We start from the raw sequence: 230,686 nt of genomic DNA, 5'->3' as shown, positions 1-230,686 counted from the left end.
ATATTGTAAGCCTCAAAACTAAGACGATCATCAAATTGCTTACGCTCGCCGGTCCGCTTTTGCCCGATCACAGACTTGGTATAGATATACCCATCATCACGCTGCCCTTTAGCGATCACAGCAATCGCTTTATCCATCATCACATCCAGCTTCGGATCTTTGGTCACGGCATACATGGCCGCCACAGCTTCCAGCGTCTTATAAAAATCGCCGTCATGGAAGGAAGGCCCTTTGTGCGAACCGGTATCCAGTCCTGCTGCTATTTCAAAGTTCTTAAAAGCATGACTAACTCCTGCATCCATATAAGTATCCCACAAATGCGGCACCATGGAATCACGGCACACCGCAAACCGCTCTGCCCAGAATCCTGTAGTCCACCGCACCTCCCCCAATCCCGGCGCATACAACTTTGCATACCTGCTGCCACTGGTATTCACCAGCGCTTTTGATTGCGCCTGCAACGAAACACAAGTCATTAGGGAAACCCCAACAACAACGATGTATTTGATCATGCTAAAACGCTTTATAAGTGACTACATATTCAGCTCCCGCCTGTACTGGCATTTCATATTGTCCATTACCCGCTGACACAATATTGGCTGTTTTACACACTGGCTTTGTTTTACTACTAAAACGCAACGTACCAACACCCGCCGCTCCTTTCACTTTGATCTGCGTAGTACTGCAATAAACAGCCACTTCTCCACCCGGCACAGGCACCTTACCCTCCATCCACTGCAGGCCGCCCAACGCCGGCGTAATCGTATAAGTTTTATATCCGGGAGCAGTAGGCTGCACGCCGAGGTAGTAGCGCCCCAACAAGTACAATGGACTGGCGCCCCAGGCATGACAAAGACTTTTTCCGAATGGCCTACCATACATGGCATAATGCTCCACACCCTTCCTCGCAGGATTGTATTCTTCCCAGAAAGAAGTAGCCCCCAGGTTGAGCATACCACCCCAATAATCCTTCATTTCCTTTAACACATACTGCTGCTCACCCATAGCACATAAAGCCTCCAGTTCATAAAAACGCATATAAGGCGTGGTGATCTTTTGAATATTGTCATTCAGTAACACGTTCTTCTTCACTCCCTGCTTTTGTTGCTCATTAAAATAGTTGAAGAAGATGCCAAACATATTGGCGTACCGCGTTACATTGTCAGTGGGCACACCATTCACCCGGCTATGCACCAATGCCTGCTTAGATTCATTCCAGTATAACGCAAACAACTTTTGCTTTAGATCGGCAGCCAGTTGTTGGTACCGGTTGGCGCCCGCCGAATCATTGGCCAGAGAAGCGCACAGTGCCATTGTTTCCAGCCCACGGCACAGCAACATTTGCTCAAAACTCACCTCTCCTTTCTTACTAAGGCCATCAGCCCAGTCGATGAACACCCAGTCACCGGCCAGTCCTTCCATCAACCCGTCTTTATTGCGGCGGTTCAGACAATACTCCATCAGACTTTGCATACGGGGATACAGTTGTTGCAGGAAAGCCTTATCACCGGTGTAAGTATAGTAATCGTAGATACCGAGAAACCAGTAAAAAGTATAATCCATGATGGTATTGATATGACTGCTGATAGGGTCTTTACCACGCAGCGCATACAAAGTCCTGCGTACAGCCGACTCATCAAAGTAGAGATAATAGTTCATCAGGTAGCTCTGGTACGCATCCCCGCTCCATATCCAGCGGTCACGTTTGATACCATCGATGAAGAACTCCCGGGTATTGAGATGCAAAGTGTATTTCGCTACATCATATATCTTATTCAGCTGCTCATCCGAGCAACGGAATCCTCCCCGCTCCTGCACAGGCAGGTATTCATACCACATCGACACAGAATCGATGTTCACCCCCTGCGCACATTGAATATTTGCATATCGGAATGCTTTAGAAAGTGGGGTAACTGCAATCCCCTTCGAAGAACTATTGACATCAAACTTATCCAGCGTCTCACAACCTTCGGGCGACATTGCCTCTTCTTTTGACTCTCCATAATAAATGGTCACGCCACCCTTGCCGGTTACACCATTCAATTGTATAAAGCCAAAAGTCTCTTTCCCGAAATCTACGAGTAGGCTATTACCTTTTCTTTCAGCAGCAACAGGCTGTTGCAAACTACGGTTCAATGTAAAGTCGGAAGGTTTGGTTTGCGGGTCATTGAAATTCCAGCTACCGGCATTCAGCCAGGTAGTACCACTCTGATCACTCACCTTACCGGTTTCATCGATCCACTCTTTATCCTCATACGTCACCAGCCAGGAAGCATCCGATACGATACTTCGCCCCTTCACAAAGATGGCAGGCACTTTCTCCTGGTTATGCACTTTGATATTGATCTTGTGCTTTCCGGCCGGTATGGTAATCGTAGCCGGCGTACCGAGCAGCATCTTCGAATCCAGCTTCACATTGTAGCTTCCCTCCGCATAAATGGTTATTTCTTCGGGAGCACTCAATTCAAATACCTTATGAAAGTCCATCAATACATAATGCGCATCCATACGCCAGAAAGGAGGAAAGAAAGCACCCTTCTCTGTACGGCGGTTCTGCATCTTATTGCTCAGCCATATTTCATAATCGCCCGGATACCATATCCACGTAGCTTGCTGGGCAAATGAAACTCCGCTAAAACACAGAACAAACAGTACTGACAGAATTTTATTTCTCATACAGGCAATTGATTAATGATGACCATTAAAGAAAATATACAAACTGATCATAATAATGATCAGTGAGATCCACAAAGTCCACACCCGCCGGGTTGGTTTTGGCAACTCACCTTCCACATGCACATTGGTAACCGGTTGCCTGTCGAGCAGAGAGATCGATACAGCGGCAATAAACAGCACAGCGAAGATGTAAAACGACAGCAACAGGTAGTGAGGCCAGAAGTGATACTTATCAGGTGTAAGCACCCACAGGTACAACACTCCAATACCCAGGCTAAAAGCAGAACCCACAGATAAAATAATATTTACCGCCAGGCGAGTCGTGCGCTTCCAAAACACCGACAACAGGAACACCACCGATAATGGTGGCGCAATAAAGCCCAGTACCGACTGGAAGACATCAAACAAGTTTAACCCTTTAATATTATCAATGGCCAGCGCCATTACAATCGCGAATAGACATCCACCCGCTACGGTCATCCTGCCCACCCGGATAAGCTGTTGGTTGGTAGCAGCCGGGTTAACCCTTTTGCGGTAAATATCCATGGTAAACACAGTGCTCAACGAGTTGAGAGAAGAGCCAATAGTGCCTACCAATACAGCGATCAATACAACAATGACCAATCCATTCAACCCCGGCGGAAACAGGTTCGTCACCATGGTCATATACGCTTCATTGGAATCCTTCAGGTTGGGGAACAATTCATAGCACAGGATACCCGGCACAATAAACAAAGGCAACGACAATATCTTCAACCAGCCGATAAAGTTTACACCGAGCTGTCCTTGCTCCAGGTTGCGGGCGCCCAATACAGATTGTACCATAGCCTGATCCGTACAAAAGAACGCCACGGCTGCTACAGGGTAACCGAGTAAGATAGCGGGCCATGGATAGCTCTTATCACTGGCCGGATGGATCAGGTTCCAGTAATCAGGCGGCGCTTTATGAAACAACGCCTCGATACCCCCTACTTTCTGTACCCCAATAATGGTAAGCAACAGCGATACCACAATGAGCAGTATCATCTGGAACACATTCACTTTGGCAATAGCCTTCAATCCGCCGGCAAAGGCAAAAAGTCCGGCAAACAATACGAGTACGATCACCGATTGCCACATGGGGATATTCAATATCTGCCTTACGAGAAAACCACCGGCAAACAAACCCAGCGACAACCAGGAGATCAATATTTTGATCAGGGCATACCAGGCCAGCATATTGCGTGTCGAATCACCATAGCGGTTGCCCATAAACTCGGGCATGGTAGAAACCTTGGCAACGAGGTAGCGCGGCGCAAATACCATGCACAGCAGGAACAGGAACACAAACGCATACCATTCAAAGTTGCCCGCCACAATGCCGGTACTATAACCAATACTGGCAAAGGCCAGCAACATAGAAGGTCCTACATTGGTGCCCCACATATTGAAACCAATACTGGCCCAGCCGAGCGAATTGCCAGCCAGGAACAACGTTTCATCCTTTTTCCGCTTCCCAAAGCTGGCCTTGTACCCAATGAACAGCAGGATCAGCAAATAGGCTCCCACAATAATAAAATCAATGGGCTGTAGTTTATCTAAAATGTTATTCATTACATGTTAAGCTTTCGGCCAGATGGATGATACTTTTACAGGCAGCCCGGTCGCCAAAGACTCTTCCATAGCTTTCAACACGGCAATCGTTCCGATTCCCTCCTGCAAGTCGGGATACGCAATAAAACCCTGCTCGATAGAGTCTGCAAAATATTCGAGGTAATTCTGGTATTCACCGGCATGGTGACTCTTCCCTTCAAACCGGAAATAATGTTTCAGCTTATGCTCCCAGGTAACGACCTTCTCCTCACCCGTCTTATCAGTAATGGCATAACGCAGGTCCATGTAATCACCCTGGCTACATCCTTCCGTACCACGCAATATGCAGCTCATTTCACTGTCGCGATCTACGGGTTGCACCGGTCCGCTGTACACGCCACTCACCCGCGCGATGCGTCCGTCTGTAGCTTTGAAAATAAAGTGCATAGTATCTTCATTTTGCAATCCACCTGCTTTCCCATTAGGGCTCAACATTCCATATCCCATCACTTCTTCTATGTTTGGCAGGTACCAGCGGATGAAATCAACCGGGTGACTCAACCCGCCATACAACCATTTGAATGCCTTTTCCAGCGACCAGCCTTTGCCAAGGAACCAACGATGATCAGCATGGTAATAAGATTCCACAGTAACGAGCTCGCCAATAGCCCCTGCTTCATAATCCGCCCGCTGACGTTTCATAGGCTCAAAGAAGCGGGAGCTTTGTCCTACAAACACCCGCTTACCAGTTTTTTTTTGCAGGTCAAGTAATTCCTGCGCCTTTGACAGGTCATCGATTAGCGGCTTGGTGCATACCACATGCTTGTCGTGCAGCAAAGCCTGTTTAATATGCTCTGCGTGAAATTTATCGGGCGTATAGATAGCGATCACATCGATATTTGGGTCATTGAGCATATCCTCATAACGCAAGGTATAATGGTGAAAGTCAAACTCCTTACTCCGTTGACGGCACAGCTCTTCCTTCATATCACAGATCGTTTTCAATGTCCATTTCTTGCTTTGCAAAGCGGCCGACATCGTGCTGCGCCCCTCTCCTAATCCGAGAATACCGAGATTTAACATATTGAATAATGAGTGGTCAATAAATGAGTATTAATTCGTGTAATTCGTCTTTAATTCGTGTTAGTAAGCTGCTTCAAAAACACCCACGTCTCCCCTTTCTCCGTGCCTTCAATGCCCTCCTGGTATTTCTTCATCAAAGCATTCCACGCATCCACACGGGGATTGTTCTCCGTTGTTTTAGGGTTAAGCTTATCAAGGCTTTCTCCTTTGGGAATGCTGATCACCAGTATCAGCTGACGGCCATTCCTGAACACCAGCAGTTGTTGGAACCGCGCATTACAGAACCCCTTGCCTACTTCCGGCCACTGCTGCCGTTGATTGGCATGCAGTTGCATGTACTCCTGCTGCAATTGTTCATCCGCCACCAGGTTAGCCGTCAGTAATATATGATCCCATTCCGGCACAGTTACCGCATCTGCACACTGCGTTCGGTCAAACACATAAAAAGGCTGATCGTATGTTTTCACCGTAACGCCGGGAAACGCCTGCTTGAAGGCGTCCTTTAACTGCCCGGGTTGTTTGACCGTCCCAAACACTACCCAATGATTTTTCCACTGGTACAGCATGTTAGAGGGTATATTGTACTGACGAAGCAGGTCTTTCAATTTGTCACCATTAACAGCATGTGCAGCATCACCAACAAGTTCAATGGCCACCTGCTGCTGTACAGCCGGCGCCTCATTGATGGGTTGCTTACTATGAACAGCAGGAACTTCACGCAGCAAATGCTTGTATGCCTGCTGCAAGCCGGCAGATTGCTTAATACTATCACTGACTTTCGGACCATTGTTCACCCATTCGTTGTTGGGACCATTGGCATTTTGCAGGAACTTCTCCCCGGGGCACCAGTTATCTTTTACCGTATAGTAAGCAGTGCCTTCATCAGTATACAGGTAAAACCAGTGTGTGGGAATATGCGCATAAGGTGCTTTGTAGATACTATCTATTCGATTCTCCGTGATCTGCGAGCCCGGCTGCGCCGATAAGGTATAAACACCTGCCACATCATACATGTGTTTGGCATAATGATGAATATAGTTGGCGTGGACCCGGTTGTTGCGCATGGCATTGACGGTCTTCGTCCATCCCCATCCTACACAAATACCGGAATAAGGCAGCTCCCGCAGTTCATTATGATGAATACTGATCCCTTGCACATAACCGGCACTAATGCCCGGGCATCCCCAGTCTTCATTGGCAGTCTCGCTGATCAGGTTATTACTAATAGTAAGGTTCCTGCTTAATTCCCATGCATCTGCCGGATTGTAAGGCAGGTGTGTTTCAAAGGGTTCATCAGAAAAAGTACCTGCCTGTATAGCTGTACCACTGATATCAGTAAACAGGCAACCGGTAATGCTGTCCCGATCGGAGCCCTTTATATAATCGATGCCGGTAGCGCCCAGTTGCGTAAAACAGCAACCCTCAAAAGAAGTGTTGTTTACATAAGCCAGTCGCACCGCCGCTGGCTGCCGGCCTATCCAGGCCTGATTTTCCAATCCCTTCTTATCGGCCGTACCAGGTATCTTCAGCTTATAAGCATCGAGCATATACATGCCCGCTTGCAACGGCACATGCCCCTGCTGAGAAGGACGCAGCCAGGTGCTATGCTGAAAGGAAATACCTTTTACATGTACATGTGAAACGGTATTATCAGCAGTACCTTCAATACGTAATAAAGTTTCAAGATAAGGCGCTACCACACGGACATTACTCATATCTTCTCCCGGCAAGGGCCAGTAATACAGTTTACGTTGTTGCTTATCGAGGAACCACTCTCCAGGCGTATCGAGCAATTGCAACGCATTGGAAAGATAAAAAGCAGAGTTACCGGTTTGTTTGGAGATCCACGGCGCCGGCCAGGGATGCTCACTTTGTATGCGACTCTCCGGCTGATAAAAACTAAGGCGCGTGCTATCACCCATCACTTCCATTTTCTTTACGCGCAATACAGCTATGGCCCACCATTGATGGATTAGCATTTCAAGACCGGCAGCATTGATCAGCGAAGGCGTCTTTGGGGTGGGTATCCAGCACTGCTCGTTCTTATGATCCCAGGAAAGTATGCGGTTCATACTATCACCATCACGGTCGCGGGCACGAACAGCCTTTGCATCATTCACATACAGCTGCCGAAAATCCATGATGGCATCACCTTGCATGGGCGCATCGGCCACCCACACTTTACCTTTCGCTGCCGCCGGTAAGCCGGGAATATTCCCGTTGGCTTTCTTCCAGCCGTTAATCACGATACCGCCACTTAATACAGGCCGCTCACCTGCTGCTGCTTCTATAAATAAAGGGCTGGCAGCTGTACCGGCATCTTCGGGCCTGATGAATACCGGCTCCTGCAATTGGTACACGCCACCTTTCACTACAATATGAACACCGTTGGCAATAGAAGGATCATGCAGCCGCCTCAGCTCACGCGCCTGCCGCACCGCTGCCTGCAATGTAGCTTTAGGCCGCGCTTCCGTACCAGGGTTGCTGTCCTTTCCATTGGTAGCAACCCACAATTGTGCACTACCCACAAGAGGAACAACAGCGACAAACAATAAGGATACTAATATATTGATACGTCTCATGCTTTATTGAAAGATGCTCTTCAAATACTTCGTATTCGCGCCATAATTCACCTTCACATTCGTTGGCTGTTTCGCATCCCGGCTACGCTCCACCACCAGCCAGCCACTCCACTTCATTTTATCGAGCGTTTGCTTGATCTTCTTCATATCCACTTCCGGATCATTCTCCAGCCACACGCCGTCTTTATTGGTACAATGTATTTGACAAATACGCTTGCGTCCAAGTGTTCTCAGCTCATCATACACATCACGACCTGCGCCCAACGCATCAGCCACATTGAAGTAGATCTTAATAGCGGAAGAACCGATCTCATCCAGCAGCTTTATCTGTTCTTTAGCAGATAACGGCGTCTCAATGCCGATCACCACACCGGCAGCCTGCGCCATTTTACCCGCTTCTTTCAGGCGCTCCACCACTTTACTGCGCAGATCAGGATTTTTAACGAGATCGCACTGCACACCCATCGGCAGGAAAGCGATCTTTACATTCATCAGCTGCATGGTCTTGATACAGTCGGCAATACTTTGTTTGTATTCCTCCCGTTCACAAAAAGATTGCGCATAATAGCCGGTCATAGCCAGCGACGGGATTTCAATATTGAGCTCTTTAATCTTATTGAGGTAAGACTGACGTACCGTATCATTCAGCAGTTGGTTGTCAAACGTAGGTCGCTTACCCAATCCACCCATATCCACCTCCACTCCATCGGCGCCCAGGTCTTTGGTTAATTGCAACGCGCTCAACTTCTGCCGCTTCAACAACATCAGATCGATCAAGGCGATCTTGTACCGCTTGTTCTTCTCCTGCGCCTGCGCAAACGCCGGCAACAGCAAACTAAACAGCAAGAAGCTTCCCAGAACAAAAGCAACTCCACGCCTCAAACTCGTAGTTAGAAGCTCGTGGCTCAAAGTTTGCTTTCCCCCACTCGTTGCCTCACTGCCTTGTTGCCTCGTTGCCTTAATCTTCACTAACTTTCCCCTGCGAGGACTTTTCACCTGGCCATATTCCATTGACAATAGGTTTTAATTCAAGTTTGGAAGGATCGACTGTTACATGTTTGACGAGCTCACGCCGCCAGGTGTACACGATGTGCACCATACCATCAGACGTTTGGATCACAGATGGATAAGAATATTGGCTGATGGGAGAATCTTCCAGTACCAACGCAGCCGACCAGTTCTTGCCGTCTATTGAAATGGCAACATTGAGCGGCGTGCGTGGCCCCTTGGCCAACGTGCCCGGCGGCAACACATGATTATATACCAACAACTGCCGACCATCTTTCAGCGTCACGGCATCGGTGCCGGAGTTGTTATTCGGTAAGTTAGTAGGCACTACCTCCGACCATGTTTTGCCGCCATCTGCAGACCACGATTCCACAACTGCCCTGTTGCGGCTCCTGCACAACACCTGCAGGCGGCCATCTTTATAGGTGAGTATACTGGGTTGTATGGCATTGATGGTCTTCCCATCATTGATGGCCCCTATCTTACGCCAGGTTTTACCCCAGTCGGTAGTTACTTCAAAATGTACTTTCCAGCCGCTGCCTTCCATACTGGAAGCACAGTACAATTCATTGCCCAACAGAATAGGTTTGTTCTTCACCGGGCCAAGAAACCCTTCCGGCAGGTTTTCTCTTTCACCCCAGGTAAGGCCATTGTCTTTGGATCGTTTCATATATCCTTTCCAGGTGGCCACGCGCGAGCCTATCTTATAAAACAACAACAACTCTCCATTGGGCACCTGGTACAGCACGGGATTATAGCAAGGGAAACGGGTGGTATCGTTGATAATGCCATCGGCCACCATTTGCGGTGCTGTCCATTTTCCGTTCTCCAGGTGGCTTGTCCAGATACATACGTCTTTATTCCCTTCCTTGGTGCCACCAAACCACGCCGCTATCAAACCCTTAGGTGTTTCTACAATCGTAGCAGCATGGCTCTCCGGGAAACTGGCACGATCAAAAATGAATTCATCTTTTACAATCCCTTGCTTAAAGCGCGCGCCTGCTTCAAACAGGTAAGCACCGGAACCTATTTCAAATACGATGTACTTGCCATCTGTCTTTATAAATCGCACCCCTTCACTTTGTGCGGCAGGCTTACCCCCCTCTACTACATCCGTTATGGTATCAGCAGGGATGTAGACCAACGCCGTTGCATTGGCAGGCACTTTGATCTCCCAGCTCATCCTGCTGCGTGCATCATCCGTTTTCCAGCTACTCATGATCTCGCCATAGGGAGATTGATAAGTAGCCTGCACACTGTTCAACCCATCAACGAACTCCGGCTTCATGATGATCTTTTTAAAAGCAACCTGTTGATCATCCGAACGGATACCTGCGAGGTCCTGGTACAACCAGGTCAACAGATCTCCCAGCAACATCACATGGTTCTGCGAGTTCATTTGCGGGTTGGCCGTATTGCCATTCCACAACTCCCAGATGGTGGTGGCGCCATTGGCCGCCATGTATCCCCAGCTTGGATAAGAAGTATTGGAAGCAAGTGTATAGGCAATATCTGACCGGCCATTCGCCGTCAAGCCCCGCATCAGCCATTGCGTACCGATCACACCCGTGCTAATGTGCATGTGGTTCTCGATCCTGATCTTCGTATAAATATGATTGAACACCTGCTCCCGGGCACTATCGGGCACGATACCGAAATACAAAGGCAGCAGGTTGGCGGTTACAGTATTGTTGTCGTATTGCTTTGTTTTGGCATTGAAGAAACGGTTATTAAAAGCGTCTTTCATATTGCCGGCCAGTGCAGCATACTCCTTTATATCAGCATCCTTGCCAGACAGCTTAGCAAACTGCTGCATCAACTCCAACAGATGATAATAATAGGCCGTTGCGATCAACTCTCCCTTCGTGGTACGCATACTGTCTCGTGACTTGATCAACTCCAGCGATTCGGGCGGCACACACCAGTCACCATATTTATCTTTCGTGAGAATATTGTTCTTTAAGTATTTCTTCTGCATATAGCCCATCCACTTTTTCATAGATGGGTAGTGCCTGATAATTGACTGTTTATCGCCGTACTGGCGATACAACATATCAGCCACCAGAATATACACGCCCGGCCAGGTCACGTTGTCGCTGTAGTAATTCCAGAAAGCGGGCGCCACATCGGGAATAGCGCCTTCTGCTGTTTGTGATTGCTGAATATCGTTCAGCCACTTGGCATACAACGATGAGTTATCAAACAGGAAACTCTCGCCCAATGCACCAGTGGCCCGATCGCCCAGCCAGGGCTGCCGTTCATTGCGCTGGGGACAATCCACTGGCATACCTTTATAATTGGAAGCAATACCCCACCAGGCATTCTGCCAGATGCGGTTGATCGTTTCATTCGACGTATGGAAGGAACCAATAGTAGCCAGATCATCATACACTACCTGCCCTTCAAAATCCTTTACAGAAGGTTCGCCGGGATAACCTATAATCTCCACATACCGGAAACCATGGTATACAAAAGAGGGCTGCCAGGTCTCAACGCCGTCTCCCTTCAACGTATATACATCAGTAACCTTGGCATCGCGCAGGTTGGCCATATACAATTCACCATTGGGCTGCAAGCTTTCTGCAAAGCGTAGCTGTATCTTTGTCCCTTTCCTCCCACTCACGTTCATCTTTATCCAGCCGGAAAAGTTCTGCCCCATGTCCAGGATGTATTTATCAGACCGGGCCTCTCGAAGCCGCTTTATAGAAACAGGCTGAACAACCTTCTTCACCCGCATAGGCTCGTTCATCTGAGCCACCACTTTTCCTTCAGGCGCTTTCACCAGCTGAGGTTTTATCCAGCCGGCATCCTGATAGTTCACTCTATTCCAGTTGGTGAGCTCTTTGGTAGCATCATATTCCTCGCCATCATATTCATTGTTGCTCCTGATGGGGCCATCCACATTGAGCTTCCAGCTCTCATCACTTACGATCGTTTTACGCGTGCCATCCGCATAATCAATTTCCAGCTGCAGTAATAATTTTGGATAACCAAACGTATTGATCTTTTGCGGCTTGTAATCCTGCCGCATGGTGAAGTAACGTCCGTTGCCCAACACGGCAGCAATAACATTATCCCCCTTCTGTATCCTGGCAGTCACATCATACGTATTGTACAATATAGATTTACGGTAGTCCGTGGGGTTGGGCGCCAGCACAGCATCCCCTATTTTAGCTCCGTTGATGTGCAACTCATACAGGCCAAGCCCCGAAACATACACAGTGGCTCTTTTTACGCGGCTATCAGAAGCAAAAGGCTTCCTGAAATAACGGGCCGATAAGCGGGAAAACTGTGTGACACTATCCCAGGAAGAAGCTTTATCATAACCTATCCATTTGGCTTTCCAATCTGCGGCAGCTAACAATCCCATCGACCATTGTGCAGGATCACTCCATCCGGCCTCCCCTTTATTCGTATACACTTTTACTTTCCAGTAGCAGGCAGTGCGGCTGGTCAATGGCTTACCAGCATACATAACATGAATGGATTGCGCAGAAGCTATTTTACCACTATTCCACAGATCGCCATTATTGGCTACCAGCTTTTCCGGCGTGGAAGCCACAATAACCTGGTAAGCAGTTTGCATTACGCCACGCTGATTAGCATTAATCTTCCAACTCAACCGTGGCTTGACTACATCAATACCTTGTGGATTTGTCAGCATTTCACATTGCAACGCATTCGTTGCAATCGTTTGGGCAGACACTTGCAACGTGCCTGCACATAACAGCAATAAAAACAGTAACCTGTATAAGGATTTATGGTTCATGGTCATTCTGCGTTAAAGTTGAAAAACAACACCAGCTCCTTTGCCCGCCCCCTGTCTTTCTCATAATCATAATAAATATTCTTGCCGCCCATCGGGCCGGTAGTTTCATTCCTTTGTGTTTTGCTGCCAATACTGGCAATGCCCTGCATAAAGGAGATATCACCCGAAGGGAAATACAGCATGTAGTTCTTCCATTGATCTTCTTTCCAGGCAGGCGTAAACAGCCGTAGGAAAGTATCTTCATTTTCGGTGACTACGGTAAAAGGCTGCGCATTGGTGATGAATTTACACCAATACATATTGGAGTGATAACCTTTAAACTCCGGGTACTTCCAGCTTTCGCCCGTCTCGGTATTGTTGTAGTCCTTGTGCCAGATACCAAATTGCGTTCCCTTCATGCGGTTCTTCCATACACGGTACGGACCACTGCCCATATACTCAACTGCTTTTATATTGGCTTCCGGAAAAGAGAAGTTGACACCCACAAACGTGGTAAAGTAGGCCTCGGGAAAATAGTTCAGTTTCATTTTCACCCAACCGGATGGATAGATGGTCCATTCAAGCATGTTGAAACTGTTCTTACGATCGAAAGAGGAAGCAATGACAAGATTTCGCCCCTCCATGCGATACGAGAAGCCATTGAAGTTGTTGACACCTTCCTGCAATACAGGTCCGTTGTTGAATGGGATAACTCCTTTGGCATTGTGTACACTGGTGAGCAACCCGGTGCGTTGGTGAATTGTAAATTGCACGCCATTAGCAGCAACCTGGTATAAGGAATCAGCGGTAGTGATGGTTACCGCACCATTGCCGGTTGTATCAACGAGCGTAGCAGCCACAGCAGCGGGCCTAACAATAGGGAAACTCCAGGTAAATAATTCTTTTTTATAAGCGTCGAAAGCGGTGAGGTATAGTGCATCATACTGGTTCCAGTTGGCAGGCAACGAGAGCTTCAATGTGCCTTTCTGAGCAGGTTTGATATCCGGCGCCAGTGCTGTTCCTTTTTTATCTTCCCGCTTCCCATTCACCCATTTGCTCAGCGTCCACTGAAAAGAACATTTATTGATGTTGGTATAGAAGTAGCGGTTCTCCAAACGTAAAACCCCATCAAAGTCTGGCGCGATCTCCCGGCGCTCTACAAACACAGGGCTCCATACTTCCTTGATGGTATAAAAGCTGCCCTCTTTCTCATGATATGGTCCCAGGATGCCGTCGGCGCCACGGTTCTTATCAGTATCCAATACCCCGTTTTTATCTGTTCTTACTACACCCTGATCGGCAAAGTCCCACAGGAAGCCGCCAGCCGATAACGGATCATGCCACATGGCTTCCCAATAATCCTGCAATCCCGCTCCATGCCCTCCATCATACCAGCCATGCAGGAACTCGGTAGGCATCACGATCTCGCGCCCGTTGTTGTAATTGCCAATACCATAATTGTATTCCCGGTAGTGTTGCGTATCGAAGCCGCCAAACAATTGCCAGGGATGCACTACCGGCCTCAACTGTATATCATTTCTTACAAACAGGGAATCCAGTTCAAAATTGTGTCCACCTTCATTGCCGTTGGCCCAAAAGATGATCGAAGGATGGTTCCTGTCGTGCAACAACATTTCTTCGACCAGTTTTGTACCGGTTGGTGTATCGTAATTCCAATGCCAGCCAGCCAGCTCATCCATTACAAACAAACCCAGCGAATCACATACATCGAGGAAATGGCCATCTGGTGGATAATGACTCATGCGCACGGCATTCATGTTCATCTCTTTCATCAACAACACATCCTGTATACTGATGGCTTTACTGGTAGTCCTGCCCGATGTGGGCCAGAAGGAATGACGGTTCACTCCTTTCATTTTCACCTTTACGCCATTTACATAAATACCATCACGCTGTTTCACTTCTACTGTTCTGAAACCAAACCGTTGTTTCATCGTATGCACAGGCTTGCCACTATCTGACAAGGTAAAAACCACCTCATACAGATTAGGAGTTTCTGGCGACCACAGCTGTGGAGAAGCGAATGAGGCCTGCAGGAAAGCGAAAGCAAATTTCTTATTAACACTCTTCCGCAAAGCCGCACCTACTTTTTTCCCATCAAGCGTATAGACCTGGGCAGACAATTGATCACCGGGTCCGTGATGCTCGATATGGGCAATAGCTGTAAAACTGCCATCCGCTTTTGCATCAATTTGTACGTTTTCGATATACTGCGTTGGGTATGCTTCTAAATACACCGGCCGGAAGATGCCACCAAATAACCAGAAGTCGGCCTTACGTTCTGCTTCATTCACAGAAGCATTGGCTGAATGCTTGGCCACTGTTACTTCCAACAGGTTCTCCTCTCCTTGCTTCAGCAACTTCGTAACATCATATTTGAAAGCATAGAAAGCACCTTCATGCACCGGCCCGGCAAATTGTCCATTGATCTTTACTTCCGTATCGGTCATGGAACCTTCAAAGACAATCTTAATAACCTTATTCTTCCAGCCGGCAGGCACCCGAAAAGAATATTTGTACATGCCCTTCTCTTTGCCACGCACACTGTCCTTATCAAATCCATAGTTGTATTTACCAAATCCCTGCAGTTCCCAGCAGGAAGGCACCGGAATCGTAGTCCATTTACCGGAGTTTCGCCCTTCCGAGCAAAAGAACTCCCAGTTTACGGTCTTATCATTACCAGTGCCAGACAAGTACAACTTCTCCGTTTGCTGCGCAAACACTCCTATGCCCGTCAGCACCAATCCTACAAACAATAATATTTTACGATCTATATACATCATTATAATACGCTCTACTCTATTACAATTTTATCCAGCTTGTCCGTATTTCCTTTCTTCACTCCATTCACCCACACACTCAAGCCTTTCCCTTTCTTATACTTCGCTCCATCCTTGTCCCAGATGATGGTAATGATCTTACCGCGGTACAACACATTATCAAGACAAAACCAGTCCCATTTACCGACAGGCAACAGAGGATGGACTTCTATCTTATTATCAGCCCGGGGGCGAAGGCCCGCCAGACCAGTAATGATCAGGTCATTGAAAGTGGAGTGATTATAATAGCGGCTGCGCTCTTCATCACCTTTCAACCAGTAGCCCGTTTTCTCGTCAAGGTATTCCCCTACATAAGGACGACCACGGTAGTATTGCGATTCCACATAGGTATTCAGCAAGCTGAACCAGGTAGAGTCGCCAATTACGTTTTGCTGGTAATTGTTCAATACGTTGGCCAGGGCAGTAAGCGTTTGTGAAGTAGCAAAAGGCCAAACGGCGCCATCCCATTCACATTTGCAGCAACCATGCGTACGAAAGCCCGGGTGACTGCGATCGGCAGTAGTAATCCCGAAGGGTGCACAGAAGGTCTTTTCATCCCTTACGGATTTCCAGGCATTTTCATACCCTGCGTCCGGCAAATTAAAATACCAGGGAATAAAGCCAACTTCCTCTTTCACATTGGCGAGGGTATCCGCCTCTTTACGTACTTCGAAGAAGGCATGTTTATCGTTCCACAGCTTTGATTGAATGAGTTGTTTGATGGTATCGGCCTTGCGCGTATAAAAAGAAGCCAATTGCTGATCACCTTTCAGCGTAGCCATTTTGGCTAATGCCACGGCGTTGCCATACATATAACTGTTGATGGTAGGTCGTGCGTTCTTTTCGCGCCGACCGCCACTGATAGTTTCTTCCATGCCATCTTTCACGTCTGTTTGCCAGAACAAACCACTGGGCAGTTTCTTTTCTGTTTCCCATACGGCATAATCCTGTTGCAGATCGGGCAAGAGGTCAAGCATATAAGGTACATTTCCGTTTACGAGGTAGCGGTTATAAATGGCATCCATCGCCCAGCTGCTAAAGCCGTGGAGCTTCTTCATGGCTTTACCGCTGTCGCCCCGATACCATACATGTACATACTGATCGAGGTATTGCTGCTCGTGCAACCAGCGGCCCTCATACAGGTGATGCCCAAGGGCGCAGGCAATGAGATTATATTTATCTGCGTAAGACCGGTTCACCAGGAATTCAGTGAAAGCATAGCCTACAGGTGTTTTCTTAATGTGCTTGCGAAGTGTCCACCAGCGGTAATAGAAGATCTCTTCTACATTTTGTTGCGGGCATTCAAAGAGCGGGATATTGCGTTGCATCCATTGCCAGGCGCTGTCATTCGGTATGGCCTGCACAATGTTCTCATCTTCCATCTTATTGAAGTAATCTACATAATGCTTAAAGCTGCCAGCCTTCAATACGCTTTTTCCGGGCTGCACTTTTTTCTGCGCAGTAACACTCGTAGCCATAAGGCTGAGACCAACAATCGCTATGTATCGTAACCGCATCATTGTTTATTTCTTTTTAAGCTATTAGCACTTAGCCTTTAGCTGTTAGCCCTTTGCTTCGTTTTATGCTAATGGCTAAAAGCTAACAGCTAATACCTCATTGAGGCTTAGCTTTCAAATACTCAACACTAAACTTCGCCTCTTCAACCCTCTTCCCCGCATCCGGCAGGTCGGTAAAATTATCAGCGGGTGTATCTGCCGTAGGAAACCAGCGCACCTCACCGGTACGGAATACGATCCGCTCCACTTTATGCAAAGGTGCAAACATGATCTGCGCGCTGACGTCCTTTCCATTAATGTTCATGGTATACATGCGGGCAGCGGTGTTGATGTTTACCCTAATCTTATAAGTAGTGCCCGGCGTATATTTCAACAGTGTTTTATAGCGCGCGCCCGACTTGGAGATCAGCAAGCTGTCGGCGCCAAAGGTGAAGCGCGCACCGGGCGTGCCCACCGCATCCTGCAGTTCAATATCCAGTTGCCCATGACTGACCTGGGAAGGTGTAACAGCAAATTCCAGTTCCATCTTTTGAGCAGCCGGTAATAACCTTTCTGCTTTTGCATAATCATGTGCATCACCATCACGCAATACCAATGCTTTTCCACTGGTTGACTGTTCGATAGAAACAGGTGCCCACACCGGGCTATAAATATTCCAGTATTGTAATGCTTTATCAGCAGGCAATTGTGCAAAGCTTTCATCAACCGGCTTCGTTTCTTTATCCCGCACGGGTACAGGTACCGACGAAATCCAGATATCTTCTTTATTCATGCTGTAGGTTACCCACATATTGCCATCAGGTGGTGTACCATCCCCTTCCTGTATGCCCCGCACATATTGCGGTCCATACGATTTATAGTTGCCACCATAGCGCATGGGCGATATTTCGCCATTCACCAACAGCAGGTTGGTATAGTTCAATCCGTCATTGCTTAATGAAAGCGCCAGGGGCCAGCGGAATTCAGAAGGGTTGTATACAGTAGCATATTTACCATCGCTGGTGCGCTGTCCCCATATCTTGGCATTGCTGTTCACAAAGCCCGGCGCGCGCAGCGGATTGTACAACCAGCTCTTGCCATCATTGGTGGTAATGGAAGTAAGCGCATGCTTCCACAGCCCCACCGCACGGCCATCGGGCAGGTGGTAGAAGCTCAACGCTTTGTATTCTTTTTTTACCGGCACCAATGGATCGTCTCTGTCGGCTTCCTCATTCCATTGCTGCATCATCAAGGGTTTGGACAGCAACTCATCACAAGCGGTGACAAATGCTTTATCCTTACTACTCTTATAAAAAGGAAAACTGCTGTTCTTTTCGTTGAAGTTGTGGTTGTAGCGGATGAAGTAAATGGGGCCATAAGTACCATCAGCTTTTATTTCACGCACCACCCGTCCGATGCCATTGCCATCATTGGGGTCATCTTTATTGTCCATGGCTATACCATAGTACGCCAGTGCCAGTAGTTTTTTGTTGGAAGCGGTGTAAAAGCCGATACGCTGGTGCATCACTGCATACAGGTTGCTGGCTACGCCTTCCCGCTCCGGCTTCTTAAAACCATCGGGCACTTTATAAGGCGGAAAAATGATCTCAGGCTCGCTCCAGTGATAACCATCTTTGGAAGTAACCAATAAAGTTTGTCCCGGCGGTACGTGCTCCCCTACCGGGTTGCTCAGGTATTCGAGGTAAAAAGTATTATTCCAATACACCAGCATGGGCGCGTGGTTATAGGTCCAGCCAAAACTGTATTTTGCTTCTTTCAGGTCGCGGTGCGCGCGCACCACTTGTATATTGTGTACGCCCATGGCCAGCGGCAACCGGCCATCATGATAATCCACATTCACCAGTGTGCTACCAGTATAATGTACCGTATCCTGCTGTGCCTGGCCGGCAACAGTGCACGCCAACAATGATAAACCCAGTAATTTATGTTTAGTCATCATACTTTTTGCTTTCGCTCTGCGAGGCTTGCAGCCTCGTAGGTTTATTCTGTTGCTTTCAGCAACTGCTTCAACACTTTCTTTTTCACTTTGAATATCGTTCCGTGCTTATGGCCTTCCGGCACACTGATCTCATCCTTCAGCGGTGTGAAGGTTTTAAAGTCGGCGGTCTTTACAGCACCATACTTTTTTTCCCGGTAGGCATCAAAGTAGATCAACCATTCATTGCCCACTTTCGCTACAGACGGACCCTCGGTAAACGGCTCTGTAAAAGGAGTCGTTACATTGGTGTAAGGCCCCAACGCACTGGTTCCATAAGCCACTTTGATATTCCTGTTGGGACGGGTATTGTCTTTCAGCACCAGTACATAATCCTTTGCGGCCTTCTTTACAATCACCGCGTCGATCACACTGAAGCCGGGATCGAGGAATAATTTGGTGGGACTGAATGTCTGGAAATCGAGCGTGGTGGTTACATACATCCGGTGGTTGTTGCTGTCCTCTTCGATACCCCGGTCAAAGCGGCCGGGAATAGTCGATGCCCAGATGATGACGAACTGTTTGCTATCCTCATCATAAAACAGCTCGGGCGCCCACACATTCACTGTGGTGGGCTCCTTATCCATGACGGAGATAAAACGTTGGTCACTCCAGTGGAGCAGATCTTTGGAAGAGGCATACCCAAATCCTTTATCGCCACGCCAGCTGCTGGTCCACACAAGGTGAAAAGTGCCGTCGGGCCCTTGTACCATTGAAGGATCGCGCATCACTTTTTGCTGGCCGATGGTAGGATGCAGGAATGTTTTGCCGGCATCCTTCCAGTGATAGCCGTCGTTGCTATACAGGAAACGCAAACCTTCTGTGGCAGGTTCGTGGAAGCCAGTAGACATATAGACTTCCTTCTGTGCACCACATGAAATGAGAAACAAACAAATGATGTATATATAAATTCGTCTCATTAATTCATTTTTATTCGCTTTCCAGGATCAACACCCAATCATTTCCTTCTTTGCGCTCACCGGGCGGATCAAACTCCTTTACACCGGCATTGTCCATTTCGCCAATAGGCTGGGTAGTGCCATCTTTGGGGCTCAGCCAATAGCCACGCACTTTGGCGCCACTGATCTTGCCCATCACTACTTTGAAGCTGCTGCCGGTATAGGTATATAACAATGCATACTTTTTACCGCGTGAAGCCACTACCCGCTCGTACCGCTGGCCGTTGCCCTGCACCAGTGATTGATCAGGTACTCTTTCGAAGTAAGGCTTAGACAACAACAGCTCTTTAACATACTTCATCTGCTGAGCGCCGGGGGCTTCCATAGCCGGCTGCCAGTATTGCTTAGCGCCATAGGCACTGCCCGCATCTCCTTTGTGAAAGAACTGCATCACGGCATTGTGTCCGTAGGTAAAGCCGGCTCCTCCTGCCAGTACATTCCACCAGGCATAGCGCCGTATCTCATGATCGGCCCAATAAGATTGCGTGGTATCATGCAACCCATAGGGAATGCCTTCATAAGATGGCTCTCCATCGAATGTTGGTTTTATGGGACGCTTTGCATAATCTTCATCGATGTATTTCCAGTTGTCTTCTCCGTAGTGTGTTTCACCTTTGCTGGTATCCTGCGCATAGTTGCGGTGACCGCTCTGAAACATATTGAAGTCGAGCCATTTCTCCTGGTGAAACCAACGGGAAGAGGTGGTGCGGCCACGTGGGTGGAAGGTGATCAGGTGATTTTTATCGGTTGCCCGCAGCGTGCTGCCAATCTCGTTCCAGATTCTAATGGAATCACTGCCGGGTATATCGCCCCCATTGAGCCAGATGATGTTTGATTTGTTCTTGTACCTGTTGCCCAGGAAGGTTGCATACTTCTTAGCGGCCGCTTGTGGCACCCAGCCATTCTTTACATTGGTGCCCCATACCGGCACAAGTGCCATGTATATTCCTCGTTGCTCAGCCTGATCGATCACATAATCTACATGGTCCCAGAAATCGTATTGAGCAGGATCACTGACATTATTACCATTGGTGATGGCGGGCGTGGCTACATTTCGATTGATCAGTGCGGAATCGCCATATACGTTCACGGCTTTGCGCACATCGTGCAGCACCATCACCTGTATCACATTAAATCCCTGTTGCTTCCTTTGTTCGAGGTATTGCACCACTTCTTCACGGGTGAGCTTAATGAACAACAGCCAACCAGTATCTCCGAGCCAAAAGAAAGGTTGTCCATTCTGTGTAGCGAAATACCGGCCATTTGGTGATACTTTCAGCTTGGGCAATGGCTTTACCTGTGCCACCGAAGTAATCGTCATCACTAATAACAATGCTATTGCTGTAATTCGTTTCATCTCATTTATTCTTTTTCAACCATAATATCCAATTCCCTCTATCCGGCTTGGTAGCCACTATTGCTTTTCCACCTTTGACAGTTTCTTTCGTGGCACGCACCGCGCCACTCAATCCGTTAACCCAATTCACGCTATAACTGCCAGCTTCAATAGTGGCTTCTACCGTTCCTTTATCTTTTGCGAGATCGTAGATCACATAGCCCGTTTGTGCATTCTGTAATATCCACTGCCGCACCATCGCCTCTTTCGATACCAGCGGACGCATAGCACCTACTGCCTGCAGGAATCCGGGGTCCTGCACAGCGAGCGAAGGCATAGAGCCACCGGCCATCAATACTGCCCATCCATACCGGTCGTAGCTATCTCCATAATAGGTAACTGCTTTACCGGGATATTGCTGCCGGTATTCCGATACCGCTTTGTAAACAGCAGCTTCAGCACTGGCCTTGGGTTTCAGCAGGCGGGCATGTTGCCGGGGCGCCAGGTTTTGTCCTCCCTGTGGCGCATAAGCAGTTCCATCCTGCTGGTAGTGCCAGTAACGTATATCGATCATATCTACTACTGCTGCACGCTTAGGATCGGCCAGTATAGCATCCTGCACATCTTTGGTAGTGCTTAAACCAATGATCGGATGTTTACCGGTTTCTCTTTCCCAGGCAGCAATTTCATCCAGCCAGAACTGCACGAAATGCAGAGGGCCGGTAAACTCTGCACTGATCAGGTGCACAACGCTGTTATTGTTGGCAAAACTCTCCAGGTTTTTCCGAATGAACGCTTTGTGCAAGGCACGGCGCACCGGGTGACTTGTATCATAAAACTGCTCCGCCATGAAGATGCGTTTGTCGCCTGCATACGGTGGCGGCTCAGGAAACCCGGTGTTGTTGATGTTGTTGGCAGGCCGCCAGGGGAAGTCGGCATAATGGGCACCTGCCTCTATAATGTTGTGTTGGAAGTAATGATGATTTACCAGCACGAGCCCTTTACGGTCGGCCAAGGTGGCAAACTGCTGCAGGCGACTCCAATACCAATAGTTGTATTTGGTAAGATCGTATTTGCTCAGTCCATCCCAGGCAGTTTCTTTGCCGCTACGTGCAAAGGGCAGTTCATAGAAGGGCGCCCACACATCACCATCCATGCGACGGATGCGTTCATGGTCATCACGCCGGCGCTCATACCACAATCCATAGTTCTGTTCCAGTGAAACCGTTCGATTGTATTTCATAGAATCAGTCAGCGCATCGAGGTCATCCGTCAAGCCCTCGCCTGTTCTTCCCGGCACAAAGCGGGTAACGGCCCCTTTTGCTTTGACAGCGCCATAAGGCCGGGCGCTGCCTGTCCACCAGGGCACTTCTGTTTTATAGCCTGCAACGAGTTGTGTGCCGCGTACCAGCACACCCTGTTCTATATGCAAGGCCGCCATTGCAGGCAATGCGGCAGTGGTTTGCTTTATGTTGAGCTCATCGATGGTCTTAACTCCCTGTGCATTAGTAGGGATGGGTTGTCGCTGTGCTGCTTCGTCGATGAAGGTCAATAATGTTTTGGCTGGCGCCACCGACTGTTTGGTCAATTGCGTAGCCACGTCTACCGTGGGACTGCTGGAGGCCTCAGTTTCCATCGGCATTACCTGTACTCGATCTTTCGCTGCAGCACCAATACGTTGCTGCAACTGTCCATAATATAAACTTCTTGGCTGAATGCTGTTGTTGGATTCGCCCCAGTAACCATCTCCGGCAAACTGGCTCCAGGCGCCAAAGGCCCAGTTGTTGGCCGTGGGTGGTTTATAACAATCAATTCTTGACGCACTGCAATTCCACAACACACTGTTGGCAATATTCCATCCTGCACCTTGTCCATCCTGTCCACGGTTCATAAAGCTGATGGCCTGTCCATCCACATACACCACATCAAAGAGCACGCCGGCACTCCAGCTATCGATGCCTCCACTGAAACTGTAAGGCAAATGTGATTCGCATTGCACAAAGGCATTAGGTCCTGCTGCGCAGAAACCGGTAGCAAAGTCGTGTATTCCATATTCTGCATAGCATCGCTGAAACAAGGTTTGCTGTCCGGCAGTGAAGAATGTATTACGCCGTTCTCCTCCTATTTCAGAAATAGGCTCCAAGGATTTACAATCCTCCACTGTAATGCGCGCCGCTCTTTCATACACGGCTACCGCTGATCCTGCAAAGTGTTTAAAGCTCACCTGTCTTACCCAGACATCCTGTGCCTGATCGATGGTGATGGCCATCCAGCGGTGGTCTTCGTCTTTGGGGTTGCCGTCATCATAGGCAGATACCAGTTGCAGGTTTTCTATCCCGGTATTCGATATTCTGCCGGGCCATGTATAAGCAGCTATAGTTGCCCCACCGTATTGTTTCTCCAGTGCTGTGGTGACCGGTGCATCCAATACAATGGCATTGCCGTTTACCGATACAATGTTGCGGAACCATTGCAGGTCGCGCTGACCGGGCTTCCATCCAAGTGCTGTGATGCCGCCTCCGAAATGATCAGTACCTAATGTGGCAATCCATTCCTTTGTGCTGGGACGTGTTATCATTACCGCATCGCCTACTTTGAAAGCATGCGGCCCGGCTACCTGCAAGTTATTTGCGTTGACAGGCACATATTCATTTGTAATGGATACCTGCGTACCTAATGTAATATCTTCTTTACCCCTTATCGTGATCAGGGTCTCCCGGTCTTTGCTATCACCGGAAAGGATAGTTCCATTTGTTCCCGCGCCGCTACCACGCAATACCACACCTGAAGCAGTGAACTTCAAGCTGCCATTTACGTGGTAGATGCCCGCTTGCAACAAAACTGCACCACGAATACCTGTCTTGTCGGCCGGCAGGCTGCTCACGTAATCGATGGCTGATTGAATGCGGCTTGTGGCATCACCACTGGTTACCGGCACTACTATTTTAACCGGTACATCGGGGATGGCCCTTTCGCCGGCAGCATAGCCACAGTAGGAAAAATCGGGCACCCGGTTGCCAAGGGAATCGGGTGTGTACGCCAGCTGCCGGTTGGCATCTGTGTATACCGGTGGCGGCGGAGGCTTCACTCCTTTTTGGGCAAGGGAGGCATATTGAAACAGCAGCAGGCTGCCAGTCAGGAATATACTATGCACTGTTTTCTTCAACGATCAAGCTGTTTTATATCCGAATTTAACCTGTTTACGCTTCCTGTTTAAAAAGACTTTGCCCCCATCATCAGCAGGGGCAAAGCAGTAAGTTGTATGTTGTTTGTCAGCCTGAGCTTGTCGAAGGCTCCTTCTAAAAACACGCTTCGACAGGCTCAGCGTGACAGTTCTACTAAAACGCTTTCTTTATCGACACTACCGGTTGCACGTTTTTTGCTGGCACCACACTGTTCAGGTATTCTTCAATATTGGTGTAACCACTCTTAGAAAACTGGGTCGCATCTGCCGCATTGTTGGCATTGAGGCCGTGCGCCTTTTCGTAATCATCAGGAATACCATCGTTGTCACTGTCTTTGTAAGGAATTCCCTTGTACTCAGGATAACCACCTACCTGGCTGATGTCGGAAATAATACCTTGTTTGTAGGAGTCGATCGGCATGCGGCGGTGCTTGAACTGCGTTTCGGGCAGCTTCACACCTTGCAGGGGAATGATCTTACCGGTACGTACCTGCTCTGCGATCCGGGTATCAACGGGATCTCTCTTCGGCAGTGTAGCTCCTGCATTCAGCAACACATATTCACGTGCCTGCTTAGCATCTACCGTAGTAACAGCAGCCATCGGCAATGGCTTGTCCCATTTCATATAAGCTTCGTGCTCTCCGGCATTTTTTTCATCTTCTACCTGCACACCGCCTGCCCAATTGTCTTTGGTGACAGCATCGTAACCTTCCATAATGTTGCCGTTTACATACGCGCGGCCATATACATGGTACTTCAGCTTACTGCGGCCGCTTTCGGGCTTGATAATCCGGTGGCCTACATTGTTGTCTTTGGGTGTGGCAGGACCGGGTTGATAATAATTGTTGATAATATTGAACTGGCCGCGGTAATCGCTGCCGTCCATGGAACGGTGAACCCAGTTAAAGATCACATTGTTTACAAAGTTGAAAGCACCATACCACCCGATGGAAGGATTGCGTCCTGTATTGTTGGCCCAGAGGTTGCGCATGAATGTACAATTCTCTCCGCCCAATGTACTTCCAAAAGAGTGGTTCCAGGTATCCAATGCTTCTGCGAAGATGGAGTTCTGAATGGTAATATTCACCGTAGGCAGCTTTTGCTCGATAGCGCCTGTACTGTCGTTGTACATGTGACGGTACATGCTCATGTTCTCATCGAGACCCCAGCTTGCGGATACGTGGTCGATCATGATGTTGCCGATAGGGTTTCCACCAATGGCGTCATCTCTTCTGCCCACCCATGTTTCACCCCGACGGAAGCGCATAAAGCGGATGACCACATCGTGGGTATTGATCCACACTGTTTCTCCGGCTACACACACACCATCTCCGGGTGCTGTTTGTCCGGCAATGGTGATATATGGCGCGCGAATGATCAACGGTGTTTTCAATCTTATGATACCTGCTACATTAAATACAATGATACGTGCCCCACCCTGCTCACAGGCCCAACGCAAACTGCCGGGGCCATCATCGTTCAGACTTGTTACTACCAGTATTTTCCCACCGCGTCCTCCGAAAGAGAATTTACCACCTCCTTCCGCACCCGGAAAAGCAGGTATAGATGCCTGTGGCAGGTCATCGGCCTTGCCAGCCCAGGGAATGTAGGGCTTTCCTTTCCGTGCATCTGCCTGGATAATGGGCCATGCTTTTGCCCATGCTTCATCTGAACGCTTGCGCCCTTCGTCGAGCAGGGAGTCTGATGACTTCTGCACATCCGGTGGTATCGTAGGATACTGAGCACGCACACCGATCGCTATGCTTGTTCCAACTGCGACCGCAACAATAGTCTTTAAGTACTGGTTCATTGGGTGATCTTTTTATAATGCTGTTTGACGTTGTATTTAGGATAATGGTTGCGGTTACTTTTGTTAATAACAAAATTTAATGTTACTGCAAAGGATCGAACGAACCATTGACCCAGCCAATCGTTTGTACCAACGCAGGGTTACGCCCCAGGTGGGTTGTAGGAATGGCATAGAAATAATATTCCGGTTTAAAATTGATCACATTATTATCAAAGTTCTTTACACTGGCTGTAAAGAAATTGGTATAGCTTGGTCCATCGATGTTGATGGTATCACGTACACGCACTGTGGTTGATCCCGGAACAAAGTTGTTAAGGGTCGTGATGGTATAAGGAGCTTTCACGGCTATTTCCAATCTTCTCCTGATCTTTCCATTCAATGTATTCCATAATTTATTGCGGCGCAGGTCGTCGTAACGTTTATTTTCGAATGCCAGTTCAACTCTTCTTTCCAGCATGATGGCATCGAACATCTCCGTCTTCGACATACCTGTTTTCAATCCATACATATCGGTAGTGCCCGGGAAAATACCTGCTCTTTTACGGATCAGTTTAAGCATATCATATGCTTCTGCCGTGCGGCCGGTAGCATTGGCACATTCAGCCAGATTAAGCATTACTTCTGCCAACCGTATCTCAACCCAATCGGTTGTACCGGCAGCGGAGTTGAGGCGCAATGTAGCAGGATTCACGCCCTTGCGGCAATAAAAGCCAGTAGTTGTAATCGTGTTCTCCGGATTTTGTCCTGCAGGGCTGGTGCCAATATAGCACCACTGGCGGCGGGTAGCCTGGCTGCTCAAAGGCCACACAGCTCCATTGTATACGATGGTGGCCGCAAAACGGGGATCACGCTTTTTCCAGTAGTACACCGGGTCGTAAGCCGCACCTGCTTCTGTGATGGCTTTACCACTATCTGTTGGAAATGCTTCTACCAGATCCCAGGTAGGCTGGTAACCACCGCCGCTTCCTTCAGAAGAAGGACGGGCGCTGTTCTCGAACGAGTTGGAAGCATTGATACCATCATAAGAACGGATCATGATCACTTCCTTATTGGCTGACGTTTCATCGGTCAACACACTGGCAAAAGTGGGAAACAACGCATGTCCATCTTTTATGAGTGAATCATATGCTGCTTTATTGGCCTGATAGGCTTTTTCCCACTTTGTCGCATCAGCACCGGGATTGAATTGCGGGCTGGCGAAATACAACAGTATCCTTCCTTTCAGCGCCATAGCAGCTCCACGTGTTGCCCTGCCGCGATTGCCGGCTGATTGGGTAGCAATGATCCAGTTGGGCGCCTTGGCGGCAGAGTCGAGGTCACGCATCAAAGAGTCGATGCACTCGGACGTTTTATTGCGAGGCACATATACGTTGTCTTCTATCCAGTCCTGCGGTCTTGTGACATAAGGAACACCTCCATACAATTTCACCAGGTTGAAATAATTCCATGCCCGTAAAAAATAAGCTTCTGCTTTGATCCTTGTTCTCACATCCTGCGGCAGGATTCCTTTATCGATCTCTGTGAGCAGGATGTTCACACGACGGATGTTTACATAGGCCAACGCACCATTGCTCGATACCGTACCAAAATCGGTTACGCCGTCATTGGCCAATGTACCAAACAACAAGTTGGTGCTGCCTACCGTATTCGACTCATCGTTGGTATTGTGCAACGCATAAGGGAGTGTAGTAGTACTGGCATTGGCTGGCCAGCTGGGCATGATCACCGCATAACAACGGTTCAGGAACAAAGTAGCTGTAGATTCATTGTCCCAGGTTTCGCCACTAATACCGGTTTTATCTTCTTTGTCGAGCACCTTCCTGACACAGGAGGATACAACTGTTATTATTAATATATAGATGATGAGCTTTTTCATATCACAAGTGTTTATTGCCTTTTTCAATCGGTTTAAAATGACAGGTTAGCACCAAAAGTGAAAGTTCTTAATGCAGGGTAGTCAACCGCCACATTGGAAGCCGGGTCTTTGTAAGGCTGGTTATTGATGATGGTCCATAGGTTGGTACCTACCGCAAACAACCTTAATTCCGGGATCTTAATCTTAGCACTCCACTTTGAAGGCAATGTATAAGCTAATTGTGCATTGTTGATGCGCATCGTAGTGCCGCTTACGATCCAGAAATCGGATACGTCGCTGATGAGCGGGCTGTTGATAACCGGGTATTTAGCATTGGGGTTTTCAGGCGACCAGCTGTTCTTCCAGAAGGACAGTGCAGACTGGTTCTCTGTTGGCGGCCTGCGGGCCGTATTGTCATATACCCTGCTGCCACCAACACTCAGACTGGTATTGACCGATAAGCGTAATCCTCTCCATGAAAGTCCGAGGTTAAAACCAAGGCCGATCAAACTGCCGGAGCGGGGCGCTATTCTTGTTTTATCCAGGTCGGTGATCCTACCATCGCCATTGATGTCTACAAAATTGAGGTAACCTACACGCAATGAATCGCCGTTGATAAGCCAGCCGGGGTTCTTGGCATAGAATGCATCTACCTCTGCCTGTGTCTTGAAAATATGCGTAGCCTTGTATCCTTCAATGCCTGCATCGGTACGACGGCCGATCGGGTATTTCCAACCGGTATCGGAAGCAGCAGCATAATACTTCTTGATCACTTTATTGTCAGTCCAACCCACGTTCATCTGTGCGCTAAACGCCAGATCGTTGGTGATCTTACCATTGTAACCGATCGACCCTTCAACGCCCCACGCCTTGACCTCTGCATAGTTCTGGTCGGCAATCGCTACACCCAATGTTGTGGGCACGCTGCTGGTAGCCGTTTGCAACATATCATAGTTGCGGCGGTGGTAGAAGTCGAGGGCGAAGTTGAGTTTCTGACGGAGCATGGTACCATCCAGACCCAGGTTCTTGTACAGCGCTTTTTCCCAGGTAATATTTGGATTGGGTATACGGTTGTTGTTAAGACCGTTGGTCATGGTGTTGCCAAACAACATACCCGTAGTTTGCGTGTATCTTTCGTAGTACTGGTAGTTGGCCACGGCATCGCTACCTGTGAGGCCCACCTGGAAACGAAGTTTCAGGTTGTCTACAAAGTGTACATTACGGAAGAAGTTCTCTTCTGATATTTTCCAGCCTACTGCCACGGATGGGAAATAGCCCCAGCGTGATTCAGGCGGGAAGTTGGGAGAGGCATCTGCCCGGAAAGTAGCTTCCAGCAGGTACCTGTCCATAAAGCTATAGTTCAGGCGACCGAGGTAACTGGCCCGGCCTGTTTCTGTAGTGCGGCTGATGTGATCGTAAGTAGCCCTGTCGGAAGAGAATCCCCACAGCTCATCTACACCGGGGATCACCTGGGTTTCTGCCGAAGCGAAGAAGCTTTCAGTGCTTGATTCACTTTGCTCGGCCAGTACCAGCACATCGATGTCGTGTTTACCAAATGTTTTCTTATAGTTCAGTGACTGGTTGAACTGGTAGCTTTTAGATGCATCACTGCTCAGACGCAGACTATTACCATTCCTGATGGCCCTGATGGGATTCGAAGCAGCAGGTACATTGGTAAAAATAACTGCCTGCTTGGTAACACTTGTTCCCGTTAATGGAGAATAATTGGTACGGGCAAAATCATATAAGTTATAAGGAACAGAATATTCCTTACCGGCCACATTGCGGGCATTTTGACCATAAGATACCCGGAAAGTCAGCCCTTCGATGAATGGTATCTTATAATTTATGTTGGCGGTAATATTGGTACCTCTTGAATTAGTTCGTGCATAGGTGTTGGTGCCTTGTACTTCCAGCGGATGCCAGCCAGGCGCCGTGGTGAATACCGGCTTGCCATCGACATACAGGGGCACCCATTTGGGGATCAGCAACAGGGCTGCCATGGTAGCGTTCATTTCATCGGTCTGATCACTATTTTGACCAGCGAAAGCAGCAATGCCATCAGGCGTTGGCCTGTCCTGTATAGCATAATCATTGCTGAATACCACATCTGCAGTAATATCATCGGAGATCTTCGCATTCATGCCGATGCGGAATCCGTAACGGGTAGCATAGAGGTCTTTCAGGTTACCGGTCTCTTTTAAATAGTTGGCGCCGCCAAAGAAAGTGATCTTGTCTGACCCACCACTTATGTTGATCGTATGTCTTTGCAGGTAAGCATTGTCCCAGGTAGCGTCGAGCCAGCTGTAGCTGTTGTTCCGTACATGGTCGATCTCCTGCTGAGAATACACGAGGTTATTCCAGACAGGACGAGCCTTGTATTTATTATTCAATAAAGCAACATGCTCCAGTGCAGTTAATGTCTCCGGCATATCGGACGCGGATGAAACACCGAAAGAACCGGAATAGCTGATACGGGGCTTACCGGGTCTGCCTTTTTTCGTTGTTACCAGTACCACACCATTGGCGCCACGCGAACCATAAATAGAAGCAGCGGCATCTTTCAGGAAAGAAATGCTTTCAACCATGGTGGCATCGAGGTTATCGAAGAAGGTCTTACCATCCGGTTCATTGTAGGCAATACCATCGATCACATAGAGAGGATTGATGCTGCCTGTAGAACCAAAGGTGATGGGGTTGCGAATGCGCAGGTTGGTATTGGCACCAGGTTTACCGGAAGCCTGTGCTATGCTTACGCCTGGTACTTTATTTACCAGGGCTGTAGCCAGGTTGGCGACCGGCAGGTCTTCAATTTCTTTGGGGTTGATGGTGCCTACCGAACCTAATACATTGGCCCGCTTTTTAGCACCATATCCTATGACCACCACATCTTCCATCGATTTATCGGTCTTGAAGAGGGTAATGTTCAGAGAGATGTTCGTGCCAACGGCTATATCTTTCGACAGGAAGCCGATGTAGGAGACTGACAGTATCGCATCGCTGTTGGGCACCACGATGGAGAATTTTCCTTCCGCATCGGTGGTGACAGACTTGTTGCCGCCTTTTACACTGACGCTCACACCGGCCAACGGTGGCCCATCATCGCTCACTACCCTACCGGTAATGGTTTTCTCCTGTGCCAGCACGGAAAAGGTGCTACAGCACAAGAGCAGAAAAATGAGGAAATGCTTAGCAGTTCGTAAATGATTCATATGGCGTGTAGTTTATGGGATCAATTTCCTACGACAATCAACGCAGGACGTATTGTTAGTTATTGGTTACTTAGTGGCTTTGGCTGCTTTTCTCCTGGCTTCCCATTCTTCTCCTTCTTTCTTCAGGTCGTATCCTTGTGCTGCGAGGTAATTGTTGATCCTGCCTTTGTATTTCCCGAACCACCAATGTTTCTTATCTGACGACTCTGCATCCATGGCATGCTCACGGGCTTCTAAAAGCCAGGTGTAGATCTGTTGTTTCTGTGGATCGGTGAGGCGGGGTATCATATCCTGGAATGCGGCGTACGTAATTGGCAATACGCGGTACGTCATTCCATCTTTTACTTTTTCTACCTGTTCGGGGGTCAAGCTGGTTTGTAATTGTTTAATATACGCAGTATGTAGCTGGTCTAGTTTTGCGTCTCTTGCTTCTTCTTCTTTTTTTACTGCTTCTGCGATGGCTTCTTTTGTGAGCGAGGTGGATTGTTTCAGGCTGGTGATGGATGCCTTACTGCCTTCGTGGATCTGGTTGAGGTTGCGGTATTGTTGTGCAATGATGTTTTGCACCTGCGTGAACTTCGTGCCTTCTGCTATGCCGAGGACCGCTACTATTTTGGCGGCGCGCTCATTCACAACTCTTATATAAGCAGTGTCTTCGGCAACAACAGACTGTTGTGCCTGTACACTGCCGGCATTTATAACCAGAAAGTAAATGAAAAGGGATTGAATGACAAGCGCCTTGCGTTTCATGCAGATCGTTTTTATCGTTAGCCGTTGGGGATGAAAATGAGTATCCCTCAATCAAACTAAAGGTACTTGTAGCCTGTACCGGAAACAATGTAAGGTTTCACTGAAATGATGGAATATTTTACTATTCGGCGGGCTATATCGCTATAGCTGAAGCGGTTATTTTAACGTACTGAACGGAGTGTAACGGTCGCATCCTGCAGACCATCGGCCGAGACGGTGACCTTGATGTCGCCAGGTGTTTGACCGGCCTGCACGATGGCCAGGCACAATCCGTCGTAAGCCTTGTGCTGGTTGACTTTAAACGATTCCAAGCCAGCCTGGTAACCATTGTCCATGGCGGCCAGGGAGGCATTTCCGGCGATCTTTATGCGGATCAGGGGGGCCGCATCCTGTACTATACTGCCTTTTGTATCGAGTACACGAATAGTTATAAAGGAAAGGTCTTTGCCATTAGCATGGATAATCTTCCTATCAGGCACCATTTCGAGGCGATATGCTGCACCGGCTGTTCTGATCTCTTTTGTAAGTACTGTTTTGCCCATTTTCCGGGATACTGCTTTCAGGGTACCGGGCTCAAATGGCACGCGCCACATTACATGGAGCTCATCGCCCTGTTTGTGCCTGACGCCCAATGAGCGGCCGTTCAGGAACAGTTCCACCTCATCGGCCTGGTTGTAATAAGCCCATATATCTACCTGCTTGCCCGGTTCCCAGTTCCAGTGGGGAAATACATGGAGTACCGGCTTGTTGGTCCACTCGCTCTGGTACATGTAGTAAGCATCTTTTGGGAAACCAGCGAGGTCCACAATTCCGTAATAGGAACTGCGGGCGGGCCAGGGATAGGGCACCGGTTCGCCGAGGTAATCGAAACCCGTCCACACGAACAGGCCGGACAGGAAATCATATTTTTTGATCAGCTTCCAGGTCGTTTCGTGGGTGGAGCCCCAATAAGCTGCTACCTGGTCATAAGCTGATACCGTATAATCGGGGTTGCCACCTTCCACATACTTCATCGGTGAACGCTGTGGCCAGAACTTCATCGTATCGGAAGGCAGGTCGTAGTGGCCGCGCGTGGCAAGGGCCGACATTTGTTCTGTGCCAATGAATGCTTTGCCGGGATAATGTTTTTGGAAATCGGCGTATACTTCGTGGTGATAGTTCAAGCCCACTACATCCAGTGCATCGGATTGGTAAATGAAGTTCTTCGCAGGGTTCCATTCGCTGAGGGCGGCTGTTACCGGCCGCGTGGTATCAAGGCTTTTTACAATGCGCACCAATTCGCGGCCGAGTGTGATACCTGTGCTGTCAAACTGTTCACGTATTTCATTGCCGATGCTCCACATGAACACGGAAGGATGGTTGCGGTCGCGCTTTACCTGGTCTTCGAGGTCGCGGCGGTGCCAGGCGGGGAAGTCGGAGAAATAATCAAACTTGTTCTTTTTCTTCTGCCACATGTCGAATGCCTCGTCCATTACCAGCAGTCCCATCTGATCGCAGAGGTCGAGCAGTTCCGGCGCCGGTGGGTTGTGGGCCGTGCGGATGGCATTGGCGCCCATCGCTTTCATGATTTCCAACTGGCGCTGCATGGCGCGCACGTTGATGGCAGCGCCCAATGCGCCGAGATCGTGGTGCATACACACACCCAATATCTTCAAGGGTTTTCCATTGAGGAAGAATCCTTTGTCGACATCAAAATGAAAATAGCGGATACCGAATGGGGTTGTATAGGTGTCGATCGTTTTACCGTTCTGGGTAATAGTCGTGACCGCTTTATATTGATAAGGTTTATCTACTGACCATAATTGTGGTTTGGGCACCTGTAGTTGTTGGGCTGTGGTGTTAATACTATCGTTTAACAATACGTTGCCAGAAGTTTGTGTAGCGACAACTTTACCGGCAGCATCCAATACTTTCGTTACCAGCCGTACTGTTTGTTGCTGACCGATTGACTTGCGCAGCGATAAAGCGATGTTAACAGTAGCCGCTTCCGGTTTTATTACCGGCGTGGTTACAAAGCTACCCCACTGTTCAATGGCTACCGGGCTGGTGATGACCAGGCGTACATTTCGATATATGCCGGAGCCTGTGTACCAACGGGAATTAGGTTGCTGGCTGTTATCGACCTTCACGGTGAGCACGTTCTTTTGTGGCGCGGTGTGCAGGTAAGGCGTCAGCTCATAACCAAAGGAGATATAACCGTTGGGACGCTTGCCGAGGTAATGGCCGTTGATCCATACTTCGCTGTTGCGGTAAATGCCGTCAAATTCTATGTACGTGTTTTTGTGTTGCGCGCCTGCGGGCAGGGTGAATGTTTTGCGGTACCAGCCTATGCCGCCGGGTAAGGCGCCGCCCTGCGTAGTGGCGGGATGTTTTTCTTCGAACTGTCCTTCTATGCTCCAATCGTGGGGCAGCGTGAGCGACCGCCATGTTTTATCGTTGTAATTGCTTTGTATGGATGTGCTGTCGGCACTGAGGGAGAACTTCCAGCCGGCGTTGAAGTCAAGGATGGTGCGCTGAGCAGTTGTATCTATTACACACAGACAGATAATAATTACAGACAGATATCTTTTCAATTGAAGCATAAACATTATTAACCTGACATTTTAAGATTTGAACGCTCTTCGAGCGTATAGCAACTGTTGCCAAAGGCAACGGAATAGGGCTGCGAGGCTACAAGCCTCGCAGAGCTACGCTTCGCAGGGTTACTTCACGAATTCCACTTTACTCTTTCCTTTATCTACTGATGTGGCCACTGCAATGCCGCGCTGGTCTTTCTTGTTTACGGCGCAGTAGAAGTGGTACACTACCCCATCGTGTTTTACCACGAATGATTTGTGTGCAAAGCGGTCATCGTAAGGTTCGGTGGAGTTGATGAGGTCGTCGCCGGTCCAGTCGGTCCAGTTGACGAGATCATATGAGCAAGCAAAGCGATTGAAGGCATCTTTGCGGCCTGTCCAGAATGCGCCGAAGTAAAACATGACCCACACATCATTCATCTTCTGGATCACCGCATCGCCGGTGATACCCACCGGGTGATGAACTACCGGCTCTGCACCAAAGCGCTTCCAATGCACCATGTCTTCCGACACTGCCATCCCGATCCGTTCGAACCAGCGTGTCTTGATATTATTGACGGCAGAATCGCCGTTGGCGTTGTAATACATCACAAAAGGATAACCGGTTGTACGTTGTTTGTCCCATATCACCGTGCTCTTGAACTGTTTTTTGTTTTCCCACCAGCGCACGTCGGCATCTTTGGGAGTGAGGATGGGATCAGACAAGCGCTTCCATTCGTGGGGCTGTTGCGGCTTTTTGTTTGTATAAGCCATACCTAATGACAACAGTCCTGCTTCGTAGCCTTTTTCCCGGCCGCCAAAGTAGGACATCCAGTGTTTTCCTTTGTAGGACTGGAGTGCATAGCTGCCACCCCAGGTGTAATCCTGCAGGGCGGGGTAACCGGCTTTCTGGCTGCCATCCCATTGGAGGGTGTCGGAGAAGGATAACAAGCGGCCTTTGGGTGTCCATTGCAGCAGGTCGTTGCTTTCGGCCAGCCAGGTTTCATAGCCGCGCCCATCGAATACGATGTAGCTCATGTACCATTTGTTGCCTTTGCGGAATACCGTTGGGCAGTCGATCTTTTTAGCATCGCTTTCAGGGACGACAACCAGGCCGTATTTGTAAGGGGTTTTTACTTCCTGATAGATGCGTTGCATTACGGTATCGGACACAGCCTTCTGTGCCTGTGCTGTCACCAAGCTTCCCGCCAATATCGTTGTTATGAATAATCTTACCATAATAAATACTTATTGCACATCCACTCCACCTACTGCTACTTCTTTTGCTCCTTGTATTTTAAACCTCACTACATAATTGCCCGCGTTGATCATACTGCCGGTGGAAGTGGTAATATAATTCCATTTACCGGGACGGGTGTTCTGTAGTGTCACGGTTTCTTTCTTCATTAGGGTGCCATCTGCTGCTAATATACTCAGTTCGCCGGTAATGGCTGCCGCACCGGGGGAGTTGTATTTGAGCGTGATGGAATATTCGTCTGCCGCGCCTATCGCTATTTTCATATCGATGCTGCCTGCGTCGTTGCTGTTGAACACTGCCTGCTCTTTTCCGTTCACTGCTATTTGTTTTGTTGCAGCGCCTGTCAATGTTGCTTCTGCAGCTTTGTAGCTGGTTACCGGTTTTAAATCGTAGGCAGGCTCGATGGAAGTGGCTTCATTGACCATGACGATGTACATCGGTAGTATTGTGCTGTTGTAACCTGGTTTGTCCAATGTAACAGTTGTGCCTGCGGTGAAACGTTTGCGGTATATGATCAGGTTGTCGCCTTGTGCATTGCTCAGGGTTGTTTTCATATCCTCGTAGCCTTGCATCCATGTGGGCTTTGCAGCAGCGGCAGGCCAGGCGATGAATACATCGCTGCTTACCGGTACGTGGAAAGTGGCAGGTTGCTGTGGCGGGCGATGGGCCGGCGTGCGCAACCATTCTGCGCCATACAACGCAGGTGGCAACATGGTAAAGCAGGTTGTGGCCTCTGCATACATCGTATCGCCTACATTCAGCCATTGCTGTGGTTGCCAGTAAGAGGGATCATTGCTTTTTAGTTCGCCGATGAGCGCTGGCGAAGGAGTCGCTGGCGTAATATCTTTTCGCGTGGTGGCTATTGCGATGGCCGAGATGATGGCCTGCCCCACTTTTACCTGCGGGAAGGAGATCACCAGTTTGCCACCGGTTATTGTTGCTTTTATGGTTTTCTTCAATGCTGCATCATGGCCTGCTTCTTTCCAGATGTCGAGGTCTTTGATCACTGTTTTATCGTTGACTGCTACATCGAACAAGCGATAGCCTGTACAATCCATGCCACCGCCTGTGCCCCACCAGGGTTCTGTGAAATATAGTTCTATCAGGTATTCGCCATCGGGGACGGGGAAAGTATAGGTTAGTTTATCTCTACCGTAGCGGAATGTCTGGAACAGTTTCCAATCTTTTGTGCCGCTGATGGCGTCGTAGACTTGGCGCTGGCTTGCAAAGAAAGCGGGCATGCCGGGGAAGTCGTCGGTCCAGGAGTTTGAGCCCCAAGTATTTTTGTTGCGGAGTTTGCGATCGGCGAGCCAGGTGTTGCCATAGCTATCTGTGTAGTTAGCGCCACCGGCATTTACGCGGTACAGGTAGTTGTATCCTAACTGTGGTTGCAGCAAGGGTTTTGCGTCTTGGAATAACTCATTGAAGTGTGGCGCTTGCGGCAAATAGTTCAATATGATCTGGTCGTGGACTACCGGTTTATTTTGTATGTAGCCGACCGCATATAATACATTGTAGCGGATGTCGGCACCATCCCATTGGAAGTGGGTGCCTGCACCGTTGCGTTTCAGCTTGCCCAGCGATTGATGGTTCACATCGTTGAACAGTTCTACCACATCGCAATTGCTGTATACAATGATGCTATCCTTAATGCCTGGTGTTGTCCATCGCTGGGGCCAGGTGTGTGACACGATGTATACCATGGGGGCCGTGGCATAATTGGAGCGGAACATGTGGAAGACATCCAATGGTTCTTCCCAGGGGGTGAGCAATCCTTTGTAATTGACAGGACCAATTCGGTCCAACTCTCTCAAGCCTTCCCCACCCTGCACGCGGCCGGGGTTGTCGTGTGAAGTATATAACCAAAAGAAGTGGCCGCTGCTGCTGTCTTTCGCCTGTTCTGCCAGCCTGATCTTTTGTTCCATTAGCTGGGTCATGCGGTCTTCGCTGTAAGGGCCGTTCTGTACAAAGGGGCCTTCGGTGTGCAGGTCGAGCGTGCGCCATGCGCCGTACTCACCGATCAATACCTGGCGTTTTACATCACTTGCATAGGTAGCGGGATCGCCGCCATAGGTACCTGTCCAGTTTTGCGGCACATCCCAGTCGGTGCCTTCGCCGCCGTTGCAAGTGGTGACCTTGCGTTGCGTGGAGGCAGTGGGATCGAGTGAACGCACCAGTTCCGTGCACTCGCGGGCAAAGTCGGCAGGGAGCTTGCTTTCATTTTGCAATCCCCACAATACTACGGAAGGATTGTTCCTTCTTTCGATGACCCACTCTTTCAATAGTTGTTTGAAATGTTCTCTAAACTGCGGTGTATCGTACCATACATGGGCTGATAATTGTGTCCACCACAGCATGCCAAGTTCATCCCAGTATTGCTGGTAGCGGAGGTTGTGGGGCTGGTGGGCATCGCGAAAGGCGTTGAAGCCAACTGCTTTCATCTGCAATGCACGGGCGCGGACCTGTTCACTGGTAAACGCATGGCTGTTGCCAATGAGGTGTTCATATTCAGCAATGCCGTTGATGAATACCGGTTTGCCATTGAGGTAAAACTGGTTGGTGCTGCCGGGCTTGCCTACCGACCAATTGATCCAGCGAATACCATAGGGCATCGTGATGCTATCGAGGGTGGTATTGCCTTCTTTGATCACGGAGACGATCGTGTATAGATAAGGATCTTCCAATGACCACAGCTTTACGTTGTTCTTCAATTCAAATCGCTGGGATGCTTCCAGCGTTTGATTGGCTGCTATGGATCTATTACTGCTTGTTATTGCTACCTGCTTTTTGTTGTTATCGAGCAGGCGGGTGATCACCTGTACTTTGCGGGTAGTGGTGCTGTAATTCTTAAAGGTAGTATTGAGTTGTATGGTCGCCTGCTTTGTTGATACCGTGGTATCATTCCAGGCATGGACGCCGAAGGGAATGATGCGCAGGTCGGCGGTTGTGATCAATTGTACCGGCCGGAAGATGCCCATGGGTTGCGAGCCTTCCGAGAAACCTCTTTCGGCAGAGCAACCGCCACATACCCAGGGCAGATCATTGATGCCGGCAGGATGGCCTGCCAGTACTGCCAGTAGGTTTTTGCTACCGGCTACTACCGTCTCTGTTATATCGAGGGTGAAACTTGTTCTGCCGCCTGCATGCTCTCCTATCTTTTTGCCATTGAGCCATACTGTGGCATAGGAGCCTACACCTTCAAAGGTGATGAAGTATCGTTTGCCTTTTTCTTTTTTGGCGAGGGTAAATGTTTTGCGGTACCCTGCGTAGCCATGCCTGTTGCCATGGAGCTTGCGGCGGTAGCCTTCCCAGGCATCCCAGTTGTGGGGCACCTGTACTTTCTTCCATTGCTGTGGCTGGTAGCCTGGCTGCTCAAATCCTTTGAGGGCAGCATCCAGGGAATCGCGGGCAATGGTGTACCAGTCGTTATCGAGTGAGACAATGGTGCGGCGGCCTTGTTGTGCAAAGGTGTTCGCTGTGAACAACAAGGCAACGAGGAATAAAATGTTTCTATGGTACGGGATGGTGATCATGGTTTGGTTCCGCTGGTAAGGCCATCTACCCGTAAGTCCTGCACGTTTTCAGTTACGAGAGGACTACCTTTCTTAACGTTGATGCGTACTTTATGGAGCTCTATGTCTTTTGCCTTGCGGATGGTGATGCCGTTCTCGGCTTCGAAGTATACATCGTGGAGGCTTATTTCCTGTACCGGCATTTCATCGAGGCCGTTGATGTACATCGCCGTTTTTGTATAGGCCGTGATGTTGCTCAGCCTGATGTTCCTGAATTGTGGCGTGCGCTCGCTCACCGGCTCGGCCGGTACACGGGCATATTCCATGTCGAGCACAATGGCCTGGTCGCGGATGTTCTTCATGATGATGTTGTCCACGCGAATGTCTTCTACCACTCCCCCACGGCCGCGGGCTGTTTTGATGCGGATGCCGCGATCGGTGCCATCGAATACGCAATTGCTGATGACGATGTTCTTTACACCACCGCTCATTTCGCTGCCAATGACCACACCGCCGTGGCCGCTGAGCATCGTGCAATTCGTAATGGTATAATTCTGCGCGGGGGCTGCTTTCGTTCTGCCCGGTATATCCTTGCCTGATTTGATGGTGATGCAATCATCGCCTACGCTGATGTGGCAATTGCTGATGTGGACGTATTTGCAGGACTCGGGGTTGATGCCATCTGTGTTGGGTGATGGCGGGTTATTGATCGTGACACCTGTCACCGTTACGTTCTCACAGAACTCGGGGTTTACCGTCCAGAAGGGTGAGTTGCGGATGGTGATACCTTCTATCAATACGTTCTTACAATACATTGGTTGTATAAAGGGCGGACGCAGGAAACCGCGTTTCATTTGTTTCGGATCGTCGGGCAGCAGGATGTTCTTGTTGAGGCTATCGAAGATGTACTGCCATTTGCTGCGGGGCTGTCCTTCTTTGTAGCCTTCTACAAAATCCCACCACTTTTTGCCGTGGCCGTTGATGGTGCCGCGGCCTTTGATGGTGATGTTCTCTGCTTCGTATGCATAGAACAGGGGTGAAAAGCTCGTGACATCCACGCCTTCGTAGCGGCTTTGCACCATGGGCAGGTAGTCGTCGAAGTCGTCGCTGAAATGGAGTTCTGCGCCTGCATCGATGTAGATGGTGATGTTGCTCTTGAGATGTATGGGGCCGGTGAGGTATTTACCGGCGGGGAAGTACACCGTGCCGCCGCCTGCTTTTAACGCTGCCGCTATCGCTTTGGCAATGGCGGCCGTGGCTTTGCGGCTGCTGTCGTTCTTCGCGCCGAACTTTAAGACATTGTAGTATTGTTGGGCCTGGGCGTATAATGCAAGATTGCTCATCATTATGATGATGAGCAATCTGAATTTGGAATATTTAGATTTAAACATGTCGTTTTTTCTTTTGCTTCGATCGGTTCTTGCTTCGCTGTAAATTGGGCTAAAGCCCAAAGGGGTTTTGTTCTTTTACCCCGGCCCTAAAGGGCCGGGCAATTCGCGTGAGCTTCGTTGTCCTTTTGTTTCGATTACTTTTGCTTCGATTTACTTTTGCGTCGTTTTCCTTTTGCTTCGCGGGCAGATTTCTCACTTCGCCGCTGCTACATACTTCTTTTTAGATTCCTGATGGCTCCGTTCGAAATGACAAAACAAGGTTAAGGTTTCGTTGGGAGTGGTCAAGCAGGGCTAAGCTAAGCTCCATTCGAAATGACAAAGAAAGTGGTTTTCCTTTTCAACTTATAGACCTATCAACTTGTCAACCGTCCACTAATTGTATCCCGGGTTTTGTCCGAACTCCTGTGCGTTTTGCAGGGCCTGCATTTCTAAAATTGGTATTGGGCGCAGGCGGTGGAAGTCCTGGACTTTGGTGATATCGGGATTCAGGCGTTTGATGTAGTCGCTGAATTTCTCGGCGCCGTTCAGGCCGTTCTTGATGCGTTTTACATCGAACCAGCGGATGCTTTCGCCGGCCAGCTCGCGGGCTCTTTCTGCAAGGATGAAGTCGATGTTGATATCGCCGGCGGTCACCTGCATGGCGGTTGCCTGTCCGGGTTTGGCGGCGCGGGTGCGCAATACATTGATCTGCGTGGCTGCAGCGCCTGCATTGTTCAACTGGAGTTCTGCTTCTGCAGCGATGAGGTACATTTCTGCGAGGCGCATCACGATCACATCTTTGGTGCCGGCCTGCGTGTTGGGCGCTGACCTATCCGGATCTCTGTATTTCTTCAGGGCTACATAGTTGTTGCCCGTTTTGATCGTGCCGTTGGCGTTGTATACATCGTTGCGGTCGTATACCACGTAGGTGCGGGAGGCTTTGTCGGCGATCACTTTTTTCGTGATCAGCAGGGCCGTGTCGCCTGCTTTGATCTGCTTGCCGATCACGCTGTTGTCCTTACCATAGGTAGCAATGTTGTTGGCTGCCCAGGTCCAGGTGGTAGGATTGTTGGCGATCCATACTTCCTGGTATGATCCTTCGTAGCGCGCATCTTTTGTTTCATCGTACATATCGAGTAATGCCAGTGTAGGCATCAGGCGGCGGTTGTTGTCGAAGCCATACTCAAGGCTTTGTATCAATCCCGGCTTGCCTGTGTAGGCTTCGGGAAACACATGGAAATAGCGGTTGCCATTGTCGTCGTAGTTGAGGCCGGGGTTTACAGAGTTGCTCACTACATATAATGCTTCTCCGTTTGCTTTACCCATGTCTTTATTCTTTGCCGGGTTGAAGAGATCGGCATAGTTGGCCCAGAGGGCTACCTGGAACTCTCCTTTGCGGTTGATGACTTCCTGTGCTACATCGCGTGCTTTGGTAAAGAATTGTTGTGCTTCTGCTCCTGTGGAATAGTATGCTCTTGACAAATAGGCGCGTGCCATGTAACCTAATGCTGATTTCTTGGTGGCGCGGCTGTATTCGTTGCCCCAGCTGTTGGGGAGGTTATCGGCTGCGTATTGGAGGTCGGCAAAGATCAGGTCATAAAACTGTGGCACTGTGCTACGGGTTGCCGTGAGTACCGGTGTTTGTGTTTCGGTGGTGCGGAGCATTACCCCGCCGAAGGTTTCCACCATGTGCCAGTAATAGTATCCGCGCAGGAAACGCAGTTCGGCCAGGCGCTGGCGCTTTTGGGTAGAATCTGAAAAGCCTGCTCCTTCGATGCGGTTGATGCCTGCATTCGCCTGGTTGAGGGCTTTCCATAGCAGTACCCACGCTGCTTTGTGGGGGTTGCCGTCTGCTGCCGTCAATCCATCGTATTGGGTGACCTGACGTGCGTAGGTGTTCTTATCGCGGTTGTACCATAGGTCGGTGCCGGACTCGCTCATGAAGATGCCATCTTCTTTGCCGTACCAGGAGCGTTGTTCGGAGTAGGCTGCGTTGACCGCTGTTATAAATCCTTCCGGCGTGGTCCATGCTTCATCGGTAGTAGCATTGGCCGGGTTGTATTCATCGAGTTTTTTATTGCAGGCTGTCATCACCGTAATGGTTAAAGCGATGCAGCAAACTGTGTATACGTTATATAAGCTTTTCATAATCTGCTTTTTTAAAGACCCTTCGACAAGCTCAGGGTGACATTCTTTAATTAGAAACTGGCATTTACACCAAATACGAATTGCCGTCCGATGGGTGATGATTCCGATCCGCCTCTTTCGGGATCGTAATCTTTGATCAGGTGGCTTTTTGCAAAGGTGAATGCGTTGGAAGCAGTGGCATAGAATCGTATGCGATCGCTGAATATCTTTTTGGAGATATTAGCGGGTAATGTGTATCCCAATGTGATGTTCTTGATCTTAAAGAAGGAGCCGTCTATGAAGGTGAGTGTTTGGTAACCTGCATAGTTGATCAACTGCTGGTTCTTCATCGGACGCGGGAAATCGTTGGTAGGATTCGTAGGCGTCCAATAATCGATCATGGATGGTCCGTTGCCAAAACCGCTGGGGTTGTACCTGCCCAGGAACTCTGCATCGATGGTTTGTCCGTAGCGGAACAAGAGGTATACGCCCAGATCGAAATTCTTATAGGTGAAGGAGTTTTGTAAACCGCCTACCCAATCGGGTACTGTGGAACCAATGTATGTTCTATCGTAGGTAGCATCGATGATGCCATCGGGCTTGCCATCAGGTCCTGATATATCCTGGAGCTTGATATCGCCCACCTTGAATGTGTTGCCGGTAGCGCTGCCATAACGATAGGTGGCTGCCACGGCTGCTTCGTCTGCCTGCCAGATGCCCAGTTTCTTAAATGTATAGAAGGATGTGATGGGCTGGCCGATCAACAGGGAGTTCCTTTCATCGACTACGATGTTCTTTCCGTTGGTGATGTCGAGTATCTCCTGTTTGGTTTTACTGAAGGTAACAGTGGTGCTCCATTTGAAATCCTTGTTTTGGATATTCTGAGAGGTGACCATTACTTCGATGCCTTTATTGAGGGTGGAAGCAATGTTCTCAAAAATGTCCGTTACGCCGGAGGACTGGGGCAGGTTCCTTTTATAGAGAATGTCTGTAGTCTTGGCGCGGAACACATCTACTGTACCTGTGATGCGGTTCTTCAGCAAGCCGAAATCAAGGCCGAGGTTCGTAGTGGCTGTTTTTTCCCAACCTACATTGGGGTTACCCACTGTTGGGTTGAACAGGTAGGCCGGGGCCGCTACTTCTCCAAAGGACATGCGTGAAGAATAAGTCAGACCACTCTGCGTGCCATACACGCTGATGTTATAGTTGCCGGAAACGCCGTAGGTAGCACGGAGCTTCAGGGTGTTTATTACATTGATGTTCTTGAAGAAGTTCTCATCGCTTACATTCCAGGCTAAACCGGCTGAGGGGAAGAAGTCCCATTTTTTGCCGGGGGCCAAACGTGATGCTCCATCATAACGACCGGAGAGGTACAATACATAGCGGCCTTTGTAGCTGTAGTTGATACGGCCGGCATAGGCCATGTTGTTCCACCGCGTGTAGGGCGCACGAATCGTACGTGTGATAGCGGGGTTGGAACCTTCGAGTCCATAATAGATCTGTGAAGCCAATATCTGACCGCTTCCTTCTGCATATACTTCTTCATCGACGTTTTGCAGGAAGCTGGTGATGCCTGTCAACGTTATGTTGTGATCGCCCAGGTCTTTGGTATAGGTCAATATATTATCCCAGTTGAGGAATGCGCTGTTGATGCTTCGCTGCCAGGCAGTAGATAGCTGGTTGTCTTTTTTCAAGAGTGAGGTCTTGTCGTTCCAGACGCCGCGTTTGAAGAAGTTGAGGGTAGCGCTGAAGTTGCTGCGGAAGGTCAACCCCTTTATAGGAGTCAGCTCAAGGTATCCACCACCGATGACATTGGTGCGGGCAGTGTTGTCGCGGGCTACAAATTCGTTGCGCTCATCTGCGAGGGGGCTGATCCTGTTATCGTTTGCAATGGGGAAACGGTTGATGACGCCATTGGAATCGTAGGGCTGTCCGAACGGCGCAAGTGTCATTGCCGTGCTGAGGGGATCCTGCCGAAGGTCCTGGCTGGAATAGGTGATCTGCGTAACGATACCTGCTTTGGCGAATTTGCTGATCGTTTGATCGAGGTTCATCCGGAGGTTGTAGCGGGTGTAATCGTTGTTGCGCAGCATCGCTTCTTCCCTGAAGTATCCTGCGGAGAGGTAGATCTTCGTTTTATCGGTTCCGCTGGTAACGGATACGTTGTGGCTTTGCTGGGAACCGTTGCGGCTCACCAGATCGAGCCAATCGACCCACTGTCCGTTTTGCCAGGCGGCTTGTTCGCCCTGGAGGTTAGGAAACAATTTTACATCATCTGCCGGGCTGCTCCATTCGGGCACTCCGCCTACGATGCTGTTGTTCCAGGCCGCGCGGCGCAGGTTCATGTAATCATCGTACATGCGGGGCTTGGGATATTGGAAGGTATTGATGCCGTAGTAGCCGGAGTAGCTGACTTTCATTTTACCGGCAGCACCTTTTTTAGTGGTAACTATAATTACGCCATTGCCGCCCTGGGCTCCGTAGATGGCCGTAGCAGACGCATCTTTGAGCACTTCCATGGAGGCGATGTCGTCGGTATTCAAGGCGCTGAGGTCGCCGCCCTGGAAACCATCTATGATGATGAGGGGCGCGTTGCGTTCATACATTTTATCACGGTCGGCAATGGATTTAAATCCACGGATGCTGATGTTGACACCTGAACCAGCTGAACCGGAAGTACGTGTTATGTCTACGCCGGGTGCACGTCCCTGAATGGCCTCGAGGGCATTGTGGGTAGGTGTTTGCGTGATCACATCGGATTTGATCGACACCACTGCTCCGGTGATGTCTTTCCGCTTCGAGGTGCCATATCCTATTACCACCACTTCATCGAGCTGGGCGTTGGCTGATTGCATCGTGACATCGATCGTCGTTCGATCGCCTACCTGTATCACCTGTTCTTTGTAGCCTACAAAGCTGAAGGTGAGTGAAGCGCCCGTGGGCGGCACTGAAATGCTGTAGGTACCTTGCGGACCGCTCATGATGGTTTGCCCACCCGGGCTTACCGAGATGGTGACGCCTGCCAGGCCTATGCCTCCGGCATCTGTAATTTTTCCTGTAATGTTTTTTTGTTGGGAGAATGATGGAATGAAGGAGCACATAGCCATCAATAGTAACAGCACATGCCTGGTGCAGTGTTTCCTTTTCATACAGCGCTCGTTGTTGTTATTATAAAATCGGTAGTGGACAGGATAAGGCTAAACTCTATGTTAAAGTTACAGGCTGCCTGAGGCGCAACAATGTCCTGTTCAACTATAATGATGGACTATTTTCCTATTTCGAGTGGCTTACGCATATAAAAAAAGCCGCCTGGAAAGGCGGCCTGACAGTGGGTAACTGTTCATGAGGAAAATCAGTAACCAGTATTTTGTTGTGCGTTTTCGTTGGCGTTGCGCACGCTTTCGGGTATTGGCAAGGCCCATTCGCGTTTGTTGGGTTCCAGTTTGCAATTGCCTGTGGGTGAAACGGACGGGTTGCCACAAGTGGTGCCGCGTTCGATGAGGCGGGTGGTTCGCTTCAAATCGAAGAAGCGGTGGCCCTCTCCTATCAGTTCGCGTCTTCTTTCGTTGGCGATAGCTTCCAACAGCAGATTGCCTGTGAGGCCTACTGCCGGTACATAGCCGTTGATGCGTGCTGCGCGCAAGGTGTTGAGATCGCTCAGGGCTAATGCTTCCTGTGCATTCTTTGCTCTTGCTTCGGCCCTGATGAGGTATAGTTCTCCTGTGCGGAATACGGGGAAGTTGGCGATCGCATCGCTCAGGGCATTCTTGCCTTTGAATTTCGTGATGGCCAACCTGCCATCGCTTTCTTTGGTGAAGAATGCGTTGTAGCGGATATCACCGGTACGTATGAGGCCTCCTGCGCCATCGCCTGTTGCCATTTCCAATGCGGGCCTGAAATAGCTGCGGCCATTGGTGGCAAAGTAGGCGATGAAAGTGGGGCCGGCCTGTCCTGCTTCGAACTGTACGTTCCAGATGATCTCTCCGCGACTGGTTTGGTTGTACATGCCGGAGAAGGCTGCCTGATCGAGGTTTACCAACGGGCGGAGGTTGATGGCGTTCGTGGCTGCTGTAACTGCTTCGCTCCACATACCTGCATAGAGGTATATCCTGGCCTGCAATGCATATACGGCTGCGAGATCGAGGTAAGGGCGCACGTTGCCTGTTTCTGGATTGACCGATTTGTCGACATTGGATAATAAAGCGGCGGCTTTGGTGAGATCGGCGAATAAGGAATCATAGTACTGCTTATTGGGCAGGCGTGCTGGTTTTATATTGGGTGTCACTATAAACTGTGTAGCATAAGCAAGGGCAAGATCAGTGGTGCTGTTCCTGTCATACCGAAACGCAAAGAAACGGAAGAGGTCGAAATGGGCCTGTGCGCGGATGGCATATGCCTGCCCCTTGAGGCGATTGGCCAGCAGTTGGTTATTGGATGTGGTGAACTTGTCGATATCGCGCAATACGATGTTTGCATTTGCGATGACTGCATAGGGAGCGGTGTAGAGGTTCGTGACCTGCACTGTATTGGGCTGGTACGTCCAATCGGCCATCGCGCGGGAGTTGCCGAGGGACGCTGTCGTTTCGTAGAGGTTATCGCTCAATACATCGGGCATGAATGCCCAGCCGGAACCCGTGCCGCTGCCTGAACCGAAATAGTTCGCATTCCGGAATCCTGCATAGGCGCCGCCCAATACTTCTTCTACCTGTTTCATGCTGGAGGGGTTGTTCAATGCATCGAGGTTGAAATCGGGCGTCAGGTCGACCAGCTGTTCTTTACTGCAACCTGTCATTATAACGGTGAGCAGCATTGCAATTATCAAAGGTGCTCTCAATATTTTAAACATACTTTATGCTTTGGGATGATGTGTGATTGTGGTGTGATTAAAATCCTATGGACAGGCCAACGGTGGTTTGTACCAGTGCCGGGTATTGCGCTCCGGTGAGTGAAACGCCTGTCATTTCGGGATCGAAGCTTCTGAACTTAGTAGCGGTCCACCAGTTTTGTCCCTGTACAAATACGCGTGCGCTGCGCAAACCGGTTTTGCTTAACAGTGTTGTAGGCAGGGTGTATCCCAGCGTTACATTGCGGAGGCGCCAGAAGCTGGCATCTTCGAGGAAGCGGGTTGTTTGCGCCTGGTAGCTATTGCCGCCACTGCTGGTTGGCCTTGGCACGTCTGTGATATCGCCCGCCTGGCGCCATTCGCGCAGGACATCTGTAGTCATGTTGTCGAGCAGGTAATCGGGATTGGTGAGGTTGTTGCGGTCGTTGTTGTACATGTACCTGTTGAGGAAGAAGGCGACCTGTGCACTGAGGTCGAGCCCCTTCCAGGAGAAGGTGGTAGAGATGCCGCCGAACCAGGGTGCATCGGAAGTGCCTTTGATCACTTTATCGTTGACGCTGAAGGTTTCGGTGGATGATTTATCGCGCTTGTAATACGTAGCGTTACCGTTCTGGGGATTGACGCCTGCATAGTCTACGAGGTAGAGGCTGTTGATCGGTTTGCCAATCGAGAGAATGGTGAGGCCCACGATCGTGGAATCGCGTGTGAGCTCCAGCAGCTGGTTCTTATTGTACGTGATATTGCCTTCAATCGTCCAGCGGAAATCTCTCGTTTGTATCACATCGCCACGCAATGTCAATTCAACGCCGCGGTTGCGCAGCTTGCCGTAGTTGCCATCGATGCTGCCAATACCGTTCAGCACCGGATCGATGGGAATGCCGTAGAAGAGGTCCTGTGTTTCGCGGTCGTACAACTCGACCGTACCACTCAGTCTTCTGTTGAGTATGGCAAAGTCGACCCCAAAGTTGATGGTGCGGTTGGTTTCCCAACGCAAGTCGAGGTTGCCTGGCGAGGCTATTGCCCAGCCACTGGTACCTGCATACGAACTACGGGCAAATAGTGGTAATGCGAAGTTGGCGGTCGCATTGTTGGCCGTTGTGCCCACGCTGGCGCGGAATTTCAGTTCATTGATGAATTCGCTGTTGCGGATGAACTCTTCTTCTGAGGCTACCCAGGTCAACCCTATGGAACCGAAGTTGCCAAATTTGTTGTTGGACCCGAGGCGGGATGAACCATCGCGGCGGCCTACGAAGTTGACATAGTACTTGCCATCATAGCCGTAGTTGCCCAAGAAGAAGAAGGATTGTAAGCCGCTTTGTCCGCCGCCGCCGACTGCATTGGCAATGTAGTTGGGATTGCTGGCGCTTCCGGGGGTGATGCCTGCTTCGTTCTCAAATCCGTTGGTGAATCCAAATCCCTGCATTGCAAAGTTGCGGGCATTGTTTTTCACTACTTCGAAGAACACGCCACCATCTACTTCATGCTTGCCAAATGTCTTGCGGTAGTTGAGCGAAGACGTTCCTGTATAGCGCAGGTTCCTGTCGAGCCCTCTTGTGAGCGCTCCCTGGCGGGCAATGCCTACGGAGGTGCGCGGGCTGACAAAGACTTCGTTTTCTACCTGTCCGTAATCGATGCCCCAGTTGGTGCGTGCATGGAGACCACTGAGGAAAGGAAAATGATATTCGAGGTAACTCACTGCGACGGCTTTGATCTGCAAATTGTTGTTGCGGTTCAACAATAGTTCCATTGCCGGGTTGGGTTGATCGGACGTGAGCCTGCCCGTATTAGGGCCGCCTGTTTCCTGGTAATCGCCTGTGCGCGGATCGATATCGCGCTCATAGGGGTTGGCCCAACGAATGGCATTGAGGGGCGTGCTGGTGGAGGTGTTCGCTTCGGTTGTATTTACTCGTTTTGAATAGCCTCCCTGTGCGCTGACTCCAAAGCGCCAGTTCTTTACGTTGTTGTCGATGTTGACGCGGAGTGTGTAGCGCTGCAAGCCTGTTGTTTTAACAATGCCTTCCTGATCGAAATAGGACAAGGAAGTGAAAAACCTGCTGGCCGTGTTGCCACCACTGGCGCTGACCTGGTGCTGGTGGGTGACGCCTGTCTGGAACAGTGCATCGCGCCAATTGAAGTTTACTTTGCGCAGGGAGTCAGCTTCTGCGGGTGTCCAATCGAAGGGATTGTCGCGCTGGAGCTCATAGGTGATCTTCTGATCGCTGGTCATTGTTTCAAGGCGGTCTTTGGGGAGTTTGCTGAAACCAACCTGTCCATCGTAGCTCAATTGCAGCTGGCCTGATTTACCGCGGCGCGTGTTGATGACTATTACGCCATTGGCGCCACGTGATCCGTAGAGGGCTGTGGCTACGGCATCCTTCAATATTTCCACGCGATCGAAATCGGCCTGGTTGATGGATGCAAAATCGGCCGCTGAGACTTCGATGCCGTCTACAATGTACAGGGGTGTATTGTTGCCATTGATGGAGCCGTTGCCACGGATACGCACCATCGCATTGGCGCCGGGCTGGCCACTGTTGGCCACTACCGATACACCGGCGGCCTGGCCTTGCAATGCCTGATCGAAGGAGGCCATCGGCTGTCTGCGCACTTCTGCTGCGTTTACTACGGCGGAAGCCCCTGCATATTTTTTCTTTTGTACCGTGGTGTAGCCTGTTACGACCACTTCCTGAATGAGGGAGCTTTCCATCTCCATCGCTACTTGCATGGCGGCTGCCGATACCGGCACTACCACCCGTTTATAGCCTACGACCGATACCACGACGTTTTTTATGCCTTGTGGTATGTCCATTGTAAATGATCCATCGGCACCTGCCTGTACGGCCAGGTTGCCACTCTCCAGGCTCACTGTTGCACCAGCGATCGGCGCCGTGGTTTTAGCATCAATGATCCTGCCTGTAATTTTCTGTGTTTGTGCGTAGGTAGTGTGGAATAATAGTGTGGAAAGTAAAGACAATAGAATAGATAGCGCATGCATTTTTCTCATGTGCAGATAGTTTTGATTGTTACATAATAAGCTCATGCGTCAGCCACGCATCAACTGTGATCCTTTGTTAATGAGACAGGAATGGGCACGAAGCGCTGCATTTTCTTTATTGAAAATGAAACATACTCTTAAGTGTAATGTATTATGGTACAACCCAGTGCTATGCTGCATTGTACAACTTACCGTTTACTACATACGAATGGAAGGAACAGGGTGGTGAAAAAAAGTTTGCAGAGGCTGCGAGTATATGAACGCTCGGTTACTTGCCAACTTGCTGCCTATTGTTGTTCAATCATCAATATCTTTTACCTACCTTCACCGGGCATCTCAAACCCCCTAACATTACAGGCAATTTTATCGACTTACGATCATGGCAAAACAAAGTACGCAAGGGCTTCTCAAAGAAATCTTATCAGACGATATTGAAGATGTATATATCAGCATCACTGAAAAGGCTGTTAACTGGGTGCTGGCCGGCTTTATCGATGAAGCCAATGACCTGCTGGAACAGCTTTGGCAGTTCAAACTCGATCACTCCGGGCATTTATGGCAGACAGATGAGGGGTTACAGATACTGTGGCTGGTTTCGCGTAAAAAGCCTTCGTATGTTCCTTTTGCTTTTAAATTTATCGATCCCATAGAAAAGGAAAACTGGTCGGACGTTTTTTATCCCAAGTATCATGAAAGCTATACATCGACCTTTTTGCATAAACCTTTTGCTGAACTTACAGGTAAGGAGCTATATGTGAAAGCAATTTATGCTGCTTATGAGGGTTCAGCGAACATACCGGATATCGTTGCAGCATTGAAAAGGTTTGCACAAACCGAGCATGCCGGAGGATATGATTTTTTTCATGCAACCACCTGCGGAGCATTATTGGCTGCCGACAATGATTTACGGGATGAGGCGACCTATTTTATCCGTTCATGGGGACAATGTTATCTCGCGCATTGGGGTAACTACATACCTGCGTACCTGCTTAGAAACAGGCAAACGGCCGAAATATTATTAACCGGTATTTTAGCGCCCATATTGAAAATAACGAAGGAGCTTTGTGTGGAGGAAACTACAGCGATCATCGATGCCCTGCGAACAAGACTGGACAGTGGCAGGACGCTGGTGTATAACAATTTATCGTGGGAGGAGCTACTGCATCAGATCTCCACGCGGGCCATCGAGCAAAAGACAACGGATTTCCCGGAGCATATTCTTCAAAGTAAATCACTGAGCAGGCCGCCTGCCACGATGGCTGATATAGCGGCGGCAGAAAGCAGGCTGGGTCATACGCTGCCGGATGATTATAAGGATTTTCTGCTAACGTCTAACGGCTTTGAAGGTTTTAGCGATACAGGGGTTGTGCTTTGCCGGATTGACCAGGTTGTTTTTCTTTCCGCCCTTTCGCGGGAAACGGTGGACATCTGGGCGAATGCCATGGAAGGTGTTGACAATGGCTTTGGTGATAAATTGAGGAGCAGTATCGTTATCGGCGGACTGCGAGAAGAGCAACAGCTTTTATTGATACCGCTGCCTGATGGACAATGGGAATGCTGGCATTTTTCCAGCTGGCGGCCGGGAGAAGTGGTGTATGAAAGTTTTCGCTTTTACATGGAAGAGGAATTGCAGCGATTGGAGGATAATTTTTATACGGATTAAGAACGTAGTAAACTATGACTATACCACAAGCCAAACAGCTCATCAATTTGATGCGGCACAAGGGTATTGTATTTGAACCGGGGTTGTCGGATGCAGAAGTGATAGCTATTGAAGCAAAGTTTGATATCCAATTTCCACCGGACTTAAAGCGTTTTTTTCAACTTGGACTTCCTGTTAATGATCTTTTTTATAACTGGCGTAAAGGGCTGACAGATGATGCAATTGTAGCAACTATCCAGAAGAGAATGAACTGGCCGCTGGAAGACGTATTTATTTCCGCCCGGAACAATGGCTTATGGAGACCGGAATGGGGTAATAAACCAACTGACGCTGAAGAGCGTGTTGTCATAGCCCAGCACCATTGCCTTACTTATCCGAAATTAATTCCAATCTGTGGTCACCGATATATTTCCAGTGAGCCACATGAAAATGGCAACCCCGTTTTTTCGATGCATGGAATGGATATTGTTTATTATGGATTCGATCTGGCCACTTATTTTTCGAATGAGTTTTTTTTCAAATTGAACAGCTCCTTTGAGTTACCTACCCAACCGCGGGAAATAGTCTTCTGGACTTCGCTTGTAAGCTAAGCAGCCTGCTCTATCGTTATTTCTTCTCTGTAGTGGCGTATTGCATCCAGGTACGCAGGGTGCTGCACTTGTTGTATTCGGGTGTTATCATGACGTAATAGGATGGTATTTTGCTGGCGAACCACGTTTCGATGACTTTTTGTTTTTTGATGATCAGGGCTTCGTCGGCAACGCGATCGTAGTCGTCTTTCAAATTTTGACGATGGGGTGCGCTGCGGGTTTTGAGGAACACGATGCGGACTCCCTGTTTTCCACTGGCATCGGTGAATGGGACAGGCTTCGAGAGTTCTCCCTGTTTCATCTTGGTTTGGTCGAGCATCAGCACCAGTTCTTTTTCCAGCTGATCCAATTGTAATAAGGTGGTTCCTTCTTCATTCAGACGGAAGCCGCCGGATAGTTTGGTATCTCCTTCACTGTATTTTGCTACTGCTTCGCCAAAAGTGGCGGTACCAGCGATGATACGGGAGCGGACTGAATCGAGTTTATTGATGCCTTCGTTGATCTCTTTCTCCGTGATCTTGGGAACGCGCATGATGTGGCGGACCACAGCATCATCTCCCGACCTGCTTACCAGCTGCACAATGTGGTATCCTGCTTTGGTTTTGAATATGGGTGATACCTGGCCTTGCTTCATGCGAAAGACCTGGTTCATGAATGAAGGGTCTACAAAGGGATAGTCGGTCACCTTCTCCGTGCGGTTGATGGAGAGCTCCCCTCCCCGCTCTTTCGTGAGCTTGTCTTCGGAGTATAGCCTCGCCAGAATATGGAATTGCTGTTTGCCGCTCTCTACCTGTTTTTTCAGGTCAGTAAGTTCCTGCATTTCCAGCTCTTCCAGCTCACGACCAGCTTTGGGGTATACTACTATCTCTCCTATTTCAACGGCTGATTCATAGAATGGTAGGTTGTCTGTTTTCTTACCGGCAAAGTATGTTTTTACTTCCTGCGGGGTGATCTTCACATTGCCCGTGATCTTCATGCTCAGGCGATCGGAGAGCATTCTTTCTTTGATCGGCTGCCTGAAATCCTGTTTCAACTGGAATATGGAACGACCGGACATATCGACAAGGGCCTGTGGGGAGCCGTGCATTCTGATGAAATACCTGATGCGGTTGTCGATGGCGGCATCCAGTTCGTCGGCGGCTATTTCGATGGAATCTTTTTCGGCCTGCAGTACCAGGGCTTTGAAAGTGAGTAGTTGCTCCATGATGTTGCACTCGTCGTTGTTGTCGCCGGCAGGATCACCGTGGCGGCGCCTGTCGAGGATCTCGTTGCTGACGTCGGACTTCAAGATGATCTTATCGCCCACAATGCCTACGATCTTATCGGCTTCGACTTTATGGGGCGTTTGGGCAATAGCAAGGATACCGGACAGCAGTCCGGGAATGACGGTGTACAAATATTTCATAGCGGGAATATGTAGGCTAAAAGTAGGGGTTGGCTGAGATTGTGCAGCCGGGACAAGCGGTATTTAACAAAAGTTTGGAAGGGGATAAAGTTATACCCGGTCAACCTTTGGGAAACTCACTTTCTTTTAAATGTTTTTTTATCCAATCGTCATAATACTTTACCACTTCACCTCCAATGTTAACAAATTTTTGCTTTGCAGAACTCCATGTTATCCAAAAGCTTTTTTCCGTAGGTTTAGTTGACAAAATATCAGCATATTTTATGTTTAACTTAACCATTACATATGCAGAAAAAAAAGAAGCATGATAGGGGTTGTAAGATGGAGGAGAGGTAGAGCCGAAGCATTTCAGAGATCGATTGGGTTCATAAGGTTCAAGATTGTACCCCGAACCAAAGTCTCGGACACGCTCAGTGTGATCTATTACCCGATCAAGACTATCTATAAACAATGCGATACATGTTGCACTATATAATATTGCAGATCTATTTCCATAATTTTTAGCGCATGCTAATATTTCATAGGAATTGGTGCCTGTCAACTGCCATTTTAGATCATATGTTCTCATTTGAAATACTGGAGCGCGCTCCGCTAACTTCGTTTTTTCGAGATCTACCTGATCCGAAAGGCCTTTTTTGACGATTTTATATTGCTCTACAACCTCTTCATATGCTGCTACCATAGTATCAAGATTACTAAAAACGGAGTCAAGTTTCCGATTGGCTGCATTCGTCTTTTCCTGGTTATCTATTGCATACTTTAATTGTTGAGATGAGTTCGACGCAATTGTATTTATTTTTTCCTGGAAAGACTCGTCGCTAAAATATTGAATAACGAACGAGATAATTGTCATAAACAACCCTACAATAACAAAAACCGCCAAAGTTTTTCGCAATTTTATTTTACTGGTTGCATCAGCATCACCTTTCAGTTGAAGGAAAGCCTGTACAGCCGCACAGACTGCAATTAAAATTGTAAAAACTAACGAAATCATACATTAAGTTTAATCTACTGCCCGGAACTACTAATAGCCGAGCCTTGTAAGCCTAGGCCTAACCCATTTATTACAAAACACCCGCATATTTAAGCATTTGTTTTTCATATTCTAGGATACTCAGTGGCCTCTATACTACCGCAAGTGGTTTGATTTGAGAGCTTAGTAAATTCCTAAATAGCAATTCATACAACGAACAGCCCTTGCAGCACAACCAGTCGAATTCTGTTTTTTTCTCATACTCAGTCAATTATCCAAGGCCATTCGATCACTTCGTGGAATGTAAACACCCTGCAAGGGAAGCAGCATAAGCGTTAAAAAAGGGAGCTTGCGAACAGATAGCTCCCCATGAGGTAACAAATATCAGTTCTTAGCTTTTAAAGCGCCATCGGCGCCGATGAAGAACTCCGGACGTTCACGTAATAGAATATGCTCCGCTGCAGTATTGAGCGGCACTAATTTCTCCTTTCGTTTGGCGTCTTGCAACTGGAAAATGGAGTCAAGGCTTGTGAACTCCACTTCGCTACCGTATACCCGCTCGCCTAAGATGTTCCACAAGTAATCAGTTACCGCTTCCTTCATTTCATAGGTGATGCCCTGGTATACTTCTGCGAAAACGTTTATTCTTACCTTATCCTCACGCTCTGCGGGCGGTGGTTCCAACCAACAGGTTGTGAGATCAATACCCACCTTAAAAGCCTTATCGACGAACAACTCATTTTGAAATAAGAACGGCGGTTGCAAGGCCATGAGCTCCCAGCCTTCTATTGCCGGCGCTTTGGCGATGAATTTATCGGCCATGTTAAAGTATTCCAGCTTACCTCCTGCCGATATAATAAATTTTGAAGGGCCTGTATCCATCCACTGTATAGCATACAGCAGCTTTTTAGAAAATGCGCGAAGATGGGTGTCGACCTCGCGGACCCAATAATCCTGTTCTTTCTTATTCATTTTGTTTGCGGCGAGCAATATGGGACTGTTTAACCGGAACCAAGTCCAAAACTGGTTAACGTATGAAATTGGCATATCGTTTCTTTTAAATGTTCAAAAATGATTGATGGCTGATTATTTCTGTTCGAGCCTGTCATATGTTTCGTCTATATCATAATTGCAATAGATACAAAACTCCTTCAGGGTAATCGGTTGCTCTTTTTCTTTTCCATTTGCTTTACGAACTTTCATCATTAACCCTGTTGCGCCTCCTTTTGAGCGACCGGTTATGAACATTACTTCTTTGTGGCTTATGAATCTATGGTTTTTATTATCGCTCATTGGTATAGGCTTTAGGTTGATGGTTAATATTGGAAGCATCGTTGAAGCAGGGAATGTTCCTGCAGTCGGGGCATGGCAGTTGCACCACGCTACCGAAGCTGTGTAGCATATTATTCATGGATTTGCGTTTTCCTTAATAAAATAATTTGCTTATGGCAGGATTATCCGGCCAGGGGGGCGCATGGGTATAATACCATGCAACCCCGTTGGGGAGCATTAACTTCATCATTACTTTTTTCCTTTTTTGCGTTGCTATAACCAGAGCATAGGAAACTTACGCAGTTATATGGGGGCTAACTGCATAGAAATAGTAACGGGCCAACTGCAAAGTTGGCGGACTGCATAAAATGGTTGGGTTCGACAGCACCAGTTAGGGCTGGCCTCTGTCGTGTGCTCAGGAGAATACTTTACTTACGTTTTTACCAGAATGTGGAGGAGAAATACTTATCTGAACACAAGCCTAGATTGACCTGTATTCATACCAAATCTAATTATTAATTCTAACCGGTTAACTATTTAATAACAAAAAAATCTTATTGCTTACCTCTTTTTTGTCATAAGTCAATGCTTATACATAGCTGTTATTGTTATCGCTCCTGGTATTGAAGCAGGCATTATCTGATCATTATTTGGCAGGCGCCGATACCATTGCATATGCAGCAGGGCAAAACATACCTGATCCTGATCTACAACGGCTTCTACTTCAAGGCAAAGCGGCTGTCGCTGAATAGCTTTCAACGGCAGCAGCGTCAATCTTTTTCCTTCAGTCAATACCATCTTCCCTTCCTTATTTATCGTAATTGCTGACGCTACGATGCGATAGTGGGTTATTCCTTCCGGAGGCTTGAAAGAGCTGGCAGGCTTATGCAGCTGCAAATGAAACTTCCACCGGCAATGCCGGAGATTATAGGTGCTACGATACTGCACATGCTGCATGTCTTTCCATTGTGCGTTTTCATTGAACTCGAAACCCACTAATGCGTCGCCATTTTCCATTAATCCCGTGAAAACCGAATCGGCCTCCTGAAAACCGGGCGGCATCGTTTTTACCAATATTCCGGCAAGTCTACCCGGGCTTTTCTTAAGACCAGTATCCTCAAGGACGGTATTGTTTATTTTTCTTGCCCATTCTATTGCATGCGTAAATTTCGCTGCCTGAGCTCTTGTTCTGGCGAATACCGGATCTTTTTTTACTCTATCGCCTGTGATGCCGATTTTCCTGATCTGCCAGTAGTCGCCTTTGTTCGCTAATGTGACTCCCGGAAGGCAATACTTAGTAACTCGTTTTATTTGTTTTGGTTTCATGGGTTTGTTTTTTGTTGTGTGCAGTTTTTGAAAGAACCGGGTACAAGACCCGGTTCTTTGTGTGGCACTGTGTTGCTTTTGTGAAGACCTAAGCTTAGATCTCTTCGATGACTGCGGGATAGGCCGCAATGACCTGGAGCGGGCTTTGGCCCATACTGGCCGGATATGGCTTTCCATTTACCATTTTTACGAACTCCATTCCTATTATCACGAATACCGGTAAGGTACTGGCGGCAGGAAGTGTCAATGAAAGGGTACTGGATGTTACGGCCGTGCTGTTCCAGGGCAAATTGGCTGTTTCCTGCCTGCTGGTAACTGCGAGCCCCGTTGCAAAATCTATCGCTGCTGCAGCTGCGAAGAAGCTGTAATGGGTGTTACCTTCGGGCATGACCACATCGGCGGTTGGCGTGAGTGCTGGCAAGGTAATAGTGCCTGCACCTGTTGTGCGGTTGAAGGCTACTTCAACCGGCAGCGTAAGCGCCTGCTCCAACTGCACCTGGTTGTTGAGGTTGAAATCGAGCAGCTTGCTGACTTCTCCCAACTGCACCTGCCGGTAGCCAAAGTCGCTGACCGTATCTGACTGCAAGACCAACACCATCTGTTTGATCAGGCGGCTAAATGCGCGCTGATCTGCCGCTTTGGATATTTCGGTAGAGAAGGCTTTTCGAAAGGCTTTCGCTGCCTTGCCTCCGGTGCCAAATTCAAGGCCATTGAGCCTTGTGCGGGTGAACTTAGGGTCGGTGCGGATACGGTCGGCACTGACGCCTCCCTTTTCCCGTGCCAGAAATCCATCTATGCTTTTGTAAAAGCACAGGTCATCTATCGTACCCCTCAGCTTGACGAGGGGGCTTATTTGTTTTGCCATTGTTTAGTTTTTACAAGGTTGGGATTGATTGTTTCGTTGCCCGCGGTGCAACGTTTATAAACAGGTTTTCGCTTTTGCAGCACGGGCGCCAGCTGCCCTGCTGTTTTTGGCTAAAACCGCTTATTTTACCTTACTCCACTATTTGAATACTCTATCCATACTTCTGACATACCGTTGACATACTTCTGCTATACACTATCCCTACAACTGATGCTTTAAAAAATTTTCATTTCCCGTATTCAAACAACGTCGTAATGCAAACGTAGGCTTCAAAACAAGCGACTCCAAATGCGGGCTGCGTTTTTTAGGACAAACCGGGTCAAACAGGGACAAATGAGGACAAATAGAACTCGTTCACTTTATCCTGACTTGTCCTAAAATAACTATACTGATTTTTAGATAATCCTGCAGTAACTATACATCGGTATGATAATCCTGTAGTTACTATACAGGGAAGTTTTCAAAAATAGGGATTAGTTTGTTTACTGGCGGCTTCCTTATGTGAACCTGGCCGCTTTGCAGGGTACGATTTCCATCGTTTCTTTAATGTGCCTTGCAATTGATGAGCGTGTTCAGGAGTTAAAAAGTCACAACTGCCATGTGGCCTTAGTTCATTGTATGCCCTGATACTATCTCTGACCATCTGACAGGTTTGTTCAAAGCCATAAGGTGTACTGTAGAGATTGAATTCTGTTTTGATAATTCCATTCATCCGTTCTGCCAGCGCATTTTCATAAGGATCGCCATTTTCTGTCATGCTGATTGAGATACTATTCTGTTTCAATATTTTAACATACTCTGCACTACAATATTGGGAACCACGGTCTGAATGATGGATCAGAGGCTGGTCTGCATAACGCCGATTGTTGATAGCCATTTGCAAGGCTTCCTGACACCCAAGTGCCGACATGTCTGTGCGCAGGCAATAGCCCACTATTTTGCGCGAATAGCCATCAGTGATCAGGCTTAAATAACTCCATTGACCAGCCATGCGGATATAAGTAATATCGCTCACCCAGAGCTGTTCCGGACGATGGCAATCCTGGTTTTTGATCAGGTTCTCATATTTGTGCATCCAATGTCGTGAGTCTGTTGTTATTACTTTGCGCTTACGCTGGCGGATCAATAGTTTATGGCGTTCCAACAAATCAAACAGGTAGTCACGGCCCACTTCAATCCCATGAGTGGCCAGCTGTGGAGTTATTTTATAATGCAACTTACGGGTACCCAATCTGGGTAACTGCTTTCTTTGTTCTTCAACATGTTGTAAAATAATATCATCCCGGAACACTTCCTGGTTGCGGCGCCAGCGGTGATCATACAGGGCATGGCGGGTTTTGCCAAACAGTGAACATAACTTCCCGATACTCTTCCCGGGAAAATCATGCTTTAATCGTTCGACTGTTTGGCACCAGGCTTTTTTCTGATATTAATTTTAAGCTGTTCTTCTGCTACATCGATGAGGGTATTTAATGCAGCAATCTTTAACTGAGCTTCTTCCAATGCCTTCTGTAAATCCTTTACATCGGCATTAGCGGGTATGTTGTTCTTTTTAGCAGATTTATCCTTCTTCATCAAGGCGTCATTGGAGTCCACAAGATCGACATTTTCCTGTTTGAATTGCTCGATCCAACCCTGAATTGTACTTTTCGCTTTTACACCATAGGCCAACTGGGCTTCCCGGATACTCAAACGGCCACTCACCACTGAGCGCGCTGCTGATCGCTTTATTTCCATACTCGCAGGACCATTACTTCTTGGTCTTGTTATCAAATCGCTATTCCTTAGCCATTTGCGCAACGTAGATCGGTTAAGACCGTATTCAACCTGAGCCAATTGCAGGGGCTTACCATTAAGCACTTCGGTAATCACCTGAGCAATAAACTTTTTGTCATAATTACTGCCAGGTATATACCGGCCAATTAAAATTTTTGACGTCTCTTCTACCATACAATAGTGTTGTTTTATTGTATAGTTATTTTAGGACGGGTCATCCCTGTTTGTCCTCGTTTGTCCTTCTCTGTTCTTTTTGGCACAGTAGCGATTTGGAAAAGGGGTATTTGTGTTTGTAGGTTTGTCAAACGCGTTAGTCATGACAACGTATCTACTTCATTAAAAAATCTAATTACCATGTGTGCAAAGAAAGAAAAGGATATACCGTCAACTTCTATAGGCAGAGAGTTGGCGAAGGAGTTTGCCAGTGCCGGCAACGGTACACGATTAATTTTTACCGCGCTTCATGTATTATTAAAAGAAAGCGCCAAAGAACATCAACTGAGCGGCAAGCTCACTGCAAGGCTGCTGCAGGTGGCGCAAAGCGACCCCATCAGCGATCTCGGTAAACGCTCATTAAGCAAGGGAGATCTTCGCCTGCTTGAAGGGTTCGACTTCTATCTGAAACGACCACTATTGCGTCATCTGCCCGGGATGCCGGAGGTAAAAGTTGACCGACGAACGGGAAAATGCTACATCACTCTTACTGAGTTTATGCCTGCGGAATGGCTGCCCAGTAATTGCTCAGCATCGCATATCACTATCAAGGCAGCAGCCACCGCACTCGATTTCGAGCTGGAACGCTTTACCACTTTTACCGGTAACAGTGTTGCTCTACCTGTTGACAAAAGCACAGGGGTATCATTTGGGTTTGATGCTCCGAAAGGCTCTTCCTTACCTATTGTGGTTGTAGTGGGCGTGCAATTTGAACAAGTAATCAACGGTAAATCGTATCCTATGGCAGGCCGTTCGCTCATGGTAGCTCATGTGGACATGTCGCACACTGACTTGTGGAAGCCTGTACAGAAAACAGCAGTGGAAGAACCTAAAGGCCGTAAAAGGCTGGCAAAGGTTGTCAGATAAATTCTTTAGCTGTTACAGCGGATGTGGCCAATCTGCGTAACGGTTAAATATGGTTATTCGTTGCAACGGAGACTTTGATCAGTAGCCATTGTACTGTGTTTCCAGCTGTGGTTCTTCTGCCAGCGGAGTGCCTGCCGGATGCCGGATGATGCTTAACCATTCTTATTCATTTTAAAAATCCATGTTCTTATGAGTATTCAAGAAAGAATGACAAGCCCTACCCCGCCCTTCTTTGCGAAGTTGCGCAACTGGAGCCTTATCCTGGCGGCCGTGAGCGGTGCCATCCTTGCTACTCCGATCGCTTTACCGGCGATCGTGGTGAAGGTGGCCGGCTATGTAGCGGTTGCTGCCGGCGTAGCCAGCGCCGTGAGCCAGGCCGTGACGGCACCGAACCAGGAAGGATAGCTCCCGTTTTGATCCCGATCCTTTGAAAACCGCCCCTTGCATGTGTAACAGCGTGCAGGGGGATTACCGGAGGGTTGAAGGGTTAACAGGTTGAAAAGTTGAAAGGGGAAAAACATTCTTTCGTCTCTCGTCCTTTAGTCATAGGATTTCAGATTTAGTATCGGGCCTGGATTTCTATCCGGGCTCTTTTTTATATCTTCACGCTGAACCTTACACTTTACGCATGGACAAGTTTGAGTACAAAATTTTAAACATCTCCAGGACGCATTTGAAACGTGAATCTTTTCAGGAGGAATTGATGGCTACGTTAAATAAGCTTGGTGAAGAGTCGTGGGAGCTGGTCAATGTAGAAGGTCTTAACGAGGGCTCTATCTTTTGGAAAGTGGGAGAAACAGTTGATATCTTGTTTCTTTTCAAGCGAAGGAAGGCGTAACAATCTTCTATAAAATCGTTTGTCAACATGTTTAAGTTTTTAATTCTATCCATTTCAGTGTTTGCTTCTTTAGTGGGTCGTGGGCAAACTGCCTTGACTGTACCACAAGTTGATAGTATTGTTGCAGCCATCGACGCTAATACTTTGTCAGCCAGTTATAACAGGGTTGACAGTGCACAGCTATCTTCTACAACACGGCAAGCCGTTATTTATTCTTACAAAAAGCTAAAGCGCACCGGACAAATAGAAAAAATTGAACGAATAGGAAATGGAACATGTAGCAGCAAAGAGACATATTACTTTTTCAATGGCAAACTTATAAAAGCCGTTGTTAAAATGTCTTGTAATGGTGAGTTAACCTGGGACAGCGAACTTTATTATCACAACGATACTGCTTTTGCCCAAAAAGACAAAGCAGCAGTACTTCATGGTCCTGTATTTAAGGAAACTGCCTATAATGATAGGAAAAGGATCATACAACTGGAAGAAGAAAAGCAATAATCGCTTATTTTTACATTCATGAGGATGTCTCCAACACGATAATACTTCTTCTTTTTAGCTCCCGCTTATGGATGCTGCAGGCGTAGGTCTGCTTATTTTCTATTCTCTTATTCCTCCTTTTAAAATTGTACTATCATGAAAGAAGTATTAGACAATGCTCAGATTGCTCATTTTATCCATAAAGGTTTTGTTCGTATAGATCATGCTTTTGATCCTCAGTTGGCAGCGGCAGCACGCCGGATATTGTGGAACGATATAGATGCTGATGCCAACGATCCATCTACCTGGACGAAGCCTGTTGTGCGGCTGGGGATGTATACGCAAGCACCTTTTGTAGAAGCTGCGAATACGCCTGTGCTACATGGGGCATTTGACCAACTCGCAGGCGCCGGGAAGTGGCAGCCGTGTACAAGTATGGGTACTTTTCCCGTACGTTTTCCTTCTCTGCAAGATCCGGGCGACACGGGCTGGCATGTGGATGCGTCTTTCCCCGGTGATGATGCTTCCAATTATTTCGAATGGCGCATCAACTGGCGGTCGAAAGGCAGGGCGCTGCTGATGCTGTTCCTCTTTTCCGATGTGGGTGAGCTGGATGCGCCTACACGTATCAGGACCGGATCGCACATCGATGTGGCGGCTCTACTACATCCTGCCGGGGAGGCAGGGCTATCGTTTATGGAGCTGGCCGGGCGGTTGTCGTCGCTGCCTGCGCGTGAGGAAGTGCTGGCTACTGGTAAGGCAGGTACGGTGTACCTATGTCATCCTTTCCTGGCGCATGCTGCGCAGCCGCATCATGGAACGGAGCCGCGGTTTATGGCGCAGCCGCCGTTGGGAGCCAAGAGGGAGTTTATGTGTGGAGAAACACTTAGTCCAGTGGAGATGGCGATAGAGTTGTCACGTTCTTTGCTTTGACCTTTTTGCTTACGCAATGGTTTCGCGCTGCGCGCGGGGCTTTTTTGTCACTTTCTTTGATTCTCTGCGATCTGCGCAGTTATTGTCACTTTCTTTGCCTTGATGCAAAGAAAGTAACCAAAGAAAAATCAAGTCAGGCCCGATCGCTCCGCGCGGCCTGACTTGCCTACACCTCTCCAAAGTTTAGCTTTGATTATTTGTTATTGGCAGCAAGCCACTTTTGATGTAACAACATGTCTTTGTTTAGGGCATTCTCGCTTGACAAGCTTAACACCACGTTTCCTTTCTTTTTACCTGACTCTACGTAGTGGTGGGCTTCGATGGCTTCGTCGATTGTAAAGACTTTGTCGATCACTGCCTGGTAAAGGCCGCGCTCATATAGGTCTTTGAGGCATAGTAATTGTTCTTTTGTTTCGGAAGCATATTCCAAGCCACCCACTGTTTTAAAGACTCCGTCAGACGGTTTTAGAAGGTGGGCGCACTGCTTTTTTGTATATTTTCCTGATGCGTCGAAAATGATATCGAACTGCCTGTTTTGTTTTGTAAAATCTTCTTTATCGTAGGCGATGGTGTTGGCTACGCCTAACCTGTTGACCAGCTCCATGCCAGCGCTACTGCAAACGGCTGTTATGGCAGCATTGTAAGACCTGGCTATTTGTATCGCAGCTGTGCCTACGGAGCCGGTGGCCCCAATGATTAGCACCTGTGGGTTTGCCCATTTCTTTATACCGGCTTTTTCGAGGAAGTAAATGGCGGTTTGTGCGCCGAAGGGCATTGCAGCGGCTTCTGCAAACGAAGCACTTTCAGGTTTCAACACTATATTGCCTGTTTCTTTTATCGTAGTATATTCTGCATGGGCGCCAAACTGAAAGCCAGTGAGCCCAAAGACCTCGTCGCCTGTATTGAAGCGGGTGACCTCTTTTCCTGTTTGCTCCACTATGCCTGCAAACACAGTACCCAAGACAGGCTTCCGGGGTTTCTTCCACCCCAATACCAACCGCATGATGACTTTCATAAACCCCTCAACAGACAGGCCCCGAACTCTTACATCGCCCGAGTTGACGGATGCAGCTATTATGCGGATGAGGAGTTCATTGTTTTTGGGGACAGGCTTTTTAATATCAGTAATGCTTAACACTTCCGGCGGGCCGTATTGTGTGCAAACCACGGCTTGCATCGTTTGTCTGTTATGATTATCCAGCATAGATGGGTAAAGGTTACAGTGTTCTTTGCGAATGAATATTTGCAAAGGTTAATGATAGCCGGGCTATAAAACGTTCACTTAAGGTAAGAAATGGAAGGAGGTCATTTTTTCTTTTCAAAAATCCTTGCGCGTAAGCGGCTGAGGGATTGTGGTGTGATGCCCAGGTAGCTTGCCAGCTGGCGCTGGGGTACGCGCTGTAAGAGATCGGGCCTGTTTTGTATCAAGCGTAGGTATCTTTCTTCGGGTGATGATGTTTTGAATTCGTCGAACGAAAGCTGGCTTTTTGCCAGCTGTTCTTCGGAGAACATGCGGCAAAGGGTTTCAAAGCGGGGGAATTTTTCAAAGGATTCGGCTTCCATACCGGGCGTTGAAACTGTGATGAGGGTATCTTCCAAGGCGGCTATATAATAGCCGGAAGGCTCTTTTGACAATACGCACTGAGGAGTTATGGTTTCCATTTCGGTATAGAATGCGGTTGTCTTTTCTTCGCCATCGATCATGTAATATGTTCTGAGGCATCCTTTCAATACAAAGTAGCTTTCCTGGGAACGTTGTCCCTGGCTGAGCAGCACAGTTCCTTTCTTTACCGAGCGAAAGAGGGCTAAAGACAGTATAGCCGCCTTCTCTTCTTCCGAGAGGGAAATGTATTTTTCGATAAACTCAAATAGTATGGTCTCCATTGGCAGACAGCAAAGCTACGTATGCCGGTGCAAAAGTGTGTCTGTATCGTGTTTTTTGTTGTGATTTGTTTATTTTGATCTTACTGCTACTACCGCAGGAGTGGCACTCTCCTATTTATAAAAGAAGGGCCCGGAGGCCCCTGATAAGCGACATAGGAAACGCCGGGCAGCGACTGGGCGGAGGAAGTGACCATGAGAACACGCCCTGCGAACTCCCTTTCAAAAGCAGCCTGCAACGACCGGCCAACGACGAAACCGCGGCACTGCTCAATGCCTACCATGCAACAAAAAGAACGAGCAACGAGATAATACTTCATACTAAAAAATTAAAAACGACAGCAAAAACGCTGCGATTCAGCGGTATGGCGGCATACGCGCAAGGCCAAAAGGAATGCGCAATAAATGGGCGGATTGATTCTGCCCAATGAATTGATGGAGTTGGTGCGGGAGGTGGCGGGGAAAATTATTACTAAAGCTTTATGGCGAACCTTTTGGCGGCATTGGGGTGAGGGCTTGAAGGGTATTATGTGATGGGTGGGGCTTGCTTTGGGTGGAGGATCATCGTTGTAGGGCCATTTAATTTTGTGTGTGGGGTGGGCTGGCATGCCGCCATATTTTTGAAGAGCGGCAGTTTGCTGTTTTTTAGTATGAAGTATTCGTTGGTGTGATTGGGGTTGGTGGGCGTTTTAGAGGGAGGCACCAGCCAGAGATGTTTCGAGAAGTGAGATATTTTTGCCAGTTATATTCCCACTGGCTTGGCTGGCAATCAGGCATGATTAACTTATGGCTTCGTTGATCCACATCAAAAAAAGGATTTTTTATTTAAAATTACTGAACATACTGGTACACATGAGACGGCTATTCGTTATGTCTCCAGATTAAGGTCTAAGGATTATTTTTTCGATTAGCATGTCAAATGTTTTGTCTTTCGTTGGACAAGAGTTGTGTATATTTAAGATCCCGTATAACTTAAACTAACATTACAATATTCAGTATGACTGAAACACTGCGACAACAATTAGCCGCCGCTAAAAAAGAACTTGAACAAACAAAAGCATCAACAATTGACGTACGCAAAGCTCTTACTGAACAAATAAAGACTCTTACTAATTATACTTCTCGCTATGAGGACGGCTGGGTCGGCGATTGGACTGAGAATACAAATTTGTATGCACTAAACTTTGATCTTACTAATGGAAAATGGATGACAATTGACTACAAAGACCTGAAGCGAGACATCCTAAAAAAAACAGGCATCAGCATCGATGAATTACAAAATAAAATTCCACCAATATCAAAAAAGTTTTTTGAGTTAAGAGATTTTTTCATCACAGAGTTGTCGTTCATAAAAGATATTGATGCATTCGCAAATGAGGGAGATCTTCTAAAACAAATTGAAGATTTCAAATGGGGTATGACACCTGGCGATTATACTCGTTCGAGGCGACCTCAATTTGCTTTCGTTTCTGATCTTTCAGCTATCAATCGTGGTATACCCACTCCCCCTCACATTAAAATTGGGGAAGATTTAATTTTCACTTTTAGCCTTCTTACTTCTTATGATAATTTTGAAAAACTTACCTATCGCTTTGTTCGACAATTGGAATTAAAATCAACATCAAGTCTCGATTCTGAAGGAGTTGTAGCCTTTCAACAACAAACTTTAAAAGCTATTATAGAAAAATTTCATTTAGTAGCAACCCAATTAAGAAATAGATATAACAACAGACCTACTGTGATAATCGATGACGAGTACGATGTCCAAGATTTAATGAACTCTTTATTACGCATAAATTTTGAAGACGTCCGAAAAGAAGAATACACTCCTTCATACGCAGGCGGCTCAACAAGAATTGATTTTTTACTTAAACGTGAAAGAATTTTAATCGAGGTAAAAAAAACGAGGTCAACTCTAAAAGACAAGGATGTTGGAAACCAACTGATAATTGACATTGCACATTATAAATCACACCCAGACTGCAAACATTTAATTTGCTTTGTTTATGACCCAGACAATTTAATTGCAAACCCAAGAGGGCTTGAAGATGATCTTAACAGAAACTCGACAGAAGAAATGATTATCGAAGTGTATGTGCGACCCTAAAATTAACCAATCGAAAGGCACCGGTAACATTTAGTAAAAACAGCATTGAGCTTGGCATAATGCGCCATACTCAATATCCGACTCAATCAAAATAAATTGTTAATCTGTAATTTTTGAGTGAATAACAGATTTGTATCCTGGAAAATTTTCATTTACTTAGGATATCATGTCGGACTTTAAAGTATTATTATCTTATCTGTTATTTTTCCTTACCTGCTCGGATGTGAGGATAAAAGACACGCCGGCGCAACCGCCGGCTGTTGAAAGTTTTAATTACGATACTACCAGGTATACGCATAAGTATGTTGCTGACTCATGTCGCGATGGAGTATTTGCAGATCGGAGCGTGAACACGTTCTTAAACAATGAATATGCAGTGGTTTGGTGGGTTTCGGGTTACACAGTACTCGCCCGTTCAAAGTATGATCGGTTGTGGGTTTGCAATATGCCGCTGATCCGGTTAAAGGTGAATGACACCATTGTTGTTTCAGGAACAGTATATAATGTATCTGGTAACGAAAGAGGGAGAGGATTGCCCACCGTTCTTACCCATGTAATAACAAAATAGTTTATAGCTGGTAAGCTGCAGCAACCGGCGAAGCATTGACAGGGATTGGGTATTTAGTAAAACTTATGATCGTTATCATCTTCATCCTCACGAGGCAGTGAATAAAAATCAAACTTTACCGTGAGGCCATAATAGTTCAAGTTCTGTATCGTCTTTTCCGTAAGCAGGTAAGAAATATGATAGTCTTTTATATACAGGTACACCAATAGATGGTTTTCCGGATAGGTTACCAGTAATTCTTTGAACTTTTCCCTTTGGCTGTTAATAGTTGCCAGCAGCCTTTGCATACTTGTCTCCAGCTCCCATTCCGATCCTGCCTCGATCCGCTGGGATTTGTAAATCCATACATTGTATTTCTCAAACCAACCTGGTACGGGGGCTTTGGTTCGGCCATGTATGATAGGAGCACCTTTGACTATTATCTTCGAATAATCTACTCCCGTGATCTTTGTAATGATCTCAGGATGGTCATCTCCGGTACCGATATAAAGATCTGCCCCAAATTTTGTTTTTGTATCCATCGTGTCTATTGACGGCCCAATATACAGTGCGGCGGCTGCAATTTGCCCCGATCCGTGTTATCACTACAAGAATTTACATTCCGTTACACTTAATTTACAAGGGCTTTACCACTGCCGCTTAGATGAAAGCTACATTGCCTGAAAAAACATGGCAAAGCTTTTTGGATCTCATGGTGTATGGGACAACGGTATCACACTCGTCCGGATCATGACCGGCTGGCTGATATTCCGGTATGGACAGGAGCTGTTTCATATAACGGACCTGCTCAACTTCCTGACCAAGGAAGGATTCCCTTTTCCTGTCTTTTCGGGGTATGCGGCCAAGATCATCGAGCTGGTGGGCGGTGTGTGCCTGATGCTGGGGTTGCTGACCAGATGGGTGACACCCTTGTTAATGATCGTAGTGGCCGGGGTGATCTACGTTATGAACAAGGGTAATATTTACCAGGGAGAGCTTCCCTTCCTGTTCTTCCTGCTGTTTGCCAGCTTTTTCTTTCGCGGGGCGGGGAAATGGAGCCTGGACCACTGGCTGGCCATGCGGGCACAAAAACGGCCGCTGCAATCATAATGGGAAATCTTTTGTTCTTCTTTCGGGATAAATATACTTCAACGACCCTTCGACAAGCTCAGGGTGACATGATTATTAGCTCAGGGTGACATGACAATGTTCAGGGTGACAATACTCAGGTGACAGGGTATTCGTCGACTTATATAACTTCTTATCGGGAAAAAGTAGGTGGGCGCAGGAGGGCGTGATAGGTTTGCTGCGATCTTAAATATTTGTTATGCGCAGCTACTTACTTTTTGTGTTGGCGTTGTTTGCCGCCACCTCCTCTCCTGCCCAGCTTCTAAAAAATATCAAGAAGGCCGTGACGCAACGGGCCGAAGAACACACCGTACAAAAAGCTGAGCAAGCTGTAGACAATCTCTTTACAAAGAAAACAAAACCTGCCAAGGATACCGCACTTATGCCCAACACAACAGCGGCGGCCTCTGCTGTCGTTCAGGACAGTATGCCGTTTGCTGTTTATTCGAAGTTCGATTTTGTGGCCGGGGCTCAACTGGTAGCCTTCGAAGATTTTTCCGGTGAACCGGTGGGGGATTTCCCCGCCGCGTGGAATACCAATGCCAGCGGTGAAGTGGTGACTATTGCCAACCAGCCCGGCAAGTGGCTGAAGCTGGATGCGCCCGGCGTATATATGCCGGAGTTTATCAAATCGCTGCCCGACAATTTCACGCTGGAATTCGATCTGTTGTGTAATCCCGGTTTCCGTTATGGGTCTTCGCCATTCTTCTTTGCCATCGCTTCGCTGTCATCGCCGCAAGACTATACCATGTGGCTGGAAGGCAATGGAGGGAGGAAGGGTTTCAATACCTGGATACTGCCAATGGCGGCCAATGGTAAAAGCGGCCGGACAGGTTTTCAGTATTATAATAACAACGGACAAGACAGGGGCGAGTTTGAAACGGCGCAATTGTATGCGCCTGTGAAAAACAAGGTACGGGTTTCGGTGTGGCGGCAAAAGCAACGGATCCGGGTGTATCTCGATGAACAAAAGCTGATCGATGTGGCCAAGGCATTGAATACTGAGGCGTATAATGCGCTGGTGTTTTCTTTGAACTCTGCCAAAACAGCGCCTGATCATTATCTTATTTCGAATATACGTCTGGCTGTGGGGCAACCGGATACACGCAATAAATTGCTAACGGAAGGCCGGCTGGTTACTTCCGCGATCCGGTTTGCTGTGAACAGCGACCGGATAGAGCCTTCCTCCTACCCTGTGCTCAAAGAGATTGCGCAAGCTTTGCAGGCTGCGCCTGCTATGCGTATCCAGATCACCGGGCATACGGACAGTGATGGTGAAGCTGCTGCCAACAAGATATTATCAGAGAAACGGGCTGTTGCCGTCAAGGAGGCTTTAGTAAAGGAGTTCAGCATTGCGGCGGACCGTCTGCAAACAGGCGGGAAAGGTGAATCGGCGCCTGTGGCCGAGAATAATACTGCCACCGGCAAAGCGCAGAACAGAAGGGTGGAGTTTGTGAAACTGCCTAACTAAAAGATAATTTTCTTTACCACCTCCATGTAATTGCGACTTACAGATAGTGCCTGTCCGTTGTCCATAATGACCTGGGCTGTTCCGCCTTCTTTGTGGTATTCTTTTACGTGTTCAACATTGACAATCCAGGAACGGTGAATGCGCAGAAAATGTAAGGGATCGAGGCGTTGCTCCAATACGCCAATGCCATAATTGCTCAGGTAGTTTTTCTTGTCGGTATGGATGCGGCAATAATCTTTGGCGGCTTCGATGAACAAAATGTCACGTACCGCAATGTTGATGTATTTGTACCCGCTTTCTACCAGTACACGGGTAACATACCGGGCGCCGCCGTATTCACCGGCCAGTTTTCGTATTCTTTCTTCCGTAACAGCAGGTAGTTGTTCGATCTTTTCAATGGCTTTGTCGAACCGATCTTCTGTATAGGGCTTCAACAAATAATCCACGGCGTTTACTTCAAATGCTTTCAATGCATAGCGGTCGTAGGCTGTTGTAAAGATGATCCGGGGCATGTGTATGATCTGCTGTACTACCTGGAAGCCATTGAGTCCCGGCATGTTTACGTCGAGGAAAATGATCTCCGGCTGCAGGCGATCGATGGCTTCTACTGCTTCCAGCCCGTTGGCGCTTTCTGCCACGATCTCAAAAAACGGGTAGGCAGCGATATACTCGCGCAACAGTAACCGCGCATCCTGTTCATCATCGATGATCATTACTTTTTTGTTCATAGTGTTGCCGCTTTTTTATTAGTGGGTATCCTGAAAAAGAACTTTAATCCCGGCTCTTGCTGTTGTACCTGGAGTGGCTCATTGTAGAGCAAGGTGAGCCGTTTTGAAATATTGCTGAGCCCAACGCCGAGGGTAAACATTTGTTCGGGCCGGCCGTCGAAGCCTATACCAGTATCTGACACTGCAATGACCGCAAACGCATCTTCACAGCGGCATTCGATGGTGATCTGTCCGCCATCTACTTTGGGGCTGATGCCATGTTTTACGGCGTTCTCTACCAGTGGCTGTAACAGCATGGGTGGCAGTTTTGCGTCGAGGCATCTTTTATCGATGGAAAAGTGTATCTGCAATCGCTCTCCAAAGCGTTGTTTTTCCAGCGACAGCCAGGTATTGATAAAGGCCAGTTCTTCTCTGAGGGGAATCATATCCTGCTCGCTCGCCTCCAGCGCATGGCGAAAGGTATCGGCCAGCTGGGCGATCATCACCCGTGTCTTCTCCATCGACCGGGGAATGGAAGCGCTGATGGAGTTGAGGGTGTTGAATAAAAAATGGGGTTCTATTTGCGACTTGAGGGCTTTGATCTCGCTTTCATAGGCTAGGGCCTGCAACTGTTTCTCTTTGATCAGCTGTGCTTTTTGGTCGAGGTAAAAATTATAGCCATGGAACAGGGAAACATGGAAGAAGTAGTATACCGCGAAGGTATAGAAGTCGGACAGCATGAATGTTTTAGGGTAAAGCGCGTGCAGGAAAACATGGTAGCCTGTTTTGCATATCCATACAACGGATGTACTAAATAGAATGCCGGTTATTATATGTAAGGCTATTTTCCAGCCCAGCGGCTTATGTTTCAGCACCCTGAAATATAACCACCACACAGGTATTATTAGTAATAGCTTGGCGCTAAAAGAGATCAGATTTGTATATACGAAGATGTGCAAGGGGATAAATGTATCGGCATTGAATGCGCTACCGAGGTAATACACCGTGCCCAATGCTATGGGCCAAAACAGGCAAAACAATACATAGGCCAATGCTTCCCCGATCTTATATCCCGGGGGTATTCTTTTATGCAAAAATTCCATAAAGTGAAGATACGCCCGGTTGGGCCTGCCAGCTGGCTGTAATGTCGACGAAGCTGCATATGGGTCGATGAGTGACACCGCGCTGTTTGCCGCTCGTGGTAGGTTTGTATGAGTAATATCTACGAATATGAAGCGTCTGTTTTTGGTGTTGTTGATCTTTCCGGTATATCTGGCAAAAGCGCAGACAAAACCTGCTGCCACAAAGCCTTCAAAAGCGGAGGTTGAAAGGATGATCCAGGCCGCAAAGCTCAATACGCAAATAGTGATCGGGAGTTCGAAGGACCGTCCCGGCATCGGGCCTACAGATGGCATACCTACCGGCACGCCATTGAAGCTGCCGCCTTGTATCCGCATCGTGGACCGGAAGAACAAGCCTTTCGATGCTGATCTCAAGAAGCTTTATGGCAGCTCGACGACCTTCTATGTGGACATCAGTTTTGTGAATGATTGTGTTAAATCAATGGATATTGAATTGCCAGGTGGGCTTATTCTCAATTCGCAATTCCGCGATGGACAAAATGGTCTATTGGTGGAACGTGTGTTGGTTGATGTTCCGCCAACCAGCCGGGGTGGCAGCAACCAGGACACTACTACTATTTACCTCGCCGTTGCCTGCCTTAATGAGCAACGGGGCGTGCCTACGAATGCTGCGAATCCTGATTATCCCATATCTGTGGGTTCTTACACGGTGGGCAATGTAACGGATGATCCCAATTTGCTGCAATTGCTGGCTTTATTAAAGGGTAAAAAGCTGGCCGCCAAAAAGTATAGTTTGTTGAATACAGATACTGAGCAACTGGCGCCAAGCGAAAATATATACTCCGAAATACAATTAGCTATTTATAAGGTCACCGAAGGTGTGGGGCTTTCGCGTGGAGAAGTAGAAAAGCTTAAAAAGCAACTGGCAGCTTATCGCTAACCTACTTAGCATATCATCTTTTAAAAAGTCAATAAATCAACGTATGAAAATGTCATGGGTTATTGGAGTATCGTTGTTGTGCTGTTTTTCGGCCTGCAGCAAAGGCCAAAGCAAGTCTACTGCCGATCTGTATAAAGACGCGCCACGCAGTGAAGTGCCCGATCAGCTTGCTCCCGGCATGTGGCGTCTGGGCAGTGTTTCCGCATTGGGTTATTATAACGATTGGGGTAATCATGTTGGCAACAGCCAGGAATCATTGCGTGAGTTCAAAGTTACCAGAGATGGTTATGCTGAATTTGTGCAATACCTGTCTGTGTCCAGCGGCGCCTGTTACAACCAAACTTATACGCACCTGAAAGGAACTTTGTTTTTTGAAGCGCCTAACAAGATGACCTGGACACCGGTGGAGGGTGATTTCGCGCAGAACTTCCCCTGCACTTCAGGCAAATCAACCCGGGCGGCCACGAAAGCTGATCTTGAACGTTCGAAAGCCATCTACTGGTATAAGGTGCAGGATGTGTACAATGATGGCACGCTGTATCTCTTTGTGTATACCGATCCTTCTTTAACTGATCAATACCGTGAATTTACTTATCGTATTATCAAATAGTTAGTCTGGCTATGCTAACAGTGTGTTTAGAAAACCCGTTGCCCTTTGGGTGGGGGTAACAGAAGGGCCCGTACAGTTTGTACGGGTTCTTTCTTTTTAAGACGTTATTGATCGTGTTATTTGAGCATTTGTCGGGATACGGTGGGCCAGGCAGATAACCGGGATTAAGTTCGCTGCTTAAATATATTGTATGCGACATGTAAGATTTTTTCCCTATTGGCTGACCAGTAAACGGCTAATGATCATTGTTATCATGTTATTGATAGCAATAGCCGCTACAGCCCAAACCCCTACTCCTGCCGGAAAGACAACAGACAGCACGCAGGTAAAAGATACCGTTCGGGTGCAAGACCTCTCAGCTGTGACTGTGACGACCAAAAAACCTTTGCTGGAGAAAAGGGCCGACCGCACGATCGTAAACGTGGAAGCTATGGTGACCGCTGCCGGCACAGATGCTTACCAGCTGCTGGAAAACGTGCCGGGCGTAACGGTGGATGACGACGGTAATGTTTCGCTGAACGGTCGCGGCGGCGTGCTGGTGATCATCAATGGAAAGCAAACCTACCTCAGTGGAACGGGGCTCGTGAATTACCTGCGTTCGCTTCCTTCATCCTCGCTCGAGAAGATCGAGCTGATGCCTGTGCCGCCGGCCGGCTTCGATGCGGCTGGGAGCGCAGGTGTGATCAACATCGTGACGAAGAAGCTGAAGAAGAGAGGTCTGAATGGCAATCTCAATGCGGCTATGAATCAGGGCATATTATTTTCTACCAATAATAGTCTTATGCTGAATTACCAGGTGGGTAAGTTCAACTGGTTTGGCACGGGCAGCTTTGTGACGCAGAACCGGCTGACCGACCTCGACATCAATCGTTCTTACCACGATGCTGCCGGTCGGCCTGATTTTACTTTTTTCCAGAACTCCTATATTCGCCGGACCGGTGAAACTGCTGGTTTTCGTGGCGGCGTGGATTACGACATCAATCCCAAAACAATATTGGGTGTGGCTGTGAACCTGCTGCACCAGCCTTCCGATCAGCGGACGACCAATCGCAGCGAGATCGCCCGGCCCGGTCAACAGCCAGATTCGGTAGTATTGGCTGCTAATGGAGAGAAGGACCGCTGGCAACACCAGGCAGTGAATCTCAACTTCCGCAAAACGCTTCCGGGCAAGGGGCACTCTTTCGGTGCAGATGCCGATTACCTGCATTACAAATCTGCTGTAATTCAGGGCTTCGACAATACAACGGAACGTTCTAATGGGACTAAAGTAAAAGAATATCTACAGGGCTGGCTGCCATCGCAGGTGCATATATGGGCAGCGAAAGCGGACTATGCGCGAATGCTTTCTTCACTGGTGCTCGAAGCGGGGGTAAAAAGCAGTTATGCGCACACGAAAAATGTTGCGGCCTTTTCACTGTCGAACGGCCATGATACGGTGCCTGATTATGACAAGAGTAATGATTTTACTTATAAGGAGTATATCAATGCAGCTTATATGAGTGTTCAGCGCAGTGCTGCGCGGTGGTCGGTAAAAGCAGGATTGCGTGCCGAGCATACTACTTCACAGGGATACCAGGCCGGCAACCCGGTGAAGCCTGATTCTGCTTTCCGCCGTAACTATACGAACCTGTTCCCTACTTTTTTCGCGAGTTATAGTGCAGACTCGGCAGGCAAGCATCAGTTTACGCTGTCTTATGCGCGCCGGATAGAGCGGCCTTTTTATCAGGACCTGAATCCTTATGTGAGCCCGCTCGATAAATTCACTTTGTATGTGGGTAATCCATTCCTGAATCCTTCGTTCACACACCATGTTTCTTTGGCATATACTTTCCGGCGTAACTGGACGGCTTCGATGAGCTACAGTCTCGTTGAACAGGTGTTCATGGAAGCGATCTTGCTCGATGGCCCACATTATTTGAGCCGCACGGAAAACCTGGGCAAAAACCAGCTTTTTACTGTGAGTATAAACGGCTCTATTTCTCCTAGGCCCTGGTGGACCGCTAATATTTATGTGGAAGGCGGTGACCGGCGCTATCGTGGGAAACTGTTTCATGCAGCGATGGACACCAGTGCCTGGTATATTGGAACGAGTATTACACAGCAATTTATGCTGGGCAAAGATTGGGTAGCTGAATTGAGCGGGAACTGGCGTACAAGTGTGCTGGTGGGTCAGGTATCATTGGGGGCGATCGGTCAATTGAATGCTGGCATCCAGAAAAAGGTGTTGAAGAAACAGGGAACGATCCGGCTTTCTGTGCGTGATGTGTTTTATTCGGCCATCCGCAATGGGGAAATCCACTTCCTGCCGCAGGCGCAGGCGCTGTTTCGCAACAGGGCTGATTCACGGATAGCTACGCTCTCCTTCTCCTGGGCATTTGGGAAAAGTAATCAGCAGGCAAGGCCTCGCTCCAGTGGCAGTGCAACGGATGAGCAGAACAGGGTGAGGCAGTAAAATCCAACAACGAAATGCCCCCGGTAGGAATACCGGGGGCTTTCTTTTCTAAAACCAAAATGAACATGAGAAAAAACGTTATAAGCAGCTTCTTATTTACTTTATAAAGCTTAGTGTGGTATATCCTGTTTGCTCTTTGATGCGTACATAATAAGCGCCTTTGGGTAATTCATTTACCTGGATGGTTATTGAAGTGTTCGCAAATGGCGGGTTCAGACGTTTCAACACGCGTCCTGCCCCATCTATCACTTCTATCGAAAGCGGACGCATATCGACTGGTAAAGCAAGATGGATCGTTCCGTTGTTTGTAACAGGGTTAGGGAATAGCACCGGCTTATCAAGTTCTTTCTGCAGTAGCAGGAATATTACTCTTGAATAAGTGGCGTGTCCATCGAGGTCAACTTGTTTGATGCGATAATAAATAGTACCAGCGCCCGGATGTGCATGTAAAAAGGAATAGGTGCTGCCGGTTGCATTGTTCTTTGATACTACCTCACCGGCTTTGGCGAAATGGCGGCCATCGCGGCTGTACTCAATGGTGTATTTGTCTGTATTTTGTTCTGTGGCAGTGGCCCAGCTTAACTGCACATCGTCATCGGATGTTGTTTCTCCTTTCACATATAACCATTGTACCGGTAGTATGGCCCCCAACTGGAATTCAGTATAAGCAGTGAGGCTCCAGGGATTCTGACGGCCCCGCAGGTATAACACGTGTCGTCCCTGCGATAATGATCCCAGCGAGATATCGACTTCGAGGCTCAGATCGGTTGTGGTTGCCGGCAAATCGATAATCGTGCCCTGCCCCAATCCGGGATCGGTATCGATGTAATATTCCACTTGTGTCAATGCCGGCGCAGGCGCAGGCATTGTGGGGTAAGGCACCGTCTGGTTGTTTTCGAAAATCGCATAGTAGTTAAGGCTCCAGTTTCCGGTGGCATCTTTTGACCGCACGTATAAGCGATGGGCGCCTGCAGACAGGTTGGAAAGATTGATGAGGGCACTTCCCGTCGATATATTGGGTGTATTGGGCAGGCTGATCTTGTGGCCACGGCCCAAGCCGGGATCTGTATCAATGAAGTATTCCATTTCGACAAGTGCCGCCGGGCTGGTTGCGGGGGGATAGCTCCGGATGACCACATTAGCAAACAGGTGATGGGCCGGGAGGCTCCATATTCCATTTGCCTGCTGCACGCGCAGGAACAGGCGATGAAAACCGTTGGTGAGTGCGCTACCGTTTAAAGCGATCGTATTGGTTTGTGCGTTAATGATCGTTGCCGGTGTAACCGCAATAGCAGTGCCCTGCCCCTGCCCGGGATCGGTATCGAAAAAATATTCTGCGCGGACGAGGCGTGATGGCGCAGGCGGAGCACCCGGATAGGCGGGTCCTTGCGCATTGGCCGTCAAACCGCCTGTCACCAGCAGTGCCAGTGTAGCTGTTTTCATATTGTAATTGTTCACGGTTGAAGATTAGTTGTTGGAGCGGGTGCTGAAGGTGATGGTCATATTGGTGGCGGTGGCTGGCAAAGAAGCCGGGGCCGTAAGTTGATATACCGTCGGGATGGGCGGAATACCGCTGATGCGGTAAGGGTCGTCTGTTCCATACATACCGGCATCGGGCGTAATGCCATCGATCGGTTCTCCGCCACCGATAGCCGGTGATCCGGGCGCCAGTTGGTAACGGCCTTCGGTGGTACCGGTATTGACAATGAGGGTGGCAATGGGAATGCCTGTCTGGTTGTTATTACCAGCAGGGAGGCTCGTAGCCACGCCTGAAGAGTAATTATTTTTAACTGTTGAGTTGACAGCATTCAGTGGTGAATTCAGAAAGATGTTGTTGGTGACGTAGCTGCCGCCAATGGACACCGTTGAATTGATACTGATGGTATTGTTTCTTACGAGGCCATTGTTTGCACCGAGTATTTGAAAGTTACCTGTGATCAGGCAATTGGTGACCTGAACGTTTTCCAGGTTATAACTATTCATAAATATGGAGAGGTAGCTTTTATTGATAACCAGGTTCTGTACTTTGGTACCGGCTACCAGGGATGTTTGGTTGACCGTTCCGCGGCAGCGGCTGATGGTAATGTTGTCTACATCGGAATCGAGGCGAAAAGAAGCCCAAAGGCCATGAAAGGAACTGCCGGAGGCGAGGCTGTCCATATTGATGCCGCTTACTTCGGCATTGCCTGCGTTGGCGTGCAGACCTGTGTTTTCATTCAACAGATAGCCCGGGCCTATGATGACCAGTCTTTTTCGTAATTGAACGGTCGCATAAGTGGCAGGCGCTATCTCCACATAAATGGTATCGCCATTGACCACACTGGCATTGAGCACTGCCGTGCTGAGTTCTGTAAAGTCGGCCGACACGCCGGGCGTACCGTTGACCCGCCACACTTTTGCTTCGCTACACAAATAAGCGCCGGAGAATAACACACATAGAAAGAAACGCAGGAAATGTTTGTACTTGCTCATAAAAAATCATTAGGCTGTTTTGAAATAATAGATGTATGCTCCGGTATAATACCGGAACTAACAGCCCAAAGTAAAAAGCCCGTAAAGGGCTCTTCAAATTATTGCCGATGAGCAGCTATATAGGTCGATGAGTAGCACAATTATTGTCTCATTACTCGAATATCCAGTCTACCTCTTTCTTTCCTCCGGCTGCCTGTAGAGCGGCATCATATACACGCATAGGTGCATTGTCGGGGATGAAGCCCAGTATCAGGCAGGCGCCTTTGGCAAGACTGAGGGAATGCGTGCCGGCCTTGAAGCTGTACGTGTGTATGTTCACTGGAGGCAAGCCTTCCATGATCACAGCATTGGCAATCTTTACATCGGCCTGTCCGTAATCGTTGGCGGTGGCGTTGGTCTCCAGCTCGGGCGCGGCGAGAAAGCTGGCGGCTTTGGTTTGGAAGAAGCCAACCAGCAATTTAACCGGTTGTTTGGTGCTGAAGGTAATGTGTGAACCTTTCTGCACCTGATCGGCCCAACTGGTACTAAAACCTTGCAGCCCTTGTAACTCAGGAACCAGGTTGGTGATGGCGTAAGTACTGTCAGCAAATGGACGGACACCTTTTTCGACCGTATATTGTGGCCGCGTATTGCTGGTTACTGTTACAAATGCCGACTTCAGTATGGTATTACTTGCAGCAGTGACGTTGGCTGTAGCTGTGCCCAGTGAGTCGATCCGCTTTTTCAGCTGGCTCAGTTCTTTTTCAAACTCGGGTAATACTTCCCACCATTCTTTGTAGGTGGCATTGACACCGCGGAAAGGGATCTTGCGTTGCTGGGTTTGCATGCTGTTGGCATAGCGGTAGGTGCTACGCGTATAATTGGTGAGCTGCCGGTACCAGCTAACGCTTTGCTCCAGCGGCGCCACTACTTGTTGCAGGTCGGTGAGTTGCTTGCTGTGTTTATAGCGCAAAGCATTGAGGGCGGCCTGCGCTTTGAATGCATAGTGATTAGCCATAGCGTTGTAGCAAAGCATGTCGTTTTTCAGCATGGCAAAGTCGGCTTTGTTTTGTGTCACTTCTTTTTCTGCTGCTGCGATGGCATCGAGTGCTTTTTGTCCGTGCACTTTTACTTCATTGATCACCTGCACGGGTGTTTCGCCTATATGTGATTGTTTTTCCCATTCTTTCTGTGCATACTCCGACAGCATCTCCCCTTCCGGTCCTTCGGAATTGTAGAGCAGCGTAAACAGACCAAAGCGGGTGGGGTTTACCAGCTGGGGCATCGTCATGCCCAGGGTAAGTGTTTGCCGGTTGCCATCGGTGATGCCAAAGCGGCGTAGCAGCTTGGGTGCGATCTCTCCGGATTCTTCATATGCTTCGAGAATCTTTTTGCCTGCTTCGAGGGAACAGCCATAGCGGGTGGCCAGCATGCCGGCCCAGTAGTCGACTTCCTGTGTGCGGTTGCGATTGGCATTCCAGGCATAACGGGCCCATTCGCGGTACCAGAGCCAGTCGCGCTCGATCTGCAATAGCTTAGGGTTTGAGCTATCGGCTGCATAGGGCCAATCCCAATAGGATGCCTGTGGGTACAAGTGCAAGCCGTTGGCTTCGTACACGCCGTGCATTGCCTGCACGCTTTTTTGTATGAAGTCGGCCGAGCCATAGCGGAATGGTTCGAGGTTGGCCAGGATGTGTACGTTCTCGATCTGTACGGTACCAATGCGGCTAAGCGTGCGGTGCAGCTCGGCCCAGGGGCCGCGCGGCGTGTAGGTGGTCAATGCTTCGCCGTTGTACTTGGCTTCAGTGTATAAATTCTTGTAAAGAGGCAATGCTTCTTTCATCACCGCCGGCGCATCGGTATCGTGGGCGCGCAGTACGATCGGTGGTTCGTCAGTACGGCCCAATGCCTGCAAACCATCGCGCACACCGGGGATGATCGTTTTGGTGAACCATTCGATATCGTCTTTGCCCACGCCTTCCATTGCTTCGCCGAGGCAGACCAGCAGACCTACATTCGGGTACTTCTCTACAAAGGCTGCTATTGATTTGCGGGTGTAATCGGCGATCAGTGGCATGATGGGACGTTCTCTGTCCTGTGTTTTAATGCCGTGGTGTTCGGCAAAGGGTTTCGACACGATGATGTTGTAGAACATTTGTATGACCCAGATACCGCGTTTGTCGGCTTCTGCTGTGAGGAAGCGGTACATTTCTTCGTTTTTCTTAAAGGTGGCATCGTCTACTTCTACCGCGTAGGGATATTCTTTCAGCTTGACCAACGAAGCAAAGGGATGACCATTCCAGAGGTAGAGGGAGTTGTAGCGGTTGGCCACCAACGTGTCGAGGTATTGGAGCCACAGTTTTTTATCGTAGAGCCAAGGGAAGGTTTCGGGTGTGTAGGGATATTCATAGACCGTGCGGCCTGGCAGGTAATAAGGTTTTTGCACGCCGATGCAGGTGCCGCGCAATACCATTTGTGGTTTATCAGTGATGTTGATGGTGTCGGGAAATGCTTTTACCAGTTTGATGCGTTCTGCCAGTTCGAGGCAGCCGTACAATGCGCCGGAAGCATCGCCGCCGGCTACTACTATCGTGTTGCCTTTGCGGGTGATGACAAATGCTTCTTTGCCCAGTGAAGTGGTGTCGATGCTCCAGGGCTGAATATAGGGTCGTACGGCAGTATCGCGTTTTGAGCCTACTATGATGTTCAACTGACGCGCACCTTTTCCTGCTGTGTTGGCCAGGACTGTGTTGTATAACCCGGTTTGGAACAAAGCCTGCCGCACCTGATCGGCCCCATATTTTATTCTTGGCTGTGTGCGGGAATGCACTACCACGATAAACTTCTTTGGTTGCTGTGCTTCTACTGCCTGCATTATTATTACAAACAACAATAAACTGCTCAATCTCTTCATCTGAATATAATTTGAAGTCCAAACCCTTCGACAAGCTCAGGGTGACAATTAAATCAACGGCATTAGGTTAAATGTCTTTCAATAATATGCTGTGCTTCCCTTCCGACTGATAGGCTGCTTCTACGCAGGCCATCGTGTAGATGGCGTCTTCTACGCTGTTATCGGGCCGGGCTCTTTTTCCCTGTGCTGCTTCCATCACCTGCTGCATGCTGCCGATGAATGCATTTGGAAACCAGGTGCCTTCGATGGGCACTGTTTTCCAAATGGGTTCTGTGCCTTCTTCCATTACCACGTATTCAAACAGATCGGGCACACCTTGCGGATAGTTCATCAACACCCCTAACGTAATACGGATAGCTCCTTTAGTACCTTCGAGCTTGATGAAAGAATGCTGGTGTTGCAAGCCGTATACGTGGCAATGATTGGTGAGTATGTTGGCGCGCAGCCAATCGCCATAATCCATCACGATATTACTGCGCACCGATGCCAGCTCTTTCATGAGTGGATGTTTTACTGTTTTGGCAAATACGCTTGCCGGATTGCCCGCCAACTGGCGGATGAGATCGATGTAGTGGATACTGTGGTACAATATTTCTACGCGGGGTGACTCGTATAGAAACTGCCAGAGATTCCAGGGAGTGTGGACGTTTACATTGACTTCGATATCGCATAGCTCTCCGATCACACCATCTTCTATCAGCTGGCGCGCGGCCGTAATAAAGGGGGCATAGCGCAATTGGAAATTCACGGCGGCATTCATTTGTTTATCGCGGGTGATGGCCAGTATCTCTTTTGCCTGCGCGTAATGCATGCCCATTGGTTTTTGCATCAGTACGTTGGCGTGGGCAGGTAATGTTTTCAATAGCTGGGGTAAACGATCGGCTGGTACTGCGATATCGAAAACAGCCTTGCTGCCTGTGGCAGTTATTAATGCTGACAGTTCGTTGTAGACAGCCGGAATGCCAAAGCGGGCAGCTGTGGCCTGTGCTTTGGCCACATCCACATCATAGATACCGGCTACAGCAAAGCCCGCCAGTTGGTAAGCCGGCAGGTGGGCATCGTTGACAATGCCACCGGCGCCAATGATATAAACTGGTATGGATGTGTTGTTGCTTTGCATGTTGCCTGCTTTTGTTTACAGCGGTCTTCCACTGAGGTGATTGCCATAGGCAATGATGATGACTGCTGCCGTAAGGACTATTAATGCTGCTGCCAGTTTGATCCTCGTATTGCTGCTGGTGTTCTTCCATTCTTTCAACAGCAGTCCGGCGATGGAACTGAACAATACCAGCATGATCATGTGGATGGCCCAGCTGCTGAAATTATAATTGCCCATACGCACATGGCCTAATCCGTAAAAGAAGAACTGTCCATACCATAGGATGCCCGTGAGGGCTGCCATGGCAAAGTTCAGCATCAATGGAGAAGATGTGCCGTGCACGGGAACGGTTGTATATTCTTTGAATGTTTTTTGTTTGGCGTGCAGATAGAGGCAATAGATGAGCGTGGTGAGAAAGGCGCCACTGTTGGAGAATATGTACACCACGTTGTTTTGAAAACTACCCGCCCCGTAGCGTTCGGCAATTTTTGCTATTGGCTGTCCCTGCTCGAGCGAGAAGCCATAGAAGGCTGACAATACTCCGGCCAGCAGACATAGGGGTAATCCTTTTGCCAACGAGAAGCCAGCTTTGTTGGCCTGTGCTTCTCCGAGGTCTTTTTCTTTGCCACGACCAGCGACGCCACAGACGGCAATGCCCGACGCGCCGAGGATAGTGCCGGCGATGATCCATTCAGCGCCTCTGAAGGCTAAAATATTGTTGTACTCCCCTCCTATGATCAATGGTATGAGCGTGCCCAGCACACAGGATATGCCTACTGAAATGGCGTAGGTGAGTGAAAAGCCTACATAGCGGATGGCCATGCCGAAGGCGGTGCCGCCGATGCCATAGGCCATGCCCAACAGGAATGTATTTCTGAGTACGCCTGATGGCGCTTCGTGGAGTACGGTGCTCAGTTGCGGGATGGTGAGCCAAGCTACGAGTAGCGGCATCAGCAGCCAGCATACGAGGGCCTGGGCGAGCCAGTAGGTTTGCCATGACCAGCTTTTCACCTTTTTCTGGGGTGTATAGCAGAGGGAGGCGCTGGATGCGCCTACTGCGTGGTACATGACTCCGGTTAATAACTCCATGTAGGATTTAGCTTTTAGCTTTTAGGATTTAGCACTCCTCACCCATTTCACTTCGCTCATTTCACACTAACTTATAAAATCGTTCTGCATTTTCATAAAACACCTTCTTCTGTCCTTCTTCGCTTAATATCGTTGTTAATACTTCTTTGTAATTTTTCCAGGCGGTAACGTAATCGCCTGCCAGCAGGCAAACGGGCCAATCGCCACCGCAGCAGGCACGGTCTTCCCCGAAATGTTCCAGCAGGTAAATGATGTAGGGTTTAATATCACCAGCCGACCACTTGTCTCCTTTTTGGGCAGTGATGCCCAGTCCGGATATCTTGACATGGAATTGGGGATGTGTTGCTGCTGCTTTCATCAACGTGCCCCATCGTCCATATTGTTCCTGCGTGGCAATGGGCGGCTGGTTGCAGTGGTCAAAGATCATCGACAGTTCCGGTACTCTTTCCGCCACTTCCAATGCTGTTTCTATGTGTTCTGTTTTAACGCCTACGATGTCGTAGGTGATGTTGTTGGCCGCCAATATGCGCAGGCTTTCCAGCACAGCAGGCTGGAGCAACCAGCGGGCATCGGGCTCATCATGGATGAGGTGACGAACGCCTTTGAAATAAGGGTTGGATAAATATTTCTCCTGTAGCAGTTGTTGTGTCAAGGCGGGATCGGTGAGCGGCAACCAGCCTACTACTCCCTGCAGCCAGGAAGTGGATGCAGCCACTTCCAGCATGTAACCGGTCTCTTCTGTGGTATTTGCCGCCTGCACCAGTACTCCCCCGCTTATTTTTGCTGCTGTGCGTGCGGGCTCCAGCTCTTCTATTAAATAGTCTCTTTTCAGCACTCCGGTATGGTTCTCGAGCCATTCGTAGCGGGCACGGGAAAAGTTCCATATATGGATATGCGTATCGATCAGTTTCATATAGCAAATAACACGTTTTTTGGGCAAACACGAATTTTGATGCCTTCCCTTTAGCCGAAAGAGGTAACACCTTCGTTTGCGACGCTGGGGAAAGGTGTCACCTCTTCCGGCGATGTGTCGCTGCCTGGGATAGTCTGGCCACCGGAGTGGCCTGACTGGTCGGCGCGTGGCCTGACCGGTAAAGCGATCACCATTCACTATTCACCGGCACTACCAATCCAAACTGCCGTTCGATGGTTTCGTTGTGCTCGCCCAATACCGGTGCGCCGGTTTTGGAGACGAGGATATGTCCATCTACACGTATCGGGCAGCGGGTGGTGGTGACGGATAATCCGTTGCTCGTTTTGACCACCATTTCCATGTTCAATATTTTATAGCCTTCTTCCTGCATGAGCTCTTCGTAGTTCAATACGCGGGCGCACCAGATGTCGGCGGGCTCTAATATACTTAACCAATGCTCTGTGGTTTGGGTGAGCAGGTGGGCCGCGAGGACGGATTTGATCTCATCGCGGCGGGTGAACCAATCTTCGGGTTTGGCGTATTGCTCTAATGCTGTGCAACTGATCAACCCCGCCAGTGTAACGATGTTGCCCATCGCCAGCGACAGGTATCCATTGGCTGTTTTGTAAACGCCATAGGGTGCTGCAATGTAGGCATGGGCTGCATTGACGGCACTGCGCACCGGTAGCTGGCGACCATCATTGAAGTAGGCTGTCAATACTTCGAACTGGAAATCCAAAATACTTTCGAGCATGCTTACCTGTACCAGCGCGCCTTCGCCACTGATCGTGCGCCGGTATAAGCAGGCCAATATGCCCTGGGCCACATGGGTGCCGGCAAAAATATCTACTACCGCCACGCCCATCGGTGTGGGGTTTTCTTTGTCGTTGTTGCTGAGCCAGGTGAGCCCGGATACGGCTTGTAGTAATAAGTCCTGTCCCGGCAGGTGATTCCAGGGACCTTCTGTGCCGTAGCCACTCACTTCGGCATAAATGATCGATGGATTGATACGCTTCACGGTTTCATAATCCAATCCGATGCGTTCCATTACGCCGGGCCGGAAGTTGTGCATCATTACATCGGCCTTCGCTATTAATCGCTTTATCTTTTCGAGGTCTTCGGGTTGCTTGAGGTCGGCAGCATAGCTTTGTTTGTTGCGGTTGATGGCATGGAAGATGGTGGACTCGCCTTCCATCATCACATCTGATACGTAGAGATAACGGCAGATGTCGCCGGTTTCCGGTTTTTCTATTTTGATGACCTGCGCGCCCATGTCCGCCAATCGTAATGCGGCCGAGGGGCCAGAGAGGAACTGGCTGAAGTCAAGCACTATGATATCCTGCAACAATTGCATTTGCTCAGTTTTCGTTGAGTAAGTTATTGGTTATTTCCCCGTTGTTTTCTCCCAATGCCGGGGCTGCTTTCCCGGAGGTCAATATTTTTCCATTGATACGGATGGGGCAACGGGTGGTACGGATCTCTTTTTTATTGGCAGTGTAGATCGATTGTTCCATGTGCAGGGCCTGGTAGCCGGCATGGTTGGTAAGTTTTTTCCAATCCAACACTTCCATGGCCCAGAGATGGTGTTCGTGGAGCTTGGCCAGCCAAACCTGTGAGGTGTGTTGCAACAGGTGGCTGGAAATAATTTGTTTGATCTCATCACGGTTGGCAAATGCATGGGCGGCGGTGTAGCGTGTAAGCTCCGTGCAATGGAGTGCTTTTGCCAATGTGGACAGGTCGGCCATGGCAATGGCGATAAACCCATTGGCTGTAGCATATAAACCATAGGGCGCGCTGAGCAAAGGATGTCCATTGTTGACACTGCTGCGCCGAGGTAATAGTCCGCCGCTGTTGTGATAGGTAGTCAATAGTTCGAACTGAAAATCTAACAGGGATTCCAGGAGGCTGATCTCGATGAGTGCGCCTTTGCCCGTCTTGTGTCTTCTAATGAGCCCTGCCAGTATACCCTGTACCAATTGTGCGCCGCAGAGGCTATCGGCAATGGATAAACCAAATGGCACCGGATCGCTTTCGTCATTGCCCGTGGTGTACATCAGGCCTGCCAGTGATTGGACCAACAGGTCTTGCCCCGGCTTGTTCTTCCACGGTCCTACTTTTCCATATCCACTGATCTCTCCGTACACAATACGTGGATTGAGCTGCTGCACCGCTGCATAGTCCAATCCGGCGCGCTGCATGACGCCCGGCCTGAAGTTGTGGGTGATGACATCGGCTTTTTGTATCAGTTTTTTTACGAGCGCCAGATCGGCTGGGTTGCGCAGATCGGCGGTAAAGCTTTCTTTGTTGCGGTTGATGGTGTGGAACAGCAAACTGCTTCCATCATCGGCCCAGAGGTTCTTGATCGACAGTTTACGGCCGGCATCTCCTCCCTGGGGGCGTTCTATCTTGATGACACGCGCACCAAGGTCAGCCAGTCTCAATCCGGCGGAAGGGCCAGAGAGGTATTGGCTAAACTCCAGTACGATCAATCCTTCTAAGGGAAGTATTTTCATAATGCCACGGTTTCTTGTTGTGCCAGGCTTTGCCTGTAGAGGTTATTCATGGATTCGAGCACGGTGGTGGGGTTGCCACCATCGAGCAGGTATTGGTGTAATGGATCGCCGGCATGGTCCTGGAAATACAGGTAGCCATTGTAGCGTGGGCGCATGTAGCCGCGCTGCATGGCCGGCAGTACGTTCTGGAAAAACCGGTTGGTCAATTTGTTGGCTACATCATCCTGCCAGGCTTTGAGGTGGCCGGGTTGTCCGCCATGCTGTACGTACAGCGTCGATTGCCAGGAAGGTGATACTACCAACTCTGCAAAGCGAATGGCATCCTGTTTGTGCTGGGTGGATGATGACACCGCCAGGCCTGTTCCGCCAATTGTTGTGAGCAGCTTCTGTCCCAAACCAAAATTCACCACATCGGTATAGTGCAATAAATGATCTGCATAGCCATTGCGGGCATAGTTGGAATAGCAATAGGCAAAGGGGCAATACCAATAATCGTTGGTACGGCTCATCAGCTCTGCTACTGCAATGGGATTGCAGGTAAAGAACACCGGATCGACCTGTGCATATAACTGGCGCATGACCGCCAATGCCTGTAGTCCGGTTGCTTTATCGACTACGACATCTTCCTGCTGGAACGGCGTTTGTCCGCAAGCGATACAAAAGGTATAAAAGTTCATCAGGAGGTCGATAGGAATAGCGGGCACCGCTACTTTTCCCTTTGCTGCGAGGGTCAAGACTTCCTGCCAGGTTTGGGGTACTGCTACACCGTGCTTTGTGAGCAGGTCTTCGCGGTAACTGGCGGCAGGTGTTGCCGCATCGATGGCCAGCGCCCATTGGTGGCCTTCATACGCATAACTAATATGGGAAAGGCCTACGCTGTTGCGCGCCTGCTCTTCGAGGTAAGCTGCCGGGATGTATTTATCTAATGGCAACACGCTGTTGGTAGCAGCGGCACAGCCCACCCAGGGATGATCGATGATGAGCAGGTCGTAATGGGCGGTTAGTTTTTCCAACGGGTAATCGGCAAAATGCTGGAGGCTTCTTTTCTCCCACACGATCTCCGTATCGGGAAAGAGTTCATTATAGCGCTGGGCAGCCGCCAGCAGGGGTGTGATGCCCCGACTATGCGCCCATGTAATTCCTTTGAGTGTAGTTTTGGCCATGGCTATGCTTCTTTTTTTTCAACGAGTAATAAATGCTCACATACCATGACGAGTTCCTGGCGCTGGTTGAATACTTCTACCAATTCTGTCACAATTCCATAGCCGGGCTTTTTATGATCGGCCTTGTCTTTGATGGTAACGGTTACCGTGATGGTATCGCCAATAAAAACAGGGCGGGTGAAACGAAGGCGTTCATAGCCGTAGGTCATCGATACTTCGTTGATGACGTGGGCCGTGAGGCCAACAGCTACCGTGAAGATGAGGGTGCCATGTGCTATGCGTTGTTTGAAGGGTTGTGTTTTGCACCACTCTTCGTCCATATGATGGGGAAAGAAATCGCCTGACTGTCCGGCATGGAGTACAATATCTGTCTCTGTAATGGTTCGACCCATTGTTTTGCGGTGCTCGCCGGTCTCAAATGCTTCAAAATATTTTTTCAGGAACATGTTGGCTTGGTGTATTGAAGGCAATCGTTTAGTCCAAGTACCGGCGTAAAACGGCCATCAAGGGCCTGTTTTCCGGCACAATGAAGTTAGCAGCATAGGGGGCGGCAGCCAATGTCTTGTCTTACTGAAATGATGGAATATTTTACTATAAGTAGTCTGGTTGCGCTAACTTTAGCCATCCGTACCTTGCTTACCGCTCTTTATCCAACGGCCTGATCTATAGGCTGCTGGCAATCCGTCTTTACCAATCTGCACCCTTGGAACAACGTATTTTAACAGCAACGGAATTTGCTGTTTATTTCCATCTTTTAAAGGAACTTTCGATATGAGCAGACAAGTGCCCCGCTTACTTCGCGGTTATTCTTTGGACCCAGGTTTTTCTACCCGGCTGGACACCGTAGCCGTGAACGAGGTGATATACCGGATACGGTGGGAAGACCCTGCCCCCGGGCCTATCGGTGATTACTTCGAGGTGATCGATTTTGACCCGGCCAGTAATTGTTTTTATGATCCGGTCGATCTTAATTCGGTGGAGGTGATGCGGCAGAACGGTCTTTCGCCGAGCGAGGGTAACCCAAAATTCCATCAGCAGTTTGTATACACTATTGCGATGCAGACGCTGGAACATTTCGAGGCTTCGCTGGGCAGGAAGGTGTTGTGGTCGTCTAACATACCTCCTCCGCAGGCAAAGACCAAAAAGACCAAGGACCTGACCCCGGAAGAGGCGGCCAAGAAGCTGGAGGAGGAAGTGGACAGGGAGTATGTGGATAAGCTACGGATCTATCCGCATGCTTTACGCGAGCCCAATGCTTTTTATGTGCCCGACAAGAAGGCTGTTCTCTTTGGCTACTTCGAAGCGGCTGAGCGGGTGCAGGGAGAGAATGTGCCGGGTGGTGTGATCTTCACGTGCCTTTCGCCGGACATCATTGCGCATGAGGTGACGCATGCTATCCTCGACAGTATTCATCCGCGCTTCCTGGAAAATACTAATCCTGATGTGGCTGCTTTTCATGAGGCTTTTGCCGATATCGTGGCGCTGCTGCAACGCTTTACGAATACTCAATTGATCGAGCACCAGATTGCCAAGACAAGGGGTGATCTTTCGCAGTTCAGTTTTCTTGGTGAGTTGGCTACGCAATTTGGCAATGCTTTGGAGTTTAGTCGCGGTGCTTTGCGTGGCGCGATTGGCAAATATGATGAGAAGAAAAAGAAATGGGTGAAGTATACGCCTGATCCGCAATTGTATCAAACAGTTCATGAACCGCATTCAAGAGGTGGCATTCTTGTGGCTACCATCTTCGATGCTTTTCTACGGTTGTATAATAACAATACGCAGGATCTGATGCGGATCGCTTCGAATGGTACCGGCATTCTGCAACCGGGGGCTATTCATCCTGACCTTGTAAAACGCCTCGCAGAATCGGCCTGCAATATTGCGGAGCACCTGCTGCATATCTGTATCCGCGCGCTGGACTACTGCCCTCCTACTGATATTAATTTTGGTGATTTTCTGCGTGCGTTGATCACGGCCGACATCGACAGTTCGCCTGCCGATAAATCAGGTTATCGTATTGCATTGATCGAGGCGTTCAGGAGCTGGGGCATTTTTCCCGACCGGGTGAATACGTTGTCTATAGAGGGTTTGCAATGGGCCAAGCCTGATGAATTTCTGCCATTGGAAAAGGGCATACTGAATGAAACGACGAAGTTCCTGCGGGAGAATATACGCCCTATCGTGGAACTGAGTATGCGTGAGGGTAATAACAGGCGCGAGATCTATAAGGCCTTCAAGCAGATCCAACGCAAGTTTCATGGCTTTGTATTTGATCAGCGGGAGGAACATGCTGATGAAAAGTCCTGGCAGGGCTTTCTGCGTAAGCTGGGACTAACGGATGAGCCCGTACAATTTACCTATGATCCCGGTGAAGGGGAAAAGCCCATCGAGATCAACGAGGATACGCCGCTGCTGGAAATTCATAAGATAAGGCCGGTGTATCGTGTAGGGCGGGAAGGTAATTTACTGGAGCAAGTGATCGTGACGCTCAGTCAAACCATCCGTATCAAGAAGGGGCCGTTAAAGGATGTACGGTACCGTGGCGGCTGCAGCCTGATCCTCAACATGGCCAAGAAGGACCCTGTGGAATATATCATTTATAAGAGTATTAACAGTCCGGCCCGCTTTCAATACCAGGTGGATTATCAAACGGGTAAGAACCCGGGCTTTGTGGCCCTGAGTGATTCGATGTACGAGGAAGAGTGTGGCTTCGATAATATCAGTTTTGCTCATCTTCATTTTCATAATATTATTTAATCTGTGTTCATGGCAAACTTATCTGTTAACGTAAGAATGTATCATGTGGGTGAGCTGGGTGATTGTTTTTTGTTGCATTTCAAGGAGGGTGAAAACGAAAGCCGGGTGCTGATCGATTGCGGCTCATTCCGCAATAGTAACAAATCAAAAAAACGGTTAAACGAGATCGTTGGGCATATTCTCAGTGAGGGTGACAATAAACCTTTGGACGTGGTAGTGGGCACACACCAGCACAATGACCACGTATCGGGTTTTGTGCATTGTGAAGAGCAATTTACCGGCAAGGTGAACCAGGTGTGGCTATCATGGCTGGACGATCCCAAAGACGCTTTTGCCCGGCAGGTGAAGGGTAGTCAGCGGGGACTCGTGAAGCAGCTGTTCGACATCAACAAAGGGATGGCGGGGCTCAACAATGCTGCCGCCAGCACCGTGAAGGAGATCCTGGGTTTTTACGGAATAGACGAGCATGCTGGTCCGGGCATCAACTCGATGGCGCTGGGCGCAGCCGGTGATGACCCACTGATCCCTGCGCAGGGAGTTAAGATACTAAAGGGCTTAGGGGCCAAAGCGCCGATGTACTTATCGCCCGGCAAAATACTGAAGCTGCCCAAGATGGAAGGGGCTGTGAAGGTGTACGTGCTGGGGCCACCGCGCAACAAGTCGCTGTTGTTTGACAAAGACCCCAACAAGCAGGAAACGTATGATCCGCACCTCGCCATGGCCGGCGCCTTTGCGGGTAAGTTCCTATCGGCCGTAAACATGCGCGATACTGCACAGGCATTAACGGAAGAGGAGAAGCGGGCCAAGTGGCAGCGGGAACGGGCGGAGGAGTATTTTCCGTTCAACCGTTCTTTCAAGCATAGTGATGCCAAGATCAAAGAGCTGAAAGATAAAGCGGCCAAAGCGCCTACCAAAGAGAAGGCTAATGAAATTATGGCGCCCATCAAAGACCTGCTGGCTATCCAGGATCTGTATAACAAGTCGAGCAATGCCTACAGAAAGATCGACGATGAATGGACGGAGCAGGCAGGACGGCTGGCGCTTTATCTTAATAGTTATACGAACAACAGCAGCCTCGTGCTGGCCTTCGAACTTGTGGAATCGAAGAAGGTGTTGTTGTTTGCAGCCGATGCGCAAACGGGTAACTGGAGCTCATGGGATAAGATAAAATGGGAGGCTGTGAAGAAGGGTTTCAACACGCGCGAGCTATTAGAGAATACTGTGTTGTATAAAGTGGGGCACCATGCCAGCCACAATGCCACGCTGGTATCTGCTTTTGAAGCCATGACGCATGAAGACCTGGTGGCGATGATCCCCGTGGATAAGAAAGATCCCAATATCGATCGCGAGAAGGGATGGAAGATGCCGGCCAAGAACCTGTATACCAAATTGAAGGCTCGGACCAACTTCCGGGTGTTGCGGATGGATGATGGGTTTGCAGAGGATTGTGATCCGGATAAGAGCAAGAAGAGTGGGTTTAAGGGCAAGAAGCTGAATAAGCCCGTGGTGGATAGGACCAATGGGTTTGTGGAATACAAAATAAACGGCTGAGCTTTAGATTGATGCTAACTCCTGGGTTATACTCCCCAGTCTTAGTCTGGCCGCCTGGAGCGGCCTGACTGTTTAGTCGCGCTCCTGCAGGTGGGCTTGTTGCAGGCGTTTGGTGACTATTTGTAATCCTTTGGTGTAATTCTTCTTTGCTTCGCCGATAATGATATCTCTATGGGGATTGAGCTTTGTGGCGTATTGATCGGACCACAAGCCGATAGTGATGACGATGGGCAGCAGGTCGATGCCTTTTTGTGTTAAGCTATAGATATATTTCTGCTTGTGGGTGCTGCTCTTTTTCTTTACGATGATCTTTTGTTTTTCGAGCATGGCGAGCCTATCGGCCAGGATATTGGTGGATATGCCTTCTTCCGACTCGAGGAATTCGCCATAGTAGCGCTTCCCGAAGAACATAAGGTCTCTTATGATCAGGAGGGTCCACTTATCGCCAAAGATCTCCAGCCCGAAATTTAAAGGACAGTCTGAGCGCATAGCAGCTTCTTTATTACTACTTGCAAAAATACAGTAGTTTTTTGTACTTTTGCAATTCACTTGTAAAATACAAGTGGTTCAAACTTATGAAAAGAGTCGTTATAACCGGCCTGGGAGCACTCACCCCCCTGGGCAATGATGTTACTACCTTTGGTAACAACCTTTTTGAGGGCAAGAGCGGCGCTGCCGGTATTACCCGCTTCGACCCTACCCTTTTTAAGACAAAATTTGCCTGTGAGCTCAAGGGCTTCAATGCTGCTGACTTCCTGGACAAAGCAGATATCCGCAAGACTGATCCGTTTACACAATATGCATTGATCGCTGCCGACCAGGCCATCAAGGATTCCGGCCTCGACTTCAGCAAGATGAACCCATTTGATACAGGGGTGATCTGGGGATCGGGCCAGGGGGGCATGCTTACATTTGAAGAGCAGGTGAAAGAATATACTACGGGTGGTTTTGTGCCCCGGTTCAGTCCTTTCTTTTGTCCCAAGATCATCGTGGATATTGCAGCGGGCCTTATCTCTATCAAGTATGGCCTGATGGGTATCAACTATGCTACTGTGTCTGCGTGCTCTACTTCCAACACTGCCATAATGGATGCGTTCAACTATATCCGCTGGGGTAAAGCGAAAGTGTTTGTGACCGGTGGGTCGGAAGCGCCTGTGACAGAATCAGCGATCGGTGGATTTAGTTCTATGAAGGCGCTGTCTACGCGCAATGACGATCCCACAGCGGCTTCCCGCCCCTTCGACGTGAACCGGGATGGCTTTGTGATGGGTGAAGGCGCCGGTGCGCTCATCCTCGAAGAATATGAGCATGCCAAGCAACGGGGCGCCAAGATATATGCAGAAGTAGGAGGCGCTGCGATGACGGCGGATGCTTACCACATGACTGCTACGCACCCCGAAGGGCTGGGCGCCTACATGGGCATGAAACTGGCACTGGAAGATGCGGGGTTGAATATCGACGCTGTCGACTACCTGAACGTGCATGCTACTTCTACGCCTGTTGGTGACATCAGTGAAGCTGCGGCTGTGGCGCGCCTGTTTGGAGATAAGAGTACTGTTTCTGTGAGCTCTACCAAATCCATGACCGGGCATTTACTGGGTGCTGCAGGGGCTATAGAAGCGATTGCCTCTATCCTGAGTATCAACAGATCAATGGTACCGCCTACTATCAATCTTACCAATCCTGATCCGTCTATACCGGCAGGTGTAAACATCGTGAGTGGTAAGGCAATAGAGAAGAAGGTGGATGTGGCGATGAGTAATACGTTTGGCTTCGGTGGCCACAATGGTATTGTGGTCTTCAAAAAGATATAAAGTAAAAGGCTGCGGGACTTGTTGTTCCGCAGCCTTCGTTAAGACTTTTGTGGCGATAGGGCCAGAGGCCCTGTAATAGTGCTGCGAGACTGCAAGTCTCGCAGAGCTTCTCTTACTCTGCCGCTTTTATTCCTTCTGTGGTAAATGTGATCTTCCGTTGTTTGTATAACCCACCTGTTGTCATCTTGAACGTCTTTTTACTCATACCGAAGAAACTGTAGATATCATCGGGTGATGACTTGTCGTTGTAGGGCAGGTAGCCATCATTCTCCTTCAGCAGGCGCATTACTTTTGTTGCTTCATCTTCCACACGGGCATAGCCGGGTTTGCCCAACACTACATCGATGCGGTTGTCTTCCGGATAAATATGCTTGATGTATCCTTTGAAGGAATAGCCTTCTGAAATGTGGCGGTAGATTTCGTTGGAATGCAGTACGCCGGTGTGCTTGTGGTTGATGATCATGACATAACCAATATCGGTGCGACGCCAAACGGTGAGATCAACCATGTCCATTTCCTTTACTGTAAGTTCTTCATTGCTGAGGAATGGTTCCAGCTTTTCGGTGGCTGCTACGCGGCCTGTTTGATCATCGATGTATATCTTCACCAGGTACCTGCCGCCGGGACGCATGCCCATCAGCTGTTTTGACTTCGGCACAAAGATATCTTTCATCAGTCCCCAGTTCATGAAGGCTCCCTGTGGGGTAACGGACACTACTTCGAGCATCACGATATCGCCTACTATGCCAAATGGCTTTTGGGTGGTAGCGATGAGCCGCTGGTCGGAATCGTGGTAGATAAACACTGTCAGTTCTTCTCCATCGCGGGTGCCCCTGGGTACGAACCGTTTGGGCAACAGGATGCCATCGGCCCCATCATCGAGGTAAACACCAAATTCTACTGTACGCAACACTTTGAGTGTATTGTACTCTCCTACTTTAATCATATTGTTTCTGAAATATCGGGCGAAGGTACGAAAGGGAAACGTGGGCGTCTCCAAAAGTATTGGTTGCCGGTAAGACGGGAAGGTGTAGCAAATTGAGTATCAACCTTTACCGTTTTATCGGACTTCAGGCTACCACACCGGCGTTGCTTTTAAGCCAACAACCGCCCTGCTGTTTATATGTCGGCCGTATAGACGATGCCGGCTACTTTGCGGATGGCATCGAGGGTTTCCATCAGGAGCAGGGTATCTTCAAAGCGCATGACGGGGCTTTCCGTGAGTCCCTGCTGCAGGCATTGGGACACATGGCGGGCTTCATACTGGTAGCCAAAGCCTTCTTCTTTTTCTACTTCGATGATTTCGCGGGTATCCAGCCGGCCTGAATACCATTCTATGCGGGCGGTAGGATCGAAAAAGCGGGTCGTCAACCTGATGCGCCCTCCCGTGCCGCAGATGTCTACTTCTGTGGCGAGGTCGGTGGCAAAGGTGGAGTACAGCTGGGCCATCGCTCCATTTTTATATTTGAAGAGTACGGCACATTGTTCATCGACGCCTGTAGCAGCAGGGGTCATGCTCGCCTCTATCGTATCCGGCTTACCCAATATGCTCATTGCCATAAAGACGTTGTAGATGCCAATGTCCATCAATGAACCTCCTCCCAATGCCGGATCGTATAAGCGCGGCGATACCGGCTGTAAGGGCCTGAACCCAAAGCTGGCCAGCACGCTTTTTACCGTGCCCAGCTTACCGGCTTGCAGGATCTCCTGTAGTTTTTTGTATTGTGGCAGGAACTTAGACCAGAGGGCTTCCATCAGGAACACTTTTTTCTCCCGGGCCATTTCTATCATGGCTTTGGTTTGCCGGCTGTTGAGGGCAAATGGTTTTTCGCACAACACGGCTTTGCCATGCTGCAGGCATAAGAGGGTATCTTCATAATGCAGGCTATGGGGCGTGGCGATGTAAATGGCATCTACTTCCGGATTGGCCGCCAATGCTTCGTAGCTATCATGGATATGATCGACCGGAAATGCCTCTGCAAAGGCTTTTGCCTTGGCCATGGTGCGGGAACCTACTGCCACCAGGCGGGCTTCTTTCACCAACAGGAGATCGGTAGCAAACTTTTTGGCAATGTGCCCGCAACCTAATATGCCCCAACGAATAGTTTTAGCCATAGAATGTATTTGGTATAGGTGTTAAAAATAGAAAGAAGCGGGGAATATTGGTGTGTTGTTTTGGGCGGCTGTTGTTTTGGATGGCTTAGGCGCTTTCGGCGGGAATATTATCTTTGCGCTCATGCATACTACAGCCGGCAAGCATGTTTTAATTCTTGGCGCCAACTCCGACGTAGCCAAACAGGCTATCAAACTTTACGTAGAACAGGGGCATTCGGTCATTGCAGCCTCCCGCAGCACGGACGAGCTGCACCTGTTTGTGCAAGAGCAAGTCGCTGCGCCTGAAAAAGTGACGGTGCAGTATTTCGATGCGGTAGCTTTTGATACGCACCAGGCTTTTTATGATAGTCTGCCCACTAAACCACACATCGTTGTATATGCTGCCGGCTTCCAGGTGACCAATGAAGAAGCGCTCGTGAGCTGGAAGGGTTCTTATCAGATGATGAATGTGTTGTATTGTGGTGCTGTTTCCATCCTGAACATTATTGCCACTGATGCTTCCAACAACAACCTTGAAAGGATTGTTGGCCTTAGCTCTCTTTCGGGTGTGCGTGGCCGGAAAAGTAATTTTATTTATGGCAGTACCAAGGCTGCGTTTACTACTTACCTCGCGGGCTTGCGGCAGCATCTCTTCGCTCGAAAAATTACTGTAAATGCTATTGTGGCGGGTTATATCCGCAGTAAACTGACGGCTCATTTATCGCTGCCGGAATCGTTGATGCTCGAACCTATCTTCATTGCGCGTGTAATTGTCAATCCTCCCAAGCGCTTTGTTATTGTTCCCGGATTCAAGTGGAAGATCATTTATACTATTCTGCGGCTTTTGCCGGAGGGATTGGTGGCGAAGCTGCCGTGAGTTGTCAATGGTCAGTTGTGAGTGATGTACTAATCACAAAAAATATATTGATCTCTGACATCCATACCTACCTGAATATCGTTTATTAACCGGCGTTCATATTTTAACTGGTTCTGATTGATCGGATAGTAGCATTGTATTTAACCAATCTAACTATTGCGAAAGATCAGCTTATGAGAAAACCGGCTTACCCGTATCGTAGGTGCAACCAAACCACCTATGAATTTATAAGTTTAGGTAAAGAGAAGATTGTCAAAAAAGTGGAATTTTGTGAAACGGAGATAGAGGGTATCGCCAGTGTTGGCTTTGGAGATTTACTGGAAGATGGTACGCTTAGCGACGAAGCCAACTCCAATAATGGCGATTTTATTATGGTTATGACTACCGTAATTAAAATTATAGAAGATTATACAGCTCCCCGACCTCATCAAAAGATCTTTTTCGAAGGTAGTACGCCAAGAAGGACAAGACTATATGGGTGGATTCTGAAAAACCATTACAAAGAATTCACTAAATGTTTTATAATCACTGCGATACAGACCGATACGCTTACAGAAGTGCCGTTTGATCCGGAGCAGCCCCATATATATGATGTTTATATTATTCAAAGAATTTTGTAACTTTACGTATGTCTTTAAAGAAAAATAAAACAGCAAATCGTACACACTTCACAACTAATGAAGGGATAGTTGTTGTTAAAACAGAATCTACTGGCCCGACCTTGTTTCCTGAAAAGCATGCGAGGGCTAATGAAATATTGAAAAAAGCGAAGTTGCTTCCTCCGCTTACCAAGAAATAAAGATAATCTCATCAAGATATTGAAGGGTTGGCATTGACATTCATGCCAACCCTTCTTCGTTTATAGTATTTTTTTCATTCGTTGCCGGCACAAATACCAAATACATTGGTGTAGAGAAGTATGCTATGAAATTAAAAAGCCATCCGGCAATTTGCGGGATGGCTTTCCTGACCCCTTGGTCAGCAGATATTTTGATGGATCGTACTCCGGTTAGGCGAGACCAACCTTGAGTGTCCATGAATGATCTGTAGATTTCATGAATACCTCCTTTTCTTTGATGAATGGGAACACTGAAGTTAAGGAAAAAGTATCATGCTTTCTGTTACTTTGTAAATTTTTAACTTTAGGGTATGGCGAAGCAAAGTGCAGGTATTCTGCTGTACAGGAAAATCCACAAGGACATGGAGGTACTGCTTGTTTTTCCCGGTGGCCCTTTCTTCTCGTTGAAGAAAGATGCAGGGAAATGGAGTATTCCAAAAGGAGAATTTACTGAAGGAGAAACGCCGCTGCACGCTGCTATCCGGGAAATGGAGGAGGAAACGGGATTTAAGCCTGCAGGAGATTTCATCGAGCTAACGCCCATTAAACAAAAGAGCGGTAAAATTGTTCACTGCTGGGCACTGGAAAGTGATTTAGACGTAACATCTATCATTAGTAATACTTTTGAACTGGAATGGCCGCCCAAATCGGGCAAAACGAAAAGCTATCCTGAAATAGTGGAGGCTGCCTGGTTTACCTTCGAAGCAGCCAGAGAAAAGATCAACGAACGCCAGTTACCGCTGCTGGAACAGTTGCAGCAATTGATCCATCGTTAGGGTAGTTTTTTGTAATTTACCGCTGGTTATGAAAGAGATCGAGGATATCATAGAATCATTTAAAAAGGCGCAGGGAGCTGGTAAAAAAACAGCGCTGGCTACCGTGGTGCATGTGGAAGGTTCTTCTTACCGCCGCCCCGGCGCGCGCATGCTGGTGACGGAAGATGGAGAACTTACCGGCGCCATCAGTGGTGGCTGTCTGGAGGGTGATGCGCTCCGGAAAGCATTATTGGCGATTGCCCAGCAACAGAACAAACTGGTTACTTACGATACTACTGACGAAGACGATATTCAATTTGGCGTTCAACTGGGCTGCAACGGTATTGTGCATATTCTTTTTGAGCCCATCGATCCTGCGGCCACTACTCACCCTGTTGCCTTGCTGGAAAAAGCTATGTCGACCGGAAAAGAAAGTGTGGTCGTAACGCTCTTCTCGCTTTTTACTTATGATGGTATTCAGCCTGGCACCTGCCTGCTGCAAACGCAGGATGCTGTGTATGGTAAATTGATCAATCCTGAATGGGAATATGTTGTTGGCAGGGATATTCAAGAAGTATTTGCCACGCAAACTTCTATTCTGCGGGAATACACGCTTGGCGACAATATGGTGAATGGGCTGATTGAATTGGTAAGACCTCCCGTAACGCTCATTATCGTTGGTGCCGGAAATGATGCCTTTCCCCTGGTAAAAATTGCCAATACACTTGGGTGGCATACGACTGTGGTGGATGGCAGGCCGGGGCATGCTAACCGGCAACGGTTTCCCGATGTACGCTCTATTATCACCGGCAAGCCTGAGGCTGCGCTGGAACAAATAAAGCCGGGCGCTCAAACAGCTTTTGTGTTGATGACGCACAATTACAATTACGACAAGGCCATACTGCATTTACTGCTGGGGCAACCGCATGCTTACATAGGTGTGTTAGGTCCGGGCAGAAAGCTGGAACGGATGCTCGATGAGCTGTCAACAGAAAATGGAATAACCATCACTGAAGACATGCGTCGTAATATTTACGGACCTACCGGGCTCGACATTGGCGCAGAGACTGCTGAAGAGATCGCGTTATCGATCATGGCCGAGATCAAGCTGGTACTTTCTGCCAGAGTAGGTAATTCCCTGCGTGATAAACAAGGGTCTATTCATCAGCATGAGCAGTACCTGCAACAACATCCTAAAGCTGGCTCCCTTACAGCCGATCCCATTACCTGCGCCGTTACTGAACAATTCGCCAACAACAATCCATCGGGCATATGACCACTGCTGTGCTGCTGCTTGCAGCGGGTGCTTCTTCGCGTATGGGGCAACCTAAGATGTTCCTCACCTGGCAGGGTGAAACTTTGTTGCAGCATGCCATGTCGGCTGCTGCCCATATCAGTACGCCTGTTTTTGTAGTGACCGGTGAACATACCGATAGGATTGGCGCTGCATTGCAGCAGGCGCCTGTGCAACTCATTCCCAATCCTCAATGGCAGGAAGGCATGGGCACTTCTGTTGCTGCAGGCGTGACGGGTATATTGCAAGCAGGGGGCTCTCCTGAACAGCTCATCATTGTGGTATGTGATCAACCTTTTATTTCTGCCGGGTTGCTGCAACAGCTGATCGATATGAAAGTAAGTTCCGGTAAAGGAATTGTTGGTTGCAGTTATGATAACACTGTTGGTACACCTGTGCTGTTTGACAGGCAATACTTCCCTACGCTGCAAGGATTGAACGGGCAACAGGGGGCCAAGCGGCTCCTGCAACAATATCCGGAAGATGTAGCTACTGTACCCTTTCCACAGGGGAGCTTCGATATCGATACGCCGGAAGATTATGAGCGGCTGACTAATTTGAAGGGATAACAGCGTTTAAGCAATTGGGCTAAAGCCCGAGAGAGAAGTTCTTTGTGAACCTCGCCCTAAAGGGCGAGGCAATTCTGAAAACACCTTTGACAAGGCAAGCGTCCTAAAACTCTGGCGAGACAATTTTTAAAACCCTCCTTCAATCTTTTGCCCCTTAATAATCTTTCTAACAGTCCTTCAGAAATATCCTTAACAGTCCTCCAGAAAATCTTCTTAACAGTAAGTAGCCACAAATCACCCGAAATCCTTAGCATTGTAGACTTAAATGCACCATATGATCCAACACCGCTCCTTTTTTTCCCGTCTATATATTGGTTGTACCATAGCTGCCCTTGTTTGCAGCGCTACAAACAAAGCTATCGCTTCACCGATTGGAGACACGCTGTCGCCGGTATATGAAAATGCCAAACCGGAACTGGTATCGAAACAATTCAGTTTTACGGAAGGACCTGCAGTGGATAAGAAGGGGAACATCTACTTCACTGATCAGCCGAATGATAAGATATGGAAGTATGATACGGAGGGAAAGCTCTCGCTGTTTCTTGATAAAACGGGCCGATCGAATGGCTTGTACATCGACAAGAAGGGAAACATCATTGCCTGCGCAGATGCGGAAAATGAGTTATGGTCTATTAATCCGTCTAAAGCCGTAACGGTCTTGATGAATAATTATGAGGGCAAGAAGATGAACGGCCCTAATGATCTGTGGCTCGACCGCAAGGGGGGGATTTATTTCACTGATCCTTATTATCAACGTGATTACTGGACGCGCAAGGTGGGCGAGCTGGACAAGCAGCAGGTGTATTATCTGGCGCCGGGCAAAAAAGAACCAGTTGTGGTAGCGGGCGACTTCACGCGGCCCAATGGGATCGTAGGCAGCAAGGATGGCAAAACGCTGTACGTGGCGGATATTGGCGCCGGGAAGATCTATAAATACCAGGTGAACAAGGATGCTACGCTGACCAACCGTGAATTATTTGCTTCTCAAACGGCTGATGGCATCACGCTTGACCGGGAAGGGAATCTGTATGCAGCGGGCAATGGCGTAACGGTGTATAATGCGCAGGGGCAAAAGATCGCGCACATTCCTATTCCTGAAAAGTGGACTGCCAATCTTTGTTTTGGTGGCAAGAACAGGGATATCTTATTTATTACTGCTTCTACGGCTGTGTATACCTTGCGCATGCGCGTGAAGGGTATTGAATAATCTTACTGCTATGTTATTATCTTTTAAATTACGTTTATTATATCTCGCCTGTGTGTTCATTCCTGCGGGTGTGTTGGCTCAAACTTCCAAGGTAGCTGCACCTGTGCCCGTGTTGCCGGTGCCTACTACTGCACAGCTTGCCTGGCATGAGATGGAGCTGAATGCGTTTGTACATTTTACCACCAATACATTCACTGACCTCGAGTGGGGTTATGGTGATGAACAGCCGGCGATCTTCAACCCTACGCAAACGGATGCCGGGCAATGGGCCAGGACTTTGAAGGAGGCTGGTTTCAAAACTATGATCCTTACGTGCAAGCACCATGATGGTTTTTGCCTGTGGCCCAGCCAGCATACGGAGCATTCTATCAAGCATAGTTCTTATAAGAATGGCCAGGGTGATATTGTGAAGGAGGCCAGTGATGCCTGTAAGCAATATGGATTGAAGTTCGGGGTATACCTTTCTCCCTGGGACAGGAACCGTGCTGATTATGGAACGCCTGCTTATGTTGCTTATTACCGCAATCAGTTGAAGGAGTTGTTTACGCGTTATGGCCCTGTGGTTGAAATGTGGTTTGATGGAGCTAATGGTGGCGATGGTTATTATGGCGGTGCGCGGGAAAAGAGAAGAATTAACGGGGCTACTTATTACGACTGGCCTACTACGCTGGACCTGGTGCGCAGCATGCAACCGAATGTCATCTTCTTTAGTGATGCCGGTCCGGGTGTGCGGTGGGTAGGGAATGAACGTGGCGTGGCCGGAGAAACAAACTGGAATACGATTTCAACTGATACATTGTACGCGGGTAAACCTAATATTGAGAAACTACTTAACACCGGCTCTGCTGATGGCCAGCAATGGGTGCCTGCCGAAGTGGATGTATCTATCAGGCCGGGTTGGTTCTATCACGCCAAGGAAGACAGCCAGGTGAAAACGCCGGAACAGCTATTCAACATTTACCTTACTTCTGTAGGCCGTGGATCTACGTTGTTATTGAACATCCCTCCTGATCGTCGTGGCTTGTTTCATGAGATCGATGTAAAGTCTTTGCAAGGTTTCTCAGCTATACTGAAAAAAGAATTTGGCAAGAACCTCGCGCTCAAGGCTCCTGTACAGGCAGATAGTTATAGGGGTAAGCAAGCGGCCTTTGCAGCCCGCAACCTGACTGATGGCAATAAGGAAACTTACTGGGCCACTGATGATGATAAAACCACCGGCAGCTTCACTGTCACGCTCCCTGTGCATTCAACTGTTCAATATGTTGTGTTGCAGGAATACATCAAACTGGGGCAGCGGGTAAAAGCTTTCACGGTTGAAGCCTGGCAGGATGGCACCTGGAATAAAATTGCTGATGCTACCACTATTGGCTATAAACGCATTTTGAAGTTCAACCCCGTAAAAACCAATCAGATCAGGGTGACTATCACTGACGCCAAAGCCTGTCCGACGATCTCCAATGTAGCCATTTATTAATTTCTTTTGGGCTGCTGACATAGGGCTGTCAGTGGGTGGTATTAGGTTTGTAGCATCATTTAAAACGAAAACAAATGGCTACAAAACAAACATTCCATGGATTTGCGACCGTCAGTTTCTTTGCTGATGATATGCAAGCTGCTCAACAATGGTATACTGAACTTTTTGGTGTTGAACCTTATTTCCGTCGTCCGGAAGAAGGCGATCCAGGTTATTTAGAATGGCGCATTGGTGATTATCAGCATGAGTTTGGCATTGTTAATAGCAAGTTTCTACCCGGTGGTGGTGGCGCTGCCCAACCAGGCGGCGCTATTCTTTACTGGCATGTCGATGATCTTGAAGGCACGCTTGAAAGGCTGAAAATTATGGGGGCACAGGATCATCTGCCAATTACTCCACGTGGCGCCGGATTTATTACCGCCTCTGTTATCGATCCTTTTGGTAATATTCTGGGGATTATGACCAATCCGCATTATCTGGAAATAGTGAATAAGGAGAAAAAGCTTGATGTGTTTGCCTGAGGGGGGAGAAGTTGATAGGTTGACGAGTTGAAAAGTTGATAAGGGGCCCTAAGGGACCGGGTAATACTCTTTGCTTCGATATACGTTTGCGTTGGTACACGTTTACTTCGCAAGCAGATTTCTCACTACGCCAGCACTGCCTGTTCTTTAGGTCCCGAATGGCTCCGTTCGAAATGACAAAGAGAGTGGACCTTCTTTCGAAATTGATTTCAATATCAAGGGGTGAAGCGCTTCAAATTCCTTATCTTGGTCGAAACCTTTCTTTTAATTCATGAAGACGAACTTCCCTAAATCATTGCTTTGCTGTATTCTTAGCTTTACTGTTTTATTGAACCTGAACGCCCAAAGTACCGCTCCCCTATTTAAAGTTATTGGTTTTTTCACTGCACGAAGTGACCAAGCACATATCAGCTATGTGCACGAGGCCAATAAATGGCTGGCCAAGGTGGCTGCAGAGAATCATTTTGTCTATGATTCGACCAACAACTGGAGTAATATGAACGCTTCTTACCTGTCGCAATACCAGGTGGTGCTGTTCCTCGATACCCGGCCCGACTCTCCTGCTCACCGGGCTGCTTTTCAGGAGTACATGGAAAAGGGTGGCGCGTGGATCGGGTTTCACTTTGCCGCTTTTGCGCTGACTCCTTCTGCTTTTCCGCAAAATTGGGACTGGTACCATAACCTGTTTTTAGGATCAGGCCAATATAAGAGTAATACCTGGCGGCCGACTTCGGCTGTGCTGCGTGTAGAGGATAAGAAATATCCCTTCACCAAGAACCTGCCAGTTACTTTTAAATCGGCCCCGAACGAGTGGTATCGCTGGGAGCATGACCTGCGCAAAAATCCGGATATCAAAATTCTGTTGTCGATCGACTCTACCAGTTTTCCGCTGGGCACTGGTCCCAAACAGCATGAGATATGGCATAGTGGCTATTATCCTGTTGCCTGGACGAATACCAAGTTCAAAATGCTGTACATGAACATGGGGCATAATGATATCGACTATGAACACAAAACGAATAAAGAGCTGTCCCTGACTTTTGATAATGAAACGCAAAGTAAGTTTCTCCTCGATGCTTTGTTGTGGCTGGGGAAAATGAAGAAGGGGCCTATTAGAAAATAATTAGTACTATAAACCAAAACCCCGGAATGGCCTGTTGTCAGGTTATCCGGGGTTTGTGTTTTAGGGGCTTGTCCTATTTAGCAGTGGTAGTTTTTACCGCCTGCGGTTTTATTCATGCAATTGGTTTTTATTAGCTGGTTGAAATCTTGTTAACTGATCTTGTGAACAGACAGGTTATCATAATATATATAACCTACTGTAGGAGACATCCAATAGGATTGGCTGCCGCCACGGAAGGTGTGGAAGGTAACCTGTTTGATCAAGCGTTGCGCATCGTTGGTTGTCCAACGGATGGGAATATCGAGCAGTGTATTTCCATCGATCAATATCTGCGCGCGGCCATTGGTGCTGCTGCCGGTGTTGCTCTTGATGTACATGTGTACCTGGTAGGTTTGTCCCTTGACGAGGCTACCTGATGATGGGTACGATTTTCCGAAATTATCGCCATACTGGCCAGGCTGGTCTCTGTGGTAAACATAGGGATGGAAGTAAACGCGTCCATTGTTGTTGTACCACATCAGGCGCAGGGTGCCGCCATTGCCGTCCCAGGCAGGATCGCCACCTGCATTGCCTTCTCCAATGGCAAAGCCGAAACCTACTTTTCCTCCGCGGCTCCAATCGAACTGGCTATGGAAGCGGATGGTGAAATCGAGTTCATAGGCTGAACCGTCGGACACGTCGATATTGCTGACAATACCGCCAGCTCCTGATAAGGCATTGGGTTCTAATGTTACTCTCAGGCTTCCATTAGAGATCATGGAACGGCCTGCATTCCAGCCACTGATGTTGCCGAAATCGGCAGATGCCTGCCCGCTGGTGTACTGGCTACCATGGGCATAGCTGTCCCAGTTTTCTGAAAAGGTGCTGTTGATGGCATTCAGACCTACCTCATTTGGCGTGGCGCCTGGTTTTTCTTCTGTGAGGGGTTGCTGAATGTCTTGTTTTTTACAGGATAAAGTGGCTACGCTCAGGAATAAAAGCAGCATAGCATAATGGTGTGCATTGGTTTTGATTTGCATTTTTCTTCATTTAATTGGATAGAAAATATAAATAGGACAAGCGACCGTAAACTTTTACAGGTGGGCCTGAACACGCCCGGGCAGGCGTTTTAGCAGCAAATCACTTGGAGTGATTGAGTGCCAACGATGCACAACGGCACTCAATATCACTGAAGATATGTATTGATCCAATATCAATCCTATCATGTATTGGCAATTTAGTAAGCTGTATATTCCTGTTGATCCAATTAAGGGGTTCTCATTAGCTGGTTATTCATTATTTTTACGCTCCATTACTCTATTAAAGAAGTAGAAATGTCGCGGAAAGTTTTAGTCGTCAAGTTAGGCACTGCTGTGATCAGTAACCAGGAAGGGAATATCGATACCGGCATCATCAAAAAGGTGGCTGCTGAGATAGCTGCATTGAGTGCAAAATACTGGCTGGTGTTGGTATCCAGTGGCGCCGTAGGCAGCGGTAAGAAATTCCTGCAGGATTATAAGGGTACCCTGTCTGAACGCAAAGCCGCTGCAGCGGTAGGCAATCCTATTCTTATTCAACTATATGCCCAATATTTCAAACCGCATGGCATTCCCGTGGCGCAGGCGCTTTGTGAGCGGGTGCATTTCTCGAACCGGAAGCAATTCCTGCAACTGAAGGAAACGTTTACCACTTTTTGGGAGAATGGCATTTTGCCGGTGGTGAATGAGAACGACCTTGTGAGTAATGTAGAGATCAAGTTTTCTGATAATGACGAACTGGCTACGCTGATCGCGATCGGCTTTGATGCTTCGTCGCTTATTCTTTGTACTTCGGCCGGCGGCCTGCTCGATGATCAGAAGCAGGTGATACCCCGCATCGAAAAGGTGGCACAGGTAATGAAGTATGTGAGTACAGAGAAAAGCGGGCTTGGTCTTGGTGGTATGATCTCCAAGCTGACTTTTACACGGCTGGCTACATCGCTCGGCATCCAGGTGGTGATCTGCGGGCTAAAGGGTGATCAGCCGATCACCGCAGCGCTGGAAGGGCGTAATGGCTCTCACTTCGTGCCGCAGGCTTCTACGCTGGGGGCAAGGCAAAAATGGCTGGCCAGCGGCTCTGTGACGCTTGGAACCATTCATGTTGATAAAGGCGCCGCCAAAGCGCTGCAAAACCGGAAGAGCCTGCTAACGGTGGGCATTACCAGTGTGACCGGTAAGTTTGCCGTTGGTGAAGTGGTGCAACTGGTAGATGAAGAAGGAATTATCCTGGGCGTGGCCAAAACAAAGGCCGATGCCAAGGCCATCAACGCTCAGCTCACTGTGAAGAATGTGATAGCGGCGCATGCCGATGATATTGTTTTATTCTAATGTTTGCCATTCATGAAAACTGTATTACCTCTCCTGATAAAAACGCATAGGGCTGCTACCAGTCTGCAGGCATTGAGCGCTCAACAATCTCAGCAACTGTTGCGGGCTTTGAGTGATGAACTGGTGGCACAATCAAAAGTACTGTTGAAAGCGAATGCCAAAGACCTTGCGAAGCAGGACCCTGACAATCCGCGTAATGACCGGCTGTTGCTAACAGAGCAGCGGATAAAAAATATAGCTGCCAGTATCAAAAAGGTGGCCAAGCTATCCGACCCTACCGGCAAGGTATTGGAGAAAAGGACACTGCCCAACGGTTTGCAATTACAAAAGATCAACGTGCCGCTGGGTGTGGTTGGTGCCATTTATGAATCGCGGCCTAATGTAACTTTCGATATTGCGGCTCTTTGTTTGCGTAGCCGCAATGCCTGTGTGTTGAAGGGCAGCAGCGAAGCGGCTCATACCAATGAAGTGGGTGTTCAACTCATCAAGAAGGTGCTGAAGGAGTATGGTGTGAATCCCGATGTAGTGACATTGTTGCCGCCATCCCGCGAAGTAGTAGACCAACTGTTTACTGCTACAAAATATATCGACGTGCTCATTCCCCGTGGCTCTGATAGCCTTATTCAATATGTACGTAAAAACAGTCTTGTGCCTGTGATCGAGACCGGCGCCGGCGTGGTGCATGTATATGTTGAACGCAATGCCGACCTGCAAAAGGCAGTGAACATTGCCGTAAATGCGAAGGTTTCGCGCCCTTCTGTGTGCAATGCTGCCGATACACTGCTGGTTGATAAGGGTGTGGCCAAGGCTTTTCTGAAACGCCTGCAGCCGGCTTTCAAGGAGCATAACGTAGAAGTATTCGCCGATAAAACAGCTTATGACTTACTGAAGGGTTATCCGCATTTACAAAAAGCAACTGCTGCCGATTTCGGGCGGGAGTTCCTGAGCCTGAAGTGCGCCATCAAAGTGGTTGAAGATATGGATGAAGCACTGGAACATATTGCCTCCTACTCTACCAAACATTCTGAAGCCATCGTATCGGAGAATAAAAAGGCGTGTGAGCGTTTTATCCGTGAGGTGGATGCTGCAGCAGTATACACCAATGCTTCTACCCGCTTTACGGATGGTGAAGAATTTGGCCTGGGTGCAGAGATCGGTATCTCCACGCAGAAGTTACATGCGCGTGGACCTTTTGCGCTGGAAAAGCTGGTTACTGAGAAATGGGTGATCCGTGGCAATGGGCAAATCCGGTAATGGCTACTGGAGGGTTATCTTCCAGATACATCTGTATCCTGCATCTGATACGTAGATCAGCCCATCATTTTGTGCAGCTACTCCACTAACTATGTCCAAGCGTATAGCGCGGGCAGCTTCTTCGAAGTAATCTGGTCCTACCAACGATAAAGAAACCGGCATCGGGAATGATCCTTGAAGAGGTAACAATCCACCGGGTGGGCAACTGCCACCGCATTGTGAATTGGTGTTGCGATGTCCTACGCCTGCCAAGGTAATTACCTGACCGGATAAGCTGCTACGTCTTAGCGCTCCGTTGGAGCCATCGGCCACGTATAGATAAGTACTTGTAGCAGCGATGGCCCTGGGATAAGAGAACTCTACAGCAGCACCGGTCGCATCGTTCAAGCTTTCGGCATGTACCTGACCAGCCGTAACCGAACGGGTTCCGGCACTGGTAATACGAGTAATGCCCTGGAATACACTAGAATACCCGCTAACATAATACATGTCTGTACCAACAAACGTCAGGCCGGCGGGTATCAATACTTCTGCATTACCCATGGGGTTTGTCTGGCTGCCGGGCATTGTTGTAGTGACTCCTTCTGGTGTAATTCTTCTGATCTGTGAGGCAATTGGAGCTGTTCCATAAATCTCTCCTACGTAAATATTGCCTGATGCATCCAATGTCAACCCCTGGCCCTTGTCATTATCGCCCGGCAGGTAAGCACGCTGGTTGCCAAAATTAAAGCTGGCGGCTGTGCCTGTGCCGTTTGTGTTGCCAGCGGTACCACTACCAGCCAATGTAGTTATTGTTGTAGGTGTAGTGATATCAATCTTCAATACACGGTGCACCGTAGCATCGGCCACATATATGCAATTCCTGGTACGATCGAGTCCGATACCTACCAATCTTCCAAATTCGCCGCCAGCTCCCGCAAATGGGGTAACTACTCCTGCCGGTGTGACTTTCAAAATAACATCGTGTGTAAATTCCTGATCGATCACGTATATGTTTCCTGCTGCATCGAGTGTCATTTCTGCAGGTTCGCGGAAAGTACCATCCGGGGCACCTTTTCCATAACCAGCTAAAATTTGCCCTCGTACTGTGGGCCTGTAGACAAAATCACAGCGTGGGCATAGGCGTGCCTGGTAGTTTTGTAGCAGCAGTCTTATGGATACATTGATGGTCAGCGACCGGGCCATGAGCGGAACGCGCGTAAGGAGGTAATTTTTTTCTGCTTTTATAATAACCGCGTCTATTGCGTCGAACTTTATAATTCCTTCTTTGGTGAGGTCTGCCGCCTGGTTCAGGGCAATAAATTTATCGGATTCGAGCCTGATCAACCGACCGGCATAAAAATCCTTGATGGCCATTCCTGTCGAGTCATACATCGTAACGTCTTCTATTGCATCTGGCGGGGTATTACTTTCGTTGGGGAAAGGCAACTTGACACAGGAGGATAGCAGTAGTAACAACAATGTGGATATAACAACAGGACGTTTCATACGTAATGTTTTACATGGTAAATGAATGAGGAGGTGTTTACGCAGGGCTGGTCCTTCAAAGATAAATGGCCCTAATCAGCCTAAAGCTACATGATGATGTAGTGCCGGCTTTAGATAAGAAAACGGCAGGTTAATAAAATTACTGGCTTATAGCAGGTTAAGCAATACCATTTTGTGGTAAATGCCTATTATAACCCTAACTCTTTCAGGAATGGGTCTTTATAGTTGCTGCCGATGGGTATTTCTGTTTTATTGATGTATACGCGGTTACCTTCGATGAGGATAATGAAGGACTTATTGATGATAAAGGAGCGGTGCACCCGGATGAATAATGCGCGGGGAAGTTGTTGCTCGAACTGGGAGAAGGTCATGCCGGGCATGTAGGTTGTTTGCGGCGTAACTATTTTGATGTAGTTGCCACTGGCTTCGGCATATAAGATATCCTTGTGGGGTATCCTAAATATCTTGCTGTCGGTTTTGACAAACAATGCGTCGTCTATCCGGGTCTCTCCGGTTGTTGGCTGAGCGGGCGGAATGTATTTATTCAGCTTTTCTATGGCCTTATCTACCGCCACTATAAAGCGCTCCATAGAAAATGGCTTAAGCAGGTAGTCGCAAGCGGCCAGGTCGAATGCATTTAATGCGTACTCTTTGTAGGCTGTTGTGAATATAACCTCGGGCGGATCTTTTATTGTTTTGAGGAATGCGATACCATCCAGCACCGGCATATTGATGTCGAGGAAAAGTATGTCGACTCTCTGCTGCTGCATTATTGCTTTTGCCTCCAGGGCATTGGCGCAGGAAGCTACCACATTCAGGGTTGGCAAATGTTTGCAATATCCTTCTATGATCTCCCGGGCAATGGGTTCATCATCCGCAATAAGACAATTGTACTGCTCCATTTTTATTTCGATTTTACCTGCAACACCACAATATAATGATCGTCTTCATCATCTATGTTCAGGGTATATTCATCTTTATACAGTAATTCCAGTCTTTTTTTCACATTATCCAAGCCAAATCCGCTATGTTCATTCAGTACGCCTTTTGATATGTTAATGGGCTGGCTTGAATTTTTTACTGAAAAGAGGATGTTTTTGCCCCATACTTTAAGTTTAACATCGATAAATATCTTTTGTTCTGTCGTATTCTTTGCATGTTTGAAAGCATTCTCGATGAATATGATCAGCAGCAGGGGCGCTATCCTGATCCTGGGGTCTATGTGGTATTCCAACTCGGTGGTCAATACCAGTTTTTCTCCCACTCTTATTTTTTCGAAGTCTATATAGTTATGAATATACTCCAATTCATTTTTTAAGGGAACGAATTGTTCCCGGGCGTCATATACTGAATACCGGAGCAAGTCGGACAACTTCAATAATAACGGGGGTACACTTTCGTGGCGGGACAATGAGATCCCATAAATATTGTTGAGCGTATTGAAGAGGAAATGGGGGCTTAGCTGGCTTTGCAACAATTTTAGCTCGCTTTGGCTTTGTGCTGCATCGGACCTTGCCTCCCGCAACTGGTTCTTAACGGTCGAACGTACCATTTTGATCAACATGCCCGTGCACAAGCTCATTATCAACAAGGGCAGGGCGATGAATAGCAACGACAGGAAATGCTTTTCAACGACGATCGAGAATTGAACTGTAAAAAAGATCAATACGAGGCTTGCCACAATAATGATCGACAGCAAAATAAAAAAACGGACAGGAATGATCTTGTATTTGTTGGTCCACATCTGCGCCATGTACATACCAACATATACGCCTGCAAGAAAGTAAGTAGCAATCAAAAATGAGATCGGTTCATCGCCACGGTCTACCAGCATCACTGTAAAGGAGTGTACGGTAATAACCAGTGGGATAAACGCCAGCACGGTAAAGAATGCATATCGCAACGTCGTACTTCGCCATATTGAGCGTGCTATGTTCGTCAGCTTCCCCATATTAAATATTTTTCTTTTGGTATTGCCTGCAAATCTGATGGGCAATTTCTGTATCCGAAAACTTACCTGATCAACCGGGCCGTTCCTGTGTCAGACACCCTATAAAGGCGGACCAACCATTTCATCCGGTTCAAACGGCCTTCTGCCCTCCAAATCCCTGCGTACGACATGATTATTTCAACGGGCTGTATCTCCGGGCCAAATTTGCCCTAAACCTTGTATCGCTCTTAAACTTTCAACGCCATGAAATCAATTTTGACGCTTTTTTGTACTGTAATCTTCACGCTCTTTGCTCTGGCCCAGCAGTCTGGCAAATCGATCAGCGGGCAGGTCAAAGATATACAAAATGAACCCGTTGCAGGCGCTACGCTGCAGTTGCGGAAGGCCAGTGATTCAGCCATTGTTCAAACGAAAACGGCCAGGGATAATGGCCGGTTTGAATTTACCAACCTGCCTCAAGGCATATACCTGCTGACCATTACAGCAACCGGTACTCAACGTTATACCAGCGCTCCTCTCACATTGGAAGGTGACCGTAACCAGCTGGTGTTGCCTGCCATTATCCTGATGCCTCAAAAGAAGGCTGATCTCAAGGAGGTGGTGGTGACCGCCAAGAAGCCGCTGCTCGAGCAGGACATCGACAAAACCATTGTGAATGTAGAATCAATGATCAGCAGTGCTACCAGCAATACGCTGGAGGTGCTGGAGAAAACGCCCGGCATTACCGTGGATGCCAATGGGGAGATCAGCCTGAATGGCGCTGCCGGCGTAAACGTACTCATCGACGGAAGGCCTACTTATATGAGCGGGCGTGATCTTGCTGCTTATTTAAGGTCTTTGCCGGGCAGTATGCTGGACAAGATCGAGTTGATGACCAACCCTCCTGCCCGCTTTGACGCCAATGGCGGGGCTGTGATCAATATCCGTCTCAAAAGGAAAAAGACACAAGGGTATGCTGGTAGCGCCACCCTCAACTATAATCAGGGGAAACTGGCAAGGAGCTATAATTCGCTCAACCTGAATTATCTCAACAGAAAGGTGAACTTGTTTGGCAATTTCAGTTTCGGCCGGTATTCCGATTTTGGTGATGAGGTGAACAACCGGCAGTTTTATTCCGGTAATTCGCAAAAAAGCGCTTCCACTTCATTGGGAACTTACACCTCGACAGGCAGTAATGAGCTTTCGGGCAGGGTGGGCATGGACTATACGCTTTCGAGTAAAACAACCATCGGCGTCATCGGTACTGCCTCCAGCAGGAAAAGGAAGGAACTCATGGGCTACGTTAGCGAGCGTTATAGTGCCGGTGATGTGCTGGACTCTATTGGCTGGGGTAACGGTACAACGAGAAGTACCTGGCATCAATTGAATGGCAATGTGAACATCCAGCATAAGTTTGACAATTCCGGGAGGGAGCTGACAGCGGATGTGAATTACATCAATTACAACAACAAGGGGAAGCAGTTACTGCAGAATTTTGTAAATGGCACTTCAGGTGGTCAGTCTATTGACAATGAGTTTTTGTATGACCTACCTTCCAATATCGATATTTATACTGCCCGGGCCGACTATTCGCATCCTTTAAAGAACAAGGCTTCTTTGAGTGGCGGCCTCAAAACCAGTTTCGTCAGGAACGATAACATATCTGATTATTTTGCTGTGGATGGCAGTAGTAATACGCCTGATTATGGCAGATCGAATCACTTTATTTATGATGAAAATATCAACGCTGCTTATGTGAATGGCCGGAGGGAATGGAAAAGACTGGGTTTGCAGCTTGGTCTGCGGTTTGAGAATACACAGATCAAAGGCAATCAACTGGGCAATGCCATGGTGCCTGCGAGTTCGTTTACCAATAGTTATAATGGACTATTCCCCACAGCTTTCTTTTCGTATAAACTCGACAGCCTGGGCAAACATACGCTGGCACTCAATTATGCCCGAAGGGTGAGCAGGCCGGGCTATCAGCAGCTCAATCCTTTCCTATTTTTTATCGATCAGTATTCTTACAATACCGGTAACCCTTATCTGAAACCTTCTTATAGCAACCGGGGTGAAGTGACCTATCGCTATAAGCAACTGGTGAATTTGATTGCCATGTTTGAGCGCAATACAGATGGTATTACCGGTGCTGCGCGGATAGAAAACAATGTACAGATAACCCGGTCGGAAAATATTGCTACCCGGCAGATGGCAGCCTTGCTGCTATACCTGAATCTCAATCCTACCAAGTGGTGGACAGCTAATTTTCATATTGCCGGTGCAAGGTTCGAAACAAAGGGGCAGATATATACTGAAAACCTGAATATTCATGTATACACGTGGCGAACCAATTTACTTTGTCAATTCAAGTTGCCTGATGATTGGGGTATAGAATTATATGCTGCTTATAATGCCCCCAATATCAATTGGCAACGTATTGTGCAAGCGCGATACTGGGTAAATACTGCTGTTCAAAAGAAAGTATTGAAAGGGAAGGGTTCTCTGAAAGTGAACTTCGAGGATATTTTTTACACACTGCGCTGGAAGGATGAAACCAAGGGGTTATCGAATGCAGTAGCGTATCATATTGGCACTAACGATACGCGGCGTGTGGGTATTTCTTTCAGCTACAGCTTCGGTAAAGAGACATTTGCCCGCAAACGGCGGTATAACGATAATACGGCTGATGATGTGAAGGAGCGGGCGCAGTAACAGCAAAGGGTGAGCCGCCTTTGAAAGGCGACCCACCCTTTGCTGAAATATGCAATCAGTTGTTAGAATGGCCTGGCATGTTTCGTTTACGTCGCGAACGAAACTGTCAGGTCAATTTTTTTTAGGTCACACGCTCTTTGTGATATTAGCCGGAAAGATAGTAAGGCGGTAAGAGCCGTCTTCGACGGCATCAACCACCTTTCGACTAACTGTCATATATTATTTAATATCCGGTACGGCAAGGAGGATGCCTCCGAAAAGAAGCCAGGCCCAGAGCAATGTCCAGATGATGTTGAAGATCTGCGCACCAATGAAGGCTATAGCAGGACGACCACCTTCTATTTTCACCAGATCGGTAAAGCGTGCTTCGAGACCGATGGCCACAAAGGCCAGGGCAAACCAAACAGTACGCAGGCTATTGAGGATACCGCTTACTGATTTGCCAATGTCGGCAGGAATCTGGAATGAGAAGATCAGTGATACTGCAATGAAGCCCAATACAAACTTGGGGAAACGCTCCCACACTACACCAAGACCCGGCTTTTCTACATTTGCCTGTTGTTTAGCTTCGGCGTTTTTCCGGTATGTCCACCAGACGGCTATGAAAAAAGCTGCCACCCCTATCAATACGTTCTGGGAGAACTTAATGATCACTCCTGCTTTCAACGCCGCAGGGCCAACTAATGCGGCTGCCGCTGTCACTGATGCAGTGGTATCTAATGTGCCGCCCAGCCAGGCTCCACCCACCACTTCGGGTATATTCAAAACTTTTACCAACCAAGGTTGCAATATCATCATCGGTATGGCTACCAACAATACCAATGTAGTAATGTAAGAGAGTTTCTTCTTATCGCCTTTGATGGCACCGCTGGCCACGATGGCTGCCGATACTCCACAGATGGCCACGGCTGATGCCAGTATCACGCCAAATTCATCATCGACTTTCAGACGACGGCTGAGCCACAATGCAAAGAACCATACTACACTCACCACCAATACGGCCTGCAGGATGCCTGGTAAACCAGCTTTCACAATGTCTGTAAAGAGAACACTTGAACCCAGTATCACCAATCCTGTTTTGATAAAGAACTCCGAGCGTGCTGCTTCGCGCAACCAATCGGGTATTTTGGTGAGGTTGCCAATAAGCAGGCCGATAATCAGCGCGAATATGACGTATTCTATGCCATAATATGCGATGGTTTTGTTTCCGGCAATAATGAGGGAAACGACGCCCAATACAAATACCAGGAAAAAGCCTCTCAGGTAATTTGCGATGCTACCACCTGACAAGGCGATGGCTATTGAAGACAAGATTGCGAACAGAACGCCAATACCTGCAATGAGCACAAGATTCGAGCCTGATAACACCTTGCCCACAAGATCATCCGTAGTGGCCCATTGGTAGACAGGTACACTGAATTTGAATCCGGTAGCGGTGAAAGCGATTACCAATGCAGCAATAATAATGATGCCGCCAATGATGACTGCCCACCAGTCTTCAGTAAGGGACGAAAAAAAGCTCTTCTTTGTTGATATTTGCAGTGCCTCCGCATCGAGGCTTACTGCCTGGTTTGTGTTTTCGTATGACATGTTCTTATTTTATTCTGGCTGTTTAAAAGGATTTAATACTTGTTTGACGTCCTTCTACCAGCGGATAGTGTTTATCAAATTTATCCAGCACTACGTAAATCGAATCGCTAAATTCATTTACTCCTGTAAGGATGACCCTGTTGGGCGACGGCCTGCTGTAATGCAATACCTGTGTTTCATCCTGGTGGTTCTTGTTCTTGTTTTGCAGATACAGTACCTGTTTAACCGTATCGGCCGTGTAAAAGAAGTATCTTCTATCGCCTGCCATCCCTCCTACTTCCCAACGAGTAACTCCGAGATCGCGGTTCTTCTTTTGTTTGGCCAACTGGTCCGAATCCTGCGTATTGACCTGGTTTAGACGTGTATTTTTCTTATCGTCCTTCACCCGGAGGGGAGAATATCCGATCATGCGATCGGCGATTGCTCCCCGGTTGACTCTGTAGCTCAGGGTTGACCAGTTCTCAAAGATAGCGTCCTGCCACCTAACTGAGTCATAGGGATCGTAATGAAGCAATCGATTGTTTAACCTGAACTCGGTAACAGTGTAGACACCTTTTGCTTCCGGCAGACCGGGTGTACTGGGTATGTTGTAGTTGTTGCCGTAAAAGAACCCATAAGCCCACATGGCCGCTGCGAGCGGAACGAATATAAAGTTGAAGGTAAATTTTATGCCGGTACGCAGGTTTCGCTTCCATCTTTCTTTGAATATCGGATAATATCTTTTTGCGAAGGTGATGTCTTTTTCCTGCACTACCAGTTTCCAGATCTTGGGCAGTTCGTACCAAGCTATGAAGGTCCCAATAATTGCAAAGTAAGCTGCAGGGACTGCAACGCCTGCATCATAAGCGTGGTTGGCAATGCAGATATTGAAGGTGACCACAGCAGCCAGGGCAGCGCCTAATACTGCCGTTTTGCGGTGTAGCAATAACAGGCCCGGAATGATCTCTGCAAAGCCGAGGAAAACAGTATAGCCAAAGGAAACGCCTACATGTGACCAGTAGAGCTTCTTTTCTGCCATATCTACAAATGGGGTATTCAACATGCCCACCGTGGGATAAACCATTTGCATGGGAAATGCTTTTTTCAACCCCCACCCGATCATCCCGTATGCAAGGCGGTAACGTGCCAGCACCAGTATCCAGTAGTACAGTTTATCATATCGAACTGCTCTTTTGTCGAATGCCGTCCAAATAAGTCCTCCTATTGCTGCAGCTACAAAAACCAGGATAAGGTTGATGTAGTTGAGTAGTCCAAATACGCCTTCCTCGGATTCAATGAGAATGATCTGTGGCGGCCAGAATGCCACAATGGTCTGAAAATCGTGGTAGGTGATCTTACTCCACTGCAGCCCAAACAGGTGTTCGTAAAATTTGGGGTATGTCGGTATGCAAAGGAACAGCATGTAAAGACATCCTATCCGGAACGCTATCTTCTGGAAGTGTGTCCAAGGAGCTTGTGGTGATACCGGTGCGCCATTGGCGGCCGCCTCCCTGATCACCGTTGTTACTTCTGCCGGCAAGGCCGGGTGTGTGACGGTGTTTGACATGTTTTTAAATTTTAACCGGCCGGCGACGGCCTTCAAACATCATGTATTTTTTATTGATCCTATTGAGCACTACCTGGATGGAATCTCTGTTCTCATTGATCCCGCTCAGGATAATGGTGGAATCATTGGGTATTGTGTATTGCAGGGATAGCTTCTCTTCCCGATGGTTGACATTCTTATTTTGCAGCGCCAGGGTGTGATTTATTGTATCGGCTTCATAATAGAAATAATGGCGCCCTGCAAGGCCGGCCAACTCATAGTTTCGGTCTATATCTTTTTCTGCAGCTTTTTCCCCGCTGGTGAAATCTACTTTAACCGGCCGGTTGGATTTAATGGTAAGTGTTGACCATTTTTCGAAGATGACATCCTGCCACCGATTGGGATCGGTCTTTGAGTATGGGATAGTGTCGTTGTTCAGAATGAATTGTTTCACATTATAGAAGCCATAGGCATTTGCGAGTCCGGGCGTTTTGGGTACTTTGTAGGGATCGTGGGTATAGTTATCGAAGGTTTTATACGCAAAGAGCACTACAAAAAGCAAGAAGGCGTATCGTAATCCGGTGCGCCATGCTTTCAATCGCTTATCGGAGAAATCGGGCCTCAGCCTATTGGCTTTTGTTGGCAACTCTCTTACCAAGAAGCGCCACAATCTTGGAATGTCATATACAAAGAGGAAGGAGGTTATTAATACAATGAAGGTGCTCGTAATAAGCTCACCAATATCATAAAAACCATTCACTACTGCTACGTTGCCGATGAAGCCGAAGATCAGTCCTACTCCGAAGGTGGCTGTGCGCCTGTAAGACAACAGGAAGGCTGCCAGTATTTCTACAAAGCCCAGGAAGGATTGGTAATTAGGGGCGATACCTGTGGTCTGGAAGTAAATCTTCCAGGCAAAGTAATCGCCGTAATTCGTTTGCAAATTACTGAGTGATGGATATGGCATCTGAAGTGGGAACAGCTTGATAAATCCATAGGTAACCAGCACCAGCGCAAGGCGATAACGCAATAATACGCGCAACCAGTAATAGAGCACATTGTATTCTTTCCTGGTTTTGTCTACCCGGCTCCATATTGCTGCTCCCACTGTAGCCAAGACAATAGCAATGCCCCAATTGGTAAATACGCCTATGCCCCATTGTGGCAATCTGTCCTGTGCTATGAATTGGGTTTGGTATTTGGACAACCGGAACAGGTCGTGAAAATGCAAGTGCGTCCAGTTGATGGTAAACAGGTCGCGGTAGAATTTCCAATCTATTGGCAGGATGAGCAGCAGGAAGAAGATGAAGAAAAAGCGGAAGAGGATGATCTCCCATGTCTTCCATGCTTTCCATTCGTAGCCTGGCTGTGCAATTTTTTGCAGCCGGCTGTTCACCGGCTCCAACCATCTCCCTAATGGGGTTGCTGCCTGGAATGTTGTTAGTTTACTCATTTAGTAAGGTTTGATAAGTTGTTTGTCTCATTAACTCCCTTCGCTTCGTTAGCAGATTTCTCACTGCGCCATTGCTTCACGTCTCTTTAAAATCCCTGATGGCTCCGTTCGAAATGACATCTAAGGGAGATTCGCATTTCCTTTAATAGTCCGGGTTTTGTTCGAGTGCCGGGTTGGCCAGTATTTCGGCAGCCGGTATCGGGAATATGTATTTATTGGGATTTTTCAATCCCAGTACGGCCGGCGCACGGCCTGTACGTATGAGATCGAACCAACGGTGTGGCTCGAGGGCGAACTCTACCCTGCGTTCATTCTCTATTGCCAATAGAATCTGATCTTTTGTGATGGCTGTTGTTTTATCGATACCTGAGCGTAACCTTACTTCATTAAGATCGGCCACTGCACCATCCAGATCGGAGGTTGTTTTTTTGACGCGTGCTTCGGCCCTGATCAGGTATATTTCTGCTGTACGCAATACGTAGTTGGGTGAAGTGTTAACCGGGAAGATTCCTCCAATGTATTGATTGGAGGTGTTTACCACCGACAGTATCTTCCTGCTTCCTCCTACTGCGGGATCGTTGAGCAGGTTGTGCAAAGTAGTAGAGGGTGATAATTGCCTGTTGCCTCTCCACAATGTAAAGCCGGGATTCTGATCGTTGATGCTGTAGGTAAGTTCCAGAATAGATTCAGTCGTACCCGCTGCCAGATTGAATGGCTTGATAAGCCGGAAGCTTGTGCTCGCAAGAACCTTATCCGCATCCAGTTCTGCTTCTGTATATTTTTGCTGGTACAGGTTCAATCTTGCACGTAAAGCGTATACGGTATATTTATTAGCCCTGTTCCTATTTACTGTGGTGGTCAATAAACCTTCTGCCTTATTCAAATCGTCCAGTACCTGCGCCAATACCTGGTCTTTGGTGCTTTTCCTGACGCCCAGTTTATCGGCTACTGTTTTAGTAGGGGTAAGAAATATCTGCACGTTGCCATACAACCTTACCAGATCAAAGTATGACAGGGCTCTAATAAAATAGGCTTCGCCGAGTATCTGGTCGCGGACAGGGTCAGTGAGCTTAAGATCAGTAACAGCTGGCACCTTTTCTATAATGTGGTTAGCACGATTGATCGTGTTGTAATTGTTGTTCCAATATGTTTGCAGGAATGGAATATCCGAACGCAGGTCGTAGTTGGTTACGGACAAATCGGTAAGACTTGTGTTTACCGAGATCACATCGGCACCAGATTGCAGGATGGTGTTTTGAAAGCCGCCACTGTAGTTGAGGCTTGCCAATCCACGGTATGCTCCGCGAAGGGCGGTTTCTGCAGATGTTTTATCGAAGATCGTCTGTTCATCGGATACAAGGTCCGAGGGTTCTACATCGAGGTATTTTTTGCAGGAGGTGGTAGCTGCTGCAAGTGAAACCAATATTATGAATGTTATCTTTTTCATGGTAGTATTTTTTGCAGCGATTAGAATGAAATGTTAGCGCCTATTTGAATGCCTATCGGCTGTGGCGGCGTAGCCGTGTCCAGCCCCTGACGGTTTTGGAGGGCGCTGCCGGATGATTCAGGATCTGCTCCGGTGTATTTTGTCCATATCCACAGGCTTGTTCCCTGTGCATAGAAGCGTACTTTTTCCAGTTTCAGTTTTGCACTCCAGCTATCGGGCAATGTATATCCCAGCGCTACTGCTTTCAGGCGCAGGAAGGATGCATCTTCGAGGAAACGACTGTTCTGTTCGATCGTATAGTTATTGCCAAAGAATGTGAGACGGGGCACATCTGTAATATCGCCGGGCTTCTGCCACCTGTTGAGCTGACTTTTGAGTATGGAGCGTGATGCATCACGGGTGCCGCCTCCTTCGAGGATAAAGCGATTGAAGTTGTATACTTTGTTGCCGTACTGGTAGGTAAACAGGACATTCAGGTCAAATCCCTTCCAGGTAAAACGGTTGGAGATACCACCAAAGAAATCCGGAATCAGGTTACCGAGCAATTGGCGGTCGGCAGCGGTGAGCTTACCATCTTTATCCACGTCATCAAATACTGCGTTTCCTGTTTGTGGGTCTACATATAATTGTTTGTAGAGCCAATATGATCCCAGCTGTGCGCCTTCTTCTGTGCGAATGTATTCGCGGGCCTCAAAGGTAATTGGGCTTACCAGCTTTTCGGCACGGTTTACGTTGCGTGCGATGTTGAAGCTCGTACTCCATTCAAAATCTTTTGTACTGATGTTGACCGCGTTGATGCCCAACTCGATTCCTTTGTTGCTGATCTCTCCACCATTGGCCAGTGAGCTAACATAACCGGTAGAACCAGGAACTGGTACATACAAGAGGGCATCGGTAGTATACTTATAATAGAGGTTGAGGTCTACGTTCAGGCGGTTGCGGAAGAAGCCTGCATCAACACCCAGGTTGTAAGTGGTCGTCTTTTCCCATTTCAGGTCGGGGTTCTCCAACTGGAAGTGAGCCGTGCCTGGTTTTTCGCCACTGGTTGGGTTGTCGGAATACTGTGCATTTCCTGACCAGAGGCCACGTGAAGCAAAGTCGCTAATACCATTCTGGTTGCCGGCCGCACCAACGCTTGCTCTTACTTTCAGATCAGACACAGCATCTACATTACGCAGGAATGATTCCTCTTTGAGTCTCCAGGCTACACCAAATCCGGGAAAATATCCCCAGCGGTTATTAGCGCCAAATTTTGAAGAGCCATCGGCACGCAGGGTAGCTTCCACAAAGTACCTGTTGTTGTAGCTGTAGTTGACACGTCCGAAGAAGGAGGCCAAGGTAGATTTCGTTTGGCTTTGTGCGGATGTGCGGTTGGAGGCTGCTGATATTTCTTTGAAGGAGTTGTTGGGAAAACCTGAGCCTGTAAGGGAATTGAAGTTGAGCTGGGTAGTTTGGAATGTGTTTCCTATTACAGCAGATATGCTGTGTGTGGCATTGGGTCCATTGTTGTAGCTCAACGTTTGCTCATTCAAGAATACGCTGTAGCTGGTCAAGGCTTCGTTCTTGTAGCCGCCGATATTCAATACTCCTCCTATCTGGGTTTGGTCGTTGAAGTACTCGCTTTCATTGTAGGAGTTATAGTCAAGACCAAAAGATGTTTTGAATTTAAGGCCGGGTATGATGTTGACTTCCAGAAACTGGTTGCCGAGGTAGCGGATGCTTTTGCTATTAATGTCGGCGATATCGGTATTAACCAGATTCAGAATGCTTTCATAAATAGAGCCACGGGAAGGTGTGCCATCAGGATAGGTGAGCGGGAAGTAGGTTGGGTGGTGCAATGCTGACAGCAAGTGGCCCGCCTCCTGCCCTGCCCCTCCACGTACTTGCTGGCGGAATGAACGATAGACACCGTTGCTGGAACCCAACAACACATGGTCGCTCAATTTTGCATCGACATTGAACTTAAAGCTGCCACGGGTGAATTTATAGGGCTTCAAAATGCCTTCCTGATCCGTGTAGCCGACACCCAGGTAATAGCGCACTGTTTTGCTACCTCCACGGACATTGAAGTCGATGTTCCTTACCTGTGCCGTTCTGAATACTTCTTTGAGCCGATCATAAGTGCTCTGATCCTCGGGGTTGCCACGTTTATCTATTGCAAAGGGCTGTGCTATGCCTTGTGCATTGGGTTGGAATGGACGGGTAGCGTAGCTATATTTTATTTGCCCCGGGTTTTCTATACCTGAATTGGTATAGGCTTCATTTACCAGCATGGCATGCTCAGGACCGGTGGTGAGGTCCCACATGCGGGATTGATCGGCCCACTGCCAGCCCTGGTAGACGTTGAGGTTGAATTTTGGTTTGCCGTTGCCAAAATCTCCACGACGTGTTGTTACCAGCACCACTCCATTGGCGCCGCGGGAACCATAGATGGCGATGGCGCTTGCATCTTTAAGTACTTCTATGCTTTCGAAGTCGGCGGGATTGATATCTGCCAGTGGCGAAGTGAATTTGCTACCCAGGTTAATGGTGGACAGGGTATTGTTGTTGGCAAATACGCCATCTATTACATATAACGGATCATTACTGGAGTTGATAGAACTTGTGCCTCGCACCTGTACTCGTACGCCTTCTCCCGGCAATCCAGAGAATGTGTTCACCTGCACACCAGCTGCCTGCCCCTGCAATTGGGCGTCGAAGCTGGCAACAGGGATGTTCTTTGTTTGTGCAGGGCTTACTTTCGCGACAGAACCAATCAGGCTCTTCTTTTTTTGCACTCCGTAGCCCACCACCACTACTTCATCAAGGTCTTTGTGAGCCTCTTTTAATGCTATGACTACATTGGGCTCGTTGACAACAAGCTCTATTGTTTCGTATCCTACATTTGTAATGATGAGAATGTAGGGAAACCGCTGGCCTGTTTTAAAGCTGAAGCTACCGTCATTATCTGCGATAACCTGGTGAGTAGTGCCTTTGATGGCGATGCCTGCTCCTGCCAATGGCAGTTTGTTTTTTGCATCTATTACTTTCCCGGTGAGGGTTGAGTTTATAATGGGATCGGTACCTGTTTGTGCAGGCGACAGCAGGGGGAATATCAGTATCATCCAAATGCCCGCTAATACATTCTTGTGCATGACGTTTTCCTGGTTAGTTTTGAAAAATAGATATCCGCTGCAGTGGATTGTGCCACTACAGTGCTTCATAGGAGCATATGTCCGTCAGGTTTAATAGTAGTTACCCTTTCTTTCAGCGAGTTGAAAGAAAGACGTCTTGCATCGGTGATACCTGTAATAATGTGGATTGGATCAGCAGCAACAAGTAAAGTTGCAGGAGGAATGAATAGTGCGTATAAACACCAGCGCCTTCACGGGCGATGTTGGTTGCATGGTTTTCATTTCAGTCAGTTTTAACGGTGAACCTGTTTAATCAGCCAGGTTGCAGGTGGCAAGGTCCCGCAAACTAAGACTATTTTATTTTTAATAGTCCACTAATTTAGTAGGCAAATTAAAACCTTTTTCTTTGATCTGCCAAGAAAGGAGGATTTTTTAATGTGGGCTTTACACTCAATGTTTGAAACGGCTGAGGAACTCTTCGCGCTTCCTGAAGGAAACTTCAATGGTGCGCCCGTTACTCATTTCCACGTATCCCCCCTTTCCTTTGTAGTATTTTTTAATGTGGTTGAGATTGATCAGGTATGAGTTATGAACGCGGCAAAAGACACCGGACGGCAATATTTCTTCTACTTCTTTTAGCGTGCTGGTGAGGAGCTGGGTTTTCTCTTTGTACAAATCCATCTCGGTGTACATGCCTTTTGCCAGACAACAAATCACATCCTCTACCGGATAGAATACGAGCCCGTCAACAGTAGGAACTGCTATTTTTGAAAAGGTGTTTCCTGCCAAGGTACTATTCAATAGTGCCTCAAGACGGCCGTTATAGCTCTTTTCCATACTCCTCACTGCTGCTTTTTGAATTGCCTGCCGCAAGTCGTCTATATCAACGGGTTTTAACAGGTAATCCAATGCACTGTATCTAAATGCCTTTGCTGCATAGCCTGCAAAGGCAGTTACGAAAATGACCTCAAAATTTATTGGCCTTAGCTGGTTCAGCATGTCGAAGGCATTGGTGCCGGGCATTTCAATATCGAGCAGTACCAACTGAGGTTGTAATTTCCTGATGAGCGATATTGCTTCATCGCCAGAAGCAGCTTCTCCTATCACAGTTATTTCCGGACAATATTGTGCCAGCATCTTTTTCAATGTCACCAGGTTATCTGGCTCGTCATCAACGATCATGCATTTCATATGGTTAGTTTCTATGGTCTGCTTTGTTTTCGGGAAAGCAAATCTGCACTATTGTGCCAGTTGCCTGCCCCAGCGCATCTACCCGATCTGTTATTTGTACCGAGATAGGTTTATCAAGCCCTTTATTGAGCACCTGAATCCTTTCCAGCACCAACTGCATCCCTCTTGAACGGTACTCCACTGAACGGGCTAACTTCATCACCATCGCCTTCTTTCTTCCTATTCCATTGTCTTTGATAACGCAATCAATCATTTTGTCGTGGCAAAAGAAGTCAATATCGATATGCCCATCATCACCCGGTTTGTTTTGGATACCGTGATGTATCGCATTTTCTATAAACGGCTGTAATAGCATTCCTGGCATCAATAATTGAGTAGAATCACCCGGCAGGTTATTCTGTATTGTGAATGTGAATTTATTCTTAGACCGCATCTGCTCCAGACCGAGATAAGTATTGATATACTTCATTTCATCGGCTACTGTGACAAGCGAATGCATAGAATTGTCGAGGGTTTGTCTGATGAGGTGTGCAAACTGGGCCAGGTATTTATTAGCTCCCGACATATCCTTGTCGATAATATAGCTCTGTACTGAGTTCAGGCAGTTGAAGATAAAATGGGGATTTATTTGTGCCCGTAATGCTTTTTGCTCCAGTTCCAATAGCTCCTGCTCTATTTCCTGCTTTTCGGCCTCTCGTGCCTTTTTATAAATATTTCTTCTTGTCAATATTCCCCATGTGATGCCGGCCGTAACCAGCAGGCAACCAATGAAAAACCAGGCTGTCTGCCAATAAGGCGACTGCACGTAGATGTCTGCTGTATATAATTCGCTGTTTACTCCAAATTTATTGATGGCCTGTAATTCAAATTTGTGCTTACCGGAAGGCAGGGAAATAAATTCGAGTGAAGTTTGCCGGGTTGTTTTCCAAGTAGTGTCCTCGCCCTTGAGTCTGTAGGAGTATATTATATCATTTGCAGCCTTATATGATATCGCCACATAATCAAACCGGATGTTATTTTCTTTGTAGTTCAGGTTATAGTAGTTGGCAGGTGGCAATTCTTTCCCGCCTTTATAAACAGCCTGCATCTTCAAGTGGCATTGTGCGGAAGGGAACCGCTCTCTTTTATTAAAACGGTCGATCCCATCCGGTGTACCGATATATATGTTGTCTCCATCTATCAATATGGCATTGATTATATCTGCGCTTAATCCGTCAGAAGACGAATATTTTGTGGTCGTTACAGGATTGGCACGGAGGTCAACCTTGTTTACCCCCTTGTTTGTGCCCACCCAGATACAACCTGTATCTACTGCCATACAACGTACCAGGTTACTGCTTAAGCCGTTCGACTCGTTCAACCGCCTTACTATCCGGTTATTCTTTAATGCTATTATCCCCTCTTCACTGGTGGCCACCCATATAATACCATCCTCTCCTTCCTTTATATCTGATATACGGCTCTGCAAAAGCTTACTTGTATCTCCAAAAGAAAATATTTTTCTGCCGGACTTCCGGCTTAGTATGTATAGCCCATTCAGGGTACCGAAGTAAATGGAATCATTCCTGTAGAACAAACAAGTGGTCCTTCCCATCCATAATACTTCGAAGGTCCAACTGCGGCCTCCCGACGACTCATACAAAGCATTAGAGGCTGCTACAATTATTTCAGCATCGTTTTTCCAGGCTATATCTTTTATAGCACCTGTTTCATGAGAAATCCTGCTTACGCTATTTCCTTTTTTCAAATAGCTCTCTCGTCCATTCCCAATGGCCATACTATTACCAGTGACAGAAATAACCGATACCGGATTCCTTGACGGTTGGTTATGTATTCTATCTACCGGTATGAAACGGGGAGTATTATCGCGTATCTCCAGCAGGTACCCCATATCCAATGCGGCCCATATAGCGTTGTTGTATTTTTGCAAATCGTTTACGCTCAGTTTCAAGCCATTAGGAAGAATTGTTTTGAAGTTCGTAACCATGGTTGAACCAAGGTGGTATATTCCTTCATTGAGTGTAGAGAACCAAAGTCCGCCTTCCTTATCGGGCAGACATTTGCTTATATGCTTATTGACCAGAAAATGTTTTTCGTTTTTACGGGTAATGATGTTGAAGAGTATTGTTCCCTGTGTTGTATTGAGGCAGATGACAGAGTCATTGACCTCCCGGATAGTATTTATTGGAGGAACATCATATTCATATTCCAAGTTGCGGGCAGGAGCTTTAATATGTAGCCTTTCAGATGTTACAAGCCAACAATATACATCCTTCCGTATGATCACCTGATCTGCACCTCCTTTCAACGGAAATGCTATCCAGCTGCGCCATATGAACTTTCCCTTGCCGACCTGATAGGCGTCACCTGTTTGAGCAACCAGCCAAATCTCTGTACCACATCTACTCATTTTTACAAATGATCCTCTTGCGAACTGTTTAACAAGTATTACTTTATTAGCAGGGGTGATCTGGTATAGCCCAGTGGCTTCCAACAACCAAATATTGCTCATCGTATCTTCACAAATGCCTATGACATAGTCGGTCAATTTTATCTTTTGTAATGCGGTATCATTTTGCTGATTGTATATCTTACCTTGATAGTAATAGCAAATGGCATGTTTAAAAGGTATTAGCCAAATCCTTCCCTGGGAATCGCCATAAATACGGATGATGGAATTATCAGGTAATCCATCTTTCACTGTGAAGTTCCTGAAGTGTGTACCGTCAAACCGGCTCACGCCTGTTTCGGTAGCAGTCCACATAAATCCTTCTTTATCCTGGTAGATATCGTATACGGCGGAGCCAGCCAATCCATCTTTCACATCATAATGCCGGTACCCGTACTCCTGGGCGGTAGCTGTATGTATCATTGCCAGGGTGAGAAAAAAAATGAGCAGAAGCCTGCGTATAACCGACTTCAATGTGGCAATGGCAAGCAGAACAAATTGCAGGACAGCAATAGGTATAAGGGTTGCACTGATAAGAAAGTACATCACAAAGGATTAAGGCCTGGTTAAGCGGTGATCCTGTTAAAGCTACAAAAAAGACAGGTATCCCGGCCACTCTAATCCGAAGATGCATATAGATTATTTAGCATATACAGTATATCGTTAGAGTTAGGGGTAGGGTTAACTGGTTGCAATGGTTACGCGTAGTGCGCGCAGGCCAGCAACGCCCTGCAGGTCTTCCAGTTCCAATTCTTCGATGTTGGGCAGGAAAACGCCTGTTTCCTGCAGGTATTGTAATGAGGGCATATAATCGTCGAGATCGCTGCGGTGAAAATAGATGATGGCCAATGTGCCGGGTTGTGTAAGTCGCTGTCCGGTATGGCGCACATGTACTTTGTCAATCCTTTTTTTGATCACCTGATAGCGGATGTTGTAGGCACCTTCCACATCGAAGCGTCGTTCATCTGTACGGAAGGTAATATCAATAGGTGTGTTATGTACAAAGATGAGTTGTGTGGTTTGTAGCTGGACCGGCATTTCTGCTATCAGTGAATGGGTAAGCCGTGCAATGGCTGCCATGGATGTGAGTTGCCATAATCGCAAACTCTTAAGGTGAAAATGATTGAATGGCTTATCAGGTGAGATTGACTGTCCAATATAGCAATCGTATTCTATTCCGTCGGTCCGGAACTTTTCGAAGTAGCAGGGGTATTGTTTTTGTAATTGGGTATTCTCTTCATCGAGGTAGGCCCCTACTCTGCTGTTGATGAGTTGCATGGATGTTTCCAATGCCTGCCTGGCCGCAAAGACTATGCTTTGTTCGTCATTAATTATCTGCCGGTAATCATCTATGGCTTTTCTGGCATCCGGATGTTGTGTAGCGAGGTGCTCGATCCAGGCGCCTGATTCACCGGAGAGGAAGGCATTGATGTTTGTTTCATCTGTTGCCGTCAGTGTGCCCTGCGCGAGTACCTGTTGCCATTTGTGTATAGTGTAGTTCATTTGCTCCATCAGTGGAGAGGGATGTGCCGACTTAAGATTATTGAGGGTATTGTTCAGGAGCTGCAAGTGTGCGCCGAGGTCGAGAATGATGGCTTTGTTTCTTTCTGTGCTGGAGCTTCTAATATCAATTGCTCCGTACAGGGGGTATAGGTTTTTAAACTGAATTGGGTAACGGGTTGGCGGTAGTTGCTTTTTCGTGTGGTAGAGGTGTTGCCAGGCGGCTTCTCTGAACTTCCATTGTACGGCTGGCTGAACGGATGTATACCTTTCGCGGATGATGTCCTCTATCTCGAGATTAAATTCATCTATAAATATCTGCAATATTTGTCCGATGGCTGGCATGGCGGTTTCCAGCAAGGTGAAGTTGCGTTCATCGAATGTTTCATCTCCCAGTGTGTACATGCAGAAGGTGCCTACCATTTTTTGTGCATAGAATACGGGCAAGGTAGCTAAGGAACGAACGCCTGCTTCTACGAAGTGAATGAGCCATCGATTCATTCCGGTGGCCTCTTCTTTCCGAACATCGGGTGAGAAGAAGGCTTTTGGATTGGCTGCATACGATGCTGCCTGCATTTCAAATTGTTCGGGAGTGAGTGTGCGATCGCCCCACACGGAATACAAGATACCCGTGCCGCCTACTTCATAACCATAGACGTAACGGCCATTTACCAGCACCATCGGGAACAGATCGAACTGGGTCTTATCGTTGCGCACGAGTGTTTTAAGTGAACGAATAACCTGCTGGTAAGCGGCCTCCCGTTCGTCGGGATCACGGGTAAGGCGTACCTGCCGGAGGTTATCAAGAGCATGATGAGCTGTCACATCTGTGATGGTAGAGACTGAAATACCCCGGAAGCGGAAGAGGTTCAGCGGAAGTATATTTTCCAATGCTGCGTAGCCCGCTCCTTCCTGCAGCAAGTTGGCAAGCTGCTGCCTGCTAAGTTGTGGTAAGGGACCATTGGGGATCACTTCTATAAAATCGGCGTTGATGTCGATAGTATAGTATTGCAACAGGTTGGTGGCCGGATTAAGGTAGGCGTGGTAGTATTCGTTTTGCCTGGGATTGAAATGGTATATCTTTTTTAGTATGTAGGTATATACCATCTGTAATTGTTCACGCCGGAAATCTTCAGGTGTACGATGACGAAGGTCAATTTTATGCGATTGGATCAGCTCGTAAAAAGTATCGGTGCCATAGATCATGATTGGCTGTACCGGCACCCATAAGGCCCACATGATATCCTGCTCTGGTGTTGCAACTGGTGTGAGGCAGGCGTATATCCATTCCAACAGTTCTTCGTACTGGTAAATATTCTCTACCAGAATATCTTCCTGTATGCCGGGCCATGTTTCCAAGCGCTGCAGCACCATTTTATAGAAATGTACTTTGGCAGATGTTTCAGTGGTCACACGTTGTTGCAGCCATTGAAGGAAGGGCTGAAATGAAAGTGTACAGGTAATTTGTTGTGTACTCCAGGCTTCGGTGGTATAATCCAGTATTTGTTTTTTCATGGCAGGTATCCCCTATAATGTTTTTTCTATACTCCAACACTTGCTTTCATGATGCACGGCGTGTTTTTGGCACTGCTTGCATCAGTTTTTCCATTCATTTCTGATGGTTAAAAATTATTCCGGTTTTTCTTTGGTACAGCAAGTCTGAATACTTGTTATAATAGAAAGGATAAGGTTTAATGGTTAACGAATTTGATTAGTGTCGCCCTGCATTTCTATGCGGGGCTTTTCTTTTGGTTGATATGTTGACAGGTTAATAGGTTGACAAGGCACTGTTGCTATACCAGCGTTGGGGCTAAAAGCCCCGGAATAGGACTGCGAGGCTGCAAGCCTCGCAGAGCGACGTAACGAACTAAACCGGTACTAAACAACTTCACAACACTCAACTCAGTCTGGCCGCTTTGAGCGGCCTGACTATACAAGTTCATGATCTCAGCAGTTTATTTATATCTGTATAAGATGTTGTTCCTTGTGTGAAACTGAATGTTCCTTTTTCTTTGATCTCTTCTGCGGCTCGTAGGAAACTACTGTAGGCAGCACGGACAAGCGACGATCCCAAACTAACACGTTTCACTCCTAATTTGCTCAGTGTTTCAAGTGACAAGCCGGTTATGCCCAATCCTATTACTACATTCACTGGTTTAGGCGCCACCGCTTTCACTACTGCCTGTATTTCTTCTTCATTTTTGAGACCAGGAGCAAAGAGCACATCGGCTCCTGCTTCGGCGTAGGCTTCCAACCTTCGGATGGTATCTTTTAAATCGGGCCGGCCATAGATCAGGTTCTCCGCACGGGCAGTGAGCGTGAAGGGAAAGGGCAAACTGCGTGCCGCCTGTACGGCTGCTTTTACCCGCTCAACAGACTGTTCGAATGGATAGATCGTATCTTCCGGCCGCCCCGTAGCATCTTCTATAGAGCCTCCCACCAGGCCAATTTCTGCTGCACGCAAAATGGTGGCTGCGCAATCTTCCGGTTCATCACCATAACCGTTTTCCAGATCGGCGGCTACCGGTAGTGGAGTAGCTTCCACAATAGCCCGGGCGTTGGCCAAGGTGTCGGAACGGGTAAGTGCTCCTTCCCCATCTGGCTTGCCCAGTGAAAAGGCCAGTCCGGCACTGGTGGTGGCCAGGGCCTCAAATCCGAGGGCTGTCAGCATTTTTGCAGAGCCCGCATCCCAAGGGTTGGGAAATGCGAATATGCCCGCCCGTTCATGGAGGGATTTGAAGGTAACGGCGTTATTGACCTGTAGTTCGGTGTACATGGTTTTTATTTTTCATTTGCTATTGGTTGAAGTTAAGGAAGAATGGTGAGTTCAGCGTCGAGAGTTCGGAGTCTGGAGTATAGTCTGGCCGCTTTGAGCGGCCTGACTGTGCAGGAGAATGCTGGTGATTCCGTTAAGTGAAAGGGGCTTTTTATTAAGCATTTTCTGTTTTTGTGTCTTCAACCGTTAATTTTATCTCTTGTATCACTCTTTAGCTGCAACGTAAATTGATTGTATGTCATCAACGTTACCTGATGTAACTGCTCTTTTGCAACGTGTGGAGACGCTCGAACTGGAGAACGCCATGCTCAGGCGTGACCTCAGTTTGTTGCCTGCCAAACATTCGGTTACCGTACCGCCGGCCATGCAGCCTCTTTTTGATATTGCCCAGCAAACGGTACGGGAATATTTCAAAGACCTTCGCATGGACCCCTCCAAGGGTACTATCGAGATCAACGATCAGCGGTATGTGCTGGTGAGGGCCTCTGCTTTTTCCAAAGGATTCCTGGAAACTATTCAACGTTTATATGCCGATAAGGGTGAAAGTGAAGCTTTTGCCATTGGCCGTAATTTCCTGTTCGATTATGCGCATGTGATAGGGCTGCATGACGCGCGGGATTTTCATTCGCGTATGCACGTAACTGATCCTATTGCCAAATTATCGGCCGGCCCTGTTCATTTTGCTTATTCCGGCTGGGCTTTCGTAGATATTTCTGCTGACAGCAATCCCAGCCCGGATGAAAACTTCTGTCTGATCTATGATCATCCTTATTCTTTTGAAGCTGATTCGTGGGCACGGGCAGGCGTGTTGTCGAAGGAGCCGGTTTGTATTATGAATGCCGGTTATTCTTCGGGCTGGTGTGAGGAGAGCTTCGGCATCGAACTGACGGCTGTAGAGGTTAGCTGCAGGGCCAAAGGTGATGCACGCTGTACGTTCATCATGTCGCCCCCTCATAAGATCCATGAACATCTTGAGCGGTTCAATGCTTCGCATGAAAAACATTATGCTTCGGCAGCCAACTATAACATCCCTACTTTTTTTGAACGCAAGCAGGTAGAGGAGGAAATGGAGCGCTCCCGTGCACTGGCAGAGGAATCGGCACGTGCCAAAGCCGACTTTGTGGCCAATATGAGTCATGAGTTGCGTACGCCTCTGGGCGCCATCCTTGGCTTTACTGACCTGTTGCAGAAAACAACGCTGGATACTGTTCAGCAGGATTACCTGGAAGCAATCAACACTTCGGGTAAAACTCTGCTCTCCATCATCAATGATATTCTCGATCTATCGAAGCTGGATGCCGGTAAATTCCTTACTGAATCTATCGCTTTCAGTGTCCCTGAATTGATGCACTCGCTACAGGTGATGTTTTCTTCCAAAGCCAGTGGCAAAGACCTGCGCCTCAACTGCAGTGTAGACATGGGTATCAGTTTTCCGGTATTGGGCGATCCCATGCGGCTGACGCAAATACTGGTGAACCTGATGGGTAATGCCATCAAGTTTACGGAATCGGGCGGTGTATACGTCAACTGTATCATTCAGCATGAAACAGAGGATGGCGTGGAATTGTGTTTTAGTGTACGAGATACCGGTATTGGTATTCCGGCTGATAAGATCGACTCCATCTTTGAACGTTTTACCCAAGTGGATACTCATATTACCCGTAAGTATGGTGGTACCGGACTGGGGCTGGCCATTACCAAACAGCTTGTAGAATTGTTGGGTGGCACCATTTCCATTACCAGCAAAGAGGGTTCGGGCACGGAATGCACTTTTATCATCCCCTACCGTAAAGCGCAGGAACAACTGCTTGCCTCTTCCCGGGAAAGTAATGCGCGCCGGCAATTCTTCTCGCTCCGGAAAGTCCTTGTTGTGGAAGATAATCTTATGAACCAGAAGTTGACTTCTATCATTTTACATGCACAAGATTTCGAGGTGATTGTGGCGCGGAATGGTAAAAAGGCTATTGAATATTTGAAGGAGAAGCAAGCTGATCTCATCCTCATGGACATTCAAATGCCCGTAATGGATGGCTATAAAACGACTCAGCTGATCAGGGATGAGCTTCACCTCGCGACGCCCATTATCGCTATGACTGCTCATGCTTTATCCGGAGAAAGGGAAAAATGTCTGCAAGCCGGCATGAATGATTACCTCGCCAAGCCTTTCAAAGAGCATGATCTGCTGGACAAGATCGCTCATTGGGCGCAGGTGTTGCATCATCAATCTTCTTCTACGTCTTCCAATGCTTCTATTCCCCGTATAGATCTCTCCTTTCTCGTTCAACAAACGAGTAATAACAGGGCTTTCATCAATGAAATGATCTCCATCTTCCGGAAACAGAATCCGCGTGATCTTGCCAAGCTGAAAACGGCTATTGGCAAGGAGGATTTCAAGACTATTTACAAAACCACGCATTCACTACGTAACACCATTGGCTTTTTCGGGCTTACACCCGCTATTGGCTCTGAGTTGCTGACTATGGAGAAGCTGGCTATGGCATCGGAGGATGCGGATAAGATTTCGCAGCTTTTTGAGAAGGTTAATTTGGTTTGTAAGCAGGCTGTGGCGGATTTGAAAGAGTTTGAGTGAGGGGGCGTCTAATTGGGCTAAAGCCCAGTGGGGTTGGGGGGAATCCGTATCCCCGGCCCTAAAGGACCGGGCAATTCCGTTTGCTTCGGTAGCTTTTCCGATTGTCTCTTGCTTTGATTGCCTTGTTAGGTCCTCTTTTTCTTCGATAGCAGATTTCTCACCCTGTGTGCTGGTTGCAGATGCGGGTGCGTATTGCAGGGTTCGAAATGACAAGAAAGAGGGTTCCTTGTTCAAAACAGAAATGCCATTACATCAGTTAGCATATTTTTCTACACTAATCGTTGGGACATCAGGGAGAGGAATTCGTCTTTCTTTTTGGGGGAGATGGCGATCATGGCGTCGTCGTTCATGACTGCGTATCCGCCGTCGGCTTTGACCATCTTCTTTACTTCTTTCATGTTGACCATATAGGAATTGTGCAAGCGGAAGAAGCCGTAATCCGTGAGCAGGAGCTCATATTCTTTGAGGTTCTTGCAGACCATCAGGCTATTGCCGTTTTTCATAAAGAATGTCGTATAGGGACCTTTGGCCTCTAACCTAATGATCTGGCTGAGGGGCACATATTCTACTCCTTCTGAAGTGGCCAAACTGATGGAGAAATCTTCACCTACCGGACGCCGTACATTCCTGATCAACAACTCCAGTTTATTCTCTTTTTCTTTTACCTGCAGGCTTTCTATTGCTTTGTTTACCGCCTGCTGCAGTTCTTCAAAATTGATGGGCTTAAGCAGGTAGTCGATGGCGCTGAACTTAATAGCCTTGATTGCATAATGGTCATAGGCTGTTGTAAAAATGACCTCAAAGTCCTGGTCTTTTACCTGTTGGAGTACGTCAAAGCCTGTAGCGGTTTGCAGTTCAATGTCCATGAAAACGATCTGTGGCTGCTGTGTGTTGATGGCGGACACCGCATCTTCCACATTGGAGGCTGCTCCTGCCACTTCTATATTGGGACAGAACTCCCGCAGCAGGTGCTTCAGGAAGTCGCTGTTCATTGTTTCATCTTCAACGATAATGGCTTTGTATTTCATAGCAAAAGTTATAATGGTTATGTTGTTTCAACGGGTTTGTTGTGTTTATTAAAAACGGACCTGCTCAAATAAAGGCTGTGGTATTTCCAATGTAGCCGTATTGAGTGAAGCTCCGTTCTCTTCTTCTATTCCTTTATTGCTTGTGATCTTCCTTTTTCCCTGTGCGTTGAACTGCTCTATGCGGCGCTGGAGCATGGTATCATCTCCATTGAGCATCCCTTTGCGCTTTTCCAGCTTGCCGGCTTCACTGCGTGTCATACCATTATCTGTCACAGTTACCACCAGTGTGTCCTGCTTGTTTACAAACTCGACCGTTAGTTTTCCTCTGTGTCCATTGCTGTTGTTCAGCACTCCTCTGTATAGCGCCTCTTCCACCAGGCTAAGGGTCAACAATGGCAAGGTGGATGCAGCGTTTGTGCCCGGCGCCACTTTGACCTCATAATCAAATTTATCCTGAAAGCGGCATTGTTCCAACCACAGGTATTCCGTCAACAGCTCTGCTTCTTCTTTCACATTTATGAACAGCTCATCTCCAAAGTTGATCACCTTCCGCAGAAAGACCGAGAAGCGGCCCATGTATTGGAGGGTGGCTTTTTTGTCATCGCCGGTAACAAAGTACTGTATCGAGTTGAGCGAGTTGAACAAGAAATGCGGGTTCATTCTCGCCTGTAATATTTTCAGCTTCAGCAGCTGGTTCATCTGTTCTATCTGGTCGTTCTTGGCGCTCAGCTGCCGGTTTAGTTTCTGCTTTGTCTGAAAGCGGTTGTACAGCAGCAGTGACAATATGATCACGAAGAAAAATAGCACCAGCATAATGTTCCTGAATGAGCGGTGCTTCTGTACTTCTATGGCCGTATCCATTAATCTTTTGGTAACGATCTCTTTCTCCAAGGAAACCAGATCGAGGGCCGGGGTGCTTTCCTGCACGTTCTCGAATACCAGGTCTTTCACTTCTGATCCCAGGTGTTTGGCTATGATCGGGCCTACTCTCATGCGAAACAAATCTGACGAGAAGTATTCATCCATCACAGGCTTCCAATCGGACTGCATGGGCATGACGGCTGCAAATCCCTGGCGTCGGCTGGAGAGCACGTGCTGCCTTTTTACTTTGATGCCTTTTTGCAAGGCTACGATGTATACAGACAATGGAATGTATCCGAATCCTTTGTTATCGGTTGCAATGTGCCGCATCACATCATAGTCCTCCTCTTTATATATGACAGGCAAGCCGGGATAGAAATTCTTTTTCAGCGAGAGGACATCGTCCGTCATGGTGGTATTGGCCATGGCATAGGCCCGCATCTCTTTTATTTTGCCCGTAAACTCCTGCGAGCTGGCGTACATAGGCTCCAGATTATTGGTAACCAGCACGTTCAGGTCGGGCATGTAGGGCATGGTGAACTGTACTTCTTTTTGCCGGGCCGGGGTAATGGAAAAGTATGACCAGCCAAATATGCCTGACTGCTTACTGTTTTTGATCTTGTAATAAATGCTATCAAAGTTGCCAGCAGGTTCCCATTGTATGGTAAGGTCTATCCCATACTTCAGTTGCAGGTACGATCTCATGGATTCCATGATCTCGTACTCCACTCCTTCCAATATTCCTTCTTTGTTTTTATAGATAAATGGCTCTATATCATCCCATAGGGCAATTACAGTACCTTTTTTATTCCTGAACACTTCTTCCCATGAGTCGCCCCTGCCGCTGACCGGCTGGGCAACAGCAATGCTGATCATGCTCATTAACAGAACAACTACACTTAACCTTTTTACAGATCCCGGACTCCTCATGTATTGGGTGGTTTGAGCAAAGATTGGGAAATATGGTATAAAAGCGGGGTCTTACTTAGTGGATAGGCTGTTTGACTTAACGGATTTTGCGGGAGGCTCTGTTTACAGGCTACAAGTTGCCGGTTTCAGGGTGCAGATTCCAGCAAAATCCGTTAAGCCACAGGGCTGTTCTATTAACTCACGCTGTGACAGGGCTCCGGCGGCCGGTAATTTAGCTTCATCAATCAAAAAATGATCAATATGAAACATGTAGCTATTATAGGCGCCGGGATCAGCGGACTGACTACTGCCAAGGCTTTTATGGAAAGGGGCTACCGCGTGACCGTGCTGGAAAAAGCTGCCGCTATTGGTGGTGTGTGGGAGAAAAGCCGTTCGTATGTGGGAGTAGCCACTCAAACCACCCGTGATGAATATGCTTTTTCCGACTTCCCTATGCCGAAGGATTATCCTTTGTGGCCTTCGGGTGACCAGGTCCAGGCTTATCTTACTGCTTATGCAACGCGGTTCAACGTGATGCCTTATATCTGGTTCAACGTTCAGGTGGATAAACTGGAATACCGACAGGCTACCTGGGAAATAAAGCTCACTGACCTTACCAACCAGGCTACTCAATCTTTATCGTTCGACTTCGTGGCGGTTTGTACCGGCACTTTTCATAAGCCATTTATCCCTTCTTTTCCCGGCAGTGAAAGTTTTATCAAGGCTGGCGGACAGATACTGCATTCGAGCCAGGTAAAGGATAAATCTATCCTTCGTGGCAAGAAGGTGGCGGTAGTTGGTTTTGCGAAGTCGGCCACTGACATAGCTACGCTGTCAGCTGAGCTGGGAGAAAGCACAACACTGTTGTATCGTAAAGCTCAATGGAAAGTGCCGCGTTATTTTGGCAACAAAGTAAATATGCGCTACCTGCTTTTCTCCCGCCTGTCGGAAGCTTTCTTCAACGCTCCGCACAAATCTTTGTTTCAACAATTGCTTCATACTGCCGGTAAACCGCTGGTATGGGCTCAGTGGCGCGGACTGGAAGCCTTGCTGAAAATGCAATTCAAGCTTAAGGCTTGCGATATGGTGCCCAAGCACCGGATTGAAGATCAGATCAGCTGCAGTCTGGGCGTAGCGCCTGAAGGCTTTTATGAGCATGTAAGTAGTGGAAAGATCCAGGCGAAACGAACCGAAATCACGCGGATGGATGACAAACAGGTGTTCCTGCAAAACGGGGAATCCATCTCGCCTGATATTATTGTATTCGGAACTGGCTTTACGCAAGAGCTTCCTTTCCTGGAAGAAAGTTACCGCAAGCTGATCGTCTCCAACCAAGGTGGTTATCAACTATTCCGCAATATCATTCATCCACTCGTACCTCAACTGGGTTTTGTGGGCTTCAATTCCAGTTTGTTTACTACCCTTACTTCGGAGGTGGCTGCCAACTGGCTGGTGCGGTATATGGAAAACAGGTTGTCGCTGCCCTCATCCGGTCTTATCAATGCGGAGATGGACTTTATGGATCAATGGCGCCGGCATGACAGGCCTATTGCTGCCGAGTTTAGCGGTACCTGTATCGCTCCTTTCAATTATATGCACCTCGACCAGCTCATGAAAGATATGGGCTTACCTGTGAAACTTAGCCGCTGGCCGCATGAATACCTGAAGCCTATCAACCCTGCTGATTATCACAAATTGTTGCGTGGCAATAAGCAGGAAACTGCCTCGCGGCCTACTACTAAAGCGGAATACCAGTTTTATTAATCACTATCAAAGAGAATTGGGCTAAAGCCCAAAGAAAGTTAGCATATTTACCCCGGTCCTAAAGGACCGGGCAATCCGTTTACTTCGATATGCCCTTTCTTCGATATGCCTTTGCTTAGATAGCGGATTTCTCACTACGCCGCCACGGCATATTACTTTACAGTCTCGAATGGCTTCGTTCGAAATGACAAAGAAGATTGGGTTTTCGTTCGAAGGGAAAGGGTGGCTATTTTTCGCAGGCGCAGTTAACAGGATTTACCATTAAATTTGAAGGGATGTAATGCTTTGATCTACGGGGCATAATGTGTGAATAACTTCCGGGGCTGCTGTCAAAGGCATTTTCGGGAAAGGGCGTCTGATGGATCATCGGTGTGTACTAACCAAAACACAGCATTATACACATGAGAAAACCCTATTATTTCATAAATTCTACTGCTCGATGAGTCGTACAAAACACTGCTTAACGTTTTCCCTGCTCTTTTTTGTTTCCACCGCCTTGTCTCAGGCACAATCGATCCCCACTCCGAAGGAGCATTTCGGATTCAATATTGGCGACGATTATAAGCTTACTACTTATACGCAGGCGGAAGCTTATTTCAAGAAATTGGATGCTGCTTCTGACCGTGTAAAAATGGTAGACATGGGGCTTACGGAAGAAGGTCGTACGCAATGGATGCTGATCGTTACTTCTCCGGAGAATCATAAGAACCTGGACAAGTACAAGTCCATTTCTCAAAAGCTGGCGCATGCAGAAGACCTGACTGATGATCAGGCTCGCGCTCTTGCTGCTGAAGGCAAGGCTATCGTATGGATCGACGGTGGACTGCACGCCACAGAAACTGTGGGGGCTCACCAACTGATCGAAACTGCCTACCAGCTTTCGAGCCGTAAGGACCCCGAGACGATGCGCATTCTTGACAATGCCATCATCCTGATGGTGCATGCCAATCCTGACGGTCAGGAACTGGTGAGCAACTGGTATATGAAAGAATCGGACCCCAAGAAGCGGAGTTTGCAAGGTTTGCCCCGCCTGTACGAGAAGTATGCCGGGCATGATAACAACCGTGACTTCTTCATGATGAACCTGAAGGAGACGCAGAACATGAATCGCCAGCTGTATATCGAGTGGCTGCCTCAGATCATGTATAACCACCACCAGGCTGGCCCTGCAGGCTCTGTAGTAGCCGGCGCTCCTTACCGCGATCCTTTCAACTATGTGTTTGATCCATTGCTGATGACCAGCCTCGATGCTGTGGGCGCAGCCATGATCAACCGTTTGAATGCTGAGGGTAAACCTGGCTATACACAACGTACCGGTTCTACTTTCTCTACCTGGTATAATGGCGGCTTACGTACGACTACTTATTTTCATAATATTATTGGGTTGCTTACCGAGATCATCGGTAGCCCCACTCCTTCTGAAGTGCCGCTGGTACCTCAGCGTCTGATCCCTGACGGCGCGACACCTTTTCCTGTGACGCCGCAAAGGTGGCTTTTCCGTCAGTCTATCGACTACTCGATCTCATTGAACTATGCGGTATTGAACTATGCTGTTCGCTATCGTGATGAGCTGCTGTATAATTTTTATAAGATGGGTAAGAACTCCATCGAACGTGGCAGCAAGGATTACTGGGGTCTTTCGCCCAAACGTGTGAATGCCATCAATACTGCTTTTCAGAATGACCAACGCAGAACAACGGGCAATTCAAGGGGCGGCGGACAGGGCCAAGGTCCAAGTGCTGAAGCTGCCGGTGGTGGCTTCCGCGGTGGTGGTATGCCTGTGAAGTTTTTCGATTCTGTGATGAAAGATCCTGCTACCCGCGATCCCCGTGGTTTTATCCTTCCTTCTGATCAGCCAGACTTCCCTACTGCTGCTAAATTCGTAAATGCGCTGATTAAAACAGGCGTATTGGTACATAAGGCTACGGCTGATTTTACCGTGAAGGGTAAGAAATATCCTGCAGGCTCTTATGTAATAAAGACCAACCAGGCTTTCCGTCCGCACGTGCTGGATATGTTTGAGCCTCAGGATCACCCCAACGATTTCCGTTATCCAGGTGGACCTCCCGTAGCTCCTTATGATGCTGCCGGCTGGACATTGGCTTATCAGATGGGTGTACAGTTTGACCGTTTCCTCGAAGATTTCGATGGTCCATTCCAACGCATCCCATACGGTGAAGCTCAATTACCCAAGGGTACAGCTGCCAAGGCTTCTGCCGGTTATGTACTGAGCAGCGCTGCCAACAACTCTTTCCTTGTAGTAAATGAGTTATTAAAAGCGGGCGCTCCCGTATTCCGCATGAAAGATGGTGTTACCGGTTATGCAGCGGGCTCTTTCTTCGTGCCTTCTTCTGCCAAGTCCAAATCCATCATCGATAAGAGTGCTACCGACTATGGTGTTAACAGCGGCACGGTTGCCAAACGTCCATCAGGTTTGAGTGAAGTAAAGCACCTGCGTATTGCTTTGTGGGATACTTATGGTGGCTCTATGCCTTCTGGCTGGTTACGGTTTTTGTTTGAGCAATTCCATTTCGACGCAGAGGTTATCTACCCTCCTACTATCGACTCCGGCAACCTGCGTTCCAAATATGATGTGATCGTATTTGTTGGTGGCGCTATTCCAGGTGTTGCTTCTGAAGGTGGTGGCCGCGGTGGTTTCGGCGGCGGTGGTTTTGGTAACCAATCCGGCGACAGCTCTATCCCCGCAGAATATCGTGGACGTCGTGGCAGGATCTCTCCTGAGAAATCTATCCCTGAACTGAAGAAGTTCATGGAAGCTGGCGGCCGCGTTGTGACTATTGGTTCCAGCACCAGTCTTGCTTATCACCTGAAACTGCCTGTGCGCAATGCGCTGGTGGAAATGGTGAACGGTGAGGAACAAAGGTTGCCTGGTGAGAAGTATTATATCCCCGGCAGTATTTTACAGGTAAGTCTAGATTCTACTCAACAGGCTACTTATGGTTTGCCTAATGATTGTGATGTTTACTTCGATGCCAGTCCTGTATTTACCCTGGCTCCTGAGGCGGTAGCGAAAGGAACCATAAAGCCTCTTCTGTGGTTCCCAAACAATAAACCTTTACGCAGTGGCTGGGCCTGGGGCCAAGCTTATCTTGAAGGTGGTGTAACTGCTTTCGAAGCTTCTGTAGGTTCAGGTAAGTTGTATGCTTTTGGCCCGGAGATTACTTTCCGCGCTCAAACGCATGGTACGTTCAAAATGCTGTTCAACCAGTTGCTGGGAGAATAGCATCTAACATATTTCTATTATTCCAAGAGGCTGTCCTTCACCGGACAGCCTCTTTTTTTGTGCATGTCGGTTTTGTTCTATTTCAGCGGGCGGGGCCAATATAGTTTTGTGGTAAATAGTACGACATGAAACGATTCTTATTGATCATAGCAAGTATAGCAGGTCTGACTGCCTTCTTTTCTTTTGCTCCTCAAAAACCCCGAGCTGAAAGGACTGGCAAGGAACTATTTGAACGGCACTGTAAACAATGTCATGGTAAGGATGGCACCCGGGGTTTGTTTGGCGCCAAGAATTTGCAAACAAGTGCATTGGCGGATGACGCTTTGTACATGACGATTGCCAAGGGCCGGAAGGTAATGCCTTCGTGGGAGAAGAAACTGGACAGTACGGAAATGGGGCTTGTTGTGGGTTATGTAAAGACCTTAAGGAAATAGATATAGTTCTTTAGGAGTGAGGCTTTTGCTTCGTTAGCAGATTTCTCACTACGCCGCTACTGCCTGCCTTTTTTCAATCGCGAATGGCTCCGTTCGAAATGACATATTCTAAATAGATCTCCGTTCAAAAAGAGATTAAAGTATAACCCTTGTATTTATAATATATCACCATGAAAAATAAACAAATGTCTCAGCTTGTATTTATCCTCTCTACTTTATCGACCGGTCTTGTTGCCGGGTTGATGTATGCTTATTCCTGTTCTATCAATCCTGGTCTTGGCCGATTGACTGATCATGAATATCTAACTGCCATGCAATCTATCAACAGGGCTATTTTGAATCCCTTATTCTTTATGACTTTTATGGGTACGCTGGTTTTGCTGCCAGTGAGTGCGTGGCTCAGTTATGACACCTCCCGTTTTGGGTATTTCCTGGCTGCTACTATCGTCTATGCAATAGGGGTATTTGGCGTAACGATAGCCGGGAATGTGCCGCTGAATGAAGCGCTGGATAAGTTCAATATTGGCACTGCCAGTCCAGAGCAACTTTCTGCACAACGCTCGCTGTTTGAGCAGAAGTGGAATATGTTCCATGCCATCCGCACTGTTGCTAATGTTTTGAGTGCCTTACTGGCGATCTTAGGTTGTATGGCGGGTGGTAAATAAAGTTTGAAATACTTCTGTGACTAAAATATCTATGGGTGTCATTCTGTTGTTGGAATCTCCCGTGTTTCTTTTACTTTCCGTACGATCCAGGGCAAGGTGAGTCCCTGCCCGATCAGGGTGAATAGTACAACTACCACGGATATAAATATGATGGTGTTTCGTTGCGGGAAGGGTGTGCCATCTTCCAATTCAACGGGTAAACCGATGGCTATTGCCAATGATACTATTCCCCGCATGCCAGACCAACTGATGACCAGGCTTGTTTGCCAATCGAGTAGTGCTTCTTCTGATATCCTGCGCCGGGCGCGTCTACTTCGAAATGCGTGGGTGAGGTTGCTTTGTTGCATAAACACCCGTACGGTACGTAAAGCGAGTGCTACGACTGCAATCAGCAAGGCATAGCCAATGTAGGGCAATACTTGTTGGCTGTCGATGCTCTTTAATACATAAGGGAATTCCAATCCAAGGAGTATAAAGATGAGTCCATTGAGGAGGAAGATGATGATATCCCACGTCGCTTTTGATTGTTGCTTCAAGGCTTCCGGGAAGATCAGCTGACTGTAGCGTGATATACCGAGCCCCAGCACTACCACGGCGATAACGCCTGAAACATGTAATTCTTCTGCAATTCTGTATGTTACAAATGGCATGAGCAGCATAAAGCTCATCGACACCAGTGTATTGTTGTGTATGCGCCTTAGAATGAGGCCAAGGATCTTAGCGGCTGCAAAGCCAATGCCGTAGCCGCCAGCCAGCAAGCCCAGGAATTGCAGGCCTGCTTTCCAGAATACAAATGCCGCTCCTGTAACTGCTGCTACGGCAAAGCGGTAGGCTACCAGTGCAGAGGCATCATTCACCAGGCTCTCTCCTTCTAATATCGTGGTTGTTTTATGTGAAAGGCCCAGCCCTTTGGTGATACCAATAGCAGCCACTGCATCTGTAGCGGATAGTATAGCGCCCAGTACAAATGATACCGGCCAACTCATGCCGGGGATCACGTAATGTGCAATGGCCGCGATGCCTAATGTGGTAACAAATACCAACCCTATCGCCAAGGTGCTGATGGTATTGATGTGTGTTCTGAAATCTTTGAAGGAAATATTGAACGCTGCATCGTACAGTAAGGGTGGCAGGAAGATCAGGAAGACAACTTCCGGATTAAGGTTTATCTCCGGCATTGCGGGTATAAAACCTATTCCGATGCCAGCCACGATCAGCAGGATGGGGTATGGCAATTTGATCTTATCTGCTATTGCAGAAAGGCCGATCATGATGGCCATAATGATTATGACAACGGAGTAATCTTCCATAGGTTTGAAGATAGTGATTTTCGTACTTTTAGGGTATGGCAACGTTCGTTGGGCTACAGACTTTTTACAAATTGGTGAACCAGGACCCTGATTCTTTGCAGCAGGATGCAGGTCATTTCAATATTTTTAAGATCGAGGACCTGTTGTTGCCAGAACGCAAGCCTGTTACTTACAGCCGCCGTAATTTTTATAAGATCAGCCTGGTGATCGGTCATAGCAAAATCCACTATGCGGACCAATCTATCGATGTGGATGGCGCTGTGCTGGTGTTTACCAATCCTATGCTTCCTTATAATTGGGAAAGGATCAGTGAGGTGCAAAGTGGCTATGTGTGCATATTTACTGAGGCTTTCTTTAGCCGGTTTGGCAATATAAAGGAATATCCTGTTTTTCAATTTGCCGACAAGGCTGTCATTCCTCTTACTGACGCAGACCTGTCTTTTTACCAAGGCCTTTTCCTGCGCATGTTTAACGAGTTGCAGAGTGATTATGCTTTTAAGTATGACCTTCTGCGTAGCCTGCTGATGGAAGTGATCCATAGTGTGCAGAAAAAGCAACCTGCCTCCGGCAGCCCTGCTGCCGACTCTAATGCTTCGGAAAGGATCACTACATTGTTTGCCGACCTGCTTGAAAGGCAATTTCCCATCGAGCTCAGCAGTCAGGTTGTTGGGCTACATACGCCTGCTGCTTTTGCCAAGCAACTGAATATTCATGTTAATCACCTCAATAAGGCTTTAAAGGAAACCACCGGTCAAACTACTTCTCAGTTGATCAATGACAGGTTATTACAGGAGGCTAAAATCCTTCTTAAGAGTACAAACTGGACTATCAATGAAATAGCCTGGAGTCTTGGCTTTGAAGAGCCTAATCATTTTTCGAGTTTCTTTAAGGTACGGACGAAGGTCACGCCGAGGCAGTTTAGGTTGATTAGTTGAAAAGTTGATAGGTTGAAAGGGGAAGCTGATTGATTTTTGTAGTTTTTGGTTTCGAATCGGTAGTTGTGCTGATTGGGGTTGTGGGAACTTTGTATCATCTAAATAAGATGATATATGTGGACAAAAGACAAGTTACCCGATCTGACGGGAAAAACGGTGATCGTTACCGGTGCGAATACCGGTATTGGATTTGAAACAGCAGCAGCACTTTATGAAGCTGGCGCCCAGGTAATCCTCGCCTGCAGGGATTTTAGCAAGGCAACTGAAGCTATCGCCTCTATTCAACAACGAAAGGGTTCTGGTAGCCTTGCAGGTGCACAACTCGATCTTACCAGCCTGGCATCTATAGAACGATTTGCTACTGAGTTTACTAAACAGTATCAGCATCTTCATGTGCTCATCAACAATGCCGGCGTGATGATCCCTCCAGCCTCCAAAACAGCAGCCGGTTTTGAACTGCAATTTGGGGTTAATCATATCGGTCACTTTGCTCTCACCGGCCGCCTCTATCCTTTGTTGAAGGCCACACCGGGCGCCAGGGTTGTGACAGTGAGCAGTCTTGCTTACCTGCGGGGTAGCATTGATTTTGATAATTTACATTCTGAGCTCTCGTATGACCCGATGCGTGAATATTGTCAAAGCAAACTTGCCAATGTATTTTTTGCGCTTGAACTACAACGCAGGATCACTGCTTCAGGGGATGACGTTCTTTCTGTGGCTGTTCAACCGGGCGCTAACAAGACTGAGCTGGCCCGGAATATGACCGCGGCCGAGTATGCCGCAGCGCTCGAACGGTTTGGTACGCTGATGGAGCCCTGGCAAGGTGCCTTGCCTTCTTTGTATGCAGCTGCATCACCTGCCGTGAAAGGTGGCGAATTTTATGGTCCTGACCAGGATGGCGGCGTAAGGGGTTATCCTGCGCGGGCAACTATTGCTCCTCATGCGCTGGATGAGGGTATCGCCAAAAGGCTTTGGGAGCTTTCTGAAGAAGCGACAGGGCTTCGTTTTCCCGGATAAATCTGCCGGGAAGACATTAAGACGGGAAGCGCCGTCTTCGACGGCCTTTCGACGCAATAGCTTAATTAAATGATACTGAGTGATAATTGGCCTATTAAAAGAGCACCTTTCGCTTGTAGCGAAAGGTGCTCTTCTTTTTATGGCATCCTTTTATTATCTTTGCACCATCATGAAGTTGTAATCTACACATATATACCAGCAGCTCCCGCTGCTTTCGCATTGGGTCGACCGACCTACTTTTTTCATTCATCCTTATTGTTTCACGAAAATCATTGACATGAAACTTACATTCTGCCAACTGTCCAGGTATTTTATTTCCCACCAACATCTATCAGGTATATGCTTATTCATGCTCAACATATCAACTATCATGCATCCGGCAGGATGCTGTTCAAGGACGTCAACTTCTCTCTGCAAAAGGGAGAAAGGGCTGCTATCGTAGGTAATAATGGTGTAGGCAAATCCACTTTATTGCGGATTATTGCCGGCCAGGTAAAAGATTATCAAGGTGCGTTGCAGGTTAACGGCTCTTTGCATTATGTGCCTCAGCATTATGGCCACTTCAATCATCTCACCGTTGCTGGCGCACTTGGTATTGCTCCTTTACTGGAAGCTTTGCAGGCTGTAGAACATGGGGCCATCGATCAACGTTATTATGATCTGCTGGAGAACAGGTGGGACTTTGCTGCACGATGCGAATCTGCATTTGCTCACTGGGGCATCTCCGGAATTTCGCTGGACCAACCTTTGCAGCAATTGAGCGGGGGCATGAAGACAAGGTTGTTCCTTGCCGGGATCGACCTCTTCGAGCCTGCTATTGTGCTGCTGGATGAGCCTTCTAATCATCTCGATGTTCAAGCGCGCAATCAACTGTATCAATGGATGGAAACAACCAGCTGTACTTTGTTGCTTACCAGTCATGACCGTCAACTACTACGCCTTTGTTCACCCATCTGGGAGTTACAATCTGATGGCATCAAGGTATATGGTGGCAGTTATGACTTCTATGCTGAACAGAAGGAAACAGCCCAGAATGCCAAGGAGCAGCAGCTGGCCCATCATGAGAAAACATTAAAGGAAGCGAAGCTAAAACAGCAGCAGATACTTGAACGCAAACAGCGTTCCGATGCGCAAGCCCGCAGGAAAAGTTTGCACAGTGGTGACCCAAAAGGGATGATCAATGCCATGCGTACCAAGGCTGAAAGCAGTACGGGACGGCTGAAGGATGTTCATAATTCGAAGGTGGATGAACTGCGCGCCAACCTTCAGGAAGCAGCGGCCCTGGTGCAGGTGCAACGCATTATGAAGGGGTATTTTGATAAGCCAATGTTGCCTGCCGGCAAAGTGATGATACAAGCTACTGCTATCAATTACGCATGGGTGGGCGGCAACCCACTTTGGCCTGAGCCGTTAACGCTCACTATCCGTAGTGGGGACAGGCTGGCTATTGCCGGTAACAACGGTAGTGGTAAGACCACGCTCTTTAACTTGTTGCAAGGTAGCTTAACGCCTACGCAAGGGAGTATACAGCGCGGCTCTTTCTCTACCCTATTGCTGGATCAGGATTATAGTCTCATCGACCGGGATAAGACTGTTCTGCAACAGGCTATGGCTTTTAATGAGACCAAGCTTGAGGAGCCTCTATTGCATACTTTACTGGCGAACTTCCTGTTCCTGCCGGATAGCTGGGATAAGTTGTGTGCTGTTCTCAGCGGCGGGGAAATGCTGCGGCTGGCGCTGTGTTGTATGGTGCTACAAAACAAGGCACCTGATATGATCTTCCTGGATGAGCCGGTGAATAATCTTGATCTCAGTAATATTTAGATGCTGGCGAAGATATTTGCTGGTTACCGCGGGACGTTGATTGTTATATCGCATGACACAGGCTTCCTTGAAGATGCAAGGATCAAAGAGACTTTATTTCTCGTAGATCATTTTGAAGCCTAATTCACGGGCGAGCTTGCCGTAGTAGAGTTTTACGTCGCGCTCTACGAGGTACATTTTCTGGTATTGCTGGCAGAACTGGAAGTATAGCATGTCGAGGAAGGTGCTGGGCATGAAGTCGATGGTTTTTTCATATCCGGAGATCGCCAGCGCTCCGGTTTGCCGCATGAACTTGTTCAGTTCTTTGCGCATAACATACATCGTTTCGCAACTACCGAAATGGATGATCTTATTGGCGGCCCGGCCTTCCAGCATTTCTGCGATCTCTTCGAGGCGCATTGTGACGCGCTTGCCAACGTGCAAGCGACCTGCATTGCCGTGGAAGGCCATGTATAGAATGCTATACTGGTTATATCTTTTCAGGCAGGACTCTTTCAGCAGGTTCTCGAATTCCTGTTTGGAAGAGCATTGTCGGTGGGTATGGAGGACGTTCTTTTTGCTGTAGGAATTGTGTTCCAGAAACTCCAGGGCCGTCTTGATGCTTCTCCTATCGCGGAGGTCATTGGTCCAGTTGCCCTCGATGCAGAAAATGTTCTTGTGCTTGGATTTGGCGATCTTCATGTGGTAATTGATTGTAAAGCGTTCAAAAATAATATTTTTTACCACATTGTCATAGTCTACCCCCTATTCGAGGTGACACCTTTTGAAAAGGTATCACCTCGAACAGGAAGCTTAGCGATTTTCCATCCAGCTCAGGAAGGCGGTTATTTTTTCTTTGCCGATCAACAGTTCTTCCGGGGTGGGTACTAACAACCTGATGCAGAGTTTGCGGGCGGAATAGTGTTCTACTTCTTTGATGGCGCTGAAATTGACCAGGTACTGGCGGTTTACGCGGTGGAACTGCTTAGCTGATAATGCTGTTTGTACCTGTTCCATCGATTGATCGAGGGGATAGGTGTGTTTATTGAAGGTCACAATTGTTGTTGTGTCGTGCCGGATATAGATGAAGGCAATGTCTTCGGTTTGTACTATTGTGTATTTATTGTCTTTAAATACCAGGAAGCTTTTCTTTCCTTCATCGAGTCCGATCCTCTTCAGCAGGTCTTCAATGCCGGGCTGTGCAGGCTGCTGGAAAAAATTCCTGAAGTTTTCTACTTTTTCAAATGCGGCTTCAAGGTCTTCCTGTGAAAATGGTTTTAACAGGTAATCGATACCATTGGTCTTGATGGCATCCATGGCGTATTCGCCGTAGGCCGTACAAAATATTATGGGGCAATGTACTTTAACGGTTTTCAATATTTCGAAGGACAGGCCATCGGACAGCTGTATATCCATGAAGAGCAGGTCGGGGTGCTCGTTTTGTGACAGGTAGCTTACTGCGCTTTCTATGCTCTGCAATGTAGCCACTATCTGTACTCCGGGGCGTACTTTCTGGATCAGGCTGGCCAGTGACTTTGCTGCTTTTATCTCATCTTCTATTATTATCGCTTTCATATATAATGGGCAGTTTTATGGTAAACAAGGTATCGCTGTTCTCAATGATGATGTTCTTCTCCAACAGGTGTACGTAGCGCTGGTTGATATTTTCGAGCCCTATGCCTGTAGATGTTTCGGGTGTTTTCTTCGGCTGCAGGCTGTTTTCAATTACGATGAACTCTTTTTCAGCATACAGGCGAATGTGCAAAGGACGATCTAATGACACCACATTGTGTTTGATGCAATTTTCCACCAACAGTTGTAATGTGAATGGGGGGATATAGGTTTGGTGCAGTTTTTCGTCGATGGTTATGGACAGGTCAATACCATCTTCAAAGCGGGCCTTCAACAGGAAAACGTAGGCGTTCAGTATTTTCAACTCTTCTTTGAGGCTGATGAGGTCCAGTTTACGATTCTCCAATGTGAACCGGTAAAAGTCTGACAGCTTCAATATAAAATCAACGGAGTGCTTGTCCTGTGTTTCTACCATGTACTTCAAGGTGTTCAAGCTATTGAACAGGAAATGGGGATTGATCTGTTGTTTCAGTAGTTCGAACTGTGCGCTGAGGTTGTCCATCCTGGCACGTTCCAATTCAATGCTCACCCGCTGGTTGTGATAGCTTTGGTACAGTAGGTGAATGACCATGTAGAATGTAAAACTTACCAGGATCCCTCTTACTTCAATCATCAACATGACGGGGCCAAAGTCAAGGTGAGATAATAGCACTTGTTGTATGCAGGCCAGCAAGAACATTACTGCGATCCCCAGCAGTAACCCTTTTAGTAAACGTTTAAAGGAAAAGCCGCTGGCTATATCTCTTGAAGAATATACGGGCAGTGTGTACACATTGTAATACCAAACGAAAAGGGCGAATACAAATGTGACTGCCGAATTGACGATGGTTTCATAGACGTTAAAATGGCGCTCTGCTATTTTAGGAACCGACACTAACAAACCCATGAATAATGAGCTTATCCAAATGATCTTATTCGATATTTTGAATGTTTCCTTTTTCATATTTAACGCTTCAAATATATGAGGAAATATATTGTTGGGCTGGCAAAGGCAGCTGGAGTTGGCAATTGCAAGGCTGAGTTAGACAGTTTTACGCTTAACCTTTCTTCGAACGGGCCAGAGGCCCGGCATAGCCTCACTCGCCAGAGGCGAGCGAGTGTTTGCAAGCGTTAAACTAATTCGCTCCGTTGCCAGTTTCAGCTACGATTTTGTCCAACTCGCGTTTTTCGGGATTGACAGGTGCGTTTTTTGAATTCAATTTGTGGTACAAGTTGATTATAAACTTTATAAATATTCTATTATGAAAGTTATCAGATCATTTCAACTCTCACGCCTCACTCCTCTTGTGCTACCGGCCTTGTTCCTGATATTGGCAGCCTGTATCAATGTGCAAAGTGAGACTACTATGAAGCCATTGCCCCTGACGGGTGATAATAAAGGTTTTGCAGTGGTGGAATTGTTTACCTCTGAAGGCTGCTCCAGCTGTCCACCTGCCGACAAGCTCATTGAAAGGATCAGTAACGAGAATCCAGACAAGCCTATTTATGTGCTGTCTTACCACGTTGACTACTGGGACCATCAGGGCTGGAAAGATCCTTTCAGCGCCCGGGCATATACTGACCGGCAACGTATGTATGGCAGCTGGCTCAACCTGCAAACCATCTATACGCCTCAGATCGTAGTGAATGGCACGACTGAATTTGTGGGCTCAGATGCTAACACTGCTGAGCGGGCGATCTCTGAAGGACTGAATCAGAATGCAGCGAATACATTGACGCTATCGGGGAAAGTTGAGCATGGTAAGATCAATGTCGAATACCGGGAGGCTATTCATGAAAAAAGGACCGAGTTATTGCTGGCACTGGTACAAAAGAAAGGGCAAAGTAATGTAAGGGCCGGAGAAAATGCAGGCAGGCATTTATCGCATGTGCAGATCGTACGTGAATTGAAGCGTGTCGACATCAATGGTAAAACTGCCAGCATCGATGTTCCTGCAGGTTTCGATGCTGCATGCTGGGAACTCATTGGCCTCGTGCAACGTACTTCTGATGGCCGCATCACTGCTGCTACAAGATGCGAATTGTCTAACTCAGCTGCCAATTCGTCTAACTAACGGCTTTGTCGATTTATAGGAGTAAAAGCCGCGATAATTTTGGGGAACAAAATCAAAAATGAAACATATGGAAAAGACCATAACAAAAATCGACAAGGTTATTTACACTGGAAAGGTTCACACAACCGGCGGACGTGAAGGTGCTTCCCGTAGTTCTGATGGACGTTTGGATATCAAGCTTTCAACTCCCGGCTCTACCGGTGCAGGTACCAATCCTGAACAATTGTTTGCGGCCGGCTGGTCAGCTTGTTTTGAAGGCGCTATTGCTATTGCAGCCCGCAAGGCGAAGGTTGCTCTGCCTGCTGATCTTGCTATCGATGCTGAAGTAGATCTCGGCAGTGGTGATGGTGGTTACGCACTGCAGGCGCGTTTGAATGTAAGTGTGCCAGGTATTGATCGCGCTGTTGTTCAAGCATTAGTAGATGAGGCTCATCAAACCTGTCCTTACTCCAAGGCTATCCGTGGCAATGTCGATGTTGAGATAAATATTGTGTAGCTAAAGTTGGGTGTTGAAAAGTTAACAGGTTGAAAAGTTGAAAAGGAAGAAGCTGACGCGAGATCAAATGTGTATAGCGCTTTAAGGATTCAAGTTCTAAAACAAAACAGGTGTCACCTTTTGGAAAGGTAACACCTGTTTTGCAGCATAGTCTTTTTATTCTACTTCCAGTTCGGATTCTGTTTGAGTTTTGTGTTCAACAGTATTTCCTGTGAAGGGATTGGATAGAGGTAGTCTTTGGTCTCATCGAACTTCTTGGTGATGTTCTTATTGATGAGTACGTTTCCACCATTAACTCCATTCTCCAATTCGATCTCTGAACCGAGTTTCAGGTAAGCGATGCCTGCTTCTGTTGGTTTTGTGCCATCATATATCCAGATGTCTGCTTTTCCATCTGCGTCGAGGTCGAACTTACCAATGCCGGGGAAGTACATTCCTTTGAATGGCTGTGTGATCAGGTGTCCTTCTTTCCAACGCATAAGGTCATTCCAGCGGAAGTTTTCCATTACCATTTCGATCCTTCTTTCGCGACGGATCTCGAGGATCACGCCCTGGTTACTACCGCTTACGTTTTTGTACTGGGCTGCGAGGTATGGATCGGGATTAGCGTTTGCTGCTGCAAGGTCCAGGTTGGGCATACCCACGCGGTCACGTGTAAGGCGGATGGTTTTGTCAATGTCGCTTTGTTGCAAGGTTCCCAGTTCTGCTTTTGCTTCAGCCAGGTTGAGGAGTACTTCTGCCAGACGGAAGATCATCAGGGGGTTGTAGGACTTCGTGAAGCTGTCGTCTACTTCGCCTGTAACGTATTTCGTCATGTGGTAGCCGGTTACTGTGGCACCAAAGTCGGGGAAACGTTTCACTGTGCTGTTGATACGTGTATATCCCGGCGTGCGGATGGTTTGTGCCAGACGAGGATCGCGGTCTACTGTTTCTTTTGCGAATGGCAGTGTGTCGTAGCGCTGCTTGTCTGTGAAACGTGTTCCATCTTTCATCAGGTAGCTGTTTACCAGTTTCTTTTCGAGACCGGGTTTACCGTAGGATGATGTGATGGTATAGTAGTTCACGTTGTGAAATATCTGCAGGCTGCTGCTGTATTGACGGGCCAGCAACACTTCATTGGGGTTCACTGAATAGGAAGCAAACAGATCACGATAAGGCTGTGCTGTTCCTTTGTAAATGGAATAGCCGCCATTGGTGATCAGTTCTTCTGATGCTTTCACACACTCGTTGAGGAACTTGTTGGCATCGGGCAGGCTGAACTCTGTGTGATACTTTCTGAATGTTCCTTCAAAAAGGCATATGCGTGATTTCAATGCGAGGGCTGTCCATTTGGTAACTTCTGCTACTTTTTTGGTTGTCTCTGCATTTGCAATGGCAAAATCGATATCTGCCAATACTGAATCCATCACCAGTGTGCGTGGGTCGCGGGCTTTTTGCAGTTTTGCGCTGTCGTTGGATTCTATCACTTCGCTGTACCAGGGAACGTCGCCAAAGCGGGCTACCATGTTGAAGTAGAAGTATGCGCGGAAGAATTTCGCTACCGCGAGGTACTTTTTGGTGATTGCGGGATCGAGACCACCGCGTTGGTGGTTTTGTATGAAGTAGTTCACATTGCGGAGCTCGCTCCAGTTCCATCCACCGCCTGTAACGGGTATTGTACGGTTGCCTGTCAACTCTACCGGCAACGAATTTTTGATCACGTTGTCGATGCCTTCGTTGTATAAGCTAAAGCCTCTGTCGTCGTTGTCGGCGTTGGGCAGCATGCGGTCGTAGAATGAACGTACGTAGAGGTTCAATTCTGTTTCTGAACGGAATGCTGTTGTGGGTGATATCTGGGAAAGTGGTTCTCTGTCGAGGAAACCTTTTTTACACCCGGCCAATACCAGGAAGGTTAAGGACAGCACTGTATATACTATATTCTTTTTCATAATTGTCAATTTAAATGGGATCAGAATGAAAGGTCCAGACCGAATGCATAAGACTTCATGAAGGGATACACTCGTCCGTTGACTTCGGCGCTTGCCTGCTCGGGGTCGATGTACTTGGTATCGAACTTAGTCAAGGTGAACAGGTTCTCTCCGGTTACATAGAAGCGGCAATTGCTAAAGCCTAAACGTTTCATCAGGTTTGAAGGAAGTGTATATCCAATGCTCAGGTTCTTGAGGCGGATATAGGCCAGGTCCTGCATGTATTTATCTGTTGGTTGACGCAGTGTACCTCCGTCGTTGAGGGCTTCGTAGCTACGGAGCAGGGGGAAGTATGCATTGGGGTTTTCAGGACTCCAGATCTTATCCTTGAATCCGTTTGGCGTAAAGGAATAGTATGACCTTGAATAGGGTCCCCAGAATTTATCTGCATTGTTGCCGGGATACCAGTTCTGTTTGCCAATCCCCTGGAAGAAGAATGACAGGTCGAAATTGCTCCATGAAGCGCTACCTGTGATACCGAAAGAGTAGCGGGGTAAGCTGTTACCAATCACGCGCATGTCTCCGGGATCTGCCAATGTATTCTGTCCATTGTTGATGATAGAGTCGCCGTTAAAGTCTTTAAACTTCAGGTCGCCAGCGCGTAAGCGGTTCCACTCTCCTGCTGAGCTTCTGATCTGACGGTATACCAAACTCTGGCTCACTTTATCTGCACCCCATTTGGCTGCATCAGCATCTGAGGTGAAGTATCCGTCGGTGATGTATCCCCAAATTTCACCTACACGTTTGCCCACGTAATGGTCGTTGAGGCGGTTGGTAGGATTGCTGAAGCGTGTGATCTCGGCAGTGTAATCTGACAGTACGGCCCCGATGCTCCAGTTGAGGTCTTTACCGCCTACTTTGTTGCTTTGCTGCCAGGTCAGTGACACTTCAAATCCTTTGGTCAACAAATCTGCTGCGTTCTGCTGTGGTGAACCTGCTCCGAAAACCGCATTCAATGTTGGGCCTGCCGTGAGCATGTCTTTGGTAGTGCGGCGATATACATCGAATGAACCTTGCAGGCGATTGCGGAACAGGGCGATATCGAGACCAAGGTTGGTAGAGGTTGTCATTTCCCAAGTGAGGTCAGGGCTCAGGGGTGTAGGTGATGTCAATACCTGTGTACGTGCTCCATCGATTATCCAGCTGCTTTGTCCGCTACCCATTACCATTGTAGCCGGATAAGCGCTGGCTGTTTGCTGGTTGCCCAATGAGCCGTAAGAGCCTCTGATTTTCATATCGGAGATCACGCCTTTTACGGGCTCGAAGAAGTTTTCGTTGCTGATGCGCCAGCCGGCAGATACTGATGGGAAGAATCCAAAGCGGTTTCCTTTGGGGAATCTTGATGTTCCGTCGTAGCGGCCGTTCAACTCCAACAGGTATTTGCCATCGAAGTCATAGTTCAAACGCCCAAAGAATCCCATCAGGGCCCACTCGCTGGAGTTACCAGCAGCGGTGTGTGCACCTGTGCCTAAGTCCAGTTCGTTGAGGTCTTCAGACAACAGATCGGTACGTACACCACGCAGGGTTTTGAACGTGCGCAACTCCTGGTTGTAACCTGCCATGGCTTTGAATGAATGTTTGCTGATGCTCTTTTCGTAAGTACCATAGGCATTGATCACATGGTATTGATCGAGGCGGAGTACTTCGGTATACGTGTCATTGCCCACATAGCTGATGGTGCCGGGGAAGATGGACCAGGGGGCTTTCGTTCTGCGGAGTATCTCATGGGTGTTTACGCCGGGGGTTACCGGATTCAACTCATAGGTGTAGTTGGCAGTGATGTCGAAACCTTTCGCTACTTTGAAAATACCTCCGATCGTGTTGGTGAGGTTGTAGTTGCGGTTCTCTCCTTTTGATTTACCGTACAACAGGTCAGCGTAAATACCGTCTCCAATCGTATAGTTGTTCAACTCGGTTCGATAGGTAGCTGTCCCGTCGGGATTCACCGGTAAATAGGAAGGCAGGGCGTGTACTGTGATGGATACAAAGTTGCTGTTGTAGCCCCAACCCGGGAATGTGTACTTATCAACGCTCAATTGTGTATTGGTGTACAGGGTCAACCAATCGGTTACGCGTGCGTTGATCTTGGCACGGAAGTTATAGGCGTTGTACTCATCTTGATTAACCTGCATCATGCCTTTTTGTTTCTGGAAGCGACCAGAGAGGTAGTAATCTACTTTGTCGCTGCTACCGGAAACGCTGAGGGTATGTTGCATATTGGGTGTGACATCGCGGAACATCGTATTCCACCAATCTGTATTTCCGTAATAGATATACATGTCTTTTCCGTTACGGTTATCTACTACCACTGAAGGCAATGATTTATCTGTTTGCCTTTTTTTAAGTTCTTCGTAGTCTTTGTCTGTATAGCGGGTATATGTGTTACCCGTGCTGCGCAAGAAGGCTTCATCCATCATTTTGGCCACGTCGTAACCATCGGTCATAAAATCTGTACGAACGGTAGGTGTTTGCCAGCTGAAGTTGGTGCTGTAGTTAACGATCGTTTTCCCTTTCTTCGCCATTTTTGTTGTTACCAGGACCACGCCGAATGCGGCGCGTGCTCCATAGATGGCGGCAGCTGACGCATCTTTCAATACGGAGATGTTCTCAATATCGCGTGGGTTGATGAGGTTGATGTTGCCGGGTACTCCATCTACCAGAATAAGGGGCTGGTTGTTGCCGCCTGTGATGCTGGCGTATCCGCGTACATTAAACGTGCCTCCTGATCCCGGGTGACCATCTCCAAATGTGATGTTCAATCCGGGTACCCGGCCCTGCAGTGCCTGTGCGGCATTGGATACCGGCCTATCACGGATTGCTTTTGCATCCACCTGTCCTACAGCTCCTGTGAGGTTGGCTTTCTTTTGTACGCCATATCCCACTACGACCACATCACTCAATTGAGAGCTTACGCTGGTGAGCTGTATATTTAATATAATGGGTTCTCCTGCCTGATAGTTGTATCCTTTCAGTTGTTTTTGTTCGTATCCGAGGTGCGTGATGGAAAATGTGTAAGGACCACCGGGTGCGAGGCTTGCAAAGGTAAAGGAACCTTGCTCGTCGGACTGGGTGGTAGTAATAAAGTTGGAGCTCTTGTTCTCTACTGTAATGGTAGCTCCTGCAACGGGTTCATTTTTCTCGTTGTGGAGATTACCTTTTACAGCAGCAGCTTGCTGGGCTTGCAGCTGTACGTTGAGCAGCAGGCTACTCAACAAACATAAGCATGTTAGCAGACGCGTAAATTTCTTTGTCATTGGGAATAATTAAAATGATGGTTTTGTTTCGATCAGCATCTGATCTTCTGGCAGGCATTTTTCCGGGCGCAATATTACGATGCTATAGTTCTTCGACGAGTGGGGTAATAATTTGATAACAGTCGATCAGACAATTAATTTACTGAAATAAAATCGTTCAATGATCGAGCAATCGTTTGCACAAAAAAGTGAGTAACGTGTTATTGCATGTTGTTACTAACAAAAGTGCCGTCTTCATTTCGTGAGCCGCAAAAACATGCAGATATAAAGGCAGTGAGGCACTAAAGTAACAAGGCGATGAGGTGGTGGGTAACAATTATATAACACAAAGGAGGTTAACTCATGTTTTAATGAGTTAACCTCCTTTAAAATAACAAAGCCCCGCTGTTTGTTTTAGATTGCCAATCTGTTGTTTCTATTTTTATCCGAAAGTGAAGAATAGTTCTTCTACTTTATCATTTAACTACGACGGAAAGTGGTTTTGTTTTATCGACGATGTAGGTGGCGAGTTCTGCAGCATTGCCTTTACCAACATTTTTTGCTGAGTGAACTGCTCCTGCAGGAACAAACAATACATCTCCGGGTTTGAGTGTAACGGCTGGCTTACCATCTATTTTGTATTCAATTATTCCTTCGAGGACATAGATGATCTCTTCGCCTGGATGTTTATGCCGGGGGGCTAATACACCGGGTGCTATTTCAACACGAACCTGTACTGCTTCGCGTCCAGCAATACTGAGGTCGTGTTTCTGCAAATCGAAACGTTTAACGCCTTGTAGTTGCGCCTGTGTTGCATTGCTCAACATTATTAGTGCTACTATAGCTATTGCGTTGAGGAGTATGTTTCTGTTCTTTTTCATTGTGTGTCTTTTATTTTTTGTTTTAATGGTATTGTAAAATTGCGCTATGAGCAGGCGATTGCCAAGGATAAAACCGTGAAGTGGACGAAGTGGGAGCTGGAGTAGTCATTTGGAATGTTGATCTATGATATACCACTAAGTGGGTATAGGATACCCAGTTCCGGGGATGGGCGCCAAGGCAGTCTGGAAGCGGCTTTCCCGTTTATCTACGATTTACTACATTCTACTAACAAAAACAGGCATTTCGTCCAAATGCGCTTTTTCTGTGGGGGTTGGTGTCGTTACTTTGTGTCATCAAAGAAACGCACTTAAAGTACTTAGTAAGTTTTATAGAGTTTTCTCATAGCAGTTAGTTTTGGTTAACCCCCCGTTATTCTTATCGGGGGTCTTTTTTTTGTTACTTTCTTTGCTCCCGCTGAGCGGGACAGGCTTTGATGCAAAGAAAGTAACCAAAGAAAAATCAAGTCAGGCCCGATCGCTCTCCCGCTATGGCGGGACAGGCTGCGCGGCCTGACGGGCCAGCGCCTCTCCAAGGTGCAACATTATTTACTTGTTTTAGGCAGCAAGACACTTTGGTATAACATTCTTTCTTTAGCTCAGGCAACCAGAAATGCTTCGTCCTTTTCTGCGTTTTTTGGGGTCTTTTTTGTATCTTACTGTTATATGAATTACAACGGATTATATCGTCTTTTCTCTTCTCTCCTACCTGTTAGGTTGCAATACCCTAAACAGCGTTTTCCGCGCCCAGTCTGCATTTGAGGGATGTTTTCTTGCTATCGTCTTGCTATTACCTTGCCTTTATCTTGCTACTGTCTTGACTTCAGATTAAAGCTGGTGGTTCTGAGCCATTTTGTATGGATTCAGGAAAGAGGAACGATCTCCCGCTTTGACTATTAGTGGGGCTAACCCCCTAACACAAATCATTTCATGTCATCTCTTCTTACTTTAAGCGATTTCAGTCATGGTGTTTTGGAAAGGGTAAAACAAGCTGCGAGCTTTGGATTACGCACTGCGCGCCATTTCCACTGGATTGCGTGCTAAGGGGCTCTGTTTTCTTCGCCAGGACAGCGAAAAAGGAGGTGATCTGACCCACATGAGTCAAATAAGACACCTCATTTGGCACAATCTCGCCTCATCTGTACCTGATTGGGATCATGGTGATTTGGAAATGGAGAAGTAAGCTGCGAGTTTTGAGCTACGACCTGATTGTTTCGAATGTTGTCGCGAGTCTACGTTCACTTCGATAGCAGATTTCTCACCCTGCATAGTGGTTGTGGAAGCAAGTGTATATGGCAGGGTTCGAAATGACAACGTACTACAGATTAAGCATGAGCTTTGATTACGAAGGTGATGATCGGTTGAGTTATATCAAATCAGCGTAGCCATATATAGCCATACTAAGCCAATGTGTATGATTCGCGCCAGGGGGATTTGGACATAGATATGTACACTGTGTAGCTTTGGTGTAGAAGTAAATAAATCCAATACTTATTAATAACAAAAATCAATTTTTATGGCCAAGAATGAAGGTCTTTTTAAACTTCGCGGACTGCTGGATGACACTGTATTCCGCATAACTGAGGATGGCAATATCGCGAGCCGGAAGACAGGTCCAAGCAGTGAAAAGGTACTGACGCATGAAAACTTCGATCGAACACGCCGCAATGCTGCTGAATTTAAAATGGCTGTCCAGGATGGAGCGGAATTGCGCTACGCGCTGGGGCGGGCTCTCAATGGCAAAGTTGGCTCTTCGCTGAATGGCCGCATGAATGGGTTGATGCACCTAATCGCTCAACAAGACCCGATGAATGACTTTGGAAACCGTCGCGCCTGTTACGGTGATGTGAGCTTATTGAATGGTTTCGATTTCAATAAGCAGTTACCGATGGCCAAAGCGTGGAAGCTTAGGTTTACGCATTCGCTGGATGCTGTCAATGGTATTCTCAAGCTTGAACTCAACCCTTTTGTTGCGCACAAGAAAAAGAAGTTTCCCGAGGAGGCTACTCACTTCCGGATCATATCGGGTGGTAGTGCTGTGGATTTTCTTCGTTCACGTTATGAACGTGATATTCAGGTGAGCGAGTTGTTGCCGCTAAGCAAGAAGACACCAGGTGTTATTTGTTTTGCACACCAAGTGAAGGTGAAGCCGGGTGATGTGTTGGTGCAGGTGTTGGGGATTGAGTTTTACAAATTGGTGAGGGGGAATGAGGTGTTGGTGAAGGGGACTGTGTTGCAGGTGGTGGAGGCGTTGAAAAAAGTTCAGAGTCATGAGTTCAGAGTAGAGAGTCAGGGCATCGAGGCAGAAAGGCAACAAGGCAACGAGAGGGAAACAGGAGTTGAGAGTCTGGAGTCAAGTGTTCAGAGTCAGGTGTTGGAAGGAATACAAATAGAAGATGAGGTTCATGAATCAGAAGAGTTGGTAGTTTGTAAGGACACAGGTGATATATCTTGTCTCTATGAGCCACAGCCTGTGGGCATCCAGCATGATGGGATGCCGGTTCGTGGGGACACGAACCGGGACGGCGGATTACTGGATAGTTCCATGGTCCAGCCGGGGGTAGCGGTTATGCATAATCCGGGGGATTTTAGTATATTTGCAACCCTTCTATTGGAAAATGAGTCTTTTATGTGTCCGGAAGGTTTCCGGGCGTCAGATTCTGATCCATAGGAAGTTATGGGGTCGTTTTGGTTTTGACAGCGTAGATCTTTGAAAGTGTAAGCATGTCGTGCGTTGGATAATTAGCACGTTAATCTGAATATTCAAACTTCAAATGGCAATACTCAGTATGCCATGGCTGCCTAATCAGTGATTAGATAGTCATTAGGGCCGCCGGGCCGGTTGGTCTGTTACCAAGCCCCGCCGCCGACTAAAAACAAATACAGAATGCTGCTGCCGAAGGCTGTGCCGGTAGCTTAAGACCATTCAGCTAAGGATCAGGTTGGTTTGTTGGTTTCCTGCCTGTTCCCGACAATTAATAATCAAATAAGCATGTAGAAAGCTTTTGGAGGATATGTTTGGACAGGGGTTCGAGTCCCCTCGACTCCACGAAAAGGGCGACCAGCAGGTCGCCCTTTTTTATTGTTATTAAGCGTAGCATTCCTTTGAAGCTTTCACAGGGTGTTCATATGTTTCCCAGTCTGTGTAGCCGTGGGTGCCTAAGCCATAATGGAGGTCACGGTTTGGCGGGGTCAACTCCCAGTTGTTTTGCAAGCGTTCTACCAAATCGGGATTGGATATAAAGGGTTCTCCAAAGCCTGCAATGTCAATGGTTCCTGCATTAATAAGCTGTTCTGACTTTTCTCTGTTCATGCTTCCTGCGAGTATGATCACTCCTTCGTACCATGTGCGAAATCGCTCTATAAATCCTTCGGGTAATGCATGGCTTCCTTTGGACTGCTGGTCCATCAGGTGGATATAGGCTACTTTTCTTTTTGCCAATTCTTTTGCCAGGTATTGATAGGTGGCTTCTATTTCATCGTAATGTGGCAACTCTCCAAGGCCACCGTAGGGTGTGAGCCTGATACCAACTTTGTCGCTGCCTATTGCTGCGATACTGGCATCAACGGCTTCCAACAAAAACCTCGACCTGTTTTCAATGGTTCCACCGTATTCATCTGTACGGTTGTTTACAAATGGATTTAAAAACTGTTCTATCAGGTAGCCGTTTGCTCCATGGAGTTCTACTCCGTCGAATCCTGCTTTCATAGCATTGATGGCAGCATTGGCAAAATCTTTTACTACTTGTTTCACTTCTTCAGTGGAAAGCGCTCTTGGCTTCGATGCTTTTACAAATCCTTCTTTTCCGGTCTCATCGTATCCCCATGCAAATGTGTTCTGTGCCTGGATATCGGATGGTCCAACTGGTGCTTTTCCACCGGGCTGGTTTGAAGTATGGGACACCCGGCCTACATGCCATAACTGTGTAAATATGGTACTGCCTTTTTCGTGTACTGCGCTGGTTACTTTTTTCCAGCCTTCTATTTGCTCCTGTGTATATAAGCCGGGGATGTACAGTACTCCTTTCGCCGTATCTGAAATGGCTGTCCCTTCTGTGATAATCAATCCGGCTCCTGACCGCTGTGCATAGTATAATGCGTTTTGCTCATTGGGGATGCCATCGGCATTTCTCGCTCTTGTCATCGGGGCCATCGAGATGCGGTTTTTCAGTTGTAAGGTTCCGATGTGTGCGGGTTCAAAAATATTCGTTGTCATTGTTTTTGCTTTACTCGTTAAATTGATTGGGTGTGTTTGAAACAATTCCCGTGAAGTGCTTTGCAGCCGGGTGAATGTTCTTATTTGCTTTGTCAAAATTAGTATGGCGAGGGGCGGAGGGACAAGGAGGGAAATCACTAAAAAGGTGTGATTTGGATCACACTGGTGTGCGGTCGTGAAGAGTTGGTGAAAACATGGCTGCCTAATGAGTGATCAGAGAGTCATTGGACCGCCGGGCCGGTTGCTCTGTTACCAAGTCCGCCACCGACTTAAAACAAAAACAGATTGCTGTTGCAGGAAGGCTGTGCCGGTAGCTTAAGGTCTTCCACCTAAGGATCAGGTTGGCTTGTTGGTTTCCTGCCTATTTCTAACAAGTAATATGTAGAAATTTTCGGGAGAATATACTTAGACGGAATTTAATTTCTTCGCCATTACGAAAGGATTATATTTACCTGAAGTATGCGACAGGAATTACATGCGAAGTAGCGGTTAGTTGTTGTACAATGACTTCTATCCTCCTTAAAAATCGCGGGGTTAGTGTATGTAAAACCTATCTAAATACTTATATATAATTTCCTCTAAATGAGAAACGGGAAACAAGATCGGCATTTCGTTTAAAAACATTAATTTTTAAAGGCTCTATTTCTTCGTAGAAAAATTGCGTGTCCCTTCCTAACCAATCGCTAAAAAAAGAACCAAATTTTACTTGTCGGACGAATTCAATAAATGACAACTCATCATTAGCCATTCTTAATTCTGCAAAGAATTGTGTAGTTATATCTGGTTTACCTACAACCAAAGCAAGCAAAATTAAAACAGGATAGTACTCCATTGAAATCTCAGGATCAGAAACAATAAGGCTACGATGAGATTTAATAATCCTATAAATATTAATAAACCGATTAATGCTTCTCGGTGTCTCTCCAAATATTGGAGAAAGTATTTTTATAAATTCGAGCTCTTGTACTTTAAAAACTAATCGTATTGGTGCATTATCTTTTTGCTGATCGCTTCCATTACGGTTCTCTTGAACAGAAGTATTGGTAAAAATTGATGTTTCAGCTTGAGGAATAACCATCAAAGTTTCAGAATCAGAATCATTTTCCCCTTGACTACCTTCATAATCAATCTGCTCCAATTCATTAACCATAAGATATTCTATAAGTTGTTCTCTCCCTATAGCGGTTATTGGTTTAATTGCAAAAGGTATCTGGAAAATTTTCTCTAAATAATCATAAGACGTTACTGCCTTTCTTGAATTATCATCTATTTCATCATCTTGCTCTAAGCCAGTCATCAATGTTCCTAACTTATGGTTTAATGCATTATTGAGCCACCTAGGATCAACACCAACGATCACTACAAACAATGGAAAAGCCAATAGCAAATGAATTGCTTCGAGTACCTTCAAAACAACATCTTCATTACAACGATCAAGATCATCAATATATAAAACAATCCTGTCAATCTGAAGGCTAACTTGCTGCGGATTAAAAACTCCCTTCCTTTCTTCTTCACTTAGCAAATGCTGCTCCCTAAGCAACTTGTCCAACATGGCGAAATCTTTCCTGATCCATGAAATAACACCCAGTTGATTTGTATAATTCTTATCAACAGACCTCTGCTCTATGAAATCAGCCAGCCGTTTTCCACTTAATATGTCTTTTATTTCAGATTTTGTCAAATCTATTTTAATATCAATCTCCTCCAATCTTTTACGTAAAGTTTCAAATTCTCTCTTTTTTTCAACTAATTCAGATGATTCAGCTACCTGCCTAGTATCAAAAGTATTTTTCAAGCTATTAAGTCTCTCTAATGCTTGTTTTAAAGTCTTAGAGTATGGTCTAATGGTCATAACAATTTTAGAAACTCCAGAAACAATGATTGACGTCATCACTGACCCTTGAAAGGTGAAAGATTGCCAAAAATCTGGAAATACAATTTTCAAAGTATAAACTACAAAAAAAACAATAATCGCAATCGAAAGAACAGCCTTCCAGCGCCATCCTTGTAATTTTATCAATTCTCGGAAAAAGAATATTGCCTTATTCTTAGAATCATTTACTTCATCTATATACTCTTGAACAGTTTCGCTATCAGTAAGAATTTGTTCAATATGCGTATTGTTTAGCTCTGATAAGTCCTCTCTAATCTTCGTGTCGGTAAATATTCGTTTCAATAATTCTAACCCTAATAAGTCCTGTAACTTGTCTCTCTTTTTTTGCCTATCCTTTTCCAATTGATTTACCTTTAACTGTAATTCTTTCTTCTTTTGTATAATATTTTCTCGTTCAAAGCTTGTACTCTTGAGCACGCTACTTAGCTTTCTTATCTCATCCTCCTTATCTTGTTTTTTAGAAAAGTTTTTAAGTGATTCAAATATTTCAGTAATCAAGCTAGCCCACAAATTAGCGTCACAATAGTGCCAAGAATTAAACATTACAGGAACTACATGTTTTACATATCGACTGTCATTAGCAGAAGTATAGCGCTCTATTTTATCTTTTATCTTCTCCATTAGAAAGCTCTTACCACTACCCCAATTACCAAACAATCCAATTGCAAGCGGAGGATTAATCTCCTTAAGCGACATTACCGAAGCAATCGCTTCAATATCATATTCAAACTCTAGCTGATCTTCAGTTGTCTTATGTCTACCTTCTGTATTATATGATGGTAGAAAACAGACTTTCTTTTTATCAATGCCCTTTGTTGCCATGATAACTTCATAAATCTCTTTAGAGATGGGCAAAAGTCTTAAAGGATTATTACCCATATCCAATAGCAATTTTTCCGGCAACAAAGACTTAACACTTTCTAAAGAAATAGGTGGATCGACTACACGTGTTATTCTAAGCCTAATGCATTCTCCATATTGCTCATGCCTATGCAACGACTGACCTACTTCCATGTTCCAAATCACAGCCTTTTGACCATTAAAGCTGTACCCAATAACCGCATCTCCTTTTTTAACATCTCGGAACATTTCATAATCTGGCCGTCGCTGAAACTTGGTATTATATGCACCAAACCACACTTCTTTACCTATATTGAAACTGGGAAGATTAAATGATTCAGAGTTGATTTTCAGCAGCCAATAAGTCAAGCTCCTATCCGATCTTGCATTATCTATTTTATCTTGAAAATCATACTTAATTAAGCAATCAAGTTCAAACTCACTTTTATCGGCCCAGGCAAATAGTTGAAAATATTTATAGTTCCTAGGTATAGCAAGTGTATTTTTTAAAGGTTCGACACCAGGGGCTAAAAGCTCCATACTGAATTGATCATATTCGGTATCACCCGAAAAAAAAACTACTTTCCATTGAACTCTACCCATCTCAAGATAAAAGTCCGATCGACTTATTACATGTTCATGCTGAGTAAGATTATACTGACCCAGCTGAAGTCTATTGGGTGAATTCCATGATTTCCCATCAAACTCACCTACAGCAAGATGAATATCTATTAAATCGTTTTGCTTATGCCTTGCATTGGGATGAAAAAAAGGAATTTCCTTACTCATTGAAAGCCGCATTCCGAATCTCCAAAATCTAGTATTCTTGGGCTCTATAGTAAATGAAAAAGTTTGACGCTCTAATGTAAATGTCTTTCCATAAACAACATCATTGTACTCTAGGTCACCAGAGTTTTTAAACTTGAATTTTCTCGTGGGCATAAAAGATCTTTACAATTATAGTAGGGGTTATACCAATACACAATCTATATAGCATACAGTTAAGGTAATTCAATCTTGCTGTACCCTCAGTCAATAATTTTTCTTTCATCTAGCTATCTATATTTACTTTTTACTCTAGTAAGTTTCACTACCTCAGTCATTAATAAAACATAAATCTAATATATAAATGACTATATAAATGTATTTATATCAAAGATTTCTACGAAACAACAAGTTTGTATAATGTACCAATTACGCAACTAACCTTCGGCCACCTCAATGTTAAATTTGACAGATTAAACATTACTGAACCATTTATCACACTTTCATTTACTACCATTCAATACAAGCCGATATAACAGAGAATTTAACTCTAAATTCATACTGTGGCGAAAAGTTGAAATCAGAATATTAACTTTGAGCATACCGACCTATCACCGCGCGCCCAACCTTTCCTACGCTAACTTTTTTGCCAGGTATTGAAAGTTAATCCAAATTAATATTTAATTGTCTGCTGGTCACGCACATACTGAAACTGAGCTGCTTCGACGTATTGCCGATGGTGATCAGGCTGCGTTCTCTGAGTTTTTCCGCCGCTACTTTGACCAGTTGTATAGCATCATGCTGAAGTATACCAACCGGCATATCGATGCGGAAGACATTGTACAATCGGTATTTATCAAGGCATGGGAGAAGCGGCAGATCTTCCGGGACATGGAACATCCCCTGAACTGGTTCTTCATCGCCGCCCGCAATGAATTTCTCGACCGCTTCCGGAAAAGCAGGCAGTCCAAGCAATATCAACAGTACCTGATCGAGGTGTTCAGTGAGGCTGACGCTTCTTCTCCGGAATCCATTGTTACCAATAAAGAATATGCACAACTGTATCATCAAGCTATTAAAAACCTGCCTGAAAAGCAGCAACAGGCTTACCTGCTGAGCCGGGAGCAGGGGCTGACCTATGAAGAGATCGCCCAGATCATGCAGGTAGAAAAGTCTACGGTGAAGGAGCATATCGCGCGGGCCATCAAATCGATCAGGGCTTTTTTCCTTTCTCAAACGAGCTACCCGGGCGAGTTTATTCTTTTTTTAATTTTTTTAAAGTTGTTGTCCCCCTCTTTTATTTATCATTCGTCTTAATTGTACAGGCAGCAACGACCCGTTATAATGTGTACTATGACCGAAGACCAATTTATCCAGCTGTTACAGGGCTTTCACGACCGGCGATTGTCTGAAGAGGAGTTGCTTTCTTTTCTGAAGGCAGCCGAAGACCCGCGTTTTGAGTCGCTGATCGGTGACAGGCTTCATGCAGAGCTGGCTGAGATGAAGGCTTTGCCGGTGTCTGATGGCGCCAGGGCGGATAAGGTGTGGCAAACTATTCATGCATCTATTAATGGTACAGAAAACAAGGATGCAGGGGTTGAGGTTGAAATTGTTCCTGCCGACGGGCGTGTTCGTTTTCTTAGCAGACCGTGGATCAGGTATGCGGCGGCTGTTATTGTTTTACTGGGCGTGGGGGCTTACTTCTGGCTCTCCAACCGGCAGCAGCCAGTGGACAAGGTTGTCACTACTGACATTGCACCCGGAAGAGAAGGGGCTATTCTTACGCTTGCCGATGGAAGCAAGGTGGTCTTAGATAGCCTGGGTAATGGTATGGTAGCCGAGCAGCATGGTACGCAGGTGGTGTTGAAAGATGGTAGCCTCTCTTATAATGCCAGCAATGCAAGTACAGTAAGTTATAATACAATGGCTACTCCCAATGGACGCCAGTTCAGCGTTCAACTGCCTGATGGTTCCAAAGCCTGGCTTAATGCTGCTTCTTCGATCACCTACCCTACTGCTTTCATTGGTAATGAGCGGCCTGTATCTATAAGTGGCGAGGTGTATTTTGAAGTGGTGAAGGATGCCAAGCGGCCGTTTAAAGTGAAGGTGAATGATAACACTGAAGTGCAGGTACTTGGCACCAGTTTCAATGTAAAGGCTTATGCTGAAGATGCCAGTGTGAATACTACTTTATTAGAAGGTTCCGTACGCTTATCTGTTTTTCAAAAGACCCAAATGCTGGCTCCTGGTCAGCAGACGATGGTGAGCCGTAATGGAAATATTCGGCTGGTCAACCATGCGGATATACAAAAGATCATGGCCTGGAAAAACGGGCTGTTCAATTTCCAGGATGAATCTCTGGAAGAGGTAATGAAGCAGTTGGAAAGGTGGTACGATATCCAGGTGAAATACATCGGTGATCCGCCTAAGAAGAAGTTCTTCGGTGAATTGGGCAGGGATCTGACTTTATCGCAAGTGATTGAAACGCTCCAGGAAGTCGGTATCCAATTTCATATTGAAGGTCGCACCTTATTTGTAAGACATTAAAACCCTCCTATAAATCCTTAAAATTCCAAAGTCCGGTAAAAGGAAGTTGTAAAGCCCGCAGACGGCTTTGCCATTGTAATCATTTGTTTAACCAAAAGAAACTGTTATGACCTGATGGAACAAGGGTTTGCTTAATAAAAAAGCCAGCAGTGGTTGGAACACTCCTGGCCGTATGTTGGGCAACCCATAAGAGACTGACTTGACTGCTTATTTCATTACCCAAACTACTGCAAGTTATGAATTTCCTTACTTGTTTGGATGACATTGTCATGTCGACTGACGGGCGATGTACCTCCAACAGATCCGGCCTATCGGTCTTTCGCCGCCGGAGTGTAACCAAAATGGTGTTAGTGATGAAACTAACCTTTCTGTTGTTAACTGTATGCTTTTTACAGGTCAGCGCCACTGGTGTGGCGCAATCTGTTACGCTTTCCGTAAAGAACTGCCGCATCGATTCTGTGTTCTCCGCAGTCAAAAAACAAACTGGCTTTGTTTTTTTCTGCAGTGCAGAGATCCTCAAAGAGGTGAAACCTGTTTCTATCGATGCCCGCAACATGGAGCTGAACTTGTTCCTGGAAAAGCTCTTTACTGCGCTTCCACTGAAGTACTCGATCAAAAACAAAACTATCGTCGTGAGCCGGAAGCCGGCACCTGCCTTCGTGGAAAAAGAAGACCCTGTCAACGAACTGGCTGGTCCACCCATGCACCTGATAGACAGTTTGCCACCGATCATGGGGCTAGTGCGCGGGCGCGATGGACGACCGCTTGTAGGCGCCAGTGTATTGATCAAAGGAAGCAAGCAAGGAGCTTCAACAGACGCCACGGGCCGCTTCATGATCGATGTGAATCCCGGGCAAACGCTCGTGATAAGTTATATCGGTTATAAAACGAAGGAAGTGCGGATCACTTCCAGCAAGATCGATCTGCTCGACATCGTGATGATTGCCGATGATGAGAACATACAGGAAGTGGTGATCAACACCGGTATCATCAAGAAGGACAAGGCCAGCTTCACCGGTGCGGCTACTGTATATACGGGTGCGCAATTGAAAACAGTGGGCAACAAGAATATACTGGAAAGCTTGCGCACACTCGACCCTGCTTTCATTAAAGTGGAGAACAACCTGCAGGGGTCTAATCCCAACAACCTGCCGACTTTCGAGATCAGGGGGCAGACTACTATCAATACGAATACGCTGAACGATCAGTTTAGCCAGGACCCCAACCAGCCGCTATTCATCCTCGACGGTTTTGAAACCACTTTGCGAACTATTTACGATCTCGATATGAATCGTGTGGCGAGCATCACTATCCTGAAGGATGCGGCCTCTACTGCGCTTTATGGTTCCAAAGCTTCCAATGGCGTGGTGGTGGTGGAAACCAAACGTCCGGTGGCCGGCAAGCTGCAGGTGTCTTACACCACGGATATGACTTTTGAAATGCCCGACCTCAGCAGTTACAATCTGATGAATGCGGCGGAGAAGCTGGAGTTTGACAGGCTGCAGGGTTTTCTGTACGACAGTACGGGACCAGCACAATGGCAAAACGAAGAGAAATATAATCAACGCCTGGCGGAAGTGAAGCGCGGTGTCAATACTTATTGGCTCAGCCAACCTTTACGTACGGGGCTCTCGAACAGGCATTCGCTGCAATTTGCTGGTGGCAATAATGATCTTATGTTCAATGCGGCTCTTTCTTATGACACGCGCCTGGGGGTGATGAAGGGTTCTCAACGGGAAACGTGGGGTGGCAACATCGGCATCAATTATCGCAAAGGCAAGCTGACGCTGAACAATTTGCTGTCGTTATCGGGTGGCAAAGCCAGTGAATCGCCCTATGGTTCTTTCTCTGAATTTGCGAAGGCGATCCCTTATTACCGGAAAACAACGCCGGATGGCACCATCGAAAAATATCTTGATTATGATCCTATTGTCGTGAATCCGCTGTACGACGCCTCTTTTTTCAGCATCAACGAAACAAAGCCTTTTACTTTCTTCAACAACCTCGATGCTGCTTATAATTTCTCCGCCAAGTTCCGGCTGCAGGCCGGCGTGCAGGTGGCTAAAGGGACTAATAAAACGGTATCGTTCACTCCTCCGGAACATTCTCATTTTGACAACGCAGACCTGCAACAAAAAGGGAGCTACACCCAAACCAACCAAGAAAATTATTCTTACCGCGGATATGCGATGTTGAGCTACGGAGAAGTGATCGGTAAGCATCAGTTGAGCGCGACCGTCAGGAGCGATGTGGCAGAGCAGAATGGTGAGTCGAGGGGCTTCACCGCCGTTGGCTTTCCTTATGGTTCGGATGGCAACCCGATCTACGCTTTTGGCTATTCGCCTTTTGGCGCACCTACGGCCACTACTTCGAAAAGCAGGAGCCTCGGTTTCCTGGCGAGCTTCAACTATGCCTGGGAGCGTCGTTTTATATTCGATGCGGTGTATCGCCTCGATGGTACGAGTGCGTTCGGCACGGACCATGTGTTCAAGCCTTTTCTTTCCGGCGGCCTTGGCTGGAATATTCACCAGGAGGCTTTCATGAAAAAGGCATCTTTTTTTAGCCTGCTGAAACTGCGCGTGAATGCGGGTTATACGGGCAATGAGAACCTGGGCCAGTTCAGCTCTATTTCTACTTATAACTACCTCACGGGTAATAACAATATTTTCGGACAGGGTGTTACAGTGGGTTCATTGGGCAACCCTTCGCTCGACTGGCAACGTACATTGCAAACGAGTTATGGCGTCGACATGGGCTTTTGGAATAATCGCGTAAGTGGTTACATCGAATATTTCGACAAGAAAACGGACCCGCTTACTGTGGGTGCTGAAGGTACGCTGCCTTCTTCTGCCGGCACCGGCACTAAATATGTGCTGAATGTGGGCCATCTCAATACGCGGGGTTGGACGCTGAACATCCGGGTGCAACCGGTGAACCTCCCTGCCAAGGGTATTGTATGGTCCATCGGCGTTATGGGCAGCCGATACAAGAGTACTTATGGCGGACTGGCCGACAGACTGGCTAAGTTGAATGAAGAGCAAACCAAGAACAAGGGACTGCTCCGATTTACGGACGGCTATAGCCCGGACGATCTGTGGGCTGTGGTGTCTCGTGGTGTAGATCCCGCTACGGGCAATGAACTGTTCCAGAAAAAAGACGGTTCTCTCAGCTTCACCTATTCTACCGATGATATCGTGAAGGTGGGTAACGCACGACCAACGGTGGAAGGCGGCATCAATACGACGTTCACGTACAAGAATCTTTCGCTGAACGGTACGCTACGTTACCGGATCGGAGGCTATGTATTTAACCAGGCGTTGTATGATAAAGTAGAGAATATAGGGTTTGTGCGGGAGAACCTTGACAAGCGTGCTTTGTATGGCCGCTGGCAAAAGCCGGGGGATGTGACGCAGTTTACCAATATTAAAAGTGTAGCGGCCAATCTCAGCTCACGTTTTATTCAGAAGGACAATCACCTGATCGGTGAATCGATCAGCATGAGCTGGTATACGAATGCGGAATGGCTGCATGCGCTTAAGCTGCAGTCGCTGAACGTTACTTTATATACGAATGACCTGTTCCGCCTCGAAAAGATCCAGACTGAACGTGGTATAGATTATCCGTACGCACGGACAGGCAGTCTCAGTATCAGTGTTTCATTTTAATTAAAACAGCCAATCATGAACGGGAAATATATTATTATCCTCCTCCTGCTTGCCGGCACTTTGCTTGCCGGAACAGGCTGTAAAAAATTCCTGCAGGTGCAGCCGACGGGTTCTTATACGGAAGACCAGGTGTTTGCCAATAAAACGGCAACACAGCAGGCGCTGAATGGTCTCTACATCAACCTGGCAAATAATGATCTTTATGGCGCAGCGCTCACGCAAACTCATATAGAACTGATGGCGCAGCGTTACCGGGGGTTGGTAGACGGTGTCAATTTTTATGAGCAATATCAGCAGAACATCTATACGGGGCCGCAGGTGCAGGCCAGGTTCGACCAGTTGTGGAAGAGTGCTTACCAGACGATCTTGTCTGCGAATCTTTTCCTGGCGAAGATCGACGCGACAGTGCAGAACCGCGTGGTTACGGAAGGACAGGGAAAACTGATGAAGGGCGAGGCGCTGGCGATACGGGCACTGCTGCATTTCGATATGCTGCGCCTTTTTGGCCCGGTGTACAGTGTGGGCGCCAGTCAGCGTGCCATTCCTTATTATACGGTTGCCAACGGTCAATCGCAACCGATCCTCACGTCTGCCGAGGTGTTGACGAAAGTGCTGGAAGACCTTACTTCTGCTGCGAGCTTGCTGGCTAACGATGCGATTATACAATCTGGTGTGGTGCGGCAAGCGGAGCCTGATTTTTATACGGGGCAGCGCAACCAGCGATTGAATTATTTTGCGGTGAAAGCGCTGATGGCGCGTGTGTATCTGTGGGGCGGCAAAAACACTGAAGCGTATGACGCGGCTCTGGCCGTACTGACGGATGGGGAGAAATGGTTTCCCTGGCTGCCTTACACGGCTATTGTCAACAATCCTTCACCTGACCGCGTGTTTTCGACCGAGTTGTTGTTTGCTGTGTATAACAGGAACCTGTATAGAAATTATACTTCTTTCTTCAGTCCCTCTCTGACAGAGACCTATCTGCTGGCTCCTGATGCCACGAACCTGCGCAATACGTTTGAGAATAATGAGAATGATTGGCGGTATACCACTACCTGGCGACAGACGAACAGGCCTTTCCGTACTTTTTTCAAGTATGAGGATATTTCTCTCAATACGGCGTGGGGGTATCTGCAGCCGATGATCCGCAAACCGGAGTTGTATTATATACTGGCTGAAACGGAAACTGATGGGGCGAAGGCGCGTACCTGGCTTAATGCGGTGCGCAATAACAGGGGCCTGCCCAACCTGGGGGCCAATGCTTCTCTACCCGCTGAGATATTGAAGGAATACCGGAAAGAGTTTTACGGCGAGGGGCAGCTGTTCTTTTATTATAAGCGTACGAACACGTCATCGGTTCCCGATGCGATGACGAATGCACCGAAGACCCTGGTGTATGTAGTGCCGCTGCCATTGTCTGAAACCTTACCGCGCTAATGTAAAAACTGCAACATCATGAAACGACTTCTCTATATCGGCATCATCTGGATAGCAGCTTCCTGCAAACGGGAGCCGCTGACCACCTATAACGCTGCCGACAATGTGTATTTCAATTATCAGATCGACTTATATGATTTTCGCGACAGCATGGATTTTTCTTTTGCCAACAGGGATGCCAGTGTGAAAGACACCGTACTGCTGGTGCCTCTGGGTGTTACCGGGGCAGGCGCGGCAACGGACCGCACTTTCAAGCTGGTGGCAGACCCGGCGTCTACGGCTATTGCCGGCACGCATTATGAACTGCCGGCCGCGGTGATCCATGCCGGCAAAGTGCAGGATACGTTACGCCTGCGGTTCAAACGCACAGCGGACCTGACTTCGGGGAAGAAGAAGCTGGTGCTTCGCCTGGAACCGAATGAGTTCTTTAAAACGGACCTTCAATACAGGATACGGGGCAATGCGACCCGGGATAGTATGAGTGTGCTCAGGTTTTCCATCGGCGCATCGGATGTACTGGACGCAGGACCGTATTGGAATAGCTATGCTCCTTATTTCCACACGTTCAGCATGAAGAAAGTAAAGCTGATACATGATCTGCTGGGGATGCCGCTCGATTTCTGGATGGTCTTACCAAACAATGAGCGGCGGGCGTCGGCTATTTATTATGCGTCTTCCACTGCGCGTTATCTGAGCGACCAGGCTGCTCAAGGTAATATTATCCTGGATGAAGATGGAACGCCGATGCAGATGGGGCCGGCGTATCGGTAAGGCGAGTGGTGAATGGCGAGTGGCGAGGGTTCGCATGCATTTCTTTTACTTATTCAAAATGACGTTTTGTATGAAGAGTATACAAACCTGTTTTATGCTGATGGCCTTTTGTGCCTGCTTTGTATCGTGTTATAAGGACAAAGGTAATTATGATTACCAGGCTGTTAATGAACTTACCTTTTCTAATATAGATACTGCCAAAGGGTACACGGTAGGGCTTGGTGAAACGCTGTCGATCACACCTCAGGTGAATGGAACGCAGGACGCTGCCGGTTCCGGTAAAACGTATGCTTATGAATGGTCGCTCGATTTTGTGGGTAAGGATTCTGTGCTTTCGAGGGAAAAGAACCTTACTACGAAGCTGGTGATGCCGCCCGGAAAGTATACGCTTCAATTCAAGGTTACCGACCAGCAAACGGGCATCCGGTTCCATACAAGGACTCAATTGCTGATCACGACTACCATATTTGAAGGCTACCTGGTGATGAATGAAGTAAATGGTAAAACGCGGCTGGATATGCTCAGCTATTATCGTACTGACGATCGCTTCGCGCAGCTTACGGATGTGCTTTCACTGATGAATTCTACTGTGCCGGTGCAGGGTAAACCAAGGCAGGTGTTTTGTATGGAAACAGAGGCGCTGCGTGTTACGCCAGAAACGTACCGTATCTACCTCGTCACAGAAACGGGCACTTACAAGATAGACCCGGAGACATTCGGCTATAATACGCTCAATGATTTCCGGTATGAAATGGTGGGCACTCTGCCGGGTAATTTCAGCCCCGTCCGTCTGAACGGAAGCCTGCAGTATCTATTTATGCCCGCCACTTTCCTGATGGAAGGGAACAATGTGTATACACGCACGTATGAAGGTGTCGTCTTTCCTTATGTGCCAGTGAATGTTTATGCGGGTGCAACCAAACCGTTCAAGGCTTTTCCGCAGGTTGCCGCTTATGACGATGGGTTTACGCTCTTCAATATGGAAAGTCGCACGTTTACGTCTGCTACGCTGGGCAGTATCAATGTAACGGATATAGCACCAGGCAATGGATTTCCCGAAGGAAAGGACATGGTGTATATGGAGGATCAACCGTCTACCGGCCTTGGCTATGCTGTGATGAAAGACCCGGGCCAGCCTAACTATCACCTGCTGCGTTTTTACCCGGGGTATAGTTTTGCCGATTATTTCGAGCCGGTGAATGCGGTGGACTTCGACAAGGCTACTCATTTCGCGGCCAGTCCTGAGTTAGGCTATCTTTTCTACAGTGTGGGTGGCAAGTTGTATGAATACGATCCGTTCCTGCAGCAAAGTTTCCTGATGCTGGATAAGGGTAATGCGGAGATCACTTATATCGCTTTTCAGAAGTTCTTCAACCCCAATTTTTATAGTAAATACACCGAGTTTGGCAACCTGCTTACTGTTGGCTCTCTCAATCCTTCGGGCAGCGAGGGCAGCAACGGTACGCTGGAACAGTATGTAGTGCCGCCGATCAACGCGGCGTTGCAGAAGAAGCATACATGGACGGGCTTTGGTAAAATAACCAGCGTGTCTTACCGGGAAAGAAATTGATCTAAACTTATAAACATTCAATATGCAAGAATCTATTGTGAAGATAGAGGGCTTGTCGCATCGTTATACCAGTACCTGGGCGATCCGCGATATCAACATGCAGATCAATGCTGCGGGCATCGTGGGTTTACTGGGCTCTAACGGGGCAGGCAAGTCGACTACCATGAACATCCTTTGTGGTGCACTGAACCAGACGCAAGGTCATGTGTACATTGAAGGTATCGACATGCGGAAGGAGCCGGAAGAAGCGAAAAAGCTGATCGGCTTTCTGCCGCAGAACCCGCCTTTGTACATGGACCTGACGGTGGATGAATACCTGAGTTATTGTGCGGGCCTGCGGCTGATGCCGAAAGACAAAATGAAGCCTGCCATTAAAGAAGCCAAAGAACGTTGCGGGGTGGATCATTACAGTTCACGGCTGATCCGCAACCTGTCTGGCGGCTACCGGCAGCGCGTAGGCATTGCACAAGCTATCGTGCACAAACCGAAACTGGTGGTGCTGGACGAGCCAACGAATGGCCTCGACCCCAACCAGATCATCGAGGTGCGGGCACTGATCAAAGAGATTGCGCAGGACCGGGCGGTGATCTTCTCTTCGCATATTCTTTCGGAAGTGCAATTGCTTTGTAAAGAGATCAAGATGATCGAGAGCGGGCGGATCGTCTTTTCGGATACGATGGATGCTTTCAATAATTATGTGGAGCCGCATAGTATGCTGGTGCATCTCGAGAACCCGCCATCTGCGGCCGAGCTGCAACAAATAGCCGGTATCACCAAAGTGGATTTCCTGACCGAACGGCAGGTGCGCCTGTATTTCAGCGGCGACCAGGAAATAACAGAACGGGTAGTAGCGGCCAGCCTTCACCATGGCTGGCGCCTGCGCGAGATCAGCCTGGATAAAACGGCGCTCGACGAGATCTTTAAACAGTTATCCTCTCATCAAAACAATTAGCCTTCCGCTAAACTACTTCAATGAAAACAATTTTTCGAGTGGCTAAAACGGAGTTACGTACTCTGTTCTACTCTCCTATTGCCTGGTTTTTAATGATCGTTTTCTTCATCCAGTGTGGACTGGCTTACCTGAAGGTCATCAAAGGGATTGCCCGCACGCAGGAATTGGGCGGCATGGAAATATCCTTGCTCGATACGCTGACGAAGGGCGTCTTCACAGGTATGAGCGGAGTGTTCAGCAGCGTGATGGAGACGCTTTATCTCTACATTCCTCTGCTGACGATGAGCCTCATCAGCCGGGAAACCGGCAGCGGCACCATCAAGCTGTTGTATTCTTCGCCCGTCAAAATACGGGAGATCGTATTGGGTAAATACCTCGCCATGGTGATGTACAGCCTGGTGCTGATTGGGATCCTGGGTGTGTTTGTGGTATCCGGCATCGTTCACATCCAACATCCGGAGACGGGTTTGCTGATGACGGCGCTGCTGGGTTTCTTTTTATTGTTGTGCGCTTATTCGGCGATCGGCTTGTTCATGTCTACTCTCACTACTTACCAGGTAGTGGCTGCGATTGCTTCGTTTGTCATGATCGGCATTCTAAGTTATATCGGTAACCTCTGGCAACGGGTAGGTTTTGTGCGCGAGCTTACTTACTTTTTATCTATCAGCGGCCGTACGCAGAAAATGATGGGGGGATTGCTCACTACCAAAGATGTAGTGTATTTCATCGTGATCGTGTTCCTGTTCCTTGGGTTCAGTGTGTACCGGATGAAAGGGAGTATGGAATCGAAACCATGGACGGTGAAAGGGCTGCGTTATGCAATCGTATTAGGGATTGTGCTGCTGGTGGGTTATGTCACTTCCATTCCCGGCCTGATCGGTTATTACGATGCCACGCACAATCAACTTAATACGCTTTCGCCGCGGACGCAACAGGTGGTGAAAGACCTCGGTGACGATCCGCTGGAAGTAACGGCTTATGCCAACCTGGTAGACCGTTTTTATTTCTTCGGCGATCCTGATTCTTACAACCGGATGCTGGCGCGCTGGGACCCTTACCTGCGTTTCAAAAGTAATATCAAGGTGAAAACGATCAGTTATTACGACAGTGCGCATGCGTCTCCTTATATCTACCAGATCTATCCGGGCAAGACCTTGAAAGAAATTGCCGATCAACATGCCAAAAAATATGATATGAAGCTCAGCGATTATCTGACCCCGGACCAGATGCGTAAACAGATCAACCTGCGGCCGGAATTCAACCGCTATGTGATGCAGCTGAAATGGCGTGGCCGGACGGCCTGGCTGCGTGTGTTCGACGATTCGCAGGCATGGCCCAGCGAAACAGAGTTGTCCATTGTATTGAAACGCCTGCAGGGGGCTAAGATGCCTAAGGTTGGTTTTGTGACGGGCAACCTGGAGCGGGATATCAACAAGGTGAATGAGCGTGATTACGCTGTGCTCACGAATTCGCCTTTCTTTCGTTATTCGATGGTGAATCAGGGCTTCGACGTGCAGAATGTTTCTCTGGACACAGGCCCCGTGCCTGCGGAATTATCCGCACTTGTGCTGGCGGATCCCAAACTGGACTTGTCGCCTGCGGCGCGCGCTGCGCTTAATGATTATATTAACCGTGGGGGCAACTTGCTGATTGCCGGAGAGCCTGGCCGGCAGGCGCAGATGAATGTTTTGCTACAGCCACTGGGCGTGCAGCTAACAGATGGGTCGTTGATACAGGAATCGGAAGATGAATCGCCGCTTATGCAGTGGCAACAAATTCAGCCTTTTGCCGGCACTTTTTACCCGCCGGTGAGCAGATCTATTACTGACAGTATACCGGTGACCATGCCGGGCGCAGCAGGCCTTACGTGGACGGACAGTGGTCCTTTTGCCATACATCCATTGTTACAATCCGCACCGAAGGTATCCTGGAACAGGCGTAAACCGTATGATCCGGAGACGATGGTGGCCGCGCTGGTAAAACCACGCGATACGGCGCACCAAAAAGCGAATCCTGGCCTGATCACTTTTTCTGCGGCAGACGGGGACGTGATGGGCCCTGTAACCACCGCCGTAGGCCTGACACGGACTATTAACAACAAAGAGCAGCGGATCATCGTGCTCGGGGATGCCGATTTCCTGAGTAATAAAGAGATCAACCGTTTTGGTACGGCCAACTTCGTGTTTTGTACCGGTAGTTTCCGCTGGCTGACGGGCGGGGAATACCCGATCGATGCGTCACGGCCCGGCGCTAAGGACAAGCGGATCAACGTTACGCTCAAGCAGGCCGAAGTGCTGCGTATCGTTTATATCTGGGTGGTACCGGGTCTGCTGCTGGCTTTTGGAACCATATTGCTGATCAGACGTAAAAGAAAATAACGCAAGGCATGTTGTTTACCACGGATAAGCAAACGCTGGAAGATCTGAATATCTTCGGCAAGCATGGTGCAGATTCTATTTATAATATATTTAATCGCTGCTCCACACGGGGTGGAGCAGCGATCCTGGAAGAAATGTTCCGCTACCCGCTTTCGGATGATACAGTGATCAACAAACGGGTGGGTATCATCCGCTTTTTTGCAGACAGTGGGATGGCGTTCCCTTTCGACAGCTCACTTTTTGATGGCATAGAGCCTTATCTCGCGAATACAGATGAGCGGACGAAGCTTACTGCTCAAGAACAATCTGTTGCGAAAAAGCTCGGCAGGATGATTGCCTCAGATACGGAAACTGCTGTTATTTACAAGGGTGTGCAAGCTTTGGTGGCACTGCTGCAGGGGGTGCGCTCGTTTGTGGCTTCGCTGGATAAAGATAAGGAGCACGTGTATGGCAGTGAGTGTGATGCCATCCGTGTTATTGTAGCTGATACAGCCTTTGCCTCCATGCTGGCAAGTAAAGGTAAACTGTCTCATGCAGTGATAGCAGACTTCGATGTGCAGCTTCGTTTCCGTCATCGTGACGTTATTCAAAAGCTATTGCGTCATCTCTATTTGCTGGATGTGTATATTTCTATTGCCAAAGTGGCAAAGGCAAGGGGGTTCGTGTTCCCCAAAGCTCTGCCGCGTGAGCAGTCTATGGCAAGGCTGGAGGGCGTGTATCATCCACAAGTGCCTAATGCGGTTGCGAATGATATTACTATTTCGCCTGAAGGAAACGTGGTCTTTTTGACCGGGGCGAATATGGCCGGCAAGTCGACTTTTATGAAATCGCTCAGCATAGCAATGTTCCTGGCTCATATGGGATTTCCTGTTGCCGCCAAGGCCATGGAGTTTTCCGTGCTGGATGGCATCTATACTACTATCAATCTTCCGGACAATCTTGGTATGGGCGCCAGTCATTTTTATGCAGAGGTGTTGCGGACCAAGAAGATGGCTACTGAACTAAAGCAAGGCAAGCGGCTGTTCATTGTTTTTGATGAGCTGTTCAGGGGAACCAATGTGAAGGATGCTTATGAGGCTTCTATTGCTATCATCAAAGGGTTCGCTCAAAAGCGGAGCAGCCTGTTTGTGATCTCCACGCATATCATCGAAGCGGGCGAAGTATTAAGGCAGGCCTGTTCGAATATACGCTTCGTGTATCTGCCAACCCGCATGAATGGCACTCATCCTGTGTATACTTATACGCTGGAAAGTGGTATTACCGATGACCGGCATGGCATGATCATCGTTAAGAATGAGGGTATACTTGACATGCTGGCAGGAGGTATAAAAAAACAAGCGCATCAGCAAGCTGGCTTTATAGCTGACAAGCAAACGCTGGAAGACCTGAATCTACTGGGCCGTTTCAAGCCGCATTCTATTTATAGTCTTTTCAATAAAGCAAAGACAAGTGGTGGTCAGCGGTTGCTGGAGGAAATGTTTCGTCATCCCATGACTGATGTTGCTGTTATCAACCAGCGGAGTGAGTCTTTCCGCTACTTCCAGGGGCTGGCATTGAATTTCCCTTTTCATTATGAAGGGTTCATGGTTGTGGAAAATTACCTTGGGTCCAGCGGCGCCGGTAATATCATTTCTTCTACTGCAGGGATATGGCGCAAGAAGATGATGGGTGCTTTCTTAAGGGATGAACAGTATACCCAGTTACAGGCCGGCTTGTTGGCAACTATCGATGCTTTGAACAAATTGAAGGGTTTGCTGGAAAGTGTGGATATGGCGCTCGTGAAGAAAGCCAAGGAAATTCTTGCAGACAAGCGATTATCGTGGCTGGCCCTGGAAAAGGGTGTGCAAGAGCTGCCTGTACTGAAGGTAGCGAAATATGATCTGTTGCTTCGGCATACGCTGCGGCAAGAAATGGAAGTGTTGTTGTTGTGTCTGTATGAGCTCGATGTTCACATTGCCGTGAGCTCAGTGGCGCGGGAGCGGAATTTTTCTTACGCCAAGGCATTACCTGCTTACGAGCATTCTATCCGGGCAACTGCGTTGTGGCATCCTGCTATCGATAAAGCTGTACCGAATGCGGTTTCACCTCAGAAGGACTGTAATGTATTTTTTCTGACGGGGGCTAATATGGCCGGCAAGTCTACTTTCATGAAGTCTTTCGGTATTGCTGTTTACCTGGCGCATATGGGTTTTCCTGTTGCTGCGCGCGATATGGAATTTTCTGTGCGTGATGGGTTGTATTCTTCCATCAACGTGGCAGACAACCTGAATATGGGTTATAGTCATTTTTATGCGGAAGTGCTGCGTGTGAAAACGGTAGCCGAACAGGTGAGTCATGGCAAGAACCTCATTGTGATATTCGACGAATTGTTCAAGGGCACTAATGTGAAGGACGCTTACGATGCTACGTTGCATGTATCTACTGCTTTTGCCCAATACCTGAATTGTTTTTTTATCATCAGTACTCATATCGTAGAGGTGGGTGAAGCGCTGCGGAACGGGCCGCATGCTGTTCAGTTTGTATACCTGCCCACTATCATGGAAGGCACCGTGCCGCGCTATACTTACCGCTTAACCGAGGGTATCAGCAGCGACAAGCATGGTATGGTTATCATCGGTAATGAAAAGATATTGGAGTCGCTTAATGAATAGTATCATTTCCTGATCAAATACAAGTTTTAGACATGAAAAAAATGTTCAATCAAAGGCATTTACTGCCTTTACTGGGATTCTTATTTACCTACCCCACCATTGGCTTGGGGCAAGTGGTACCGCTCGATACAGCGGTACGCACCGGCCGATTGGCCAATGGGTTTACGTATTTCATCCGTTATAATAACGAGCCCAAACAGCGGGTGATCTTTTACCTCGCGAACAAGATCGGTTCGATGCAGGAGGATGAGGGTCAACGCGGGCTGGCGCACTTCATGGAACATATGAGTTTCAATGGCACCAAGCATTATCCCAAGAACCAACTGATAGAATATTTACAGAAGTCTGGTGTGCGGTTCGGGGCCGACCTGAATGCTTATACGGGTTTTAACGAAACTGTGTATCAGCTGCCTTTGCCTTCTGATGATACGGCTATCGTTCGCAATGGCCTTCAGATCATGCGTGACTGGGCGGCGGAGGCATTGCTTGAAACGGAAGAGATCAACAAGGAGCGAGGCGTGGTGCTGGAAGAGAAACGCCTGCGTAATGGAGCCGGCCAGCGCTTGCAGGACAAATCGTTTCCTATGCAGGTGAATAATTCGCGCTATGCTGTTCGCCTGCCTATTGGTACAGAACAAGTGCTGAATGGTTTTACGCCTGATGTTGTGCGACGTTTTTATAAAGACTGGTACCGGCCCAACCAGCAGGCGCTGATCGTGGTTGGCGATGTGGATGTAAAAGCAATAGAGAATCAGATCAAAAGGTTGTTTGGTGATCTGAAGAATCCTTTGGGTGAGCGTGCCGTTGTGAAGACAACTATTCCGCTCTCTGGTAAGAACCAGTTTCTTGCGGCTACCGATCCTGAGCTAACAACATCCGAGATCAGCGTATCGATCAAGCAGCCTGCAGTGGCTTTAAAAACGAAAGCCGATTTCCGTATTCATATCATACGGAGCCTGTTCAACCAGGCGCTGGGTGGCCGACTGGGTGAACTAAGTGTGCGCCCTGAGCCTCCTTTTGTACAGGCGCAGGCAAGTGTTTCCAGTTTTATGGGTGGCCTGGATGCTTTTAGTGTGAGTATTGTGCCTAAACCCGGCAAGATGAAGGATGCGTTTGATGTTGTATGGACTGAGATCGTTCGCCTACAACAGCTGGGGATCACCAAAACGGAGTTTGATCGCGGTAAGCTGGCTTACATCAATGGGATGGAGAATGTGTATAAAGAAAAGAGCAAGATCCCTTCGGATGCTTATGTACAGGATTATCTGGCTTATTTCCTGAATGGTACAGCTGCTCCCGGCATAGACCAGGAATATATGATTGCCAAGGGGCTTATTGAAAATATTACACTGGAAGAAGTGAATGCCCTTGCGCGGGCTGTAATAAAGGATGTGGACCGAGATATTATAGTTTTCGCTCCTGAAAAGGATAAGGCTACTCTGCCGACTGAAGGTCAACTCCACTCGTGGATGGCTTCTATCAAGCAGCAAAAGCTGTCTGCCTGGAAGGATGAGATCAGTGAAAAGAAATTGCTATCGACGTTGCCTACAGCGGGTAAAGTGGTGGGCCGTGAACGGATGGACAGTATCGGTGTCACTATTTATACTTTAAGTAATGGGTTGAAGGTGTGGGTGAAGCCTACGAACTTCAAGAATGACGAGATACTGTTTTCCGGTTTCAGTGAAGGCGGTACTTCGCTGTATCCGGACAGTCTTTTTCTTCAGGCTTCTGTTGCTTCTTCGCTGATAGCAGCCAATGGACTGGACGTTTTCGGTCCCGTTGAGCTTGGTAAGCTGCTAACGGGTAAAGCTGTTCAGGTACAGGCTTATATTCAGGACCGGTATGAGGGTATCAATGGTGGCAGTAATAACAAAGACCTGGAAACGGCTTTGCAGCTTACGTATCTGTATTTTACAAAGCCACGTTACGATGCTACGTTGTTTTCCAATAATATCAATGGGAATAAGGCCGTACTGCTCAACAGGGCTAATAATCCGGAGGTGATATTTAACGATACTGTGAATGTGTTGCTGGGTGGTTATCATTTCCGCCGCCAGCCGCCTTCTATCACCAGGCTTGATTCTATCAACCTGGACAAGATCTATGGTATTTACAAAGAGCGTTTTGCAAATGCCAGTGATTTTGTATTTGTGTTTACCGGCAGTATCGATACGACTTCATTTATTCCGCTGATGGAGCGTTATCTCGGTTCTTTGCCTTCAACGGGTGTACAGGAGGTGGCCAAAGACCCCGGTGTTTATGTGCCGGAGGGCCGGTTCAGCAAAACCTTTTATAAAGGCAAGGATAATAAGGCTATCGTGAAATTGTATTACAGTGGCGACTACGTTTTCAATACTACCAACAATACTCAGCTGGCTGCACTGGGATCGGTGCTGCAATATCATATGACTGAAAGAATCCGGGAGCTGGAGGGTGGCGCTTATACTCCTAATGCCGGTATCAGTTATATGAAGTTGCCCAGAAGCCGTTATCTTATTTCTATCGATTTTACCTGTGCTCCGCAAAATGTGGAGAAACTGATTGCGGCGGTTAACGACGAGATCAACAAGCTAAAGTCTGGTGGCGTTACGGAAGACGACGTCAACAAGTTCAAAGCTGAACAGTTGCGCGTCCGGGAAACGCAATTGCAGACGAATGGGTTCTGGCATTCCTGGCTAACTTATGTGTTGCAGAACAAGCACCCGTCTACGGGGGTATTTTATCTCAAGGAGCGGTTGCAAGTTGTTTCTCCGCAATCGGTGGGGCAAGCAGCGCAGCAATTTATCAATGACAAAAATTATATCAGGTTAGTGTTGATGCCTGAGCAGTGATACATTGATTTACTCATTAGAGGTTAAGGTTCTGAAATAGAACTGCGAGGTTACAAGACTCGCAGAGCGATCAACGTTGACTGCTCCCCGTTTAACAGTCAACAGCCCCATGACTTCTGTCAGGGGCTTTTTATTGCCTGCAGTCTGGCCGCTTTGAGCGGCCTGACAGTGTAAGCAGGGATTGGGATTTTTTATTAATTTCTAACAAGGAAGTGTTAATTCTCATCTTATTTGCTGCGATTATCGGGGTTACCTTAGTTTTATCATGAATGAAACAAACAGGCGTGCATTTCTGGGCAACCTCGCCACGCTGGTTGCTGCCGGCCTCGTGAACCAGCCTGCGCTGGCTCAATCTCCGTTGTTTTCACCGGAAACTTATTTACCGGGGGGTACGGACACTGATCCGTATGTGGCGATCCAGATGAGCCCTCATTCGATGTTGTATGAGGGTATTGCTCCGTGCCTCGATCTTATTCAAAAGACTGCTGCTGTCAATTATGTATATACGTATAGTCACGCTTTTCATGCCAACACGCTTGGGAAGCCGCTGAACCAGATGGCGCCTGACCATGGCAAGCCTGCGCGTGACTTCCGCAACAAGGTGCCCATGGTTTGGGTAAAGCATCATGACGAATATTTCAAACAAACGAAGCTGCGTATAAAGCCAACGAATCCTTCTCTGGAATATGCCGACCGTGATCTTTTCAAGGAAATGGTAAAGCCTGCACGTGAGCGGAATATGAAGGTGTGTGCCCGTATCCTGGAGGGTTCGGGACTTGCTATTGACAACTTCGACCTTGTACGTACTGTGGATGTGTATGGCAAGCGTGGCTCTAAGGCCTGCTGGACGCATCCTGATTACCGGGGTTTCTGGAATGGGCTGGTGGCTGATATGTTTAATCACTATGAGCTTGACGGTTTTCAATGGGGTGCTGAACGGATGGGGCCGCTGATGAATATCATCCTGCCCTGGAACGATGATGCGCCTACCTGTTTTTGTGAGCATTGTGTGCAGCGGGGTAAAGCTGCCGGCATCGACCCTGAAAGGGCCAAGGAGGGTTACCGGAAATTGTATGAATATGTGCGGCAATTGAAAAGTGATGCGCCGAAACCTGCTGAAGGGGTGTATACTGTATACCTGCGCCACCTGATACGTTATCCTGAAATCTTATCGTGGCAGTATCAATATCGCACTTCGCGGGAAGAGGTTCATAAGGGCATGTATGATACCATCAAGAAGATCAAGCCTTCTGCTGAAGTGGGCTGGCATGTGGACCAGCAACCTGCCAGCTGGGATGTAGTGTATCGCGCCGAAATGAGCTACGAGGAAATGGCGCCTTATTCTGATTTTATCAAGCTGATCTTATATCATGAAGTGCTGGCCCCGCGTATCAAGTCATGGTACCTCGACCGTTTTAAGAGTACCATCCTGAGTGAACTTACGCTGGAGGAATCGCTTAATATTTACTATGACATTTTTGGTTATGATAAAACGAAGGAGCCTACTGTAGATGAACTGACCAAGAAAGGGTTTTCGCCGGATTTTGTGTTTCGAGAAACCAAACGGAGCGTGGCTTCTGCCAATGGTAAAACGAAGATCATTGCCGGGATTGGGTTCGATGTTCCGGGCAGCCCGAAGGATGATCCTGAACGTATTTATCAGGCTACGCTCAAGGCTTTTGAGGGTGGCGCTTCCGGGATCATGGTATCGCGGGAATATGAGGAGATGCGGGTGCCTAACCTGAAAGCAGTGGGCAGGGCTGTAAGGGAGTGGAAGGCGAGGAAATAATCAGCTTTTTCCTGAGGACTTATTGCTGCTTAAGACTTTCCTGGTTACAAACTCGCTGAAGAAGGTATCTCTATATATGTTACCTATCGGTATCTCGTTTTTACCAATGTAGACTGTGTTGTTGTCGACAGATTCGATCTGCTTTACATTGATGATATAGGATTTGCTTACCCGCGCAAACATGCTTTTGGGTAGCTGATCGTAGATCGTTTTAATATTCATTGCGGTTATTACCTTCTGGCTTTCGGTGTGCATGACCACGTAGTCTTTCAGACCTTCAATGAAGAGGATGTTGTTGAAATGTACTTTGAATATCTTCCGGTCTGCTTTGACAAAGAAGTAATCGTCGGCAATGTTTTCTATGTTATTGTTCTCCAATTCTACTTTGAAGAGCTTCTGGTAGGTTTGTGCTTTTTCGACTGCTTTCTGAAAACGCTCCAGCTTTACGGGCTTTATCAGGTAATCGATGGCATCTACTTCGTAGCTATCTATCGCGAATTCGGAAAAGGCCGTGGTAAAGATCACGAATGTTTCTGCGGGAATGGTTTTGGCAAATTCTATCCCGTTTATTCCGGGCATTTGTATGTCGAGGAATATCAGGTCGACGGGATTGTTTGCCATGAATTTTGTGGCGGGCGCCGGACTATTAAAGGAACCAACCAAGTCCAAATTCTCTGTCTGGTCTATCAACATCTGGATGGCTTCTCTTGCCAATGGTTCGTCATCTACTATAATGCAATTCATAATTTGATAGTTAACGTTACAGCAAACGCTTCTGAATTTTCTTCGATCTGTAGTGTATGGGACACAGGGAACAACAGCTCCAGTCTTCGCCTGATGTTGGCCAACCCTAAACCTCCGGAAGTATTCACAGCTTTCAGGATGGGTTTCGAGTTGACGCATTTAAAAAATAGTTCATTATCCCGTACATCAAATGACAAGGCTACATAGGATGACCTGGCGGAATCATTGTTGTGTTTTACTGCATTTTCCACAAATGAAATGAATAGTAGTGGTGGAATCTGCACGCCGCTCAAATCTCCTTCTTTGGATATGACGAAATCGAAGTTATCGCGTCTTACTTTCTCCAAATTTAGAAAATCCTCCAGGAAATGTATATCTGAAGTTAAGAAGACCTTATCTCTTGCACTATCATATAGTTGATAGCGCAGCAAATCGCTTAGCTTCATTAATACCTGGGATGCTTTATCGGGGTCTTTTTTTGTAAGGACGTTGGCATTGTTGAGCATATTGAACAGGAAGTGGGGGTTGATCTGGTTTTTCAGCTGTTCCAATTCTGTAGAAATTTTCGACTTCTCCAATTCATAGATCAGTTGTTTATCTACCATCCATTTCTGAAAGAACTTTATGGATGCAGAGGCTGCAGTAAGAACCAGCACCAAGGATGCAAATAATGGAATATTTATTTCATCTTCAGCAGGGACGGAATCAAACAAATAACGACCGATGAAATAAATTTTAATTGAAACGGCTATAATGCCTACAACAGACAAGATGTATAAGGCATACTTATTCCTGAATAAGAGCTTCGGCACCAGTAAATACATATTGATATAAAACAGCAGCAGAAACAGTAACAGGGTCAATGTGGGTTCGGCAACCTCGGACCCACTGCTATATAGTACTATACTCATAAAGCCAATCAGCAGCAGGTGCCGATATATCCTGTATTTAGGAGAAGTGAACCACTGCCTGTTTTCCATCGAGCAATTTTTGTTAACAAGCTGGCTATGTATCGCTTTACTCATAGGTGTACCTGTATATTAAACAAATGTAAAACTTCGGATTTCAATCCATAGTAATTTATACGAAAGCTCCTTCTTTTTATACAAAAATCGTTAAAATGTTTAACGTTTATAGGCTGCTTACCAAGACTCTACAGGGCTCCTATTTTTTAGTAGTTGCAAGATTCATTTTGCTATAAAAAACGATCTGTTTGGTATAATTCGCCAGCAGGGGGAGTTTTGAAGGTATAGTTTAGCTGAAAATTGCAGCACTAAATTCTAACTTATGAAATGTAAGATCAGCGGCTTCCTCTTTTCCTTTTTTGTAATTGTCTTTACCGGCTATGCCCAGGACAGGGGTAATAAGTTTACTCTTAGCGGCACAGTGGCTAACAAGTCCAACAACGAAACGCTTATTGGCGCTACGATCAATATCCCGGAAGCAAAGATCTCCATTGTCACTAATTCTTATGGTTTTTACTCCATTACCTTACCGAAAGGAGATTATACCATCATTATCAGTTATACCGGTTATGATAATGTGGAAGAGAAGATCTCATTGACGCAGGATACCAAGAAAAACTTCGCAATGGCAGAAGGAGGCAAAGCGCTGGAAGAAGTGATCGTGCAGGCCAACAAGAACAAGATCAACATCGCGAAACCAGAAATGAGCACCAATAAGCTCTCCATAGCGACCATCAAAAAGATGCCGCCGATGATGGGTGAGGTAGACGTATTGAAATCTCTGCTATCGTTGCCCGGCGTAACGAATGCGCAAGAGGGTGCTACCGGCTTTAATGTGCGTGGTGGTTCTGTTGATGGAAATTTAGTGATGCTGGATGAAGCGGTGGTGTATAATACGTCTCACTTATTTGGTTTCTTTTCTGTTTTCAACTCGGATGTTATCAAGGATCTAAAGCTGTATAAAGGAGGTATCCCCGCCAATTTTGGCGGCAGGGTTTCCTCTGTGCTGGATATCTATCAAAAGGAAGGGAATAATAAGGAATTCCATATGAATGGCGGGATCGGCGCCATTTCCAGCCGTGTGCTTGCTGAAGGGCCGATCATTAAAGAAAAAAGTTCTTTTGTGGTAGCTGCCAGGAGTTCGTATGTGAATTTATTTCTAAAGCTCGCCAACGAGCCGAATACTATTTCTTTTTATGATATCAATACGAAGCTTAATTACAAATTGAACGATAAGAATAGCTTGTTCCTTTCCGGTTATTTCGGCAATGACAATTTCAATATGAATAAGGCTTTCATCAACAGCTATGGTAACAGTTTTATCAACCTCCGATGGAACCATATCTTTTCAAATAAATTGTTTTCGAACGCATCGGCCATCTTCAGCAATTACAACTATGGTCTTAAGCTAAAGATTGTTGGCATCGACTGGAAATCGAATATCAAGAATTACAATTTCAAGTACGACTTCAAGCATTATCTGTCCAGCAAGCTGACGTTGAACTATGGCGTGAACTCCATCTATTATAATTTCAATCCGGGCACGATCCGTCCCTTCGACAAATTGTCTACTATTATTCCAGATCAGATCGCTAAAAAATATGCATTCGAGAATGCCGCCTACCTGAGTGCCGAACAAAAGCTATCGGACAAGCTATCTCTGAATTTTGGGCTTCGTTACAGCGATTTCCAAAGACTGGGTGAAGAAGAAAGGTTTACCTATGCGAATAACCAGGCAGTTGTTTTCAATAAGGAGTTACAGGTTTACGAAGAAGCGACTCCCACCGGTACCATTAAATATGGTAAAAACAAAAAGATAGCCAGCTTTAACAATTTCGAGCCGCGGTTCTCGGTTGCTTATTCCCTCGACGAAAAGCAATCCATCAAAGCAAGTTATAACCGGATGAGCCAGTACGTGCACCTGGTATCGAATACTGCTTCCATTTCTCCTCTCGATATATGGGCGCCCAGCGACCAATACCTGAAGCCTGAAATTTTAGATCAGGTTGCTCTCGGTTATTTCAGGAATATCAGAAATGGGGATTATTCCATCGAGGTAGAAGCCTTTTACAAGACCATTAAAAACAAAACCGACTATATTGACGGGGCCGACCTAATTGCGCACAAGGCAATCGAGCGGGTGATGCTAAACGGAGAAGCACGCTCCTACGGACTTGAACTGATGTTTAAAAAGAATGTCGGCAAACTGAATGGCTGGGTGTCTTATACGCTTTCCAAAGCCGAACAGCGGACACCAGGCAGAACTCCTGACGAGCCGGGGATCAACAGTGGCAAATGGTACCGGGCTAATTATGACAAACTCCATAACCTCTCTATCAATGCTTCTTATGATTTGAACGCCAAATGGAGTTTTGGAGGAATGATGACTTACCAAAGTGGCAAAGCTGCCACCTTCCCCAACGGAAAATATCAATATAATGGAATAACAGTTTCGAGCTATGGGCTACGAAATGAAAACTCACTTGCAGCCTATCACCATCTTGATGTATCGGCTACTTACAGGCCCAGACCTCAGAAGAAAACAGGCTGGAGGGGTGAATGGGTATTCAGTATCTATAACCTCTATGGCAGAAATAATGCGGCCTCTTACCAATTTGGCCAAAATGAGGACACCGGCAAAAGTGAAGCAAAAAGAATATCCATTTTCGGAATTGTACCGGGCGTAACCTACAACTTCAAATTTTAAGATCTCTGTAAATAAAATAACAGCAATGAAACTAATAAACGGACTTTTTATATTGATCACGGGGCTTGTATTTACCAGTTGTAGCAAGGTTATCGATGTCAAGCTACCAACAGCCGCACCCAAATTGGTGATCGAAGCGTCTATCGACTGGTATAAAAACACCCCAGGCAACGAACAGCGGATAATACTATCTACCAGTACAGGTTATTACAATGAAGCATTCCCCTCTGTTTCCGGCGCGCAAATAAGAATCACGAATTCTCAACAAACAACTTTCACTTTTTCAGAAACCTCGAAGAAGGGAGAGTACCTATGCACAAACTTTGTACCTGAGGTGGGAAACACTTACCAATTGACAGTGGTACTCAATGATGTTACTTACATAGCAACAGAAACATTTATGGCCACACCTGATATCGAATCTGTCACTCATACAGCTAAAGGGGGTATGACGGGAGATGAGTATGAAGTACAATTTTCCTGGCAGGATGACGGCAGCCAGGATAACTATTATATGTCCAGGACAAAGATAAACCGGATTGCCTTTCCGGATCTTGATGTGGAATCCGACGAAAATTACCAGGGCCGCAAGATGACAGAATTCTTCTCCCATGAAGACCTTGTAGAAGGCGATTCGATCAATATAAAAATATATGGCGTATCCCGGAGATTCCATGACTATTTCAAGAAAGTAATAGCTGCTTCCGGCAACGACGGTAGCCCGTTTCCCGCCGTACCCACAGCGGCCAGGGGGAATATTGTCAATCAAAAGAATGCTGACGATTATCCTTTTGGTTATTTCAGGTTATCGCAGGTTGCTACCAGAGATTATAAGATTCAGTAAAAACCAATAAGGACAGGACACGGACAGCCAGGCATGTATTAAAAGGATGGCTTTATTTCTTCCCAGCAGGGAAGACAGCAATCGCGGCAGAGACATATAAGAAGGCTGCAAGCTTTTAACTACGGTTGGGCTTGCAAGCCTTTTTATTTTATGTGAATTACTTTTCTTTGGCAACCTTTTGATACGATTAGTCTGGCCGCTTGGAGCGGCCTGACTGTATCGTTTTTACAAACTGTCTCTTTTAAAAGGAAGTGTGTCTTTCATGCGGAGGGTGTCGGGCAGTTTCATATTGTCGCGTTTGGGAGGGAGTTGGTTGGTCATTTTAGCAGAGCCGGCCGTGCCGCTGGTGGCTGTCTGATCGTCGGGATTGGCAGTGATGGTCATTGGCTCTTTGCAGGCCGCCACAGCTAACAGAATCAATATGGCTGTCAATAGCTTTTTCATGCTATTGTTCATAAAAGGATCGGGCCAGGGATATTGAGGCAGGGTTTCTACAAAAGTACAAAGGTGACACCTTCTGAAAAGGAGTCACCTTTGTACTTTAATCTTTATTCAAGAGGCTTCGACAAGCTCAGCCTGACATTAATTTACAGCTTAGAACCTGAAGGCTACGCTGGCTGAGTATCTTCTGGGCATTTGTTTTTCAACGGTTGTCCAACCGCCGAAGTATTCTTTGTCGGCGATGTTATCGGCCTTGATGGCGATGCGGAACTTGCTGGCATTGTAGAAAACAGTTGCGTTTACTACTGTGTATGAAGGCAATTTGAAATCGCCTGTAGCCAGTGTGCTCGTAATCGTGTTCTCGCTTGCATAGTTACCGCCTACACCTGCACCAAAGCCTTCCAGCTTACCAGACCTGAATGTGTAGCTGATCCATGCATTGGCCAGGGAAGAAGGTCCGGCGGTGTTCGGTCTTCTATCTTTAGTAGCTGGCGCCGCATTCAATATTTTGCTGTCGTTGTAGCCATATCCTGCTACGATGTTCAAACCGGGGAGTGGGTTGGCAACGAGGTCCACTTCTACCCCACGGCTTCTTTGTGTGCCATCTTGGATCGTTACGTTGAGCATTTTGGCAGGATCGGCACTGTTGGGATCGTCCACCGTGATGGAACGGGTGATGTTGTCTACTTCGATGTTGTAGTAGCTGGCAGTAAGGGTCAGTTTGTGGTTGAACAGATCGGTCTTCACACCTGCTTCGTATTGATTTGCCTGTTGTGGTTCCATGTTCACAGGATAGTTAGCTGCCTGGTTGCTGGCTATCGGTGACACGTTGCGGAACCCATTCATGTAGTTGGCGAATACGCTCATTCTGTCATCCAACAGCTGGTAGTTCAATCCAAACTTAGGTGAAAGGGCTTTCTGGTCGTATTTACCTGTTTTGGCTCCTGTATTGTGGTTGACGCTGGCCTTGGTATCGAAATAATCGAAACGCAAGCTGGCCATGGCAGTCAACTGCGGGGTAATGTTAAATACATCTGATACATACGCACTGTAGGTATATACATTCGTGCTTCCTTTGTTAGCGCCAGCTGTAACAGCCAATTTAGCGTCTACCGCAGCGCGCGTGAGCATACCATAACGTGGATCGCTGGGCCTTGTGACATTCACATAATCGAAGAGGGCATAGGCCGAGTTGTCGTTTACAGCCTGTACCTGTAATACATCCAGACCTGCCACTACCCTATTGCGGAACTGGCCGATGTGGAAATCGCCGATGAAGTTCTGCTGCAGGTCAGTGGTTGTAGTCACTGAGTTTTGATAATACACAAAGCGAGAGATCAGCGTATCGTTTGCAGGAAGTGTTGCTGGCGGAGGGTTTGGATTTCCGTCCAGGAACATCACGTAGGAATAGTAGCCATCGCTTTTGCGCACGCTCCGAGAAAGGTTGGTTTGTGATGTCCACTTGTCGGATATTTTGTAGTTCATCTGGCCGTAGAGGTTCACTGTAGGATTCTTGTAGGTGATATCGTTGCTCGTATATGACCTGTTGAAATCCATGTTCAACTCCTTCGGTGTTCTCGCGATCAACTGGCGGCTTCTGTTCAGGAACACCATCAGTGTGTTGGTTGCTTCGCTTGTATAGAACTCCGTATTTACCAGGAATGAAAGTCTGTCATTTACTCTGTAAGAGAAAGAGGGTGCGATGAAGAAGGATTTCTTAAAGCCTGCATCCTGGAAGCTGCCTTCGTTGTGGTAGGCAGCGTTTACACGCAGGAGGGCTTTTTTCTCTTTATCGAGCGGTGTGTTGATGTCCGCAGTAACACGGCTCAATCCAAATCCTCCGGTGATATAGCCTACTTCGCCGCCAAATTCTTCGTAAGGTTTTTTGGTAACAATGTTGAGCAAGCCACCAAAAGAGATCAGGCTGCTTCCATACAAGGTACCAGAGGGACCTTTGATGCTCTCAATTCTTTCAACGTTGGCAGGATCGATGCCGCCGTTCGTTAAACCTGGTACACCATTGATCATTGTAGGTTGTACAGAGAAGCCGCGCATGGAGAAGAAGCTGGCTCCATCGCCGGGACGGCCTGTAGAAGACCACAGCCTGTTTACTCCGGGTGCATTTTTCAATGCATCATCCACTGTAGTAATTACCTGTTCTTGCATCAGGGCTTTTCCTACTACGTTGTATACTTGTGGGTTTTCCAGGTTTTTGAGGGGCAGGCGTGCCACATAGTCGCTTTCTTTGCGGCCAAACTTATTGGCTGCTGAGGACACCACCACTTCCTGGAGCTCATTGTTTGAAACCTGTATGCTGAACTCTACAGCTTGTATTTCGTCTTTTACGATCTCTACTGTTTTTTCTTCGGCATTGTATCCTACGAGGGAAACCTGTAAAGTGTATTTGCCGGGCTGGAGTCTTTTGAAAGTGAATAATCCGTTCTCGTCGGTTGTAGTTGCTTTCTTATTTTCTTTTATTTGTACTGTCACAAATGCAGCGGGTTTGTTATCCGCCGTCAATATTTTTCCTTTTATAGTTCCTCCGGGATCTTCATTCGCCCAAAGCGGGTTTACTATAGTTATCAAGAGTAATAATAGCGTTGTAGTCAATAGCCTTAGTCTCATAGTTGCAATTTGGGCGCAAAATTGCGTGTATCATGTCGGCGGGGATTACGGAATCGGGAAAAAGGGTTGCGCAATCGGTAATAACGGGCATTTCTACCTCCCGATTGATAATTCTATCCTATGCTAAAACGGTTTGGCGATCATTGGAAATTATCACAGAATGCAGTACAGGAAAGGGTTTCAACATTTCTAAGCCCTTTAGCCCTCATGAAACGGCGACTTATTTGGTATTTTTTCTTCGCAGGGGCGTTGTACTTTTACATTACGAAGCGAGCAAAGAGGAATAGTAGCAGATTATCAATGAGTTAGAGCTCACTTCCCACAACTTAGATTTTTACCTTTTTTCATATGGCAAGCAATCGTTAGAGGTCAGCTGTTTCTACAGCAGACCTATTTTTTTTGTACATATACTACTCTGTCCTCATAGAAAAATATTGCTCTTAAAATCAAACGGCCGTTCTTTCGGGAACGGCCGTTTTTTATTTGCTGCCTACTGTCTTTTACCGCTTTCCTATCCGCATGTTGTACAGCACACGAACGGTACTTCCGTAAGTGGTGAAGTGCGCAGTATGCGGTAGTTGCCCAATTGATTGGACAGGGCTTGTTGCTGCATTTGCTGCCGCTGTTTGATTCCGTTTACTACATCAGGGCGCTTTTGCATCAATACTTCTACCTGGTCCATCGGCATGCCCAGCTGTTCGAACACGCTGGTGATATTGCCAAATACTTCGACCACCAATACGCTCAATGAAGCGTCCTGCGGCAGGCCGAGTTGGTACAGTAAGAGTGATATCTCTTTATTTGTCCAGTATACTGTCGCCGTCTTTGGCGCATCTTTGAAGATGGCCAGTTTAGCTCCTGCTACCAGACTTGCCTGTGTGAACTTCGCTCCTGCATTGACAGTGGCCACTGGTATGGCTTCTATATTATCTTTCCAGTTCACTTTTTCGTAGGCGCTTACCAACTGTGCGGCAGATACTGCATCCAGACGTTCTATCTTACCAGCACGGCGTGCCGCCACTACTGTCACCAGCTTTTTGTTCACCGCCGGATCGAGACGCAAGGTTGATAGTTCTTTATCTTCCAGCAGGGATAAATGGCTTACCAGTACATTGGCCTTTTCTGTTATGGCTACCTGATCGGCGGTCCACCGGGCTACGCTTAACTGGGCTGCCTGGAATTCGGGAACGAACAGGGTTGGCGGTTTCTGGACCGGCTTATCCAATATCATCATGCGTTCATCGAGCAAGATGTTGCGATAACCTTTGCCGTCGGCTTGGCGTACCTGTGCATACAAGAGGCCATGTAATTGTGTGCGTGGCGGGCTGCAGGTGACGTTGCGACCTTTCCATACAGCTTTGGCGTAAGGTGCCGTGACGTACACGCGGTCTTTGTCGCGATTGACATTGCACAGCAGATTGGGTGCAGGGTGTTGCATGCCTGTGACGCGCAGGGGACGGCCAAATCTTCCTTGCGCTGTGCTCCACAGATCGCCTTTGGGGTCGGGTGTTTGCATGTGTCCGTGTGCGTGACCAATACGAAACTCATAAGTGAAGAATCCAAACAGCTCAGGGCTTTCTGGATTGAGGCCCGGAGGCAATGGCAGCAGGTAGTGTAATCCTTCTTTGCCAGTGGCCCGCTCCATCGGTTGCATGGCTCCCATGCCGGCCATATCGTCGGTTTGACCCGGTGTGATGGCGCGGATGTACTCCGGATCGATGGGGAGTGCCGGCTCTTCGGGCACTTCTGTCATTATGCCTCCGCGGCTGTGGCTCAATAGCTGGTCTGGTGCATAGGCCAGTACACGACAGAACAAGGTATCGTGTGGATCCAGAACCGGCTCTTTCAGTTCTACCCAGAGATAACGTTGTCTGGGTTCTGTAGCACTGTATCGCTCGTTGGCGAGGTAAGGCGAGAATGCGATGCCCACGCTTGCTATTTCCGGCACCTGCGATGGAATGATGGTAGTGGGTAGGTGGAGTTTTTCTGTTTTGAATGTAGCCGGCGCACCGTGATTGGGGCGGAAGCGTGGCGTGAGTTCGTATTCAACATTCAGTTCGTCGGGATTGCGCAGCGTGTCGTCTTCTTTTTTCAATACTGACTTTGGCTCTATTGCATCGATGAATATCAAGGTGGTGTATTCACGGTTGATCTCACCAAATTCATCTTCCTGCAAACACTCGAAAGAGGCTGAACGTTTCAGCTCGATATCGCCCAATACGTTGATTACTTCTGTTTCTGCGTCTTTATCGCGCTCAAACTTACGCCAGCGTTTTACCTGGAAGCTCACATCTTCCAGTGCGTTCCATGTCCAGTCGCGGTTGAGGCGGTGTACAATGCAGCCCAGCCAATGGTTGCAGAGATCGCCTTTGGAGGAGAAGGTAATGCTGCTTTGGTCGGGCGCCAGATGATGGCGAATGCGGTTGCTGCAACCGAATACTACGCGTTCTCCCTTGCGGCCCATGAGGGTGAGCCCATTGTAGCGTAATCCTAACTTTTGTGCAAAGCGCTGTACAATATCAGGCATGTTGTTTTGTGCTTCGCGTGCGAGGTAGAACGTAGAAAGGGCACCACTATTAAGGAGTGGTGGATCAGGCTGCAGGTAAATGCCTTGCAACTGCGGCACGTTTACAACGGGCAACAGCAGGTCTGCTTCGTTGGTTGAAGGCTGGTGGAACCAGAACTGTGTTGTTTTTCCATAGCGTGTGTCCATGTCTTTGTTGCCGGGGTTGGTGAATCCAAAATAGCCTGGCTGATCGGCACATACTGCGCGCAGCGTTAAACGAATGCGGCGTGCTGTAGGTAATGGAATATCCGTCATGGCATCAATGGCTGCCTTATTGAGATCGGGACGATTGAAAGGATCGTCTACATTACCAGCCAGCAGTGTGGGGATATCATGAAAGACCACCGGCAATGATAGTTCTTCTTCGAAGCCGGCGGCAAATGCACGGGTGGTTGTGTATAGTGTGATGTAATTTTCCCTGCCTGATTCGCTCAACAGGTTATCGAGCTTCAGGGTTTCTATTTCTACTTTAATTTCTACGTGGGTTACATCCGGATCGGCAATGGCCGGCATTTTATTTACTTCCGGTCCGCTGGTAGCAGTAATCAACAGGTCTATCGGGTTAGGATATTTACCTGTGAACACCACTGCCGGATAGCTCAGCAGCGGGCGCCTGATCTGTAATGTTGGGTTAGGAATCGAGGTACTGTTCTCATCCATGTTCTCTTTGTTGAAATAAGATGAGAATCCCTGGCGGAGTTTCTCCGGTTTCTCAACACGGCAGAGATCGGGAGCGATGTAACGTTTGAATGTTTGTTTGGCCGAAGGGGATGGTGCGTTGTTTACCATCGGTTCACCAATCTTTGGGCCGCCTCCACTGATGTCCATCATACGTACCTGGAACTGGTAGCTTTGTCCGTAGCGAAGGTCGACACCTGAAGGTATCTCTGTATAAGGTGAAGCTGCATCCACGGCCTTGGTGGGCGTAAGGTCGTTGAACTTCTTTCTTCCTTCGGCATGGCGGTTGATGGTGATAGCGTCTGTATCTTTCAGCACCAGGCTCTTGCCAATCCAGTTTGTAAAATACATCGGCAGCCAATAAGGTGCAGTGGTATCATTGTCGAGCTGTGAAGGGAATACCTGGAAGGGTAATTCAATTCCTTCTGCCGGAATAGCGCCCAAGTTAGCGCCACCAATCATGAGTGGTTCGGGCTGTCCATTTTGTACTGCGTTCAGGCTTTTCCAATCGCTGCCTTCTTCATCTTTGCGTACATCGATGCGGTATCCGTATACACCCATCGGAACATCGAGCCGCTTGCCTGCTTCCATTGGATTGGCGCTCAGTTGACGGAGGTACCAGATCATGATCTGCTCATCATCCCAGGCCAGTCTGATACCGGTATCTGTTTGTGGCGCCGGGCCATCCTGCCGCTCGCTCAGTATGTTGTTGCTCACCTGCTGTCCTGCATGGACGATCTTCGCATATCCGTCGTTGTATTCGTTCAGTTCAGCAAATATCTTATCCCACTCGGCGTTTGGTGGCAGCGGGTCTGTTGCGTCGTTATTTTTTTTATGCAACACCGGGAACAGCATTGGTGCGAATACCGGTCTGCTGGCGCCCATCGTCAATGCAGGAATACGAGCGGCGTAGCGTTTTACGAACGCGCCTCCTATACCTTCCAGCAATTCTTTCTGGATAGCCGCCGTTTGAGTATCTACCATGTTTACGGAGATGAAGCCGCCTTTTTCCAATACATCAGCATGTGGTGTCAGGTCAATTGACGTGGAATAGATCATGCCGCAAGTGCGTGCCAGCATGGGCTGCCGCAGGATGTGTGCAAATACCTGTCCCCAGCTCAGGTCGTCGTTGGTCTTCCAACCATCTTTCTTAGGCGTGTCTTTTTTCACGGCACAATGGTAGCTGTCGTCCAGCTTTGCATTGGGGTGACGCGGGTTGGTAAAGTTGAAAGCTGTGCGATAGGATTCCGGCAGGTATTTCTGCACGCTCTGGTTTTCCGGCAAGGGTGTATCTGGTGCTTTGTCAGTTTTGGCTGCTGTAGAGCCATCCATATTGATCTTAGTACCCAGTTGGGTAGCGATACCTTGCAGGGCTGCATTCTTGCTGGCAGCAGCATCTACTGTTACCGGTATTTTTACAATAGTCCCAACGTTACCGATCGGCCATTCTTCGAGCCCTTTGTGTATGGCTACTTCGAATTGCGGTACGAGGTCGGCAAATGGTGTGGAGTTTTCATTGCCTGTTACTCCTGTGGGCCATACCTGGAATGGGTTTTGGTTGCGTGGGATTAAGACGATATTCAGGTTAAGACGTGTTCCATCGAATCCCTGCGGGAACACCATCGTTGTATATTTTCTATTTGCTTCCATGTTGATCTTTTTAAATAGTGAAAGTGTTTTGAAGCCGTTCTCTTACTTCGTCACCTTTGACCTGATAGCAGATTTCTCACCCTGTTTACAAGCTGTGAAGGCGTGTACGTATGGCAGGGTTCGAAATGACAAAAAAGAAGTGTATTGCTTTCATAATTGGTCATGTCTTATGCGATCTGGCGGTCTTCGCCCCAGGTTTTCGAGAAACTGATGTCGATGATCAGGAATATGCTGATGTCGATGGCAAAGGTTACCTGTGCTGAACAATCGGTTTGGTTGTTCTCGCGTACGATGATGCCCTTGGCTTCGATGGTGATGGTGACCGCCACCAGGCCACCGAGGAGCTCCGCATGTCCACGGAAACGCATCAGTGCTGCCACCACCACCTTGTTCTTGTCGGCATACATTTGTACGCCCACCAGGTAGCTGACGCTGGCGTTGCCTACCACCGGCAGGCTTACCACGATCTCAATGCCAAAGCCGAAGTCGAGCGACAAACTGGGCCCTACTTTCGTGTCGCAGGCGATCTTGACATCAACTGTACCGATGGCGAAGATGGAACCCACTCCTACCGACATACACATTACTTTCAATCCGCCGTGGAACTTCAGGAAAGCCCCGGCTGTCGGCAGTAATTGCGAAGGATCGGTAGTTACTTTCAGGGCTGCATTGAAATAAACGCCCAGCCCTAATGATGCTTCCAGCTTCAGTGGTGTTTGTGCGCTGTTGTAGAGCTCATCTGTTGGCGGGAAGCGAACGAGTGGTATTTCTTTGCCTGCTTCGAATTTGTATTCCCAAATTTCGCCGCTGTTGCTCATGGCAATTTGTAATCCTTTCTTCATTGCATCGGCATAGTTGCCACTGCTCAATGACGCCAGCACCTGCAGGATGTCGATAACCGGTTGCAATGCCGGGCTAAACTCGATCTCTGGTGTGGGCCAGCCATCGCCTCCCTGGTCGCCTTCGTAGCCTGTTTCTTTTCCTTTCTTGCTATCGAAGTTGCCTTTGATGATCATCAGGCGTTTCATATCGCCGAGGTCGACCACCATGGCGAGGTTGTTGAGACGGCTCTTCCATTGATCGCCCAGTTCTGCTGCGCGTGATGCAATGTCGAAGTTCAAACGGCCTGTATCTCCTTTTGGATCGGTGTCTTTTTTCTTAGCTGCGTATTCGATGTAAATGCGCAATGCTTCTGTATCTACCAACGGTACTTCGAAGGGTGGCACATCAAACTTCATCGCTTTGTCGAATACACCATTCGCGCCTTTCTGCAAGAGGTTCAAGCCCTGCTCAACAATCGCTTCTCCTGCTTTTACCGGCGTGATCTCCATCAACTCTAACACGTTTGTGAGGCCGTCTTTCAGGCTGCTTGTGTTGAAGGCTTCGAACAGGCTTTCGTCGGGCTTCTTGCCATGGAAGAGTGGCATTGCCTTGCCGAAATTGTCAATGGCGTTGCCCACGTTGGGGAAGATGCCATTGCCTGTCATGAGTCTGTAGGCATCTGCAAAGATGGGTGGCGTTTTACTCAGCAATTGCTTTTTCATAAAGCCAAATGCTGGTGTAAGAAAGAGGGACTTTTGGGTTGCGGTGCTTTGCAGGAACCCGAAGTTGATCGTGTCGTTGGTTGCCTCGCGGATAATCTCTTTCGGATGTGCAATGCGTAAGAGTTGGTTCTCCACATCCGCCTGGTTGACCACCGTTCCTTTCTTCCACAATCCTTTGCGGATGAGTGGCACCGTGGTGCCAGCAGGCAGGGGAGCCACATCACCAGTGCCTACTTCATGCTGCACCATCGTCCAGCTTCCGTCTTTGGGGAGGATGACCTGTCCGCGGCCTGCCAGTACAAATACCGGCTTGCCTGCATCTATCGATACGTTCATATCGAAGCGGGTGAGCATCATCTGCTGGTTGCTTTGTGCAACGTCGATGACGCAATCCAAGTCGCCGCCAATGTTGCCGCCTTGCAAATCCAGCAGGCCACGCAATTGCTGTGCAGTGAGTGGTACGCCTGCGGGCGCTACCTGTACATAGCCTAATATCTTCTTGGAGACTACTCTTTTGTTCGTGTGTCCCTGTACCACGTTTTCAATTTCTACATCTGCATCGAAATACACAGCACCACATTTTACCGGTTCTGTGATACCGCCTGCGTCTGCGATCATCTCCATTCCTTTCACACCATTTACATATGGCTGTCCGCCCGGATAGTTATTGGCATCATTGTATTCGGCTACGGAAGGTGCGTCTTTGATATTGCGCACATTGAATAAACCGCGTACAATGCCCGGGTGTATATCGTAGGGGGCTTGCACTGTTTTGAAGTCTGCATCTGTGAGGTTATCAGCAAACGGGTCTTTACCCAGCAACAGGTAGCGGTAGGAGAAATCGAACAGTCCGTCGCTTTCTGCTTTCCAACCGCTGTCTACGCGGTAAACATATCCGGTACTGGTGCGGAACACCGTAATGGTACGCACTACGCGGATGCCCCAGGGATACAGAATACTTTTGACCTGTATGACTTCATGGGCCGTGCGTCCCAACATCACATCGAAACGTGCCTGGCTCGTTTGTGCCATTGCCGCTGTTGGGCTCAACCATTTGCTGAAGATGTTGGCGCCATATCCTGTTACATCCATGCTTGTCAATGGTACGCCTCTTGATTTTTCCAGGCCGGGTGTGCCGAGGGGTTGTACCAGGAATTCATTGTTGAATATCTCCGTGACACGATGGCCCAGGTTGCTTTCCTGTGTTTGTATTCCCGACATGTCCAGCAGGTTGTTGAGCTGCACGGTATATCCCGGGAACATCGGCGAATCGCGTTCTTCGGGTGTTGGCACCGGCTTACCGAACTGTCCTGCCTTGAATTGTATCTGGATACCTCCTTTGAGTTTGTGGCTACCATCTTCCTGTTTGCGGAAGAGTGGCTGGAGGTTATTGATGTCGGGCTTCTTTGGTTCCACAAAGTTTTTGGACACGTAGCTAATGGCTTTCAGGCCAAAGGGCAACGTAAAGGATGCCACAGTGAAATTCGTGGGATTATCTTTGAAGTCTTTGATCAATGCGTCAACTACCGGGATCGGCGCCAATGCCACCAGTTGGGTACTGTTGTTCCAAAGCCGTGTAGCTCCACCATCATTCGGAAAATATATAAAGCCTGCTTCCGGGTCCATCGGCAGCTTGGGGCCATTGGGTGTTTCGCGATCGGGTGCGGTGAGGTTAATTACCGGCTCCCAGGCAATCTGCGGCAGGGTAAAACTCTTGACCAACCGTGCCGGTGATTTTACGTGCATGCCTTCTACTACAAAGGGGAATGCATTGTTGGCTGCAGCGCGGGTACCCGTTAGTTGTACTGTATTTTCTCCAACTATGCCCGGCACTACTGTACCCGTTTGTACAAACAGCATCGTGGGGTTGATGCTAATGCCCATCTGGTTGGCATTGCTACTTACATCCAGCAAAGCGAATACATCATTATCGATACCACTGCCGATCACGTCGTTTTCCCAAAAGCCTGTATAGCCATTTGTTTTTCGGAGTGCCAATCTTTTTTGTTTCAGCTCCTCTCCTTCCGCCACTGTGTCCAGCACTGGTTTGGTGGCTGGTGTGGAGGGCGCTGGCGTAAATGTTCCTTTGGGGATGAAGAGTTCGCTGACCGGGTGTTTGATCGTTGGCTCTTTTACGAGGTCGGACACTTTAATGCGTGTAGCATTTTTGAATTGAGCGAGGCGGGCGCCTTCGTTCAGCTTCACTGCTTTCAGTTTGGTATCGACCAGTACGGGCCGACGGATCACATCGGTTACCCGGCCGGGCGTGAGCACACCACCGGGACGGGTAGGTGTAGCAGGCTGGGTGGGTTGAGCTGGCTGCGGCGTGGTGGGTTGCTCTTCCGGTAACTCCGTCCATGCCGGCGGTGTGGTACCAAAATAAAAATCGGTAGTCACGTCATCGCCTGTACTTCCTTTAGCATAGCGTACGGCACAGACCAGCATCGTTTGTAATTGATCCATCGTGCCGGGCACTGCAGCGCCTGTGGCTGCGCCTGCCAATGCGCTCTGGTTGGCAAAGCGCCGCATCCATGGTGTGAGGTTGCCCACGTAAGGATCGGGCAAGGTAGGCAGGTAGGTGAACAAACCAAACACCAGGAAGCAGTTGGCGCGTGTTACTTTCAGCCAATTTTCGCTCAGCTCACCAAAGAGCATAAAGCCTGCGACGGGTGTTACTGTAAATAATGCGTTTTCCAATGCAATGGCATCCCATTTGAAAACGGGTTGTTTGTCCTGTGGCTTTTTATTATCCCACAACAAATTGTCATCAAACAGCATGATGATGCGCCGCTGTTTGTTTGCCATCAGGGCCAATGCCGAGGCGCGGGAGCGGATGGGGAACGGGCTGCTGTCTACTTTCAATGGTCTATCGGCCTGTATATCTGCATCGGCAAAGATGGTAATCATCTCCTGATTTTGCTCTGCGGAGATGGCCAGTAAAAAAGGAGCGGCCTGCAAATAGGTAATGGCAGCAGTGGAAGCTGGCCGCTGGTCTTCTTTCCATAGTTCAAAATCCTGTGTAGCGCCAATGCCTTGTGCGCCCAAATCGAGCAGGGAGATCATGGAAGGTTCTGCATTGATAATGGTGGCCTGCAAGCGAATGTCTTCATGTTGCAGTCCCGGCCAGGTGGCACGGAGCCCTTTATCGGTTACCAATACTACTGAGCCACCGCTATCTGCCTGTACCGGATTGGCAACATCAAGCGTGGCTACCGGCAATCCCCAATATGCTTTGGTGAGTTTTGCTTTGCCTGATAGTTTGAAAGCGGGGCTCACTGATTGCTTCGCTTCAAAATCTACCGGTGAAGGTTTCCAGGGGATCAGCACTTTACTGATGAGTGCGTTGTATTCGAGGGTAATGGCTGTCTGTGTGGTATTGGCAAAGCTGATAGCCTGACCAAACACATTGCAACTTGCCTGACCGATACCTGTGATATCGACTTTATTGTTTTGCCAAACGAATTGTAAAGAAGTGGGCAACTGATAGGTGGCCTTGCGTGCATCGTCGCCATAGCCGCTGCCGTCTCCAGCAAAACTTTCTGTTGGCTGCTCAATATCCAATGCAAGTGTAAGCACTGTTGCAGGATTCAGCGTGGCCTGGTTGTTTTGCATCACCGGCGCTATAGATGTTTTGAGTGTGCCTCCCTTGATCTTAAGGCCTACATATCTATCATTGGGAGCGGCGGGAGACAGCAGGCGTGCGTTGATCCAGATGCTGCCGGCATTTAATGTGTATTGTTGCAACAAAGGGGGTGGCGGGTTTGTACCAATGGGAATTGGGTTGCCGCGCACCGTAGTCTTGAATAACAAAGCAGGTACACCGTTCATGTAGAGGGTGACCAGCTTTACGATCCTGTAAAAGTCGATCCAGATCTCGATGCCTTGTTCGTTGAGGAAAGGTCCCAGTGTTTCGACTGGTTTGCTTCCAACTGCCCAATCGGGCACACTGCCTGCAACTTCGTACTGACGCACGGGTGTTTGGCGAATGAAGAAGCGTGTTTCGGGATCTTTGTTGTCTTTAATGGTCTGTGTGGCGACGGTCCTGATCTGATCAAGCGAGGCCTTGCTTACTTCCGGTGCTGAGAACAGCTGGGTGCTGTTGAAGACGACTTGCTCGCCGGCATATGGAATATCTCCTTTGATCACTGATGAAGCGATCAGTTCCTGTGCCCGCTTCAATTGCTGTTCCTGTCCTTTGGAGGCAGGCTGCAGGCGGGCAGTAAGGTTTTCCAGCAGGCGCGACAGTTGGTCCTGTGTCATGATGGGTAGTTTTTAATGAGCAATAACTATGAAGGCCGTAAACCTGCGTGGGTTTACAGCAAAACGATGTTTGGAGTATATCGCTATACTCGATTGGGAATACAAATGGATGGTGTGGTGCAGTCTTGCCTTAGGATACGTTGCAGCACGGGGCTGCACGGACGTACGGCAAGGGAAGTGGAGGTTAAATTAACAAGGACGTGAAGGTAAGGGAATTATATATATGGTGTGTTACCGTAAAGTGGTATTTTTGGTGAGTTGCCTCTCTTATAACTCCAGTCCCTTTGCAAGTGTCATTAATCCGCCTTTGTTTTATTGTTGTATGTAAAAAATCAAGTGTATTCTTATGTCCTTACTTTTTGGTCAAAAGGATCCTGTGTCTGAAGCCCGCACTCATGTGCTGATCATAGGGGTAGGTGGCTATCCTTATTTGAGTGGTGGTACCAAAGAAACGACGCAAACTACCGATGGCGCCCAGGCTTTAGGGCAACTGAGTTCGCCGCCTGCTTCTGCAGAAGCTTTTTATAATACTGTTTTAAAGCTCGAGCGCAACTGGATCACTCCATTGGGTAGTGTCGAAGTGCTGGTATCTCCTGCCCCGACGGGAAAGCCTGTATTTACGGGACAAAACGTAGATGCTGCCACGCTGAATAATATAGAAGATGTTTATGGGGATTGGAAGAAGCGTTGTAATTCCAACCCTGATAATGTCGCCATCTTTTTTTTCTGTGGGCATGGTCTTGATAAAGGTGAGCATTACCTGCTGGCGGAAGATTTTGGGAAGCAACCTGATAATCCCTGGCGCGGGGCTTTTGCTTTTGATATGACGAGGCGCGGCTTTTTTACATGTGTTGCAAAAACACAGTTGTTCTTTATCGATGCCTGCCGACAGGTGACACCCGACATGCTCAGAACGGACCTGGCCGTTACGCCCATCGATCAACCCAGTCTGCTCGCGAAAGATTGTACTTACAATCTTACGCAAAAGGCTGCTGCAGCGAATGAGAAGGCATATGGTAAAAAGAATGAGGCTTCTTTTTATACAAAGGCGCTGATCGGTGCACTAAGTGGCAACGCGGTGAACCGTGATACCGGAGCCTGGAGGATCAATACTGCCGGGCTTTCAACCAAGATGAATGCTTTCCTTCAACTGGAAGCGCCTGACCAGGGTTATCCTCAACGGTGCATCAGTACAACCAGTGATGTAGTGGATATCATCCAATTCGATGCAGCTCCTATGTTATCGCTGCAAGTGACCTGTGACCCTGATGCTGCGCTTGCGCTGGCTGAATTGAGTTGTGTGGAATTGCAGACAAATGATACTCAAATGCGACCGCCTGCTGCTACTCCCTGGAACCTTCAGATACAGGCCGGTTTTTATAAAATACAAGCCAGCTTCAATGGTGGAAGTCCTTATGCACACACTCCTGTATTCAAACCTCTCATGCCTCCTTTTGTAGTTGAAAAGCTCAAATGCACTTTATGACAAACTCTACTCAACCATATGGCACCTTAAAGGTTGTCGTCAAAGTTCACGAGTCAAGCTCCGATTCGATACCCAAACAGATACAGGTGCTGGGATCTGATATGACTGTACAGAAAACTGATTGGATGAAGGGTAAAACCTGGGGGGGATCATTTTCGTCAGGGGTGTACATGGTGCGGATGCATCTTGCATCGGGCAAGCAGATCGAGCAGGTAGCGCATATCGATGCCGGAAAGGAAACTACACTCGATTTTGATCTCAGTCCGTTTAGTCCACGTGAATCGCAGGAATGGATGTATTTCACCAAAAGCAATTCCGGTGATAATCCTATTCCATCGCCACAAAAGCCGGGATTCAGCACAAGAGCGGTGAACAAGAAGCCTTCAGTCAATGTCTCCGTTTATCAATGGCAGTTTCTGGCAAATGCCTGGCATATTCAGCTAATGTCTGTATTTGCAGTTGGAAATATCAATGAAGTTGGCGAATCGTTTAGTCTACACATTCCCCAAGGACTACATGTGTTTGAGGTAAGGAACCATGATCAACCTTCTATTTTTGTAAGTGTGCCTCCCGGCGATGTAAAGTGCATGATAAAAGTTGCGGAGGGTCCTCTATCTATGGTTCCGGCGCTGGATGTTTCTATTAGTAGCGCCAATGAAAAGGCGCAAGCGCTGCTTGGGCTGATCAGTTCGGGTGATATATCGAGGGCTAAATCGCTGGATGAAGCAGAGGACCTGCTTTATAAAAAAATAGAGGATCCTGCTTCTGCTGCGATAGGCGGTTATTTCCTGTTGAAGACTGGTAAACTGGAAAAGATGCACGACTGGGCCAACAACCTGGCCGATTTGTTTTCCTGGATGTCCGATGGCTGCGTGATCCACGCCTGGCAACTAATACAGCAAGATCAAAAAGTATATGGTCCATTGAATATAACTCTTATCCGGCAAAGGTTATTGGAAGCCGTGCAAAGGGGCATTCCTATTTATTCGGAAGGGTTGCGTTTATTAAATGAAGGGCTTATGATGCTTTCCTTTGATCTCAAAGGGGATGCGGACATAGAAGCGGCGCTAAAGAAAATAAAGTCGTATTTGTGTTATGCCGACCTTAGTCAAGAGACAACTACTTTTACCGGAACCAGTCCCGATGAACCGGGCGCCGGACGCGTATAATGCTGCCTGACTGTTTGCAATGAATACTGGTATAACCCTAAACTGTTTGTATGAAATTCGATATTCACTTTCTTCCTGCCAAGTATGGTGATTGTATCTGGATCGAATATGGGCCCGCCGGGGATACGAAAAACATTTTGATCGATGGTGGTACTGGTGGTACTAAAAAGCATATACGAGATATGCTGAAAGCCTTGCCGGGAGAAAAGGAAGTGGAGTTGCTGGTGGTGACGCATATCGACAAGGATCATATCGAGGGAATTTTAAGTTTATTAAGTGAAGAGGAACTGGGCTTTTCTGTAGGTTCTGTTTGGTTCAATGCCTGGAAGCATTTGCCGCGTCCTGAAAATGAGGACGAAGAATTTGGCGCCCGGCAAGGTGAGCTTCTTAGCGCTGCTATCCTAAAACATGGGTTGAACTGGAATAAAGAATTTGAAGGGGGAGCGATCGTGCTTACTGACAATGGGGATATTCCTGTGATACTGTTGCCGGGTGGAATGAAGCTCACATTACTCTCCCCTAATAAAGGCAACTTATCTGTGCTGCGTGAAAAATGGGAAGATGAACTCAAAAAGCTCGATCTTGTTCCCGGCTTTGGTGAAGAGGTGCCGGATGATGATATCGACTCTTTTGGGGTTGATATTCCCGATATAGAGCAGCTTGCAGCAGAGGCTTTTCACGAGGATGAAGCTGCCGCTAATGGCAGTAGTATCGCCTTTCTTGCTGAATATGGCGGGGAAAGGGTATTGTTTGCCGGTGATGCTTTCCCCAGTGTGGTTCTTAACTCTCTCAATAAGCTTTATAATGAGGAAGTTCCTCTTAGCCTCGTTAAATTGTCTCATCATGCCAGTGCGCACAATACCAGTCCGGAGCTGATTGAAAAGCTCGATTGTAAGCGTTTTGTGATATCTACCAACGGGTCGATATTCAAGCATCCTGCCCAGGTAACCGTGGCACGGGTTATTCATCTGAAGGGTGAAGGGACGGAGTTGATCTTTAATTATAAGAGTGATTATAATAAATGCTGGAATATTTCATCGTTGAAAGAGAATTACGGCTATTCTACGGTGTACCCATCTGCAGAAGGTATAAAGATTGAATTGCTATAAACCTTTTTACCTTTTACAATATTACTTCGCAAGGAGCGCCTGCCCTTCAAAGGCAATTCCTGACCAACCATGGGTCATGAACTGACGGATGTTCTGGTGATCTGTTCCTTGGGGTGTATTTAGTACGGATTGATAATGTTCTGCAAACAGGTGCAGGGTATCTTCCTTGCTCAGGTTATTCAATTGTGCGAAGGCAAATACTCTTGCGCTGCCCTGGTTTTGGGTTGCTTCGTTGTATGCTTCTCCGTTTTTAAAGGCTGTTGGCTGGTGCTGATAGTATGTTTCTATGAATTCAAGTATTTCTTTGAATGTACGTTTATTGGCTTTTAGTTCATTGATCAGCGTAGTGAGTTGTTCTTTCATTGGACGAAAATAGTAAATTGAGGATAATACTATGTTATCTCCTAAAACTAAAAGCAATATTTCGAGGATCATTCCTTTTGGTGTAATATGGCTGTTGTTCAGTCTTGTTTATACCTACCTTGAAAAAGGGTTTCTTGGGGAACTCAATTATTATCCTGCCACAACAAATGCTTACAGTTTTGCTCAGAATCTCTTTTTCATACCTGTTTTTGCCTTAATTGCCGGCCTGCTGATCGGGACGTTCGAGGTCCTTTATCTCAACAAGCGACTTTTAAACATGAGCTTCACCAGTAAGATCGTATCTAAAGTGATCATCTACCTGGCGCTTATCGTAGCCTTCCTGGTTTGTTTAACTGTTATCACTACTGCTATCGAACTACAATCCTCTATATTCGACAAAACAGTTTGGGCCAGCGCAAAGGCTTTCTTTTCGAGTAATTCATTCTTAAGTGTAAGTGCGTTCATGGCGGTTGCTATTCTTATTTCGCAGTTTTATAATGAGGTGAGTGAAAACATAGGGCAAGTTGTTCTTACGAACTTTCTTACAGGCAAGTATCACAGGCCTACGGAGGAGGAAAGAATCTTCATGTTCCTGGACATGAAATCTTCTACGACTATTGCTGAAAAACTGGGGCACGCCAAATACTTCGAAGTTCTAAAGGAATGTTTTGCTGACCTATCGGACCCGATCGTTGACTTCTCGGGTGAAATTTATCAATATGCCGGTGATGAAATCGTTATTTCGTGGACACTCAGAAAGGGGGTATTGAATAATAATTGTATTGAATGTTTTTTTGCGATGAAGCAGGCTTTGCGGAACAGTATCAAAAAGTATCATGAGCGATTTGGTCTTTTACCGGCATTCAAAGCCGGGCTCCATTTTGGGAAGGTGACCACCGGGGAGATAGGTGTTATTAAAAAGGAGATCATCTTTTCCGGTGATGTGCTCAATACTACGGCCCGCATCCAGGGTTTATGTAATACTTATAATGTCGACCTGCTCTTATCCGGAAATTTGATACAGCTATTACATCCTGATCCCCGGTTTGAGGTAAAGTCTGTAGGGGTAAACGTGCTAAGGGGAAGGGATGAATCGATGGAGTTGTTTACTATAGCTCTTCAAGGGGCTTCGACAGGCTCAGCCTGACAGAGTTTACAATAAAAAGCCCACAGTCTCCGGGATGGTTCCGGGACTATGGGCGGCTTGTTCTTCTTTCGTTAATGTCCGGTCGTACTTAGTGCCTATCTATATTACACAGTTGCTAAAAGCCTTTCATCAGATATGGGAAGGATCAAAGCCGTGGCCAGCCTGGTGCTGGACCGGCGTATAGTCTTCTGTCATTTGTTCTTCTACTGATTTGGGGTGTTTGTTCTTATTGAAGCGGTTCACGATCTTATCGAATACAGCATACATTACCGGCACCACCACCAGCGTGAGGAATAGCGAACTGATCAATCCTCCTATAATAACCCAGGCCAATCCATTCTTCCATTCAGCTCCTGCGCCTTTGGCTATGGCGATGGGCAGCATACCAATCACCATCGCAATGGTGGTCATCAGGATCGGACGGAGGCGTGCATGGTTGGCATCGATCAACGCCTGATAGGTTGTTGCCCCTTCGGCTTTGCGCTGGTTGGTAAAGTCGACCAGAATGATCGCATTTTTGGCCACCAGACCAATCAGCATGATGAGCCCCAGAATGGTGAACAGATTCAGTGAATTGTTGGTCAATGCCAGCGCCAGAAAAGCTCCGATGATAGCCAAGGGGATAGAAAACAGCACTACAAACGGGTATACGAAGCTGTTGTACAGGGCCACCATAATAAGGTATACCAGTACGATGGCTGCCAACAGGGCAATACCCATCGAGCCGAAGCCTTCGCTCTGGTTTTCCATATCGCCGCTCCATACATATCCTACACCAACAGGACGTGGCAACTTATCAAACTGGGCTTGCCACTCGGCAGCTACTGTTCCCGAAGGACGGCCTACGCTCTGTGCCTGGATGGTAACGGACGTACTTTTATCGCGGCGCTCCAACTGACTGGGTCCACTACCCTCGCGTACGCTGGCAAACTGAGACAGGCGTACCTGCTGTCCCTGATCGTTGATGAAAAGCAGGTTGCTTACATCGGTAATGTTCTGGCGGTTGAACTTTTCGTATCGTATGTTAATGTCGTATTCATATTCTCCCTGACGGAACTTTCCATCTGTGTTGCCGCTAAACGCGGTTTGCATGGTGCTACCCACCGTGCTGAGGGAAAGGCCCAGGGCTGCCATCTTATCGCGGTCTACCTGTACGCTGATCTCTGGATTACCTGCTTCTACGGATAAACGCATTTCTGTGGCCCCCGGAATTTTCTTCAGTTCGGCCATGGCCGCATTGGCAAATCGCATGACGCTGTCCAGTTGAGGCCCTGTTACCACCAAGGCCAGGGGCGCCTGCTCGGCAGTACCAAGGATACTTACAGGCACTGTTTTTACCTTAGCGCCTACCAATATCTTTTGTAATTCGCGCCTGATCTTAACGGCGTAGATGTTGGCTTCATCTTCACGCTCTGTTTTGGGAACGAGCTGTACGTCTATCTCCGACTTGTAGGCAGTGGCCTGGGATGCTCCCATACCATCGCTACTTTGTCCAATGGTGGTGATCAGCTTCGTGACCTCGACTTTATGCTTCAGGTATTCTTCTGCCCGACGGGTCATGGCATTCGTTTGTTCTATAGATGCATCTTTGGGCATTTCGATCTGTACCAGGAATTCTCCCCTATCTGTTTTGGCAAAGAACTCAGCTCCAATGTAGCCAGCTCCCACCAAGTAGAAAGAGCCAAAGAACAATACCAGCATGAGGCCAAGGGTCGTCTTCTTATGACCGAGGCACCATTTCAGGAGACCGGTAACCCAATTGGTAAAGTTGTGGAGTCCTCTTTCGAAGCTTATGATAATCTTACCGAAAATGCTTTTGCCTGTGATCTTTTCCAGTTTTCCGAAGCGTGAGGATAGCCAGGGGACTATCGTAAAGGAACTTAGGAGAGACAACAGGGTTGCTATCGATACTGTTACGCAAAATTGCTTCAGGATATCGGCTGCCAATCCTGTGCTCAATGCAATAGGAATAAACACCACGACTATCACCAGTGTGATGGAGGTTACCGTGAATCCTATTTCTTTTGTGGCATCGTAGGCGGCGCGTACGCGGTTCTTGCCCATTTCCATGTGGCGGTAGATGTTTTCCAATACCACGATGGCATCATCCACCAGGATACCTACCACGAGAGAAAGGGCCAGCAGGGACATCAGGTTGAGTGAATAGCCCAACAAGGACATGCCAATAAAGGTGGCGATGAGTGATGCGGGAATGGCCACCATTACGATGAGGGCATTACGAATACTGTGGAGGAAGAACAGCATTACAAATGCCACCAGTACAATGGCCAGGATCAGGTCATGGATCACCGCGTCGGCGGATTGCAGTGTATATACAGAGCTATCGTTGGCGATGTCGATCTTCAGCCCTGCATTCGCATAATCTTTTTGGAGTTTCTGTATACTGGCCGTCACCTGTTCGCTTACGGATACCGCGTTGGCATCGGACTGTTTGATAATCTGCAGGGCGATGGCGCTTTGCTGGTTTACTCTTGCCAGTTTTTCAACATCTTTTTGCGTGTCCTGCACATCGGCTACATCTTTCAAACGTACCTGTACACCATTTTTATTCAGGATAACAAGGTTGCGGAGTTCTTCTACGTTCTTATACTTGCCAGCAAGGCGGATAAGGATATCCTGTTCACGTGTTTGTACACTACCTGTGGGGAAGTCGAGGTTGGACGCGAGGATGGCGTTTTGTACCTGTCCCAATGAGAGGCCAAAGCCCTGCAAGCGGGTTGCGTCGATATTCACCTGTATCTCGCGTTCCTGTCCACCGATAAGATTGACCTGGGCTACGCCCTGTACGCGCGACAGCACCGGTGCTATGCGTTTGTCCATGAGGTCGAAGAAGGCTGCTTCTTCCATTTTACCGGAGGCGGACAATGTCATGATCGGGAGGTCGTCGAGCGAGAACTTGTTGAGGGATGGTGGGTCTACATCATCGGGCAGATCGCCGAGGATGGCGTTTACCTTACGCTGGGCATCGTTCAACGCGTAATCGACATCTGAACCGCTGTTGAGGGTAATGGTGATGATGGAGAGGCTTTCAAAAGACTTTGTTTCGAGCTTTTTGATGTTCTCCATGGATGATACGGCATCTTCAATCTTTTTGGACACCGTGTTCTCTACTTCACTGGGGGAAGCTCCGGGATAAACCGTGGTAACGGATACTACGGATGGAGAGAATTTGGGTAACAGTTCATAATTGAGTGAGGTATAGCTCAACAACCCACCGAGGATGAGTACTGTAAACAGTACTATGACCAGCGTAGGCCGCTTAATGGATATTTCTGCAAGTTTCATGAATCTTTTTTTAGTTGATCGTTCCCTGTTTATTTCACTACTGTTACTTTGGAGCCTTCTCCAAGGTTGATCTGTCCGCTGGTGATAACGGTCTCTCCTTCATTCAGTCCCTGTAATACTTCTACCTGATCGCCCATGACTCGGCCAGCGATTACCTTACGCAGGGATGCGGTGCTATCGGTTTTAATAATAAAGACCTGGTTGCTGCTCACGCTACCAATGAATGATGAACGGGGTACCAACACAACAGGCGCCTGTGTGGGGAAACTAAACATGGCAGTGCCATACATGCCGGCTCTTACGGTATTACCCGGATTGGCAGCAAGCTCTATTTCCAGCGGGAAGTTGAGTGCGTTATCGGCTTTGGGCGCAATGAAAGTTATCTTACCAGTATAGGTTTTGTCAGGGAACACGCTTACCCGGATGTTTACTTTATCTCCTTCCTTCAGCTGTGCTACCTGTCCTTCGTTGACTGTTACCTGTAGTTTGAGGCGGGACACATCTACCAGTTCAAACATTTTGGTGCCTGCCGCTACTACGGCTCCCGGCTCTATGAAACGTTTATTGACTATGCCATTAATAGTCGCTTTTACATGGGTGTCGTTTACTTTGATCTTTGCCTGGTTGAGTTTGGCTTCTGCATTGCTGAGGGCGAGGTTTGCCTGATCGACCTGTTGCTGTGTGACACCTCCTGTTTTGAAGGCATTGTCGTGACGCTCTTTATCTTTCAACGCATTCAGGTAGGTAGCTTGTGCGCTTTCGAGGTCAACATTGAGCTGATCGGCTTTGATGGTAGCCAGTATTTGTCCTTTGCTGACGTGGCTACCTTCATCTACCAACACCTGGATCACACGGCCGGGGTTTTCTGCAGCGAAATCCATCTGGCTGGCGGCTATGAAATTGCCGTTGGCCGTGAAGTCCTGTTGCAAGGGTTGTTTCTTCACCTGGTTTACACGTACTGCTATGCTGCCATCGGCTTGTGCTACGATAGCGGTCTTCTCAATATTTTTCTTTTTGTTGTTGCTCAGCACCCAGCCTATCAGGACTACTGCTCCTACAATGACCAGGATGGTGATGAGGGTGCTGGCTATGGATCTCTTCTTCATATTGGTTGCGTTACTTGTTTAATAATGTTTTTAGGTTGCCTTTTGCCTTGATCAATTGTATCTCGGCGAGCTTGTAATCAAGCAGGGCGGCAGAATGGTTGTTGTTCGCCTCTGTCAAAGATGTTTCTGCATCCAAGAGATCGGTAAGTGGCGCCAGGCCGTTGTTGTAATTATTGCGTGTGTTATCGAAAACCTTTTGTGCCAGGTCTACATTGTCGGCCTGGTTGCGCATTACGATGAAGCTGCTGTTCATCTTTGTTTTGGCATTCTCGTATTGCAGGTTTAGTGACAGGGACGTTTGGTCTATGTCTTCTTTCAGTTTCCTGATCTCGACGTCGGCTTGCCTGATGCGAGAGCGTGTGGCAAAGCCATTAAAGATGGGTACTTTAAGGGTGAGCCCAACGGATGCATAATCGAACCAATTAACGGTTGGTCCTTTGAACCATGGGAATTCGTTGCCAAGGCCCTGGTAACCGTAGTTGCCGGACAGGGAAAGGGTTGGGAAATACTCAGCCTTAACAGCATCTTTCTGAAACTTCAATAATAGTCCCTGTTGTTTCAATAGTCTCATCTCTGACCGATTGGAAATGTCGAGGCTATCACCTATTGGCTGTAACTGTGGCTGGATGTTGCTAAAGTCGACAGGTGGTAAATTAATAGTGTTCTGCACTGTCATCCCCATGGAGTACTTGAGTTGGTTTTCCATTTGGGTGACTGTATTAAGTGCCTGTTGTTTTTGCGATTGCAGGTTAGAAATCTTAACGGCGATCCGATCTACATCGATCTGTTTGGCCAATCCATTTTCGTACTGGCCTTTGATGATCTTCTGCACGCGTTCTGTGTTGACGATCGTTGTATCCAACACGCCGATCTTGTGTCTTTGTACCAGTACCTGGTAATAGGCGCTGGCGACCAGTTCGATCAACTGTTCTTCTGTAAGTTCTGCATTGAGGCGATAAAATTCCTGTGTGGATTTCGCCGCTTTCAGTCCGGTGAACACTCCCTGATCGAAGAGGGTTTGTGATAGTGACAATGAGGCTCCTGTGTTCCATTTTTGTCCAAATGCAACCAGCAGGGTTTTGCCCGGCTGTCCTGCCAGCTCTCCGGGGAGGGCTGTCAACTGCAAAACCGGATTGTAGGTAAGGCTGCCATTGGCATTTATTTGTGGCAATGCGCGGGCCTTTACTTCATCAATCTGGTAAGTGCCGTTCTCAATATCAAGTTGTGCTTTGCGGACGTCGTGGCTTGCTTTCAAAGCGTATTGCAGGGCATCCTGCAACGTGAGCTGTTGGGTTTGCGCCATAGTGCCATGGCCCAACAGCAGTACTATCCACAGGAACAAGCCCGTCCTGATGGTCTTTCTTTTGTTTTTCAACTGCATACGTTGCCTTATTTTATGACTGGTGGTTGTGTACATGGTATTTTTCTATGAGTTTAAGTCCTTTGCTGGTGACCAATCCGTGGAGGTATTGGAGCATCAACTGTTCGCCGATGACAGCAAAGGACCATTTTCGGTTATTGCCAGGAAAGCTGCTGTAGTTGATGTCCATGACAGCAATCTCGTGGCTGGCGATAATCTCTGTTTCTATAGCCGACCGGTATAGTTGTTCTGCTTTGCCCCGTTCTATATTGGCGCAGATCAGTTTGTACAGGAAATCTTTTTTGAACTGATCGTAGCGGGCAAATACTTTATGGTGGTATTTCTGCAGATCGTGGAGGAGACCTTCGTGCATGAATACAAAGACATCACGCAAGCTGTGCCAACACTGAAATGCCTCGCATACAGCATCGCGGGCCCCGGCCATTCTTCGTTCACATTCCTGTTGTGCCAGCTTCAAGGGGTTGAGGTATACTGTTTCGACGAGGTCGTTTTTATCGATGTACCAAGTATACAAGGTTTTCTTGCTAATGCCCATGCGGTTGGCTATATCATCCATCGTGATGCTCCTGACGCTGTACTGCCTGAACATCTCTCCCGCCCTTTCTGCTATCAGCTCCCTCATCTTAACATTTTAATTTAATATTAATGTTTAACAATTTTGTCAAACTATAGGCATAAAAAAACGCTCTATTTAAAGAGCATTTTTAAAATGATCTCTTTGCGCGCTGCCAGTAACTGTCGGTATTGCTTGTCGCTATAGTTGAATATTTTCTTAAAGAAGGTTTGCATTACTGAAGGATAGGTAAGTAAGGACAGCATATTGAGGAAGAACTGGACCGGGGGCATTTCTTCTATGTTGCCTTTTTTGATCTCTTCTTCGACGTCTTTCAGGAAATTCTTCAACCGGTCGGTTTTCTTGATCTCGGCCAGGATTTCGTTTTGCCGCTCTACATCATCGTTCATCCGCGACACCATGTATATATCGAGGTAGGGATAGGCAATCGCCTGTTCCATAAAAAGGTCTATGAAATGTTCTATTTTTTCGCGAAAGGTTATGTTGTTATCGATGGTGGCGTTCATCCGGCTGTCCATCTGGTCGCGTGCTTCTTTGAGTATCTGATCGAACAGCTGATCGCGTGAGCGGAAATAATAGTTAACCAACGTCCTGTTGACCCCCGCGGCATCGGCAATCTCCTGGGTAGTGGCCTTGAACCTGCCCTCTGTGAAGAAAAGGCGCCTTGCCGCGTCTTTAATCTGCTGTTCGGTTTGACTGTCTTTTACGGCCATTTGACATTTAAGTTTGACAAAATTGTTAAACAAAGGTAGGCATCCTTTTGGAATTTCCAAATCGGGGAAGAGATTGAACAGTGGAATTGCGAGAAAAGGCCGTTGAAACCCTTGTAGCAGATTCCTATTCAGAGAGGCATAAGTGACTCAGTTAGAAAAGTTTGTTAGTGACCAAAGCCGAAGTTTGAAATGCCCGTCACCAGCGGCTTGCCGATGACGGGCATTTATATAAGTGTTACTAATCAAAGGACAATTGTGTGGCCAGAACAACTTCCCGGCTTTCCAGTAGCGGAACAATCTTTCCTATTACCAGGGTTTGAAAGTGTTCTGAATTGCGGTGTTGCGCCACTGCTGCCTCATCTTTATATCCTTCGAACAATATCAGGGTGTTTGGCTCTGTATTGCTCTGGTGTACTTTATAGATAAGATTTCCTTCTTCTTCAACGCTTTTCTTAGCTACTTCTGTCAGCAGGTTCAACACCGTATCCAACTGACCTTCTTTGACTTTCCAGGTGGCGAATACATGTACAGGTTTCTGGCTCATATTTTATGCTTTTGCAGATTCTAAGATATCGATCATTTTTTCGGCTACTCCTTTGGCTGATGCGGGATTCTGTCCGGTCACCAATTTGCCGTCTTCAATAACATGGGTCTGCCATGGCGCTGCTGAAGTGTAATTGGCTCCTCGTTCTCTCAACGCGCTTTCCAACATGAACGGCACGTCTGCTTTGGCATAGTTGTCTTCTTCAGCATTGCTAAAGGAGGTAATATTTTTACCGTTGACCAGGTAAGTGCCATCGCTCAGTATTACATTCAACAATGAAACGGGGCCATGACACACTGCTCCCACTACTCCCCCTCTTTCGAATGTCGATGCTATGGCTTCGTGTACGATATCGTTGTCGGGCATATCAACCATTGGCGCCAATCCTCCCGGTACAAAAACAGCGTCGTAGCCGGTTACCTCTACTTTGCTGATGGCGGTAGTATTTTTCATCTTCTGTAGTCCGTCACCTGTAAGAAATGCGGTATTTAATGCTTCGTCTTTTTCGAACATGCCATCCAGCGGGGCTTCTCCTCCATTGACGCTGACTATGTCTACCTCATATCCCTGCTTTTTGAATGTTTCGTAGGGATGGGCAATTTCTGTAAGAAAGCTACCTGTAGTGCGGTTGTTGGGGCCGATATGGTTTGCACTTGATGCGATGATTAAGATCCTCTTTTTCATAATTGTAAGTTTTAATTGATAGATCAAAACTACAACGCCGGGCACCCGATGGAGAAGGAGGCTAATCACAAAAAAAGTGTGACTTTCGTCACACTTCAGTTTCTTATTTGCTTTTGTTATCGGAGTAGAGCCTGCTTAATGTTTCCCGGCTAACTCCGAGGTATTCTGCAATGTATTTCTTTGGAATCTTTTGCAGCATGTGCGGATAAAGGGTACTAAACTCTTCGTATCGCTGCTGGGGTGTACTGGCAAGTAATGAAATGATCCTACGCTGGAGGGCAACATATCCCCGCGTAAGTTTTACTCTGAAAAAGTGTTCCATCTTATGCAGGTCTGCGGCGAGCTTTTCCCTGCCATGTAGTTTCAGGCACAATACTTCTCCCTCTTCCATACAAGTGATATGCAGGCTTGCTTCTTTTTGGTTAAAGTAGGCGTTATAGTCTGCCATCCACCAATTTTCTCCTGCGAACTGTATAATGTGTTCTTTTCCGTCGTTGTCAAGATAATACACTCTGTAGATACCTGAAATGATCAAATACTCTACACTGGCCTGGTCTCCTTCCTGGATCAGGTATTGATGTTTCTTTACTTTTTTGAGTGTGAAGAATGTTTTGATGTATTCAAATTCATCATCACTGACGGGCGTGATCTCTTCTATGTGTTTTCGTAATTTTTCCATGAATGCTTAAATATATGAATATCCCTACTTACTCTCCAATTCTTTGAGGCGGTTCTTTGCTTCTTCGTAGCCAGGGTATATCACCAGGGCTTTTTTGTAGTAAGTGATCGCATCTTCCTTACGGTTTAATTTCAGGTAGATATTTCCCATGGTGACCATGACCAGGTCGCGGTCGGGGAATTCGGCAGCATTGTTCTCTGAAATGATCCGTGCATCTTCATAGCGTTTAAGCTGTAATAACTGTTCGGCTATGAAGTTCATCGATATCCAATCGATGTAGTAGTTTGCAGTATCCGACTTCAGTTTTTTGTATTGCTCTACTGCGGCTGCCGCTCCTTTGTTACCTATCAACGTTTCCACCACTTTGTGCATGGGTTGCTTCACTTTTACCGGCTTGTTGTACAGGGTGCTTACCAGCGTACGGGTGATGCCAAAGAAATCCGTAGGGGAACTGTTGCAAAGGATCACCACAAAGCTATTGGTGGATGGTATACGGAGGGCGAATGAGATAAAACCATCTGTCATTCCGAGGTGAAAATTGGCGGCGACGCTATCCGTGGTAGTATATTTAAAGTTCTTGTTGAACCAACCAAAGCCATAGTCCGCAGGCTTGATGCCGGGCGTAAGCATTTCTTTTGTCAGTTCTTTATTGATGAGGCTATTATTGGTGATGGCCAGGTGAAACTTAAATAGGTCTTCTACTGTAGTGTATATATCTCCCGTCCCCATCGTATTGGACTGGTCGCGGAAATCGGAGCTGGTGTATCCGCCGAGGCTGTAATCATAACCCGTGGCCCGTTTGGACACTATCTGCGTGTGATAATATGAACCAGAGTTTTTCATACCCAGCTTGTCGTAGATATCTTCTTTCATCAGCTGTGCGTATGTTTTGCCGGTCACTTTTTCCATGATATGCCCCAGCGTAAAGTATCCCCAACTGCTGTAATTGTATTTTGTGCCAGGGGTGAAGGCCAGCGCTGAATCCACGTAAGTCTTTATGTAATCATCGCGTTCAAAATACTGGCGGCTGATGCGTGGGAAAAAGTCTTTGATGATGTCGTAGTTAGGCATACCGGAAATATGTCCCAACAATTGTCGGATGGTGACTATGCCTGCCGGCTTGCCGGCAAATGCGGGCAGGTAATCGGCCAGGGTTTTGTCAAGGGCTATCAGTCCTTTTTGTACCTGTAGCAAGGTCAGCATAGCCGTGAGCGGCTTGGAGACGGAACCGATCATGAATTTGGTGTCTGTTGTATTGGGAATGTTCCATTCCCGATTGGCCATGCCGAATGCTCCTTTATAGATAATGCGGCCATTTTCGGCGACCAGCACTGCTCCATCGAACATGTTGTAGTTATGGTAGGTGCGCATGACTCCGGCTAGCTTCTCTTGTTTGCTTTGGCCATTTACCATCATTATCCCCATCAGTACCGGTAACAGGAGCCATGTTTTGGTTTGCATATTGGCAGTGTTTTGGCGTTACCAAATATACCAATATTTGACATTAGGCCTCAGGAGGTACAGATTCTTCGTTAGGGCCAAAGGCCCTGGAATAGAGCTGCGAGGCTGCAAGCCTCGCAGAGCGGAGGCCCTGCAATAGTATTTGGGGGATTTACGGCTTTTGATTAGTTTACTCAAATTTTTATCGTAAACCCCACCCCCTATTATGTATCAGCTGGTTCCTAAAAAGAAGAAGTATATTGTTCTGAAGATCGTGGGCGTCTTGTTTGCCTGTGCTATTATAAAAGAACTGTTATCTCTTCTTTTCGCCCCTGCTCCTGTCAGCCAACAATTACATGATTTTGCCAACTCTATCAACAAGCGTTGTCCAATAGTAATTGACAGTACCACTGTGCTGAATAACTGTGCTGCTATTTCAGGTTATCGGTTGCATTTCAACTACCAGATCAATACCGTCAGCAAAGAGGATGTGGATACAGTGGCATTAATCATGGGCGCCAGACAGGAAATGATCACCAAATTAAAAACGGATCCTAATATGGTCGTTTTTAAAAATAATGACTTGTCTATTTCTGCTACTTACTACGATAAAACCGGCGCCTATATTTGCAGTGCTGCTGTGGTGCCCAGCGATCTGAAATAGTAATAACAGAATTTATTTGAATAGCTCCTGCAGTGTTGATTGCAACTCTTCACCGCGGATATTTTTGGCGATGATCTTTCCTGTGTTGTCTAACAGTAAGTTTTGTGGGATGGCTTTGATATCGTAGAGTTTTGCTACTTCATTGTCCCAAAACTTCAGGTCTGAAACATGTGTCCACTGTAACTGGTCGTCGTGAATGGCTTTGATCCATTTGTCTTTTTGTCCGGGGCGATCGAGTGAAACACCGAGGACCGTAAAGTTTTTATCCTTGTACTTATTGTATGCAGCTACCACATTCGGGTTTTCTGCTCTGCAGGGACCGCACCAGCTTGCCCAGAAGTCGATGAGCACGTATTTGCCTTTGAAGGAAGCCAGTGCAACCGGGATATCAGCTGTGTCGTTTTGGGTGAATTGGATGGCGTTTTTCCCGATCTGCAATTGTTTGGCAACAACAATACGCTCTCCATACAGTTTCACGGAAGGCAGGTTTTTAACGGGTCCTCCCAGCAGGTTAAAGACCGGTTCTACTTTTTCCGGATCGATCGAATATCCGCTGTATTGGGACAGTGCATATAATGCTACCGGCGAAGTTTTGCCATTCCGTTTTACAAATACTTTATAAACGTTCTCTTTGATGGCTTCCTGCAGCGAATCTATCTGTTTACGCACACGCGTTGTTGCTTCCGTGTCTTTCGCTTTGCGGGCCTGGCTATACTGGTCATATAATTTCGTGAAGGCAGGATCGAAGGCGTCTACTTCTTTATTCAAGGCGAGGTATTCCTGGTGTGCGGCCGATCCTACAACCGTTGCATTGCTAAATGAATCGATTGCTGTTACGTTGATCTTTCCCGGTTGGATGTAGATGCTGTAATTGTCTTTTGCACGGGGGCGACGGTTATTTTCCTGCGTGGTAGGCTCTACACGCAATTGCGCCAGGATAGGCTCCAGCAACGATGTTTTGAATGTTACCTGCTTCTGGTCAGTCACCGTGACGCTGTCGGTAAATCGTACTTTACTAAGTGTATTATAGTATGTGAAGTACACCTTCTCAACAGGATATGATAGTTTGGAAATATCTATTGACAATGTAAGGTTATCTGTTTTTGAAGCCGTTTGTGCCTTTATCTCACTATTAAAAACTAACAAGGTAAATGCTATTGATGACAGAGCGGTAGCAAATGAACGCATGATCTTTTGGTTTATTAGTAGTATGTAATCTGGACTTTTCTCTTTGTTAAAGGTAATCATTTTACTATAAAGTCCACCAAATTGGTAGGATAAATAATTTTACCTATTTTCGCCTCCTAATACTTCGCCTATGATCCGTTACTGTTTTTGTATACTGTTGCTATTTTTAGCAGCAGGGGCGACCGCCCAACATACTTCCCGCACGATTTCCGGTACTATTACTGCCGCCGAAGATTCATCGCCGCTGGAAGGGGTATCAGTAACGGTGAAAGGGACTAAAACTATTTCCGGAACGCAGCCTGACGGCATTTATTATATTCCTGTAACCAACAAGGACTCTGTACTGGTATTCAGTCACCCTTCGTATCTAACTGCTGAAATAAAATTGTCCGAATCCAACGAGTATAATGTATCCCTGCACAAAAAGGGTGAGGATACTTTTACAGCATCTTATTATTATTCCAATGTCACTACCATCAGTAAGTATTCCAGCTACCAGCAGGTTCTCCAATCGCGCAGAAAATTACGCCCGGTTCCGTCCAGGGTATCCCGATGAGCTTTTTGCTTTTATTGAAAAAACGTTGGGTTTATCGTCTTCAGCCAGTATCGTCGATATTGGGTCAGGCACCGGTTTGTTTGCAGAACCGCTATTAAAGCATGGTTACGGCGTGGTGTGCATAGAACCGAATGAGGATATGCGGAAAGCCGGCGAGGAAAGGCTACGGAAATATCCTGCTTTTCAGAGTATCGGTTCAACTGCTGAGGCTACCAGCCTGCCGGACCAAAGTGTAGACCTCATCACTATTGCCCAGACTTTTCACTGGCTGGACCCTGTGGCAACGCGGTGGGAATGTGAGCGTATTCTAAAGCCAGACGGGGCTGTTCTTCTTTCCTGGAACCGTCAATCAAATAAGACTGTCTTTGAGCAAAAGTATACTGCGCTTCGCAAGCAATACCGGATCGAAGAGCCCGGTCCCAAACAAATTGATCCGGCGTTGATCGCTGGCTTCTTTTCGCCTCAAACAGCCCAATTGAACGTATTTCCCAATGCCCAGCTACTGGATTTTGAAGGTCTGAAAGGGCAATTGCTCTCTAAATCGTATATCCCTTTACCGGGTCATGATGTATATGATGATATGATCACCGACCTGATCCAACTGTTTGTAGCCAATAATAAAAGCGGGTTGGTTCGTATCGAATACGAGACGTTGTTGTATTGGGCTGTGGGGCCGTGGAAATCACAAGCATAATAAAAGGCCGCTCCGGAAGAAGCGGCCGTCGATAACAATTGAACTGCTTATGCTTATGCTTATGCTACTGTACTACTATTTTATGTTGTGAGGTCTTGCCCCCGGCTTTTACCTGCACAACGAATATTCCTTTTGCCGGCGCCACTTTTGTTACATCGAGTTCTATATTGCTTTTGCCCTGGTATTCTTTTTTAAGCAGGAGACGCCCGTCGAGGTTGTACAATTCCACGACAGCGTTGATATCGGTGCCCACGTTGATCGTAATGTTTCCTTTGCTTGGATTGGGAAATACTTTAACTGCCGGAATCTCCGGTATGGATGGAGGCTCAGCCACCGGCTGTGTGCCCACTCTTGCTATGGGTACTCCCTGTCCATTGTCCTTTCGTTCAAAGCTCCATTGCTGTGTGAGGGCTGTATTGGAATCCCATTGTCCGATGGAGGCTCCATTGTTCAAGTTGGAGCCTGTTACTTCCAGTGGTTTGTTGCTATAGCGGTTGATGAGTTTGAAGTAGATGCCTGTAACCGGCTGTATGCTCCATTGCTGATCTGTAGTGCCTGAGACCAGATCACCTTGTTGAGTAAAGGATCCATTGGCTGTGGTGGGGCCAGCTATTTTCAATACGCGGTTGCTGTGCATGGCCCTGATAACGTAGTAGCCTCCCGGACTCAATTCGAATTTGAAGCGCTGATGTGCACCTCCCAAATCATCCCATTGTACTACATTGGCATTTTGGTTTTGTGATACGCCGGATACTTCAATGATCTTTCCGCTGTTGCGGTTCACGATCTTATAGATCCCTCCTGCTACGGGTTTTGCAGCATCGCCTATTTTTTCCAATGTCCATTGCTGGTTGTATCCTCCGAGGTAATCATATTGTTTCACCAGTGCACCGTTGCCCATGCCTGAGCCTTCTACATCGAGGCATTTGCCGCTGTTGTTGTTGACGATCTTGTAATAGCCTCCGCCGGTTGGAATGATCGCCCACTGCTGGTTGCCGCCGTGTACGTAATCCCACTGGCCTACCGTGGCGAGGTTGGCAGTGGATGATCCCAGCACGTCGACTGCTTTGTTGCTATGTACAGCATAGATAGCGTACGCGCCTCCTGCAATTGCTTCTATTCGGAATTTCTGGTTGGCGCCGCCTACGTAGTCCCACTGGCTGAACTCTGCTCCATTCGTCATTGAAACGCCGTTCAGGTTCAAGGACCTGCCGCTGTGGCGGGCAACGATCTTATAAATGCCTCCATTGATCAGGGCGGAATTGTCGGCCGGCTTTTCTCCATTGTAGGAATTCAGGACTTCTATCTTATCGATGTTTACGCCATTGGCCACTCCTCCGATCACAAACGTGTTGGCACCTTCGTTGAGCTTTACTGCTGCTTCGAGGTAATTCATCGAGAAGGCATCGGCAGGGCCTGTATCGAGCATTTCCAAATTACCGACGCTGCGGTTGTTGACCGTGAGTGGATGTAATACGCGTACCCCTGCGTTGGCATAGTAGATGCGCACCAGTTTTTCGCCGGTGTAGTTGGACGTGATGTTGAATTGCAAGGTACGGCCAGCTGTGAGCCCCGTAATATAGGCTCCTCCAGACGCACTGGCAGTATTGGCTACTGTGACCCCACTGCCGAGCACAGCCGCTTCGGCCTGGTAGACAGCGATTGGTACTGTAGGTTCTTCGGTAATTATAATATCATCTATGTTACACCATTTTCCTGCATTGGTGGTTGGTGGCGCATGAAGGCCCACCTGCACGCTGGTGTTAGACGCTCCTGTTTTGATATACAGGTAGCGGTATGGAAAGGCGCTGGTAGCATTCATCACAGAGGTATATACATAGGAGCCTCCGTAGTTATCAGCATACAACCGTGCCTGACGGCCTGCCGAGCTGTGTATGCGTCCTTCGATCTTATAGGTTGTATTGGGTTTTAATCCTGTGATGGTTTGGTAGAGTTTTGCTTCGCCCGCATCGCTGTTGGTGAGGATGGTGCCTTTGTACAATCCTGTGGCTGCATAGCTGGCCAGTGTTGTGTTGTTGTATTGTTTCTCTGCCCAAATGTTGGCAGTGCCTGTAATATTCTGCGTGGTCCAATTGGTAAGGGCGCCCAACTCAAAATCCCAGTTGGCGGAAGTGACCTTAGCTATCGGCGTTTCATTGGTAATGGTATAGCTTGAACCAGCAACATTGCCGGCAAATGCCCGGATCATGCTTTCTGCATTGCGCTGGAAAAGCAGGGTGAGATCAGTGAAGCGGTTATCACGGGGAAAATCTTTGTGCATGTGCAGGCCATGGGCCACATCGTTGATCCAGATACCTGTACCGTTCTTGTATATCTTATCTACAAATGCCTGTGGTGTGCCGGCCATTCCTTTAATGATGCCCATCAATCCGCAGATATTGGCGGCCGTGCAATCGCCGTCGCCGCCGGCCAGTGAACATATCTTCAGGGTTTCCATGTAATCGTTCTGTCCATACAGGATGGCCAGGAATCCTGTGCCATGGTTCACATCGCTCAGGAGCATCACCTTGTCGTATCCCACTGCATATACATTGCGGTATTTCTGTGTCCACAGCTCGCGTACGGCAGCGCGCCAGTCGTTGGGATATCTTTGGTGCAACGCTATCGCTGTGTCGTACATTCCCCGTATCCAGCTATTTCCGGGTACTACATCGAGTGCTTTCTGGATAGCCACCCGCACATCGGTCTCGAAATAGGCGATGGCATGTGCAGCTGCCCAATACTGTCCCCAGGTAAGGTTTTCTCCCTGTCCTGACATGCTGGAGAATTTTGCCACGTACTCTGCGGCTTTGAGTGGCATGCCGGGGAAATTGGCTCCCATCATTTCATGTTCTATGTAGCATTCGGGTAGCCAGTGGCCGTTGTTTCCATGTTCTCTTTGTCCGAAGTGGGGTGCGATCAGGTTCTTGCTTGCTATGATGCCCAGCGCATCGCTGGTGCCTCCAAAATCGCGCAGGTCATGATCGATCCATTCTTTGCGGATGTCTTCATAGGTGATAGATGGCCCGAACTTCTCCAGCATATGTTGGTTGAAGACTTCCACATGCTGGTCGTCGTCTGAATATATTTTTCCTTCTTCGTAGTTGGAGAAGTAATTGAATTCATCTTTGGTAGTGCCTCCGAGTGTACCGTTCAGGAGGATAAACCAACTGTCGGGTAACCCGAGCAAGGGTTCTAATGGTTGTTTCAGGGTGGCGCCTGGCTGGTAAAACCCGTCGGGGGTATTGTGTACTTTCAGGTATTCGTATCCGGTAACGACTCCTCCGCAAGTGCCAATGAGCATCGCCAATGTTTTGTCGTAGTACTGGGCTTTGGTAAGTGTGCGGGTCTGGGCTTGTCCCTGGCTGGCTGCCAGCAGTAATAAAAGAAGTAATAGTTTGTAGTGCCGATTCATATAGCAATCAATTTTCGTTAGGAAAGGCGTGCGGCTTTTTTAGTGCCGCACTGTCTTTCTAAAGGTCTTCTATGATTGCTAAAATGGTTCTACAATGTGTTTCAATTTCTCAAGATCGCGTATCAATTACCGGTTATGCGGAACTTACCTTTTCGCAGCTCTACCTGTTTGCGGCTGAGGAACCAGGTTTTGCCTCTATCGTTGTTGCCCTGGAAGAAGAGGTACAGTTTTCCATCGCGGTCTTCAAATATATCGGGGTGTCCGCTCTCGCTTTCATTCCAGGAGCCTTTGCCGCCATTGGGCAGTATAGGGGTATCGCTCATGCGTTCCCACTTGATGCCATCACGGCTGCGGGCTACGCCTATCTGCTGGGGTTCATTGTTGTACCCGCCGGCATAAAACATATACAGGTATTTTCCTCTGACCAGGCAAGTAGCTGCTTCTATGCACTGCTTCTCCCATGGCAGTGTGGGTTTTAAAATGGAGGAGTCGACGGCCTGTGCCCATTCTGCTTTACTGAAGTTGGACGTGAGGGAGGTTACTGCTACTCCCTGCAGCTGTATTTTATAGGATGTATCGCGGGTGGCAAAGTACAGGAAGTATTTATCGCGAAAGCGTACTACTTCCGCGTCGATGGCGCGACCAATTGTCCAGCTGCCTGTTGGATGGAATACAGGATTGCTGCTATTGCGTGTGAAGTGCAAACCATCTGTGGACCAGGCGTGGCAGATCGCATCGTTCTTTGCGTTGCCATAGGTTTGGTAAAACAAATGCAGGGTGTCATTGCGTACCATGGCACCGGGCGCGCAAAGACCTTTTTGTTCGTAAGGTTGTTCCGGCGCCAGCTCTCCCGTCTTTTTCCAATCGACGAGGTTTTGACTCGTGGCGATACCAATACCCCACCCACCCTTGTCATTGTTGGGCATGGAATAATACATCCAATAGGTGTTTTTATAATATACCACCTTGGGGTCTTTTGCCAACGGCCGTCCCAACCGGCTACTATCGGCAAAATACATGGCTGGTTTTTCCTGTGCTATGCCTTGGAATGCAATAAATATCAGTATGATCAGTAGTCTGCAAGGGTTGTTCACTTTTCCTATTTTTAAGTTACCCACTAAGATATTGAATTCACGGTTGCCACCATCATCCACCCACAAGTGCATTGCGATCTTCTCTTAATAGCCGGGGTTTTGCAGCATCGCCGGCATTTTCCGCACTTCTCCATCTGGTATCGGCCAGAGATAATTGCGTTCTTTGAACCCATGTCTATTGACATTGGTAGTAATGACCTCGTATGTGAAAGTACTTCCTGTTTTGGTGATCTTCATTCCCTGGCCATATTTACCGTCGAGCATGGTCGCTATTTTCCAGCGACGGATATCGTCGTAACGAATGCCTTCTGCAAACAGCTCGATACGACGCTCATTACGAATGACGGTGCGCATTTCGTCCTGTGTCATTCCGGCCTTCAGACCGTAACTGTTATCAGCACCGGGCAGGATGCCAGCACGCTCACGCAGTTTGATAAGAGGTGCATATGCCTGGCTGGTTTGTCCTGTTTCGTTGATCGCTTCTGCATAGTTCAATAGTATCTCTGCATAACGGATCAGGGGCCAGGCCCGCTGGGTGGTGA

At 47.6% G+C, this 230,686-nt stretch carries 156 protein-coding genes and 1 other RNA gene (2 of these 157 only partly in view); 61 read left to right on the top strand and 96 right to left on the bottom strand.

Annotated elements, in window-relative coordinates; genetic code table 11:
* The 25 genes from AC5JBY_RS14585 to AC5JBY_RS14465 all read right to left on the bottom strand — a co-directional run.
* Nucleotides 1-512: the 5' portion of an aceric acid hydrolase gene (locus AC5JBY_RS14585; protein WP_495905341.1), read on the bottom strand. The gene continues 1,501 nt to the left of window position 1, outside the view; only the first 512 of its 2,013 coding nucleotides appear in the window; its start codon is at nt 510-512; its stop codon lies beyond the left edge, outside the window.
* A 1-nt stretch (nt 513) separates the two neighbouring features.
* Nucleotides 514-2,676 carry an alpha-L-rhamnosidase-related protein gene (locus AC5JBY_RS14580; protein ID WP_495905340.1) on the bottom strand — a complete coding sequence of 721 codons (2,163 nt, stop codon included), beginning with the start codon at nt 2,674-2,676 and terminating at the stop codon, nt 514-516.
* Between the two features lie 12 nt (nt 2,677-2,688).
* A complete protein-coding gene (locus AC5JBY_RS14575; RefSeq protein WP_495905339.1) occupies nt 2,689-4,269 on the bottom strand; it encodes a sodium:solute symporter family transporter in 1,581 nt (526 codons plus the stop codon).
* Between the two features lie 6 nt (nt 4,270-4,275).
* Entirely contained in the window at nt 4,276-5,331 is a 1,056-nt protein-coding gene (locus AC5JBY_RS14570) for a Gfo/Idh/MocA family protein (protein ID WP_495905338.1), read from the bottom strand.
* Nucleotides 5,332-5,381: 50 nt separating this feature from the next.
* Nucleotides 5,382-7,913 (bottom strand): right-handed parallel beta-helix repeat-containing protein, encoded by a 2,532-nt coding sequence (locus AC5JBY_RS14565; RefSeq protein WP_495905337.1) that lies wholly within the window; start codon nt 7,911-7,913, stop codon nt 5,382-5,384.
* A gap of 3 nt (nt 7,914-7,916) precedes the next feature.
* Nucleotides 7,917-8,795: a sugar phosphate isomerase/epimerase family protein gene (locus AC5JBY_RS14560; protein ID WP_495905336.1), complete on the bottom strand. Its 879-nt coding sequence runs from the start codon at nt 8,793-8,795 to the stop codon at nt 7,917-7,919.
* A 76-nt stretch (nt 8,796-8,871) separates the two neighbouring features.
* Nucleotides 8,872-12,690 carry a family 78 glycoside hydrolase catalytic domain gene (locus AC5JBY_RS14555; RefSeq protein WP_495905335.1) on the bottom strand — a complete coding sequence of 1,273 codons (3,819 nt, stop codon included), beginning with the start codon at nt 12,688-12,690 and terminating at the stop codon, nt 8,872-8,874.
* Nucleotides 12,691-12,692: 2 nt separating this feature from the next.
* The gene (locus AC5JBY_RS14550) at nt 12,693-15,473 is read right to left on the bottom strand and encodes a glycoside hydrolase family 2 protein (RefSeq protein WP_495905334.1); all 2,781 of its coding nucleotides are present in this window, start codon (nt 15,471-15,473) and stop codon (nt 12,693-12,695) included.
* An 11-nt stretch (nt 15,474-15,484) separates the two neighbouring features.
* Nucleotides 15,485-17,029: an MGH1-like glycoside hydrolase domain-containing protein gene (locus AC5JBY_RS14545; RefSeq protein WP_495905333.1), complete on the bottom strand. Its 1,545-nt coding sequence runs from the start codon at nt 17,027-17,029 to the stop codon at nt 15,485-15,487.
* A 94-nt stretch (nt 17,030-17,123) separates the two neighbouring features.
* On the bottom strand, nt 17,124-18,965 hold the full coding sequence (locus tag AC5JBY_RS14540) for a six-hairpin glycosidase (RefSeq protein WP_495905332.1): 1,842 nt from the start codon (nt 18,963-18,965) through the stop codon (nt 17,124-17,126).
* 41 nt (nt 18,966-19,006) lie between these two features.
* Nucleotides 19,007-19,921, bottom strand: a complete 915-nt coding sequence (locus AC5JBY_RS14535; protein WP_495905331.1) for a glycoside hydrolase family 43 protein — start codon at nt 19,919-19,921, stop codon at nt 19,007-19,009.
* A 10-nt stretch (nt 19,922-19,931) separates the two neighbouring features.
* Entirely contained in the window at nt 19,932-21,317 is a 1,386-nt protein-coding gene (locus AC5JBY_RS14530) for a glycoside hydrolase family 140 protein (RefSeq protein WP_495905330.1), read from the bottom strand.
* A gap of 1 nt (nt 21,318) precedes the next feature.
* The gene (locus AC5JBY_RS14525; protein ID WP_495905329.1) at nt 21,319-24,462 is read right to left on the bottom strand and encodes a DUF6298 domain-containing protein; all 3,144 of its coding nucleotides are present in this window, start codon (nt 24,460-24,462) and stop codon (nt 21,319-21,321) included.
* 172 nt (nt 24,463-24,634) lie between these two features.
* Complete coding sequence (locus AC5JBY_RS14520) at nt 24,635-26,290, bottom strand: polysaccharide lyase (protein WP_495905328.1); 1,656 nt, start codon at nt 26,288-26,290, stop codon at nt 24,635-24,637.
* 82 nt (nt 26,291-26,372) lie between these two features.
* Complete coding sequence (locus tag AC5JBY_RS14515; RefSeq protein WP_495905327.1) at nt 26,373-28,166, bottom strand: RagB/SusD family nutrient uptake outer membrane protein; 1,794 nt, start codon at nt 28,164-28,166, stop codon at nt 26,373-26,375.
* Between the two features lie 32 nt (nt 28,167-28,198).
* On the bottom strand, nt 28,199-31,357 hold the full coding sequence (locus tag AC5JBY_RS14510) for a SusC/RagA family TonB-linked outer membrane protein (protein ID WP_495905326.1): 3,159 nt from the start codon (nt 31,355-31,357) through the stop codon (nt 28,199-28,201).
* 66 nt (nt 31,358-31,423) lie between these two features.
* The gene (locus AC5JBY_RS14505; RefSeq protein ID WP_495905325.1) at nt 31,424-32,107 is read right to left on the bottom strand and encodes a DUF3826 domain-containing protein; all 684 of its coding nucleotides are present in this window, start codon (nt 32,105-32,107) and stop codon (nt 31,424-31,426) included.
* A 161-nt stretch (nt 32,108-32,268) separates the two neighbouring features.
* Nucleotides 32,269-34,689: a beta-galactosidase GalB gene (gene galB, locus AC5JBY_RS14500; RefSeq protein WP_495905324.1), complete on the bottom strand. Its 2,421-nt coding sequence runs from the start codon at nt 34,687-34,689 to the stop codon at nt 32,269-32,271.
* Between the two features lie 120 nt (nt 34,690-34,809).
* On the bottom strand, nt 34,810-35,901 hold the full coding sequence (locus AC5JBY_RS14495; RefSeq protein ID WP_495905323.1) for a glycoside hydrolase family protein: 1,092 nt from the start codon (nt 35,899-35,901) through the stop codon (nt 34,810-34,812).
* Nucleotides 35,902-35,910: 9 nt separating this feature from the next.
* Nucleotides 35,911-39,453, bottom strand: a complete 3,543-nt coding sequence (locus tag AC5JBY_RS14490) for a malectin domain-containing carbohydrate-binding protein (RefSeq protein WP_495905322.1) — start codon at nt 39,451-39,453, stop codon at nt 35,911-35,913.
* Complete coding sequence (locus tag AC5JBY_RS14485; RefSeq protein WP_495905321.1) at nt 39,450-40,823, bottom strand: glycoside hydrolase family 28 protein; 1,374 nt, start codon at nt 40,821-40,823, stop codon at nt 39,450-39,452. The genes AC5JBY_RS14490 and AC5JBY_RS14485 overlap by 4 nt, the downstream gene beginning before the upstream one ends.
* A gap of 372 nt (nt 40,824-41,195) precedes the next feature.
* Complete coding sequence (locus AC5JBY_RS14480) at nt 41,196-42,950, bottom strand: RagB/SusD family nutrient uptake outer membrane protein (RefSeq protein WP_495905320.1); 1,755 nt, start codon at nt 42,948-42,950, stop codon at nt 41,196-41,198.
* Between the two features lie 50 nt (nt 42,951-43,000).
* The gene (locus tag AC5JBY_RS14475) at nt 43,001-46,078 is read right to left on the bottom strand and encodes a SusC/RagA family TonB-linked outer membrane protein (protein WP_495905319.1); all 3,078 of its coding nucleotides are present in this window, start codon (nt 46,076-46,078) and stop codon (nt 43,001-43,003) included.
* Between the two features lie 203 nt (nt 46,079-46,281).
* Nucleotides 46,282-47,775 carry a RagB/SusD family nutrient uptake outer membrane protein gene (locus AC5JBY_RS14470; RefSeq protein WP_495905318.1) on the bottom strand — a complete coding sequence of 498 codons (1,494 nt, stop codon included), beginning with the start codon at nt 47,773-47,775 and terminating at the stop codon, nt 46,282-46,284.
* 37 nt (nt 47,776-47,812) lie between these two features.
* Nucleotides 47,813-50,776 carry a SusC/RagA family TonB-linked outer membrane protein gene (locus tag AC5JBY_RS14465; RefSeq protein ID WP_495905317.1) on the bottom strand — a complete coding sequence of 988 codons (2,964 nt, stop codon included), beginning with the start codon at nt 50,774-50,776 and terminating at the stop codon, nt 47,813-47,815.
* A 370-nt stretch (nt 50,777-51,146) separates the two neighbouring features.
* Between AC5JBY_RS14465 and AC5JBY_RS14460 the strand changes: the two genes are divergently transcribed.
* Both AC5JBY_RS14460 and AC5JBY_RS14455 read left to right on the top strand, forming a co-directional pair.
* Nucleotides 51,147-52,430, top strand: coding sequence for an SMI1/KNR4 family protein (locus AC5JBY_RS14460; protein ID WP_495905316.1), 1,284 nt, complete (start codon nt 51,147-51,149; stop codon nt 52,428-52,430).
* A 50-nt stretch (nt 52,431-52,480) separates the two neighbouring features.
* Entirely contained in the window at nt 52,481-53,020 is a 540-nt protein-coding gene (locus tag AC5JBY_RS14455) for an SMI1/KNR4 family protein (protein WP_495905315.1), read from the top strand.
* Nucleotides 53,021-53,036: 16 nt separating this feature from the next.
* Here the strand turns inward: AC5JBY_RS14455 and AC5JBY_RS14450 are convergent, their stop codons facing one another.
* The 9 genes from AC5JBY_RS14450 to AC5JBY_RS14410 all read right to left on the bottom strand — a co-directional run bounded on the left by AC5JBY_RS14450 (nt 53,037) and on the right by AC5JBY_RS14410 (nt 60,811).
* The gene (locus AC5JBY_RS14450; RefSeq protein WP_495905314.1) at nt 53,037-54,425 is read right to left on the bottom strand and encodes a peptidylprolyl isomerase; all 1,389 of its coding nucleotides are present in this window, start codon (nt 54,423-54,425) and stop codon (nt 53,037-53,039) included.
* 100 nt (nt 54,426-54,525) lie between these two features.
* A complete protein-coding gene (locus tag AC5JBY_RS14445; RefSeq protein WP_495905313.1) occupies nt 54,526-55,419 on the bottom strand; it encodes a hypothetical protein in 894 nt (297 codons plus the stop codon).
* A 363-nt stretch (nt 55,420-55,782) separates the two neighbouring features.
* A complete protein-coding gene (locus AC5JBY_RS14440; protein WP_495905312.1) occupies nt 55,783-56,370 on the bottom strand; it encodes a hypothetical protein in 588 nt (195 codons plus the stop codon).
* A 114-nt stretch (nt 56,371-56,484) separates the two neighbouring features.
* Nucleotides 56,485-56,691, bottom strand: coding sequence for a hypothetical protein (locus AC5JBY_RS14435; RefSeq protein WP_495905311.1), 207 nt, complete (start codon nt 56,689-56,691; stop codon nt 56,485-56,487).
* Nucleotides 56,681-56,809, bottom strand: coding sequence for a hypothetical protein (locus tag AC5JBY_RS14430; RefSeq protein ID WP_495905310.1), 129 nt, complete (start codon nt 56,807-56,809; stop codon nt 56,681-56,683). Before AC5JBY_RS14430 ends, AC5JBY_RS14435 begins: the two co-directional genes overlap by 11 nt.
* A 443-nt stretch (nt 56,810-57,252) precedes the next feature.
* Nucleotides 57,253-57,996 (bottom strand): hypothetical protein, encoded by a 744-nt coding sequence (locus tag AC5JBY_RS14425; protein WP_495905309.1) that lies wholly within the window; start codon nt 57,994-57,996, stop codon nt 57,253-57,255.
* A gap of 94 nt (nt 57,997-58,090) precedes the next feature.
* Nucleotides 58,091-58,861 (bottom strand): hypothetical protein, encoded by a 771-nt coding sequence (locus tag AC5JBY_RS14420; protein WP_495905308.1) that lies wholly within the window; start codon nt 58,859-58,861, stop codon nt 58,091-58,093.
* 460 nt (nt 58,862-59,321) lie between these two features.
* Nucleotides 59,322-60,227, bottom strand: a complete 906-nt coding sequence (locus AC5JBY_RS14415; protein ID WP_495905590.1) for an IS3 family transposase — start codon at nt 60,225-60,227, stop codon at nt 59,322-59,324.
* A gap of 23 nt (nt 60,228-60,250) precedes the next feature.
* Nucleotides 60,251-60,811: a hypothetical protein gene (locus AC5JBY_RS14410; RefSeq protein ID WP_495905307.1), complete on the bottom strand. Its 561-nt coding sequence runs from the start codon at nt 60,809-60,811 to the stop codon at nt 60,251-60,253.
* A 180-nt stretch (nt 60,812-60,991) separates the two neighbouring features.
* Between AC5JBY_RS14410 and AC5JBY_RS14405 the strand changes: the two genes are divergently transcribed.
* The 5 genes from AC5JBY_RS14405 to AC5JBY_RS14385 all read left to right on the top strand — a co-directional run bounded on the left by AC5JBY_RS14405 (nt 60,992) and on the right by AC5JBY_RS14385 (nt 63,968).
* Nucleotides 60,992-61,717 carry a hypothetical protein gene (locus AC5JBY_RS14405; RefSeq protein ID WP_495905306.1) on the top strand — a complete coding sequence of 242 codons (726 nt, stop codon included), beginning with the start codon at nt 60,992-60,994 and terminating at the stop codon, nt 61,715-61,717.
* A gap of 189 nt (nt 61,718-61,906) precedes the next feature.
* On the top strand, nt 61,907-62,122 hold the full coding sequence (locus AC5JBY_RS14400) for a hypothetical protein (RefSeq protein WP_495905305.1): 216 nt from the start codon (nt 61,907-61,909) through the stop codon (nt 62,120-62,122).
* Between the two features lie 223 nt (nt 62,123-62,345).
* Nucleotides 62,346-62,555 (top strand): DUF4177 domain-containing protein, encoded by a 210-nt coding sequence (locus tag AC5JBY_RS14395; RefSeq protein WP_495905304.1) that lies wholly within the window; start codon nt 62,346-62,348, stop codon nt 62,553-62,555.
* A gap of 27 nt (nt 62,556-62,582) precedes the next feature.
* Nucleotides 62,583-63,056: a hypothetical protein gene (locus AC5JBY_RS14390; protein ID WP_495905303.1), complete on the top strand. Its 474-nt coding sequence runs from the start codon at nt 62,583-62,585 to the stop codon at nt 63,054-63,056.
* A gap of 135 nt (nt 63,057-63,191) precedes the next feature.
* Nucleotides 63,192-63,968, top strand: coding sequence for a phytanoyl-CoA dioxygenase family protein (locus tag AC5JBY_RS14385; RefSeq protein ID WP_495905302.1), 777 nt, complete (start codon nt 63,192-63,194; stop codon nt 63,966-63,968).
* 193 nt (nt 63,969-64,161) lie between these two features.
* On the opposite strand, the gene AC5JBY_RS14380 is transcribed toward AC5JBY_RS14385, so the two are convergent.
* Both AC5JBY_RS14380 and AC5JBY_RS14375 read right to left on the bottom strand, forming a co-directional pair.
* Entirely contained in the window at nt 64,162-65,172 is a 1,011-nt protein-coding gene (locus AC5JBY_RS14380) for an NAD(P)-dependent alcohol dehydrogenase (RefSeq protein ID WP_495905301.1), read from the bottom strand.
* A gap of 101 nt (nt 65,173-65,273) precedes the next feature.
* Nucleotides 65,274-65,852, bottom strand: coding sequence for a Crp/Fnr family transcriptional regulator (locus tag AC5JBY_RS14375; protein WP_495905300.1), 579 nt, complete (start codon nt 65,850-65,852; stop codon nt 65,274-65,276).
* Between the two features lie 994 nt (nt 65,853-66,846).
* Here AC5JBY_RS14375 and AC5JBY_RS14370 point away from each other — a divergent pair.
* Nucleotides 66,847-67,956: a PD-(D/E)XK nuclease domain-containing protein gene (locus AC5JBY_RS14370; protein WP_495905299.1), complete on the top strand. Its 1,110-nt coding sequence runs from the start codon at nt 66,847-66,849 to the stop codon at nt 67,954-67,956.
* A 621-nt stretch (nt 67,957-68,577) separates the two neighbouring features.
* Here the strand turns inward: AC5JBY_RS14370 and AC5JBY_RS14365 are convergent.
* Nucleotides 68,578-69,045 carry a DUF4279 domain-containing protein gene (locus AC5JBY_RS14365; RefSeq protein WP_495905298.1) on the bottom strand — a complete coding sequence of 156 codons (468 nt, stop codon included), beginning with the start codon at nt 69,043-69,045 and terminating at the stop codon, nt 68,578-68,580.
* A 148-nt stretch (nt 69,046-69,193) separates the two neighbouring features.
* Between AC5JBY_RS14365 and AC5JBY_RS14360 the strand changes: the two genes are divergently transcribed.
* Both AC5JBY_RS14360 and AC5JBY_RS14355 read left to right on the top strand, forming a co-directional pair.
* Entirely contained in the window at nt 69,194-69,613 is a 420-nt protein-coding gene (locus AC5JBY_RS14360) for a DoxX family protein (RefSeq protein WP_495905297.1), read from the top strand.
* A gap of 217 nt (nt 69,614-69,830) precedes the next feature.
* Nucleotides 69,831-71,102 carry an OmpA family protein gene (locus AC5JBY_RS14355; protein WP_495905296.1) on the top strand — a complete coding sequence of 424 codons (1,272 nt, stop codon included), beginning with the start codon at nt 69,831-69,833 and terminating at the stop codon, nt 71,100-71,102.
* Here the strand turns inward: AC5JBY_RS14355 and AC5JBY_RS14350 are convergent.
* Nucleotides 71,099-71,830 (bottom strand): LytR/AlgR family response regulator transcription factor, encoded by a 732-nt coding sequence (locus tag AC5JBY_RS14350; RefSeq protein ID WP_495905295.1) that lies wholly within the window; start codon nt 71,828-71,830, stop codon nt 71,099-71,101. The two genes, AC5JBY_RS14355 and AC5JBY_RS14350, sit on opposite strands and share 4 nt — an antisense overlap.
* Nucleotides 71,827-72,912 carry a sensor histidine kinase gene (locus AC5JBY_RS14345; RefSeq protein ID WP_495905294.1) on the bottom strand — a complete coding sequence of 362 codons (1,086 nt, stop codon included), beginning with the start codon at nt 72,910-72,912 and terminating at the stop codon, nt 71,827-71,829. The genes AC5JBY_RS14350 and AC5JBY_RS14345 overlap by 4 nt, the downstream gene beginning before the upstream one ends.
* A 127-nt stretch (nt 72,913-73,039) precedes the next feature.
* Here AC5JBY_RS14345 and AC5JBY_RS14340 point away from each other — a divergent pair, with 127 nt between their 5' ends.
* The 3 genes from AC5JBY_RS14340 (at nt 73,040) to AC5JBY_RS14330 (ending at nt 76,893) form a co-directional block, all read left to right on the top strand.
* The gene (locus AC5JBY_RS14340; protein WP_495905293.1) at nt 73,040-73,831 is read left to right on the top strand and encodes a hypothetical protein; all 792 of its coding nucleotides are present in this window, start codon (nt 73,040-73,042) and stop codon (nt 73,829-73,831) included.
* A 43-nt stretch (nt 73,832-73,874) separates the two neighbouring features.
* Nucleotides 73,875-74,441, top strand: a complete 567-nt coding sequence (locus AC5JBY_RS14335; protein WP_495905292.1) for a hypothetical protein — start codon at nt 73,875-73,877, stop codon at nt 74,439-74,441.
* A gap of 190 nt (nt 74,442-74,631) precedes the next feature.
* Entirely contained in the window at nt 74,632-76,893 is a 2,262-nt protein-coding gene (locus AC5JBY_RS14330) for an outer membrane beta-barrel protein (RefSeq protein ID WP_495905291.1), read from the top strand.
* Nucleotides 76,894-76,989: 96 nt separating this feature from the next.
* Here AC5JBY_RS14330 and AC5JBY_RS14325 read toward each other — a convergent pair whose 3' ends face one another.
* The 10 genes from AC5JBY_RS14325 to AC5JBY_RS14280 all read right to left on the bottom strand — a co-directional run bounded on the left by AC5JBY_RS14325 (nt 76,990) and on the right by AC5JBY_RS14280 (nt 89,481).
* On the bottom strand, nt 76,990-78,336 hold the full coding sequence (locus tag AC5JBY_RS14325) for a T9SS type A sorting domain-containing protein (RefSeq protein ID WP_495905290.1): 1,347 nt from the start codon (nt 78,334-78,336) through the stop codon (nt 76,990-76,992).
* Nucleotides 78,337-78,360: 24 nt separating this feature from the next.
* On the bottom strand, nt 78,361-79,365 hold the full coding sequence (locus AC5JBY_RS14320) for a hypothetical protein (RefSeq protein WP_495905289.1): 1,005 nt from the start codon (nt 79,363-79,365) through the stop codon (nt 78,361-78,363).
* A gap of 151 nt (nt 79,366-79,516) precedes the next feature.
* Nucleotides 79,517-82,258 carry an alpha-d-galacturonidase gene (locus AC5JBY_RS14315; RefSeq protein ID WP_495905288.1) on the bottom strand — a complete coding sequence of 914 codons (2,742 nt, stop codon included), beginning with the start codon at nt 82,256-82,258 and terminating at the stop codon, nt 79,517-79,519.
* A 67-nt stretch (nt 82,259-82,325) separates the two neighbouring features.
* Nucleotides 82,326-83,378: a Gfo/Idh/MocA family protein gene (locus AC5JBY_RS14310; protein WP_495905287.1), complete on the bottom strand. Its 1,053-nt coding sequence runs from the start codon at nt 83,376-83,378 to the stop codon at nt 82,326-82,328.
* A 15-nt stretch (nt 83,379-83,393) separates the two neighbouring features.
* On the bottom strand, nt 83,394-84,446 hold the full coding sequence (locus AC5JBY_RS14305; RefSeq protein ID WP_495905286.1) for an L-rhamnose/proton symporter RhaT: 1,053 nt from the start codon (nt 84,444-84,446) through the stop codon (nt 83,394-83,396).
* 61 nt (nt 84,447-84,507) lie between these two features.
* Entirely contained in the window at nt 84,508-85,359 is an 852-nt protein-coding gene (locus AC5JBY_RS14300) for an amidohydrolase family protein (RefSeq protein WP_495905285.1), read from the bottom strand.
* A 187-nt stretch (nt 85,360-85,546) separates the two neighbouring features.
* Nucleotides 85,547-86,713, bottom strand: a complete 1,167-nt coding sequence (locus tag AC5JBY_RS14295; protein WP_495905284.1) for a CaiB/BaiF CoA transferase family protein — start codon at nt 86,711-86,713, stop codon at nt 85,547-85,549.
* 4 nt (nt 86,714-86,717) lie between these two features.
* Nucleotides 86,718-87,872 (bottom strand): CaiB/BaiF CoA transferase family protein, encoded by a 1,155-nt coding sequence (locus tag AC5JBY_RS14290; protein ID WP_495905283.1) that lies wholly within the window; start codon nt 87,870-87,872, stop codon nt 86,718-86,720.
* Nucleotides 87,869-89,035, bottom strand: coding sequence for an ABC transporter substrate-binding protein (locus AC5JBY_RS14285; RefSeq protein ID WP_495905282.1), 1,167 nt, complete (start codon nt 89,033-89,035; stop codon nt 87,869-87,871). Before AC5JBY_RS14285 ends, AC5JBY_RS14290 begins: the two co-directional genes overlap by 4 nt.
* Nucleotides 89,036-89,037: 2 nt before the next feature.
* Complete coding sequence (locus AC5JBY_RS14280; protein WP_495905281.1) at nt 89,038-89,481, bottom strand: MaoC family dehydratase; 444 nt, start codon at nt 89,479-89,481, stop codon at nt 89,038-89,040.
* Nucleotides 89,482-89,806: 325 nt separating this feature from the next.
* Between AC5JBY_RS14280 and AC5JBY_RS14275 the strand changes: the two genes are divergently transcribed.
* Together AC5JBY_RS14275 and AC5JBY_RS14270 are read left to right on the top strand one after the other, a co-directional pair.
* On the top strand, nt 89,807-91,792 hold the full coding sequence (locus AC5JBY_RS14275; protein ID WP_495905280.1) for a hypothetical protein: 1,986 nt from the start codon (nt 89,807-89,809) through the stop codon (nt 91,790-91,792).
* A 9-nt stretch (nt 91,793-91,801) separates the two neighbouring features.
* Entirely contained in the window at nt 91,802-93,343 is a 1,542-nt protein-coding gene (locus tag AC5JBY_RS14270) for an MBL fold metallo-hydrolase (protein ID WP_495905279.1), read from the top strand.
* 72 nt (nt 93,344-93,415) lie between these two features.
* On the opposite strand, the gene AC5JBY_RS14265 is transcribed toward AC5JBY_RS14270, so the two are convergent.
* Entirely contained in the window at nt 93,416-93,832 is a 417-nt protein-coding gene (locus tag AC5JBY_RS14265) for a winged helix-turn-helix transcriptional regulator (protein ID WP_495905278.1), read from the bottom strand.
* Between the two features lie 86 nt (nt 93,833-93,918).
* On the opposite strand from AC5JBY_RS14265, the gene fabF reads away from it, so the two are divergent.
* Nucleotides 93,919-95,157: a beta-ketoacyl-ACP synthase II gene (gene fabF / locus AC5JBY_RS14260; RefSeq protein ID WP_495905277.1), complete on the top strand. Its 1,239-nt coding sequence runs from the start codon at nt 93,919-93,921 to the stop codon at nt 95,155-95,157.
* 112 nt (nt 95,158-95,269) lie between these two features.
* Here fabF and AC5JBY_RS14255 read toward each other — a convergent pair whose 3' ends face one another.
* Together AC5JBY_RS14255 and AC5JBY_RS14250 are read right to left on the bottom strand one after the other, a co-directional pair.
* The gene (locus AC5JBY_RS14255; RefSeq protein ID WP_495905276.1) at nt 95,270-96,103 is read right to left on the bottom strand and encodes a CvfB family protein; all 834 of its coding nucleotides are present in this window, start codon (nt 96,101-96,103) and stop codon (nt 95,270-95,272) included.
* Nucleotides 96,104-96,276: 173 nt separating this feature from the next.
* On the bottom strand, nt 96,277-97,272 hold the full coding sequence (locus AC5JBY_RS14250) for a Gfo/Idh/MocA family protein (protein ID WP_495905275.1): 996 nt from the start codon (nt 97,270-97,272) through the stop codon (nt 96,277-96,279).
* A 121-nt stretch (nt 97,273-97,393) separates the two neighbouring features.
* Between AC5JBY_RS14250 and AC5JBY_RS14245 the strand changes: the two genes are divergently transcribed.
* The 10 genes from AC5JBY_RS14245 to AC5JBY_RS14200 all read left to right on the top strand — a co-directional run bounded on the left by AC5JBY_RS14245 (nt 97,394) and on the right by AC5JBY_RS14200 (nt 105,909).
* The gene (locus tag AC5JBY_RS14245) at nt 97,394-98,128 is read left to right on the top strand and encodes an SDR family NAD(P)-dependent oxidoreductase (RefSeq protein WP_495905274.1); all 735 of its coding nucleotides are present in this window, start codon (nt 97,394-97,396) and stop codon (nt 98,126-98,128) included.
* A gap of 173 nt (nt 98,129-98,301) precedes the next feature.
* Entirely contained in the window at nt 98,302-98,748 is a 447-nt protein-coding gene (locus tag AC5JBY_RS14240; RefSeq protein WP_495905273.1) for a DUF6934 family protein, read from the top strand.
* Nucleotides 98,749-98,756: 8 nt separating this feature from the next.
* Nucleotides 98,757-98,927 (top strand): hypothetical protein, encoded by a 171-nt coding sequence (locus AC5JBY_RS14235; protein WP_495905272.1) that lies wholly within the window; start codon nt 98,757-98,759, stop codon nt 98,925-98,927.
* A 350-nt stretch (nt 98,928-99,277) separates the two neighbouring features.
* Entirely contained in the window at nt 99,278-99,742 is a 465-nt protein-coding gene (locus tag AC5JBY_RS14230) for an NUDIX hydrolase (RefSeq protein WP_495905271.1), read from the top strand.
* Between the two features lie 28 nt (nt 99,743-99,770).
* The gene (locus AC5JBY_RS14225; RefSeq protein ID WP_495905270.1) at nt 99,771-100,997 is read left to right on the top strand and encodes an XdhC family protein; all 1,227 of its coding nucleotides are present in this window, start codon (nt 99,771-99,773) and stop codon (nt 100,995-100,997) included.
* Nucleotides 100,994-101,584 (top strand): nucleotidyltransferase family protein, encoded by a 591-nt coding sequence (locus tag AC5JBY_RS14220; RefSeq protein WP_495905269.1) that lies wholly within the window; start codon nt 100,994-100,996, stop codon nt 101,582-101,584. The genes AC5JBY_RS14225 and AC5JBY_RS14220 overlap by 4 nt, the downstream gene beginning before the upstream one ends.
* Before the next feature lie 274 nt (nt 101,585-101,858).
* Nucleotides 101,859-102,791: an SMP-30/gluconolactonase/LRE family protein gene (locus AC5JBY_RS14215; RefSeq protein ID WP_495905268.1), complete on the top strand. Its 933-nt coding sequence runs from the start codon at nt 101,859-101,861 to the stop codon at nt 102,789-102,791.
* A gap of 10 nt (nt 102,792-102,801) precedes the next feature.
* Nucleotides 102,802-104,265: an alpha-L-fucosidase gene (locus tag AC5JBY_RS14210; protein ID WP_495905267.1), complete on the top strand. Its 1,464-nt coding sequence runs from the start codon at nt 102,802-102,804 to the stop codon at nt 104,263-104,265.
* Between the two features lie 74 nt (nt 104,266-104,339).
* Entirely contained in the window at nt 104,340-104,786 is a 447-nt protein-coding gene (locus AC5JBY_RS14205) for a VOC family protein (protein ID WP_495905266.1), read from the top strand.
* A gap of 271 nt (nt 104,787-105,057) precedes the next feature.
* Nucleotides 105,058-105,909, top strand: a complete 852-nt coding sequence (locus AC5JBY_RS14200) for a ThuA domain-containing protein (protein ID WP_495905265.1) — start codon at nt 105,058-105,060, stop codon at nt 105,907-105,909.
* A 149-nt stretch (nt 105,910-106,058) separates the two neighbouring features.
* Here the strand turns inward: AC5JBY_RS14200 and AC5JBY_RS14195 are convergent, their stop codons facing one another.
* Entirely contained in the window at nt 106,059-106,928 is an 870-nt protein-coding gene (locus tag AC5JBY_RS14195; RefSeq protein ID WP_495905264.1) for a polysaccharide lyase, read from the bottom strand.
* Between the two features lie 294 nt (nt 106,929-107,222).
* Between AC5JBY_RS14195 and proB the strand changes: the two genes are divergently transcribed.
* Together proB and AC5JBY_RS14185 are read left to right on the top strand one after the other, a co-directional pair.
* Nucleotides 107,223-108,254, top strand: coding sequence for a glutamate 5-kinase (gene proB, locus AC5JBY_RS14190; RefSeq protein ID WP_495905263.1), 1,032 nt, complete (start codon nt 107,223-107,225; stop codon nt 108,252-108,254).
* A gap of 12 nt (nt 108,255-108,266) precedes the next feature.
* Nucleotides 108,267-109,508 (top strand): glutamate-5-semialdehyde dehydrogenase, encoded by a 1,242-nt coding sequence (locus AC5JBY_RS14185; protein WP_495905262.1) that lies wholly within the window; start codon nt 108,267-108,269, stop codon nt 109,506-109,508.
* 3 nt (nt 109,509-109,511) lie between these two features.
* On the opposite strand, the gene AC5JBY_RS14180 is transcribed toward AC5JBY_RS14185, so the two are convergent.
* The 3 genes from AC5JBY_RS14180 to AC5JBY_RS14170 all read right to left on the bottom strand — a co-directional run bounded on the left by AC5JBY_RS14180 (nt 109,512) and on the right by AC5JBY_RS14170 (nt 112,947).
* Nucleotides 109,512-110,996, bottom strand: a complete 1,485-nt coding sequence (locus AC5JBY_RS14180; RefSeq protein WP_495905261.1) for an NHL repeat-containing protein — start codon at nt 110,994-110,996, stop codon at nt 109,512-109,514.
* A 188-nt stretch (nt 110,997-111,184) separates the two neighbouring features.
* Nucleotides 111,185-111,898 (bottom strand): LytR/AlgR family response regulator transcription factor, encoded by a 714-nt coding sequence (locus AC5JBY_RS14175; RefSeq protein ID WP_495905260.1) that lies wholly within the window; start codon nt 111,896-111,898, stop codon nt 111,185-111,187.
* A 2-nt stretch (nt 111,899-111,900) separates the two neighbouring features.
* Complete coding sequence (locus AC5JBY_RS14170) at nt 111,901-112,947, bottom strand: sensor histidine kinase (RefSeq protein WP_495905259.1); 1,047 nt, start codon at nt 112,945-112,947, stop codon at nt 111,901-111,903.
* Between the two features lie 243 nt (nt 112,948-113,190).
* Here AC5JBY_RS14170 and AC5JBY_RS14165 point away from each other — a divergent pair, with 243 nt between their 5' ends.
* Entirely contained in the window at nt 113,191-115,638 is a 2,448-nt protein-coding gene (locus AC5JBY_RS14165) for an outer membrane beta-barrel protein (protein WP_495905258.1), read from the top strand.
* 219 nt (nt 115,639-115,857) lie between these two features.
* On the opposite strand, the gene AC5JBY_RS14160 is transcribed toward AC5JBY_RS14165, so the two are convergent.
* From AC5JBY_RS14160 to AC5JBY_RS14120, 9 genes are all read right to left on the bottom strand, one after another.
* Entirely contained in the window at nt 115,858-117,228 is a 1,371-nt protein-coding gene (locus AC5JBY_RS14160) for a YeiH family protein (protein ID WP_495905257.1), read from the bottom strand.
* Nucleotides 117,229-117,250: 22 nt separating this feature from the next.
* Nucleotides 117,251-118,774: a hypothetical protein gene (locus tag AC5JBY_RS14155; RefSeq protein WP_495905256.1), complete on the bottom strand. Its 1,524-nt coding sequence runs from the start codon at nt 118,772-118,774 to the stop codon at nt 117,251-117,253.
* Between the two features lie 4 nt (nt 118,775-118,778).
* Entirely contained in the window at nt 118,779-120,206 is a 1,428-nt protein-coding gene (locus AC5JBY_RS14150; protein WP_495905255.1) for an AI-2E family transporter, read from the bottom strand.
* Nucleotides 120,207-120,348: 142 nt separating this feature from the next.
* Nucleotides 120,349-121,653 (bottom strand): RagB/SusD family nutrient uptake outer membrane protein, encoded by a 1,305-nt coding sequence (locus AC5JBY_RS14145; protein WP_495905254.1) that lies wholly within the window; start codon nt 121,651-121,653, stop codon nt 120,349-120,351.
* A gap of 20 nt (nt 121,654-121,673) precedes the next feature.
* Nucleotides 121,674-124,787 carry a SusC/RagA family TonB-linked outer membrane protein gene (locus tag AC5JBY_RS14140; protein ID WP_495905253.1) on the bottom strand — a complete coding sequence of 1,038 codons (3,114 nt, stop codon included), beginning with the start codon at nt 124,785-124,787 and terminating at the stop codon, nt 121,674-121,676.
* A 429-nt stretch (nt 124,788-125,216) separates the two neighbouring features.
* Entirely contained in the window at nt 125,217-125,957 is a 741-nt protein-coding gene (locus AC5JBY_RS14135) for a LytR/AlgR family response regulator transcription factor (protein ID WP_495905252.1), read from the bottom strand.
* A 4-nt stretch (nt 125,958-125,961) separates the two neighbouring features.
* Nucleotides 125,962-128,829 (bottom strand): sensor histidine kinase, encoded by a 2,868-nt coding sequence (locus AC5JBY_RS14130; RefSeq protein ID WP_495905251.1) that lies wholly within the window; start codon nt 128,827-128,829, stop codon nt 125,962-125,964.
* A 258-nt stretch (nt 128,830-129,087) separates the two neighbouring features.
* Complete coding sequence (locus AC5JBY_RS14125; RefSeq protein WP_495905250.1) at nt 129,088-131,421, bottom strand: GAF domain-containing protein; 2,334 nt, start codon at nt 131,419-131,421, stop codon at nt 129,088-129,090.
* 424 nt (nt 131,422-131,845) lie between these two features.
* The gene (locus tag AC5JBY_RS14120) at nt 131,846-132,682 is read right to left on the bottom strand and encodes an isocitrate lyase/PEP mutase family protein (RefSeq protein ID WP_495905249.1); all 837 of its coding nucleotides are present in this window, start codon (nt 132,680-132,682) and stop codon (nt 131,846-131,848) included.
* 235 nt (nt 132,683-132,917) lie between these two features.
* Between AC5JBY_RS14120 and AC5JBY_RS14115 the strand changes: the two genes are divergently transcribed.
* Nucleotides 132,918-135,272 (top strand): ATP-binding protein, encoded by a 2,355-nt coding sequence (locus AC5JBY_RS14115; protein ID WP_495905248.1) that lies wholly within the window; start codon nt 132,918-132,920, stop codon nt 135,270-135,272.
* Nucleotides 135,273-135,541: 269 nt separating this feature from the next.
* On the opposite strand, the gene AC5JBY_RS14110 is transcribed toward AC5JBY_RS14115, so the two are convergent.
* The gene (locus AC5JBY_RS14110) at nt 135,542-136,300 is read right to left on the bottom strand and encodes a LytR/AlgR family response regulator transcription factor (RefSeq protein WP_495905247.1); all 759 of its coding nucleotides are present in this window, start codon (nt 136,298-136,300) and stop codon (nt 135,542-135,544) included.
* A gap of 48 nt (nt 136,301-136,348) precedes the next feature.
* Nucleotides 136,349-138,091 (bottom strand): histidine kinase, encoded by a 1,743-nt coding sequence (locus AC5JBY_RS14105; RefSeq protein WP_495905246.1) that lies wholly within the window; start codon nt 138,089-138,091, stop codon nt 136,349-136,351.
* A gap of 240 nt (nt 138,092-138,331) precedes the next feature.
* Between AC5JBY_RS14105 and AC5JBY_RS14100 the strand changes: the two genes are divergently transcribed.
* From AC5JBY_RS14100 to AC5JBY_RS14085, 4 genes are all read left to right on the top strand, one after another.
* The gene (locus AC5JBY_RS14100; protein ID WP_495905245.1) at nt 138,332-139,834 is read left to right on the top strand and encodes a flavin-containing monooxygenase; all 1,503 of its coding nucleotides are present in this window, start codon (nt 138,332-138,334) and stop codon (nt 139,832-139,834) included.
* 439 nt (nt 139,835-140,273) lie between these two features.
* Nucleotides 140,274-143,078: a M14 family metallopeptidase gene (locus tag AC5JBY_RS14095; RefSeq protein ID WP_495905244.1), complete on the top strand. Its 2,805-nt coding sequence runs from the start codon at nt 140,274-140,276 to the stop codon at nt 143,076-143,078.
* A 125-nt stretch (nt 143,079-143,203) separates the two neighbouring features.
* Nucleotides 143,204-143,512 carry a c-type cytochrome gene (locus tag AC5JBY_RS14090; protein ID WP_495905243.1) on the top strand — a complete coding sequence of 103 codons (309 nt, stop codon included), beginning with the start codon at nt 143,204-143,206 and terminating at the stop codon, nt 143,510-143,512.
* 170 nt (nt 143,513-143,682) lie between these two features.
* The gene (locus AC5JBY_RS14085; protein ID WP_495905242.1) at nt 143,683-144,177 is read left to right on the top strand and encodes an anthrone oxygenase family protein; all 495 of its coding nucleotides are present in this window, start codon (nt 143,683-143,685) and stop codon (nt 144,175-144,177) included.
* 38 nt (nt 144,178-144,215) lie between these two features.
* On the opposite strand, the gene AC5JBY_RS14080 is transcribed toward AC5JBY_RS14085, so the two are convergent.
* Nucleotides 144,216-145,487, bottom strand: coding sequence for a Na+/H+ antiporter (locus tag AC5JBY_RS14080; RefSeq protein ID WP_495905241.1), 1,272 nt, complete (start codon nt 145,485-145,487; stop codon nt 144,216-144,218).
* A 35-nt stretch (nt 145,488-145,522) separates the two neighbouring features.
* Between AC5JBY_RS14080 and AC5JBY_RS14075 the strand changes: the two genes are divergently transcribed.
* The 3 genes from AC5JBY_RS14075 (at nt 145,523) to AC5JBY_RS14065 (ending at nt 149,263) form a co-directional block, all read left to right on the top strand.
* Complete coding sequence (locus AC5JBY_RS14075; RefSeq protein ID WP_495905240.1) at nt 145,523-146,422, top strand: helix-turn-helix domain-containing protein; 900 nt, start codon at nt 145,523-145,525, stop codon at nt 146,420-146,422.
* A gap of 114 nt (nt 146,423-146,536) precedes the next feature.
* On the top strand, nt 146,537-147,439 hold the full coding sequence (locus tag AC5JBY_RS14070; RefSeq protein WP_495905239.1) for an oxidoreductase: 903 nt from the start codon (nt 146,537-146,539) through the stop codon (nt 147,437-147,439).
* A gap of 339 nt (nt 147,440-147,778) precedes the next feature.
* Nucleotides 147,779-149,263, top strand: coding sequence for an ATP-binding cassette domain-containing protein (locus AC5JBY_RS14065; protein ID WP_495905238.1), 1,485 nt, complete (start codon nt 147,779-147,781; stop codon nt 149,261-149,263).
* Nucleotides 149,264-149,356: 93 nt separating this feature from the next.
* On the opposite strand, the gene AC5JBY_RS14060 is transcribed toward AC5JBY_RS14065, so the two are convergent.
* From AC5JBY_RS14060 to AC5JBY_RS14050, 3 genes are all read right to left on the bottom strand, one after another.
* A complete protein-coding gene (locus AC5JBY_RS14060; RefSeq protein ID WP_495905237.1) occupies nt 149,357-149,944 on the bottom strand; it encodes a DUF6642 family protein in 588 nt (195 codons plus the stop codon).
* A gap of 111 nt (nt 149,945-150,055) precedes the next feature.
* Nucleotides 150,056-150,817 carry a LytR/AlgR family response regulator transcription factor gene (locus tag AC5JBY_RS14055; protein WP_495905236.1) on the bottom strand — a complete coding sequence of 254 codons (762 nt, stop codon included), beginning with the start codon at nt 150,815-150,817 and terminating at the stop codon, nt 150,056-150,058.
* Nucleotides 150,792-151,817 carry a sensor histidine kinase gene (locus tag AC5JBY_RS14050; protein ID WP_495905235.1) on the bottom strand — a complete coding sequence of 342 codons (1,026 nt, stop codon included), beginning with the start codon at nt 151,815-151,817 and terminating at the stop codon, nt 150,792-150,794. The genes AC5JBY_RS14055 and AC5JBY_RS14050 overlap by 26 nt, the downstream gene beginning before the upstream one ends.
* A 298-nt stretch (nt 151,818-152,115) precedes the next feature.
* On the opposite strand from AC5JBY_RS14050, the gene AC5JBY_RS14045 reads away from it, so the two are divergent.
* Together AC5JBY_RS14045 and AC5JBY_RS14040 are read left to right on the top strand one after the other, a co-directional pair.
* Nucleotides 152,116-152,928 (top strand): DUF1223 domain-containing protein, encoded by an 813-nt coding sequence (locus tag AC5JBY_RS14045; RefSeq protein ID WP_495905234.1) that lies wholly within the window; start codon nt 152,116-152,118, stop codon nt 152,926-152,928.
* Between the two features lie 67 nt (nt 152,929-152,995).
* Nucleotides 152,996-153,424 carry an organic hydroperoxide resistance protein gene (locus AC5JBY_RS14040; RefSeq protein WP_495905233.1) on the top strand — a complete coding sequence of 143 codons (429 nt, stop codon included), beginning with the start codon at nt 152,996-152,998 and terminating at the stop codon, nt 153,422-153,424.
* Between the two features lie 161 nt (nt 153,425-153,585).
* Here AC5JBY_RS14040 and AC5JBY_RS14035 read toward each other — a convergent pair whose 3' ends face one another.
* The 3 genes from AC5JBY_RS14035 to AC5JBY_RS14025 all read right to left on the bottom strand — a co-directional run bounded on the left by AC5JBY_RS14035 (nt 153,586) and on the right by AC5JBY_RS14025 (nt 159,505).
* The gene (locus AC5JBY_RS14035) at nt 153,586-155,352 is read right to left on the bottom strand and encodes a RagB/SusD family nutrient uptake outer membrane protein (RefSeq protein ID WP_495905232.1); all 1,767 of its coding nucleotides are present in this window, start codon (nt 155,350-155,352) and stop codon (nt 153,586-153,588) included.
* Nucleotides 155,353-155,372: 20 nt separating this feature from the next.
* Entirely contained in the window at nt 155,373-158,645 is a 3,273-nt protein-coding gene (locus tag AC5JBY_RS14030) for a SusC/RagA family TonB-linked outer membrane protein (RefSeq protein ID WP_495905231.1), read from the bottom strand.
* A gap of 455 nt (nt 158,646-159,100) precedes the next feature.
* The gene (locus AC5JBY_RS14025) at nt 159,101-159,505 is read right to left on the bottom strand and encodes a cupin domain-containing protein (protein ID WP_495905230.1); all 405 of its coding nucleotides are present in this window, start codon (nt 159,503-159,505) and stop codon (nt 159,101-159,103) included.
* Between the two features lie 1,513 nt (nt 159,506-161,018).
* Here AC5JBY_RS14025 and AC5JBY_RS14020 point away from each other — a divergent pair.
* Nucleotides 161,019-162,173, top strand: a complete 1,155-nt coding sequence (locus AC5JBY_RS14020) for a hypothetical protein (protein ID WP_495905229.1) — start codon at nt 161,019-161,021, stop codon at nt 162,171-162,173.
* An 8-nt stretch (nt 162,174-162,181) separates the two neighbouring features.
* Nucleotides 162,182-162,554, top strand: a transfer-messenger RNA (tmRNA) gene (gene ssrA, locus AC5JBY_RS14015).
* Between the two features lie 36 nt (nt 162,555-162,590).
* Here the strand turns inward: ssrA and AC5JBY_RS14010 are convergent.
* Nucleotides 162,591-163,718 carry an alkene reductase gene (locus AC5JBY_RS14010; protein ID WP_495905228.1) on the bottom strand — a complete coding sequence of 376 codons (1,128 nt, stop codon included), beginning with the start codon at nt 163,716-163,718 and terminating at the stop codon, nt 162,591-162,593.
* A gap of 562 nt (nt 163,719-164,280) precedes the next feature.
* Entirely contained in the window at nt 164,281-167,397 is a 3,117-nt protein-coding gene (locus tag AC5JBY_RS14005; RefSeq protein ID WP_495905227.1) for a P-loop NTPase fold protein, read from the bottom strand.
* Between the two features lie 507 nt (nt 167,398-167,904).
* Here AC5JBY_RS14005 and AC5JBY_RS14000 point away from each other — a divergent pair.
* The 11 genes from AC5JBY_RS14000 to AC5JBY_RS13950 all read left to right on the top strand — a co-directional run bounded on the left by AC5JBY_RS14000 (nt 167,905) and on the right by AC5JBY_RS13950 (nt 187,808).
* Nucleotides 167,905-168,537 (top strand): RNA polymerase sigma factor, encoded by a 633-nt coding sequence (locus tag AC5JBY_RS14000; RefSeq protein WP_495905226.1) that lies wholly within the window; start codon nt 167,905-167,907, stop codon nt 168,535-168,537.
* A gap of 36 nt (nt 168,538-168,573) precedes the next feature.
* Nucleotides 168,574-169,767 carry a FecR family protein gene (locus AC5JBY_RS13995; protein ID WP_495905225.1) on the top strand — a complete coding sequence of 398 codons (1,194 nt, stop codon included), beginning with the start codon at nt 168,574-168,576 and terminating at the stop codon, nt 169,765-169,767.
* 353 nt (nt 169,768-170,120) lie between these two features.
* A complete protein-coding gene (locus AC5JBY_RS13990) occupies nt 170,121-173,432 on the top strand; it encodes a SusC/RagA family TonB-linked outer membrane protein (protein WP_495905224.1) in 3,312 nt (1,103 codons plus the stop codon).
* 15 nt (nt 173,433-173,447) lie between these two features.
* Nucleotides 173,448-174,866, top strand: a complete 1,419-nt coding sequence (locus tag AC5JBY_RS13985; protein ID WP_495905223.1) for a RagB/SusD family nutrient uptake outer membrane protein — start codon at nt 173,448-173,450, stop codon at nt 174,864-174,866.
* An 18-nt stretch (nt 174,867-174,884) separates the two neighbouring features.
* Complete coding sequence (locus AC5JBY_RS13980) at nt 174,885-175,637, top strand: DUF4843 domain-containing protein (protein ID WP_495905222.1); 753 nt, start codon at nt 174,885-174,887, stop codon at nt 175,635-175,637.
* Between the two features lie 70 nt (nt 175,638-175,707).
* The gene (locus AC5JBY_RS13975) at nt 175,708-177,207 is read left to right on the top strand and encodes a PKD-like family lipoprotein (RefSeq protein ID WP_495905221.1); all 1,500 of its coding nucleotides are present in this window, start codon (nt 175,708-175,710) and stop codon (nt 177,205-177,207) included.
* A gap of 22 nt (nt 177,208-177,229) precedes the next feature.
* Nucleotides 177,230-178,159, top strand: a complete 930-nt coding sequence (locus tag AC5JBY_RS13970; protein WP_495905220.1) for an ABC transporter ATP-binding protein — start codon at nt 177,230-177,232, stop codon at nt 178,157-178,159.
* A 20-nt stretch (nt 178,160-178,179) separates the two neighbouring features.
* Nucleotides 178,180-180,537, top strand: coding sequence for a DUF4350 domain-containing protein (locus AC5JBY_RS13965; protein WP_495905219.1), 2,358 nt, complete (start codon nt 178,180-178,182; stop codon nt 180,535-180,537).
* An 8-nt stretch (nt 180,538-180,545) separates the two neighbouring features.
* Nucleotides 180,546-183,188 (top strand): MutS-related protein, encoded by a 2,643-nt coding sequence (locus tag AC5JBY_RS13960; RefSeq protein ID WP_495905218.1) that lies wholly within the window; start codon nt 180,546-180,548, stop codon nt 183,186-183,188.
* A gap of 32 nt (nt 183,189-183,220) precedes the next feature.
* Nucleotides 183,221-186,019: a M16 family metallopeptidase gene (locus AC5JBY_RS13955; RefSeq protein WP_495905217.1), complete on the top strand. Its 2,799-nt coding sequence runs from the start codon at nt 183,221-183,223 to the stop codon at nt 186,017-186,019.
* 265 nt (nt 186,020-186,284) lie between these two features.
* The gene (locus AC5JBY_RS13950) at nt 186,285-187,808 is read left to right on the top strand and encodes a hypothetical protein (RefSeq protein WP_495905216.1); all 1,524 of its coding nucleotides are present in this window, start codon (nt 186,285-186,287) and stop codon (nt 187,806-187,808) included.
* Here AC5JBY_RS13950 and AC5JBY_RS13945 read toward each other — a convergent pair whose 3' ends face one another.
* Both AC5JBY_RS13945 and AC5JBY_RS13940 read right to left on the bottom strand, forming a co-directional pair.
* The gene (locus tag AC5JBY_RS13945) at nt 187,809-188,552 is read right to left on the bottom strand and encodes a LytR/AlgR family response regulator transcription factor (protein WP_495905215.1); all 744 of its coding nucleotides are present in this window, start codon (nt 188,550-188,552) and stop codon (nt 187,809-187,811) included.
* Nucleotides 188,549-189,532 (bottom strand): sensor histidine kinase, encoded by a 984-nt coding sequence (locus AC5JBY_RS13940; RefSeq protein WP_495905214.1) that lies wholly within the window; start codon nt 189,530-189,532, stop codon nt 188,549-188,551. The genes AC5JBY_RS13945 and AC5JBY_RS13940 overlap by 4 nt, the downstream gene beginning before the upstream one ends.
* Before the next feature lie 307 nt (nt 189,533-189,839).
* Between AC5JBY_RS13940 and AC5JBY_RS13935 the strand changes: the two genes are divergently transcribed.
* Both AC5JBY_RS13935 and AC5JBY_RS13930 read left to right on the top strand, forming a co-directional pair.
* Nucleotides 189,840-192,224, top strand: coding sequence for a TonB-dependent receptor (locus AC5JBY_RS13935; protein WP_495905213.1), 2,385 nt, complete (start codon nt 189,840-189,842; stop codon nt 192,222-192,224).
* Between the two features lie 25 nt (nt 192,225-192,249).
* Nucleotides 192,250-193,068 (top strand): DUF4249 domain-containing protein, encoded by an 819-nt coding sequence (locus AC5JBY_RS13930; RefSeq protein ID WP_495905212.1) that lies wholly within the window; start codon nt 192,250-192,252, stop codon nt 193,066-193,068.
* Nucleotides 193,069-193,293: 225 nt separating this feature from the next.
* Here AC5JBY_RS13930 and AC5JBY_RS13925 read toward each other — a convergent pair whose 3' ends face one another.
* The 4 genes from AC5JBY_RS13925 to AC5JBY_RS13910 form a co-directional block, all read right to left on the bottom strand.
* Nucleotides 193,294-193,512 (bottom strand): hypothetical protein, encoded by a 219-nt coding sequence (locus AC5JBY_RS13925; RefSeq protein WP_495905211.1) that lies wholly within the window; start codon nt 193,510-193,512, stop codon nt 193,294-193,296.
* A gap of 150 nt (nt 193,513-193,662) precedes the next feature.
* Complete coding sequence (locus tag AC5JBY_RS13920) at nt 193,663-196,134, bottom strand: TonB-dependent siderophore receptor (RefSeq protein ID WP_495905210.1); 2,472 nt, start codon at nt 196,132-196,134, stop codon at nt 193,663-193,665.
* Between the two features lie 511 nt (nt 196,135-196,645).
* Nucleotides 196,646-201,028 (bottom strand): hypothetical protein, encoded by a 4,383-nt coding sequence (locus AC5JBY_RS13915; RefSeq protein WP_495905209.1) that lies wholly within the window; start codon nt 201,026-201,028, stop codon nt 196,646-196,648.
* A gap of 167 nt (nt 201,029-201,195) precedes the next feature.
* Nucleotides 201,196-206,832, bottom strand: coding sequence for a hypothetical protein (locus tag AC5JBY_RS13910; RefSeq protein WP_495905208.1), 5,637 nt, complete (start codon nt 206,830-206,832; stop codon nt 201,196-201,198).
* Nucleotides 206,833-207,178: 346 nt separating this feature from the next.
* Here AC5JBY_RS13910 and AC5JBY_RS13905 point away from each other — a divergent pair, with 346 nt between their 5' ends.
* Genes AC5JBY_RS13905 through AC5JBY_RS13895 form a run of 3 tightly spaced genes read left to right on the top strand, consistent with a single transcriptional unit; the run spans nt 207,179 to nt 210,596 of the window.
* On the top strand, nt 207,179-208,318 hold the full coding sequence (locus tag AC5JBY_RS13905) for a caspase family protein (RefSeq protein WP_495905207.1): 1,140 nt from the start codon (nt 207,179-207,181) through the stop codon (nt 208,316-208,318).
* A complete protein-coding gene (locus AC5JBY_RS13900; protein ID WP_495905206.1) occupies nt 208,315-209,487 on the top strand; it encodes a hypothetical protein in 1,173 nt (390 codons plus the stop codon). Before AC5JBY_RS13905 ends, AC5JBY_RS13900 begins: the two co-directional genes overlap by 4 nt.
* 50 nt (nt 209,488-209,537) lie before the next feature.
* Complete coding sequence (locus AC5JBY_RS13895) at nt 209,538-210,596, top strand: ComEC/Rec2 family competence protein (RefSeq protein ID WP_495905205.1); 1,059 nt, start codon at nt 209,538-209,540, stop codon at nt 210,594-210,596.
* Nucleotides 210,597-210,617: 21 nt separating this feature from the next.
* Here AC5JBY_RS13895 and AC5JBY_RS13890 read toward each other — a convergent pair whose 3' ends face one another.
* Nucleotides 210,618-210,959 (bottom strand): HopJ type III effector protein, encoded by a 342-nt coding sequence (locus tag AC5JBY_RS13890; RefSeq protein WP_495905204.1) that lies wholly within the window; start codon nt 210,957-210,959, stop codon nt 210,618-210,620.
* A 31-nt stretch (nt 210,960-210,990) separates the two neighbouring features.
* Here AC5JBY_RS13890 and AC5JBY_RS13885 point away from each other — a divergent pair, with 31 nt between their 5' ends.
* On the top strand, nt 210,991-212,106 hold the full coding sequence (locus tag AC5JBY_RS13885) for an adenylate/guanylate cyclase domain-containing protein (protein WP_495905203.1): 1,116 nt from the start codon (nt 210,991-210,993) through the stop codon (nt 212,104-212,106).
* Between the two features lie 129 nt (nt 212,107-212,235).
* Here AC5JBY_RS13885 and AC5JBY_RS13880 read toward each other — a convergent pair whose 3' ends face one another.
* The 9 genes from AC5JBY_RS13880 to AC5JBY_RS13840 form a co-directional block, all read right to left on the bottom strand.
* Complete coding sequence (locus AC5JBY_RS13880) at nt 212,236-215,412, bottom strand: efflux RND transporter permease subunit (protein ID WP_495905202.1); 3,177 nt, start codon at nt 215,410-215,412, stop codon at nt 212,236-212,238.
* A 29-nt stretch (nt 215,413-215,441) separates the two neighbouring features.
* A complete protein-coding gene (locus AC5JBY_RS13875) occupies nt 215,442-216,518 on the bottom strand; it encodes an efflux RND transporter periplasmic adaptor subunit (RefSeq protein WP_495905201.1) in 1,077 nt (358 codons plus the stop codon).
* Nucleotides 216,519-216,528: 10 nt separating this feature from the next.
* Nucleotides 216,529-217,899 (bottom strand): TolC family protein, encoded by a 1,371-nt coding sequence (locus AC5JBY_RS13870; RefSeq protein ID WP_495905200.1) that lies wholly within the window; start codon nt 217,897-217,899, stop codon nt 216,529-216,531.
* A gap of 13 nt (nt 217,900-217,912) precedes the next feature.
* Nucleotides 217,913-218,521 carry a TetR/AcrR family transcriptional regulator gene (locus tag AC5JBY_RS13865; RefSeq protein WP_495905199.1) on the bottom strand — a complete coding sequence of 203 codons (609 nt, stop codon included), beginning with the start codon at nt 218,519-218,521 and terminating at the stop codon, nt 217,913-217,915.
* 65 nt (nt 218,522-218,586) lie between these two features.
* Nucleotides 218,587-219,186, bottom strand: coding sequence for a TetR/AcrR family transcriptional regulator (locus AC5JBY_RS13860; RefSeq protein ID WP_495905198.1), 600 nt, complete (start codon nt 219,184-219,186; stop codon nt 218,587-218,589).
* Between the two features lie 238 nt (nt 219,187-219,424).
* Entirely contained in the window at nt 219,425-219,730 is a 306-nt protein-coding gene (locus AC5JBY_RS13855; RefSeq protein ID WP_495905197.1) for a putative quinol monooxygenase, read from the bottom strand.
* Between the two features lie 3 nt (nt 219,731-219,733).
* Nucleotides 219,734-220,414 carry a type 1 glutamine amidotransferase domain-containing protein gene (locus AC5JBY_RS13850; protein ID WP_495905196.1) on the bottom strand — a complete coding sequence of 227 codons (681 nt, stop codon included), beginning with the start codon at nt 220,412-220,414 and terminating at the stop codon, nt 219,734-219,736.
* Between the two features lie 103 nt (nt 220,415-220,517).
* Nucleotides 220,518-221,093 carry a Crp/Fnr family transcriptional regulator gene (locus tag AC5JBY_RS13845; protein ID WP_495905195.1) on the bottom strand — a complete coding sequence of 192 codons (576 nt, stop codon included), beginning with the start codon at nt 221,091-221,093 and terminating at the stop codon, nt 220,518-220,520.
* A gap of 24 nt (nt 221,094-221,117) precedes the next feature.
* Nucleotides 221,118-222,554, bottom strand: a complete 1,437-nt coding sequence (locus AC5JBY_RS13840) for a serine hydrolase domain-containing protein (protein WP_495905194.1) — start codon at nt 222,552-222,554, stop codon at nt 221,118-221,120.
* Between the two features lie 205 nt (nt 222,555-222,759).
* On the opposite strand from AC5JBY_RS13840, the gene AC5JBY_RS13835 reads away from it, so the two are divergent.
* Nucleotides 222,760-223,197: a hypothetical protein gene (locus tag AC5JBY_RS13835; protein ID WP_495905193.1), complete on the top strand. Its 438-nt coding sequence runs from the start codon at nt 222,760-222,762 to the stop codon at nt 223,195-223,197.
* Nucleotides 223,198-223,209: 12 nt separating this feature from the next.
* Here the strand turns inward: AC5JBY_RS13835 and AC5JBY_RS13830 are convergent, their stop codons facing one another.
* On the bottom strand, nt 223,210-224,385 hold the full coding sequence (locus AC5JBY_RS13830) for a redoxin domain-containing protein (protein ID WP_495905192.1): 1,176 nt from the start codon (nt 224,383-224,385) through the stop codon (nt 223,210-223,212).
* Between the two features lie 130 nt (nt 224,386-224,515).
* Between AC5JBY_RS13830 and AC5JBY_RS13825 the strand changes: the two genes are divergently transcribed.
* Both AC5JBY_RS13825 and AC5JBY_RS13820 read left to right on the top strand, forming a co-directional pair.
* Nucleotides 224,516-224,941: a carboxypeptidase-like regulatory domain-containing protein gene (locus tag AC5JBY_RS13825; protein WP_495905191.1), complete on the top strand. Its 426-nt coding sequence runs from the start codon at nt 224,516-224,518 to the stop codon at nt 224,939-224,941.
* Nucleotides 224,850-225,635 carry a class I SAM-dependent methyltransferase gene (locus tag AC5JBY_RS13820; RefSeq protein WP_495905190.1) on the top strand — a complete coding sequence of 262 codons (786 nt, stop codon included), beginning with the start codon at nt 224,850-224,852 and terminating at the stop codon, nt 225,633-225,635. The genes AC5JBY_RS13825 and AC5JBY_RS13820 overlap by 92 nt, the downstream gene beginning before the upstream one ends.
* A gap of 64 nt (nt 225,636-225,699) precedes the next feature.
* On the opposite strand, the gene AC5JBY_RS13815 is transcribed toward AC5JBY_RS13820, so the two are convergent.
* From AC5JBY_RS13815 to AC5JBY_RS13805, 3 genes are all read right to left on the bottom strand, one after another.
* Nucleotides 225,700-229,050 carry an RICIN domain-containing protein gene (locus tag AC5JBY_RS13815; protein WP_495905189.1) on the bottom strand — a complete coding sequence of 1,117 codons (3,351 nt, stop codon included), beginning with the start codon at nt 229,048-229,050 and terminating at the stop codon, nt 225,700-225,702.
* 122 nt (nt 229,051-229,172) lie between these two features.
* Nucleotides 229,173-230,216: a family 43 glycosylhydrolase gene (locus AC5JBY_RS13810; protein ID WP_495905188.1), complete on the bottom strand. Its 1,044-nt coding sequence runs from the start codon at nt 230,214-230,216 to the stop codon at nt 229,173-229,175.
* Nucleotides 230,217-230,228: 12 nt separating this feature from the next.
* A protein-coding gene (locus tag AC5JBY_RS13805; RefSeq protein WP_495905187.1) for a RagB/SusD family nutrient uptake outer membrane protein crosses the window boundary here: on the bottom strand, nt 230,229-230,686 show its end. The gene runs 1,324 nt beyond the window's last position; 458 of the gene's 1,782 nt are visible here — the last part of the coding sequence; the start codon falls outside the window, past its right edge; it ends in the stop codon at nt 230,229-230,231.

The organism is Paraflavitalea sp. (assembly GCF_059502485.1).
The sequence above is the reverse complement of the archived record's forward strand: the minus strand, read 5'-3'. Positions and strand labels throughout refer to the sequence as shown.

Coding starts and splice junctions, on each gene's coding strand:
- AC5JBY_RS14160 (WP_495905257.1), bottom strand. CDS start 117,228: ATGTCATACGAAAACACAAACCAGGCAGTAAGCCTCGATGCGGAGGCA.
- proB (WP_495905263.1), top strand. CDS start 107,223: ATGTCGCGGAAAGTTTTAGTCGTCAAGTTAGGCACTGCTGTGATCAGT.
- AC5JBY_RS14435 (WP_495905311.1), bottom strand. CDS start 56,691: ATGAGCGATAATAAAAACCATAGATTCATAAGCCACAAAGAAGTAATG.
- AC5JBY_RS14030 (WP_495905231.1), bottom strand. CDS start 158,645: ATGACAAAGAAATTTACGCGTCTGCTAACATGCTTATGTTTGTTGAGT.
- AC5JBY_RS13975 (WP_495905221.1), top strand. CDS start 175,708: ATGAAGAGTATACAAACCTGTTTTATGCTGATGGCCTTTTGTGCCTGC.
- AC5JBY_RS14215 (WP_495905268.1), top strand. CDS start 101,859: ATGATCCAACACCGCTCCTTTTTTTCCCGTCTATATATTGGTTGTACC.
- AC5JBY_RS13955 (WP_495905217.1), top strand. CDS start 183,221: ATGAAAAAAATGTTCAATCAAAGGCATTTACTGCCTTTACTGGGATTC.
- AC5JBY_RS14370 (WP_495905299.1), top strand. CDS start 66,847: ATGACTGAAACACTGCGACAACAATTAGCCGCCGCTAAAAAAGAACTT.
- AC5JBY_RS14055 (WP_495905236.1), bottom strand. CDS start 150,817: ATGAAAGCGATAATAATAGAAGATGAGATAAAAGCAGCAAAGTCACTG.
- AC5JBY_RS13870 (WP_495905200.1), bottom strand. CDS start 217,899: ATGCAGTTGAAAAACAAAAGAAAGACCATCAGGACGGGCTTGTTCCTG.
- AC5JBY_RS14205 (WP_495905266.1), top strand. CDS start 104,340: ATGGCTACAAAACAAACATTCCATGGATTTGCGACCGTCAGTTTCTTT.
- AC5JBY_RS14440 (WP_495905312.1), bottom strand. CDS start 56,370: ATGAATAAGAAAGAACAGGATTATTGGGTCCGCGAGGTCGACACCCAT.
- AC5JBY_RS14045 (WP_495905234.1), top strand. CDS start 152,116: ATGAAAGTTATCAGATCATTTCAACTCTCACGCCTCACTCCTCTTGTG.
- AC5JBY_RS13905 (WP_495905207.1), top strand. CDS start 207,179: ATGTCCTTACTTTTTGGTCAAAAGGATCCTGTGTCTGAAGCCCGCACT.
- AC5JBY_RS14070 (WP_495905239.1), top strand. CDS start 146,537: ATGTGGACAAAAGACAAGTTACCCGATCTGACGGGAAAAACGGTGATC.
- AC5JBY_RS14530 (WP_495905330.1), bottom strand. CDS start 21,317: ATGAAACGAATTACAGCAATAGCATTGTTATTAGTGATGACGATTACT.
- AC5JBY_RS14225 (WP_495905270.1), top strand. CDS start 99,771: ATGAAAGAGATCGAGGATATCATAGAATCATTTAAAAAGGCGCAGGGA.
- AC5JBY_RS14025 (WP_495905230.1), bottom strand. CDS start 159,505: ATGAAAAAGAACAGAAACATACTCCTCAACGCAATAGCTATAGTAGCA.
- AC5JBY_RS13900 (WP_495905206.1), top strand. CDS start 208,315: ATGACAAACTCTACTCAACCATATGGCACCTTAAAGGTTGTCGTCAAA.
- galB (WP_495905324.1), bottom strand. CDS start 34,689: ATGCTTCAATTGAAAAGATATCTGTCTGTAATTATTATCTGTCTGTGT.
- AC5JBY_RS14035 (WP_495905232.1), bottom strand. CDS start 155,352: ATGAAAAAGAATATAGTATATACAGTGCTGTCCTTAACCTTCCTGGTA.
- AC5JBY_RS14120 (WP_495905249.1), bottom strand. CDS start 132,682: ATGTACACCGAACTACAGGTCAATAACGCCGTTACCTTCAAATCCCTC.
- AC5JBY_RS14270 (WP_495905279.1), top strand. CDS start 91,802: ATGGCAAACTTATCTGTTAACGTAAGAATGTATCATGTGGGTGAGCTG.
- AC5JBY_RS13925 (WP_495905211.1), bottom strand. CDS start 193,512: ATGAAAAAGCTATTGACAGCCATATTGATTCTGTTAGCTGTGGCGGCC.
- AC5JBY_RS14420 (WP_495905308.1), bottom strand. CDS start 58,861: ATGGCAAAACAAATAAGCCCCCTCGTCAAGCTGAGGGGTACGATAGAT.
- AC5JBY_RS14065 (WP_495905238.1), top strand. CDS start 147,779: ATGCTTATTCATGCTCAACATATCAACTATCATGCATCCGGCAGGATG.
- AC5JBY_RS13960 (WP_495905218.1), top strand. CDS start 180,546: ATGTTGTTTACCACGGATAAGCAAACGCTGGAAGATCTGAATATCTTC.
- AC5JBY_RS13875 (WP_495905201.1), bottom strand. CDS start 216,518: ATGAAGAAGAGATCCATAGCCAGCACCCTCATCACCATCCTGGTCATT.
- AC5JBY_RS14010 (WP_495905228.1), bottom strand. CDS start 163,718: ATGACAACGAATATTTTTGAACCCGCACACATCGGAACCTTACAACTG.
- AC5JBY_RS14180 (WP_495905261.1), bottom strand. CDS start 110,996: ATGAAACGTCCTGTTGTTATATCCACATTGTTGTTACTACTGCTATCC.
- AC5JBY_RS14580 (WP_495905340.1), bottom strand. CDS start 2,676: ATGAGAAATAAAATTCTGTCAGTACTGTTTGTTCTGTGTTTTAGCGGA.
- AC5JBY_RS14365 (WP_495905298.1), bottom strand. CDS start 69,045: ATGGATACAAAAACAAAATTTGGGGCAGATCTTTATATCGGTACCGGA.
- AC5JBY_RS14545 (WP_495905333.1), bottom strand. CDS start 17,029: ATGATGCGGTTACGATACATAGCGATTGTTGGTCTCAGCCTTATGGCT.
- AC5JBY_RS13890 (WP_495905204.1), bottom strand. CDS start 210,959: ATGAAAGAACAACTCACTACGCTGATCAATGAACTAAAAGCCAATAAA.
- AC5JBY_RS13830 (WP_495905192.1), bottom strand. CDS start 224,385: ATGCGTTCATTTGCTACCGCTCTGTCATCAATAGCATTTACCTTGTTA.
- AC5JBY_RS14265 (WP_495905278.1), bottom strand. CDS start 93,832: ATGCGCTCAGACTGTCCTTTAAATTTCGGGCTGGAGATCTTTGGCGAT.
- AC5JBY_RS14085 (WP_495905242.1), top strand. CDS start 143,683: ATGAAAAATAAACAAATGTCTCAGCTTGTATTTATCCTCTCTACTTTA.
- AC5JBY_RS13920 (WP_495905210.1), bottom strand. CDS start 196,134: ATGAGACTAAGGCTATTGACTACAACGCTATTATTACTCTTGATAACT.
- AC5JBY_RS14220 (WP_495905269.1), top strand. CDS start 100,994: ATGACCACTGCTGTGCTGCTGCTTGCAGCGGGTGCTTCTTCGCGTATG.
- AC5JBY_RS14115 (WP_495905248.1), top strand. CDS start 132,918: ATGTCATCAACGTTACCTGATGTAACTGCTCTTTTGCAACGTGTGGAG.
- AC5JBY_RS14090 (WP_495905243.1), top strand. CDS start 143,204: ATGAAACGATTCTTATTGATCATAGCAAGTATAGCAGGTCTGACTGCC.
- AC5JBY_RS14125 (WP_495905250.1), bottom strand. CDS start 131,421: ATGAAAAAACAAATACTGGATTATACCACCGAAGCCTGGAGTACACAA.
- AC5JBY_RS14230 (WP_495905271.1), top strand. CDS start 99,278: ATGGCGAAGCAAAGTGCAGGTATTCTGCTGTACAGGAAAATCCACAAG.
- AC5JBY_RS14490 (WP_495905322.1), bottom strand. CDS start 39,453: ATGATCACCATCCCGTACCATAGAAACATTTTATTCCTCGTTGCCTTG.
- AC5JBY_RS13825 (WP_495905191.1), top strand. CDS start 224,516: ATGATCCGTTACTGTTTTTGTATACTGTTGCTATTTTTAGCAGCAGGG.
- AC5JBY_RS14480 (WP_495905320.1), bottom strand. CDS start 42,950: ATGAAAAGCTTATATAACGTATACACAGTTTGCTGCATCGCTTTAACC.
- AC5JBY_RS14350 (WP_495905295.1), bottom strand. CDS start 71,830: ATGAACAAAAAAGTAATGATCATCGATGATGAACAGGATGCGCGGTTA.
- AC5JBY_RS14390 (WP_495905303.1), top strand. CDS start 62,583: ATGTTTAAGTTTTTAATTCTATCCATTTCAGTGTTTGCTTCTTTAGTG.
- AC5JBY_RS14540 (WP_495905332.1), bottom strand. CDS start 18,965: ATGATGACTAAACATAAATTACTGGGTTTATCATTGTTGGCGTGCACT.
- AC5JBY_RS14150 (WP_495905255.1), bottom strand. CDS start 120,206: ATGAGTAAACTAACAACATTCCAGGCAGCAACCCCATTAGGGAGATGG.
- AC5JBY_RS14255 (WP_495905276.1), bottom strand. CDS start 96,103: ATGATTAAAGTAGGAGAGTACAATACACTCAAAGTGTTGCGTACAGTA.
- AC5JBY_RS14185 (WP_495905262.1), top strand. CDS start 108,267: ATGAAAACTGTATTACCTCTCCTGATAAAAACGCATAGGGCTGCTACC.
- AC5JBY_RS14460 (WP_495905316.1), top strand. CDS start 51,147: ATGGCAAAACAAAGTACGCAAGGGCTTCTCAAAGAAATCTTATCAGAC.
- AC5JBY_RS13885 (WP_495905203.1), top strand. CDS start 210,991: ATGTTATCTCCTAAAACTAAAAGCAATATTTCGAGGATCATTCCTTTT.
- AC5JBY_RS14445 (WP_495905313.1), bottom strand. CDS start 55,419: ATGATTTCGTTAGTTTTTACAATTTTAATTGCAGTCTGTGCGGCTGTA.
- AC5JBY_RS14410 (WP_495905307.1), bottom strand. CDS start 60,811: ATGGTAGAAGAGACGTCAAAAATTTTAATTGGCCGGTATATACCTGGC.
- AC5JBY_RS14060 (WP_495905237.1), bottom strand. CDS start 149,944: ATGAAGATCGCCAAATCCAAGCACAAGAACATTTTCTGCATCGAGGGC.
- AC5JBY_RS14505 (WP_495905325.1), bottom strand. CDS start 32,107: ATGAAACGCAAGGCGCTTGTCATTCAATCCCTTTTCATTTACTTTCTG.
- AC5JBY_RS14155 (WP_495905256.1), bottom strand. CDS start 118,774: ATGTCAAACACCGTCACACACCCGGCCTTGCCGGCAGAAGTAACAACG.
- AC5JBY_RS13980 (WP_495905222.1), top strand. CDS start 174,885: ATGAAACGACTTCTCTATATCGGCATCATCTGGATAGCAGCTTCCTGC.
- AC5JBY_RS14050 (WP_495905235.1), bottom strand. CDS start 151,817: ATGAAAAAGGAAACATTCAAAATATCGAATAAGATCATTTGGATAAGC.
- AC5JBY_RS13850 (WP_495905196.1), bottom strand. CDS start 220,414: ATGAAAAAGAGGATCTTAATCATCGCATCAAGTGCAAACCATATCGGC.
- AC5JBY_RS14400 (WP_495905305.1), top strand. CDS start 61,907: ATGAGTATTCAAGAAAGAATGACAAGCCCTACCCCGCCCTTCTTTGCG.
- AC5JBY_RS14425 (WP_495905309.1), bottom strand. CDS start 57,996: ATGAAACCAAAACAAATAAAACGAGTTACTAAGTATTGCCTTCCGGGA.
- AC5JBY_RS14170 (WP_495905259.1), bottom strand. CDS start 112,947: ATGGGGAAGCTGACGAACATAGCACGCTCAATATGGCGAAGTACGACG.
- AC5JBY_RS13835 (WP_495905193.1), top strand. CDS start 222,760: ATGTATCAGCTGGTTCCTAAAAAGAAGAAGTATATTGTTCTGAAGATC.
- AC5JBY_RS14100 (WP_495905245.1), top strand. CDS start 138,332: ATGAAACATGTAGCTATTATAGGCGCCGGGATCAGCGGACTGACTACT.
- AC5JBY_RS14285 (WP_495905282.1), bottom strand. CDS start 89,035: ATGGCCAAAACTACACTCAAAGGAATTACATGGGCGCATAGTCGGGGC.
- AC5JBY_RS13820 (WP_495905190.1), top strand. CDS start 224,850: ATGTCACTACCATCAGTAAGTATTCCAGCTACCAGCAGGTTCTCCAAT.
- AC5JBY_RS14465 (WP_495905317.1), bottom strand. CDS start 50,776: ATGAGAAAAATGCATGCGCTATCTATTCTATTGTCTTTACTTTCCACA.
- AC5JBY_RS13990 (WP_495905224.1), top strand. CDS start 170,121: ATGAAACTAACCTTTCTGTTGTTAACTGTATGCTTTTTACAGGTCAGC.
- AC5JBY_RS14280 (WP_495905281.1), bottom strand. CDS start 89,481: ATGTTCCTGAAAAAATATTTTGAAGCATTTGAGACCGGCGAGCACCGC.
- AC5JBY_RS13845 (WP_495905195.1), bottom strand. CDS start 221,093: ATGGAAAAATTACGAAAACACATAGAAGAGATCACGCCCGTCAGTGAT.
- AC5JBY_RS14105 (WP_495905246.1), bottom strand. CDS start 138,091: ATGAGGAGTCCGGGATCTGTAAAAAGGTTAAGTGTAGTTGTTCTGTTA.
- AC5JBY_RS13860 (WP_495905198.1), bottom strand. CDS start 219,186: ATGGCCGTAAAAGACAGTCAAACCGAACAGCAGATTAAAGACGCGGCA.
- AC5JBY_RS14040 (WP_495905233.1), top strand. CDS start 152,996: ATGGAAAAGACCATAACAAAAATCGACAAGGTTATTTACACTGGAAAG.
- fabF (WP_495905277.1), top strand. CDS start 93,919: ATGAAAAGAGTCGTTATAACCGGCCTGGGAGCACTCACCCCCCTGGGC.
- AC5JBY_RS13985 (WP_495905223.1), top strand. CDS start 173,448: ATGAACGGGAAATATATTATTATCCTCCTCCTGCTTGCCGGCACTTTG.
- AC5JBY_RS14235 (WP_495905272.1), top strand. CDS start 98,757: ATGTCTTTAAAGAAAAATAAAACAGCAAATCGTACACACTTCACAACT.
- AC5JBY_RS14080 (WP_495905241.1), bottom strand. CDS start 145,487: ATGGAAGATTACTCCGTTGTCATAATCATTATGGCCATCATGATCGGC.
- AC5JBY_RS13930 (WP_495905212.1), top strand. CDS start 192,250: ATGAAACTAATAAACGGACTTTTTATATTGATCACGGGGCTTGTATTT.
- AC5JBY_RS14210 (WP_495905267.1), top strand. CDS start 102,802: ATGTTATTATCTTTTAAATTACGTTTATTATATCTCGCCTGTGTGTTC.
- AC5JBY_RS14005 (WP_495905227.1), bottom strand. CDS start 167,397: ATGCCCACGAGAAAATTCAAGTTTAAAAACTCTGGTGACCTAGAGTAC.
- AC5JBY_RS13995 (WP_495905225.1), top strand. CDS start 168,574: ATGACCGAAGACCAATTTATCCAGCTGTTACAGGGCTTTCACGACCGG.
- AC5JBY_RS13810 (WP_495905188.1), bottom strand. CDS start 230,216: ATGCACTTGTGGGTGGATGATGGTGGCAACCGTGAATTCAATATCTTA.
- AC5JBY_RS14570 (WP_495905338.1), bottom strand. CDS start 5,331: ATGTTAAATCTCGGTATTCTCGGATTAGGAGAGGGGCGCAGCACGATG.
- AC5JBY_RS14245 (WP_495905274.1), top strand. CDS start 97,394: ATGCATACTACAGCCGGCAAGCATGTTTTAATTCTTGGCGCCAACTCC.
- AC5JBY_RS14430 (WP_495905310.1), bottom strand. CDS start 56,809: ATGAATAATATGCTACACAGCTTCGGTAGCGTGGTGCAACTGCCATGC.
- AC5JBY_RS14320 (WP_495905289.1), bottom strand. CDS start 79,365: ATGAGCAAGTACAAACATTTCCTGCGTTTCTTTCTATGTGTGTTATTC.
- AC5JBY_RS13840 (WP_495905194.1), bottom strand. CDS start 222,554: ATGCAAACCAAAACATGGCTCCTGTTACCGGTACTGATGGGGATAATG.
- AC5JBY_RS14375 (WP_495905300.1), bottom strand. CDS start 65,852: ATGGAGACCATACTATTTGAGTTTATCGAAAAATACATTTCCCTCTCG.
- AC5JBY_RS14535 (WP_495905331.1), bottom strand. CDS start 19,921: ATGAGACGAATTTATATATACATCATTTGTTTGTTTCTCATTTCATGT.
- AC5JBY_RS13915 (WP_495905209.1), bottom strand. CDS start 201,028: ATGGAAGCAAATAGAAAATATACAACGATGGTGTTCCCGCAGGGATTC.
- AC5JBY_RS14385 (WP_495905302.1), top strand. CDS start 63,192: ATGAAAGAAGTATTAGACAATGCTCAGATTGCTCATTTTATCCATAAA.
- AC5JBY_RS14355 (WP_495905296.1), top strand. CDS start 69,831: ATGCGCAGCTACTTACTTTTTGTGTTGGCGTTGTTTGCCGCCACCTCC.
- AC5JBY_RS14565 (WP_495905337.1), bottom strand. CDS start 7,913: ATGAGACGTATCAATATATTAGTATCCTTATTGTTTGTCGCTGTTGTT.
- AC5JBY_RS14110 (WP_495905247.1), bottom strand. CDS start 136,300: ATGAAATACAAAGCCATTATCGTTGAAGATGAAACAATGAACAGCGAC.
- AC5JBY_RS14135 (WP_495905252.1), bottom strand. CDS start 125,957: ATGAAATGCATGATCGTTGATGACGAGCCAGATAACCTGGTGACATTG.
- AC5JBY_RS14470 (WP_495905318.1), bottom strand. CDS start 47,775: ATGTTTAAAATATTGAGAGCACCTTTGATAATTGCAATGCTGCTCACC.
- AC5JBY_RS14550 (WP_495905334.1), bottom strand. CDS start 15,473: ATGATGTATATAGATCGTAAAATATTATTGTTTGTAGGATTGGTGCTG.
- AC5JBY_RS14405 (WP_495905306.1), top strand. CDS start 60,992: ATGTGTGCAAAGAAAGAAAAGGATATACCGTCAACTTCTATAGGCAGA.
- AC5JBY_RS14335 (WP_495905292.1), top strand. CDS start 73,875: ATGAAAATGTCATGGGTTATTGGAGTATCGTTGTTGTGCTGTTTTTCG.
- AC5JBY_RS14340 (WP_495905293.1), top strand. CDS start 73,040: ATGAAGCGTCTGTTTTTGGTGTTGTTGATCTTTCCGGTATATCTGGCA.
- AC5JBY_RS14145 (WP_495905254.1), bottom strand. CDS start 121,653: ATGAAAAAGATAACATTCATAATATTGGTTTCACTTGCAGCAGCTACC.
- AC5JBY_RS14020 (WP_495905229.1), top strand. CDS start 161,019: ATGGCCAAGAATGAAGGTCTTTTTAAACTTCGCGGACTGCTGGATGAC.
- AC5JBY_RS14395 (WP_495905304.1), top strand. CDS start 62,346: ATGGACAAGTTTGAGTACAAAATTTTAAACATCTCCAGGACGCATTTG.
- AC5JBY_RS14295 (WP_495905284.1), bottom strand. CDS start 86,713: ATGCAATTGTTGCAGGATATCATAGTGCTTGACTTCAGCCAGTTCCTC.
- AC5JBY_RS14250 (WP_495905275.1), bottom strand. CDS start 97,272: ATGGCTAAAACTATTCGTTGGGGCATATTAGGTTGCGGGCACATTGCC.
- AC5JBY_RS14200 (WP_495905265.1), top strand. CDS start 105,058: ATGAAGACGAACTTCCCTAAATCATTGCTTTGCTGTATTCTTAGCTTT.
- AC5JBY_RS13945 (WP_495905215.1), bottom strand. CDS start 188,552: ATGAATTGCATTATAGTAGATGACGAACCATTGGCAAGAGAAGCCATC.
- AC5JBY_RS13950 (WP_495905216.1), top strand. CDS start 186,285: ATGAATGAAACAAACAGGCGTGCATTTCTGGGCAACCTCGCCACGCTG.
- AC5JBY_RS13935 (WP_495905213.1), top strand. CDS start 189,840: ATGAAATGTAAGATCAGCGGCTTCCTCTTTTCCTTTTTTGTAATTGTC.
- AC5JBY_RS13910 (WP_495905208.1), bottom strand. CDS start 206,832: ATGACACAGGACCAACTGTCGCGCCTGCTGGAAAACCTTACTGCCCGC.
- AC5JBY_RS13865 (WP_495905199.1), bottom strand. CDS start 218,521: ATGAGGGAGCTGATAGCAGAAAGGGCGGGAGAGATGTTCAGGCAGTAC.
- AC5JBY_RS14305 (WP_495905286.1), bottom strand. CDS start 84,446: ATGGAGTTATTAACCGGAGTCATGTACCACGCAGTAGGCGCATCCAGC.
- AC5JBY_RS14315 (WP_495905288.1), bottom strand. CDS start 82,258: ATGAAGAGATTGAGCAGTTTATTGTTGTTTGTAATAATAATGCAGGCA.
- AC5JBY_RS14330 (WP_495905291.1), top strand. CDS start 74,632: ATGCGACATGTAAGATTTTTTCCCTATTGGCTGACCAGTAAACGGCTA.
- AC5JBY_RS14455 (WP_495905315.1), top strand. CDS start 52,481: ATGCGGCACAAGGGTATTGTATTTGAACCGGGGTTGTCGGATGCAGAA.
- AC5JBY_RS14300 (WP_495905285.1), bottom strand. CDS start 85,359: ATGAAACTGATCGATACGCATATCCATATATGGAACTTTTCCCGTGCC.
- AC5JBY_RS13940 (WP_495905214.1), bottom strand. CDS start 189,532: ATGGAAAACAGGCAGTGGTTCACTTCTCCTAAATACAGGATATATCGG.
- AC5JBY_RS14275 (WP_495905280.1), top strand. CDS start 89,807: ATGAGCAGACAAGTGCCCCGCTTACTTCGCGGTTATTCTTTGGACCCA.
- AC5JBY_RS13965 (WP_495905219.1), top strand. CDS start 178,180: ATGAAAACAATTTTTCGAGTGGCTAAAACGGAGTTACGTACTCTGTTC.
- AC5JBY_RS13815 (WP_495905189.1), bottom strand. CDS start 229,050: ATGAATCGGCACTACAAACTATTACTTCTTTTATTACTGCTGGCAGCC.
- AC5JBY_RS14165 (WP_495905258.1), top strand. CDS start 113,191: ATGAAATCAATTTTGACGCTTTTTTGTACTGTAATCTTCACGCTCTTT.
- AC5JBY_RS14175 (WP_495905260.1), bottom strand. CDS start 111,898: ATGGAGCAGTACAATTGTCTTATTGCGGATGATGAACCCATTGCCCGG.
- AC5JBY_RS14495 (WP_495905323.1), bottom strand. CDS start 35,901: ATGGTAAGATTATTCATAACAACGATATTGGCGGGAAGCTTGGTGACA.
- AC5JBY_RS14485 (WP_495905321.1), bottom strand. CDS start 40,823: ATGTTTAAATCTAAATATTCCAAATTCAGATTGCTCATCATCATAATG.
- AC5JBY_RS14140 (WP_495905253.1), bottom strand. CDS start 124,787: ATGCACAAGAATGTATTAGCGGGCATTTGGATGATACTGATATTCCCC.
- AC5JBY_RS14510 (WP_495905326.1), bottom strand. CDS start 31,357: ATGAATCATTTACGAACTGCTAAGCATTTCCTCATTTTTCTGCTCTTG.
- AC5JBY_RS14360 (WP_495905297.1), top strand. CDS start 69,194: ATGGCAAAGCTTTTTGGATCTCATGGTGTATGGGACAACGGTATCACA.
- AC5JBY_RS14520 (WP_495905328.1), bottom strand. CDS start 26,290: ATGAACCAGTACTTAAAGACTATTGTTGCGGTCGCAGTTGGAACAAGC.
- AC5JBY_RS14575 (WP_495905339.1), bottom strand. CDS start 4,269: ATGAATAACATTTTAGATAAACTACAGCCCATTGATTTTATTATTGTG.
- AC5JBY_RS14380 (WP_495905301.1), bottom strand. CDS start 65,172: ATGCTGGATAATCATAACAGACAAACGATGCAAGCCGTGGTTTGCACA.
- AC5JBY_RS13970 (WP_495905220.1), top strand. CDS start 177,230: ATGCAAGAATCTATTGTGAAGATAGAGGGCTTGTCGCATCGTTATACC.
- AC5JBY_RS14475 (WP_495905319.1), bottom strand. CDS start 46,078: ATGAAAAGGAAACACTGCACCAGGCATGTGCTGTTACTATTGATGGCT.
- AC5JBY_RS14195 (WP_495905264.1), bottom strand. CDS start 106,928: ATGCAAATCAAAACCAATGCACACCATTATGCTATGCTGCTTTTATTC.
- AC5JBY_RS14310 (WP_495905287.1), bottom strand. CDS start 83,378: ATGCAAAGCAACAACACATCCATACCAGTTTATATCATTGGCGCCGGT.
- AC5JBY_RS14130 (WP_495905251.1), bottom strand. CDS start 128,829: ATGATACATACAGCTACCGCCCAGGAGTACGGGTACCGGCATTATGAT.
- AC5JBY_RS13895 (WP_495905205.1), top strand. CDS start 209,538: ATGAAATTCGATATTCACTTTCTTCCTGCCAAGTATGGTGATTGTATC.
- AC5JBY_RS13855 (WP_495905197.1), bottom strand. CDS start 219,730: ATGAGCCAGAAACCTGTACATGTATTCGCCACCTGGAAAGTCAAAGAA.
- AC5JBY_RS14450 (WP_495905314.1), bottom strand. CDS start 54,425: ATGAAATATTTGTACACCGTCATTCCCGGACTGCTGTCCGGTATCCTT.
- AC5JBY_RS14515 (WP_495905327.1), bottom strand. CDS start 28,166: ATGAAAAAGCTCATCATCTATATATTAATAATAACAGTTGTATCCTCC.
- AC5JBY_RS13880 (WP_495905202.1), bottom strand. CDS start 215,412: ATGAAACTTGCAGAAATATCCATTAAGCGGCCTACGCTGGTCATAGTA.
- AC5JBY_RS14095 (WP_495905244.1), top strand. CDS start 140,274: ATGAGTCGTACAAAACACTGCTTAACGTTTTCCCTGCTCTTTTTTGTT.
- AC5JBY_RS14290 (WP_495905283.1), bottom strand. CDS start 87,872: ATGAAAATACTTCCCTTAGAAGGATTGATCGTACTGGAGTTTAGCCAA.
- AC5JBY_RS14240 (WP_495905273.1), top strand. CDS start 98,302: ATGAGAAAACCGGCTTACCCGTATCGTAGGTGCAACCAAACCACCTAT.
- AC5JBY_RS14325 (WP_495905290.1), bottom strand. CDS start 78,336: ATGAAAACAGCTACACTGGCACTGCTGGTGACAGGCGGTTTGACGGCC.
- AC5JBY_RS14555 (WP_495905335.1), bottom strand. CDS start 12,690: ATGAACCATAAATCCTTATACAGGTTACTGTTTTTATTGCTGTTATGT.
- AC5JBY_RS14075 (WP_495905240.1), top strand. CDS start 145,523: ATGGCAACGTTCGTTGGGCTACAGACTTTTTACAAATTGGTGAACCAG.
- AC5JBY_RS14345 (WP_495905294.1), bottom strand. CDS start 72,912: ATGGAATTTTTGCATAAAAGAATACCCCCGGGATATAAGATCGGGGAA.